Source organism: Labrenzia sp. 011 (genome assembly GCF_003075075.1).
GTDB lineage: Bacteria > Pseudomonadota > Alphaproteobacteria > Rhizobiales > Stappiaceae > Roseibium.
This window is the reverse complement of sequence record NZ_QCYM01000007.1, coordinates 1-198,400: the sequence shown is the minus strand read 5'-3', so window position 1 is coordinate 198,400 and position 198,400 is coordinate 1. Positions and strand designations below refer to the sequence as shown.

At 62.3% G+C, this 198,400-nt stretch carries 171 protein-coding genes, 1 tRNA gene, 1 pseudogene and 1 riboswitch; of the genes and pseudogenes, 109 read left to right on the top strand and 64 right to left on the bottom strand.

The genetic code is table 11. The features are described from left to right. The first annotated feature begins 581 nt into the window (after positions 1 to 581). From DCO57_RS10395 to DCO57_RS10385, 3 genes are all read left to right on the top strand, one after another. Positions 582 to 1,988 carry an ATP-binding protein gene (locus DCO57_RS10395; RefSeq protein ID WP_116698813.1) on the top strand — a complete coding sequence of 469 codons (1,407 nt, stop codon included), beginning with the start codon at positions 582 to 584 and terminating at the stop codon, positions 1,986 to 1,988. Between the two features lie 59 nt (positions 1,989 to 2,047). Then, positions 2,048 to 2,829, top strand: a protein-coding gene (locus DCO57_RS23785; protein WP_244287922.1) for an IS5 family transposase whose coding sequence is annotated in 2 segments (ribosomal slippage) — positions 2,048 to 2,384 and positions 2,384 to 2,829 — 783 coding nt in all. Because the reading frame shifts where the segments join, the coding sequence is not laid out codon by codon here. Beyond that, positions 2,807 to 3,295 (top strand): TOPRIM nucleotidyl transferase/hydrolase domain-containing protein, encoded by a 489-nt coding sequence (locus DCO57_RS10385; RefSeq protein WP_347876553.1) that lies wholly within the window; start codon positions 2,807 to 2,809, stop codon positions 3,293 to 3,295. Before DCO57_RS23785 ends, DCO57_RS10385 begins: the two co-directional genes overlap by 23 nt. A gap of 393 nt (positions 3,296 to 3,688) precedes the next feature. On the opposite strand, the gene DCO57_RS10380 is transcribed toward DCO57_RS10385, so the two are convergent. Further along, positions 3,689 to 4,708, bottom strand: a complete 1,020-nt coding sequence (locus tag DCO57_RS10380; protein ID WP_116698811.1) for a helix-turn-helix domain-containing protein — start codon at positions 4,706 to 4,708, stop codon at positions 3,689 to 3,691. Between the two features lie 132 nt (positions 4,709 to 4,840). Here DCO57_RS10380 and DCO57_RS10375 point away from each other — a divergent pair, with 132 nt between their 5' ends. Beyond that, entirely contained in the window at positions 4,841 to 5,923 is a 1,083-nt protein-coding gene (locus DCO57_RS10375) for a methyltransferase domain-containing protein (protein WP_116698810.1), read from the top strand. A gap of 175 nt (positions 5,924 to 6,098) precedes the next feature. Next, positions 6,099 to 7,358 carry an NAD(P)/FAD-dependent oxidoreductase gene (locus DCO57_RS10365; RefSeq protein ID WP_116698834.1) on the top strand — a complete coding sequence of 420 codons (1,260 nt, stop codon included), beginning with the start codon at positions 6,099 to 6,101 and terminating at the stop codon, positions 7,356 to 7,358. A gap of 101 nt (positions 7,359 to 7,459) precedes the next feature. Here the strand turns inward: DCO57_RS10365 and DCO57_RS10360 are convergent, their stop codons facing one another. From DCO57_RS10360 to tkt, 10 genes are all read right to left on the bottom strand, one after another. Beyond that, positions 7,460 to 8,266 (bottom strand): inositol monophosphatase family protein, encoded by an 807-nt coding sequence (locus tag DCO57_RS10360; RefSeq protein ID WP_116698809.1) that lies wholly within the window; start codon positions 8,264 to 8,266, stop codon positions 7,460 to 7,462. A gap of 119 nt (positions 8,267 to 8,385) precedes the next feature. Continuing rightward, a complete protein-coding gene (gene efp / locus DCO57_RS10355) occupies positions 8,386 to 8,949 on the bottom strand; it encodes an elongation factor P (RefSeq protein WP_116698808.1) in 564 nt (187 codons plus the stop codon). A 158-nt stretch (positions 8,950 to 9,107) separates the two neighbouring features. Beyond that, the gene (locus DCO57_RS10350) at positions 9,108 to 10,283 is read right to left on the bottom strand and encodes a tetratricopeptide repeat protein (protein WP_208977887.1); all 1,176 of its coding nucleotides are present in this window, start codon (positions 10,281 to 10,283) and stop codon (positions 9,108 to 9,110) included. A gap of 11 nt (positions 10,284 to 10,294) precedes the next feature. Beyond that, a complete protein-coding gene (locus DCO57_RS10345) occupies positions 10,295 to 10,945 on the bottom strand; it encodes a thiamine phosphate synthase (protein ID WP_116698807.1) in 651 nt (216 codons plus the stop codon). 219 nt (positions 10,946 to 11,164) lie between these two features. Next, positions 11,165 to 12,232: a class II fructose-bisphosphate aldolase gene (fba, locus tag DCO57_RS10340; protein WP_116698806.1), complete on the bottom strand. Its 1,068-nt coding sequence runs from the start codon at positions 12,230 to 12,232 to the stop codon at positions 11,165 to 11,167. Between the two features lie 311 nt (positions 12,233 to 12,543). Beyond that, entirely contained in the window at positions 12,544 to 13,743 is a 1,200-nt protein-coding gene (locus DCO57_RS10335; protein WP_116698805.1) for a phosphoglycerate kinase, read from the bottom strand. A gap of 8 nt (positions 13,744 to 13,751) precedes the next feature. After that, positions 13,752 to 14,375: a LysE family transporter gene (locus tag DCO57_RS10330; protein WP_116698804.1), complete on the bottom strand. Its 624-nt coding sequence runs from the start codon at positions 14,373 to 14,375 to the stop codon at positions 13,752 to 13,754. Between the two features lie 30 nt (positions 14,376 to 14,405). Continuing rightward, positions 14,406 to 14,579 carry a hypothetical protein gene (locus DCO57_RS23510; protein WP_165814709.1) on the bottom strand — a complete coding sequence of 58 codons (174 nt, stop codon included), beginning with the start codon at positions 14,577 to 14,579 and terminating at the stop codon, positions 14,406 to 14,408. 92 nt (positions 14,580 to 14,671) lie between these two features. After that, on the bottom strand, positions 14,672 to 15,682 hold the full coding sequence (gap, locus tag DCO57_RS10325; protein WP_116698803.1) for a type I glyceraldehyde-3-phosphate dehydrogenase: 1,011 nt from the start codon (positions 15,680 to 15,682) through the stop codon (positions 14,672 to 14,674). Between the two features lie 160 nt (positions 15,683 to 15,842). Next, complete coding sequence (gene tkt / locus DCO57_RS10320; RefSeq protein ID WP_116698802.1) at positions 15,843 to 17,831, bottom strand: transketolase; 1,989 nt, start codon at positions 17,829 to 17,831, stop codon at positions 15,843 to 15,845. A 469-nt stretch (positions 17,832 to 18,300) separates the two neighbouring features. Between tkt and DCO57_RS10315 the strand changes: the two genes are divergently transcribed. The 6 genes from DCO57_RS10315 (at position 18,301) to DCO57_RS10290 (ending at position 21,873) form a co-directional block, all read left to right on the top strand. Further along, a complete protein-coding gene (locus DCO57_RS10315; RefSeq protein WP_208977886.1) occupies positions 18,301 to 18,579 on the top strand; it encodes a DUF4164 domain-containing protein in 279 nt (92 codons plus the stop codon). Positions 18,580 to 18,585: 6 nt separating this feature from the next. Then, the gene (locus DCO57_RS10310) at positions 18,586 to 18,966 is read left to right on the top strand and encodes a cell division protein ZapA (protein ID WP_116698800.1); all 381 of its coding nucleotides are present in this window, start codon (positions 18,586 to 18,588) and stop codon (positions 18,964 to 18,966) included. A gap of 280 nt (positions 18,967 to 19,246) precedes the next feature. Next, the gene (locus DCO57_RS10305) at positions 19,247 to 19,825 is read left to right on the top strand and encodes a 5-formyltetrahydrofolate cyclo-ligase (RefSeq protein ID WP_116698799.1); all 579 of its coding nucleotides are present in this window, start codon (positions 19,247 to 19,249) and stop codon (positions 19,823 to 19,825) included. A 41-nt stretch (positions 19,826 to 19,866) separates the two neighbouring features. Beyond that, a complete protein-coding gene (locus DCO57_RS10300) occupies positions 19,867 to 20,697 on the top strand; it encodes a TIGR00282 family metallophosphoesterase (protein ID WP_116698798.1) in 831 nt (276 codons plus the stop codon). Positions 20,698 to 20,799: 102 nt separating this feature from the next. Then, positions 20,800 to 21,546: a YebC/PmpR family DNA-binding transcriptional regulator gene (locus DCO57_RS10295; RefSeq protein WP_116698797.1), complete on the top strand. Its 747-nt coding sequence runs from the start codon at positions 20,800 to 20,802 to the stop codon at positions 21,544 to 21,546. Positions 21,547 to 21,627: 81 nt separating this feature from the next. After that, a complete protein-coding gene (locus DCO57_RS10290; RefSeq protein ID WP_205756124.1) occupies positions 21,628 to 21,873 on the top strand; it encodes a hypothetical protein in 246 nt (81 codons plus the stop codon). On the opposite strand, the gene DCO57_RS10285 is transcribed toward DCO57_RS10290, so the two are convergent. Further along, the gene (locus DCO57_RS10285; RefSeq protein ID WP_116698796.1) at positions 21,862 to 22,623 is read right to left on the bottom strand and encodes a sulfite exporter TauE/SafE family protein; all 762 of its coding nucleotides are present in this window, start codon (positions 22,621 to 22,623) and stop codon (positions 21,862 to 21,864) included. The two genes, DCO57_RS10290 and DCO57_RS10285, sit on opposite strands and share 12 nt — an antisense overlap. 192 nt (positions 22,624 to 22,815) lie before the next feature. Between DCO57_RS10285 and ruvC the strand changes: the two genes are divergently transcribed. The 4 genes from ruvC to ruvB are packed head-to-tail and all read left to right on the top strand — an operon-like array spanning position 22,816 to position 25,217. After that, positions 22,816 to 23,331 (top strand): crossover junction endodeoxyribonuclease RuvC, encoded by a 516-nt coding sequence (gene ruvC, locus DCO57_RS10280; protein WP_116698795.1) that lies wholly within the window; start codon positions 22,816 to 22,818, stop codon positions 23,329 to 23,331. Beyond that, positions 23,328 to 23,945 (top strand): Holliday junction branch migration protein RuvA, encoded by a 618-nt coding sequence (gene ruvA / locus DCO57_RS10275; protein ID WP_116698794.1) that lies wholly within the window; start codon positions 23,328 to 23,330, stop codon positions 23,943 to 23,945. The genes ruvC and ruvA overlap by 4 nt, the downstream gene beginning before the upstream one ends. Then, a complete protein-coding gene (locus DCO57_RS10270) occupies positions 23,942 to 24,187 on the top strand; it encodes an endonuclease (protein WP_116698793.1) in 246 nt (81 codons plus the stop codon). Before ruvA ends, DCO57_RS10270 begins: the two co-directional genes overlap by 4 nt. Beyond that, positions 24,177 to 25,217: a Holliday junction branch migration DNA helicase RuvB gene (gene ruvB / locus DCO57_RS10265; RefSeq protein WP_116698792.1), complete on the top strand. Its 1,041-nt coding sequence runs from the start codon at positions 24,177 to 24,179 to the stop codon at positions 25,215 to 25,217. The genes DCO57_RS10270 and ruvB overlap by 11 nt, the downstream gene beginning before the upstream one ends. Before the next feature lie 200 nt (positions 25,218 to 25,417). Here ruvB and DCO57_RS10260 read toward each other — a convergent pair whose 3' ends face one another. Continuing rightward, positions 25,418 to 27,115, bottom strand: a complete 1,698-nt coding sequence (locus DCO57_RS10260) for a cache domain-containing protein (RefSeq protein ID WP_116698791.1) — start codon at positions 27,113 to 27,115, stop codon at positions 25,418 to 25,420. A 763-nt stretch (positions 27,116 to 27,878) separates the two neighbouring features. On the opposite strand from DCO57_RS10260, the gene DCO57_RS10250 reads away from it, so the two are divergent. The 14 genes from DCO57_RS10250 to serA all read left to right on the top strand — a co-directional run bounded on the left by DCO57_RS10250 (position 27,879) and on the right by serA (position 45,597). Next, on the top strand, positions 27,879 to 29,990 hold the full coding sequence (locus DCO57_RS10250; protein ID WP_208977885.1) for a methyl-accepting chemotaxis protein: 2,112 nt from the start codon (positions 27,879 to 27,881) through the stop codon (positions 29,988 to 29,990). A 159-nt stretch (positions 29,991 to 30,149) separates the two neighbouring features. Beyond that, complete coding sequence (ybgC, locus tag DCO57_RS10245; protein WP_116698788.1) at positions 30,150 to 30,617, top strand: tol-pal system-associated acyl-CoA thioesterase; 468 nt, start codon at positions 30,150 to 30,152, stop codon at positions 30,615 to 30,617. A 265-nt stretch (positions 30,618 to 30,882) separates the two neighbouring features. After that, a complete protein-coding gene (tolQ, locus tag DCO57_RS10240; RefSeq protein WP_116698787.1) occupies positions 30,883 to 31,590 on the top strand; it encodes a protein TolQ in 708 nt (235 codons plus the stop codon). A gap of 3 nt (positions 31,591 to 31,593) precedes the next feature. After that, positions 31,594 to 32,043 carry a protein TolR gene (gene tolR / locus DCO57_RS10235; RefSeq protein WP_116698786.1) on the top strand — a complete coding sequence of 150 codons (450 nt, stop codon included), beginning with the start codon at positions 31,594 to 31,596 and terminating at the stop codon, positions 32,041 to 32,043. A 6-nt stretch (positions 32,044 to 32,049) separates the two neighbouring features. Then, positions 32,050 to 33,006 carry an energy transducer TonB gene (locus DCO57_RS10230; protein ID WP_116698785.1) on the top strand — a complete coding sequence of 319 codons (957 nt, stop codon included), beginning with the start codon at positions 32,050 to 32,052 and terminating at the stop codon, positions 33,004 to 33,006. Between the two features lie 111 nt (positions 33,007 to 33,117). After that, complete coding sequence (tolB, locus tag DCO57_RS10225) at positions 33,118 to 34,401, top strand: Tol-Pal system beta propeller repeat protein TolB (RefSeq protein ID WP_244287923.1); 1,284 nt, start codon at positions 33,118 to 33,120, stop codon at positions 34,399 to 34,401. A 203-nt stretch (positions 34,402 to 34,604) separates the two neighbouring features. Further along, positions 34,605 to 35,090 carry a peptidoglycan-associated lipoprotein Pal gene (gene pal, locus DCO57_RS10220; RefSeq protein ID WP_116698784.1) on the top strand — a complete coding sequence of 162 codons (486 nt, stop codon included), beginning with the start codon at positions 34,605 to 34,607 and terminating at the stop codon, positions 35,088 to 35,090. A gap of 278 nt (positions 35,091 to 35,368) precedes the next feature. Beyond that, entirely contained in the window at positions 35,369 to 36,322 is a 954-nt protein-coding gene (ybgF, locus tag DCO57_RS10215; protein ID WP_116698783.1) for a tol-pal system protein YbgF, read from the top strand. Next, positions 36,306 to 37,682: a tRNA lysidine(34) synthetase TilS gene (gene tilS, locus DCO57_RS10210; protein WP_165814708.1), complete on the top strand. Its 1,377-nt coding sequence runs from the start codon at positions 36,306 to 36,308 to the stop codon at positions 37,680 to 37,682. The genes ybgF and tilS overlap by 17 nt, the downstream gene beginning before the upstream one ends. A gap of 168 nt (positions 37,683 to 37,850) precedes the next feature. Then, the gene (gene ftsH, locus DCO57_RS10205; protein ID WP_116698781.1) at positions 37,851 to 39,770 is read left to right on the top strand and encodes an ATP-dependent zinc metalloprotease FtsH; all 1,920 of its coding nucleotides are present in this window, start codon (positions 37,851 to 37,853) and stop codon (positions 39,768 to 39,770) included. 219 nt (positions 39,771 to 39,989) lie between these two features. Then, positions 39,990 to 41,336: a phosphoglucosamine mutase gene (gene glmM, locus DCO57_RS10200; RefSeq protein ID WP_116698780.1), complete on the top strand. Its 1,347-nt coding sequence runs from the start codon at positions 39,990 to 39,992 to the stop codon at positions 41,334 to 41,336. Between the two features lie 467 nt (positions 41,337 to 41,803). Further along, positions 41,804 to 42,601, top strand: a complete 798-nt coding sequence (locus DCO57_RS10195; RefSeq protein ID WP_165814707.1) for an outer membrane protein — start codon at positions 41,804 to 41,806, stop codon at positions 42,599 to 42,601. Positions 42,602 to 42,756: 155 nt separating this feature from the next. Further along, on the top strand, positions 42,757 to 43,935 hold the full coding sequence (locus tag DCO57_RS10190; protein WP_116698779.1) for a phosphoserine transaminase: 1,179 nt from the start codon (positions 42,757 to 42,759) through the stop codon (positions 43,933 to 43,935). 75 nt (positions 43,936 to 44,010) lie between these two features. Beyond that, positions 44,011 to 45,597, top strand: coding sequence for a phosphoglycerate dehydrogenase (gene serA, locus DCO57_RS10185; RefSeq protein WP_116698778.1), 1,587 nt, complete (start codon positions 44,011 to 44,013; stop codon positions 45,595 to 45,597). A gap of 114 nt (positions 45,598 to 45,711) precedes the next feature. Here the strand turns inward: serA and DCO57_RS10180 are convergent, their stop codons facing one another. Then, a complete protein-coding gene (locus DCO57_RS10180) occupies positions 45,712 to 46,602 on the bottom strand; it encodes a DMT family transporter (protein ID WP_116698777.1) in 891 nt (296 codons plus the stop codon). A 350-nt stretch (positions 46,603 to 46,952) separates the two neighbouring features. On the opposite strand from DCO57_RS10180, the gene DCO57_RS10175 reads away from it, so the two are divergent. From DCO57_RS10175 to DCO57_RS10160, 4 genes are all read left to right on the top strand, one after another. Continuing rightward, positions 46,953 to 48,245: an adenylosuccinate synthase gene (locus tag DCO57_RS10175; RefSeq protein WP_116698776.1), complete on the top strand. Its 1,293-nt coding sequence runs from the start codon at positions 46,953 to 46,955 to the stop codon at positions 48,243 to 48,245. 405 nt (positions 48,246 to 48,650) lie between these two features. Further along, entirely contained in the window at positions 48,651 to 50,363 is a 1,713-nt protein-coding gene (locus tag DCO57_RS10170) for a hypothetical protein (protein ID WP_116698775.1), read from the top strand. A gap of 77 nt (positions 50,364 to 50,440) precedes the next feature. Beyond that, positions 50,441 to 50,547, top strand: a riboswitch (TPP riboswitch). Between the two features lie 152 nt (positions 50,548 to 50,699). Continuing rightward, positions 50,700 to 51,455, top strand: coding sequence for an ABC transporter permease (locus DCO57_RS10165; RefSeq protein WP_116698774.1), 756 nt, complete (start codon positions 50,700 to 50,702; stop codon positions 51,453 to 51,455). 22 nt (positions 51,456 to 51,477) lie between these two features. Then, complete coding sequence (locus DCO57_RS10160; RefSeq protein WP_116698773.1) at positions 51,478 to 52,419, top strand: ABC transporter substrate-binding protein; 942 nt, start codon at positions 51,478 to 51,480, stop codon at positions 52,417 to 52,419. A 115-nt stretch (positions 52,420 to 52,534) separates the two neighbouring features. Here DCO57_RS10160 and rpoH read toward each other — a convergent pair whose 3' ends face one another. Further along, on the bottom strand, positions 52,535 to 53,419 hold the full coding sequence (rpoH, locus tag DCO57_RS10155) for an RNA polymerase sigma factor RpoH (RefSeq protein ID WP_116698772.1): 885 nt from the start codon (positions 53,417 to 53,419) through the stop codon (positions 52,535 to 52,537). Positions 53,420 to 53,593: 174 nt separating this feature from the next. Continuing rightward, on the bottom strand, positions 53,594 to 54,619 hold the full coding sequence (locus DCO57_RS10150) for an RluA family pseudouridine synthase (RefSeq protein WP_116698771.1): 1,026 nt from the start codon (positions 54,617 to 54,619) through the stop codon (positions 53,594 to 53,596). Here DCO57_RS10150 and DCO57_RS10145 point away from each other — a divergent pair. Beyond that, on the top strand, positions 54,618 to 54,974 hold the full coding sequence (locus DCO57_RS10145; RefSeq protein ID WP_116698770.1) for a hypothetical protein: 357 nt from the start codon (positions 54,618 to 54,620) through the stop codon (positions 54,972 to 54,974). The genes DCO57_RS10150 and DCO57_RS10145 overlap by 2 nt on opposite strands. A gap of 156 nt (positions 54,975 to 55,130) precedes the next feature. After that, positions 55,131 to 55,206: transfer RNA gene (locus tag DCO57_RS10140), tRNA-Glu, on the top strand. Between the two features lie 145 nt (positions 55,207 to 55,351). Here the strand turns inward: DCO57_RS10140 and DCO57_RS10135 are convergent. The 4 genes from DCO57_RS10135 to DCO57_RS10120 form a co-directional block, all read right to left on the bottom strand. After that, positions 55,352 to 56,110 (bottom strand): hypothetical protein, encoded by a 759-nt coding sequence (locus DCO57_RS10135; protein ID WP_133192652.1) that lies wholly within the window; start codon positions 56,108 to 56,110, stop codon positions 55,352 to 55,354. Further along, complete coding sequence (locus tag DCO57_RS10130; protein WP_116698768.1) at positions 56,107 to 56,892, bottom strand: DeoR/GlpR family DNA-binding transcription regulator; 786 nt, start codon at positions 56,890 to 56,892, stop codon at positions 56,107 to 56,109. The genes DCO57_RS10135 and DCO57_RS10130 overlap by 4 nt, the downstream gene beginning before the upstream one ends. A 94-nt stretch (positions 56,893 to 56,986) precedes the next feature. Then, entirely contained in the window at positions 56,987 to 58,336 is a 1,350-nt protein-coding gene (locus tag DCO57_RS10125) for a hypothetical protein (RefSeq protein WP_208977884.1), read from the bottom strand. Between the two features lie 160 nt (positions 58,337 to 58,496). Next, a complete protein-coding gene (locus tag DCO57_RS10120; RefSeq protein WP_116698766.1) occupies positions 58,497 to 59,102 on the bottom strand; it encodes a DUF1134 domain-containing protein in 606 nt (201 codons plus the stop codon). Between the two features lie 156 nt (positions 59,103 to 59,258). On the opposite strand from DCO57_RS10120, the gene DCO57_RS10115 reads away from it, so the two are divergent. From DCO57_RS10115 to DCO57_RS10080, 8 genes are all read left to right on the top strand, one after another. Then, positions 59,259 to 59,714 carry a YHS domain-containing (seleno)protein gene (locus DCO57_RS10115; RefSeq protein WP_116698765.1) on the top strand — a complete coding sequence of 152 codons (456 nt, stop codon included), beginning with the start codon at positions 59,259 to 59,261 and terminating at the stop codon, positions 59,712 to 59,714. Positions 59,715 to 59,906: 192 nt separating this feature from the next. Further along, a complete protein-coding gene (locus DCO57_RS10110; protein WP_116698764.1) occupies positions 59,907 to 60,551 on the top strand; it encodes a histidine phosphotransferase family protein in 645 nt (214 codons plus the stop codon). A 133-nt stretch (positions 60,552 to 60,684) separates the two neighbouring features. Then, on the top strand, positions 60,685 to 63,492 hold the full coding sequence (locus DCO57_RS10105) for a hybrid sensor histidine kinase/response regulator (RefSeq protein ID WP_116698763.1): 2,808 nt from the start codon (positions 60,685 to 60,687) through the stop codon (positions 63,490 to 63,492). After that, complete coding sequence (locus tag DCO57_RS10100) at positions 63,489 to 63,980, top strand: chemotaxis protein CheW (protein WP_116698762.1); 492 nt, start codon at positions 63,489 to 63,491, stop codon at positions 63,978 to 63,980. Before DCO57_RS10105 ends, DCO57_RS10100 begins: the two co-directional genes overlap by 4 nt. Positions 63,981 to 64,017: 37 nt before the next feature. After that, positions 64,018 to 64,383, top strand: a complete 366-nt coding sequence (locus DCO57_RS10095; RefSeq protein WP_116698761.1) for a response regulator — start codon at positions 64,018 to 64,020, stop codon at positions 64,381 to 64,383. 20 nt (positions 64,384 to 64,403) lie between these two features. After that, positions 64,404 to 65,621 (top strand): chemotaxis response regulator protein-glutamate methylesterase, encoded by a 1,218-nt coding sequence (locus tag DCO57_RS10090; RefSeq protein WP_116698760.1) that lies wholly within the window; start codon positions 64,404 to 64,406, stop codon positions 65,619 to 65,621. Beyond that, the gene (locus DCO57_RS10085; RefSeq protein WP_116698759.1) at positions 65,618 to 66,502 is read left to right on the top strand and encodes a protein-glutamate O-methyltransferase CheR; all 885 of its coding nucleotides are present in this window, start codon (positions 65,618 to 65,620) and stop codon (positions 66,500 to 66,502) included. The genes DCO57_RS10090 and DCO57_RS10085 overlap by 4 nt, the downstream gene beginning before the upstream one ends. A 289-nt stretch (positions 66,503 to 66,791) precedes the next feature. Next, positions 66,792 to 67,763, top strand: a complete 972-nt coding sequence (locus tag DCO57_RS10080; protein ID WP_116698758.1) for an MBL fold metallo-hydrolase — start codon at positions 66,792 to 66,794, stop codon at positions 67,761 to 67,763. A gap of 97 nt (positions 67,764 to 67,860) precedes the next feature. On the opposite strand, the gene ctrA is transcribed toward DCO57_RS10080, so the two are convergent. Next, positions 67,861 to 68,553 (bottom strand): cell cycle two-component system response regulator CtrA, encoded by a 693-nt coding sequence (gene ctrA, locus DCO57_RS10075; protein WP_068406317.1) that lies wholly within the window; start codon positions 68,551 to 68,553, stop codon positions 67,861 to 67,863. Positions 68,554 to 68,960: 407 nt separating this feature from the next. Here ctrA and fliI point away from each other — a divergent pair, with 407 nt between their 5' ends. From fliI to DCO57_RS10060, 3 genes are all read left to right on the top strand, one after another. Next, positions 68,961 to 70,253 (top strand): flagellar protein export ATPase FliI, encoded by a 1,293-nt coding sequence (fliI, locus tag DCO57_RS10070; protein ID WP_244287921.1) that lies wholly within the window; start codon positions 68,961 to 68,963, stop codon positions 70,251 to 70,253. 28 nt (positions 70,254 to 70,281) lie between these two features. Continuing rightward, positions 70,282 to 70,683 carry a flagellar export protein FliJ gene (gene fliJ / locus DCO57_RS10065; RefSeq protein WP_116698756.1) on the top strand — a complete coding sequence of 134 codons (402 nt, stop codon included), beginning with the start codon at positions 70,282 to 70,284 and terminating at the stop codon, positions 70,681 to 70,683. Positions 70,684 to 70,917: 234 nt separating this feature from the next. Next, positions 70,918 to 71,352, top strand: a complete 435-nt coding sequence (locus DCO57_RS10060) for a paraquat-inducible protein A (RefSeq protein WP_116698755.1) — start codon at positions 70,918 to 70,920, stop codon at positions 71,350 to 71,352. A 7-nt stretch (positions 71,353 to 71,359) separates the two neighbouring features. On the opposite strand, the gene DCO57_RS10055 is transcribed toward DCO57_RS10060, so the two are convergent. Together DCO57_RS10055 and DCO57_RS23270 are read right to left on the bottom strand one after the other, a co-directional pair. Continuing rightward, positions 71,360 to 72,472 carry a DUF2336 domain-containing protein gene (locus DCO57_RS10055; protein ID WP_116698754.1) on the bottom strand — a complete coding sequence of 371 codons (1,113 nt, stop codon included), beginning with the start codon at positions 72,470 to 72,472 and terminating at the stop codon, positions 71,360 to 71,362. Beyond that, the gene (locus DCO57_RS23270) at positions 72,454 to 72,645 is read right to left on the bottom strand and encodes a hypothetical protein (RefSeq protein ID WP_133192651.1); all 192 of its coding nucleotides are present in this window, start codon (positions 72,643 to 72,645) and stop codon (positions 72,454 to 72,456) included. Before DCO57_RS23270 ends, DCO57_RS10055 begins: the two co-directional genes overlap by 19 nt. A 254-nt stretch (positions 72,646 to 72,899) precedes the next feature. On the opposite strand from DCO57_RS23270, the gene DCO57_RS10050 reads away from it, so the two are divergent. The 12 genes from DCO57_RS10050 to DCO57_RS09995 all read left to right on the top strand — a co-directional run bounded on the left by DCO57_RS10050 (position 72,900) and on the right by DCO57_RS09995 (position 87,796). Then, the gene (locus DCO57_RS10050; RefSeq protein WP_116698753.1) at positions 72,900 to 75,215 is read left to right on the top strand and encodes a mechanosensitive ion channel domain-containing protein; all 2,316 of its coding nucleotides are present in this window, start codon (positions 72,900 to 72,902) and stop codon (positions 75,213 to 75,215) included. Positions 75,216 to 75,379: 164 nt separating this feature from the next. Next, entirely contained in the window at positions 75,380 to 76,900 is a 1,521-nt protein-coding gene (gene glpD, locus DCO57_RS10045) for a glycerol-3-phosphate dehydrogenase (protein WP_116698752.1), read from the top strand. 75 nt (positions 76,901 to 76,975) lie between these two features. Then, positions 76,976 to 78,469 carry a glycerol kinase GlpK gene (glpK, locus tag DCO57_RS10040; RefSeq protein WP_116698751.1) on the top strand — a complete coding sequence of 498 codons (1,494 nt, stop codon included), beginning with the start codon at positions 76,976 to 76,978 and terminating at the stop codon, positions 78,467 to 78,469. A 298-nt stretch (positions 78,470 to 78,767) separates the two neighbouring features. After that, entirely contained in the window at positions 78,768 to 80,372 is a 1,605-nt protein-coding gene (locus DCO57_RS10035) for an ABC transporter substrate-binding protein (RefSeq protein WP_116698750.1), read from the top strand. Between the two features lie 118 nt (positions 80,373 to 80,490). Beyond that, positions 80,491 to 81,498 (top strand): ABC transporter permease subunit, encoded by a 1,008-nt coding sequence (locus DCO57_RS10030; RefSeq protein ID WP_116698749.1) that lies wholly within the window; start codon positions 80,491 to 80,493, stop codon positions 81,496 to 81,498. Between the two features lie 18 nt (positions 81,499 to 81,516). Continuing rightward, entirely contained in the window at positions 81,517 to 82,446 is a 930-nt protein-coding gene (locus DCO57_RS10025; protein WP_116698748.1) for an ABC transporter permease subunit, read from the top strand. Between the two features lie 4 nt (positions 82,447 to 82,450). Continuing rightward, the gene (locus tag DCO57_RS10020) at positions 82,451 to 83,287 is read left to right on the top strand and encodes an ABC transporter ATP-binding protein (RefSeq protein WP_116698747.1); all 837 of its coding nucleotides are present in this window, start codon (positions 82,451 to 82,453) and stop codon (positions 83,285 to 83,287) included. A 2-nt stretch (positions 83,288 to 83,289) separates the two neighbouring features. Beyond that, positions 83,290 to 84,120: a dipeptide ABC transporter ATP-binding protein gene (locus DCO57_RS10015; protein ID WP_116698746.1), complete on the top strand. Its 831-nt coding sequence runs from the start codon at positions 83,290 to 83,292 to the stop codon at positions 84,118 to 84,120. A gap of 410 nt (positions 84,121 to 84,530) precedes the next feature. Then, positions 84,531 to 84,884, top strand: a complete 354-nt coding sequence (locus DCO57_RS10010; RefSeq protein ID WP_116698745.1) for a winged helix-turn-helix domain-containing protein — start codon at positions 84,531 to 84,533, stop codon at positions 84,882 to 84,884. A gap of 20 nt (positions 84,885 to 84,904) precedes the next feature. Further along, the gene (locus tag DCO57_RS10005) at positions 84,905 to 85,330 is read left to right on the top strand and encodes an arsenate reductase ArsC (RefSeq protein WP_116698830.1); all 426 of its coding nucleotides are present in this window, start codon (positions 84,905 to 84,907) and stop codon (positions 85,328 to 85,330) included. Beyond that, positions 85,327 to 86,376, top strand: a complete 1,050-nt coding sequence (gene arsB, locus DCO57_RS10000) for an ACR3 family arsenite efflux transporter (RefSeq protein ID WP_116698744.1) — start codon at positions 85,327 to 85,329, stop codon at positions 86,374 to 86,376. Before DCO57_RS10005 ends, arsB begins: the two co-directional genes overlap by 4 nt. 178 nt (positions 86,377 to 86,554) lie before the next feature. Further along, on the top strand, positions 86,555 to 87,796 hold the full coding sequence (locus DCO57_RS09995) for an FAD-dependent oxidoreductase (RefSeq protein ID WP_116698743.1): 1,242 nt from the start codon (positions 86,555 to 86,557) through the stop codon (positions 87,794 to 87,796). Between the two features lie 34 nt (positions 87,797 to 87,830). Here DCO57_RS09995 and DCO57_RS09990 read toward each other — a convergent pair whose 3' ends face one another. Then, positions 87,831 to 90,287 carry a Tex family protein gene (locus DCO57_RS09990; RefSeq protein ID WP_205756122.1) on the bottom strand — a complete coding sequence of 819 codons (2,457 nt, stop codon included), beginning with the start codon at positions 90,285 to 90,287 and terminating at the stop codon, positions 87,831 to 87,833. Between the two features lie 401 nt (positions 90,288 to 90,688). On the opposite strand from DCO57_RS09990, the gene DCO57_RS09985 reads away from it, so the two are divergent. Beyond that, a complete protein-coding gene (locus DCO57_RS09985) occupies positions 90,689 to 91,348 on the top strand; it encodes a TetR/AcrR family transcriptional regulator (protein WP_116698828.1) in 660 nt (219 codons plus the stop codon). 52 nt (positions 91,349 to 91,400) lie between these two features. On the opposite strand, the gene DCO57_RS09980 is transcribed toward DCO57_RS09985, so the two are convergent. Further along, the gene (locus tag DCO57_RS09980) at positions 91,401 to 92,522 is read right to left on the bottom strand and encodes an ATP-dependent RecD-like DNA helicase (protein WP_116698827.1); all 1,122 of its coding nucleotides are present in this window, start codon (positions 92,520 to 92,522) and stop codon (positions 91,401 to 91,403) included. 88 nt (positions 92,523 to 92,610) lie between these two features. After that, on the bottom strand, positions 92,611 to 93,933 hold the full coding sequence (locus tag DCO57_RS09975) for an FAD-dependent oxidoreductase (protein ID WP_116698742.1): 1,323 nt from the start codon (positions 93,931 to 93,933) through the stop codon (positions 92,611 to 92,613). 292 nt (positions 93,934 to 94,225) lie between these two features. Between DCO57_RS09975 and DCO57_RS09970 the strand changes: the two genes are divergently transcribed. Beyond that, entirely contained in the window at positions 94,226 to 95,158 is a 933-nt protein-coding gene (locus DCO57_RS09970; protein ID WP_116698741.1) for a fatty acid desaturase, read from the top strand. A 32-nt stretch (positions 95,159 to 95,190) separates the two neighbouring features. After that, positions 95,191 to 95,982 carry a PhnD/SsuA/transferrin family substrate-binding protein gene (locus DCO57_RS09965; RefSeq protein ID WP_116698740.1) on the top strand — a complete coding sequence of 264 codons (792 nt, stop codon included), beginning with the start codon at positions 95,191 to 95,193 and terminating at the stop codon, positions 95,980 to 95,982. 19 nt (positions 95,983 to 96,001) lie between these two features. Here DCO57_RS09965 and DCO57_RS24065 read toward each other — a convergent pair whose 3' ends face one another. Then, positions 96,002 to 96,136 carry a hypothetical protein gene (locus DCO57_RS24065; RefSeq protein WP_279629134.1) on the bottom strand — a complete coding sequence of 45 codons (135 nt, stop codon included), beginning with the start codon at positions 96,134 to 96,136 and terminating at the stop codon, positions 96,002 to 96,004. Positions 96,137 to 96,299: 163 nt separating this feature from the next. Here DCO57_RS24065 and DCO57_RS09960 point away from each other — a divergent pair, with 163 nt between their 5' ends. Together DCO57_RS09960 and DCO57_RS09955 are read left to right on the top strand one after the other, a co-directional pair. Further along, positions 96,300 to 97,202, top strand: coding sequence for a LysR substrate-binding domain-containing protein (locus tag DCO57_RS09960; RefSeq protein ID WP_116698739.1), 903 nt, complete (start codon positions 96,300 to 96,302; stop codon positions 97,200 to 97,202). Between the two features lie 150 nt (positions 97,203 to 97,352). Beyond that, positions 97,353 to 97,661 carry a hypothetical protein gene (locus tag DCO57_RS09955; protein ID WP_116698738.1) on the top strand — a complete coding sequence of 103 codons (309 nt, stop codon included), beginning with the start codon at positions 97,353 to 97,355 and terminating at the stop codon, positions 97,659 to 97,661. Between the two features lie 25 nt (positions 97,662 to 97,686). Here the strand turns inward: DCO57_RS09955 and DCO57_RS09950 are convergent, their stop codons facing one another. Both DCO57_RS09950 and DCO57_RS09945 read right to left on the bottom strand, forming a co-directional pair. Continuing rightward, a complete protein-coding gene (locus DCO57_RS09950; RefSeq protein WP_116698737.1) occupies positions 97,687 to 100,122 on the bottom strand; it encodes an FAD-dependent oxidoreductase in 2,436 nt (811 codons plus the stop codon). Between the two features lie 52 nt (positions 100,123 to 100,174). Further along, entirely contained in the window at positions 100,175 to 101,749 is a 1,575-nt protein-coding gene (locus tag DCO57_RS09945) for a trimethylamine methyltransferase family protein (RefSeq protein WP_116698826.1), read from the bottom strand. A 224-nt stretch (positions 101,750 to 101,973) separates the two neighbouring features. Here DCO57_RS09945 and DCO57_RS09940 point away from each other — a divergent pair, with 224 nt between their 5' ends. Further along, the gene (locus tag DCO57_RS09940) at positions 101,974 to 102,891 is read left to right on the top strand and encodes a phosphotransferase (protein WP_116698736.1); all 918 of its coding nucleotides are present in this window, start codon (positions 101,974 to 101,976) and stop codon (positions 102,889 to 102,891) included. A 53-nt stretch (positions 102,892 to 102,944) separates the two neighbouring features. Then, positions 102,945 to 104,030: an ABC transporter ATP-binding protein gene (locus tag DCO57_RS09935; RefSeq protein WP_116698735.1), complete on the top strand. Its 1,086-nt coding sequence runs from the start codon at positions 102,945 to 102,947 to the stop codon at positions 104,028 to 104,030. Positions 104,031 to 104,069: 39 nt separating this feature from the next. Here the strand turns inward: DCO57_RS09935 and DCO57_RS09930 are convergent, their stop codons facing one another. Both DCO57_RS09930 and DCO57_RS09925 read right to left on the bottom strand, forming a co-directional pair. Beyond that, positions 104,070 to 105,770 (bottom strand): iron ABC transporter permease, encoded by a 1,701-nt coding sequence (locus tag DCO57_RS09930; protein ID WP_116698734.1) that lies wholly within the window; start codon positions 105,768 to 105,770, stop codon positions 104,070 to 104,072. 97 nt (positions 105,771 to 105,867) lie between these two features. Next, positions 105,868 to 106,848, bottom strand: a complete 981-nt coding sequence (locus tag DCO57_RS09925) for an ABC transporter substrate-binding protein (protein WP_116698733.1) — start codon at positions 106,846 to 106,848, stop codon at positions 105,868 to 105,870. A gap of 288 nt (positions 106,849 to 107,136) precedes the next feature. Here DCO57_RS09925 and gndA point away from each other — a divergent pair, with 288 nt between their 5' ends. Then, positions 107,137 to 108,561, top strand: coding sequence for an NADP-dependent phosphogluconate dehydrogenase (gndA, locus tag DCO57_RS09920; RefSeq protein WP_116698732.1), 1,425 nt, complete (start codon positions 107,137 to 107,139; stop codon positions 108,559 to 108,561). A gap of 119 nt (positions 108,562 to 108,680) precedes the next feature. Here the strand turns inward: gndA and DCO57_RS09915 are convergent, their stop codons facing one another. From DCO57_RS09915 to DCO57_RS09905, 3 genes are all read right to left on the bottom strand, one after another. Further along, a complete protein-coding gene (locus DCO57_RS09915; RefSeq protein ID WP_116698731.1) occupies positions 108,681 to 109,499 on the bottom strand; it encodes a sugar phosphate isomerase/epimerase family protein in 819 nt (272 codons plus the stop codon). 87 nt (positions 109,500 to 109,586) lie between these two features. Then, positions 109,587 to 110,534: a glyoxylate/hydroxypyruvate reductase A gene (locus DCO57_RS09910; RefSeq protein WP_116698730.1), complete on the bottom strand. Its 948-nt coding sequence runs from the start codon at positions 110,532 to 110,534 to the stop codon at positions 109,587 to 109,589. Continuing rightward, entirely contained in the window at positions 110,531 to 110,944 is a 414-nt protein-coding gene (locus DCO57_RS09905; protein ID WP_116698729.1) for a VOC family protein, read from the bottom strand. Before DCO57_RS09905 ends, DCO57_RS09910 begins: the two co-directional genes overlap by 4 nt. 592 nt (positions 110,945 to 111,536) lie before the next feature. Here DCO57_RS09905 and DCO57_RS09900 point away from each other — a divergent pair. From DCO57_RS09900 to DCO57_RS09885, 4 genes are all read left to right on the top strand, one after another. After that, entirely contained in the window at positions 111,537 to 112,529 is a 993-nt protein-coding gene (locus DCO57_RS09900; RefSeq protein ID WP_116698728.1) for an ABC transporter substrate-binding protein, read from the top strand. A 79-nt stretch (positions 112,530 to 112,608) separates the two neighbouring features. Further along, positions 112,609 to 113,493, top strand: coding sequence for a proline/glycine betaine ABC transporter permease (locus tag DCO57_RS09895; protein ID WP_116698727.1), 885 nt, complete (start codon positions 112,609 to 112,611; stop codon positions 113,491 to 113,493). Then, a complete protein-coding gene (locus DCO57_RS09890; RefSeq protein ID WP_116698726.1) occupies positions 113,486 to 114,517 on the top strand; it encodes a glycine betaine/L-proline ABC transporter ATP-binding protein in 1,032 nt (343 codons plus the stop codon). The genes DCO57_RS09895 and DCO57_RS09890 overlap by 8 nt, the downstream gene beginning before the upstream one ends. A 524-nt stretch (positions 114,518 to 115,041) precedes the next feature. Continuing rightward, positions 115,042 to 115,713 (top strand): GntR family transcriptional regulator, encoded by a 672-nt coding sequence (locus DCO57_RS09885; RefSeq protein ID WP_165814706.1) that lies wholly within the window; start codon positions 115,042 to 115,044, stop codon positions 115,711 to 115,713. A 17-nt stretch (positions 115,714 to 115,730) separates the two neighbouring features. Here the strand turns inward: DCO57_RS09885 and DCO57_RS09880 are convergent, their stop codons facing one another. Next, positions 115,731 to 116,789 (bottom strand): substrate-binding domain-containing protein, encoded by a 1,059-nt coding sequence (locus tag DCO57_RS09880; protein WP_116698724.1) that lies wholly within the window; start codon positions 116,787 to 116,789, stop codon positions 115,731 to 115,733. Positions 116,790 to 117,040: 251 nt separating this feature from the next. Here DCO57_RS09880 and DCO57_RS09875 point away from each other — a divergent pair, with 251 nt between their 5' ends. The 11 genes from DCO57_RS09875 (at position 117,041) to DCO57_RS09825 (ending at position 131,401) form a co-directional block, all read left to right on the top strand. Then, on the top strand, positions 117,041 to 118,414 hold the full coding sequence (locus tag DCO57_RS09875) for an ABC transporter substrate-binding protein (RefSeq protein ID WP_116698723.1): 1,374 nt from the start codon (positions 117,041 to 117,043) through the stop codon (positions 118,412 to 118,414). 178 nt (positions 118,415 to 118,592) lie between these two features. Continuing rightward, the gene (locus DCO57_RS09870; protein ID WP_116698722.1) at positions 118,593 to 119,834 is read left to right on the top strand and encodes a sugar ABC transporter permease; all 1,242 of its coding nucleotides are present in this window, start codon (positions 118,593 to 118,595) and stop codon (positions 119,832 to 119,834) included. A 13-nt stretch (positions 119,835 to 119,847) separates the two neighbouring features. Continuing rightward, positions 119,848 to 120,996, top strand: coding sequence for a carbohydrate ABC transporter permease (locus DCO57_RS09865; RefSeq protein ID WP_116698721.1), 1,149 nt, complete (start codon positions 119,848 to 119,850; stop codon positions 120,994 to 120,996). A gap of 33 nt (positions 120,997 to 121,029) precedes the next feature. Next, on the top strand, positions 121,030 to 122,124 hold the full coding sequence (ugpC, locus tag DCO57_RS09860; protein ID WP_116698720.1) for a sn-glycerol-3-phosphate ABC transporter ATP-binding protein UgpC: 1,095 nt from the start codon (positions 121,030 to 121,032) through the stop codon (positions 122,122 to 122,124). 523 nt (positions 122,125 to 122,647) lie between these two features. Then, complete coding sequence (locus DCO57_RS09855) at positions 122,648 to 123,430, top strand: DeoR/GlpR family DNA-binding transcription regulator (RefSeq protein WP_116698825.1); 783 nt, start codon at positions 122,648 to 122,650, stop codon at positions 123,428 to 123,430. Then, positions 123,417 to 124,496: an ABC transporter ATP-binding protein gene (locus tag DCO57_RS09850; RefSeq protein ID WP_116698824.1), complete on the top strand. Its 1,080-nt coding sequence runs from the start codon at positions 123,417 to 123,419 to the stop codon at positions 124,494 to 124,496. The genes DCO57_RS09855 and DCO57_RS09850 overlap by 14 nt, the downstream gene beginning before the upstream one ends. Before the next feature lie 66 nt (positions 124,497 to 124,562). Further along, positions 124,563 to 125,846 carry an ABC transporter substrate-binding protein gene (locus tag DCO57_RS09845; RefSeq protein ID WP_116698719.1) on the top strand — a complete coding sequence of 428 codons (1,284 nt, stop codon included), beginning with the start codon at positions 124,563 to 124,565 and terminating at the stop codon, positions 125,844 to 125,846. A 122-nt stretch (positions 125,847 to 125,968) separates the two neighbouring features. After that, positions 125,969 to 126,856, top strand: a complete 888-nt coding sequence (locus DCO57_RS09840; RefSeq protein ID WP_116698823.1) for a sugar ABC transporter permease — start codon at positions 125,969 to 125,971, stop codon at positions 126,854 to 126,856. Next, positions 126,853 to 127,674, top strand: a complete 822-nt coding sequence (locus tag DCO57_RS09835) for a carbohydrate ABC transporter permease (protein WP_244287920.1) — start codon at positions 126,853 to 126,855, stop codon at positions 127,672 to 127,674. The genes DCO57_RS09840 and DCO57_RS09835 overlap by 4 nt, the downstream gene beginning before the upstream one ends. Before the next feature lie 173 nt (positions 127,675 to 127,847). Next, a complete protein-coding gene (locus tag DCO57_RS09830) occupies positions 127,848 to 128,756 on the top strand; it encodes a sugar kinase (RefSeq protein ID WP_116698718.1) in 909 nt (302 codons plus the stop codon). Between the two features lie 224 nt (positions 128,757 to 128,980). After that, positions 128,981 to 131,401, top strand: coding sequence for a methyl-accepting chemotaxis protein (locus DCO57_RS09825; RefSeq protein WP_208977881.1), 2,421 nt, complete (start codon positions 128,981 to 128,983; stop codon positions 131,399 to 131,401). 43 nt (positions 131,402 to 131,444) lie between these two features. Here the strand turns inward: DCO57_RS09825 and iolB are convergent, their stop codons facing one another. From iolB to DCO57_RS09785, 8 genes are all read right to left on the bottom strand, one after another. Further along, the gene (gene iolB / locus DCO57_RS09820; protein WP_116698716.1) at positions 131,445 to 132,266 is read right to left on the bottom strand and encodes a 5-deoxy-glucuronate isomerase; all 822 of its coding nucleotides are present in this window, start codon (positions 132,264 to 132,266) and stop codon (positions 131,445 to 131,447) included. Continuing rightward, entirely contained in the window at positions 132,263 to 133,159 is an 897-nt protein-coding gene (gene iolE, locus DCO57_RS09815; protein ID WP_116698715.1) for a myo-inosose-2 dehydratase, read from the bottom strand. Before iolE ends, iolB begins: the two co-directional genes overlap by 4 nt. Before the next feature lie 119 nt (positions 133,160 to 133,278). Beyond that, positions 133,279 to 135,120: a 3D-(3,5/4)-trihydroxycyclohexane-1,2-dione acylhydrolase (decyclizing) gene (gene iolD, locus DCO57_RS09810; RefSeq protein ID WP_116698714.1), complete on the bottom strand. Its 1,842-nt coding sequence runs from the start codon at positions 135,118 to 135,120 to the stop codon at positions 133,279 to 133,281. Next, complete coding sequence (iolC, locus tag DCO57_RS09805; protein ID WP_116698713.1) at positions 135,117 to 137,063, bottom strand: 5-dehydro-2-deoxygluconokinase; 1,947 nt, start codon at positions 137,061 to 137,063, stop codon at positions 135,117 to 135,119. Before iolC ends, iolD begins: the two co-directional genes overlap by 4 nt. Positions 137,064 to 137,093: 30 nt before the next feature. Further along, entirely contained in the window at positions 137,094 to 137,873 is a 780-nt protein-coding gene (locus tag DCO57_RS09800) for an ATP-binding cassette domain-containing protein (RefSeq protein ID WP_116698712.1), read from the bottom strand. 1 nt (position 137,874) lies between these two features. Beyond that, positions 137,875 to 139,002: an ABC transporter permease gene (locus DCO57_RS09795; protein ID WP_116698711.1), complete on the bottom strand. Its 1,128-nt coding sequence runs from the start codon at positions 139,000 to 139,002 to the stop codon at positions 137,875 to 137,877. A gap of 201 nt (positions 139,003 to 139,203) precedes the next feature. Next, entirely contained in the window at positions 139,204 to 140,145 is a 942-nt protein-coding gene (locus tag DCO57_RS09790; protein WP_116698710.1) for a sugar ABC transporter substrate-binding protein, read from the bottom strand. 141 nt (positions 140,146 to 140,286) lie between these two features. Beyond that, positions 140,287 to 141,141, bottom strand: a complete 855-nt coding sequence (locus DCO57_RS09785) for a MurR/RpiR family transcriptional regulator (protein WP_208977880.1) — start codon at positions 141,139 to 141,141, stop codon at positions 140,287 to 140,289. A gap of 118 nt (positions 141,142 to 141,259) precedes the next feature. Between DCO57_RS09785 and iolG the strand changes: the two genes are divergently transcribed. The 3 genes from iolG (at position 141,260) to DCO57_RS09770 (ending at position 144,276) form a co-directional block, all read left to right on the top strand. Further along, positions 141,260 to 142,258, top strand: a complete 999-nt coding sequence (gene iolG, locus DCO57_RS09780) for an inositol 2-dehydrogenase (protein WP_116698709.1) — start codon at positions 141,260 to 141,262, stop codon at positions 142,256 to 142,258. 100 nt (positions 142,259 to 142,358) lie between these two features. Next, positions 142,359 to 143,483 carry a Gfo/Idh/MocA family oxidoreductase gene (locus tag DCO57_RS09775; RefSeq protein WP_116698708.1) on the top strand — a complete coding sequence of 375 codons (1,125 nt, stop codon included), beginning with the start codon at positions 142,359 to 142,361 and terminating at the stop codon, positions 143,481 to 143,483. Positions 143,484 to 143,601: 118 nt separating this feature from the next. Then, entirely contained in the window at positions 143,602 to 144,276 is a 675-nt protein-coding gene (locus DCO57_RS09770) for a DsbA family oxidoreductase (protein WP_116698707.1), read from the top strand. Positions 144,277 to 144,297: 21 nt separating this feature from the next. Here the strand turns inward: DCO57_RS09770 and DCO57_RS09765 are convergent, their stop codons facing one another. The 9 genes from DCO57_RS09765 to DCO57_RS09725 all read right to left on the bottom strand — a co-directional run bounded on the left by DCO57_RS09765 (position 144,298) and on the right by DCO57_RS09725 (position 154,780). Further along, positions 144,298 to 146,199 (bottom strand): beta-galactosidase, encoded by a 1,902-nt coding sequence (locus DCO57_RS09765; RefSeq protein ID WP_116698706.1) that lies wholly within the window; start codon positions 146,197 to 146,199, stop codon positions 144,298 to 144,300. Positions 146,200 to 146,243: 44 nt separating this feature from the next. Next, positions 146,244 to 147,083: an SMP-30/gluconolactonase/LRE family protein gene (locus DCO57_RS09760; protein ID WP_116698705.1), complete on the bottom strand. Its 840-nt coding sequence runs from the start codon at positions 147,081 to 147,083 to the stop codon at positions 146,244 to 146,246. A gap of 4 nt (positions 147,084 to 147,087) precedes the next feature. Further along, the gene (locus tag DCO57_RS09755; RefSeq protein ID WP_116698704.1) at positions 147,088 to 147,702 is read right to left on the bottom strand and encodes a 2-dehydro-3-deoxy-6-phosphogalactonate aldolase; all 615 of its coding nucleotides are present in this window, start codon (positions 147,700 to 147,702) and stop codon (positions 147,088 to 147,090) included. Continuing rightward, positions 147,699 to 148,631 carry a 2-dehydro-3-deoxygalactonokinase gene (locus DCO57_RS09750; protein WP_116698703.1) on the bottom strand — a complete coding sequence of 311 codons (933 nt, stop codon included), beginning with the start codon at positions 148,629 to 148,631 and terminating at the stop codon, positions 147,699 to 147,701. Before DCO57_RS09750 ends, DCO57_RS09755 begins: the two co-directional genes overlap by 4 nt. Continuing rightward, on the bottom strand, positions 148,628 to 149,392 hold the full coding sequence (locus DCO57_RS09745; protein WP_116698702.1) for an SDR family oxidoreductase: 765 nt from the start codon (positions 149,390 to 149,392) through the stop codon (positions 148,628 to 148,630). The genes DCO57_RS09750 and DCO57_RS09745 overlap by 4 nt, the downstream gene beginning before the upstream one ends. 66 nt (positions 149,393 to 149,458) lie before the next feature. Beyond that, entirely contained in the window at positions 149,459 to 151,537 is a 2,079-nt protein-coding gene (locus tag DCO57_RS09740; protein WP_116698701.1) for an alpha-galactosidase, read from the bottom strand. A 54-nt stretch (positions 151,538 to 151,591) separates the two neighbouring features. Then, entirely contained in the window at positions 151,592 to 152,440 is an 849-nt protein-coding gene (locus DCO57_RS09735; RefSeq protein WP_116698700.1) for a carbohydrate ABC transporter permease, read from the bottom strand. Between the two features lies 1 nt (position 152,441). After that, entirely contained in the window at positions 152,442 to 153,359 is a 918-nt protein-coding gene (locus tag DCO57_RS09730) for a sugar ABC transporter permease (RefSeq protein ID WP_116698699.1), read from the bottom strand. Between the two features lie 161 nt (positions 153,360 to 153,520). Next, positions 153,521 to 154,780, bottom strand: coding sequence for an ABC transporter substrate-binding protein (locus tag DCO57_RS09725; protein ID WP_116698698.1), 1,260 nt, complete (start codon positions 154,778 to 154,780; stop codon positions 153,521 to 153,523). 118 nt (positions 154,781 to 154,898) lie between these two features. On the opposite strand from DCO57_RS09725, the gene DCO57_RS09720 reads away from it, so the two are divergent. The 8 genes from DCO57_RS09720 (at position 154,899) to DCO57_RS09685 (ending at position 164,211) form a co-directional block, all read left to right on the top strand. Beyond that, entirely contained in the window at positions 154,899 to 155,687 is a 789-nt protein-coding gene (locus DCO57_RS09720) for an IclR family transcriptional regulator (protein ID WP_208977879.1), read from the top strand. A gap of 25 nt (positions 155,688 to 155,712) precedes the next feature. Then, positions 155,713 to 156,774, top strand: a complete 1,062-nt coding sequence (gene ugpC / locus DCO57_RS09715) for a sn-glycerol-3-phosphate ABC transporter ATP-binding protein UgpC (protein WP_116698696.1) — start codon at positions 155,713 to 155,715, stop codon at positions 156,772 to 156,774. Between the two features lie 1,558 nt (positions 156,775 to 158,332). Beyond that, positions 158,333 to 159,529: a substrate-binding domain-containing protein gene (locus DCO57_RS09710; protein ID WP_116698695.1), complete on the top strand. Its 1,197-nt coding sequence runs from the start codon at positions 158,333 to 158,335 to the stop codon at positions 159,527 to 159,529. A 280-nt stretch (positions 159,530 to 159,809) separates the two neighbouring features. Next, the gene (locus tag DCO57_RS09705; RefSeq protein ID WP_116698694.1) at positions 159,810 to 160,601 is read left to right on the top strand and encodes an ABC transporter ATP-binding protein; all 792 of its coding nucleotides are present in this window, start codon (positions 159,810 to 159,812) and stop codon (positions 160,599 to 160,601) included. Beyond that, on the top strand, positions 160,601 to 161,326 hold the full coding sequence (locus DCO57_RS09700) for an ABC transporter ATP-binding protein (RefSeq protein ID WP_116698820.1): 726 nt from the start codon (positions 160,601 to 160,603) through the stop codon (positions 161,324 to 161,326). Before DCO57_RS09705 ends, DCO57_RS09700 begins: the two co-directional genes overlap by 1 nt. After that, entirely contained in the window at positions 161,323 to 162,351 is a 1,029-nt protein-coding gene (locus DCO57_RS09695; RefSeq protein WP_116698693.1) for a branched-chain amino acid ABC transporter permease, read from the top strand. Before DCO57_RS09700 ends, DCO57_RS09695 begins: the two co-directional genes overlap by 4 nt. 7 nt (positions 162,352 to 162,358) lie before the next feature. After that, the gene (locus DCO57_RS09690; RefSeq protein WP_116698692.1) at positions 162,359 to 163,420 is read left to right on the top strand and encodes a branched-chain amino acid ABC transporter permease; all 1,062 of its coding nucleotides are present in this window, start codon (positions 162,359 to 162,361) and stop codon (positions 163,418 to 163,420) included. After that, positions 163,417 to 164,211, top strand: coding sequence for an alpha/beta hydrolase (locus DCO57_RS09685; protein WP_208977878.1), 795 nt, complete (start codon positions 163,417 to 163,419; stop codon positions 164,209 to 164,211). The genes DCO57_RS09690 and DCO57_RS09685 overlap by 4 nt, the downstream gene beginning before the upstream one ends. Before the next feature lie 73 nt (positions 164,212 to 164,284). Here DCO57_RS09685 and DCO57_RS09680 read toward each other — a convergent pair whose 3' ends face one another. The 7 genes from DCO57_RS09680 to hemA all read right to left on the bottom strand — a co-directional run bounded on the left by DCO57_RS09680 (position 164,285) and on the right by hemA (position 169,981). Continuing rightward, positions 164,285 to 164,530 (bottom strand): hypothetical protein, encoded by a 246-nt coding sequence (locus DCO57_RS09680; protein WP_116698691.1) that lies wholly within the window; start codon positions 164,528 to 164,530, stop codon positions 164,285 to 164,287. After that, positions 164,527 to 165,288, bottom strand: a complete 762-nt coding sequence (locus DCO57_RS09675; RefSeq protein ID WP_116698690.1) for a hypothetical protein — start codon at positions 165,286 to 165,288, stop codon at positions 164,527 to 164,529. Before DCO57_RS09675 ends, DCO57_RS09680 begins: the two co-directional genes overlap by 4 nt. Continuing rightward, positions 165,285 to 166,352, bottom strand: a complete 1,068-nt coding sequence (locus DCO57_RS09670) for a Rieske 2Fe-2S domain-containing protein (protein WP_116698689.1) — start codon at positions 166,350 to 166,352, stop codon at positions 165,285 to 165,287. The genes DCO57_RS09675 and DCO57_RS09670 overlap by 4 nt, the downstream gene beginning before the upstream one ends. Further along, the gene (locus tag DCO57_RS23505) at positions 166,349 to 166,519 is read right to left on the bottom strand and encodes a hypothetical protein (RefSeq protein WP_165814704.1); all 171 of its coding nucleotides are present in this window, start codon (positions 166,517 to 166,519) and stop codon (positions 166,349 to 166,351) included. The genes DCO57_RS09670 and DCO57_RS23505 overlap by 4 nt, the downstream gene beginning before the upstream one ends. Further along, positions 166,516 to 166,755 carry a hypothetical protein gene (locus DCO57_RS09665; protein WP_244287919.1) on the bottom strand — a complete coding sequence of 80 codons (240 nt, stop codon included), beginning with the start codon at positions 166,753 to 166,755 and terminating at the stop codon, positions 166,516 to 166,518. Before DCO57_RS09665 ends, DCO57_RS23505 begins: the two co-directional genes overlap by 4 nt. Before the next feature lie 25 nt (positions 166,756 to 166,780). After that, positions 166,781 to 168,391, bottom strand: coding sequence for a glutamate synthase-related protein (locus DCO57_RS09660; protein WP_116698688.1), 1,611 nt, complete (start codon positions 168,389 to 168,391; stop codon positions 166,781 to 166,783). Positions 168,392 to 168,763: 372 nt separating this feature from the next. Next, positions 168,764 to 169,981, bottom strand: a complete 1,218-nt coding sequence (hemA, locus tag DCO57_RS09655; RefSeq protein ID WP_116698817.1) for a 5-aminolevulinate synthase — start codon at positions 169,979 to 169,981, stop codon at positions 168,764 to 168,766. Positions 169,982 to 170,337: 356 nt separating this feature from the next. On the opposite strand from hemA, the gene DCO57_RS09650 reads away from it, so the two are divergent. From DCO57_RS09650 to DCO57_RS09630, 5 genes are read left to right on the top strand one after another with little or no spacing between them, the layout of a single operon-like run. After that, entirely contained in the window at positions 170,338 to 170,964 is a 627-nt protein-coding gene (locus tag DCO57_RS09650) for a TetR/AcrR family transcriptional regulator (RefSeq protein ID WP_244287918.1), read from the top strand. Further along, positions 170,948 to 171,748, top strand: coding sequence for an enoyl-CoA hydratase/isomerase family protein (locus DCO57_RS09645; protein WP_208977877.1), 801 nt, complete (start codon positions 170,948 to 170,950; stop codon positions 171,746 to 171,748). Before DCO57_RS09650 ends, DCO57_RS09645 begins: the two co-directional genes overlap by 17 nt. A gap of 50 nt (positions 171,749 to 171,798) precedes the next feature. Further along, on the top strand, positions 171,799 to 173,340 hold the full coding sequence (locus DCO57_RS09640) for an AMP-binding protein (protein ID WP_116698686.1): 1,542 nt from the start codon (positions 171,799 to 171,801) through the stop codon (positions 173,338 to 173,340). Between the two features lie 3 nt (positions 173,341 to 173,343). Then, positions 173,344 to 173,733 (top strand): MaoC/PaaZ C-terminal domain-containing protein, encoded by a 390-nt coding sequence (locus DCO57_RS09635; protein WP_116698685.1) that lies wholly within the window; start codon positions 173,344 to 173,346, stop codon positions 173,731 to 173,733. Further along, a complete protein-coding gene (locus DCO57_RS09630; RefSeq protein ID WP_116698684.1) occupies positions 173,730 to 174,101 on the top strand; it encodes a phosphate acetyltransferase in 372 nt (123 codons plus the stop codon). Before DCO57_RS09635 ends, DCO57_RS09630 begins: the two co-directional genes overlap by 4 nt. An 81-nt stretch (positions 174,102 to 174,182) precedes the next feature. Here DCO57_RS09630 and DCO57_RS09625 read toward each other — a convergent pair whose 3' ends face one another. Continuing rightward, complete coding sequence (locus tag DCO57_RS09625) at positions 174,183 to 174,572, bottom strand: DUF427 domain-containing protein (protein WP_116698683.1); 390 nt, start codon at positions 174,570 to 174,572, stop codon at positions 174,183 to 174,185. A gap of 185 nt (positions 174,573 to 174,757) precedes the next feature. On the opposite strand from DCO57_RS09625, the gene DCO57_RS09620 reads away from it, so the two are divergent. From DCO57_RS09620 to DCO57_RS09575, 9 genes are all read left to right on the top strand, one after another. Next, on the top strand, positions 174,758 to 176,023 hold the full coding sequence (locus tag DCO57_RS09620) for a glycerate kinase (RefSeq protein ID WP_116698682.1): 1,266 nt from the start codon (positions 174,758 to 174,760) through the stop codon (positions 176,021 to 176,023). Between the two features lie 124 nt (positions 176,024 to 176,147). Continuing rightward, positions 176,148 to 177,329 (top strand): GAK system CofD-like protein, encoded by a 1,182-nt coding sequence (locus DCO57_RS09615; protein WP_116698815.1) that lies wholly within the window; start codon positions 176,148 to 176,150, stop codon positions 177,327 to 177,329. A gap of 362 nt (positions 177,330 to 177,691) precedes the next feature. Then, positions 177,692 to 178,798 carry a LacI family DNA-binding transcriptional regulator gene (locus DCO57_RS09610; protein WP_116698681.1) on the top strand — a complete coding sequence of 369 codons (1,107 nt, stop codon included), beginning with the start codon at positions 177,692 to 177,694 and terminating at the stop codon, positions 178,796 to 178,798. A 1-nt stretch (position 178,799) separates the two neighbouring features. After that, entirely contained in the window at positions 178,800 to 180,149 is a 1,350-nt protein-coding gene (locus tag DCO57_RS09605) for an extracellular solute-binding protein (protein ID WP_116698680.1), read from the top strand. A gap of 208 nt (positions 180,150 to 180,357) precedes the next feature. Beyond that, complete coding sequence (locus DCO57_RS09595) at positions 180,358 to 181,662, top strand: sugar ABC transporter permease (RefSeq protein ID WP_116698678.1); 1,305 nt, start codon at positions 180,358 to 180,360, stop codon at positions 181,660 to 181,662. Continuing rightward, a complete protein-coding gene (locus DCO57_RS09590; protein ID WP_116698677.1) occupies positions 181,659 to 182,891 on the top strand; it encodes a carbohydrate ABC transporter permease in 1,233 nt (410 codons plus the stop codon). The genes DCO57_RS09595 and DCO57_RS09590 overlap by 4 nt, the downstream gene beginning before the upstream one ends. A 35-nt stretch (positions 182,892 to 182,926) precedes the next feature. Further along, positions 182,927 to 184,216, top strand: coding sequence for a hypothetical protein (locus tag DCO57_RS09585; RefSeq protein ID WP_116698676.1), 1,290 nt, complete (start codon positions 182,927 to 182,929; stop codon positions 184,214 to 184,216). Between the two features lie 14 nt (positions 184,217 to 184,230). After that, on the top strand, positions 184,231 to 185,292 hold the full coding sequence (ugpC, locus tag DCO57_RS09580; RefSeq protein ID WP_116698675.1) for a sn-glycerol-3-phosphate ABC transporter ATP-binding protein UgpC: 1,062 nt from the start codon (positions 184,231 to 184,233) through the stop codon (positions 185,290 to 185,292). A gap of 749 nt (positions 185,293 to 186,041) precedes the next feature. Next, the gene (locus tag DCO57_RS09575; protein ID WP_165814703.1) at positions 186,042 to 187,823 is read left to right on the top strand and encodes a HAMP domain-containing methyl-accepting chemotaxis protein; all 1,782 of its coding nucleotides are present in this window, start codon (positions 186,042 to 186,044) and stop codon (positions 187,821 to 187,823) included. Between the two features lie 89 nt (positions 187,824 to 187,912). Here the strand turns inward: DCO57_RS09575 and DCO57_RS09570 are convergent, their stop codons facing one another. From DCO57_RS09570 to DCO57_RS09555, 4 genes are all read right to left on the bottom strand, one after another. Continuing rightward, a complete protein-coding gene (locus DCO57_RS09570) occupies positions 187,913 to 188,752 on the bottom strand; it encodes a peptidoglycan-binding domain-containing protein (protein WP_165814702.1) in 840 nt (279 codons plus the stop codon). 142 nt (positions 188,753 to 188,894) lie between these two features. Beyond that, on the bottom strand, positions 188,895 to 189,770 hold the full coding sequence (locus DCO57_RS09565; protein ID WP_116698672.1) for a transglutaminase family protein: 876 nt from the start codon (positions 189,768 to 189,770) through the stop codon (positions 188,895 to 188,897). Positions 189,771 to 189,800: 30 nt separating this feature from the next. After that, on the bottom strand, positions 189,801 to 192,206 hold the full coding sequence (locus DCO57_RS09560; protein ID WP_116698671.1) for a circularly permuted type 2 ATP-grasp protein: 2,406 nt from the start codon (positions 192,204 to 192,206) through the stop codon (positions 189,801 to 189,803). Positions 192,207 to 192,244: 38 nt separating this feature from the next. Beyond that, positions 192,245 to 195,577, bottom strand: coding sequence for a transglutaminase family protein (locus DCO57_RS09555; RefSeq protein ID WP_116698814.1), 3,333 nt, complete (start codon positions 195,575 to 195,577; stop codon positions 192,245 to 192,247). Positions 195,578 to 195,975: 398 nt separating this feature from the next. Between DCO57_RS09555 and DCO57_RS09550 the strand changes: the two genes are divergently transcribed. The 3 genes and pseudogenes from DCO57_RS09550 to DCO57_RS09540 all read left to right on the top strand — a co-directional run. Further along, positions 195,976 to 197,031 carry an ABC transporter substrate-binding protein gene (locus tag DCO57_RS09550; RefSeq protein WP_208977876.1) on the top strand — a complete coding sequence of 352 codons (1,056 nt, stop codon included), beginning with the start codon at positions 195,976 to 195,978 and terminating at the stop codon, positions 197,029 to 197,031. Between the two features lie 202 nt (positions 197,032 to 197,233). After that, positions 197,234 to 198,088 (top strand): tryptophan 2,3-dioxygenase, encoded by an 855-nt coding sequence (kynA, locus tag DCO57_RS09545; protein WP_116698669.1) that lies wholly within the window; start codon positions 197,234 to 197,236, stop codon positions 198,086 to 198,088. A 132-nt stretch (positions 198,089 to 198,220) separates the two neighbouring features. After that, positions 198,221 to 198,400: pseudogene (locus tag DCO57_RS09540) on the top strand (ABC transporter substrate-binding protein); the annotation flags it as partial.

Here is a 198,400-nt window from a genome sequence, read left to right as displayed (position 1 = left end):
TGCCTCTTTCCCCATAGACCCCCCGCCAAGGCCCCGCGGCTTCCTCCTTCCGAGGTTTGTCAACGCGGACCGATGCCTGCTCCGCGGCAACCGCCACACAGCGGCCCGCATCGAAAAACCTTCAGGGAGAGCCGTCGTTCGGCGCAAGCGCGAGATTTCTGCCTCTAACCTCGAAAGCGGACTTTAATCGTCCGATATGACCAAGATAGGCTGCCATCGTCAGGAAGGCGGGAAGCTGCCACAGGCTGCGTCTTGAGCGATGGTCCGGTGGAGCGCGAAGGAAGATGCCGCCGGCCGGGTTTTCCGTGCGACTGCGAGCGCCATCCTCAACAACTGTGGCTTTGATCTGGAGGTAATTGAGGCAGCGCTGCACGCACCAAGACCGGAATGCTATCCGCAGAACGTGCAACGTACTGGGATCAGCAGATCAAGCTGATGAAGGAGTGGGGTGACCTTGTGGATGGACTCCGGACTATGTGAGGTTGCTTATCACCAAAAAGCAAGCACCGCATGGAGCTTGCGGATAGCGAAAATCAACTTCAGGTGGTATGATATCAATATAACCTTTCAAGGGTATTGGTATGAAGATAAAATCTATTGAAATAAAAAATTTCAGGTCCATCAGAGATGAAACCATTGATTGCTTAGGGTTCAATACGTTCGTCGGGCCAAATGGTTCTGGGAAATCCACAGTCTTGAATGCGCTGAATGTGTTCTTTGGAGAAATCGCTTCCTTTTCCGAAGATGATTTTCATAACCGTGACACATCCAACCCGATCATCATCAAGCTTACGTTCAACGAACTGAGCGACGGGGCAGTTGAGGAGTTCAAGCACTACGTTCGAGCTGGGAAGCTTGTTGTTCAGGCAGAAATAACTGCTGACGGTGATGGCTCATTCAAGAAAGTTATCCGCGGTGAGCGCCTGATCTTTGAGCCTTTCCGTCCGTTTTTCGAGGGTAAAAACGCGTCGGAGCGAGGAGCAATTTTTCGGGGGTTGCGGGAAAAATTTTCTGAAATCGAAAACGCAACCAACGATGAGGGGCGCAAGGCGGCCATCGCGGCGTACGAGGAGGCTCTCCCGGAAGCTGATAAGGCTCTCACCAAGAGTGGTGCAGAATTCTTTGGCGTCAGCAAAGGTGCCCATAAATTCCAACGGCATCTTAACTGGGTCTATGTACCTGCAGTTAAAGATGCGATCAGCGAATCCGAAGAAGCTAAGTCATCGCACCTCGGGCGGTTAATCCAGCACACAATACGATCTGGAATGGACTACGAAAGTGAGCTGGCAAGGATCCGAGAGGAGGCACTGGAGGCATACGAGACTCTGCTAACCGGCCAGCGTACTCATCTCACAACTCTTCAAAAACGTCTCGCATCAAGGTTACAGGCTGCAGTCACCGCCGAGACCGACCTCACGCTCGATTGGAAAAAAGAAGACAAATCGGTTTCGGTGCAAGATCCGGTGGCCCAGGTGCTCTTGTCCGACCGTGGTTTCTCAGGTGAGGTAAACAAGTTCGGGCACGGTCTCCAGCGCTCGTTCCTGCTTGTAATCCTTCAAGAACTGATGGCCGTGGACAGCGATGTGAGCCCTACCCTGATCCTCGGGTGCGAAGAACCAGAACTGTATCAGCATCCACCGCAAGCAAAACATCTGGCGGCGGTGCTTATGGAGCTTTCTGGCGGTGACGCGCAGGTGTTTATCACCACGCATAGCCCTTATTTCATTGATGTCGACCACTATGAGGGCATCAAAATGTTCCGGAACATTTCTGGAGCGGCCTCGGTGTCGAAGTCCTCATTTTCAACAATTCTGACCGGCTACAATGGGGCATTCGAGCGCCCGCTGCGAGATGAGGATCAGGCACGAACCAAACTTGCGATACAGACGCAGCCGAAGTTCAATGAAGTCTTCTTCGCAGATAAAGTTGTTTTGATTGAAGGAATTTCTGACCAAGCCTGCTTCGAGACATTTCTTAGGTCATGTTGACAAAGTGGATTCACAAATCAGTTGATCCGTGATTCAAGACTGTCTTTTGGGAGGCAGCCTTGGCACGTGGCGATTTGACCGACGCGGAATGGGAATTGATCGAAGCATTGCTTCCGCCGGAGCGGGGCCGAAAGTCCCGTCCAGCTCAGGATAACCGCCGTTATCTGAATGGTATGCTGCATGTGCTGCGCGTTGGCTGCCCCTGGCGCGACATGCACGAGCGCTACGGGAAATGGAACTCGGTCTATGTGCGCTTTCGCCGGTGGGCAGAGCAAGGCGTCTGGGATGGTCTGCTGGAAACGCTGGTGGATCTCGGGCTCACCGATGACTGGCAACACATGATCGACAGCACCACAATCCGCGGTCACAGTCAGGCCGCCGGCGCAAAAGGGGGACTCATAAGGAGGCTTTTGGTCGATCACGCGGCGGCTTTACGACGAAAATCCACGCCCGAACGGACGGTCAAGGACGCCCTCTCGGCTTTGTCCTGACAGGCGGTGAAGCATCCGACTACAGCGCCGTTCCCGCCCTGTTGGATATGCCTTTCCGCAAGCCTCGGCTGTTCCTGGCTGACAAGGGATACGATGGTGATGCAGTGCGCCAAAGCCTGCTGCTGGCTGGCATCAGCCCTGTCATTCCCCCAAAGTCAAACCGCAAGGAACCGATACCTTGCGACTTCCGGGCCTACAAGGACAGGAACCGGATCGAGCGAATGTTCAACAAGGTCAAACAGTTCCGCAGGATCGCTACACGATACGACAAGACCAAGGCGTCCTTCGCCGCTTTCCTCAATCTCGCAGCCGCACGCATATGGCTACGTGACTTTGTCAACAGAACCTAGGCTCTCCGGGCGGAAAACAGAATTTCAAAAATCGGGCACATCTCTGGTCGTTTGCGAGGGAAAGAGCAGTCTAGCCTTGATGTTATTGATTGCGAAAGACTTTCAAATACCATGCCACGTTGTCTTCGATTGTGATGGAGGTAGCGACGAAAAGTACCATGCTGAACATATCCGAGATAATAACGCTATTTTTCAGTTGATGGGCAGAGCTTCTTTGGAAGGTTTTCCTGCTGCACATGTCAAAGAGGCAGACCTTACCGCTTGGGTCGATACCATTGAAGCGGTTTTGGAAGATGAGTTTGGCCTAGACAAACTGACGTTTCATCAGGCGGGTTCTGATGCGGTAGGCTATCTCAAGAACTCAAGAAAGAACCCTCTGTTCGTTGCTGCAGCGATGAAGGCGGCATGGGACGCTGGAAGAAGATTCTCTGTGGTCGACGACGTGGTGACCAATATCTTGAAGTAGTGGAGCTCTATAAGTGCTTGCTTTCGTCCGCAGCGAATGTCTCCTGCGACGGGTCGCATCGCAGCATCAATGTGCGATGGTGAATGACCGCTCTAGCCCGAAACCTATTACTGTCTTGATCCGTGTGAATGTCTGCTGTTCGGGAACATCTCATTTGCGGCAAATGGTCAATTCGGGGAGGCAATTCGGTCATTCGTTGAGAAACCGTCCTGTCAGGGCCCGTAGCCGAAGCGGGTGCAATAATTTCGTCCAGCCGGACCGGCAGCCTCTCGGAAGACAGCGACAACCACCGGCCCTCCGTCACCTATCCTTCTGGACGGGACCGCGGGTTTCCTCGGGGAGCTTTCGGTTCAATCGAGGGAGAGTCTCTGTGCAACACGGGTCGTGCCGTGTTCAGGATGTGACCGGAGCCAGTGCTTGCCACTTCTTCCGATAGGCGGATGCGGAGATCCCGACGCGCTTTCGGAAAGCGGACCGGAAACTCGAGGGCTCGGAATATCCGATCTCGGCGGAAATTTCCTCGATGGGCATCGCTGTCGTCTCGAGCAACTGCTTGGCTTCCTCGATACGCAAGGTCTGCACATAATCCGCCGGCGCCTGTCCGGTCGCCTTCCTGAAGCGGCGCAGAAAGCCGCGCTCGGTCATCTTGGCCAGATCCGCCATGGCTGCCACGGGTCGGGGTGTATGGTAGTTCTGCGCCGCCCAGACCTGCACCTCCGCAATCTGCTGATCGTCATGCTGCCGCCCCGAAGCCAGGGAGGCATAGGGCAGTTGGCCCTGGTGATGTGGATCGATCAGATAGACCTTGGCGATTCTGCGGGCCTCGTCCGTCCCGGCGAACCGCCCGATCAGATACAGCATGAGATCCGCCCAGGCAGAGGCGCCCCCCGCGGTGACGACCCGGTGACCTTCCCCCGCCGGGACGAGGATGCGTTCGCGGCACACCTTCACTTGAGGGAAATTTCGCCCAAGCATGTCCGCAAAGCCCCAATGGGTCGTTGCTTCCTTGCCGTCCAGCAGCCCCGCTGCCCCCAGAAGGACCGCGCCGGAGCAGACGGAGGTGACAATGACGCCGCGCGCATGGGCTTCGCTGAGCCAGTCGGCAATCGGGCGTAACTCCTCAGGGAGGCCGCCATTCGGGTCGAGGTGCAGCTCGGACACGATAACCAGATCGGGTTCCGGCGCTTCGGTCAGCATGCCGTCGGGCGTGATCTTCCGCCCGTTCACGTCCCAATAAAGCGCACCGTCGATGGTTCTGAGGCTGACCTGAAAAAGCGGCACTTGCGCCGGCAAGCCGTGCAGCATTTCCCAGTCACGGCCCACGGACGCCAGCACGTCGAGGATCGAGAACAGCACGGATGTTCCGGCAAGGCGTGATCCGATAACGATCGTATTGTAACTTTTTTTGTCCAAAAGGCGTCTTTCCAGGTCCGATTATCACCGGTTCGTTCTCTTTCTCTTCTAACGCGGTTTGCGGGACTGGTCCATCACCATGGCCAGGACAGCGGCGGATCGTGCCGCGCCTCCCCAACGCAGGAGCACCGGATGACCTACCAGAACCCAAACCATGCATTCGATGACGCGAAGGCCGAGGCCTTCGCGGAACGGTTTGTCGGAACCCTGAACGAAGCGGCACTTGCGGTCATGACCTCTCTGGGTCACCGCGCCGGACTCTTCGATGCGCTTGCGGCCAATCCCGGACACACGTCGCAGGGGCTTTCGGAGCGGGCCGATGTCAACGAGCGCTACCTGCGCGAATGGCTGGGCGTGATGGTGACGTCGGGCGTGGTCGATTACGATCCGCTGGCAGCCGGTTACACGTTGCCACCGGAGCACGCTGCCTTTCTGACCCGGAACGCCAGCCCGGACAACATGGCCGTCACGACCCAGTTCATCGGCATCGCGGCGTCCGTCGAAAACGCGCTGCTGGAGCGGTTCCGCAGTGGCGAGGGCCTTTGCTACCACCATTTTGACCGCTTCCATCAGGTGATGGCCGAAGACAGCGCACAGCTGGTCGTCGCGCATCTCGTGGACGCTATCCTGCCGGTGGTGCCGGGCCTGATCCAGCGCCTGGAGGAGGGCATCGACGTGGCCGATTTCGGCTGCGGAGGAGGCCTGGCGATGATGGCGCTGGCCAGGGCGTATCCGGACAGCCGCTTTCACGGGTTCGATCTTTGCGAAGACGCTTTTGCCGAGACGGCCGTCAAGGCCAGACGGGAAGGTCTGGAGAACCTGTACTTCGAGGCGCGTGACCTGTCCTGTGCGGATGAAGTTGGCAGGTTCGACCTGGTGACTGCCTTCGACGCTGTTCACGATCAGGCGGATCCCAGGGGATTCCTGCGTCTCATCCGGCAGTCACTGCGGTCGGGCGGCGTCTTCCTGATGCAGGATATCGGGGGCTCGCGGGACCTGGAAAAGAACATCGCAAATCCCTTCGCACCGCTCTTGTACACGATCTCGAGCATGCACTGCACACCGGTCTCCATCGGCCAGGGCGGTCCGGGGCTGGGGGCGATGTGGGGTGTGGAGACGGCTGAAGAGTTCCTTGCCGATGCCGGCTTTGCTTCGGTCAGGATGCACCGGCTGCCGCACGATCCCATCAATGCCTATTTCACCGCCCGGATCTGATCGGGCACCGGCAGGGACACATGACATGACGGTGAAATTCCCCTTCGCCGGACCTATGCAGACCTCTCGCGGCTCTCCGTCCATCTCCTGCGGGATCTGGGCATCGAGCAATATGCGCCGCCGCACGACCCTGCAATTCCTCACCACTGGCGATAATCCGCCAAAAGGATCGATCATGAAATCCCAACAACACGGCAGCACGCTGATCATCGGAGCAGGACTTTCGGGCCTTGCCGCGGCACGTACCCTGTCCGTTCGCGGCCTGCCGGTCACCGTTCTGGAAGCACACGAGCGGGTTGCCAAACCCTGGCGGGCGCGCCATCCGGCGCTTCGGCTCAATATACACCGCGCGTTCGCGGGACTTCCCGGCCAGGAGGCCCCCGGGACCGATGGGGTCTTTCTGAAGCGTGACACCGTCGTGGACCATCTTGAAGCCTATGCGGAGGGACTGGCCACGCCAATCCAATACAGCTGCAAAGTGACCGGGGTTTCCCGCACTCCAGGTGGCTGGCAAGTCTCCACCGGTGCCGGTGAGTATCAGGCCGACAACCTGGTCATCGCGACGGGCCGCGAAAGCATTCCGCACATTCCGGACTGGCCGGGGGGCGGCCGGTTTTCGGGCGAGTTGCTGCACACGGCGGATCTTGGCGACGTGTCCCGCTTCGACGGCAAGCGTGTTCTGGTCGTCGGGGCCGGCAACTCGGGAACGGATGCGCTCAACCATCTCGCGCGGCACAAACCGGCAGAAGTCATCGTGTCTGTCCGATACGGTCCTTCCGTCGTTCCGCAACGGGTTTTCGGCTTTCCGCTGCACCGGCTGGCGCGGGTCTTCGCCGCCCTTCCGACCTGGGTCCTTGACCCGGCCTTTCGGTTTACCGAGTGGCTGTTTCTTGGCAACCTTCGCCGGTACGGGCTGACCACCCATCCGGAGGGAGGGGGGACCCGGCTCTTGCGGGACGGGGTGACCTTCGCCATCGACGACGGCTTCGTCGCTGCCCTGAAGGCCGGACGTTTCCGGATCGTACCCGGTGTCAAACGCTTCGAGGGCGGAAACGTCGTCCTCGCGGACGGTTCCTCCTGTGCACCCGACGTGGTCATCGCGGCGACCGGCTATCGCACGGGGCTAGAGCCCCTTCTGGGGCATCTCGGTGTGCTTGACGCCAACGGGCGGCCGCACCACCCGATGGGTGAGCGGGACCCGGGAAATCCCGGACTCTGGTTCACCGGTTTCAAGCCGATCTTCACCGGATACTTCGATGCTGCCGGGGTCGCGGCCGAAAGGATCGCCGCCCGGATCGCTGCCGATACCGCCGCCCTCGAAACACCCGGGGCACACAAGGCGCGTGCGGTCAACGGGCGCTCCTTCCCGGCGGACGCACCCGTTTTGCGGCAGTCCGTCGGCGATGCCCCGGAGCGCGAGGGAACGGCGGGATAAGGCCGGCCGGGCCGCTGATGAAGCCGCGCGTGGTGTTGGATCTTGAAAAAAAAGCCGTGATGCCCCGGTCCGGCATGCGTGCCGGACCTTGGGGGCCTGCCTTACTCCTGTGCGGGAGCCTCGGCCTTTTTCAGCAGACGCAGCAGGTGCTTGTGGGCGTCTTCGTTGCCGACGATGACATCGCCGCTGTCCAGCATCTTGTTCTTGCCGTCGAAGTCGCTGACGAAACCACCGGCCTCGCGCACCAGGAGGATCCCGGCGGCGATGTCCCAGGAGTTCAGATTGCGCTCCCAGTAGCCGTCCAGGCGCCCGGAGGCGGTCCAGGCGAGGTCGAGGGCAGCGGCGCCCATGCGGCGGACGCCGGCGACTTCGGGCATGACGTAGCGCAGCTCGCGCAGGGAGCGGCCGTGATCGCCCATGCCGATGAAGGGCAGGCCGGTGCCGAAGACCATGTCGGGCAGGTCCCTGCGGGCGGCGACGCGAAGGCGGCGGTCGTTGAGGAAGGCGCCGCGGCCGCGTTCGGCGGTGTAAAGCTCGTCCATCACCGGATTGTAGACGACGGCGGCGACGATCTCGCCCGCCCGTTCCAGGGCGATGGAGATCGCGAAGACCGGAATGCCGTGCAGGAAGTTGGTCGTGCCGTCCAGAGGGTCGATGTGCCAGCGGTGCTGTCCGTCGGTGCCTTCGACCTCGCCGCTTTCCTCCATGACGAGACCGTAAGTCGGCCGGGCGCGCGTCAGTTCGCTGCGCATGATTTCCTCGGCACGGCGGTCGGCGGCCGAGACGAAATCGCCCGGTCCCTTGCGGGAGACCTGGAGGTTTTCAACTTCGCCGAAGTCGCGGACCAGGGAGCGGCCGGCCTTGAAGGCGGTTTGAACCATCACGTTGAGGAGAGCTGTGCGGGCCATGGAGTGTCACTTGCTGTTGGGTGTTGCCCGGGCGGATCCGGGCAGACCTGTTTGAATGCGTGTCTGCCTGCGGCCGGGGCGTGCCCCGCCGCGACATTGCGAAGACCTGTGCGGCGGGATCAGTCCGCGCGGCGGACGTATTCCAGAGAGCCGGTGTCCACGATGATCTTCTCGCCGGCGGTAATGAACGGCGGCACCATCACGCGCACGCCGTTTTCCATGAGCGCGGGCTTGTAGGAGGACGACTGGGTCTGTCCCTTGACGACGGCGTCGGCTTCCCGGATTTCCAGGGTCACGAACTGCGGCAGGGTGATGCCGATCGGGCGCTCTTCGTGCAGTTCCACGGTCACCATCATGCCGTCCTGGAGGAAGGCGGCACGGTCGCCGACGAATTCGCTCTGAAGTTCCAGCTGTTCGTAGGTCTCCGTGTCCATGAAGATCAGCATGTCTTCCTGGGTGTAGAGATACTGGAAGTCCTTCTGCTCGAGACGGACGCGCTCGACCTTGTCTTCGGAGCGGAAACGCTCGTTGAGCTTGCGCCCGTCGATCAGGTTCTTCATCTCGACCTGGGCAAAGGCACCGCCTTTTCCCGGCTTGACGTGCTGGACCTTGACGACGGCCCAAAGCGTTTCCTGATGCTGAAGCACGTTACCGGGCTTGATTTCGTTTCCGTTGATTTTCATGGAACGACCGACTTTTTGATTTGTATGGATCCGGAGCAGGCGACGGCAATCGTTGGCTGACGCGCTTGAATTTTGCTCGCGCCTGTCCACCACAAATGCGGGCAGGTTTCAAGGAAAAAAGGCGAATTCCGTTCCGAAAGCGGCGGCGGACCCAAAGTTTACGGCGATTCCCGTTCAGGATCCCGGGTGGGGGCCATCAGGGTTGCCGAATACTGTTCTGCCAGTTTGCGGGCCTCCGCCTTGGTCTCCTCGCCAAGGCTCTCGACGATCCGGTCCAGCGACTGGTCCGACACGCCGAGGGTCCGGGCAATCAGGTGCCAGCCGGCCGCCGCGGCGAAATCCTGCTCCCGGCCGCGGCCGTAGGCATAGACCCGCGCGAGCCGGTTCATGGCGACCGGATTGCCGGCGGTTGCGGCGCGTTCGAACCAGTCGGCCGCTTCCGCCTCGTCGGGGTCGACACCTTTCCCCTGGAACCGCAGGATACCGTAATAGACCTGTGCGGAGGTGTGGCCGCGTCTTGCCGCGCGGCCGAGCCAGAAGGCGCCCTGGCCCGGATCGTTCAGCCCGCTCTGGGCCTCCAGATAGGAAAGGCCGAGCGCATACTGGGCTTCGGGATCGTTGAGCTGGGCGGCTTGCTCCAGAAGTTCGCGCGACTTGTCCTCGTCGAACGGCCGGCCTTCACCTTCCTGGTAAAGCAGCGCCAGATTGTAGAGAGCGGAAGGGTTGCCGGCTTCGGCGGCCTGTTCGAAGTAATCGGCGGCCTTTTTCTTGTCGGTTTCCACGCCGGTGCCGAGCAGGTAGAGCTGGGCCAGCTGCATGGCAGAGCCGGCATCGCCCTGAGCCGCGGCCAGGGCATACCAGTCGGCGGCCTTGGCCTTGTCCTGCCGGATGCCAAGCCCGGCCTCATGCAGGACGCCGAGCAGTGCCTGGGCCGCCTTGTCGCCCTGTTCGGCAAGCGGTGTGGCCAGACCAAGCGCGGTGAGGAACCAGCCGCGCTGGAAGGCGGAATAGGCGGTCTCCGCGGTGGCGGTCTCATCGTCCTCCAGATGGGGAGGGCCGGCATCGACAATGCTCAGGAGCGTCTTGCCCGATGTGGTGACATCGACCAGCACGGGCTGCGGTTCCGCAGACGCGGCGGCCTCTTCCTCGGAGGTGGTGTCGCTCGGGGCACTGTCCTGTGCCTGTACGGGAAGCGGCACGGCGAGGAGAATGCCGCCGGCCAGGATGAGCGCGGCCCGGTTCAGGGCACCGGAGCGGGCCTTCCGGCGCGTCTGCCCGGCATGGTCTTCCCCGTCACCGGAAGGGGCTGGAAAGGTCTGCTCAAATCCGTGCAATGGCTGCCTCCTCACCCGTTCTGGCTGTCCTCGGGAAACGGATGGGCGTCCAGGATCCGGTTGGCTTGCGTGACGAGTGCCGCGATGTCGTCCTCCGATTGCCAGACGGCGTCCTTGAGGGCGACAAAATCGGCGCCCGTCGCGGCCACCTCTCCCAGGGTTTCAAGCGTGTTTCCGGCCAGCGCGACACAGGGCGTGGAGAAGAGCTCGGCCCACCAGGCGGCGCTGGACAGGGTCTTTGCATGGGCGGTTTCCTTCTCGGCGAGGTCGAGCTTGCCGAAAAAGATATAGTCAACGCCGGTTTCCGCCAATTCCATGGCTTCGTGCCGGAGCTTGGTGCCGCCGGTGCCGACGATCCGGTCGGGGTGAAAGCTTTCCACGGCGAGCTTGACGTCCTCCAGGGAGGCATCCACATGGACCCCGTCCGCACCGCTGCGGCCGGCGGCCTGGGTGTCGCGGTAGACGATCGCCGCCGCGCCACCCTGCTGGATGACCGGGACGAGAACCTCGGCCGCACCCTGGATTTCCTTGGTTCCGGCGCCGGGCATGTAGATCAGCACGCAGGCGATGTCGCCGCCGGCAAAAGCCTGTTCAAGCTTCGCGGCCAGAGCGTCGGTATCGAATTCCGGCGGTGTGATGAGAAAGAGGCGAGGGCGGTTCACTGCTGGCGGTCCTGGTCAATCCGGTTTCAAGGGCATTGTCGTGCTTCTTGTCCCTAAAGACGGCGAAAGAGGGACGCAAGGCCCCTCTTTCAGGAAAGTTGAACTATCTGCCTTCCCGGACCGGCCGAAAGACCGGCTCGGAGCCGGTCAAATGGTCCGGGCCGAATGCCCGTCCGGGAAACCGTCGGGAGGGGCGCCGGTCGAATCCGGTCCGCTCACCTAGCCGATCTTCGGATCCAGGCTGCCGTCCTGATAGCGCGCGGCCATGTCCGCAAGAGTGACGATCTTCTTGATCTTCGATGCCTGCCCCGCGGTGTTGAAGGCTTCCAGGCGCTCGACGCAGAGTTTCTGCATGGCATCGCGGGCGGGCTTCAGATATTTGCGCGGATCGAATTCGGCCGGGTTTTCACTGAGGATCCTGCGGATCTGGCCGGTCATGGCCATGCGGTTGTCCGTGTCGATATTGACCTTGCGCACGCCGTTCTTGATGCCGCGCTGGATTTCCTCGACCGGAACGCCCCATGTCTGCGGCATCTCTCCGCCATACCGGTTGATGATGTCCTGCAGGTCCTGGGGCACGGAGGAGGAGCCGTGCATCACCAGATGGGTGTCCGGCAGACGGCGGTGAATTTCCTCGATCACATGCATGGCAAGCACCTTGCCATCCGGCTTGCGGGTGAACTTGTAGGCGCCATGGCTGGTGCCCATGGCGATCGCCAGCGCATCCACCTTCGTTTCCTTCACGAATTTCACCGCCTCGTCGGGATCCGTCAGCAGCTGCTCCTGGCTGAGCTTGCCTTCCGCGCCGTGGCCGTCTTCCTTGTCGCCCATGCCGGTTTCAAGCGAGCCGAGCACGCCGAGTTCGCCCTCCACGGAGATGCCGCCGAGATGGGCCATGTCGGTGACGGTCTTGGTGACGCCGACGTTGTAGTCCCAGTCCGCCGGGGTCTTGCCGTCCGCCTCCAGGGAGCCGTCCATCATCACCGAGGTGAAACCGGCCTGAATGGCGGTCATGCAGGTCTGCGGTGCATTGCCGTGATCCAGATGCACGCAGACGGGGATATGCGGATAGATCTCGACGACCGCGTCCATCATGTGTTTCAGCATCACGTCATGGGCATAGGCACGGGCGCCGCGCGAGGCCTGGATGATGACTGGCGCATCGGTCTGGTCGGCCGCGGCCATGATCGCCAGAGCCTGTTCCATGTTGTTGATGTTGAATGCCGGAACCCCGTAATCGTGTTCAGCAGCGTGATCAAGAAGCTGACGAAGGGTAATACGTGCCATCAATAATCTCCCCAGGATCCGGTTCGCCGTGGTTATCATAAGGATAACGCAGTCGTGCGTCACCGGTGTTGCGGTGCGTCAATCATCGCTGGTTCTAACAAGATTTTCCGGCGTTGAAAGAGGGGATCAGGGGTTAAATCAATTAAAATACAAAGACATGTTCCGAAAACGGGCCGGTATATTTAATTCTGCTTGCGAATTAAATGGCGCCGAAAACGGCATATCCCGCGGAACGGTCCTGCGGACATTCCGCGCGGCAGGCGCTCGAGAGGGTATCCGGGGCGGTTCTGCCCGCCCGCCCCGGGCATGTTTCAGCTTTCCAGCGCGGTGACGCCGGGCAGCTCCTTGCCTTCCAGCCACTCCAGGAAAGCTCCGCCTGCGGTGGACACATAGGAGAAATCGCCGGCGGCTCCGGCGTGGTTCAATGCGGCCACGGTGTCGCCGCCGCCGGCAACGGAATTCAGCTTGCCGGCCCTGGTGTTCTGTGCCGCGTGCTGCGCCGCAGCGACCGTTGCCCGGTCGAAGGGCTCGATTTCGAAGGCGCCGAGGGGGCCGTTCCAGACCAGTGTTTTCGCCGCGTCGATCCTGCTTGCAATGGTTGCGATGGACTGTGCGCCCACATCCAGGATCATGGCGTCCGCCGGAATGGCATCGAGGGCGACGGTCTCATTGGCGGCGCCGGCCTTGAATTCGCGGGCAACCACGGCGTCGACCGGCAGGATGATTTCACATCCGGAAGCTTCGGCGGCCGTCATGATTTTCCGGGCCGTGTCGGCCAGGTCGTGCTCGCACAGCGACTTGCCGACGTCGATCCCCCTGGCGGCAAGGAAGGTATTCGCCATGCCGCCGCCGATCACCAGCATGTCGACCCGCGTGACGAGATTTTCCAGGAGATCGATTTTCGAGGAAACCTTCGCGCCGCCGACAACGGCAAGGACAGGGCGGACCGGGGCGCCGAGGGCGGAGCCGAGCGCTTCCAGTTCGGCCTGCATGGTGCGTCCGGCATAGGCGGGCAGAAGCTTCGCGATGCCTTCGGTGGAGCCGTGAGCCCGGTGGGCGGCGGAAAAGGCGTCGTTCACATAGATGTCGCCATTGGCGGCAAGCGCCCTGGCGAAGTCCGGATCGTTCTTTTCCTCGCCCTTGTGGAACCGGGTGTTTTCCAGCAGCAGGACATCGCCATCGGCCATGGCGGCGATGGCGTCGGCGGCCGGCTGGCCGATGCAGTCCTCGGCAAAGGCGACAGGCCTGCCGAGAAGCGCGGACACGCCCGGCGCGACCGGTGCAAGCGACATCTCCGCCACGCGTTCGCCCTTCGGTCGGCCGAAATGGGCGAGCAGGACGACCTTGGCCCCCTTGCCGGAGAGTTCACGGATGGTCGGCAGCACACGTTCGATGCGCGTTGCGTCGGTCACCTTTCCGCCGTCCATGGGAACGTTCAGGTCAACACGCAGCAGAACGCGTTTGCCGGCGATGTCGGTCAGGTCGTCGAGAGTTTTGAAAGCCATGGGAATACCTGTGGTCAGGAACGGGACGAGTTGGTTGTGACGGCAATGCCGATGCCGAACAGGGTCAGCAGGACACCGAAGGAGCGCTCAATCCGGACCTTGGCGCGCATGAACCGGAGCCGGACGGTGGGCAATGTGAAGAACAGGGTGACCAGCACGAACCAGAGGAACACTCCGCCGGCCATGATCGCGCCATAGCCGATCTGCGTCCAGAGCGGGGTGCCCGGAGCAGTGACCTGCAGAAAAACGCTCAGCGCGAAGAGGGTGGCCTTGGGGTTGGTCACATTGGTGAGGAAACCCCAGCGCAGCGCCTTGAGCGGCGCCATGCCGGCAAGCGCGCCGTCGGCGGGCATTTCGCTGGAGGCGCCCCGGTACATGGTCACGCCCAGAAAGATCAGATAGGCGGCGCCGATCAGTTTCAGTCCGTTGAACAGAAAGATCGACTGGGACACGACCAGGCCGATTCCGGCCAGGGCGTAGGTGACGTGAACACCGAGCGCCAGGGCAATGCCGAGCGCGGTCATGATGCCGGCGAGGCGCCCGCCGATCAGGGCGTTGCGCAGGACCACGGCAAAATCCGGTCCCGGCACGACCGCGGCGACGACAGTCAGGGAAATGACGGTGAGGAGTTCGAGCACGAAGTCTCCTATTTTCTGGAACCAGGCTGATCAGCGGTCCGGGGGCGTTTCGAGGTTCTTCATGATCTCGGCCCTGGTCTTGTCGACATCCGGTTGCCAATGGCGATGGCTCCGGTTCTTGCTGCGCTCGGTGTATCGATCAAGGAAATAAAAGCCGACGCCCAGCAGGACGACAAACCCGAATATCATGGCCAACGAAGTCATGCTTTGCTCCGGTCCGGTCGCAATGAAAGGGCGGATGCAGCTCTGCCGCAACCGCCCTTGAGGTCAACAGGGATGTTCGGTCATCCGACCCATCAGATCAGTTTCGCCAGGGCGACGGCCGTGTCGGCCATGCGGTTGGAGAAGCCCCATTCGTTGTCGTACCAGGACAGGATGCGCACGAAGGTGCCGTCCATGACCTTGGTCTGGTCGCAATGGAACACCGAAGAGTGGCTGTCATGGTTGAAGTCCATGGAGACCAGCTTGTCGTCCGTGTAGCCGAGAATGTTCTTCAGCTTGCCGTTGGCGGCGTCGCGGATGGCGGCGTTGATCTCGTCGACCGTGGTTTCGCGCTTGGCGATGAAGTTGAGGTCGACGACCGAGACGTTCGGCGTCGGAACGCGGATGGCGACGCCGTCCAGCTTGCCGTTGAGCTCCGGCAGCACCAGACCGACGGCCTTGGCGGCACCGGTGGAGGTCGGGATCATGGACATGGCTGCGGCGCGGGCGCGATACAGATCCTTGTGCATGGTGTCCAGGGTCGGCTGGTCACCGGTATAGGAGTGGATCGTCGTCATGAAGCCTTTTTCGATGCCGACGGTCTCATTGAGGACAAAGGCAACGGGTGCAAGGCAGTTGGTGGTGCAGGAGGCGTTGGAGACGACCAGGTCGTCAGCGGTCAGGGCATCGTGGTTGACGCCGTAGACGATGGTCTTGTCGGCTCCGGCTGCCGGAGCGGATACCAGAACGCGCTTGGCGCCGGCTTCCAGGTGCAGGGCCGCCTTTTCCTTCGCCGTGAAGATCCCGGTGCATTCCAGGGCGACATCGACGCCGAGTTCGCCCCAAGGCAGGTCCTTCGGGTCGCGGATCGCGGTCACCTTGATCGGCTTGCCGCCGTCAATGGCGATGGTGTCGCCATCCACGGCGACCGTGGCCGGGAAGCGGCCGTGAACGGAATCGTAGCGCAGCAGATGCGCATTGGTTTCGACCGGGCCGAGGTCGTTGATGGCAACGACTTCGATGTCGGTGCGGCCGGATTCGACGATGCCACGCAAAACATTCCGGCCAATGCGGCCAAAACCATTGATTGCTACCTTGGTAACCATATTCCACTCCCGCAATCTTCGGCGCTCGGTTCAAGCTCTCGCGCCAATTGGTAACGCACAGATTGTGGTCACAACAGACCGTGTGGCCACGACAATGAGCACGCCCGTGCTCCGGTTCCGGCAGCATAGGAGGAATGCCCGCTGCCGGTATTGATCCTGATTAAGAACCAAGTCTTTCTTTCGCCACGGCCACGACGGCTTCACTGGTGATGCCGAAATGCTCGTAGAGTTCCTTGTAGGGGCCGCTTGCCCCGAAACCCTTCATGCCGACAAAGGCACCGTCATTGCCGATGAAGCGGTCCCAGCCCATGCGGATGCCTGCCTCGATGGCGATCTTCACCGGGCTGGTGCCGATGATGTCGGCCTTGTAGGCGTCGGACTGGGCTTCGAACAGCTCGAAGGAGGGGACGGAAACAACCCGCACGGCAATGCCTGCCTTGCTCAGTTCCTGATGCGCGTCCACGGCAATCTCGACCTCGGAACCGGAGGCAAAGATCGTTACCGCGGCGTCGTCCTCGCAATCGATCAGCACATAGGCGCCCCTGGCGCAGAAATTGTCTTCCTCGAAGGTCTTGCGCAGGGAAGGCAGGTTCTGGCGGGTGAGGGCCAGGACCGAGGGGCCCTCGCTGTTTTCAAGCGCCAGCTGCCAGCACTCGAGGGTCTCGGTGATGTCTGCCGGACGGAAGAACGTGAGATTCGGGATCGCCCGCAAGGCGGCGAAATGTTCCACCGGCTGGTGGGTCGGACCGTCCTCGCCAAGGCCGATGGAATCATGGGTCATCACGTGAATGACGCGCTGTCCCATGAGGGCCGCGAGGCGGATCGACGGGCGGCAGTAGTCGGAGAAGATCAGGAAGCCGCCGGAATAGGGGATCAGCCCGCCGTGCAGCGCCATGCCGTTCATGGCCGCCGCCATGCCGTGCTCGCGGATGCCGTAATGGATGTAGCGGCCGGAGAAATCCGTCGGCGTGATCGGCTGGGTCTGCGGGGTCTTGGTGTTGTTGGACCCGGTCAGATCCGCGGACCCTCCGATGGTTTCCGGCACGACTTCGTTGATGACGGTCAGCACGGCTTCGGAAGCCTTGCGCGTCGCCATGGTCGGCTGGTCGTCGGCGAGCTTCTTCTTGTAGTCCATGATGGCCTTGGTGAAGCCGGAGGGCAGATCGCCCCGGTTGCGGCGTTCGAACTCGGCCCGGTTTTCCGCATCGGTTTCCGCGAAGCGCTTCTGCCAGTCCTTGTGCGCCTGGGCCGAACGCAGGCCGGCGATGCGCCAGGCATCCAGAATGTCGCTCGGAACCTCGAAGGGGGCATACGGCCAGTTGAGAGCCGCGCGGGTTCCCTCGATTTCCTCTGCGCCCAGGGGTGCGCCATGAACCTTGGCGGTGCCCGCCTTGGTCGGGGCGCCGAAGCCGATGGTGGTCTTGGCGGCGATCAGCGTCGGTCTGTCGCTGGCCTGGGCCTGGCGGATCACGGCGGCGATTGCCTCCGGATCATGGCCGTCGACGCTCAGCGTATTCCAGCCGGAAGCGGCGAAGCGCGCCTGCTGATCGGTGCTGTCGGTGATTTCCACCTTGCCGTCGATGGAGATGCCGTTGTCGTCCCAGAAGACGATGAGCTTGTTCAGTTTCAGATGGCCGGCGAGCGACAGGGCTTCCTGGCTGATGCCTTCCATGAGACAGCCGTCGCCGGCCAGCACATAGGTGTAGTGATCGACCAGCTCCGTGCCGAAGCGCTCGGCCTGAAGACGTTCGGCGATGGCCATGCCGACGGCGTTGCCGAGGCCCTGACCCAGCGGCCCGGTCGTCGTTTCGATTCCCGCGCCGTGTCCGTATTCGGGGTGGCCGGCGGTGCGTGCGCCGAGCTGACGGAAATTCTTCAGCTCCTCAAGGGAGAAGTCTTCGTAGCCCAGCAGATAGAGCAGGCTGTAGAGCAGCATGGAGCCGTGACCTGCGGACAGCACGAAGCGGTCGCGGTCGGCCCAGTTCGGGGCGGTTGGATCGAATTTCAAGAACTGGGTGAACAGAACCGTTGCAATGTCGGCGGCGCCCATGGGCAGTCCGGGGTGACCGGATTTGGCCTTTTCCACGGCATCGATGGCAAGAAAGCGGATCGCATTTGCCATGCGCTGGTGTTTATCAAGATCGGTCATTGTCTTCCCGTTGCTTGCTTTGGAGCCCCAGTTTCCAGAGCGGACCGCCAGGCTGGACGGAACCGTCCGCCGAGGCGCGAATGAGGTACGTTGCTCAGAATTCGACTTCCGTCAATTCCGATCAGGCGCCAGACAAATATCAGGAACCTGCGGCGAGTCAACAAAGCAGCTTTAAAGCCGCGTTCACCCTCAGGGGAAAGAAATTTCCCTTCCGGCGGGACATTGAGCTGAGGATTCTGCCGATGGTGGCATTGACTGAAAGAAGTTGCGGTGCCTAAGCTCGGCGCCCTGATAAAGATTTGCTTTTTCGCCGTCAAACCCGTGTCCGGGAGCCCGGAGGGGCAGGCTCGGAGCGGGGCAGTTGACCGGGTGAATGCGCCAGATCTCCAGTATGACGGTTTGGAAGGAACGGGTGCGGGCCGCCGCGGAAAATATTGGGACGACGTTATACATGCCGGAAATGGACAGCATGGAAAAGACCAGCCTCACCGATGCGGCAAAGCGCCTCGAAAAGGCCGTCAGCCATCTGGAATCGGCGGTTCAGCGGCGTATGGATGCGGACAGGTCCCTGAATGCCCTGCAGGACGATCTGCAGCGGCTGGGCGAGGACCGGTCGCAGCTTGCCGCCTCGCTGGATGATAGCGAAGCGCGGGCGTCCCGGCTGGAAGAGGCCAACAAGGATGTGTCCCGGCGGCTCGTTTCCGCCATGGAAACCATCCGCAGCGTGCTGGATGCGCATGGAGGTTAGGCACTGATGGCGCAGATCACCGTCACGATCAACGGCAAGTCCTTTCGCATGGCCTGTGATGACGGCGAGGAAGAGCGCCTGATGGGGCTTGCCAAACGGTTCGACGGATGGATTTCCGAATTGCGGGGCGCTTTCGGGGAAATCGGTGACCAGCGGCTCACGGTCATGGCCGGCATCATGGCGGCCGACCAGTTGTCGGAGCTGGAGAAAAAGGTCGCCGGACTGGAAGAGGACCTCAGCGAAGCCAGACGGCAGCAGGTGGATGCGCTGGACAACATGAGCCAGAACGAGCAGGAACTTTCCAGATCGATCAATACGGCCGCCGCTCGAATCGAGAGTCTTGCCGAAAGCCTGGCCAAGAGTCTGCGGCCGACCGACGCTTCCTGACGCCGCAGGGGCTTCGAAAATCCTTTTTTGATGAAATGCACGCCGCTCTGGTAATTGCCACGATGCGGGTCTATATGCGTTAGTTGCGGCTGGCCGATGCGTCAGGAAAAATATCCCCGGGGCCTTAAGCATTCCCTCGGGAGCTGTCCCTGCTTCGGGCCGTGGTCCATCGCATACGGCGCCCACCTACGTTGTAGGTTTCCCGGGATCGCACTTCCAACGGTCGGACGGCTGCACTTTCTGCCTTTCTCCCGGCAGAAGGGCCAAACAACGAGAGCCCATGAAGTTTCTGTCTCCGCTCGCCGCCGAAAAGGATCTGCTCCGCAAGGAGGCGCTGGCCCGCCGTGCGGCGCTGGGCGATATCGAGCGCATCGAGAAGAGCCTGTCTCTGGCCGATCATGCGGACGGGCTGCCGCTGCCGGAGGGCTCCGTGGTCGCGGGGTTCTGGCCCATTCGGGACGAAATCGATCCCAGACCCCTGATGGATGCCCTGCGCTGCAAGGGCCATCCGCTGTGCCTGCCGGTTGTCGCCGAACCCCATCTTGTTTTCAGAACGCTCGAGCGCGGTGCGGACCTTGTTGCTGCCGGTTTCGGCACGATGGGCCCCGGCCCCGAGGCGGCGGAGGTGTGTCCGCAGGTGCTGCTGATGCCGCTTGCCGGGTTCGACGCGGCCGGAAACCGGATCGGCTACGGCAAGGGGCACTACGATACGGCAATCGCGGCGCTGGAAAAGACGGGGCCTCTTTTGTGCATCGGCCTGGCCTTTGCCGTGCAGGAGGTTGACCGCGTGCCCGCGGAAGAGCATGACAAGCCGTTGAATGGTATTTTGACCGAACAGGGCTATCGTGCGTTCGGCTGAGCGGCCGGAAGGGCCGCGGCGGGTCGTTCTATGAGGATTTGATGCGTATTCTGTTTCTGGGCGATCTCGTCGGCCGTGTCGGCCGGACCGCCGTTATCGAAAAATTGCCTGATCTGGTGGAGACCAACCAGCTCGATTTCGTGATCGTCAACGGAGAGAACTCCGCCTCCGGCTTCGGCATTACCGAAGCCATCCTCCAGGATGTTCTGGATGCGGGGGCCGACGTAGTGACGACCGGCAACCACATCTGGGACCAGCGCGACACGCTGGTCTATATCGAACGGCAGGACAGGCTGCTGCGGCCGGCCAACTACCCGGCCGGCACACCGGGCCGGGGCGCGCATCTTTATACCGCCCGCAACGGAGCCCAGGTGATGGTCGCCAATGTCATGGGGCGGGTCTATATGGACGCTCTGGACGACCCGTTCGCCACCATCGACAAGGTGGTCGACAACTGTCCGCTCGGGCAGGTCGCCGACGCCATCATCATCGACATGCATGCGGAAGCAACCAGCGAAAAGCAGGCCATGGGGCATTTTCTCGATGGCCGGGTCAGTCTCGTCGTCGGCACCCATACCCATGTTCCCACTGCCGACCACCAGATCCTTGAAAACGGCACGGCCTATATGTCCGACGCGGGCATGTGCGGCGACTACGACAGCGTGCTGGGCATGGACAAGGAGGAGCCGGTCAACCGGTTCCAGCGCAAGATTCCGGGCTCCCGATTCACCCCGGCGTCCGGCATTGCGACCGTTTGCGGCGTGGCCGTGGAAACCGATGACCGGACCGGGCTGGCTCGGAGAGTTGCCCCCGTGCGGATCGGCGGACGTCTGGAGCCGGTGCTGCCGGACTTCTGGCCCTCGGGCGGCTGAAACGTGGCGGTCAGAATTCACCGATCTGGATTTTCTCCGTCAACTTGCCTATAAGCGGCGCAGTTTTTCATCGAAATCATCCGCAGAGAACCGGAAAGAGCCATGGCAGGCCATTCAAAATTCAAGAATATCATGCACCGCAAGGGACGCCAGGATGCGGCCCGGTCGAAGATGTTCTCCAAACTGTCCAAGGAAATCACCGTCGCCGCAAAGATGGGCGACCCGGACCCTGACGCCAATCCGCGCCTGCGCCTGGCCGTGCAGAACGCCAAGGCGCAGTCCATGCCCAAGGACAACATCCAGCGCGCGATCAACAAGTCGCAGACCGGGGACGCCGACAACTACGAGGAAATCCGCTACGAAGGCTACGGCCCGGCGGGGGTCGCCGTCGTCGTGGAAGCCCTGACCGACAACCGCAACCGGACCGCTTCCAACGTCCGCTCCTATTTCACCAAATGCGGTGGCTCCCTGGGGGAAACCGGTTCGGTGTCCTTCATGTTCGACCGGGTGGGTGAAATCGTCTACAAGCCGGACGTTGGCGAGGCCGATGCCGTGCTGGAAGCGGCGATCGAAGCCGGAGCGGAGGATGTTCAGTCCGATGAAGGCGGTCACACGATCTATGCCGCCTTCGAGGATCTCAACGATGTCGCCAAGGCACTTGAAGACGCGCTGGGCGAAGCCGATTCCACCAAGATCATCTGGAAACCGCAGAACCTGACGCCGGTCGACGCGGACAAGGCCCAGACCCTGATGAAACTCATCGACATGCTGGAAGACGACGACGACGTCCAGAACGTCTATTCGAATTTCGACGTCGACGAGGAAACCATGGCGGCGCTGGCCTCCTGACGGACCTTGAATTCATGTGAACTGGAAACCCCGGCCCGGCCGGGGTTTTTGTTTGACGTTTTGAACGGCTGAAGGACCGCCTTGCCGCGAAAAACCGGAGACGAAGCGGGCGAGCTGGCGCAGGCAGTGCTCTCCGTCACGAAAGCTCCGGGCAGCGAATACAAAGGTCATTCGCCTGGCGATGTGCGTGAGGAAGCCGTTGATGCGGCTATTGTGGCGCTGAGCATTCTGGCGCAGGCATCTTCAAGCCGCGAGGAATTCGACTCCGAACTTGAGCGACTCATGACCTTGAAATGCGCCAAATGGCAGGAGAAGCTAGCGGAATAGCGGGTCGAGCGCGGGCATGCTGGTGAGTGCCGCCAGTGCGATCAGCACATAGGCGAGCTTGCGGTAGAGGGCCGGATTTGCCTTGCTGAAGCCGTTCGAGCCGGCATAGATCGCCAGTGCATAGACAGGAATCGCCACGATCAGCAGGTGGAACACCTGCAAGGTGAAGAAGCCGTTCAGGATATAGGCGACGAAGGTTCCGACGCTGGCAAGGGCGAAGAAGACGATCAGGTTCGCCCGCACGATCGCCGGTTCCCTGGCACTGGAAAGCCAGAAGGCCACGACCGGCGGCCCGGACACCTGGGACACTCCGCCGAGAACGCCGGCCACCGTACCGACGCCGAGGGACACCGGCCAGGTGGCCCTGCCATGATAGCGCCATCCGGATATCAGCAGCATCAGCAGGCCGATGACGATGACAAAAATGGTCCAGCGCAGCATCAGGATATCGGAATTGGCCAGCAGCCAGGCGCCGAAATGCACGCTTATCACCGCGCCGGCCGCCGCCGGCAGGACGGTGCTCCAGTCGCACAGCCTGAGGGCGCGGATCACGAGCGGCAGGGCCACGACCCCGTCGATGAACAGGAACGCGGCGGCGGCGGTGGAGGGCATCATCACCGTGGTCGCCACCGGCATGAAGATCATGCCGGCGCCAAATCCGGCAAAGCCGCGCACGTAGCCGGCGATGAAAAGCACCGCGGCGAGGAACATCAGCAGGTTCAGGGAAAAGGAACTGAAAATGTCAAACATGGAAACTCACGGGAAACGCATCGGCGGAAAGGCAGGGCGGTAAACCGCCCGAAAATCCGGACGGGCCGGAGGGCCGAATTTGCCGTGATTGCGGCAAAAGATGCGGTTTCCGGTTCGAATTGGACAGGCATTGCGGTGGTAAGCTGCGCTTTGTCTGGCGTCAACGCAGAAGTTTTGTTACCGCTTTGTTCCATGACACACACGATTCGTTTGCTTGGCATCGACCCGGGGCTGCGGCGTACCGGCTGGGGCCTGATAGAAGCCTCCGGAAACCGGCTTTCCTTCATAGCCTCCGGCACGGTAACCTCGGACAACAAAAAGAGCCTGGCCGAACGCCTCGTGGAACTGCATGAGGGCCTCACGGATGTGGTGCGCCTGCATGAGCCGGCCGAGGCGGCAGTGGAGCTCACCTTCGTCAACAAGGATGCGGGGGCGACGCTGAAACTGGGCCAGGCGCGCGGCATCGCGCTGCTGGTGCCTTCGCTTGCGGGGCTTCCGGTTGCAGAATATGCGCCGAATCTCGTCAAGAAGACCGTGGTCGGGACCGGCCATGCGGAAAAGGGGCAGATCCGGGCCATGGTGAAAGTTCTGATGCCGCGGGCGACATTCAACTCCGACGATGCGGCCGATGCCCTGGCGATCGCAATCTGTCACGCGCAGCATCGGGCAAGCACGGCCGCACGCATGGCGGCGATGGGGGCGGCATGATCGGGAAACTCAAGGGAATCATCGACAGCTACGGCGAGGATCACGTCATCCTGGACGTGCACGGTGTCGGCTATCAGGTCCATTGCCCCTCGCGCATCCTGCAGGGGCTGCCGCGGGCGGGGGAGGCCGCGGTGCTGTTCATCGAAACGATCGTCCGCGAGGACATGATCCGGCTCTACGGATTTGCGGCCGAAGCAGAGCGGGAGTGGTTCCGGATGCTGATGACGGTTCAGGGCGTTGGCGCCAAGGTGGCGCTGGGTGTGCTGGGCATTCTGAAGGCGAGTGAGGTGGCCAATGCCATCGCGCTTGGCGACAAGGCGACGATTTCGCGGGCTCCGGGGGTCGGAAAACGGGTGGCCGAGCGCATCCTCGCGGAGCTGAAGGACAAGGCTCCGGGCCTTGCGAGTATCGATCAGGACACGATCTCCGTGTCGCAATCGGTTGCGGACAATGTCGCCGCGCGGCCGGTCGCCGAAGCGGTGTCGGCGCTGACGAACCTCGGATACGGCCAGCCGCAGGCAAGCGCGGCCGTTGCCAAGGCCATGCAGAGTGCCGGCGAGGACGTCACGACGGAAAAGCTGATCCGTCTGGGCCTGAAGGAGCTGGCAGGATGATGGTCGTCATCTATGCCGTCATCGCGGTGGTTTTCGTTGTTCTGGGCATCGGCGGGATCATGTATCTCGATCACCGTTTCTCGCTGGCGGTCGGAGACCGGTCCTTTGCCATGAACGGACGACGTATCGAGACGGACGATCCGTTCGTGCGCCGCCAGTTCAGGAAGTTTCATGCGATCAGGGTGGCCTATTGCGTGGCTCTCCTTGCGTTGCTGTTCACGGTCGTAAGCCATGTCGGATGATACGCGCATCGTGACCCCCGAGATCCGGGGCGACGAGATCGACGGCACCATGCGTCCGCAGGTACTGGACGATTTTGTCGGCCAGGCGCAGGCGCGGGCGAATCTGAAAATCTTCATCGGCGCCGCCAAGGCGCGCGGCGAAGCGCTCGATCACGTGCTGTTTGTCGGCCCGCCAGGGTTGGGCAAGACCACACTGGCGCAGATCATGGCGCGGGAGCTGGGCGTGAATTTCCGGGCGACGTCGGGGCCGGTGATCGCCAAGGCGGGCGATCTGGCGGCGCTGCTGACCAATCTGGAAGAGCGCGACGTTCTCTTCATCGACGAGATCCACCGGCTCAGTCCGGCCGTGGAGGAAGTGCTCTATCCGGCCATGGAGGACTATCAGCTCGATCTGATCATCGGGGAAGGGCCGGCGGCCCGTTCGGTGAAGATCGATCTGGCGAAGTTCACCCTCGTCGCGGCTACCACCCGGCTGGGCCTGCTGACGACACCGCTGCGGGACCGGTTCGGAATTCCGGTCCGGCTGCAGTTCTATACGATCGCGGAGCTGGAACATATCGTCAAGCGCGGGGCATCCATCCTCGGGCTGGGTATCGCCGAGGACGGTGCCCATGAAATCGCGAAACGCTCGCGCGGGACGCCGCGCATCGCCGGACGCCTGCTGCGGCGGGTCCGCGATTTCGCGATCGTCGCGGGGATCGAGCGGGTGGACCGGGCACTTGCCGACAAGGCATTGCTGCAGCTGGAGGTCGACAGTGCCGGGCTCGACAGTCTCGACCGGCGCTATCTCAGTCAGATCGCGGTCAATTTCGGTGGCGGCCCGGTCGGCATCGAGACCATTGCCGCCGCCCTGTCCGAGCCACGCGATGCCATCGAGGAAATCGTCGAGCCCTATCTGATCCAGAACGGCTTCCTGCAGCGGACACCGCGCGGCCGGATCCTGACGCCGATGGCGTTCGAGCACATGGGCCTTGCGGCTCCGTCCAGGGCGGATGCGCCGCAGATGGGGCTGTTTTCGGACCCGGAGTAGGACGATCTGCTGTCTGTTGAGGTCGTCGTAACGCGTGTACGGGCAGTCATCGGGCCGGCAACAGCCTGAAACTTCGTATCTTCCTCCAAGGAACCTGACCTTGCCGCGTGCCTGCGGGGACGGCCATCGGGGGGCTCGTCAAAAAAATGAGGCCGCCCGAGCGGACGGCCTCATTCGATCCCGTTTCTTCGCAAAGGCGGTCAGGCCGCCTCGTTCGCCGAGTTTTCCTTGATGCCATTCAGGAAGGTCCCGACGCTCGAGCGCAGCTCATGGGCTTCCTTGTCAAGGCTTTGGGCTGCCGAGTAGACCATGTCCGCCGCTTCGTTGGTAATGCCGGCGGCAGAAGAAACACCGCCGATGTTTTCGGTTACCTGTTGCGTCCCGGCAGCGGCCTGCTGGATGTTGGAGGCAATCTCGTTGGTGGCCATGCCCTGCTGCTCGACCGCGGCAGAGATGTTGCTCGTGATCTCGTTGATCTTGCTGATGGTGCTCGTAATGGTGCCGATGGCCTCGACCGCGTGACTGGTTTCACCCTGGATGCTGGAAATCTGCGAGGAAATTTCCTCGGTGGCCTTGGACGTCTGGGTCGCGAGTTCCTTCACTTCGGCGGCCACCACCGCGAAGCCCTTGCCCGCCTCTCCGGCACGGGCAGCCTCGATGGTCGCATTCAGTGCCAGCAGGTTGGTCTGCTCGGCAATGGCCTGGATGAGCGTGACGACTTCGCCGATCTTCGCGGCGGCTTCGGAAAGCCCCTGGATGCGTTCGTTCGTCGAAGATGCCTGATCCGCCGCCTGCGACGCGATCTCGCTGGAGGAGGATACCTGCCGGCTGATTTCGGCAACCGAAGTGGCAAGCTCTTCCGCTGCGGCGGCAACCGTTTCCGTGTTTGCAGACGCTGTGGCGGCTGCGGAAGCCACCGCCTCGCTCTGGTTCGTGGTCTGTTGGGCGCCCGAGTTCAGGTTCGTGGAGGCATGTTGCAGACTATCCACCGAACCGGAGATCGTGTTCAGAAGGCCGGTGATCTGGACGTCGAACTCCGAGGAAAGGGCCTGGATGTTGTGCGAGCGCTGCAAGTCCAGTTTCTGGCGTTCGTTCTGGCTGCGTTCGAGCTCGCGACGCGTGTTTTCGTTGGCAACGAAGGTTTCCATGGCTTCCGCCATTTCACCGATCTCGTCTCCGCGACGCATTCCCGTGATCTCGACGTTGGTGTCGCCGTCCGCCAGTACCTTCATGCTCCGGGTCAGACCCTTCAGCGGCCCGACGATGTTGCGGATGGCTGCGATGGCGATGATGGTCGCGATCAGGCCGCCGACGGCCAGAACACCGACCATCGTGCTGACCTTGGACCAGAAAGCGGCAGCCACATCGTCAACATAAACGCCGGTGGCGATCACCCAGCCCCAGGGTTCGAAGGCTTCCGACCAGGTGGACTTGGGGATCAGCGCGTCCTCACCCTTGCGGTTCCACATGTATGTCACGACGCCGCCGCCGTTGCGGGCAACGTCGATGATCTCGCGCATGTGATACTTGCCGGTCTTGTCCTGCGAATCCCAGGCGCTTGTTCCTTCGGTGGCCTTGTTGGCGCTGACGATGCGCGTTGCATCATAATCCTGAACGAAGGCGTAGTTGTTGCCGTCGAAATTGATCGCACGCACCACATTGCGCGCCCACTCCTGGGCTTCTTCCCTGCTCAGTTCCCCGGAAGTTTCCAGCTGATGGAAATACTTCAGGACCGAGTTGGTGATCTCGACGACCGTCTGGGTTTTTGCAGTGCGCTCTCCGTAAAGGATGGTCCGCAGCGACCAGAGATCATAGCTAATTATCGCAAGGGTAAATACTGCAAGGCTGATGACCGGTATCCATATCTTGAAGCCAATGCGAAATTTATCGAGGAGCATTTCTGAGATCCTATTCAAGATGACTTTCTTGTATAGTTGCTTGATTTTGTTAATATAGTTTGAATACCGAAAGGTTTGAGCATATTTGAACATCTGCTTTGTTTTTTCTGGTTCTCCGTTTGCGGAAAGTAACTCTTCGATGGAAGTTCTCGGATGACCTTGTCGTCTTTAGCTGAAGATTCGCTGCAGGTTTTCGGGTTTGATTAGGCGGGTGTGAGAGAAATTCCACCGATTGTTTTCGCAGGTGCACAATAACTTCAGTGCTTCGAGAACACGAGCCTCCACTACTCCACGATCAGTCATCCGCATTAGCGGTACTACTTACCCCGAAAAGTGTTGATTGTGACTCATCCGATCGCGAGCGCCGGCGTCCCGGCAGGGCGTGTCGAAGCTGCGTCGGGCAAGACGCGCAACGCAGGCCGATGGGCCTCTGGATGCGGCCGCGTGGGCCTGTTTCCGCGCGCCGGACGTCTTGGGTGCCGGGCGCCCAGGCCAGCTTCGCGCAGCACCTTGCCGGTCAGCAGAACAGGGTGGCATCGGAGGACACATGCTCAATGCTGTTCGGTATCGCCCAGGCAGGAGGTCATGTCAGCGCTTCGCAAGCGTCGGAAACCGACTACTCGACGTGGTTGGCCGGGCTGCACCCTGGAGGCAAAGGGGTATCTAAGCGGAAGCTAGTAATTTTTATCAGGTTCCAAGTCTCTATTAAGAATTTGTTTGTCAATACGCCCGTATCGTCCCGTTAACTATGTGGGGGAACTTCATGCGCAAGCGGCTTTCATCTAAACTGGCTCTCATGTTTCTCGCCGGTGCACTGGTCATGTGTGTGGCGATTGTTGCTGTAACGTCCATGGTTTCGCGCGATGTCGCCAACGGACAGGCTGATAACGGTCTGACAAGCGCGACCAGGGCGAAGCAGAAGGTTCTCGAACTGGCCCTGGATCAGGTGATCTACAGCGCCAAGTTCTTCGTCTCTCTGGAGGAGGCCAAGGACAGCCTCATGAAGGCGATGGTCGGCTGGAAAAATCTCAAGGAAGGGCAGACAGAGACCCTTCGCCGGATCTTCGTCACCGACAATCCTCATCCGCCGCACGAGCGTCATCTGCTCAGCGAGCCGGACGAAAAGAACTACTATGTGAACAATCACAAGGCCATTCATCCGATCTATCAGGATGTTGTCAGCCAGGGCCTGTTTTCCGATGCCGCGCTGGCGAATCCGGATGGCTTCATCACCTATACCTACGGCAAGGGCCCCGAGTTCGCCTTTCACGTGGACGCACCCGAGATCCGTGGCAATCCGGTCCAGACCGCTTTCGGGGCGCTTTTCGAAGCTGCGGCGAACGAGACGCTGGCCGCCGGGCAGATCTTCTCCTCCGGTTTTGTCACTGCCGAGGACGGAACGGTTTCCCTGGTGCTTGCGGCGCCCATCTTCTACCTGGACCGTTTTTTCGGCGCTCTCGCGTTTTCGACGGACATGCAGCGTCTGGCGACTCTCCTGAACGAGAAGACCGGGCTTGGCGAAAGCGAGCAGGTCCTGCTGGTCGACAGGACGGGTCATCTGGTTGAGCTCGATGTGGCCGGACGCGCAAGCGCGGTTCACTCGCTGGCCGACATCTCCGCAGGTGACCGGCTGATCCGGCTGGGTGGCGAGGATTTCCGTTTCGGCGAGGCAAGAAGCACATTTGAAAGCACACCCTATGGCGTGGTCGAAGCCGTTCGGCAGACCGAGCTGTCGGCTGCCGCGGACCGCATCACCTTCGGCGCGGTTCTTTCCGGGTTTCTCTGCCTCATTCCGATCGTCGGCGTGATCTGGTGGATCACAAGGCGCATGTTCGCCCCGATGGAGCGCCTGTCGGTTGCCGCGCGCAAGATCGCCGATGGTGATCTGGGCGTCACTGTCGAGGCGACGGAACGGTCTGACGAGATCGGCCGCATGGCCCGCTGCATCGAGGTGTTCAAGGAAAACTCCATCGAGCGGGAGCGTCTTGCGGAAGAGCGCAAGGTCGGCCATATCGCCCGTGAGAAGCGGGAAAAGACGATCGATTCCCTCATTGCCGCCTTCCGGGCGGAGTCTCAGGCGGTGCTCGAACTGGTGGAAACCAACATCGCCCGAGTCGAGGATGTCTCCTCCGCGCTCAGCCAGCGCTCCGCCTCGGCCACGGAACAGGGGCAGAGAGCCGTCACCACCTCGGAAAACGCGTCCTCCAACGTTCAGGCTGTCGCCTCCGCGACCGAGGAACTCAATGCGTCGATTGCGGAAATTTCCCGCCAGGTGGAGACGACTGCATCGATCGTCGCGCAGACGACAAGCGCGGCGCAAAGTTCCAACGCCAAGATTTCCGGCCTTGCCCAGGCCGCCAACAAGATCGGTGACGTCGTTTCGCTGATCTCCGAAATCGCGGAACAGACCAACCTTCTGGCGTTGAACGCCACAATCGAGGCTGCCCGGGCAGGCGATGCGGGCAAGGGCTTTGCGGTGGTTGCCTCGGAAGTGAAGTCCCTCGCCGGACAGACCGCGAAAGCGACGGAAGAGATTTCCGCACAGATCGCGGCCATTCAGGCGTCGACAAGCGAGGCGGTGGACGAGATCGCCCGTGTTTCGGGGTCGGTGGAGGAGGTGAACTCCTATACGGTGACAATTTCCGAAGCGGTGCAGCAGCAGGGGGCGGCGACGGGTGAGATTTCCCGAAATGTCGCCGAAGCGGCCGACGGCACGCGCAGCGTGGCGACCACGGTGGTGTCGCTGAACGAGGATGTTGCCGAAAACTCCGAGGCGGTCGGCGACATGCTGACGGCGACCCTCGAGATGAAGCAGCAGGCCGAACAGCTGCGGGCCTCCGTCGAGACATTCCTTGCAGAGGTTGCCGCCGCCTAGCCGATACGCTTTCATGGCGCAGGGGAAAGCCAAGGTGGAATCGCTGCGGGACACGGAACGTCCCGGCTGTCTTCATTCATGAGTTTACACCCTGGATCAAGGAAGGGTCTTCCGGTGGGCCGGGAGATCCTTTGAATCCGGGACGGAAAGGACGATACCGTGACGGACTGGCCGGATCTTGCCGGGCGCCTGGAAGAGGGCGGTCATGTGCTGCCCGTGCGTGTCTATTACGAAGACACGGATTTTACCGGGATTGTCTACCATGGCGCCTATGTGCGGTTCTTCGAGCGGGGGCGCACGGATTTCCTGCGCCGTGTCGGGATCCATCACACGGAGCTGGCCGAGGGAACCCATGGCGCAGCGCTTGCCTTCGCGGTGCGCTCCATGACACTGGAATTTCAGAAGCCCGCCCGTATCGACGACGTGCTTCTGGTGCGTACCCGGCTTTCCAGTCTCAAGGGGGCCCGGGTGAAGCTCGATCAGGTCATCCACCGGGGCGCGGACTTGCTGGTTTCGGCCACTGTCACCGTTGCGGTGATCACCGCGCAGGGGAGACCGACCCGATTGCCACCGGTTCTTGCGGAAAAACTTGCCGGGCACGCATCGGGCGAAACGTCTGTCGAATGAACACCTTGGGCAGGCCGCCGGTCCCGGGGCCGCGCCCTGACGCTAAAATGATCCAAAACAGATTCATGCGTTAATCTTGCGGTAACCTTAATTGATTCCTTTAGAGAGGGGCTTGCTTCGATTGGTTAAGTCCCAGTTTTGACAAAATCAAACGTCAGAGAGGCGGCAGATCACTAGGAGCCGGCCCGTTCTTCCGGTCCATTTCTGTAGCTGCCGGAGATTTGCATGCACAACCGCGTAATACGGCCAAGAGGTCATTGAGATAATGGAAACACTCGTCCAATCGACATTGACAGCTCCGGACAGCGGCATTTCGTTTTTCTCGCTGTTCTGGCAGGCGCATATCGTCGTCAAGATCGTTATGCTCGGCCTGCTTGGCGCTTCCGTGTGGTGCTGGGCCATCATCGTCGACAAGATCATGCTGATCGGCCGGACCCGGCGACAGATGAGTCGCTTCGAAACGGTTTTCTGGTCAGGCCAGTCGCTCGAAGAACTCTATGGAACGCTTCACAATCGCGTGAATCATTCCATGGCAGCGCTGTTCGTGGCCGCCATGCGGGAATGGAAGCGAAGCCATGAGGGCGCGCGTCCCGCCATCGCCAGCCTGCAGCAGCGGATCGACAGGGTGATGGATGTCACCATCCAGCGCGAAGCCGAACGGCTCGAAAGCCGGCTGCTCGTCCTGGCGACCGTCGGGGCCTCGGCGCCCTTCATCGGACTGTTCGGCACGGTCTGGGGCATCATGACCGCCTTTCAGGCGATTGCCGCCTCCGAAAGCACGAACCTTGCGGTCGTTGCACCCGGTATCGCCGAAGCCCTTTTCGCCACCGCTCTCGGCCTGCTTGCCGCTATCCCGGCGGTGATTGCCTACAACAAGATCGCTTCCGATGTCGGCAAGGCGGTTTCGCGCATGGAGGGGTTCGCCGACGAGTTTTCCGCGATCCTGTCCCGCCAGATCGACGAGAGGGGCTGACCCATGGCCATGCAGGTCAGTTCAGGTCAGTCGGGCGGACGGCGCGGACGGCGCCGCCGGCGCAATGCGCCGATGAGCGAGATCAACGTGACGCCCTTCGTGGACGTCATGCTCGTCCTGCTGATAATTTTCATGGTGGCGGCCCCGCTGCTGACCGTGGGCGTGCCGATCGATCTTCCCGAAACCAGCGCCAAGGCGCTTGAAGGGGACAAGGAGCCGATCACGATCTCGGTGAATTCGGCAGGAGAGATCTTCATTCAGGATACGCCGATCCCGCTGGACGAGGTGGTGCCGAAGCTCGAAGCCATCGCGGCCAACGGCTACGAGGAGCGTATCTACGTGCGCGGCGACCAGGATGCGGACTACGGCACGATGATGAAGCTTATGGGACGGATCAACGCAGCCGGGTTCAAACGCCTCGGTCTTGTCACTCTGGAAGAACGGGACTCGTAACGCGTCATGCGCGCAGGTCTCATCGCGTCTTTGGCCGGTCATGCGGCTATCCTTCTCTGGGGCATTGCTGCCTTTCCGGACGCGGACAGTTTTTCTGTGCCGCCGGTGGATTCCCTGCCGGTAGACCTGGTGCCGATCGAAGAGTTCACGCGGCTGCGGATCGGCGAGAAAACCGCAGAGATCCGTGAAGTCGCAGCGGTGAAGCCAAGCGAGACACCCGCGGAAAAGCCGCCCGAGCCGGCAGACAAGCCGGGGGAAAGCAACGTCCAGCAACCGACGCCGCCAACCCCCGCACCTGCGCCGACACCCGAGCCGACGCCTGCTCCCGAGCCTGAGCCCGAGCCGGTCGCGGAACCCGAACCGGCGCCTGCGCCCGTGCCGGAACCCGCACAGGCGGCCGAGCCGGTGCCCGCAGCCGAACCCGCACCGGAACCGGAGCCGCAGCAGGAAGCGGCGCCTGCGCCGCAGCCGATCGTGACCAGCGTCGCACCGCGGTCGAAACCGGCGCCACCCAGAAAAACGCCCGAGCCGCCGGACGAGAATTTCGACAGCACGCAGATCGCGGCCCTGCTGAACAAGGTCGAGCCGGCAAAACAGTCCGGGGCGTCGTCACAGCAGCCGGCCTCGCTCGGGTCCAACAAGGGCCAGCAGGACGTGCGCATGAGCCAGTCGGAGCTCGATGCGCTGCGGGGGCAGGTGGCGCAATGCTGGAACCCGCCGGTCGGAGCGGTGGGCGCGGAAGAACTCAAGGTCCGGGTCCGCTTCAACCTTTCCCGCAGCGGGGATGTGTCCGGCAGTCCGGAAGTGCTGAATTCGAATGGCAATCCGGCGTTCGGGGCCGCCGCGAGCAGCGCGGTGCGCGCGATCATGCGCTGCCAGCCATATTCCCTGCCGGTTGCGAAATATGACGCGTGGCAGGAAGTCATCATAAACTTTGACCCGAGAGAGATGCTTGGGGGATAGTCCGGCATGGCCGAACTGATTGTCGATAAGGGAGCTGTTGTGCTCATGCGTGGAATACTGAAAAAACTTTCTGTTCTCGCTGACCGGAAATCCATCGGACTTGCCGTCCTGATGGCCCTGGCAACCGTCTTCGCGCCTCCATCGGCATCGGCGCTCGTTGAAATCGACATTACCCAGGGGAATATCGAGCCGCTGCCGATTGCCCTGCCTTCGTTTTCGGCCGACGGCGGTGACAGCAAGTTGGCCGCCGACATGACATCGGTGATCGCGGCGGACCTGAAGCGCTCGGGCCTGTTCAATCCGCTGGACCCGGCCAGCTTCATCCAGAAGAACATGAGCGTGAATTCCACGCCGCGTTTCGGCGACTGGCGCCAGATCTCCGCGCAGGCGCTGGTCACCGGCACGGTCATCAAGCAGGCGGACGGCCGGTTGCGCGCCGAATTCCGCCTCTGGGACGTGTTCGCGCAGGAACAGATGCTCGGCCAGCAGTTCTACACGACGCCGGAAAACTGGCGGCGTCTGGCCCATATCATCTCTGATGCGATCTACGAGCGGGTGACCGGCGAGAAAGGGTATTTCGACACGCGTATCGTCTTTGTCGATGAAACCGGCCCCAAGGACAAGCGGATCAAGCGTCTGGCCATCATGGATCAGGACGGCGCCAATGTGCGCTATCTGACCCGGGGCGAGGACCTGGTGCTCACGCCGAGATTTTCGCCGACCAGCCAGGAAATCACCTACATGTCCTATGGCGGGTCGGATCCCAGCGTCTATCTGCTCAACATCGAGACCGGCCAGCGTGAAATCGTGGGCAATTTTCCCGGCATGACCTTCGCTCCCCGGTTTTCGCCGGACGGGCAAAGCGTCGTGATGAGCCTGCAGCAGGGCGGCAATGCCAATATCTTCAAGATGGACCTGCGCTCGCGCCAGACAACGCGGCTCACCAATTCGGCGGCCATCGACACGAGCCCGTCCTTCTCGCCCGACGGACAGCGGATCGTCTTCGAATCCGACCGGGGCGGCACCCAGCAGCTTTATGTCATGAATACGGGCGGCGGCGATGCGCAGCGCATTTCCTTCGGACCGGGGCGGTACTCCACGCCGGTCTGGTCGCCGCGGGGAGACCTGATCGCCTTCACCAAGCAGCATCAGGGACGGTTCATGATCGGCGTGATGCGCCCGGACGGCAAGGGCGAGCGCATCCTGACCGAGGGCTACCACAATGAGGGGCCGGCGTGGTCTCCCAACGGGCGGGTTCTGGTGTTCTTCCGCGATACGCCGGGCGCCAATGGCGGACCTCAGGTGTGGACGGTCGACCTGACCGGATACAACGAGCAGAGGCTGGAAACTCCCGCCTTCGCGTCGGATCCGTCCTGGTCGCCCCTGATCGACTGAAACACCGTGCGGCCCGCCCTCCGTGGCATCGCGACAGGCAGGCCGCACGGGAACTTCGATACAGTCTTGACAGACAGGCTGTGTTAGGAAGTTGTTAACCATGTTTGCAAAGACGGCTTTAACCAGGTTTGGCTAGAAAGCGTTTACCAAAGACCAACGATCCGTGCGGTCAGGTTGACGGGGCTGGGGATTAGGAGACAGGAATGTTCAAACGAGAAAACGCCGTTCAGGGCGGGCGATGGATTGCCATCTGTTTCGCGGTTCTGCTCGCAGCGGCATGTGCCCAGACGAAACCGGACGGGCTGGCGACCAATGTCAAGCCGGGCACCGGCCAGGACTTCGTGGTGAATGTCGGCGACCGGGTGTTCTTCGAGGAAGACCAGTCGGTGGTCAATGCACAGGCTCAGGCGACCCTTGCCAATCAGGCGAAGTGGCTGAACCGCTATTCCCAGTACACGATTACCGTGGAAGGCCATGCGGACGAGCGCGGCACGCGTCAGTACAACATCGCCCTCGGGGCACGGCGTGCCCAGGCCGCGCGGGACTATCTGGTCTCCCAGGGCGTGAATGCGTCGCGCATCAAGACGATTTCCTACGGCAAGGAACGTCCGGTGGCCGTGTGTAACGACAACAGCTGCTGGTCCCAGAACCGGCGTGCGGTGACGGTTCTCAACAACGCCACCAACTGACCGGGCCGCACCGCGGATCCGAATGGAAGGCCGGGCCTCGCGTCCGGCCTTTTTCGTGTCCGGCGGAGAGCCGTCGTGCAAATTCCGGCCGGTTTCTTCCGGAGCAAAGCGGTTATTGTCAAAATTTAGCCGAAGTCCGGGCGCTCAGTGCACTTGAGTACAGAGCCGGGCGTGATACATACCGGAGGGTATGGAACATCACGAATACGGATCTGCGCCGGTATTGGCATATATGTCCGGTCCGTTGATGCTCACAAAATCCCAGACCGGAGGAGCGAATGCGGAATTTTAGGGGACTGGCAGGTCTCGTCATGGCGCTGGTTTTCATCGCCGCTGCCACACCGTCCGAAGCGCAGCTTTTCGGACGCAAGAATGATGATTCATCGGTCCGGATCGGCCAGCTGGAAGAACGTATCCGGGTGCTGACCGGGCAGATCGAGCAATTGTCCTATCAGATGCGGGAACTGCAGGATCAGATGCGCCGCATGCAGGAGGACAACGAATACCGCTTCCAGCAGCTGGAAGGCGGCACGCCGGGCAAGCGGTCCGATGCCGGATCGGGAGGCGCCCAACCCGGCCTCTCGGAGACCGGGGAGCCGCAATCGGGGAGCCTGATCGCACCGGGGGGCGGTTTCGCCACCCTTCCGGCCACAGACGGGTCGGGCGACAGCGACTGGTCACAGTCCGGCGGTTATGAAGGTCCGACCGGCCTGCCGTCCGAAGGGCCGATCGATCTGTCCGCCCTGGCTCAGGGGCTGGAAAACCTGCCCGGCGCCGGGCAGGACAGCGCTCCCGACCCGGGCCTTGCCACGGACGACGACCAGATTGCCAGCGTCATCGGCAGCGGTGACGCGCGCTCCGATTACGACCAGGCCTATTCCCTTGCGGTCAATGGCGATTATGCCACGGCGGAGCAGGGCTTCCGCACCTTTCTGGAAAACTATCCGGACGATGCGCTGGCGGCCAATGCCCAGTACTGGCTGGGGGAAAGCCTGCTTGCACAGCAGAACTACCGCGAGGCCGCTGATGCCTTCCTGAAGACCTACACCGACCATCCCGGCAATGCGAAAAGCCCGGACAGTCTCCTGAAGCTCGGCGTTTCGCTGCGCGGTCTGGGCGAAGCCGACGCCGCCTGCGCGACCTTCTCCGAACTGCTCAACAAATATCCGAATGCCGCCCCCGCCGTTCTGACGCAGGCACGGGATGAGCGCCGCCGTGCAAAATGTTCCTGACGGACCGGTCGAGCACTCCACGCTCCCGGACGAAGACGTCGATTTTCTTTTCTGCAGACTGAAACCCTTTTCCAGGCTCGCGCTTGCCGTTTCGGGCGGAGCGGATTCCTCCAGTCTCCTTGTTCTTTTCAGCGAATGGATGAGACGCACCTCCTGGCAGGGGGAGGCGGAAGTCCTGTGCGTTGACCACGGCCTGCGCCCTGAAAGCGCCGGAGAAGCCGAATTCGTGGTCGCCCTGGCCGCCGATCACGGCCTGCCCGCGGCCATCCTGCGCTGGGAGGGTCAAAAACCGGCCAGCAACATGCAGGAGGAAGCGCGCCAGGCCCGATACCGGCTGATTGCCGGCCACATGAGACAGTCGGGGGCCCAGGCGCTGGTCCTGGCGCATCATCGCGACGATCAGGCCGAAACATTTCTGGACCGGCTGACCCGGGGCAGCGGACTGTCCGGACTGGGCGCCATGGCGTGCGACGAGCCGGACGGCCCGCAGGGCCTGCGCCTGTTGCGACCGCTTCTGAGCGTGCCGAAGGCCCGGCTCGAGGCGAGCCTGAGGGTACGCGGCGTGGCCTGGTGTTCCGATCCGTCCAATCTCGCCCCGAAATACAAGCGCAGCCGTCTGCGCCGGATCATGGCGCTGCTGGCGGAGGAGGGGCTCAGCGCCAGCCGGATTGCCGAGACGGCAGAGCACCTGCGGCGCGCGCGGGACGCTCTTGAGACGACGCTTGAGGCCCTGGTGGAGGCGCATGTCAGCGAACATCCGGCCGGGCCGCTGAAGATGAGCCGGGAAATCTATCGCAGCACCGCGAAGGATCTGCGCCTGCGCCTGCTGAGCCGCCTGGCCGCACGGGCGACGGGAAACCGTGTCCGGATCAGGTTCCGCAAGCTCGAAGCTCTGGATGCGGTGCTTGCCGGCGCCGATGACCGCAGGAGCTCCCTGGCCGGAGCGCTGTTCGATGCGAAGGGCGACATCCTCAGGATCTGGAAGGAAGCCGGGCGCGCACCGCCCGAGACGTGTGTGCTCACGGCTGTCCCGCAGATCTGGGATAGCCGCTATCGGATTTCCTCGCCTGCGGACACAGAATGCCCGGATTCTGCGGACAGTCTGTGTCTGGGGCCGCTGTGCCGCGCTCCGGTGCGGGCGCGGGACATTCACTGGCCGGCTGACTGGCCGAAAGAGGCTTTCGACTGTTCACCGGTCGTGTGGACGGCAGATGGAACGATTGTCGCGTCCTGCCTGCCCGCGGACCGGCCGATCGGCGATTGCAGTCCGGCAATGATGTTTACCATGGAAAGAATACCAGGGCGGGGCCTGCCGGAGGCCGGATATGTCAATGTTGGGAACCGGGATGAGGAAATCTAGAGTTTTCCTCAGGTTCAACATCTGTTAGAGGTCCGAACTTAACAAATTAGTCAGTGCATCTGCGCAACTATGGCGCACCGCCTTGGCAGCGGGCCTTGGGCGACCTATCTTCGCTTAAAGGAAAATAACCGCGTGAGTTACGTCGCGTCGGGCGGTTAAGGGAACAAAATGAACGCACATTTTCGCAATTTCGCCCTTTGGGTGATCATCGCCTTGCTGTTGATCGCACTGTTTCAGCTGTTTCAAAGTCCCGCTCAGCACGGCGCGACGAATGATATTGCTTATTCGGACTTCATGAAACAGGTCGATAATGGTGAAGTCAGATCCGTCACCATTCAGGAACAGAAAATCTCCGGCAGCTACAACAGCGGCGGCGCATTCCAGACCTATGCACCCGACGGGGCGCAATATGTCGATGAACTGCGCAACAAGGGTGTTCTGATCAATGCCCGTCCGCCGGCGGAAAGTTCTCCGCTGCTCGGAGCCCTGTTCTCCTGGTTGCCGATGCTGGTCATTCTGGGCATCTGGATCTTCGTGATGCGGCAGATGCAGGGGTCCGGCGGCAAGGCCATGGGGTTCGGCAAATCCAAGGCCAAGCTTCTGACCGAGGCGCATGGCCGGGTGACGTTCGAGGACGTGGCCGGCATTGATGAAGCCAAGGAAGACCTGCAGGAGATCGTCGAGTTCCTGCGCGATCCGCAGAAGTTCCAGCGTCTGGGCGGCCGCATTCCGCGCGGTGTGCTGCTGGTCGGCCCTCCGGGAACCGGTAAGACGCTGACGGCCCGTGCGGTCGCTGGCGAGGCCAATGTGCCGTTCTTCACCATCTCCGGTTCCGACTTCGTCGAAATGTTCGTCGGCGTGGGTGCGTCCCGTGTGCGCGACATGTTCGAACAGGCGAAGAAGAACTCGCCCTGCATCATCTTCATCGATGAAATCGACGCGGTCGGCCGTCATCGCGGCGCCGGTCTCGGCGGCGGCAATGACGAGCGCGAACAGACCTTGAACCAGCTGCTGGTCGAGATGGACGGTTTCGAGCCGAATGAAGGCGTCATCATCATCGCGGCGACCAACCGTCCCGACGTGCTGGATCCGGCACTCCTGCGTCCCGGCCGTTTCGACCGCCAGATCGTGGTGCCGAACCCGGATATAACGGGCCGCGAGAAGATCCTGAAAGTGCATATGCGCAAGGTACCGCTGGCGCCGGATGTGGATATCCGGACACTTGCACGCGGCACGCCGGGCTTTTCCGGTGCGGATCTGATGAACCTCGTCAACGAGGCCGCCCTGCTCGCCGCCCGCCGTTCCAAGCGGCTGGTGACCATGGCGGAGTTCGAGGATGCCAAGGACAAGGTGATGATGGGCGCGGAGCGCCGTACCTTGGTCATGACCGAGGAAGAAAAGAAGTTGACCGCCTATCACGAAGCAGGGCATGCCCTGGTGGCGCTGCATCAGGAAGCTTCCGATCCGATCCACAAGGCCACCATCATTCCGCGCGGACGTGCGCTGGGCATGGTCATGCGCCTGCCGGAAAAGGATCAGGTCTCCCTGACACGGGCGAAGTGCAAGGCCGATCTTGCCGTTGCCATGGGCGGCCGTGTGGCCGAGGAAATGATTTTCGGTTACGAGAAGGTCACGTCCGGAGCTTCCGGCGACATCCAGATGGCCACCAAGCTTGCCCGCGCCATGGCGACCCAGTTCGGCATGTCCGACAAGCTGGGGCCGCTGCTCTACGGCGAGAACCAGGAAGAGGTCTTCCTGGGCCATTCTGTCGCCAAGAACCAGCATGTCTCCGACGAGACCCAGAAGATCGTCGACGCGGAAATCAAGTCCTTCGTCAATCAGGGCTACGAGACCGCGAAGAAGATCCTGGGCGATTTCGAGGACCAGCTCCACACGATCGCCAAGGGCCTTCTGGAATACGAAACCCTGTCGGGAGACGAGATCAAGGGGCTTCTGAACGGCAAGCCGCCGATCCGGGATACGGATGACGACCAGCCTGTCGGCCGGTCCTCCGCAGTGCCGACCACAGGCGCCAAGCGGGGGGGCGACGAGCCCAGCGGCGGCATGGAGCCGCAGCCGCAGTCCTGATCAGCGTCAAGGCTCATCGGCCAAGATGTCAAATGCCCGGCGCGAGCCGGGCATTTTTCGTTGCGGCGGGCGCTGATCGTTTGTGAATGGTAACAATTGCTCACATATTTTGAAGCACAGATGGTTCGAACTGCGCTAAACAGGCGCACAACCAACCTGCTTTCGTGCGGATGCGCCTGAAAGCGGAGCGTTGAACCAAAGACAATTTTACGGACATGTTTGATGCGCAAGTTTTTCGGCACCGACGGTATTCGTGGTCAAGCCAATACATATCCCATGACGGCTGAAATGGCGCTCAAGGTCGGCATGGCGGCCGGTCTTGTGTTCAAGAACGGCGGTCATCGTCACCGGGTCGTCATCGGCAAGGATACGCGCCTGTCGGGATACATGATCGAAAACGCCCTTGTGGCCGGATTTACCTCCGTCGGCATCGACGTGTTTCTGCTCGGCCCCTTGCCGACGCCGGCGGTCGCCATGCTCACCCGCTCGCTCCGGACGGATCTGGGCGTGATGATTTCGGCGTCGCACAATCCTTTCCAGGACAATGGCATCAAGTTCTTCGGGCCTGACGGCTTCAAGCTCAGCGACCGGATCGAAAAGACCATCGAAAAGCTTGTCGAGACCGACCTGACTTCGCGGCTGCCCGGGGCAAGCGAGCTTGGCCGGGCAAAGCGGATCGACGGGGCGCAGCAGCGCTATATCGAGTTCGCAAAGCGGACTCTCCCGCGTGAAATGAGCCTCGAGGGCCTGCGCGTGGTCATCGATTGCGCAAATGGCGCGGCCTACAAGGTGGCCCCGGAAGCACTCTGGGAACTTGGCGCGGATGTGATTTCCATGGGCGTGTCCCCGGATGGCTTCAACATCAACAAGGAATGCGGCTCCACATCGACCGATGCGTTGTCCGCCAAGGTGCATGAAGTCAGGGCGGATATCGGTATCGCGCTCGACGGTGACGCGGACCGTGTCATCATCGTCGACGAGAACGGAAAGGTTGTCGATGGCGACCAGCTGATGGCGGTGGTGGCGCAGTCCTGGCAGGCAAGCAACCGCCTGGCGGGGGCGGGCATTGTCGCGACGGTCATGTCCAACCTCGGACTGGAACGTTACCTTGAAAGCCTCGGCCTCAGCCTCGCCCGCACCCGCGTGGGGGACCGCTATGTGGTCGAGCACATGCGCGCCAACGGGTTCAATGTGGGCGGAGAACAGTCGGGGCATATCGTTCTGTCCGATTTCGCCACAACCGGCGACGGTCTGATCGCCGCTCTGCAGGTGCTGGCCTGCGTGAAGGACCAGAACAGGCCGGTGTCGGAAGTCTGCCGCCGGTTCGAGCCGGTGCCGCAGATCCTGAAGAACGTGCGCTACAAGGGCGGTGAGCCGCTGGAAATGGATCAGGTCAAGTCGGCCATCCAGGATGGCGAGGCCCGGCTCGGAAAATCCGGCCGTCTGGTGATTCGTGCTTCCGGCACCGAGCCTCTGATCCGGGTGATGGCCGAAGGCGACGACGCGGATCTGGTCAGCCAGGTTGTTAACGATATCGCAGGCGTCGTGGCTTCCGCAGCAGCCTGACCGTCAGTCCTGAAGCCGAACTGCCCCGTTCGGGGCGGTTTCTGGTGGCCCGCAAGCCCGACTTCGCATCCCGGACCAGTGGGATGCCCGTCGAGCGCCGCTCCGGAATCCGGACCTGTTCCGCGCTGTATGCGCGCCTTGAATTGAATAGTTTCAATCGCTTGTTCGGGGGCGGGCTCGCTTGCCCTTGCCCCATATGCGCTGGGTTCCGGATCTGCACGCAGTGTTGATGCGCTTGTCCGGGATGACCTGGTTGAGGGGTGTGATCAATCAGAAACCAGCTTCTGTCCGGTGCGAGTTTTAATGTTTTGTAAATAAAACTGTCTGAATTAAGGTTGTGTTAAGGTAAAAAATCTCGATTAAAGAACAGGGTTAAGTGACCTTTAATGAATTCTCGTCAGTATGCCTTCAAGTTTGGTGTGTCCGGTATTGTTTGAGGCGGACGCTCACTGGAAGAGGACGAGGACATGGACAATTTTTTCAAGCGTTTGTCTTTGACCGGCTTTGCTGTAGCGCTTTCCACTGCAGGCTATGCTGCGGATTTGCCGGCACCGGTCATTGAGCACATTCCGGAAATTCCGGTAGCGGCCGGCGCTTTCTATCTGCGTGGCGATATCGGTTACAAGATCTATCAGGCACCGGATATCAAATACGGCACCCTCGACTTCTATGACGAGGAGATGGACGGCACGTTCATGATGGGGGCCGGTGTCGGTTACAAATTCAGCGACCATCTGCGTGCGGATCTGACGATCGACTACGAATTCCCGGCAGAAGCGAAAGCAAAAGCGGCTTGTGGGCTTTGTGGACGTGATTATTCAATCGAAAAGGCTGATATCGACGTCTGGACCTTCATGCTGAACGGTTATGTCGATATCGGGACCTGGAACAGGATCACTCCCTACGTCGGTGCTGGTATCGGTGCGTCCTATGTGACGACGAGCGATATCACCTATGATAACGGCGGCGGTGCAACCGGCACCTACGAGGGTGACAGCAAGTGGAACTTCGCCTGGGCGCTCATGGCAGGTGCTTCGTATGAAATCACGCCCAATCTGGCGCTGGACGGCGGGTATCGTTACCTGAACATCGGCGATGCCCAATCGAAAAAGTTCGCGGTTGGTGGCCAGAATACCAGGATCGAATACAAGGATCTGGCCGCGCATGAGTTCCGCCTCGGTGCGCGCTACACCTTCAATTCCATGAGGACCGCAACCGCTCCGGTCTATTACGAGCCGCAAGGGCCGATCACGAGCAACTTCTGATCCTCTTCCAAAACGTGTTTGCAAAGGCCGGTCACTGGACCGGCCTTTGCTGTTTTCGGGCCGATTTGATTTGACCGGCGTCCGGGTTCGTCCTATTCCCACAGGTGGGCCACCCCTCCCCAACGAGGGGCTACTATCTGTGAGGGTAGACGGATATGACAGATCTCACCGCAAAGCCGGACGTGCGTCCGGCCAATCCCAATTTTTCTTCAGGTCCCTGCGCCAAGCGTCCCGGATGGGCGCTTGAGAACCTCGGCGATGCGCCCCTGGGCCGGTCCCACAGGGCCAAGCCGGGCAAGGCGAAGCTCGCCGAAGCGATCGAGCTGACCCGCAAGGTGCTGCAGGTGCCGGAAGATTACCGGATCGGCATCGTTCCGGCCTCCGACACCGGCGCCGTCGAAATGGCGCTGTGGTCGCTGCTCGGTGCGCGTGGCGTCGACATGCTGGCCTGGGAGAGCTTCGGCGCCGGCTGGGTCACCGATGTGATCAAGCAGCTCAAGCTCGGCGATGCCCGTGTTCTGGAAGCCCCCTACGGTGAGCTGCCGGATCTTTCCAGCGTCGATTTTTCCAGGGATGTCGTCTTCACCTGGAACGGAACCACCTCCGGTGTCCGCGTTCCCGATGGTGACTGGATTCCTTCTGATCGCGAAGGCCTGACCATCTGCGATGCGACCTCCGCCGCCTTCGCGCAGGACCTTGCCTTCGACAAGCTCGATGTGGTGACCTTCTCCTGGCAGAAGGTTCTGGGCGGGGAAGCTGCCCATGGGGTCCTGATCCTGAGCCCGCGCGCGGTCGAACGGCTGGAAAGCTACAGCCCCGCCTGGCCGCTGCCGAAAATCTTCCGCCTGACCAAGGGCGGCAAGCTGATCGAGGGCATCTTCAAAGGTGAGACGATCAACACGCCGTCCATGCTCTGCGTCGAGGATTATCTCGACGCGCTGAAATGGGCGGACGGCCTCGGCGGACTCTCCGGGCTGTGTGCCCGGGCGGACGCCAATCTGAAGGTTTTGGCCGACTGGGTGGCAAAAACGGATTGGGTGGATTTTCTCGCCGTCGATCCGGCGACCCGGTCCAACACCTCCGTCTGCCTGAAGGTTACCGATCCTGGCGTCCAGGCGCTTGCCGCCGACGCGCAGGCAGCTTTCGCGAAGTCCATCGTCGCTGCGCTGGATGCGGAGGGCGTTGCCCATGACATCGGCGCCTATCGCGACGCTCCTTCGGGATTGCGCATCTGGGCCGGGGCGACCATCGAGGCCGCGGATCTGGAAGCCCTGACCCGGTGGCTCGACTGGGCCTTCCGGCAGGAAAAAACGAAACTGCCCCAGGCAGCCTGAGCATTTCCTCTCAATGACGACACCACCGGGCGGCCCGCCGCCCGGCTCGTTTCCTGATTCAAAGGAGATGCCCTCATGGCTCCCAGAGTATTGATCTCAGACAAATTGTCCCCGGCTGCGGTCCAGATTTTCAAGGATCGCGGCATCGAGGCGGATTTCCTGCCCGATGTTGGCAAGGACAAGGAAAAACTTCTGGAAATCATCGGCCAGTATGACGGTCTGGCCATCCGCTCCGCCACCAAGGTGACGGAAAAGATCATCGCCGCCGCCGACCGGCTCAAGGTCATCGGCCGTGCCGGCATCGGTGTCGATAATGTCGATATCCCGAAGGCGACCGCCCGCGGCATCATCGTGATGAACACGCCCTTCGGCAATGCCATCACCACGGCGGAACATGCGATTTCCATGATGATGTCCGTTGCCCGCCAGATCCCGGCGGCAGATGCCTCCACCCAGGCCGGCAAGTGGGAGAAGTCCCGTTTCATGGGCCGGGAGATCACCGGCAAGACGCTGGGGCTGATCGGCTGCGGAAACATCGGCTCTATCGTCGCGGAGCGGGCCATCGGCCTGAAGATGAAGGTCATTGCCTTCGATCCCTTCCTGACGCCTGAACGGGCGGTTGCACTCGGGGTCGAGAAGGTGGACCTCGACGACCTCCTCAGCCGGGCCGATGTCATCACCCTGCATACGCCGCTGACCGACAAGACCCGCAACATCATCAACGCGGAGGCGATCGCCAAGATGCGGACGGGCGCCTATCTGGTCAACTGCGCCCGCGGCGGTCTGGCCGACGAGGCGGCGGTCAGGGCCGCGCTTGACTCGGGCAAGCTGGGGGGCGCCGCCTTCGACGTGTTTGTCGACGAGCCGGCGAAGGACAACGTGCTCTTCGGTGCGCCGAACTTCGTTTCCACGCCGCATCTCGGGGCGTCGACCTCGGAGGCCCAGGAAAACGTGGCGCTGCAGGTCGCCGAGCAGATGTGCGATTATCTGGTCGACGGCGCGGTCCGCAACGCGCTCAACATGCCGTCGATATCGGCCGAGGAGGCGCCGAAACTGGCTCCTTTCGTCCGGCTTGCCGAGCAACTGGGGTCCTTCGCCGGGCAGCTGACCGAAACCGGAATCGAAGGCGTGAAGCTGGAATATGCCGGAGCGGTCGCGGAAATGAATGTCCAGGCGCTGACCGCGGCTGCGATCACCGGGCTGCTGACGCCGCTGCTGCAGACGGTCAACATGGTCTCCGCGCCGATCCTGGCAAGGGAGCGGGGCATCAAGGTGGAGGAAACTCGCCGCGAGAAGCAGGGAGCCTATGAGACCTACATCCGCCTCACGGTGTTTACCGAACGCCAGGAACGCTCCGTCGCGGGCACGGTCTTCGGCGACGGCAAGCCGAGGATCATCCAGGTGAAGGGCATCAACATGGAAGCCGAACTCGGCGACCACATGCTCTACATCACCAACGAGGACAAGCCCGGCTTCATCGGACATCTGGGCATGGAGCTCGGCTCCAGCGGCGTCAACATCGCCACCTTCAATCTCGGCCGGTCCGCACCGGGCGAGGATGCGATCTGTCTCGTCGAGGTGGATGTGCCGGTTCCGGCCGAGGTCATGGCCCGGCTGGAAGCCGTGTCCCACGTCAAGCAGGTGAAGTCGCTGACGTTCTGACAGGGCAAGACGCCCGGAGGCGGGTTTCGGGTATTTCCTTCGTAAGACCGCTCCGGCAATTGCCGAAAAGCCCCCGCGCAGACGACTGTTTCTGCGGGGGCTTTTCCGTCTGGCTCAGTCGCGCGCCCTGCGCCGCAGGATGCGGCCGTCCAGCACGACGAGTCCGACCAGCAGAACGGCAAAACCGGCGAGCTGAATTGTATCCAGCTCTTCTCCCAGAACCAGCCAGCCCAGGAGGAGCGCGCTTGCCGGGACGAGCAACGTGACGAGAGAGGCATTTGTCGCGCCTGCCTCGGCCAGGATCCGGAAATAGATCAGATAGGCGATGGCCGTTGCTATGAGGCCCAGGGCCGCGACGTTCATCCAGACCACCGGGCCGGCATCGGCCGGTGTCCAGCCGGCACTGGTGAGCATTGCCACGGGCAGCATGATCGCGCTGGAGCCGATAAGCTGCCCGGTGGCCGAAACCTGCGGCGGCAGGGATTTGAACCGCCGGGCAAAGGTTGCGGCGCAGGCATAGGAAAAAGCGGCGCCCAGGCAGCAGAGCTGCGCCCAGACCGGGTCCGTTGCGAGGCCGGAGAGACTGCCGGACAGCATGATCGCAACACCCGCGATGCCCAGCACCACGCCGGCAATGCGATGGGCCTGAAGTGTTTCCTGTTTGACCAGCACACTTGCCACGAGGACCGTGAAAACGGGGGTGGTGGCATTGAGGATCGACGCCAGACCCGCACCGATCACGGTCTGGCCGAGAAACAGGAGGGAGAAGGGGATGGCGTTGTTCAGCAACCCCATGACGAGGAAGGGCAGCGCCAGGCGGAGCTCCAGCCGGGCCAGAAGGCGCTGATGCCAAAGATAGAGAAGCAGTGCGGTGCAGGCGATGGACACCCGGAAGAAGACCAGCGCAAAGGGCGGGACTTCGGCAACGGCCACCTTGGCGAAGAGGAATGAGCCTCCCCAGAGGATACCGAGCACGCTCAGCAGAAGCCAGTTTCGCAATGTCATCAGTTGATCTCGATAGCCCGTGAATGAGCTCCCGGCCTATCACGCCGGCGCAGAGCGGCCCACCCGAAAAGCGAGCGGCCGTGGTTCGGCTTTGGCCGGCCCTTTCGCCCGAAAAGGGCAATCTTGCGCTGGTGCGGTGCGGTGCCTCAAAAAGGCCAAGGAGAGTGTTATGAATGCGGCCGGAAAAGATTTGGCCGCCGTGTCATAAATTCCGCTCCGAGACTCGCATGAGCCTGGAATCCTGTCTATAGTCCGCGCCGTTTGCCCCGGTCCGTTTGCCGGGGTTCATCGTGTTGGCACCCGGATTCTGATCCGGGGGCGGAAAGCTGCTTCAGGAGAGCAAAGATTAGATGGCGAATGTGGTTGTTGTCGGTTCGCAATGGGGTGACGAAGGCAAAGGCAAGATTGTCGACTGGCTGTCGGAGCAGGCCGATGTCATCGTGCGGTTCCAGGGCGGGCACAACGCCGGGCATACGCTGGTCATCGACGGAGTGAGCTACAAGCTTTCTCTTCTGCCGTCCGGTGTCGCGCGTGAGGGCAAGCTGTCCGTGATCGGTAATGGCGTCGTCCTCGACCCGCACGCCCTTGCGGAGGAAGTCCAGCGCCTCGGGCAGCAGGGTGTCGTCGTTACTCCCGAAAGCCTGCGCGTTGCCGAAAATGTCACGCTGATCCTGTCGCTGCATCGGGAGCTGGACGCCCTGCGCGAGAATTCCAACACCGGAACGCGGATCGGCACCACCAAGCGCGGGATCGGTCCGGCCTATGAAGACAAGGTCGGCCGCCGGGCCATCCGGCTGATGGACCTGAAGAACCTGACGACCCTGCCGGCGAAAATCGACCGTCTGCTGACCCACCACAATGCCTTGCGCCGCGGTCTCGGTCAGGACGAAATTTCCGCCCAGGCGATCTACGACGAACTTGCCAGTGTCGCCGACAAGGTTCTGCCCTACATGGACAAGGTCTGGTACCTGCTGGACGAGCAGCGCCGCCAGGGCAAGCGTATCCTGTTCGAAGGCGCGCAGGGCGCTCTGCTGGACATCGACCACGGTACCTATCCCTTCGTGACGTCCTCCAACACGGTCGCGGGACAGGCTGCCACCGGTTGCGGCCTCGGGCCGGGGGCGATCGGCTATGTGCTCGGCATCACCAAGGCCTATACGACGCGCGTCGGGGAAGGTCCGTTTCCGACCGAGCAGCAGAATGAAGTCGGCGAGTTCCTGGGAACCCGCGGTCATGAATTCGGCACGGTCACGGGCCGCCGCCGCCGCTGTGGCTGGTTCGATGCGGTTCTGGTGCGCCAGACCGTGAGCACCTCCGGTATCAGCGGCATCGCCCTGACCAAGCTGGACGTTCTCGACGGTCTGGATGAAATCAAGATCTGCATCGCCTATGAGCTGGATGGGGAACGGATCGACTACCTGCCGGCTTCGCAGGGAGCCCAGGAACGGGTGGTGCCGATCTATGAAAGCCTGCCGGGCTGGAAGGAATCGACCGAAGGGGCGCGGACATGGGCCGATCTGCCGGCGCAGGCGATCAAATATGTGCGTCACGTCGAGGAACTGATCGGTGCGCCGGTCGCGATCCTTTCGACCAGTCCGGAGCGGGATGACACAATTCTTGTGCAGAATCCCTTCCAGGATTGAGAACGCCTGCGATAATCGCCCATTATCAGGCGGGTGTGGGGGCGTCTTCTGTCCGGAAGGCCAGGGGATGCTCCAACACTCTGAATTCGATCCGTTTTCTGCTTTCATCAGGGGCGCTGGGAAAGCAGAATGGTCCGGAACGTTGCGAATCACGACGTTTCCACCAAGTCGTCTCACATGCGCGCGTGTGCGTTGAGACTGTAAACACATGACAGGAAGAAGGTGCTGTAGGGGTCGTATGCGGGCGAGAGATTGAAGAAATAGCATCGTTCTTCAAAAACTTGCTATAAGCCTGATAATGATCTGAAAATCGGTGACTCTGGGAATTCCGGGATTCGAAAATTCAGGGATCCGGAGATTCAGGCCCGCACATGAGATTCTGGCAGTTCGCCGGTAGGCAGGAAGATGGCTGATTACTATTCAATTCTGAAGAAAACGATCGCGTCTTTGCCGGAAAGCAACGGTGCTGCCCGCAGAAGCGTCTACAGCCGTGCGCGCACAGCCATCGTCAATCAGCTGAAAGCCTACGAACCGCCGCTTTCTCCTTCCGAAATCACGGCCGAACAGCTGCGCCTGGAAGAAGCGATCCGCAAGGTGGAGGCGGAAGCCGCCCGGGAAAGCCTGGGCCTTGGCCCCGCGGTGCCCAAGGCGGAACCGCCGGCATCACAGCCTGCATCCGCTGCGGTCACACCTCCCGTGCGACAGGAACCGGTGGTGACGGAGCCGGTCAGGGAAACCGCGCCGCCCGACCATGCGTCGGCCCCTTCGGCACCCGAAGCGACAATTCCTTCGCCGCTCAAGGATACTCTTTCGGAAGCGCAGTCACTGGGGACCGCCGCCAATCAGGCTGTCCAGAACGCAAAGGACGCGGTCGAGCCGGCAATGGAACCGGGCTCCGAGCATATGTCTGCCGAGCGCCGGGAACCGGCGTTTGACGACAGGCCGGCGCCTGATGACGGGCTTTTCGAATCCCATGCGGATGACGGCGGCGAACCGTTTACCTCCGACGATGCCGCCCCGGCACCAGACAAGCCGAAACGCGGCCGCGCCAGACGGGAACGGCCGAGCGCCTCGGATGCGTTGCGCAACGGTACGGGCAGCCGCACGATTCCCATCGCGATTGCCGGTGTCGTCCTGCTGCTCCTGGTGGCCGGAGGGTATTTTTTCCTCTCCTCCGACGAGAAGATGGCCGACAGCGGGGCGGAAACAGTTACCGAAACGGCGTCCGCGCCTGCGCCCGCCGAGGAAGAACAGGCCGCAGCTCCGGTGGAAACTCCGGACGAGGCCGAGACCGCCAAAAACACAGACCGGCTGCTGAACGACGGTGAAGCTGAAGTGGTCGCGCCGGATGCGCGAACTGTCACGACCACCACAATCACGCCGCAGGAAACGCCTGATTCCGACGTCGCCGCGACTCCGGAGACAGCTCCCGAAGCGCCGGCACCCGAAGCACCTTTGGATGCGATCGATACGCCGGCCATCGTCGGGGAACCGGCTGCGGTTCCGCAGGACAATCTGGCGGCGATCGCTCCGGAAGAGACAGCTCCTGCCGAGACCGTCGAAAGCGACGATCCCGGCGTTCAGCGGTCCATCCTCTACGAGGAAGGCGAGGAGACCGGTGGGGCCGGAACAGCGGCTCAGGGTGCGGTGGTCTGGAGCGTCGAGGAGGAAACCGATCTCGATGGCAAGGCCCAGTCGGTGCTCAGCGCGTCAGTGGAAATTCCCGAGCGGGACGTGAAGGTGGACATCCGGATCAAGCCGAATGACGACACCTCCCTTCCGGCAAGTCATCTTGTGGAAATCAAATATGAGTTCCCGGAGACTTTTGCCGCCGGGGACATCGTCAATGTGCCGGGTCTGGTGATGAAACCGACGGAAGAGGCGCGGGGCGACGCCCTGATCGGGGCTTCGGTGAAAGTGTCTCCGGGCTTCTTCTGGATCGCGCTGTCCAGCCTTCCGAACGAGCAGCAGCGCAATCTGGCCCTGCTGCGCGAGCGCGGCTGGATCGACATTCCGATGCTCTACGAAAACGGCAAGCGCGGTATCCTGACCCTTGAAAAGGGCGGCGCCGGCGACGAGGCGGTCGAAAAGGCCATTACGGCCTGGCAGGCCGGCTGATGAACCTGTTGCCCGTATAAACTGCAAAAGCTGATGTCTGGTGGCTTGCCTTTTTGAAACGAAGAAGGCATGTTCCGCCTTGGTCCGAGGGGTGCTCCGGTGACCGGAGCTGAGATGGTGTTGAGCCGAACCCTTAGAACCTGATCCGGGTCATGCCGGCGAAGGGACGGAATCCTTAGCCTCTCCCGGATCTCCAGTGTCATTTTCGGCGTGTCCGAAGACGGGAGATCCTATGCGTTACTGCCTGCCCTTGCGGCGGCTTCTGCGTCCGCAGAGTCCGTGCGCCGACTTGATCATGACAGTCCCGGCAAGACCGCGTTCGCGCGGAGGGGCGTCATGAGGGCGTTTCTTGCCGTTTTCCTGAAATTCGTCATCGGTATTGCCGTCACGTTCGGCATCTGGGCGCTGCTGGTTGCCCTTCTGAAGCCGCCGTCCTTCATGCTTCCGGGGCCTGTCGACGTTCTGCTGGCTTTTCCGAAACACGCCGGGTTCCTGCTGCATCATGCAGGCATCACGGCTTTCGAGACCGTGCTCGGCTTCGCGCTGGGGGTCACCTCCGGCGCCCTGCTGGCGATTTCCGTCTGGCTGTTTCCGCTGGCGGGCCGGGTGATCCTGCCGCCGGTCCTGGTCACCCAGGCCCTGCCGGTCTTCGCCATTGCCCCGGTGCTGGTGCTCTGGCTCGGCTTCGGCATGTCCTCCAAGATCGTCATGGCCATTCTGGTGATCTTCTTCACGGTCACCTCAACGGTGTACGACGGCCTCAAGCGGCTCGACACCGGACTTGTCGATCTTGCCCGGCTCTACAGGGTGCCCCGGCACCGCGAACTCTGGGTCTTCCGGATACCGGCGGCCCTGCCTGCCTTCGCGTCCGGTGTCCGGGTCGCGGCCGTATTCGCCCCCATGGGGGCGGTCATCGGTGAATGGGCGGGCGCAAAGGGCGGCCTGGCCTTCATCATGCTGCAGGCCAATGCGCGCGGAAACACGGACATGCTGTTCGCTGCCGTCATCCTGCTCGCGCTGATGGTGCTGGCCATGCGCTACGCCGTCGAACACCTCACCCGTATTCTCGTTCCCTGGCAGGTCGAAGACTGACCGCCGCACTCTGGAGGATTGAATGAAAAAAACGCTCCTTTCCCTGACCCTTGCCGCCGGTTTGCTTGCCGGCGCGCCGGCCCAGGCTGCCGAGAAACTGACCGTTCTTCTGGACTGGTTCACCAACCCGGATCATGCGCCGGTGATCACCGCGCAAACTCTGGGGTTTTTCGAGGCTGAAGGCCTGGACGTGGAGTTGATCGAGCCTGCGGATCCGGCCATGCCGCCGAAGCTGGTCGCGGCCGGGCAGGGGGATATCGCGGTCTCCTACCAGCCGACGCTGCATGCGCATATCGAGGAAGGCCTGCCGCTGGCCTGGATCGGGACTCTCGTCGAAACACCGCTGAACAGCCTGATCGTCCTGAAAGACGGGCCGATCAAGGAGCTGAAGGACCTGAAAGGCAAAACCATCGGCTTTTCCGTTTCCGGCTTCGAGGACGCGATGCTCGGGCAGATGCTGAAATCCGTCGGCATGACGATCGACGACGTCGAACTCATCAACGTGAATTTCAGCCTCTCTCCGGCGCTCATGTCCGGGCAGGTCGATGCGGTGATCGGCGGATACCGGAATTTCGAACTGACCCAGATCGACATCGAGGGCAAGGAAGGCAAGGCGTTCTTTCCGGAAGAAAACGGCGTACCGGCCTTCGACGAGCTGATCTATGTGGTCAACCGGGACAAGACGGACGATCCGCGCCTGGCGAAATTCCTGGCGGCGGTCGAGGCGGCGACCATCTATCTCACCAATCATCCCGAGGAAGCCTGGAACGCTTTCATCGAGGCCTATCCGCATCTCGATGACGAACTCAACAAGCGGGCATGGGCCGATACGCTGCCGCGCTTTGCCAAACGCCCGGCGGCGCTCGACGCGGGGCGGTATCAGCGGTTCGCGGAGTTCATGGCCGAAGCGGGGCTGATCAGCAAGGTGGTTCCGCTCGATACCTACGCGGTCGAGATCAGGTAGGTTCCCTTACCTTCCTCTTGCCCTTCGGGGCAGGCGCGTCGGGTGCGATGCATTGAATACGAAAACGCCGGGACGATTGCCCCGGCGTTTTCGACTATCCGTTGTCCGGCTGCGCTCAGGCGGCCGGTTGTTCCATGGACCGGGCGCTGTTGCGCACGGCCTTCTGCACCTTTTCGAAGGCGCGGACCTCGATCTGGCGGACGCGCTCGCGGCTGACGCCGAATTCGCCGGACAGATCCTCGAGCGTCATCGGGTCCTCCGACAGGCGGCGGGCCTCGAAGATGCGGCGCTCGCGGTCGTTCAGGACGTCCATGGCGTCGCTGAGCAGCTTGCGGCGCATGTCCAGTTCTTCCTGGTTCGCCAGCAGGGTTTCCTGACTGTCGCTCTCGTCGACAAGCCAGTCCTGCCATTCGCCGGCATCCGCTTCGGCGCGCACGGGCGCGTTGAGGCTGGCGTCGCCGCCCAAGCGGCGGTTCATGGAAATCACTTCGGCCTCGGAGACGCCGAGGCGGGTAGCGATTTCGGCCACCTGATCCGGTTTCAGATCCCCCTCATCCAGCGCCTGGATCTTGCCTTTCAGCCGGCGCAGATTGAAGAAGAGCCGTTTCTGGTTCGCGGTCGTCCCCATTTTGACGAGCGACCATGAGCGCAGGATATATTCCTGGATGGCGGCCTTGATCCACCACATGGCGTAGGTCGCCAGGCGGAACCCCTTGTCGGGTTCAAAGCGCTTCACCGCCTGCATCAGGCCGACATTGCCTTCGGAAACGACTTCGCCGATCGGCAGGCCGTAACCGCGGTAGCCCATGGCTATCTTGGCGACGAGACGCAGATGGGAATTGACGAGACGCTCGGCCGCTGCCGGATCTTCATGCTCCTTGTAACGCTTGGCGAGCATGTATTCTTCCTGCGGCTGCAGCATCGGGAACTTGCGGATCTCATCCAGATAACGGCTGAGACCACCTTCACCGGCGGTGAGCATCGGTACGTTCTGGGCCATGGCATGCACCCCCTTTCGTCATTTGCGCCCGTTTTTCCAGGCAGCTCCGCATATTTACGCAAGCAGGCCGTTTCAGGGAAAAGGTGGGCGCCGTTTCGTGTCCGTTTCGGCACACAGAGACTTTAATATAGGTTGGAATTTGCCGATTGCATGGCGATGCAGCGAAATCGCATGCTAAAATTTTCGCAATCCGGACAAAAGATTTGCGAAGTCTTGCGGGCAGGGGCTCTCGAAACGCAAAGTTTTGCCGTTGACCGGATGTTCGAAGGCCAGCAGCCCGGCATGCAGGGCCTGCCTGCGAAAGCCGTCGATAAGGCCCTTGAGAGGCTCTTCCAGACGGTTGGATTTCGTCTTGTATCCCGAGCCATAGTCGCCGTCGCCGATCAGCGGGTGGCCGATATGGGCCATGTGAACGCGGATCTGATGGGTGCGGCCGGTCTCCAGCCGGCATTCCATCAGCGAGGCGAGAGCGGGCTGGTCGGCACGGGCGAACCGTTCCCTGACCTGCCAATGGGTAATGGCGTTGCGGCCGCCTGTCTTCATGACGGCTATTTTCTGGCGGTTGGTGTGCGACCGGGCGAGATTGGCGTCGATCGTTCCCTTCAGGCCGGACGGGGCGCCCCAGACGAGGGCCGAATAGGCCCGTTCGAGCGGACCGCTGCGGCCATGGTCGGCGAACTGCGCGGCCAGCCCCTGATGGGCCTGGTCGCTCTTGGCGACGACCAGAAGGCCGGAAGTGTCCTTGTCGATCCGGTGGACGATGCCCGGGCGGCGGATGCCGCCGATGCCCGACAGGCTGTCGCCGCAATGATGGATCAGCGCATTGACCAGCGTGCCCGTCCAGTTGCCGGCACCCGGATGCACCACCAGCCCGGCGGGCTTGTCGATAACGATCAGATGGTCGTCCTCGTAGACCACCGAAATCGGTATGTCCTCGCCCGTGGGTTCGGGATCTTCCGGTTCCGGCAATTTTAGCGTAAGCGTATCGCCTTCATTGACCCGGTATTTCGGCTCAACTACTTTCGCGCCGCCGACGGTGACGTCCCCTGACTTGATCAGGGCCTGTATTCTGTTCCGGCTCAGGGCGTCCAGACTGGCCGCCAATACCGCATCCAGCCGCTTTCCGGCATCGGCTGCATCAACCGTTACGCTGAAATCCGTGTCCAGACCGGCCGGATCTTCATGGGAAATATCTGTCATGTCACAACCTGATTCTCGGGGCGAAGGGCCGGATGAGGCACCGCTCGATCCGGCCGCCCTACGTGTCCAGGCCAAGCTGAAGCGCCTGTTGCTCGGATCGTCCCTGGTGATGGTCGCCGGGTTTGTCGCTGTCTTTGCAGCAATTGTTTACAAGATCAACACTTATGAGGCCGATCCCTCCGAGACGGCCTTCGCCGCGACGCTTTCCGTCGGTCCGGAAGCGGATGTTCTCCAGGCCACGCTTTCGGAAGGCATGCTGCTTGTTTTGGTGCGCGAGGGGAGCGGGACTGCCCTGTTGCGCTTCGATCCCAAGAGCGGAAAACAGCTGGGCCGTACCGATTTCGTTGCCCGGTGAACACCTTTGAACAGGCTTGTGGCGGAAAAACGAAAAAAGAAGTTGCGTCCTCCGCTGCGCCGCCTTATACGCACGGCCTCAGCTTGAGGCATCAGCCTCGACAAAGTCCGGGCACCGCCTGCGGGTTCACCTGCAGACCGGAGACCCAAGTACCGCGCGCCCATCGTCTAGCGGTCTAGGACGCCGCCCTTTCACGGCGGAAACACGGGTTCGAGTCCCGTTGGGCGTACCAAACTGCCGTCTCGGACGCGAGAGCAGTGGTCCCGGCGACAGCCGCTCCGGATTTCACTCACGAAATGAATATTGGCCAACGGTGCCGGCGCGTGTCGCGCCCTGCAAGTGGGCTATGGCTCTGGCGTGGGGCGGATCATGTCTTCTCAGCGTCCGATGCTGCAGCACCCGTATGCCGGCGCACCCGTCGTATCCAGGCCGAGCAGCAGGGCTTCGTAATCATATGTCAGGTCTGACATTCCGTCGGAGCATGCTTCGGTGTACCGGACGACGACCGTCAGGGAATATGCGCCGTCAGCGCTGTCCAGATAGTGTGCCCAAAGATCTGCCCGTCCGATGCCGGGCGCAAGGCGCAGGTCGTCAAGTTTGATCGGGCTTGCCAGGTCGGGCGAAATGAACGTGCTGTCGTTTTCATCGATTGCGATGTTCCAGAACGGCTCGGTTCCTGAGCATTGCAACGTCTCGGGGCGCTCCAGGGACACACTGCTGGGGGTCAGGTAACGTGCGTTTACCCATCCCACGGTGCCGTTATACCTGATTTCACGCCAGTTCGTGTCGCCGATGTGCACCGAGATGCCGGTTACCATGACATCGGACGCGTCGTGCGGAATGGTTCCGACAATATCGGAGCTATCGACATCCAGTGTCTGATCGATGTCCGCCCGGATGTTCAGGACATCGTCCGCATTTACTCCTGACACGGAATGAGGTTGCGACCACGCGGGCACGGCGATCAGATTTGTCAGCAAGATGGCCGCCAGGGAGAGCTTTCGGAAACCTTTCCGCTGAAGAGATTTGCGGTATTGCCGATAACGTTCGAGGCACATGTCCTGACCTTCCGATCCTGTTTTCCCGAGCGGAGCAGCAGGGGGCTCGCAGTTTCCACGGCAGTTGTCGCTGATCATGCTCCGGCGGCGCCGGCGTCCTGCCTGCCGGTCTGGATCAGCTCCACTTCCGCCTCGGCGGCGATATGTTCAAAATCCGGATTGGGGCAGTAGTCGGTCACGAAAGTGTCGACCTGGGACAGATGCGCGACACGCACCGGGGCCGTGCGCTCGAACTTGGTGCTGTCGGCTGCCAGGATGACATGACGGGCATTGTCCATGATCGTCTTGGTGACCTTCACTTCGCGATAGTCATAGTCGAGCAGGGAGCCGTCCGGATCGATGGCCGATGCACCGATAACGGCAAAATCGACCTTGAACTGGCGCATGAAATCCACGGCGGCCTCGCCGACGATGCCGCCGTCGGAATGCCTGAGGACACCGCCGGCGATCACCACTTCTATCTGGGTGTAGCCGCGCATCAGGCTGGCGACGTTGATGTTGTTGGTGATGACCATGAGGCCGCGGTGTTGCAGCAGGGCCTGGGCGACCGCTTCCGTGGTGGTGCCTATGTTGATGAAGATGGACGCGTTGTCGGGAATGAGACTGGCGACACTCTCGCCGATGTCCGCCTTTTCCTTGCTGGAAATGATCCTGCGCGCCTCGTAGCCGACATTCTCGATGCCGGAGGACAGGAGCGCGCCGCCGTGTGTCCTGGCCAGCAGGCGCCGCTCGCACAGTTCGTTCAGGTCCTTGCGGATGGTCTGCGGACTGACGTCAAACCGCCTTGCCAGATCATCGACGCTGACCCGACCCATCTGCCGGGCCAGTTCCAGAATGGCGTTGTGACGTTCGATCAGCATCTATCGGGGATCCATCAGTCTGTCGTCGCGTCCGTGAGACACCGAGACGCGAAAGACGCGGGCCGCCGCGGATGTCCGCGTCCGGGAGTGCCGGTCAAGCCACGTCCTTCTTGTTCTGTTTCGAGGATTTCGTTTTCTCCTCCGGTCCCGATACCGGCATATTACTGCTCTGTACCGAGGTGTCTGGCGTCGCCGGTTCTGCCGTCGCCGGTTTTTCGGTGCTGCGCTGGGAAGCGACGATCCGGCTGACCAGTGCCTGTGCGGCCGAGGCAATCTCCGTGGATTTCGCGGCTGCGGCGCTGTCCGCAGCCGGATCGGCCGGGGACGGGCTGTCTGCCGCCTGCCTGCGGCCGTTGACCTGGGGCGTGGGACGTTGCCCGGTCTTCACGGCATCTTCTGTCCGGGGGGCTGTGGTCTTCCGGGAAGGGCCGCGTGTGGGCGGTGTGATCGCCGGCGCGGTTCCGGACGCTTCGGTTTCGGGGACGACCGTGACCTTCTGCGCGGCGGAAATTCTGGCGGCGAGTGCCCGGAAGTCCTTGCGCAATTCGACAAGGGCGGGTGCGGCAGCAAGATCCTTCTGAAGCTTCTGCATCTGTCCGGACATCCGTTCAAGGGCGCGTTCCCGGGCTTTCAGCTCAGCCTGCTGCCGCTGGTTCTCGCCGGTGATCTCCTCAATCCGTGCATTCAGCCGCTTCTGCTGCTCCGTCTCGCTGATGTTCGCGGACTCCAGCAGCAGCGACAGCCGGGTGACTTCGGCCTGAGCGGAAACATATTGGGATTCCGTGTCGATGAGCTGGGCTTCCAGATCTGCAAGACGGGATTTGGCGGTCTTGTCGCGCGAGGCTTCCAACTCACCGGCGACAGTGGGTTCGTATCTCGCCAGCTTGGCCTTCAAGGTGGCGACCTCGGCCTCCAGGCCGGTTATGGTGGCCAGGGCCATCGTGTCTGCCGCCGGCAGCCAGTCGGCGCCTTCTTCCCGGGGGGCGGGTTTCTCGTCCGGTTTCTCGACCCAGCTCGCCGCCAGGGCCTTTTCGGCATCGGACAGTTCGCTCTTGAGGGTCTTCACTTCTTCCGTGAGCAGATCGACGGCCTGCTGGTCGCCCTGCAGCGCGGAAATCTTCGTTTCAAGCTCGGCAATCCGGGAGGCATGGAGTTTCTTCAGCGTCTCGATTTCCGTCTTTACGCTGGATGCTTCTATCTGGAACTTCGCGGCTTTCGCTCTCTCTGCGTCAAGCTGGCGTTCGACACGGCGCAGCTCGACCGCGTGTCTTGCCCGTTCCTGGTCCTGAGCGGCCCGGACTTCCGCGTAGGACGAAGGGTTCACGGCGCGCAGGGCTTCTTCGGTCAGGCGGGCGGCCCGGCGATAAAAGGCAGGCAGGATCGCCAGGCCGATCAGACCGGCCGTGCAAAACCCGAGTGCCACATACATCGCTGCTTCGATCAAGTCAGGCTCCTGCTTGCGTTTCCCAACGCCACCTTTCCATCAATAGACGACACAAGGCCTGCCGCCAAGTATACTCAAATCAAAGTGTTAAACGCAGCGTGTACGAGCGGCGTGCAATCTTCTTTCCCGCCGATGGGGCGGCAGACGCGGGCCGATGGCCCTAGAACGGGTTCCATGTCGGCTTGTCGGTAAACTTCAGGTATCCCATGTTCACACCCAGCCGGGCACCGACACCGGCGCGCACCGGAACAAGGACCATCTCATTTCTCAGGAGCACCGTCATGCCGACGCCGCCGATCAGGTAGGCGGAGCCGTTGAGTCCGGCAAAGCGTGCAAAGATCGAATTCACGGAGGGCAGATTGTAGATGAGCATCATGACACGGTCGCCATCCGCGCCGAAATCCCAGCCGACGGAGGGGCCCTGCCAGAACACCTTGTGGGTGCCTGCGTTGCGGGTATAGAGATGACCTTCGCCGTAGCGTGCACCAGCGACAAAGGCGCCGGAGCCCTCCTCGCCGAGAATGTAGCCGTTCGGTTCGCCGTAACTCGAAAAGGCCTTCTCGACAACCGATGCCAGTCCTCCGGAGACGGAGCCGAAGAACTGGTGGCCGGTCTTCATGATCTCGTCTTCGCCGTAGGTCTGTCCGGGCGGAATCGGTTCGTTGCCGGATGTCTGCGCGGCGGCCGGATGGAAGGCGGTCTGGAAAACCAGGCACAGCAACAGCGCGGAAAACAGGGCGGCCGCTCGCAGGGATCTTTGCGCCATTCAATAAATCTCCTCGTCACAAACCCGGCCGCGCGCAAAATTGCCGTTCCGCGAAGCCGCAATGCTAAACTGACGTCACCTCATGCTGATTCGCATGTGTCCATATATCTTACATAAGCCGAATCGATGAAAAGCTGGCCTGAAAAAAAGACATGGATGTGTCTTTCCCTGGTATTGACACTTCATCTGTGCGTTTTTGCAGGTGAGAGTCTTGCCCGTCCCCAGGTTTTTGTCCCCGATACGATCAGCGGATATGCGATAGGCGGACATGACCCGGTGAGTTATTTCGTTGACGGGTATCCGCGCCCGGGAGAGCGCCGGTACGAATACAAATGGGGTGGCGCGGAATGGATCTTCGTCAACGAGGGGAATCTCGCCGCCTTCAAGCGTGATCCGGACGCCTATGCGCCGCTTTTCGCCGGATGCGGCGGCTACGCCTTGTCCGAAGGCTTCGCTGCAGCCGGAAATCCCTTCATCTATGCGGTGGTGGAGGGGAAGCTCGTGTTCTTCCATTCCGTCGTCAACCGGTTCCTGTTTCTCGTCAATGGCACGCAACTGATGAAAGCCGCGCAGGAAAACGCGGAAAAGGTCGGATGCGAGCCTGAGCGCTGACATTCTTTCCGGAAGGCCTGCTCCCCGCTGTCCGGCAAGGCGATCCGGGCGCCGGGTGTGAAACTTTCATCTGGAAGACGCCGCTGAGCTGCGTCCCGCGCCTTGGCACGGGCTCGCGGGATGTGTAACTCTTTCGCCAAATATCGCGAATCATGTCCTTGCCGGGATTTTCAAGAAGAGCCTCATACCGCCATGTCCGCACTTAAAGAGCTTTCCTCTCTGGACCTTGCCGCCCTGGTGGCGAGCCGCGTTTGTCACGACATCATCAGTCCCGTCGGGGCCATAACCAATGGTCTGGAGGTTCTCGACGAAGAGGGCTCCGAGGACATGCACGAGTTCGCTATGGACCTGATCCGCAAAAGTGCGCGTCAGGCTTCGGCGAAACTGCAGTTCGCACGGCTGGCTTTCGGTGCCGCCGGGTCCGCTGGTGCCGAAATCGATCTCGGTGACGCCCAGGTGGTCGCGACCGGTTTCATGGAGAACGAAAAGTCCAACCTGGAATGGCAGATCGCCCGGCATCTGATGCCGAAGAACTACGTGAAGCTGCTTCTCAACCTGATCCTGATCGCCAATCAGTGCGTCCCGCGTGGCGGGGAGATCAAGGTGACGATGGAAGGTGAGCCCAGCTCACCGTCGTTCACGCTGCATGCGAGCGGCCTCAATCCGCGGATACCGCTCGGAATGAAGGAAACGTTGAGCGGAGAAGAACCGGAAAGAGTGGACGCGCATTCCGTGCAGCCGATCTACACGTTGCTGCTTGCGCGGGAATCCGGGATGGTATTGACCATAGACAAGCAAGATGAATTGGTAAAAATCACAGCCTTTCCCAAAGAATAGCTACGCGACGTAAAACTTCCAGCCTGTTTCAGCGTATCTTAACTGTTTGGCCCCAATCTGCTCTCATGGACTTCTCGGTCCAGACATCCTTTTCAGGATGCGGAACCAGTAACAAGTCGGGTGAGAGCGGGCCATGGATGACCTCCTCAGGGAATTTATTACCGAGACCAACGAAAGTCTCGATGTTGTTGACGTCGAGCTCGTAAAGTTCGAGCAGGAACCGAACAACGCCACCATTCTGGACAATATTTTCCGTCTGGTGCACACGATCAAGGGCACTTGTGGTTTTCTGGGCCTTCCCCGGCTTGAAGGGATTGCGCACGCAGCTGAAACGCTCATGGGCAAATTCCGGGACGGGGCACCGGTCACGCAGGAAGCCGTGTCGCTCATTCTGATATCGATCGACCAGATCAAGGACATTCTCGGCGAGCTTGAAGCCGGTGAAGGCGACGAGCCTGAAGGCGACGACAGCGAACTGATCGGCAAGCTCGAGGCAATGTCTGCCAAGGCCGACGCGGCGATGGCCGGCGTGAAATCCGGTGAGGCGGAAGCCGATGCTCCGGAACCGGCCGACGCCGAAGCCTCCGGCGAGGCCGAGGACGCTGACCAGTCCCTGGAACGTCCCCTGCGTCCGGGTGAAGTCTCGCTCGACGAGCTGGAGCGGGCTTTCCGGGAAACGGAAATCGAGGTTGAGGTCGCGGAAGGGGATGCTCCCGAAGCGGCAGGAGTCTCCGACGAAGCTGAGGAGCCCGTACCGGCGGAAGAGCCGGTGGCAGCTCCGGCCGCTGCGGAAGTCAAGAGCGCGGCAAAGGCTCCGGAAGCCAAGAAGCCCGGCGAGAACTCCGAAAAGAAATCTTCCGGCGGCGGTGTGTCCAACAAGAGCATTCGTGTTGCGGTCGATACGCTCGAACACCTGATGACCATGGTGTCCGAACTGGTTCTTACCCGGAACCAGCTTCTGGAAATCGTGCGCCGTCACGAAGACAGTGAATTCAAGGTGCCGTTGCAGCGCCTTTCCAATGTGACTGCGGAACTGCAGGAAGGGGTCATGGCGACCCGGATGCAGCCGATCGGAAATGCATGGCAGAAACTGCCGCGTATCGTCCGTGACCTCAGCCAGGAACTGGAAAAGCCGATCGAACTTGAAATGATCGGTGCGGATACGGAACTGGATCGCCAGGTCCTTGAGATGATCAAGGATCCGCTGACCCATATGGTTCGCAACTCCGCCGATCATGGCCTGGAAGGTCCCGATGCGCGCCGTGCCGCAGGCAAGGCCGAAAAGGGAACGATCACCCTCGCCGCGTATCACGAAGGCGGCCATATCATCATCGAGGTCCGTGACGACGGTGCCGGTATCGATGTCGAGAAGGTGAAGTCGAAGGTTGTGGAACGTGGCCTGGCCACGGAAGCCGACGTCGAAAAGATGACGGACGCCCAGATCCACAAGTTCATCTTCGCGGCCGGTTTCTCGACCGCCTCGCAGGTGACCAGCGTGTCCGGCCGTGGTGTCGGCATGGATGTGGTGCGCAACAATATCGAACTGATCGGCGGTACGGTTGATCTTCGCTCGACGCCGGGCAAGGGTTCGAGTTTCATTATCAAGATCCCGCTGACGCTGGCCATCGTTTCGACCCTGATCGTCGAAGCCGGCGGCGACCGGTTCGCGATCCCCCAGCTTTCGGTGGTCGAACTGGTACGTGTGCAGACCAATTCGGAGCACAGGATCGAACGGATCAAGGACACTCCGGTCCTGCGTCTGCGCAACAAACTGCTGCCGCTGGTCCATCTTTCCCAGTTGCTCGGCATCTACGAAGGTGAGCACGAGGAAGAGGCAATCGACTCCGACAACGGCTTTATCGTTGTCATGCAGGTCGGCAGCCAGACCTTCGGTGTCGTTGTCGACGGTGTCTTCCATACGGAAGAAATCGTGGTCAAGCCGATGTCGACCATGCTGCGCAATCTTGGCATGTTCTCCGGAAACACCATCCTGGGGGACGGCTCGGTTATCATGATCATCGATCCGAACGGCATTGCCAGTGCCATGGCCAGCCATGCGTCCAGCTCGGTTGCCGAGAACGAGGAAGACGAGCAGGAAAGCCTGCAGAGCAAGGCCATTTCCGGCCAGAGCTCGATCTCGCTTCTGCTCTTCCGTGCAGGTGCTCCGGAACCGAAGGCGGTGCCGCTTTCGCTGGTCACCCGACTGGAGGAATTCGAGGTCTCGAAAATCGAACGGTCCAACGGTCGCGATCTCGTCCAGTACCGGGGCGCGCTCATGCCGCTCGTCTATATCAACGAAGGCGACCGTCACAAGACGGAAGGCACGCAGCCGATGCTCGTCTTCTCAGATGCGGGCCGCTCCATGGGTCTCGTCGTCGATGAAATCGTCGACATTGTCGATGACCGCATGAACATCGAAGTCGGTTCGGAACGCCCCGGCGTTCTCGGTTCGGCCATCGTCAAGGAACGGGCAACCGAAATCATCGATCTCGGCTTCTATCTGCCCCAGGCCTTCGAAGACTGGTTCATGCGCAAGGAAATGGACATCGCGTCCCTGACGAAGAAGGTTCTCTTCGTCGACGACTCGTCCTTCTTCCGGAACATGCTGACGCCGGTGCTGAAAGCTGCCGGTTACGATGTTACCACCTGCGTCGGTCCGCAGCAGGCCTTCGAGCTTCTGGAAAACGGCGACCAGTTCCATGCGATCGTCAGCGACATCGAGATGCCGGAGATCAACGGGTTCGAATTCTGCGAATCGCTGCGACGCGATCCGCGCTTCCGCAACATTCCGATCCTGGCCCTGTCATCCATGGTCACGCCTGCTTCGATCGAGCGTGGCCGCCAGGCAGGCTTCGATGACTATGTTGCGAAATTCGATCGCCCCGGCCTGATTGCCGCCCTGAAAGATGTCTTCTCCGGTGAAATGGGAGCTGCAGCATGAATGTGCTGGAACACAAACTCAACGCGGATCACAGCAGTGCAAATGATTTGATCCAGTATGTGACCGTCGTGATCGGAGGCCAGCTCTTCGGCCTTCCGATCTCCCAGGTCCATGATGTGTTCGTACCCGAGAGCGTGACCCGGGTGCCGATGTCCGCTCCGGAAGTCCAGGGTGTTCTCAATCTGCGGGGACGTATCGTCACCGCGATCAACATGCGGCGCCGTCTTCACCTGCCGCCGCTCGAAGAGGGTCAGATGATGGCCGTCGGCATCGAGTACAAGCAGGAAAGCTACGGTCTGGTCATCGATACCGTCGGCGAAGTTCTGACACTGGCCTCCTCTTCGGAAGAGCCCAATCCGTCGAACCTGGATCGCCGCTGGGCGGAAATCTCCGGCGGTGTGCACCGGCTGGACGGCAAACTGATGGTTATCCTGGATGTCGACCGGCTGCTCGGTTCCATGTTCACGGAACCGATGGTTGCGGCATAAGCAGGCCGGAAGTGGCCGTTGAGTGGAGTAACGCCTGATGAAACAGTGCCTTGTAGTGGATGACTCGAGCGTCATCCGAAAGGTCGCCCGTCGGATACTGGAAGACCTGCAATTCGAGATCACCGAAGCCGAAGACGGCCAGAAGGCGCTCGACGAATGCAGGAAGACCATGCCGGATGCGATCCTCCTGGACTGGAACATGCCGGTGATGGACGGTCTGGAGTTTCTGACCAGTCTCAGAGCCGAAGAAGGCGGGGAAAGTCCTATTGTTGTTTTCTGCACGACGGAAAACGACGTTGCGCACATCGCGCGAGCCATTCGGGCAGGGGCCAACGAATACATCATGAAGCCCTTCGACCGGGAAATTGTCGAAGCCAAGTTTCAGGAAGTTGGTCTTATCTAGTTTCCAGTTGGGCGGTCTTAATGGCATTTGCGCAAAGAAGTATTTCTGCGGGCGCCAGTCCCGGCAGCGATCCCATCAAGGTGATGGTTGTCGATGACGCGGTGGTGATTCGCGGCCTGCTGACCCGGTGGCTCGGGGAAGACAAGGGTCTGAAGGTCGTCGGTTCTCACCGAAACGGCAAACTTGCCGTGGAAGATATCGAAAAGAGCGACCCGGATGTTGTCGTTCTCGATATCGAGATGCCGGAAATGGACGGCATGACCGCGCTGCCTCTCATGCTGGCAAAAAAGCGGGACCTTGTCGTCATCATGGCGTCCACGCTGACCCGCCGGAATGCGGAAATCAGCCTGAAAGCCCTGTCTCTTGGCGCGTCCGACTACGTGCCCAAGCCGGAATCCACTTCCGAAGTGACAACTTCGATCGACTTTCGCCGGGAGCTGGTGGAGAAGGTCAAGGCGCTCGGGGCACGGGCCAGGCGGATGCGCGCTCCTGCACGGACCATGCGTGCGGAAACCAGCGCGGGCCGGGTGGCGCATCCGGCAACGCCGGCAACGGCACGTCCGACGACCGATACAAGGGCGAGCTTTCGCGGAGCTGCCGCGCAGGCCGCTCCGGCCAAGGCAGCGCTTCAGACACGTCCCTATTCCTCCGCCCGTCCGCGCATTCTGGCCATCGGCTCGTCAACCGGCGGACCCCAGGCCCTGCAGGAAGTGATGAAGGACGTGGGCACGGCAATGAATGAAGTGCCGGTCGTCATTACCCAGCACATGCCGCCAACCTTTACCGCCATCCTTGCGGAGCACATGGGCAAAGCGGCCCTGCGGCCGGCGAAGGAAGGCGTGAACGGCGAAGTTCTTCAGCCCGGTACCATCTATGTGGCGCCTGGCGGCAAACACATGAGCCTGGAAAAAGACGGCAGTGCCGTGAAGATCGTCCTGACGGACGGGCCGCCGGTGAATTTCTGCAAACCCGCCGTCGACCCGCTGTTTGACAGCGTTGCGAAGGTCTACGGATCCGCCTCCCTTGCCGTCATCCTGACGGGAATGGGACATGACGGCGCGGATGGTGTCAAATCCATCGCCGCGGGTGGGGGCAGCGTGATCACCCAGGACGAAGCGACCAGTGTCGTGTGGGGCATGCCTGGCGCAGCCGCACACACGGGAATGTGCAGCGACATACTTCCGTTGAAAGACATCGGACCGAAAATCGGACGCGTATTGAAGGGCAATACAAGATGACCCCCGGCGAGTTCGAGTTCCTCAAAAACTTTCTGAAGACCCGCTCAGGCCTGGTTCTGTCGAACGAGAAACAGTATCTGGTCGAAAGCCGGCTTCTGCCGATTGCGCGCAGTTCGAAGCTGGAGACGCTGAGCGCGGTTATCCAGACCCTGCAGCGCGGCGGCAACCGCGTGCTTGAAACGGATGTCATCGAGGCGATGACGACCAATGAGTCGTTCTTCTTCCGCGACAAGACGCCGTTCGACAATTTCCGGGACACAATGCTTCCCTCCCTGCTGAAAAGCCGGGCCGGATTCAAGCAAATCAAGATCTGGTGTGCTGCCGCCTCCACGGGGCAGGAGCCCTATTCCCTGGCAATCTGCCTCAAGGAAGACGCGGCCAAGATGCCCGGCTGGCGGACACGTATCCTGGGGACAGACCTGTCGCTGGAAGTTCTGGAGAAAGCGAAAGCCGGTCTCTACAGCCAGTTCGAGGTCCAGCGCGGTCTGCCGATCCAGATGCTGCTGAAATATTTCGAGCAGAAGGGCGACATGTGGCAGATCGGCTCCGGCATGCGCTCGATGATCGAGTGGAAAAAACTGAATCTGCTGGAAAACTTCACCCATCTGGGCGAGTTCGACATCATCTTCTGCCGCAATGTGCTGATCTATTTCGATCAGGCGACCAAGACGGAAATCCTGGCACGACTGGCGAAGTCGCTTCCGGACGACGGATATCTTGTGCTCGGGGCCGCTGAAACGGTCGTCGGCCTGACCGATGCGTTCAAGCCGGTTCCCGGCAAGCGCGGACTGTTCCAGAAGAAGCTGGCAGTCCCTGAGACAGCCGGTGCGGGGGCCGGAGCACGGCTTGCCGCCGGTGGTGTGGCCGGGCTGCGCCGATAGGGCCGGTGCCGAAGAGACATGTCAAAGGCGGCCTTCGGCCGCCTTTTTCGTTTCACGGGATCGTGATCCGGTCCCGGTTCGAGATGTCTTCTTCTAAGCAATTATATTCATTGATAAAATTTCTTCGGTGAATGCCGTCTGCCGCTTCCGCTGTCTTGGGGAGCGCAGAGCCACTTGCCAGCCCGGGCGAGCTTTCCATCTGTCTGCAGACAGGATTCAGCTCTCGGGAAGCGCGTGCTTTTCGAGGAAGGCTGTTTCAGGCATCCGCATCAGCAGGGAATGAGAGAACATGAGCGAGATAAAAGTCGAACTGACGCGCCGGGCGGCGTTGCTCGGAGCCGGAGGCGCGATCGCCGGAGCGGGGCTGGCGGCATCCATGCCGGTCCAGGCGGCGGCCACGAAGCAGGGACCGCTTGCGGCGCCGGTCGCGCGCTACCCGCTCGGCGGATTTGAGATCAACACCCTCCTCGATGGTGCGGTGACCCTTCAGGAACCGCAGAAGACCTTCGCAACGAATGTGGAGGCGGACACCTTCTCCGCCACGTCGGCGGAAAATTTCATTCCCGATGATTCGTTTCAGATCAGCTTCACACCGACGCTCATCAATACGGGCAGCGAGCTTGTCCTTTTCGATACCGGCAACGGCGAGGGGGCACGGCCCGGGCGCGGCAACATGCGCGCAGCGCTTGAAAATGCCGGCTACACGCCGGAGCAGGTGGACGTGGTGGTGCTGACGCATATGCATCCGGATCACATCGGAGGGCTCATGGAAGGCGGGGAGCCCGCTTTTGCAAATGCACGCTATGTGGCCGGCCAGACGGAATACGATTTCTGGGCGGCGATGGATGCGGAGGCCAACGGGGTCACCAAGCTGATGGCATCGCACGTCAAGCCGCTGGCCGAGAAGATGACCTTCCTCAACGACGGCGGAGCGGTCACGTCCGGAATAACGGCGATGTCCGCGCCGGGCCATACGCCCGGACACATGATCTACATGATCGAGAGTGACGGCAAACAGCTCGTCCTGGCGGCCGATACCGCAAATCACTTCGTTTGGTCTCTGGCCTATCCCGACTGGGAGGTCCGCTTCGACATGGACAAGGAAACCGCGGCAACCACGCGCCGGAAGGTGTTCGGCATGCTGGCCGGCGACAAGCTGCCCTTCGTCGGCTACCACATGCCGTTTCCGGCGGTCGGCTATGTGGCGCAGGAAGGGGACGGCTTCCGCTACGTGCCCGCGTCCTATCAGCTGAACCTCTGAGGCAGGCGCCGCTTCTGGCGGAACTGCCAGCATGAAGACAACAAAAAACCCCGGGAGAACCGGGGTTTTTCAAATCTTGCCGGATGCCATTTCAGGCTCAGGCGGCTGCTTCGACTTCCGGCTCACGCAGCACATAGCCACGTCCCCACACCGTTTCGATGTAGTTCTTGCCGGAGGTGGCCGCAGCCAGTTTCTTGCGCAGTTTGCAGATGAAGACGTCGATGATCTTCAATTCCGGCTCGTCCATGCCGCCGTAGAGATGATTAAGGAACATCTCCTTGGTCAGCGTGGTGCCCTTGCGCAGCGAAAGCAGCTCGAGCATCTGGTATTCCTTGCCGGTCAGATGAACACGTTGCCCGCCGACTTCGACGGTCTTGGTGTCCAGGTTGACCTTGAGGTCGCCGGTGATGATGACCGACTGTGCGTGGCCTTTCGAACGGCGGACGATTGCGTGAATACGCGCGACCAGTTCGTCCTTGTGGAACGGCTTGGTCATGTAATCGTCTGCGCCGAAGCCCAGCCCGCGAACCTTGTCCTCGATCCCGGCATTTCCGGACAGGATCAGGATAGGTGTCTTGACCTTCGAGACGCGGAGTGTCCGAAGAACCTCGTATCCGGACATGTCCGGGAGGTTCAAATCCAACATGATGATGTCATAATCGTACAGTTTGCCGAGGTCGATGCCTTCCTCGCCAAGATCTGTCGTGTAGACGTTGAAGTTCTCGGACTTCAGCATCAGTTCGATGCTCTGCGCTGTCGCGCTATCATCCTCAATCAACAGTACACGCATTGCCAATCCCCTTGTTCTGCCTTTTCTGGGCAAGTCGCAACGGCTCTGTCGGTGTGCGCTACGAAGGACTGCTTGTTAACCCCGACTCAAAGCTATCGGTTAATGGTTAACAAAATATGATTCGTAGCGGCAAGCGCCGAATGGAGTAATCTGTGAACAACAGTCAACTTGTTGAATCCCCAGAAAAAACACTGATTCACAAATCTTAATGTTGCACTTTAAGAAACGGATCCAACCGACCCCGTTCAGATTCCTTTCGACTTAACCGTTGTGACTTCGAAATGGCTCTCGCTTGTCAGCCTTCCAAAGGTTAAGATTAACCAGAGTCGTAAACGATCGGTTACCAAAACCGTTAACAGGGGAAGGAATCTTAATTGAAGGCGCTTTTTGCCGAGATTGATTCGCTTATGCCCACCGAAATTTACGGTCGGGTGACTGCTGTTAAGGGTCTTCTGGTGGAAATCGCCGGACCGATTCACGAAATGAGCGTCGGTTCGCGTCTTTTGATCGACAGCGGCGAGGACAATCCGAAAGTGCCGGCCGAAGTCGTCGGCTTCCGGGAAGGCCGGGCGCTTTGCATGCCGTTTTCCGGGCTCGAAGGCGTGCGGATGGGCTGCAAGGCGGTGATCAGTGCACGTGAAAGCGTCGTCCATCCCGGGAACGCCTGGCTGGGCCGGGTGGTTAACGCACTTGGTGAACCGATTGATGGTAAAGGACCTCTTTCAAATGGCGGAGTGCCTCGCAAATTGCGAAGTGCGCCGCCTCCGGCCTCCGAACGTAAACGGGTCGGGCCGCCGCTCGACCTCGGCGTGCGGGCGCTGAACAGCTTCGTTACCTGCTGTGAAGGCCAGCGCATGGGTATCTTCGCGGGGTCCGGCGTCGGCAAGTCGGTGCTGATGTCCATGCTGGCGCGCAACACGGACTGCGACGTCGCGGTGATCGGCCTGATCGGCGAGCGGGGCAGGGAAGTCCAGGAATTCATCGAGGACGATCTCGGCGAGGAAGGACTGGCGCGCTCCGTGGTGGTGGTCGCGACCTCCGACGAGAGCGTTCTCATGCGCCGTCAGGCGGCCTATGTAACCATGACGGTTGCCGAGCATTTCCGCGACGAGGGCCGCAATGTCCTGTGCATGATGGATTCGATCACCCGATTCGCCATGGCCCAGCGCGAGATCGGCCTGTCGGTCGGCGAACCACCGACCTCCAAGGGATACACGCCGACCGTTTTTACCGAGCTGCCGCGCCTGCTGGAGCGCGCCGGTCCCGGTGTCGAGGGAACCGGGACCATCACCGGTCTGTTCACGGTGCTTGTGGAGGGCGACAATCACAACGAACCGGTGGCCGATGCGGTTCGCGGAATTCTGGATGGCCATGTGGTGATGGAGCGGTCTATCGCGGAACGCGGACGCTATCCGGCGATCAATGTGCTGAAGTCGGTCTCCCGGACCATGCCGCGTTGCGTGCCGCCGAAGCAGCTTCCGGTTCTGCGCAAGGCCAAGCAGTTGCTGGCGACCTATACGGACATGGAGGAACTGATCCGTCTGGGAGCCTACCGCAAGGGATCTGATCCGATGGTCGATGAAGCCATTCACCGGTTCGAGCTGATTGATACTTTTCTCAATCAGGGAAAAGACGAGGCAACGAGTCTTTCTGAAGGATATGTGCAACTCGCCAACCTTTTGGAAATGACTCTGGACTAGACTGCCCTTGCAAGGGGAGTATTGAGTTATGAAGACCCGAGACAGTTTGATCCGCCTGAAGCGGTTCCAGGTTGATGAAAAGCGGCGGCAGCTTGCTCAGATCGAGAGCATGATTGCCGAGTTCAATCGCATGGCCGATGAACTTGACGAGCAGATTCGCTCCGAGCAGGAACGGGTCGGGATCACCGACGTCACGCATTTTGCCTATCCGACATTTGCCAAGGCCGCCGCGGACCGCCGCGACAACCTGCGCAATTCCGCGCACGAACTGGACGACCAGCTTCAACGTGCCCAGGATGAGCTGAGCGAAGCGATCGAAGAGCTGAAAAAGTTCGAGCAACTGGAAGAGCGCGACCAGCAGCGCGAGCGCACGGCCCAGGAACTTGCCGAGCAGGACCAGCTTGACGAAGTCGCCTCGCGACTCAGGTAGCGAATCCGGCCGTTTTCCTGTCCGGCTGTCTGGCATTCTTGACCTGACCGTTGATTGCAGCGGTCGGGTTTGTGCATTTTGACCGGGATGTTATAGGGTCGGTGCGGCCTCCGCGGCATGGGGGCATCTTTCGTCACATCGACCTGGTTGCAGGTTGCTCGATTTCAAAATGCCGGAGCATTCCGACTGTCGTTCATCCGGCGCGGGGTGTTCTGTCGAGGCACGGCACTCTTCATGCGGTTTTTTCTGGCTCTGCTTCTTCCGGTCTCGACCTTTTCCTTCGCTCTCGGTCTCACGCAACCGCTGATGCGCTTCGAAAGGCTGTATTTTCTCGAGGACCGGCCGTCCCTGATGGAGATGATCCTCAGCCTCTGGCAGGGAAACGAGACCGTGCTTGCCGCGATCGTCGCCCTGTTTTCCGTCGGATTTCCGGCGGCCAAGATCCTTCTCATTCATGTCGTCGTGCTGACCGGCGGCAAGAGCCGTTCGCTGGCGCTGCTGTCAATGGTCAGCAAGTGGTCGATGCTGGATGTGATGCTGGTGGCACTGGTCCTGTTTGCCGCGAAAACCAGCGGTCTGGCCGCAGCGGCAATCCTGCCGGGCCTGTGGTTCTACGCGGCCGCGACGCTGTCGACAGCCGTGGCGGCGAGCTTGTGTGCACGAAGCTGATGCCGGTCTATTCCGCCGCCTGGGGAGGCGATACCTGCTGGAGGGGCCTGGGCTTCCTGCCACGGTTCGCCTGAAAGTCGTTGCAGCGGGATTGCCGGACCTCGGCCAGTCCTTCAAGATGCCGTTTATAGGCGAGCGTCCATTCGGAGCCCTGGGCGGCGGGACGTTTCAGATGATCGCAGCGTGCCTTTGAAAACAGAGCGAAGGTTGCGGTTTCAAGTCCCGATTTCGCTGCTGTCTTGATGACCAGATCCTGCTTGTCGTCGTACACGGCATCCTTGAGCGCCTTGAGAGATGTTCTGCCGCGTGTGCCGAGCAATTCCACGGCATGGTCGAAGCGACCGTCCTGCAGGAGCAGGATCATCAGTTCATCGACAGTCATGTTCGCCCGTTCGGCTTCCTGCCAGAGCTGGGCCATGTCGGGGTTTGCCAGGGCAGGGCCGAATTGCCGGCGCAAGGCTTTCAGCCGGGCGATCTGATCGAGCTGTTCCTGGGTCAGGGATCCTTCGATGAGGCTGTGCAGCCGTTTCTTGCCCTCGTCACTCACGAGCGGCAGCAGGGCCCGGCAGGCGGCTGGAGACAGGTCGGAGCGCAGCGCCAGATCTTCCAGCAGCACAGGGTCTTCCTCCGCCTGTTTGACAAACAGGAGCATCGTCTCGCGTGAGAGCCGGATGTGCCGGTTGCCGGCCAGGAGCCGGTTGACCGTCCTGTCGTTCCTGGCGGCGAGTGCATCGGAAACATCGGTGGAAAGGTCTTCGCGGCGCGCTATGGCCTGCAGGTGGGGCTGGCTGAACCGCTGGGCGAAGTCGAGCAGGTCTTCCTGTGTCAGGACGGGGCAGTCGGCCAGCACGGGCATGGCAACGGTGATGTCGTCTTCGGCGATGCGGCAGGCGAGGTCGTGCGGAATGGTTGTCAGGGAGGCAAGCTTCAGCGCCAGGGCCGCCCGATCGGTCAGTGAGCCGGTGTCGTAGAGTTTCAAGATAACATCGGAAAAGAGCGCAAGTTCCTGTTCCGTCCGTTGATCAAGGTCGGCAACAACAAGTTCACTCACCTTCGCAAACAGGTGTTTGCGCGATTCCAATGTCCCGATCTGGGCAAGTTTTATAATTGAACTCGCCATTTTTCCTCCACAGCGAGATACATTGTAATTAATGTTGTTATTAATACGTTACCTAAATAGAATTCGGCAGAAATGTCAGCATTTTTCTGTGCTTGGCGATCATTTCTGTCAGTATTTCTGTATATTTCCGGGTTGTTTTGTGCTGAAAATGCAATTTTTTCGCGATCAGTCATGATGTGTCGAGAAACCTGTTGATTCCGGTCTCGTCAAAATCACTGTAAAAATACCGGTTCTTGACCCTGCGTGCCGCGACAGGCCGCGGGAAACCGTCTGCGGTTGACTGGGGCAGTACCTGACGTCGAGACAGTTTCAAGGCAGTTCATCCTCAATTTTGGGCGTGCAAGTCTTTCCTTCCCGGAGGGTTCCTCCTTATTGTCTGACCCGTGACGTGAGAACCTGCAACGCCCAGAAGCGGAATGAATTCGAAATGAGACTTTTACGCCGCAGCCTTGCCACCCTGATCGGGCTCGTATTTTTCAGTGTCGTGCCGGCCGTGGCGCAGAACGCCGATACCCAGAAAGACGGGACGGCGGATGTCGCTCAGGCGAGCGAGGCGCTGATCAATGTCCTGAATGACCCGGCCAGCCGGGCGGCGCTCATCGAGCTGCTCAAGAAGAGCTCCGGCGGCACGGAAGCGTCGGGAGACGCGGCCCTGTCCGTCCTGAGCGGCTCTGCGGCCACCGGTTCACCGGCGGCGCAAGCGGACGGGAGCCAGCCCCAGAGGCCCTCCGGCACTGCGAATTTCGCGCTCAAGGTGGGGGAATACACGCGCGCGCTCGTTGATGACGTCGGATTGGTTGTCGCTCAGTCCATGCGCTCCCTGACCGGTCTTGTGCGGATCGGACGCGGGGAAATACCTATCAAGTGGGATCAGGTGAGGTCGACTGCCCTCCAGGTCCTTGTCGTTCTGCTGGCGGCCTATGCCGGTCTTCTCCTGAGCAGGGCGGTCATGAAACGGATCTATCCGAGAATGTCTGTGCTCGCACGCAAGGGCAGCGGGCTGATGCGCAGTTTCATTCTTCTTCTGACGCTGGCTTTCGATACTGTCACCGTCGGGGTCGGCTGGGCTGTGGGCAATGCGGTCGCGCTTGCCGGCTATGGCGGTCTCCAGGCCGGTGTGACCCTTCAGGAGAGTCTGGCGCTGAACGCGTTTTTCATTGCCGAACTGGCGAATGTGGCTCTTCGGTTCATCTTTGTGCCTTCGCATCGGGAGCTGCGTCTTCTGCCGTTCACGGACACGGCATCCCGGTACTGGAGCCGCCATCTGCACATCTTCGTTTACTGGATCATCTACGGGATGTTTCTCGCAGTCCCGGTCGCCAATATCTCTGCCTCCTTCGTTCTCGGCAACGCGCTGCGATTCCTGTTCGTTTTCCTCGGAACCCTCTATCTCTTCGTGCTCGTCCACCGGAACCGGCGGATCGTGTGTCAGGGGGTGAGCGATTACGCGCAAACGCTGCACAGCACACTGGCCAGCCGTCTGCTGGCCGTCGGCGGCCGTGTCTGGCATCTGGCTGCCTACGGGTATCTGGCCGCGGTATTCATAATCTGGGTGACCCGCCCCTTCGATGCCACCTCTATCATCCTGCACGCCACCGGACTGTCCATCGTGGCGATTGCCGCCGGAATCCTTGTTTCGCTTGTTCTCACCAGCACCATCAAGGACGGCATTCAGCTTCCGGAAAGCGTGCGGACCAGTCTGCCGGCGCTCCAGAAGCGTCTGAATGCCTTTATTCCCAGAATCCTGAAGATCATCCGGCTGGCCGTGTTCCTGGTCACGTTCCTGGCGCTGCTGGACATCTGGGGCATCCTGAGTGTGCTCGACTGGGTCGCAAGCGAAACCGGGTTGCAGCTGCTGAGCGGTTACGGATCGGCGTTTCTTGTGGTGCTGGTGGGCTTCCTGATCTGGCTGGCAATCATGTCCTGGGTCGACCTGCGCCTGCAGGAACGTTCCGGTCATATCGTGACCGCACGGGAGAGAACCCTTTTCCAGCTGTTCCGGAATGCCACCACCGTCGTGGTCATCGTGATGGTGGCGCTGCTGGCCCTGTCCGAAATCGGCGTCAACATCGGTCCGCTGATTGCCGGTGCCGGCGTCGTCGGTCTGGCGATTTCCTTCGGTGCGCAGACGCTTGTGAAGGACATCATCACGGGAGCGTTCATTCAGATCGAGAACGCCATCAACGAGGGTGATGTCGTGACGGTCGCCGGCGTCACGGGGACGGTTGAGGGGATCACGGTCCGGTCTGTCCGCATCCGCGATCTCGACGGCACCACGCATATCATTCCGTTCTCCACCGTCGACATGGTTTCCAATTTCATGCGCGGTTTCTCCTATCATGTCGCCCTGATCGGCGTGTCCTACGACACGGATATCACCGCCGCCAAGGACGCGATGCAGGAGGCCTTCCGGCAGCTGAAGGCGACGGATTTCGGACCGATGATCTTCGATGATCTGGAGATGCACGGCGTCACGAATTTCGGGGCCAGTTCGATCGACATCCGCGCCCGGATCAAGACCGCCCCGGGAGACCAGTGGGCGGTTGGCCGGGCCTACAACGAATATGTCAAAAAGGTCTTCGACGAGCGCGGCATCGAGATTCCGTTCCCCCAAGTCACCTATCACGCCGCAACACCGCCCTTCGCGAGCGATGCCCGGAAAGAAGGAAAGCCGCAGCGGCCCCCCCTGACCGGACCGACCGACCTGCCGGAAGATGCGCCCGCCCAGGATGACGGCGGTTAACTGCCGGACATCCGACAGTGCAGTGCGAGAGATCCCGGCCGGTGCGCAACCGCGCCGGCCGGGGGATGCTGTGCGCGCAAAATGTTAATTGAATTTCGTGTTGTTTCGCTTTAGTTTCATTTCAAGTGAGATACGCTGAGAAGCGCGAGCCGGAGACGGAAATCATGACGGCTGACTACGACCTGTTGATCATTGGCGGAGGCATTAACGGAACCGGGATCGCCCGGGACGCGGTCGGCCGCGGCGCATCGGTGATGCTCGTTGAAATGGGGGATCTGGCCGGAGCGACCTCCTCGGCCTCAACGAAACTCATTCACGGCGGATTGCGGTATCTGGAGTATTACGAGTTCGGTCTTGTGCGCAAGGCGCTGAAGGAACGGGAAGTGCTATGGCGTGCGCTGCCGCATATTGCCCGGCCCCTGCGCTTCATCCTGCCGCATCACAAGGATCTGCGCCCGGCCTGGCTGCTGCGTCTCGGTCTGTTTCTCTACGATCATCTGGGCGGGCGCGAGCTGCTGCCGGCGACCAGAACGGTCCGTCTCGATACGGGAGTGTTCGCGCGCGGGCTCAAGCCGCTGTTCAAGAAAGGGTTCGAATATTCGGATTGCTGGGTCGACGATGCGCGTCTGGTGGTTCTGAACGCCCTTGATGCTGCCGATCGGGGCGCAAAGGTGCTCACCCGGACCCGATGCATCGCGGCGCGTCGGGAGGGGGAGCTCTGGAAAGTCGTCCTGAAGGATATTGCCTCGGGCGAGGAGACGACGGTCAGTGCGAAGGTGCTCGTCAATGCGGCCGGTCCATGGGTGGCAGACATGCTGCAGGGAATCGCCGGAACCCGAAGCCAGGCCAAGGTCCGTCTGGTCAAGGGTAGTCATATCATCGTGCCGAAGCGCTTCGACCATGACCGCTGTTTCATTTTCCAGAACGGCGACGGCCGGATTGTCTTCGCGATTCCCTACGAACAGGACTTCACGCTGATCGGCACGACCGATGTCGACTATCACGGGGACCTGGGGACGGTCCGCATATCCACCGAGGAAACCGACTATCTGTGCAAGGCCGCCAGCGAATATCTGGACACGCCCGTCACGCCGGAGGATGTGGTGCATTCCTATTCCGGGGTGCGGCCACTTTATGACGACGGGGCCAAGGACGCCAAGGCCGCGACCCGGGACTATGTGCTGGAGCTGGAAGGCGGGGAGGCGGAGCCTCCGGTGCTTTCGGTCTTCGGAGGGAAGATCACGACCTATCGCAAGCTCGCGGAAGAGGCTCTGGAAAAACTGGAGACCTATCTTCCCTTCAAGCGCGGGGTCTGGACGGCCTATGCACCCCTGCCGGGCGGCAATTTCAAGGTGGATGCATTTGACGCGGAAGTGGCGCGGCTCGAGAAGGACTTTCCTTTCCTGGATGTGGCCTTTGCCACCCGCCTGATCCGTCTTTACGGAACCGACGCAAGACTCTTCCTGGGGGAGGCAAACTCGCTGCAGGCGCTGGGCCGTCATTTCGGCTCCAATCTTTATGAAGCCGAGGTGACGTGGCTCATCGAGCGGGAGTGGGCGCGCAATGCCGACGACGTGTTGTGGCGGCGGACCAAGCTGGGTCTCGTTCTCGATGCTGAAGACGCAGGCGAGCTGGACAGCTTCATGTCTGACTATCTTGCGAAGCGGGCCGGCGCTGCGGCATAGTTTTACGAACATGCGCGGAGTGTCGGTCTGCCCGGCGGTTTCGCTCACACAAGCAACAACAACGGGAGGAGCGTCATGGCCGGATGTGTTTTGGCTATCGACCAGGGCACGACGTCAAGCCGTGCGATCGTCTTCGGCGAGGACTTCACCCCTGTCGGCGCGGGACAGCAGGAGTTTCCGCAGCATTTCCCCAGATCGGGCTGGGTGGAACATTCCCCCTCGGACATCTGGGACAGCACGCTGCGGGTTTGCCGCGAAGCGCTGAAAAAAGCACCGGACGAAGGCGCGGGTGTTGCCGCGATCGGGATCACCAACCAGCGCGAAACCACCCTCGTCTGGGACCGGTCGACCGGTGAGCCGGTGTATAACGCGATCGTCTGGCAGGACCGGCGCACGTCAGATGCCTGTGCCAGGCTGCGGCGCGAGGGGCTTGAGGACACATTCTCGGCCAGGACAGGGCTGCTGCTGGACCCCTATTTCTCCGGAACGAAAATCGCGTGGATTCTCGACAATGTCGAAGGCGTGCGGGACCGGGCCGAGCGGGGGGAGCTGGCCTTCGGGACAGTCGACACATGGCTGATCTGGCAGCTCACCGAAGGCAAGGTGCATGCAACGGATGCCACCAACGCTTCGCGGACGCTGATCTACAACATCCATGAAAACGCATGGGACGAGGAGTTGTGCCGGATCCTGAGGATCCCCCTGAGCCTGCTGCCGCAGGTAAAAGACAGCTCCGACGATTTCGGAACAAGCGCGCCGGACCTCTTCGGTCGGCCCCTGCCGATCCTGGGTGTGGCGGGCGACCAGCAGGCGGCGACGGTGGGGCAGGCCTGCTTCCGGCCGGGCATGGTGAAATCGACCTACGGGACCGGGTGTTTCGCCCTGATGAACACCGGGGAGACGCCTGTGCGGTCGAAAAACCGCATGCTGACGACGATTGCCTACCGTCTCGACGGCAGGACGACCTATGCCCTCGAAGGGTCGATCTTCATTGCCGGCGCCGCGGTTCAGTGGCTGCGGGATGGTCTCGGTCTCATCGAGGAGGCGGGACAGACGCAGGGGCTTGCGGAACAGGCCGATCCGAATCAGGAGGTCTATCTGGTTCCGGCCTTTGTCGGCCTGGGCGCGCCCTACTGGGATGCGGAGGCGAGAGGGGCCATGTTCGGTCTGACCCGCAACACGGGTCCCAGGGAGATTGCCCGCGCCGTCCTGCAGAGCGTCGGTTTCCAGACCTGCGACCTGGTGGATGCCATGCGGGCCGACTGGCCGGACGCGGAACGGCCGGTTCTGCGGGTCGATGGCGGCATGACCGCGTCCGACTGGACGATGCAGTTCCTGGCGGACATTCTGGGCGCTCCGGTCGACCGTCCCATCGTGGCGGAGACGACGGCGCTCGGGGCTGCCTGGCTGGCCGGGTCAAAAGCCGGCATCTGGCCGGGGGCCGATGCCTTTTCCGAAAAATGGAAGCTGGAAAGACGGTTCGAACCCGGCTTGTCGGACAGGGGCCGTACGCGTTTGCTGGCCGGCTGGAGCGATGCGGTAAACCGGACAAGATCAACGCCTGATTGAAAAATCCAAGGACTCTCCCGATTTTGAGAGTCCTTGCGTTCTCAATGGGTTGGGCGGACCCGAAAACAGTTTCTCATACGGTATCAGTTTCCAGTCTTTGACGGTGAACCTGTTAAAAATTTACGTCAGTATAACTTACCCAGCAAAAATATTTCAAAATAACCGGTAAATTAGAAATATGTTGGCAGTTGATTTTCGGCCAAAAAAACGCCTTAGTTTGCGCTGGCTTGGGCTTAACTCCATTGCACGATCTCAACGATGCAGGCCCCTGCTTCTTCATCAAGGGGAGAACAGTTTGATGAATTTTCAAAAAACCTTGAAGGCAACCCTTCTCGGCGCCAGCCTTGCGGTGATTGCCGCCACCGGCGCTTCGGCAAAAACCCTGGTTTATTGCTCGGAAGGTTCGCCGGAAGGCTTCGATGCCGCCCTTTACACGGCGGGAACCACATTCGACGCGTCCTCCAAACCGGTCTACAACCGGCTTGTGGAATTCAAGCGCGGCTCGACCGAAGTTCTGCCGGGACTGGCCGAGAGCTGGGAAGTGTCCGATGACGGTCTGGAATATACCTTCAACCTCCGCAAGGGCGTGAAATTCCACACCACGAGCTTCTTCACACCGACCCGCGACTTCAATGCCGATGACGTGCTCTTCTCCTTCGAGCGCCAGCTGAAGAAGGACAATCCGTGGCACGAATATACCCCGGGCGCGGCCTGGGAATATTTCAACGGCATGTCCATGCCGGACCTCATCAAGGAAATCGTGAAGGTTGACGATTACACGGTGAAGTTCGTGCTGAACCGTCCGGAAGCTCCGATGATCGCCAACCTGGCGATGGACTTCGCGTCGATCCTGTCGGCTGAATACGCCGCTCAGCTGGAGGCCGCCGGTACCAAGGACCAGCTCAATCAGGAGCCTGTCGGAACCGGTCCCTTCGCCTTCGTCGGTTACCAGAAAGATGCCGTGATCCGCTATGAAGCCTTCGCGGACTACTGGGGCGGCAAGCAGCCGATCGACAGCCTGGTCTTCGCCATCACGCCGGATGCGGCCGTTCGCCTGCAGAAGCTGAAAGCCGGCGAATGTCACGTGATGCCCTATCCGGCACCGGCCGATGTCGCCGATATCCGGGAAGACAGCAACCTGACCCTGATGGAGCAGGAAGGCCTGAACGTCGGTTATCTCGCCTACAACACCAAGGTCGCTCCCTTCGACAAGAAGGAAGTCCGCAAGGCGCTGAACCACGCGATCAACAAGCAGGCGATCCTCGACTCCGTCTTCCAGGGCTCCGGCCAGGCGGCGAAGAACCCGATCCCGCCGACCATGTGGTCCTATAACGATGCGGTCGAGGACGACGACTACAATCCGGATCTGGCGAAGGAAATGCTGGAAGCGGCCGGTGTGTCCGACCTGTCCATGAAGATCTGGGCCATGCCGGTTCAGCGTCCGTACAACCCGAATGCCCGCCGCATGGCGGAAGTCATTCAGGCTGACTTCGCGAAAATCGGCGTGAATGTCGAGATCGTTTCCTACGAATGGGGCGAGTATCTGTCCCGCTCGAAGGAGGTCGATCGTGACGGAGCAGTCCTGCTCGGCTGGACCGGTGACAACGGCGACCCGGACAACTTCCTGGCCGTTCTGCTCGGCTGCGACGGTGTCGGCGGTTCCAACCGTGCCCAGTGGTGCAACGACGAGTTCGAAGCCCTGATCCAGAAGGCGAAGACCGTCACCAGCAAGGCAGAGCGCACCAAGCTCTACGAGGAAGCACAGGTCGTCTTCAAGGAAGAGGCGCCGTGGGCGACCATCGCGCATTCCGTCGTCTTCATGCCGATGTCCTCCAAGGTCACCGGCTATGTCATGGACCCGCTTGGCGGCCATTGGTTTGACGGTGTGGACATTGCGGAGTAAGCCCGCCTGAAATCCGGGAGGCGCCGGCAGCGATGCCGGCGCCTTCAATCATTGTGACCGGCGGATACTCTCATGACACGTGACGGTTTCCGCTGGTTCTTCGTATCTGGAACCTGACATGCTTCGCTTTCTTCTGGGTCGACTCGGTCTGTTGATACCGACATTTTTCGGCGTCACCCTGGTCGCCTTCTCGTTCATCCGCCTTCTGCCGGGGGACCCGCTGGATCTTCTTGCCGGAGAACGCGGCATTTCCCCCGAGCGCAAGGCTCAATTGCTGGCGCAGATGGGTTTCGACAAGCCGCTCTGGCAGCAGTATATCGACTATGTGGTGGGCATTTTTCACGGCGATCTCGGCACCTCCTTCGCATCGAAAAAGCCGGTGCTCGACGAGTTCATGACACTGTTTCCGGCGACCGCCGAGCTGGCGTTGTGCGCCATCATCATCGCGGTCTGCCTTGGCATTCCCGCCGGTATCTTCGCTGCGGTCAAGCGCGGTTCGATCGCCGACCAGGCGGTCATGGGAACGGCACTTGTCGGATATTCCATGCCGATCTTCTGGTGGGGCCTGCTGCTGATCATCCTGTTTTCCGGCATCCTGCAGTGGACTCCGGTCTCCGGGCGGATCTCGCTGCTGTATTTCTTTCCGCAGCCGACAGGCTTCATGCTGATCGACAGTCTGCTGTCGGGGGAAAAGGGCGCCTTCGTGTCGGCGGTCCGGCATCTGATCCTGCCGTCCATCGTCCTGGCGACCATCCCGCTGGCGGTGATCGCCCGCCAGACCCGTTCCGCCATGCTCGAGGTCCTGGGCGAGGACTACGTCCGCACGGCGCGGGCCAAGGGCCTGCCGCCGCGCTCGGTGATCGGTCTTCATGCGCTGCGCAACGCCCTCATTCCCGTGATCACCACCATCGGTCTCCAGGTCGGAGTGCTGCTGGCCGGTGCGATTCTCACGGAAACGATCTTCTCCTGGCCGGGCATCGGCAAGTGGCTCGTCGACAGCATTGCCCGACGGGACTATTTCGTCGTTCAGGGCGGCCTGCTGATGATCGCCGCCATCATCATGCTGGTGAATCTGATCGTGGACGTGCTCTACGGCCTGATCAATCCGCGCATCCGCTACAACTGAGCCGAGGGTTTAAGAAAAATGACAAACACCTCCCCGGCCCCGAAGGCCGATACCTCCAGGCTGGAAGCGGAAAGCCGCAATGCCACCAAGGCGCAGCTTTACGAGTTCTGGTACTATTTCTCGCAAAACAAGGGCGCCGTTCTCGGCCTGACCGTTTTCCTGCTGCTGGTGCTCATGGCGGTGTTCGCCCCGCTCGTCGCCCCGCACGATCCGGACATCCAGTACCGGGACAGCTTCCTGGTGCCGCCGGTCTGGGAAGAGGGCGGCAAGGCCGCGTTTCTTCTGGGAACCGATGCGGTGGGACGCGATATCCTGTCGCGGCTGATCTTCGGCGCGCGGTTCTCCCTGTTCATCGGCGTCGTCGTCGTCAGCATCGCCCTGGTGGGCGGCATCGTACTCGGCCTCATCGCCGGTTACCTGCGCGGGGCGGTCGATACCTTCATCATGCGGATCATGGACATCATCCTGGCCTTTCCGTCGCTGCTGCTCGCCCTGGTGCTGGTGGCGATTCTCGGGCCGGGCCTGATCAACGCGATGATCGCGATTGCCCTGGTGCTGCAACCGCATTTCGTGCGGCTGACCCGTGCCGCCGTCATGGCGGAACGGTCGCGCGACTATGTGATTGCGGCCAAAGTGGCCGGTTCGGGGCATCTGCGGCTGATGTTCAAGACGATCCTGCCGAACTGCCTGGCACCGCTGATCGTTCAGGCGACCCTGGCGTTTTCCAATGCCATCCTGGATGCGGCCGCGCTCGGCTTCCTCGGCATGGGCGCGCAGCCGCCCACACCCGAATGGGGCACAATGCTGGCCGAGGCGCGGGAGTTCATCCTGCGCGCCTGGTGGGTCGTCACCTTCCCGGGTCTTGCCATCCTGATCACCGTGCTTGCCATCAATCTGGTCGGCGACGGATTGCGCGACGCGCTCGACCCGAAACTGAAGAGGAGCTAGACCGATGTCTCTTCTTGAAATCAGGAACCTGCGGGTCGAATTCGACACGGCAAAGGGGCCGTTCAGGGCGCTCGACGGCGTTGATTACACCGTGGACGCGGGAGAAGTGCTGGCCATCGTCGGAGAGTCCGGGTCCGGGAAGTCCGTCGCCATGCTGGCGACCATGGGCCTTCTGCCGGACACTGCGACGATCACGGCGGACAAGATGGATTTCGAGGGAATCGATCTCAGGACCCTGTCCACCAAGGCGCGGCGCAAGGTGATCGGCAAGGACATTTCGATGATCTTTCAGGAGCCCATCGCCAGCCTGAATCCCTGTTTCGCCGTCGGTTTTCAGCTGGGCGAAACCCTGAAGACCCATACCGGCCTGAGAGGCCGGCAGGTCAAGGACCGAGTCATCGAGCTGCTGACCTCGGTCGGCATTCCGGATCCGGAAGGGCGGATCAATGCCTTTCCGCACCAGATGTCCGGCGGGCAGTGCCAGCGCGTGATGATCGCCATGGCAATCGCATGCCAGCCGAAGCTGCTGATCGCGGACGAGCCGACGACGGCCCTGGACGTGACCATCCAGAAGCAGATCCTGGATCTGCTGGTGCAGCTGCAGCAGGACAGCGGCATGGGACTCATCATGATCACCCACGACATGGGCGTCGTCGCGGAGACCGCCGATCGCGTGATCGTGCAGTACAAGGGTCGCAAGATGGAGGAGGCAGATGTGCTCTCCCTCTTCGAGAGCCCGCAGAACCCCTACACGAAGGCCCTTCTGTCGGCGCTGCCGGAAAATGCGACCGGCGACCGTCTGCCGACGGTGAGCGATTTTGCCGAAGCAGGAGGCTTCTGAAGATGTCCGACGATAATATCCTCAAGGTCCGCGATCTCTACCGCACCTATGACATCAGCGGTGGGATGTTCCGGAAAGGGTCGACACTGACCGCCGTCAAGGGCGTCAGTTTCGATGTCAAACGCGGATCGACGCTCGCCGTCGTGGGCGAGAGCGGGTGTGGCAAGTCCACGCTGGCGCGCATGCTGACGATGATCGATGCGCAGAGTTCCGGCAGCATCGAGATCGACGGTCTGTCCATGGATATTGCCAGGACCGGCATTTCCAGGGAGATGCGCCAGAAAGTGCAGATTGTTTTCCAGAATCCCTACGGCTCGCTGAACCCGCGCCAGAAGATCGGGCATGTGCTGGAAGAGCCGCTGCTTCTGAACACGGATCTGCCGGCCGCCGAGCGCCGGGATCTTGCCTTGCAGATGCTGGAAAAGGTCGGTCTGCAGCCGGAGCATTACGGCCGCTATCCGCATATGTTCTCCGGTGGCCAGCGCCAGCGCGTCGCGATCGCCCGTGCCATCATGCTGCAGCCGAAACTGCTGGTTCTCGACGAGCCGGTCTCCGCCCTGGACCTGTCCGTCCAGGCGCAGATCCTCAATCTGCTCGCGGACCTGCAGGACGAGATGGGGCTGACCTATGTCTTCATCTCCCATGATATGTCCGTGGTGCGCTATCTCGCCGACAAGGTCATGGTGATGTATTTCGGCGAAGTGGTGGAATACGGCACGCGGGACGAAGTGTTCGACAATCCGCAGCACGACTACACCAAGACGCTGTTCGCGGCCACGCCGAAGGCGGATGTGGAAAGCATCCGCAAGCGCCTGGCCGCAAAGGCGGCTTGACGGGGCGTCCGGCTCGGTTTCGGTGAGCCGGATTGACGAGGAAGGGCGTGTTCTGCGCAGGTGATACCCCGGACGCCGCAAAGCGGAGATCCGGGGTCCACTCGCGGAGCCGCTTGCTGAAGCGGCTGTGTTTTCGGGAGGGCGCCCTCACGACTGCAGGCTGAATCGCGTTGCCACATGAGGGAGCGCCCACCGGCGACACCCAGCAGACGCTCTGCAAGCGAGTGAACCCCGGCTCTGCGCTGCGCTTGGCCGGGGAGTTGCGCGGGGGTGGCTGCGAGTGTGAGGCATGCTCTCGGCAGTGTCATGTTCGAATGTTGTGCGTGCTTGCAGGGCGTCTTTCTCGCGTCCGGGGAAGAAAGGGGCATCTGGAGCGTTGCATCTTTCATTATTTCGAGTATTCTCGAATTATGGAAAAAGAAAACGCTCTCAACGCATTGGCCGCCCTGGGCCAGGAAACGCGCCTCGACGTCTTTCGCCTTCTGGTGAAAGCGGGGAACGAAGGCATGACCGCCGGGGCCATTTCCGATGCGCTCGACGTTCGTCCCAATACCCTGTCGACGCATCTGGGGGCCCTGTCCCGTTGCGGTCTCGTGCAGGCCGAGCGGGACGGGCGCTCGATCTGTTACCGCGCGAACCTGAAGACCATGCGGGTTCTGGTGACCTACCTGCTGCAGGATTGCTGCGGCGGAAATCCGGAGCTTTGTGCGCCATTCCTCAATATGGCAAAAACGGCGCCCTGTGACGGTGCGAACGATTGCTGACATTCCGACAAGGCCAGCTTGTGAAAAAACGTCGTGTTCTGTTTGTCTGTACGGCGAACTCCGCCCGTTCCATCCTCGGGGAGGCGATCCTTCGTCAGGTTGGACAAGACCGCTTCGAGAGCTTCTCCGCCGGGTCGTCGCCAGGAGGGACGGTCAATCCGCATGCCCTTGACTGTCTGGAGCGCAAGGGGCTTCCCACCGAGGGGTTCCGGTCCAAGAGCTGGGACGAATTCTCGGGCCCGGCTGCACCCGAAATGGATCTTGTCATCACCGTTTGCGACAGCGCGGCCGGCGAAAGTTGCCCGGTCTGGCCCGGACACCCTGCGGTCCTTCACTGGAGCATTCCCGATCCGGCAAAAGCAACCGGAACGGAAAGCGAGATCAGGGCGGCCTTTGACGCCGCCTTCGACCTGCTGAAAACCCGAATAACGAAAGAGTTGTCATGAGCAAGGAAGCATCTTCACCCATGGGCCTGTTCGAGCGATATCTCTCGCTCTGGGTCGCCTTGTGCATTGCTGCCGGGGTCAGTCTCGGTGCTATTTTTCCGGGTCTCTTCGAGACGATCGCGGCGATCGAATACGCCAGCGTCAATCTCGTCGTGGCGTTGCTCATCTGGGTGATGATCTACCCGATGATGGTCAATGTGGATTTCGCGTCCCTGAAGGATGTGGGCAGGAAGCCGAAAGGCCTGTGTATCACCATCGTCGTCAACTGGCTGATCAAGCCCTTCACGATGGCGGCCCTGGGGATCCTGTTCTTCGAACATGTCTTTGCGGGGCTCGTCGATCCGCAGACCGCGAAGGAATATATCGCCGGCATGATCCTGCTGGGGGTGGCTCCCTGCACGGCCATGGTGTTCGTCTGGAGCCAGCTGGTGCGCGGCGACGCCAATTACACGCTGGTGCAGGTGTCTATCAACGACATCATCATGGTGTTCGCCTTCGCACCGATCGCGGCCCTGCTTCTGGGGGTGACCGATATAGTCGTTCCCTGGCAGACATTGCTTCTGTCCGTCGTCCTTTACGTCGTCATTCCGCTCATCGCGGGCTATTTCACGCGCAAGGCGCTGGACGGGACCGACAATGAGGAACGCATCGCCGAATTTACCGGGAAGGTGAAGCCGTTCTCGGTCATGGGGCTGCTGGCGACGGTGGTTCTGCTGTTCGGATTTCAGGCGCAGACCATTCTCGACAAGCCGATGGTCATCGTGCTGATCGCGGTGCCGCTGCTGATCCAGAGCTATGGAATCTTCTTCATCGCCTATGCCTGGGGGTATTTCTGGCGGGTGCCGTTCACTACGGCCGCCCCGGCGGCGCTCATCGGCACGTCCAATTTCTTCGAACTTGCTGTCGCGGTCGCCATCAGTCTGTTCGGCCTGAATTCCGGAGCCGCGCTGGCGACGGTGGTTGGCGTGCTGGTGGAGGTTCCCGTGATGCTGTCCCTGGTGGCCCTGGCCAACAGGACCCGGTCCTATTTCCCGGCGTCCGCATAGGGCTCATGCCCCTGATCTGTGGCCGGCGGCGGGGCGTTCACGCGCCGTCGGCCTTTTCCATTCGGGCAGCGGACTTGATATCTGGCGTGCCGGCTGACAGAACGGTTCCGGCCTCTTGAAAGCGGACGGCAGCCTGCCGCCGCGAAGGTTCAGGGAAACGGGGACGGGTCGGAGCAGCATGAGCAAGGGACGTGTGCATATCGCCGGGGCGGGTATCGTGGGTCTTTCCATTGCCGCCAATCTGGTACAGCGCGGCTATCAGGTCACGATTCTGGACCGGGAAGGGCCGGCGGCCGGTGCGAGCCAGGGAAATGCGTCCGCGATTGCCTGGACCGATGTGGCGCCGATGGCGTCGCCGGGTATCTGGAAACAGGCAATCAAATGGCTGGCAGATCCGCTCGGTCCCCTGACCGTGCGGCCGGCCTATGCGGTGCGGATCCTTCCGTGGATGCTGCGGTTTCTGGCCGCCTCCAATGCGAAAACGGTCGCCGCCGGCACCAGGGCCCTTGTCGATCTGAACGGGGCGGCGCTGCCCGCCTGGGAGCGGCTGTGGCGGGTGTCGGGAACCCACAACCAGGTGCGTCGGGACGGCTGTCTGGAACTTCTGGACACGCCTGCCTCGCTTCACAGCACCCGGAAATCCTGGGAGGAACAGCGGGCGCACGGCATCGCTGTCGAGGAGCTGGATGCCGGCGCGATCCGGGAGCTTGAACCGGATCTGTCAACGCGGGCGATCGGCGGTGCACTGGTGCCGGACTGGACTCAGGTCGACGATCCGAAGATCCTGTGCCTGTCGCTGGCCGACTGGCTGAAAGGCCAGGGTGTGGATTTCGCGGTCGGCGAGATCGGCAGTCTCGAGGCGAGTGGCGAAGGATGCACGCTCCACCTGAAATCGGGCGAGCGCATCGAGACGACCCGGTTTGTCGTCGCCTGCGGTGCCTGGTCGAAGCATCTGGCAGCCCAGCTTGGCGACCGGATCCCGCTCGATACGGAGCGCGGCTACAACATCACCATTCCCGAACCGGCCGTTTCCGTGAAGAGGTTCATCATGCTGCCGGGGCACGGCTTCGTGCTGTCGCCGCTGTCGACCGGGTTGCGGGTCGGGGGCGCGGTCGAATTCGGCGGTCTTCACCTGCCGGCGAACTGGAAGCGTGTCGATGCCATGGTTGCGAAGGCGCGGCTGTTTTATCCCGGGCTCAAAACGGAAGGCGGCACGCGCTGGATGGGGTTCCGCCCCTCGATTCCCGACAGCCTGCCGGTGATTTCACCGGCAAGCCGCCACAAGGGCATTTTCTATGCCTTCGGTCACGCGCATCATGGTCTGACCCAGGGGGCCATTACCGGTGAGATGATTGCCGACATGATCGAGGGCAAGGCGCCGGCGGTCGATCCGGCGCCCTTCGCAGCGGACAGATTCTAGGGATTCGGGAAGATGACGGGGGCTGACCCGTCGTCTACTTCTTTTTGTTCATGGCGGCTGCGAGAGCCGCCGCAAGGGCATTGTTGCCGCTGTCTCCGCCGCCGGAGGCCTTCGGTGCCCCGCCCTTTGCACCGTGCGGGCCATTGCCGCCGGGGCCTTTTCCGCCCGGACCGCCCCGGCTCTGACCACCGCGATTCTGGCCACCCCGATTCTGGTCCCGCCTATCCTCGCCGGCGCGCTCGCGCTGACCCTGATAGTCGGCCTGGGATTTCATGGTCATGGAAATGCGCTTGCGCGGCACGTCCACGTCCAGAATGGTCACGCTGACGATGTCGCCGGCCTTGACGATCTTGTGCGGGTCGTCGACGAAGCGGTCGGCGAGCTGAGAGACGTGGACCAGGCCGTCCTGGTGGACGCCGACATCGACGAAGGCACCGAAGTTGGTGACGTTGGTCACCGTGCCTTCCAGCTTCATGCCGGGCTTGAGATCGGAGATTTCCTCGACACCGTCCTGCAGTGCCGCGGTCCGGAATTCCGGGCGCGGGTCGCGGCCGGGTTTTTCCAGTTCGGCGAAAATGTCCTTCACCGTCGGCAAGCCGAATTTGTCATCGGTAAACTCGGCCGGATCGAGGCTGCTCAGGAGAGAGGCGTCGCCCATGATCTGGCGCACATCACGGCCGCAGGCCTTCACGATGCGCTTGGCCAGGGGATAGGCCTCGGGGTGAACGGACGACGCGTCGAGCGGCTCCTTGCCGTCGTTGATGCGCAGGAAGCCGGCGCAGAGTTCGAAGGCCTTGGCTCCGAGACGCGGCACCTTCTTGAGCTGTGCCCGGCTGTCGAAGCGGCCGATCTCCTCGCGGTGTTCGACGACCGCCCTGGCGAGGCTGTCCGACAGGCCGGAAATGCGCGACAGCAGGGCCGGGGAGGCAGTGTTCAGATCGACACCGACGGCGTTCACCGCATCTTCCACCACCGCATCGAGGGCGCGGGCAAGCCGGGTCTGGTTGACGTCGTGCTGATACTGGCCGACGCCGATGGATTTCGGCTCGATCTTGACCAGTTCGGCCAGCGGGTCCTGCAGGCGCCGGGCAATGGATGCCGCGCCGCGCAGGGAGACATCGACACCGGGCATTTCCATGGCTGCCAGCTCGGACGCGGAATAGACCGAGGCACCGGCCTCGTTGACGATCACCTTCACCGGCCGCTGCGCCGCCGGGATATCGGCAAGAACGTCGCCCGTCAGCTTGTCCGTCTCGCGGCTGGCGGTGCCGTTGCCGATGGCGATCAGGCCGACCTTGTGCTTGGCGATCAGGGCCAGCAGCGCGGCGCGGGCTCCGGCAACGTCGTTGCGGGGCTGGAAGGGATAGATCGTCGCCGTGTCAATCAGCTTGCCGGTTTCGTCCACGACGGCGACCTTCACGCCGGTGCGGATGCCCGGATCGAGGCCGAGTGTGGCCCTTGCGCCGGCAGGCGCGGCGAGCAGCAGGTCCTTGAGGTTCCTGGCGAAGACCTGGATGGCTTCCTCTTCGGCCTTGTCGCGCAGCACGCCCATCAGGTCGAGCTCCAGATGCAGGGCAAGTTTCACCTTCCAGGCGAAGCGGGCCACTTCCAGAAGCCATTTGTCCGCCGGGCGCCCCCGGTCGACTATGGCATAGGTGTCCGCGACCATCTTCACGGCCGGCGGGACGGGGGAGACGTCGTCGGCATCGACGGTCAGATCGACGGACAAAACTCCCTCGTTGCGTCCGCGGAACAGGGCCAGAGCCCGGTGGCTGGGGATCTTCGACCATTTTTCGGAGTAGTCGAAGTAGTCCGCGAATTTCGCGCCTTTTTCCGCCATGCCGTCGATGAGTTTCGCTTGGACGATACCGCGCTCCTCGACATGTCTGCGCAGGCGGCCGACCAGTTCGGCGTTTTCGGCGAAGCGCTCCATCAGGATCTGGCGGGCGCCGTCAAGCGCGGCCTTGGTGTCGGCAATGCCCTTGTCTTCGCCGACGAAGGCAGCTGCCTCGGTTTCCGGGGTTCTGCCGGGATCGGACAGCAGCAGGTCGGCCAGCGGTTCCAGCCCGGCCTCACGGGCGATCTGGGCCTTGGTTCGGCGCTTCTTCTTGAAGGGCAGATAGATGTCTTCAAGCCGCGACTTGGTTTCGGCCGCCCGGATGCCGGCGATCAGGTCATCGGTCAGCTTGCCCTGTTCCTCGATGGACTTGAGGATGGCGGTTCGGCGATCTTCCAGTTCGCGCAGGTAGATCAGCCGCTCCTCGAGCTTGCGCAACTGGGTGTCGTCCAGCCCGCCGGTCGCCTCTTTCCGGTAACGGGCGATGAAGGGGACTGTCGAGCCCTCGTCCAGAAGCTGGACTGCCGCATTGACCTGGCCGGCCTTGCAGCCGATCTCGTCGGCGATCAGATGCGCGATGCGCAGAGCGGTGTCATCGGCGGTCAGGGGCAGGGAACCGGACCGGGCCGGGGTGGAAACTGTAGCGCTGGCCATTGATGCGGTTACTTTCAGTGGAGACGGAACTGGGCGCAGAAGATAATCCGCCGGATGGGCGTGGAAAAGGGACGACGGGGTTCCGTCCACCGGCAATTGTCGTGTCCTTTTACGTGAGGCAGACGTAAAGGTGATATTCCATTTGCGCAGGAAAGGCGCAAATCTGTTTTTCAGCGATGACGGTTACAATCATTGCGCAATTTTTAGTTGTTTAATTTTCACTTCTTGAACGGTTGGCAACAAAAACCGGGGTTTCAGGCGAAAGATGTCGCATTTCCCTGGTGGTATTGTTGTGTTCTTCTGCGCAAACTGCAAAATCCGGTTTGAAGGCCGTGTTCAATCCGGAATTTGCCGCACCCTGCAGAAATGATGACACCGACTGTGAGAAGGAGGCTCGGCCGATGGCGCGAGGACGGCCGCGAAAAGTAAGCAAGAACGACGCCCTTTATGCGGTGATGCTCGCTTTCTGGCAAAAGGGATATAGCGGAACCTCCATGAACGATCTGGCGGAAGCCTCCGGCATGGCGAAACCCGGTCTCTATGCCGCCTTCGGCGACAAGGAAACTCTTTTCGAAAAAGCGTTGCTCCATTATTACGACACGTTCGGGAGGCCGGCTTTCGCGCGGCTTCAGGCGGCGAAGAAACACGTCCTGGAAGATCTTCGTGATCTTCTCGGGGCGGTTGCCGCGCTGACTTCTGACGGAACGAAGCCCACGGGATGTTTTCTTGTCAATGCGCTTGTCGACTGTACCTATGGTGCGCAGAGCCATGTCGACTTGGTAAACGGGCTGAAGGCCACCCGATTTGCCGCTATCCGGGAGCGTCTGCTCAAGGCCGTGGCGGTCGGCGAGATGCCGGCAGATACGGATGTGCCCCGTGTGGCGACATTCGTGGATGGCCAGTTTTCGGCCGTCGCCGTGCTTGGCCGAAGCGGAAGCTCGGAAGCGGAGCTGATGGACTTTGTAGATACGGGCCTGCGGGCTCTTCCGGTATGCGGCGGCCCCCCGATGTTCGGCGGCGAAGCCTCCCGTTTTCTGCACGGCGCGCAAAAGGTGCAGTGACGTTGCGCGCCAACGACCGTCAGGTCCGCGCCCGGTCCCTGTCGCGGGGCGTCTATCTTACGACCGTTATGCGTTCCGCAGCGCGGGTGACCGCCGTATAGAGCCAGCGGCTCTTGTGTTCCCGGAATGCCCAGCTTTCGTCAAACAGAACCACATCGTCCCATTGCGAGCCCTGCGCCTTGTGCACGGTCAGGGCGTAGCCGTAGTCGAATTCGTCGGCCTTGCGGCGGATGGCGTAGGGAATGGCTTCTGCGCCGTCCTCGAACATGGCCGGAAGCACTCTGACCTTGACGGTCGTCGTGGCGAGCTCGTCCTCGCTGACGACATCGAAGCGCAGGGTGTTGCCACGTGACTGGCGCAGCCGCTTGACCCTCCAGAGGCCGCCGTTCAGGAGCCCCTTGGTCTTGTCGTTGCGCAGGCAGACAAGCTTGTCGCCGACCGCCGGCATCGGTGTCTTGAAATCCTTCAGCTCGCGGATGCGGTTGTTGTAGAGCCGCCGGGTCTTGTTGGTCCCGACCAGAACCTGATCCGCGGCCAGGATCTGCTCCCTGTCGATATCGCGACGGTGGATCACCTGGCTTTCGCCGAAGGTGCCATAGTCCAGCTGGCCACCGTCGCGGATGGTCATGGACATGCGCACGATCGGGTTGTCCTGTGCCTGACGATGGACTTCCGTCAGCATCACGTCGGGTTCGGCCTCGGTGAAAAAGCCGCCGCCCTTTACCGGGGGAAGCTGTGCCGGGTCGCCCAGAACCAGAACCGGTGTTCCGAAGGACAGGAGATCCTTGCCGAGTTCCTCGTCCACCATGGAGCATTCGTCAATGACGATCAGGCTCGCGGTTGCCGCGGCGCTGTCCCGCTTGATCGCGAATTGCGGACCTGTGTCCTCCTCGTCGTCATCCGCCGCATCCTCTTCCTTGGCGGAGCGGGGACGATAGATCAGGGAGTGGATCGTGCCGGCGTCCGCGCAGCCCTTCTGGCGCAGCACATGGGCGGCCTTGCCGGTGAAGGCGCCGAAACAGACATCGCCGTCGATGCCTTCGGCCAGGTGGCGGGCGAGGGTGGTCTTGCCGGTGCCCGCATAGCCGAACAGTCGGAATACCTGCCGGTCGCCGCGCTGCAGCCAGGCGGCGGTCTCTTTCAGGGCTTCATCTTGTTGCGGAGACCAGGCCAAGGAACGCTCCTTAAGATTGCGGTCCCGGTTGCTTACCCTGATTTGCGTGGATCCGCCAAGAGCCAATCCGGTGTTTGCACCGCACCGGTCATCCCAGCACGGAAAAGGAGCTTTCCTTCGTCAGCTCCCGCTTTCGGGAGAATGTGGCGGTGTTCAGGGTATGGCCGACATGGTGGAGCGGGAAGCGGAAGGGGATGTCGTCGTGATCCTTGCCCGCTTCGCAATAGTCGATGAGCTCCGCCATCAGCCGTCCGGCGACCGGGGCGTTCTTGAACTGGTTGCCACTGGTGCCGATGGCCAGGTAATAGCCGCCGATGTCGCTACGGTCGTAAATCGGCAGCCAGTCGTCCGTGGCGTCGTAGAGATCGGCGATGCCGACCGGGTGCTGCGAGACACCGATGTCGGGCAGGCGCTGGGAGTAGCGGTAGGCGTAGGTCAGGGCGCGGTCTGTAAGGTCGCGGGAAAAGTCGTCAGGATCCTCCTCCAGAGGCGGGTCGCAGGGCGGATTCTCGCTGCCGAGCATGAGCTGGCCGCCGCCACCCGGCTTCAGATAGACGCCGATGTCATTGTCGGAGACGATCAGTCCCTCGCGGGAATATCCAAGCTGTTCCGGCGGTTTGATCTGCACCACTTCCTGGCGCAGCGGCCTGTGCCCGATCCGGATACCCGGGTCCCCCTCCAGCAGGGCGTTCACCTTGCCCGAGTGAGGCCCGGCGACATTGATGACGATGGGCGCGCGGATTTCGGTCCCGTCTGCGCAGACAATGCCGGTCACGCGGCCGTCCCTGACCGGTATCCTGACCACCCTGGTTTTGAAGCGGAATTGCGCGCCGTGGCGGGCGGCGGCATCCTTGAGATTGCGTGCCGCAATCTGCGGGTCATCGACATAGCCGCCCGCGGGGAAGAACACGCCGCCATGGATTTCGCCGCCGGTCGGGGCGCCGAAGTCGTCATGATCCATTTTCTTTGCCGGGGCGAAGCATTGCAGATTGTAGCCCGGCATGCGGGCGAGGATCTTGTCCGGAGACCAGTGCTCATAGGCGATGGAAAGGGCGTCGGCATGTTTCAGGACGCGTTCCAGATGGTTGTTCGCGGCCGTTTTCATCACCAGTGTGCCGGTTTCGACGAAGCGTGCCAGTCCGGTCGGCTCGCCGGCGCCGAGATAGGCCTGCCAGTTCTTCCAGTCGTGATACCCTTCCAGGGCCATGGCCGTGCCGTCGAGGGTGGAGTAGTAGGTCCGCACCACCGCCGCCGAGGAGGAGGTGGAGCCGTATCCCGCGGCCGGAAGGGTATCGACATTCAGGGTCCTGCGGCCCTTGCGCGCCAGGGCAAGGGCGATGGAGCAGCCGATGATGCCGGCGCCGATGATGATCGCGTCGTAGTGAACAGTCGGCGCATCCGGATTTGCCAAGGCGGTTCCCTTTCATGCTTGCCATGTCAGTCATGACCCAGAACAGGCGAGGCTTGCGGCCTTGTCCAGAGATATATGCGCCAAAGACTGTCCTGAAACAGCCAGCCAGTGATGCAAAAACTCAATTAAAGTTTGTTTTTATAACGAAGTATGATTTTTTTAAACATATAGAATATTATGCAAACAATTGCTGAATTTGTTCCCTTGTCTCCAATTGAACTCACCGTCGGGTCCGGACATAGTCGGGGCAGTTCCAGTTCGAGGACTGTTCACAAGCTATCTGGAGAGACATGTGCCAAGCGCAAAAGCCTGCGAATGGCCGACGCTGGCGTTGATTGCAGCCACGTCGGCAGCCTGGATGCTGCTGGTCGGATTTTACGACTACCCCGGACTCCCCGACGCGCTCGGCTGGGCGGTCTGCCCGCTGGCGGCGGTTCTGGTCACGTTGCAATCCTCCCTGCAGCATGAGGTTCTCCACGGACATCCGACCCGCAGCCCGGCCCTCAACGAGGCCCTGATCTATTGCCCTCTCGGGCTGTTCATTCCCTATCGCCGCTTCAAGTCGTTGCATCTGCGTCATCACAACAATGACCGGCTGACCGACCCTTACGACGATCCGGAAAGCTTTTATCTGGCCTGGCGCGACTGGCGAAAGCTTCCCCGAGGCATCCGTCTGGTTCTCACGATCAACAATACACTCCTGGGACGTCTGCTGATCGGTCCGGCCGTGTCGCTTGTCGGCTTTTACGGGTCCGAAATCCGCAAGCTGCTGGCCGGCGACAGGGCGGTCCTGCGGGCCTGGGCGCATCATCTTGCCGGACTGGTTCCGGTCGTACTGTTCGTGACGGTGATTGGCGGGATGCCGATCTGGCTCTATGCTGCTTGTATTGCCTATCCTGCGATGAGCCTGCTTATGCTGCGTACCTATGCCGAACACCGGGCCCATGAAAACGCCGAAGCGCGCTCCGTCGTGGTCGAGTTCTGTCCGGTCTTCTCGCTGCTGTTCCTGAACAACAACCTTCATGTCGTTCATCATGCCCATCCCAGGGCGCCATGGTACCGGCTGCCGGGGATCTACCGGGCGGCGCGGGACGAATGGCAACGGCGCAACGAAGGATATGTGTTCGCCAGCTATTTCGACCTGGCGCGGCGTTATCTGTTCAAGGTCAAGGAACCGGTTCCTCATCCGCTCCGGCGCAGGAATTCGGACGGGGCTGCTTCTTGACCGGTGGCGGGTATTTTCGCGTCCGGCTACCCATGTATGACTGGCCGGAAGTGCGGGATGCGACTGCCGATCTGGAATCCGCGCTGCAGGCGGCGCTTTCGGAAGCGCTTGCCCTGGAGCCCTCGCGTGTTCTCGACTGGCCGGAGCATCTGGACCTCGCCACGGCCTGGACACGGCCGGAGGTGCTTCTGGCGCAGACCTGCGGCTATCCGCTGACACATGCGCTGAGCGGCAGGGTCAGGCTGCTGGGGGCGCCGCATTATGCCGCGCCGGGCTGCGAGGGGCCATACTATTGCAGCCAGATCGTCGTCAGGCGTGACAGTCCGTTTGAGGCACTTGCGGATCTGCGCGGGGCACGGGCGGTTTTCAACGACGGGAACAGCCAGTCGGGCATGAATGCCCTGCGCCATTCGCTGGCACGGATCGCGGCGGGAAAACCGTTCTTCTCAAAGGTGTCGGTCAGCGGCGGGCACCTGGCGTCGCTGGCTGCCGTGGCCGGCGGGCAGGCCGATGTGGCCGCCATCGATGCGGTCTGCTGGGATCTGGCCTGCCGGTACAGACCGGAGCTTGCAGGCCTGTTGCGCCCGATCGCGCGGACGGCATCCGCTCCCGCCCTGCCGCTGATCGCGTCCCTGCGATTTTCCGACAGTCAGGCCAGTTTGATGGCCGCAACTGTCGCTGCGGTCTTCGCGGCGCCGGAGACACGAAAAAGCCGCGAACGCCTGGGCATTCGCGGCTTTACCATATTGTCCGTCGCGGATTATGCGCCTGTGCTCTCCATGGAACGGGACGCAGCGGGATCGGGGTATCCCGTCCTGGCCTAAGCTCCGCGAATCCAGCCTTTCAGCGGGTGTGATTCTGTTTCCGGGCGATTTCGCGCAGACGCAGAGCTTCGTCCATGCGAGCCAGATGAGCGGCACTGTTGCCGTGGACCAGACCCATGAGGTTGGTGCCGAGAGCTTGTGCAAGATAGGTCATGGCGTTTCCAATCCTGATTTTGTTCGTTGTGAAAGACAATCGGCCATTGCTTCGTTATTAGGCCGCTTGACTGCTATATGTGCATTTCTTGCGATTCAATCAAACGAATTGTATTCATGATGTCGTTCAAAAAAATTGATCTGAAAAAACGCAGGATCCGATCATGGAAAAACTTCCCGGTGCCGGCACGCCGCTCATCGATCTCGATCTGTACCGCACCTTTGTCGCGATCGCCGAAACGTTAAGTTTCACAAAGGCTTCGGAGCTTGTCGGGCGCACACCTTCCGCTGTGTCCATGCAGATCAAGAAGCTGGAGACGCTGCTGCAGGTCGCGGTCTTCGCAAGGGAAGGGCGCACGGTGCGTCTGACGCCGGAAGGCGAAGCCCTGCTTGGATATGCCCGTCGGATCCTGATGCTCAACGAGGAAGCGGTCGGATTGTTCGTGTCGCCCGAGGTCGAGGGGGAGGTCAGGTTCGGTGCGCCGTCCGATTTCGGGACCCGTTTTCTGCCCAATATCCTGTCGCGTTTCGCCCGTTCCCATCCGGGCGTCAATGTGGATGTGCATCTGGACGGCAGTCCGAAGCTGGACGAGAAGGTGAGGAAGGCCGAGCTGGACCTGGCCCTGTTTACCGTGCGACCGGGAACGGGTCTGGCGCGTGGCGGCGAGGTGGTCTTCAGGGAGCCGCTCGTGTGGGCCGGCCTGGAGGGGGGCATTGCCTATGAGCGCGATCCCGTGCCGCTGGCGGTCTCCACGCCCGGCTGTCCCTGGCGCCGGGCGGCGCGGGTGGCTCTGGACGATGCGCAAAAGCCCTACCGGATTTCCTACACCAGCTTTCACAGCGCGGGGCAGGAGGCCGCGCTGCTGGCTGATCTTGCCATCGCCCCCTTTCCGGCGAGTGTCGTCGCGCCGCCGTTGCAGGTGCTGGATTCCCGCCACGGGCTTCCTGAGATCGGCGACTATCACATCATCATGATCGAGCGTCCGAGCGCGGGCAAGGCGACCCATGCCTTTGCAAGGCACGTGGAGGAGAGCTTCCGCGAGCTGGGTCTCAGCCTTCCGGGCTGACCCGCGCGCGGCCCATGCGAAGGCTTCGGGTCCGGCTGCGATGTTTACCATGGGAGCTGTTTTGCGGGACAAGGCGGCGCAAGCACTGGCGCAAAAGTTAACAAGCGGTTACGATTCCTGGTAAACCAATCGTTAACAGCGAGACGCGTCATGAAACTGGTCTGCAAATCCCTTCTGGCCGCCGCCGGGCTCGGTCTTGTTCTCGGAGCGCCCGCGCAGGCCGAAAGCGGCACGATCCGCATCCTGCATGACGAGCCCTATGGTGCGGTGGTCACCAAGGAAGCCGGCGTGCTGGTCTTCCGCGCCCTGCCGCCGACCCGCAAGGTTGTCGTCAATCCGGACGGCAAGACGCCGCTGGAACTGAAGCAGACGGACGTGCGCGAGACCAATGTGGTGGTGATCGCCAATCAGGGCGACTATGTCCGGCATCTGGGCGCGAAGATCCTCCGGCTGAAATAACCGGGCCGGTGTTCGCCGGATGGGGTTACATGCGCATGCGTTCGGCCTTCGGGTCGAACAGCGGTTCGGTAATCAGCGTGGCTTTCCGGCGTTCACCGAGGATCTCGATTTCGAAGGCGCCGTCACCGGTCTCTTCTGCGAGTGCCGCCGGCACGTAGCCCTGCGCCAGGGACTTCTCCAGGGAGTGGGCATAGCCGCCCGAGGTGATCCAGCCGATCACCTTGCCCCGGTGCCAGACCGGTTCGTCGCCCATGACGTCGGCGTCCGCAGCATCGACGACGAAAGAGACGCGCCGGCGCTCAGGCCCTTCCTCGAATTCGGTCCGTGCCGCCTCAATGCCGATGAATGTCTCCTTCGACAGTTTCACGAAGCGGCCGAGGTCGGCCTCATATGGGCCGTAGATCGGCCGGAACTCGCGGAACCAGGTGCCGAAGTTCTTTTCCAGGCGCAGGGACAGGAGCGCGCGCATGCCGAAGTTGCGGATGTCGAATTCGGCGCCGGCCGCCATCAGCGCATCATAGACCTGGCGCTCGTATTCCGGGGTCATCCAGATCTCGTAGCCGAGATCGCCGGTGTAGCTGATGCGGTTGACCTTGCAGGGCGCGCTGGCGACGTCCATCTCGCGGAAGTCCATGAAGCGGAAGGCTTCGCCGGAGACGTCCTCACCGGTGACCTTCGCCAGGACCTTGCGGGCATTCGGGCCCGCGACGGACAGGCCGACCCAGCCGAGATTGAGAGCACGTATGGTCACCGAGCCATCCGTGGGCAAATGCATTTCGAACCAGCGCATGTGCGTAACCTCGGCCTGGGATGAGCCGAACATGTAGAATTTTTCCTCGCCGGCGCGGGCGATGGTGAAATCGCCGATGAGCTTGCCGCTGGTGTTCAGCATCGGCGTGAGGACGATGCGGCCCACCTTCGGCATGGTGTTGGTCATCAGTCTCGACAGGAAGCCTTCCGCGCCCGGGCCGGTGATCTCGTATTTGGCGAAGTTGGCGATCTCGGTGATGCCGACGCTTTCGCGTACGGCACGGCATTCCGCACCGATGGGGTCGAAGTCGTTGGAGCGGCGGAAGGACACGATGTCCTTCGGCTCGACGCCCTTCGGCGCAAACCAGAGCGGTGTTTCCAGTCCCCAGCTGTCGCCCATGACCGCGCCCTGGGCCAGCATGCGATCGTAAAGCGGCGTCGTCTGGTGTGGCCGTCCCGCGGGAAGTTCCTCGTTGGGGAAGCGGATGCGGAAACGGCGGCGGTAGTTTTCCTGCACCTTGGCGTTGGTATAGGACAGGGTTGCCCAGGAGCCGTAACGGGCGACATCCATGCCCCAGATGTCATAGCCCGGGTCGCCGTTGATCATCCAGTTGGCCAGCGTCAGGCCGACGCCCCCGCCCTGGCTGAAGCCGGCCATGACACCGCAGGCGACCCAGTAGTTGCGCAGGCCCCGGACCGGCCCGACCAGCGGATTGCCATCGGGAGCAAAGGTGAAGGGGCCGTTGATGATCTGCTTGATCCCGGCATTCTGCAGCGCCGGGAAATGCTCGAAGCCGACTTCCAGTTCCGGCGCGATGCGGTCGAGATCGGGCGGCAGCAGTTCGTGGCCGAAATCCCAGGGCGTCTCGCGCGGGCTCCAGGGGCGGCAGTTCTGCTCATAGGTGCCCAGAAGAATGCCCTTGCCTTCCTGGCGGGTGTAGATCTCGCCGCCGAAGTCGAGCACGCCGATCAGCTCCTTGCCGGTGGCGGCGTTGTGGGCGGCGACTTCCGGCATGTCGTCGGTCAGCAGATACATGTGCTCCATGGCCAGAACCGGCAGCTCGATGCCGACCATGCGCCCGCATTCGCGTGCCCACAGACCGCCGGCATTGACCACATGTTCGGCGCGGATGGTGCCCTTGTCGGTGATCACGTCCCAGGTGCCGTCTGGGGTCTGGACCAGCTCCTCGACCTTCGTATGCCGGTAGACGGTGGCGCCGTTGACGCGCGCCGCCCTGGCATAGGCATGGGTGGTGCCGGAGGGATCCAGGTGTCCCTCGACCGGATCCCAGAGGGCGCCGATGAAGTGTTTCTCGTCGAGAATCGGGAACATGGCCTTGGCTTCGGCGACGGAAATCAGCTCCAGATCCATGCCGAGATAGCGGCCCTTGGCCTGGGCGAGGCGCAGGAAGTCCATCCGCTCCGGCGTGTCGGCGAGCATGACGCCGCCTGTCAGATGCAGGCTGCAGGACTGGCCGGAGATTTCCTCAAGCTCCTTGTAGAGATCGACGGTATAGCTCTGCAGCTGCGCGACGTTCGGATCGCCGTTGAGGGTGTGAAAGCCGCCGGCCGCGTGCCAGGACGATCCGGAAGTCAGTTCGTCGCGCTCGACCAGGGTCACGTCCTTCCAGCCGAGCTTGGTGAGATGGTAGAGGACACTGCAGCCGACGACACCGCCACCAATGACAACGACCTGGGTGTGGGTTTTCATGAAGTTTGCTCCGGAAGGCTGGGAATTCGTTCGGTTGCAGATTTCAGGGCGGTCAGAAGTCGGTGGGGGCGCCGCCTTCCGCATTGCGTCTTTCGACAAAGGCGGTGATTTCATCGTCGATGGCCGGATCGAGCGGGGGCGCCTCATAGGCCTCAAGCGCTTTCTTGTAGAGCCTGTTGGCCTTGTCGAGGGCGGTCGGGCTGCCGGCCTCCACCCAGCTCTCATGGTTGCGCCAGTCCGAGACGATCGGCGCGTAGAAGGCGTCCTTGTAGCGGTCCTGGGTGTGCTGGGTGCCGAAGAAATGTCCGGCAGGGCCTACGTCCCGGATCGCATCGAGCGCCAGCGCCTCCTGCGAGACGTCCAGCGGCGTCATGTATTCGGCGAGCATCTGCAGCAGGTCGACATCGGTGATGAACTTCTCGAACCCGGCACTGAGACCGCCTTCCAGCCATCCGGCCGCATGCTTGATGATGTTGCCGCCGCCCGAAAGCGCGCCCCAATGGGACAGGGTGGTTTCCAGCGCCGCCTGACTGTCGACGGTATTGGCCGCGCAGACGCCGGAGGAGCGGTAGGGCAGATTGTAGCGCCGGGCGAGCTGGCCGCCGACGATGGCCGCCTTCATGTATTCCGGGGTGCCGAAAGCGGGCGCGCCGGACTTCATGTCCACATTGGAGGTAAAGCCGCCATAGACCACCGGCGCGCCGGGGCGGACGACCTGCGCGAAGGCGATGCCGGCGAGCGCTTCCGCGTTCTGCAGGGTCAGGGCACCGGCCACTGTCACCGGCGCCATGGCGCCTGCCAGGGTGAAGGGCGTGACGATGGAGACCTGCCCGGCCCGGGCCATCTCGATCAGGCCCTGCAGCATCGGCGTGTCGAGGCGCAGGGGAGAGGAGGTGTTGATCACCGTGGTGACACAGGGGGTGTCGATGAAGTCTTCCGGGGACAGGCCGTTGGCGATGCGGGCGATCTCCAGACCGTCCAGATTCCGCTCCCTTCCGAGGGAATAGATGTGAAACACCTTGTCGGTCATGCGGGCCAAGTCGGCAACGCAGTCCAGGTGACGGATGGAGGCGTGAAGGTCCACCGGCTCGACCGGGTAGCCCAGAACGCAGTGAATGATGTTGAAGAACTGGGCGAGTTTCAGGAAGTCGCGGAAATCCTGCTGATTGCCCGGACGGCGGCCCCTGTCGCGGTCGACCGCGTTGGGGGCGCTGGCAACGCTGGAAAAGGCGATGGCGTTTCCGCCGACATGAAGGTCATGGGTCCGGTTGCGGGCGCGGATGGTAAATTCGCCCGGGGCCTTTGCGATCAGTTCCGCCACCATGGCGCGGTCCATGCGCACCCGCTCTTCGCCGGGCCTCACGTCGGCACCGGCGGCCTTCAGCAGGGCCCTGGCCTCTTCGTGCAGGAAGTCGATGCCGATGTCCTCGAGCACCTGCATGGAGGCATCGTGGATGGCCTCGAGCTGGTCGGCGGAAACCGCCTCCAGCGGCGTGAACATGTTGCGGGGCTGCCGGAAGGGTTTCTGCGGGAAAAGCTCGGGCCCGGCGGTGCCGCCCCTGCGTCGCCGGCCGCGCCGGGCCGGTGCCGTATCGCTCATGGGAGCCGCGTCTGTCTCAGCCGTCATCTTGTCCGCCATGCTGGTTCGTGCCGCCTTGGGCCGTCATGCATGAATTTACCGGAGGTGGCGGATTTTCCGTGCAGTCCCAGAGCGACGGCCAGTGCTACGACTCCGACATTGCCGGGTTTCGGACAGCCCTCGGCCCCGGAGCGTGAAACTTTGGCTTGACGGCTTCGGCCCGATCGGAGCATCAGGGTTGAAAGGGATCTGCCGCGGGACGCGAGGTGTAAGTGAGCGAACGGCTTTCGGATACGGAATTGCTGGCCTTCCTGAAGCCCCGTCTGCCGGTGGCGGACTGGTCCGCCGCCTGCCTGCGCCCGCTGCCGGTCAACTACACCAGCCGCTTCTGGCGCCTGGATGCGCCGCAGCGGGTCTATGTGATCAAGGAATTCTTTCCCGGCAACGAGGACAATCCGCTCTATCCCACCCTGCCGCAGCAGGAGGCCGATGCGCTGAGCGTGCTCGCCCGGCATGCGCTGTCTCCGGAGCTGGAAACCTTCGTGACAAGCCCGGCCGGCACGCCGCTGCTGGTGTACGGCTACGATCCGGCGAAATCGGACGAGATCGATGTGGGCGAGGCCGCGGATCTGATCGGACGCTTCGCGGCCCTGAAGGAAACCATCGAGGGGCACCAGACGGTTCCTGCCGGCTTTCACGAGGTTCTGGCGCGCGGCGACGCCATGCTGGCGGCGATCCCTGACAGCCGCAAGGCGGCCAACCTCAAGCGGCTGCGGCCTGCCGATGCCCTGGTCGGGCGGCGGAGCGTCGAGCGTTCGCTGGTCCACCGCAGTTTCTGTCTGGGCACCATTCTGGCCACGGCAGGCGGCGCGCGGCTGATCGACTGGCAGTATGCCGGCCATGGGGATCCGGTGGAGGATATCGCCTGTTTCGTGTCGCCGGGTCTTGCCATGCTCTACGGCCTGCATCCGCTGGTCGCCCATGCGGAAGAGCTGTTCCTGAAACACTATCCGGACCAGGACACGGTCGGCCGGTTTCTGGAAGAGCGCAGTGCCTATCACTGGCGGCTGGCGGCCTATTGCCTGCTCCGGCACGAGACCCTGACGCATTCCAACGCCCCGGCGGCACGGGCCTACGGCCGGGCGCTGGAAGAAGAGGTCGATCTGCTGCTGCGCCTCAGGAACCGATAGGTCCGGGCGGGGCTGTGTAATCGTTCTGTCACATGAGAACGATACCGGGAAGCATGTCCATCCATCTCGCTTCCGTCACCCGATCCTTCGGCACCCACAAAGCCCTGAACAATGTCTCGCTCTCGATCGAGGACGGCATGTTTTTCGTGGTCGTGGGACCGTCGGGATGCGGCAAGTCTACGCTTCTGAGGGCCATCGCCGGCCTGGAGCCGATCGATCGCGGGGACATCACCCTTGACGGTCTGCCGGTTGCCGGTGACGGGCTGCATGTTCCGCCTGAGCAGCGGCAGGTCGGCGTCGTGTTCCAGTCCTATGCCCTGTGGCCGCATATGAATGTCGCCGCCAATGTCGCGTTCCCGCTGGAGACGGCGGGTGTGAAACGGTCCGCGGTTGCGGCAAGGGTCGCCGAATGTCTGGAGACCGTTGAACTGACGGAGTTTCGCCAGCGCAAGCCGGCGGAACTGTCCGGCGGCCAGCGCCAGCGTGTGGCCCTGGCCCGCTGTCTGGCGCAAGGGGCCGGGACCGTTCTGATGGACGAACCGCTGGCCAATCTCGATCCGCATCTTCGCAGCGCCATGGAGGAAGAGCTTGCCGCCTTCCACGCGGCGAGCGGCGCGACCACCCTGTTCATCACCCACGATCAGCGCGAGGCGATGGCACTTGCCGACAAGGTCGCGGTGATGTGGGACGGCAAGATCCTGCAGGTGGCCGATCCGGACACGCTCTACCGGCGGCCGATGTCACGGCGCGTGGCCAGCTTTATCGGCCGCAGCACCCTGGTGCCCGTGACGGTTCTGCGCGAAGAGGCCGGTGCGGCGGAAATCCGCCTTGGCGGCATTACGCTGGAGGTGGCCTGCCCGAGGGACACCACGCCCGGACCGGCAACGCTGCTGCTGCGGCCCGAACATCTTGTGCTGGCGACCGGTTCGCAGGGTTTTGCCGCCACGGTCCGCAAGACGATCTACCGGGGCGGATACTGGGATGTCCTTGTCACGCTCGAGGGCTTGCAGGAGCCCTTGCTGATGATCCTCAACCGCAGGGCGGCGCCGGGGGACACGCTGCGGCTGACGATCTTGCGCGGCTGGGTGCTGCCGGAGGAGTCTCGGGGCGGTTGTCAACCCGGTCCGCCCCTTCGCTGAGCCTCGTCCCGGACGACACCTGCAAGGCGGGATTGCGTCTCAGTCCTTCCACGGAATGGTTCCGGCGGGAACCTTTCCGGCCAGAGCGTTCATGCCCAGCATGATGACGATGGTGGCAAGGACAACGACGGTGGACATGGCTGCCGCCAGGGTGGTGTAGCCGCCGTCCTCGTAGTTGAAGATAGTTGTGCCGATGGTCTCGTTGCCCGTCGACCAGAGCAGGGCGGACACCGTGACCTCGTTGTAGGCGGTCAGGAAGACGAGAATGGCGCCGGATGCCGCCGAGGGCGCGGCGAGCGGCGCGAAGATCCGCCGCATGCGGCGGAAGAAACCGGCACCGGACACCCTGGCCGCATCTTCCAGGGAGGTATCCATCTGCAGGAAGGCGGCGGCGACCGGCTTGAGGCCGACGGCAAGAAACACCGAGACATAGGCAATCAGGATGATCCACAGCGTGCCGTAGATCGAGACACCGAAGAACGGCAGCGGCCGGATGAAGGCCAGAATGAAGGCAATCGACATGACGAGGCCCGGAACGGCAAAGGCGATCTCGGACTGGGTGAAGGCGACGCCCGCCCAGCGGCGGTGCCGCACATGCCGGTGCGCCAGAAAATAGCCGAGCAGCAGACTGGTCAGGGCGATGACCGCCGCAGCGACACCGGCAATGAAGGTGGAATTGGCAAAGGCGCGCAGGGTCACCGACTGCCGCCACAGGACCTCGGTGAAATTGTCCAGCGTCAGCGTTTCGGCCGAGAGCGGCAGGCCGTAGGTTCTCACCAGAGCGGTTGCCAGAAGGGAGGCGGCGGGCAGCAGGAGCACGGAGGCCACGAAGAGCCAGACGAGGGCTTCCACACAGGGCCTCCTGCGGCCGAGGGAAATGGCCAGCGGATCCTGGGGCAGGCCGATCAGGCCGGTGCGCATGCGCTGCTGCAGCAGGCTCTGGAGCACGATGGCCGCCAGCGCCACCAGGGCCAGAATGATGGAGATCACTGCAACATTGGGCAACACATCCGGTCCGAAGCTCGCCAGCCGCCGCCAGACCAGAACCGGCAGTGTGGTGTAGCGGGCGGGAATGCCGATGAGCGCATTGATGCCGAAATTTCCCAGGGCAGCGACGAAGGCAAGGGCAAAACCGGCCAGCAGGGAAGGGCCGAGCAGGGGAAGGGTGACGCGCCGGAGCAGGGTGAGGGCCGGTGCGCCGGAAGTTCGCGCCGCATCCGACAATTCGCGCGGAAACGATCTGAGCGCCGCCCGCACCAGGAGAAACACCAGCGGGGCGTGCTGCAGCGTGAGCAGAAGGACAAGGCCCGTGCGCGAATAGAGCGGATGGGTGGAGCCCAGCTCCGGGGCCAGTCCCAGCCAGCGCAGCACCGGACTGGCCGGACCGAGTGTCTGGATCCAGGCGATGGCCGTCACATGCGGCGGGATCATCATCGGCAACAGGATGAGGAATACCAGAACACCCTTGGCCCGGATGTCTGTCAGGCCGATCAGCAGAGCCAGAAAGGTTCCGAGCAGTGTCGCGGCAAACGCTGAGAGAAAGCTGCTTTCGATGGAATGCCAGAGCGCGCGCTGCACCGACCGGCTCTGAACGGCCTCAAGCAGTGGCCCGGCGTCGAGTCCGGCTGAGCTCGTCAGGCCGGTCTTGAACAGAAGAAGCAGGGGCAGGCCGCAGATGAGCGTGGCGCCAAGAACGAGGAGCAGCAGGGTTGATTTTTCGGAGAACGGCAAGGTTTGCACTGGGCTCGGCTGCTGCGCTTGTCCGGCATGACGGTCGGAGGGAGGGAAAGACAGCGCGGAATACCCGCGCTGTCCGATTTGACAGGCCTCGAGCGGATCAGCCGCCGAAGATTTCGGTAAATTTCATCTTGTTGGCCTGGTCCTTTTCCAGCGCCTCGGCCGGATCGAAAGCCATCAGCTTGATCTGGTCGCGGGCCGGGAAGCCTTCGGGAGCCTGAACGCCCGGGTGCGCGGGAAGATAGCCCTGGGAAGCGGCCAGCTTCTGACCGTCTTCGGAGATCAGGAAGTCGACGAAGGCCTTCGCCGCAGTGGTGTTCTGCGCGGTGGAGAGAATCGCCACCGGCTCGGTGACGGCGGAAACGCCTTCTTCGGGAAACACGAACTCGACCGGAGCGCCTTTCAGCTTTTCGCGGATCGGCAGGAAGTCAACGACGAAACCGTAGAGCTTCTCGCCGCCGGCAATCGCCTTGTAGGTGCCGCCGTTGCCGCCCTTGGGGTTGGCACCCTGATCGGCGAGACCTTCATAAAACGCCCAGCCGAGATCGGGGTTGGACGTCAAAGCCGTCATGTGAATGGTCGCCGCGCCGGAGGTCAGCGGCGAGGGCATGGCCAGCTTGTCCCTGGCGTCCGCCTTCAGCAGATCCTTGTAGGAAGTCGGCTTCATCGGGGCATTGGTGTTGTACATGATGCCGGTGGTGATCAGCTTGGTGGAGAAGTAGGTCTTGTCCGTGTCCATGATCGCCGGATCGTAGGCGGAGACATCGGCGCCCTCATGGGCCATCAGGCGGCCTTCCTTCTTCAGGCCCTCCATGGTCACCCTGTCGGCAATCAGCAGCACGTCTGGCTTCGGCGCACCGGCCTCGAATTCCGCGCGCAGTTTCGCCATGACCTTGGTGGTGCCGTCGCGGACCCAGTCGACCTCGACATCCGGATACAGGGCAGAGAAGGCGTCTACGGTCGCCTGGGCGTCGGCGTTCGGCTGGGAGGTGTAAAGGACGAGCTTGCCGGAAACATCCCCGGCGAAAGCGGATGTGGAAACGGCGGCCAGAAGGCCGGCTGCAACGAGAAGTCTTTTCATGTGACAGATCCTTTGCGCGGAACCGCTGGATGGATTGCGGATGGCCTCCCGCGTAGCAGGCTTGTGTGACAGATTTTTTTGATTGCCGGGCAAAAGGCGCGGATGGGCTGTTTTATCCGGGTTTCCGTTCCGGCCGCGATTTGAGGGGCGTTCGTCATTTCGGGAGCCGCCTCACGGCAAGGATTGCCGGATCGCCAGCGGTCGGCTATCACCGCCTCAACAGACACAGCAGCGGGATGACGCCTGACGCATTCCGCATCAGATCGATTTAAAGGAGAGGCCCAGTTCATGAGCTCACGGGGCGCTGTTGCGGAAATCGGCCTGATCGGCCTTGGGACCATGGGCGGCAATCTGGCGCTCAATATTGCCGAACACGGCTTTCAGATCGCGGTCTACAACCGGACCACGGAGAAAACCGGCCAGTTTGTCGAAAAGGCCGGTGATCTTGCCGAGAAGCTGGTGCCCACCGAGACGCTCGAGGACTTCGTCGCCGCGATCAAGCCGCCGCGGGCGGTGATCCTGATGGTGCCGGCCGGCGAGGCGGTCGATGCGCAGATCGAGGCCTTGCGTCCGCTGCTGGACAGCAGCGACCTGATCATCGACGCGGGCAACGCCAATTACCACGACACCAACCGCCGCGCTGCGGAAGCGGCGGAAAAGGGGCCGCGATTCATGGGAATCGGCGTTTCCGGCGGAGAAGAGGGCGCCCGTTTCGGCCCGTCCATCATGGGCGGTGGCGCGAAGGATGCCTGGGACCAGGTCGGTCATATTCTCGAGGCGATTTCCGCCAAACATGATGGCGAGCCCTGTGCGGCCTATCTCGGCGAAGCCGGGGCGGGGCATCTGGTCAAGACCGTCCACAACGGCATCGAATATGCGGACATGCAGATGATCGCCGAGGTCTATGGCGTCATGCGCGACGGTTTCGGCCTGTCGGCGGCGGAGACCGGCGATGTGTTCGAAAAATGGAACGGCGGCATCCTGCAGTCCTACCTGATCGAGATTTCGGGAAAGGTCGCAAAGACTGCGGATCCGGAAACCGGAAGGCTGATGCTGGACATCATTCTGGACAAGGCGGGCCAGAAGGGCACAGGCCGCTGGACGGCCATCGAGGCACTGATGCTGGGTATACCGGCCAGCGCCATCGAAGCGGCCGTGGCGGCCCGCAACATGTCGGCCCGTCTGGACGAGCGCAAGGCGGGCGAGGCCGAATTCGGCGCCGCACCGAGCGAGATGGACCGCGAGGCGGTGACCATCGAGGCCCTGGAAGCCGCGCTGGTCGCCGGCAAGATCATCTGCTACGCGCAGGGCTTCGGCCTGATCCTGGAAGCGGCCAGGCAGTATGGCTGGGCCATGCCGCTGCCGCAGATCGCCCGCATCTGGCGCAACGGCTGCATCATCCGCTCCGCCATGCTCAACGACATGTCGTCCGCTCTTGCCGACGATCCGGAGCGCAACCTGATGCTGGCGCCGTTCTTCTCGGAAAAGCTGAAGGAGACCGAGGCGAGCCTGCGGCAGGTGGTGGCCCAGGCTGCCCTGCACGGTCTGCCGGTTCCCGCGCTCTCCGCCGCGCTGTCCTATTTCGACATCATGCGCACGTCCCGCTCCACCGCCAACATGCTGCAGGGCCAGCGCGACTTCTTCGGTGCCCATGGTTTCGAACGCACCGACAGGGACGGCAGCGGCTACCACGGCCCCTGGGCGATGGGCTGACGTTCACGGGGCGCGTGCCTCCGGGGCATTGCGCACAAGTGAAGCGCAGCTGCGCATAGAACGATCGGGAACGACGGTGCGCTGGCCTGCGCCGACGGACAGGTGTTGCCGATCCGTCCCTACTGCGCCAGACCCAGCGCCGACATGTTGGCGATGGAGGCCGGGAGGCCGGAGTGGTCGCGGAGTTCGACGATCAGACGCGGGGTGCTGTCGAGCTTGCCGAGGGCATCGAAGACCGCGTGCCAGTTGATGGTACCTTCGCCGAGGGTCCAGTGGCGGTCAGCGTAGCCGTCGGCATCCTGCAGGTGGATATGGGCCAGATCGTTCCCGGCGGCCTTGACGTAATGGTCGACCGGCGGGGCGCCGGTGGTGCCGTGGGCATAATGGGCGTGGCCGGTGTCGATGGAGACCCTGACGGCTTCGGAGTTGAAGCTTTGTGCCAGCTGGACACGGGCATGGGGGTCCTTGTCCTCGATATTCTCGATGACCAGCTCGCAACCGATATCCTCGGCGCGCCTGACCGCATCCTTCATGGTCAGGTGACAGAGTTCGATCTTGTCCGCCCGGCCGTTTTCGTAATTGTCGAGATTGTTGTGGTCCCAGGTGGAATAGGGGCTGTGAACCACCATGTGGGTGCCGCCGAGGGCTTCGCAGACCTCGAGACCCTGCAGCAGACGCTTCCTGACGATCTCTCGGACATCGACGTCGCGCGAGTCGATGGTGAATCCCATGAACGGCCCGTGGATGCCGAGGCGACCCTCATGGCCGTCGAGCAGCTCTTTCGCCTTCTCGACCAGCGGGTTCCAGTCGCCGTTCAGCACTTCGGCCGGCCAGAAGTCCTGCAGCTCGAGGTCGCGCGGCCTGTCGAGCATGAGCTTGCGGCAGGTTTCCAGGGAGGTGAGGTTGAGCGCGGCGCCGAGGATGGGAAGATCGGACATGGGAACACCTGGTGTGAGGACATTTGAAGGTTGTCCGCCTGATACCCCGGCATCCTTGACACTATTGCGACGCGCCCGGCGAAATCCTCAGTAGCCCCGTTTCCTGTCGACGCTTGGCGGGATCTCTCCGGAGCTGAAGTAACGCGCGATATTGCCGGCGACGATTTTCGAGGCGGTGCTTCTGGTCGTCGGCGAGGAGACATGCGGAAGCACGGTGACTTTCTCGTGCTCCCAGAGCGGATCGGAGGCGGGCAGGGGCTCCTTTTCGAACACGTCGAGCACCGCATGTGCCAGCGGCCCGTGATCGAGGGCTTCGATCAGGGCCCGGGTGTCCAGGATCGGGCCGCGGGCGAAATTGATGAGGCAGGCGTCCTGCTTGCAGGCCTGTAGTTCCGCCGCACCGATCATCCCGCGGGTTTCGCCGGTCAGGGGCATCAGGAGGACGGTGATATCCGATTGGCTCAGGACCGTTTTCAGACCGTCCGGGCCATGCAAGCAGCGGATGCCGTCCAGGGCCTTTTCGCTGCGGCTCCAGCCAAGAACATTGAAGCCGTTGGCCCTGAGCCGCTGGGCCGAGGCGCTGCCGAGATTGCCGAGGCCGAGAATGCCGACCGTGCGTTCCGCCGCTGCCCGGTGGTCATGCTCGTGCCAGATCTTCCGGCGCTGCTGGGCCATGTAACGCGGCATGTCCCGATGGAGATACAGGGTCCAGGCGAGCACGGCCTCGGACATGGTCTCCGCCATTTTCGGGTCTGTGAGCCGCACGATCAGCGGGCCGTCTTCGGGCAGTTCCGCCGTCAGCCGCTCAACGCCCGCCCACAGGCTCTGGACCCAGGCCAGATTCGGGAGAGCGGCCACTTCCGCCGGATCGGGATTGGCGACAATGGCTACCGTCGCGGCGCGGCGCTGGTCGTCCGTCAGGTCGGCGAAGGGCCTGATCTCGGCAATCCCGGACAGGGCCTCGGGCAGGACCTTCTCCCAGGCCAGCCGGTCACCGGAGGTCGACTGGGAGACGAAGGGGACGAGCGGTTTCATGCAGCGAATACTCCAGCCTGGTCGGCAAAGCCCTTGATTTCGATCGGGTTGCCGGACGGGTCCTTGAAAAACATGGTGCTCTGCTCGCCGGGCTGGCCTTCAAAGCGGATGGTGGGGGCGATGATAAAGGCAAGTTTCGCCGCTGTCAGCCTGTCTGCCAGGGCCCGCCAGTCGGACATGGAAAGCACAGCGCCGAAATGCGGCATCGGCACCATGTGATCGCCGACCTTGCCGCTGTCCGTCGTTGCGAACGGCTTGCCGAGATGCAGTGACAGCTGGTGGCCGAAGAAGTTGAAATCGACCCAGGTGTCGGTGCTGCGTCCTTCCTGACAGCCGAGCAGGCCGCCGTAGAAGGCGCGGGCCTCGTTCAGATCGGTGACATGAAAGGCAAGATGAAAACAGGGCTGCATCGGGGTCTCCTTGAACTATATGCGATGTCTCATATCATGTCCCTGCCGGTTGAAAAGCTGTCCCCTTGAGCTCCGGTTCAATTCCCCTGTCAGACGGAGGCGGAGACCCTATTCCTTGCGCGCCGGGACAGCGCAGCGGGGTGTTTCATTCGGCTTTCGAGCAATTTCAAGAATCACTTTCGGAAAGAAAATTAGAAGATGTGGCGATTACAGGCACAAAAATGTCGTTTGCAGGCATGTGCGTGAAATTAGTCGTATGAATGGTATGAGAAGTGCGGCTATACTGTTGTGCTGAAGGCAACATAATGCAATTGTATTGGTCGTTAAGCCCCTGGCCGGATCGTAATACCCGATATGACCTTCCATCTGACTGGAACGGTCGAGGTCAGGGTGCCAGAGCAAGAACAGTGTATATGCGTCACATGAAGGCACTATTGAATAAAAATAATCTGATAGCCTTCTTGGTGATTGTGCGTTCTTCGCTCGTAATACCTTTTCTTTGGATATGCCGGAGGGGAAATGCTTTGAAAGAAGTGATTTTCCGCTGTGTCCAATTCAAAATCAAGCAAACAGACTACACAGGAGTACCCTCATGAAGAAGTTGTTAGTCTCGGTCGCCGCGACCGCTCTGATCGGTATGGCATCGTCCGCCATGGCTGAAGAGTGCGGCACGGTTACCGTTGCCGAAATGAACTGGGCATCGGCCGGCGCGATCGCGCAGATCGACAAGCTGATCCTGGAAAACGGCTATGGCTGCAAAGTGGAGCTGGTCACCGGCGATACCATGCCGACCTTCACCTCGATGAACGAAAAAGGTGAGCCGGACATGGCTCCGGAACTCTGGATCAACGCCGTGCGCGAGCCGCTTGATGCAGCGGTTGCCGAAGGCTCCCTGATCATCGGCGGCGAAGTCCTGAACGAAGGTGGCGTCGAAGGCTTCTGGGTTCCGACCTATCTTGCCGAAGAGCACGACATCTACACGGTCAAGGACGCGTTGGCCCATCCCGAGCTGTTCCCGGGTGCGGAAGACGACAGCAAGGGCGCTTTCTACAGCTGCCCGACCGGCTGGAACTGCCGCATCACCACCGGCAACCTGTTCCGCGCCTTCGGTTTCGACAAGGGCGGTTTTGAAATCGTCGATCCGGGCTCCGCAGCCGGCCTCGACGGCGCGCTTGCCCGTGCCAACGAGCGCAAGGAAGGCTGGCTCGGCTACTACTGGGCGCCGACCGCCATGCTCGGCAAATACGACATGACCCTGCTCGACTTCGAAACGCCGCACGACAAGGAAGAGTGGGACAGCTGCACCGTGGTCGAGGATTGCCCGGATCCGAAGCCGAATTCCTGGGTGAAATCCGAGGTCTATACCGTGGTGACCAAGGATTTCGCCGAAAAGGCAGGTCCGGCGATGGATTACGTCAAGGGGCGTACCTGGGACAACCGGACGGCCGGCAAGGTTCTTGCCTGGATGACGGACAACCAGGCGAGCAACGAAGACGGCGCGTATTTCTTCCTGGAAAACTTCCCGGATGTGTGGACCAAGTGGGTCAGCCCGGAAGTCGCCGAGAAGGTAAAAGCCTCCCTGTAAACAGGGCAGAACAGACCGGGGCCGCGCCTGAGGCGCGGCCCCACTCATTTGGGGCAATAATACCATCGGGACAAATAAGATGGACTGGATAGAATTTCCCTCGCTCAGCCGGGGCGACATGCTGACAATCAAGAAAACCATCGATGGATCGTTCAAGGAGTTCACCAGAGCCTACGGCGATCTGATCGACAAGTTCTTCGATCCCCTGCAGGACTTCCTGGTCTTGCTGGAACGGCTTCTGATCACCTCACCCTGGCCTGTCGTGCTGGCGTTCTTCGCGGCTGTCGTGTTTCTGATGAGCCGGAAGGTGAGCATCACCATCGGTACCGTCATTGCCCTTTCCCTGATCGGTGTTTTCGGGCTGTGGGAAGACACAATGCGCACCATCGCCATGGTCACCGTGTGTACCATGCTGGCGATCGTGCTCGGCATACCCATCGGCATTTTCATGGCGAGTTCCGACCGTGTGCAGCGGCTGGTCAATCCGATACTGGATCTGATGCAGACCATGCCCAGCTTCGTCTACCTGATTCCGGTCGTCATGATTTTCGGCATCGGCAAGGTGCCCGGCCTCATCGCCGTGGTGATCTACGCCATTCCGCCGATGATCCGCCTGACCAATCTCGGCATCCGCCTGGTGGACCAGGATGTTCTCGAAGCGGCCGACGCCTTCGGGTCTTCCGGTACCCAGAAGCTCATGAACGTTCAGCTGCCGCTCGCGCTTCCCACCATCATGGCCGGCATCAACCAGTGCATCATGATGTCACTGTCGATGGTCGTCGTCGCCTCCATGATCGGCGTGAAGGGGCTCGGACAGGAAGTCCTGAACGCAATCAACAATCAGTATCTGACCGCAGGGGTCCTCAGCGGCCTCGCCATCGTGTCCATTGCGATCATTTTCGACCGGGCCACCCAGGCCTATGGCAAGCGCCTTCAGAAGCATTCGGAGGTGGTCCATGGGTGAGGCAACAGGCATCGAGATCAAGAATCTCTACAAGATCTTCGGACCGAACGGCAAGGAGATGGTGCAGAAGGTCAAGGACGGTATGTCCAAGGCCGAGCTGAACGAGAAGTTCAACCATGTGCTCGGTCTGAACAACATCAACATCTCCATGCCGGGCGGCAAGATCCAGGTGGTGATGGGCTTGTCCGGATCGGGCAAGTCGACCCTGATCCGCCATATCAACCGCCTGATCGACCCGACCGACGGCGAGGTTCTCTACGGCAGCGATGACGTGTGCAAAATGTCGCAGAAGGAGCTGCGGGAATTCCGCCGGCACAAGACCGCGATGGTGTTCCAGAAGTTCGCGCTTCTGCCGCACCGCACCGTGCTCAAGAACACCGTCTACGGTCTGGAGATCCAGGGCGTGCCGATGAAGGAAGCGGAAAAGCGGGCCTCCCGCTGGATTGCCCGCGTCGGACTGGAAGGCTTCGAGGATCATTATCCGAACCAGCTTTCCGGCGGCATGCAGCAGCGTGTCGGACTTGCCCGGGCGCTGACCAACGATGCGGACATTCTTCTGATGGACGAAGCCTTCTCCGCACTCGATCCGCTGATCCGGATGGACATGCAGACGGTGCTTCTCGATCTCCAGGAGGAACTGCACAAGACGGTCGTGTTCATCACCCACGATCTGGATGAAGCCCTGAGGCTGGGTGACCGGATCGCCATTCTCAGGGATGGTGCGGTGATCCAGCAGGGGAGCGGTCAGGAAATCGTTCTCAGGCCGGCGGACAAATATATCGCCGACTTCGTCAAGGAAGTGAACCGTGGACGGGTGATCCTGGTCGATACCGTCATGGACACGACCAAAAGGGCGGAAAACGATCTGACGATCGAGAGCGGCATCATGCTGGAAGAAGCGGCAAAGACCTTTGCCGAAACCGGTCTGGGTGAAGCCAATGTCGTCAATCGGGACGGCCAGCCGATCGGCGTTCTGAATGTTCAGGACACGATCAGCGCCATGGTGACCCCGGCGACCCACTGAAACCTGACTTGAGAAACAGGAAGAGCCCCGGACATTGCGGGGCTCTTTTGCGTTGTGGAGGGCTGCATGCACCCAGGGGCGGCCCGGCGGAAACCGGGCATGGTCTGCCGGTGCGCACGGGCGGATGAGCATGGGCACCCAATGGCGTCGAAACCGGCCGCACCCGCGATCCTGCCGGTGATCTGCACCCCCGAATGGATCCGCTGGGCCGGTTCGGTTCGGGGGATACGGATTTTCATCAGGGTTCGGATCTGATTATCCAGTATTTTAATAGATATTTCTAACAGTGTCCTTTTGTCGGGATAAGGCCATATTCACATGCGATTCAAAGGAGAAGCGTTGCCTGGGGCTGCTGCGCGAAAGGTATGGTTACCGGAAGGTTCAGATCCTGAATAAAATTGGACGGATAAAATTATCGGGGCTGAATTGATTTGCTCTCAAGAAAGGGGCGGCCGGTCTGAGGTTTCAGGGCCGGACAGATGCAATCTGCTGTCACACATGTGAGGGGTCGGGTGCTTTCCGCAATGCCACCGAAAGTCAAATCCACGCGGGTCGACAAAGCCTATGAGCGTTTGAAGGCCGATATCCTGAACGGGAAGCTTCCGCCAGGCTTTCAGGCGCCGGAACCGGATATCGCGGGTCGGCTCGGCATGAGCCGGACGCCCGTGCGCGAGGCATTGATTCGCCTGGAGGCCGAAAGGCTGGTCGATCTCATTCCGCGGCGTGGCGCGAGAGTTCTCGCCATTTCGAAAAAGGACATCTGCGAGGTTTTCGAAATCCTGTCCGTTCTGGAGGGGCTTGCCGCCGCCTCTGCCGCGAAAGGGAAATGCTCCGACCTGATGCTGGACCGTATCGAAGAGGCGGTAACCTGTGCGGAAAATGCCCTGAACGCCGGCGACATGGATGCCTGGGCGGTGCTGGATGACCGCTTTCACCGGCTGATTGCCCAGGGCAGCGAAAATGCCCGGCTCGACGAAATGATTTCCGGTCTTCTCAATCAGGTCTTCCGAGGCACACTCGTTCTGGTCCGGATGAACAAGGGACCGGCTGCCGATCCAGGCGATCACCGGGCGCTGTATGAGGCGATCCGGGCCGAGGATCCGGAGAAGGCGTCGACTGTCGCCCGGGAACACCGGCTGGCCGGTCTTGCCAGGATGAAGCAGGTTCTGGAGGACTGCGGTCTGCCGCACGTCTAGGGTGGCTCTGGCCGGGTTCAGCTTGCGGCTTTGCCCGGTCCCGGCGAAGGCGCCGGACCCGTCGACTGGCCGATGATCAGTTCCGCGTCCATATGCAGGGACGAAGGTTTGGCGGTCGGATCCGCAATCATCGCAAGAAGCAGCTCCGCCGCCTTTTCGCCCGCATAGCGAACGGAGGACCGTGTGCAGGTGAATATCGGAACCTCGCCGCAATTGGGCAGGAAGGACAGCGCATCGTCGTGGGTGATGATGGAGACATCCTTGCCGACCTTCAGGCCGCATTGTCCGACCGCGCGGGCCACACCGATGGCTGAAATCATCGAGGACACCAGGAAGGCGGTCGGAGGATTGTCGCTCCCGAGCATCGCCATCGCGTTTTCACAGCCATAGGGTTCGGTCATGTCGGCTCTGCGCATGAGGGCAGGGTCGGGAGCCAGTCCGCGTGCGGCCAGCGCGTCCTCAAATCCCCTGCGCCGCCGGTGGGCGAAATCCATATGCTCAAGGCCGTTGAGAAGAGCGATGCGGGTGTGACCCAGATCCAGCAGCAGATTGGTTGCCCGTTCGAAGGCTCGCCGGTTCTTCATGTCGACCCAGGTGGTCTCGGCCTCGGCGCCCGGTATCCGGCCGTGTACGACGAAGGGCAGATTGAGTTCCCTGAGCAGGAGGTGCCGGCGCTCTTCATTGGCCGGGCTGTGAATGATGACGCCGTCGGCCTTCTTGCGCGAGGCGATCTGCCGGTAGGCGTCCTCCTCATGGGTGTCGTCGACGACCGTCAGGGTCATGTCGTACCCGTGCCTGGAATAGGTCTCGCCCGCCCCCGCGATGAACTCCAGGAAGATGGGATTCATCATTTCATGGATCGAGCGCGGTATGACATGGCCGATGGCCATGGACCGGCCGGTCGCAAGACGCCTGGCCTGGCTGTTCGGGGCGTATCCCAGCCTGTCGGCCATTTCGGCCACGCGGCGGCGTGTTTCGGCGCTGACTTCCGGATAGCCGTTCAAGGCCCGGCTGACCGTCGTTTGCGACAAATTCAGCCGTTGCGACAATTCCTTGAGGTTCACACCCTTGCTCATATATGCCCAAAACGCTTTGAAAGCGCTCCTCCCGAGAGGCTTCTATTGAAATGCAACACTAAATCGTCAGTTGTCTGCTTGACAAGGCCGAAGCGTGCCGACATGGTGTGAGCGAAATCCAAAGCGGTTTGGATGGCCGCTCCCGGGAGGAATGCCTGTCCTGACGATGCGTACGGGTATTGCTGCCGGGCGGTTGGGTGTGCCACTTTAAATTGAGTGTCCAGGGAAGAGGACAATCTGGGAGGATTGACATGAAAAGATATTTGATGGCCTGCACGGCAGGTGTGGCGCTGGGCGCGGCTTTGGGGATCAGCGCCGCCGCGGCAGCCGATCTCATGTATGCGCCCGGCGAGGATACGCGTTTCAACTGGGACAGCTACCAGGCCTTCGCCGAGTCCCATGATCTCGGCGGTGAGCAGGTCACCATCCTGGGTCCGTGGCTCGGGCCGGACCAGGAAGCTCTCGAGGCGGTTCTGGCCTATTTCGGCGAGGCGGCCAATGTGGATGTCCGCTATACCGGCTCCGACAGCATGGAGCAGCAGATCGTCGTCGACGCCGAGGCCGGCTCCGCTCCGAATGTGGCCGTCTTTCCGCAGCCGGGGCTGGCGGCCGATCTGGCCAGGCGCGGTTTCCTGACGCCGCTGGGCGCCGAAGCCGAAGCCTGGATGAAGGAAAACTACGCGGCCGGCCAGTCCTGGGTTGACCTTGGCAGCTACGAAGGCAAGGACGGCAGCAAGACCTTCTACGCATTCCCCTACAAGGCCGACGTGAAATCGCTGGTCTGGTACGTTCCGGAGAACTTCGAGGATGCGGGCTATGAGGTTCCTTCCACCATGGAAGAGCTGAAGGCCCTGACCGAACAGATCGTCGCGGATGGCGGCACGCCCTGGTGCATCGGACTGGGGTCCGGTGCCGCGACGGGCTGGCCGGCGACCGACTGGGTCGAGGACATGATGCTGCGCACGCAGCCGGCCGATGTCTATGACCAGTGGGTGACCAACGAACTGCCGTTCAATGATCCAAAGGTGGTCGCGGCCATCGATGAATTCGGCTGGTTCGCCCGCAATGACGATTTCGTCGCCGGCGGTGCCGGTGCGGTGGCCTCGACGGATTTCCGCGACAGTCCGAAAGGCATGTTCTCGTCTCCGCCGCAGTGCTACATGCACCGTCAGGCGTCCTTCATTCCGGCCTTCTTTCCGGAAGGAACGGAAATCGGGCTCGACGCCGACTTCTTCTACTTCCCCGCCTATGCGGAAAAGGATCTCGGCTCTCCGGTCCTGGGAGCGGGCACCCTGTTCGCCATCACCAAGGACAGCCCGGCCGCCCATGCCCTGATCGAGTTCCTTGAAACGCCGATTGCCCATGAACTGTGGATGTCCATGGAAGGCGGTGGTTTCCTGACACCGCTCAAGGGAGTGAACCAGGACGTCTATGTCTCGGAGACCCGCAAGGCTCTCGGCGATATTCTGCTGAATGCAACCACCTTCCGTTTCGACGGGTCCGACCTGATGCCCGGCGCCGTAGGGGCGGGATCCTTCTGGACCGGAATGGTCGACTATGTAGGCGGCAAGCCTGCCCAGGACGTGGCGGACAATATCCAGTCCTCCTGGGACGCCCTGAAATAGGGTCCGCGTCAAACGAAACGATCTGCCCGGAGTGCCCTGCGCTCCGGGCAGATCCCGCATCGCCGAGGGGTGCTTTCGACAAGGAGCCGGAAAGGCTCGCAGCACCGGCCAACCTTCGCCTTGCGGCCAGGTGACGAAGGCAGGCTGATCGCATCGGCAGACTCCCGGGGAGGAAACAATGAATCCGGCATTGCAAGGGCTGATCACCATCATCGTCGGTGTCGGCGGATGTATCGGTTATTTCTATCTGTCCAACCAGTTTCTGGACAAGGTCCTGTTTCCCGCACGCGGCAGGCATATCGGCCGGAACATCAACCGCGCCAACATGATCCGTCCCTGGCTGTTCCTCTTTCCGGCCATCTTCGCCCTGGGGCTCTATCTGGGCTATCCGGTCATCGAGACCCTGCGGCTTTCCCTGACCGACCGCAGTCTGGACGGGGCGTTTGTCGGCCTGGACAATTATGCCCAGATGGCGAGCGAGCCGAAGTTCTGGGAAGCCATGCGCAACAACATGCTCTGGCTCATCGTGGTGCCGGCGGTTGCCACCGCCTTCGGGCTGCTCGCGGCGCAGCTGACCGACCGCATCGCCTGGGGCAACGTTGCCAAGTCCTTCATCTTCATGCCCATGGCGATCTCCTTTGTCGGCGCGGCGGTGATCTTCAAGCTCATCTACGACACCCGCCCCGCCAATCAGGACCAGATCGGTGTGCTCAACGCCGTCTGGCTGATGTTCGAGGGTGGACCGGGGTCCTTTCTCTTTCTGCGCCTGTTGCCGGCTGCCATCGTGCTGTGCTTCGCGCTCCTCATGGCCTATGTCGTCTATCTGGCGCTCAAGCCGCTGATCCGCCGGGAAACCGGACAGGCCCGCGCTTCCTGGTGGGCCGTGCCGCTGCGCCTGACCGCCGGGCTTGTCGCTGTCTGGCTGATCTGGCTGTCCCTCGGGTCGGTCCATTCGGTCATGACAGCTGAATTCGCGTATGGCGCGCCGCAGACATGGCTGACCCTGCCGTTCTGGAACAGTTTATTCCTGATGGTGGTGCTGGTCTGGATCCAGACCGGCTTTGCCATGGTCATCCTGTCGGCGGCGCTGCGCGGCATTCCGGAGGAGACCATCGAGGCGGCTATTCTCGACGGGGCCAATCCGTTCCAGATCTTCTTCAAGATAAAGGTGCCGCAGATCATGGGAACGATCGTCGTCGTGTGGACCACCATCACGCTGGTCGTCCTGAAGGTCTTCGACATCGTCTTTGCCATGACCAACGGGCAATGGGAGACCCAGGTTCTGGCCAACTACATGTATGACAAGCTGTTCCGGGCGAACGACTGGGGCGTCGGCTCGGCCAGCGCCATCGTCATCATGGTACTCGTGCTGCCGATCCTTGTGTGGAACGTCTACAACGCACGCAAAGAGATGAACTGAGGGAGCCGGAGCCATGTCGTCAATCGCAGGGACCAAATCCGGTCTCACCTGGGCCGTGCAGATCTCCGTCGTGGCGCTTGTCGCGCTCTGGCTGTTTCCGACCGTCGGCCTGTTCGTGTCGTCCTTCCGCACGGCGGACCAGATTTCCTCCAGCGGCTGGTGGGCGTCGATGCTGCCGTCAGAGCGCAACGAGACCCTGCGCACCGCCAATCCGGATACACAGGTGCGGGAAGACGGGCTCTGGGTGATCCGCGGCAATCTTTTCGAGGCGGACCGGGAGGCGACGATCTCCACCTGGGGGACGTCCAGCCGCGATATCGCCGCCTACAAGCCGGGAGACACGGCCGACATGGGCGAGGACGGCCGTCTGACGGTTCAGGCCGATGGCGACTACCTGCTCGTCAACGAAACGGAATTTTCCGGCCGGCGCGGCGAGCGGGTTTTCGTGACCGCGACCTCCCCCCCTGAATTCACTCTCGACAATTACCGGGACATGCTGTTCGACCCGTCGAACCGGGAGGGCATGACCAGGGCCTTCTTCAACACGCTGACGGTGGTGATTCCGGCGACCATCATACCGATCGTCATTGCCGCCTTCGCGGCCTATGCGCTGGCCTGGATGCGGTTCCCCGGCCGGGCGCTGCTGATCGCGGCGGTCGTAGCGCTGCTGGTGGTGCCGCTCCAGCTTGCCCTGATCCCGCTGTTGAAGCTGCATCTGGCGGTGGGGATCGGCAAGGGCTATCTGGGCGTCTGGCTGGCGCATACGGGCTTCGGCCTGCCGCTGGCGATCTATCTGCTGCGCAACTACATGGTGGGCCTGCCGCGCGACATCATCGAGAACGCCAGGGTCGACGGGGCAACGGACTTCCAGATCTTCGTCAAGATCATCCTTCCGCTGTCCTTTCCCGCGCTTGCCTCCTTCGCGATCTTCCAGTTCCTGTGGACCTGGAACGATCTGCTTGTGGCGATGGTGTTCCTGATCGACGCCACCGGCGAGACGACCGTCATGACAAAACAGATCGTCGAACTGCTCGGCACCCGGGGCGGCAACTGGGAAATCCTTGCGACGGCCGCCTTTGTCTCGATCGCCGTTCCGCTGGCGGTGTTCTTCGCCCTGCAGCGCTATCTCGTCCGCGGCCTTCTTGCGGGATCGGTGAAATAAAATGAAAAACAACCAATTTGGGGAGCCGCCGGCATGTCCTCTCTGTCCTTGAAAGATGTCAGCAAGTCCTACGGAAGTGTTGAAGTCCTCAGGAACATCAATCTGGAGATCGACCAGGGCGAGCTGATCGTCTTCGTCGGACCGTCCGGCTGCGGCAAGTCCACGCTGCTGCGGATGATCGCGGGGCTGGAGACGATCACGGGCGGGACGCTGGAGATCGACACCGAGCGCATGAACGACGTGCCGCCGGCCCAGCGCGGCATCGCCATGGTCTTCCAGACCTATGCGCTTTATCCGCATATGACGGTGCGCGACAACATGGCCTTCGGCATGAAGATCGCCAGGAAATCGCGGGCGGAAATCGACGCGGCCATTGCCAACGCGGCGCGCATCCTGCAGCTCGAACCCTATCTGGACCGCCTGCCGAAAGCGTTGTCCGGCGGGCAGCGCCAGCGGGTGGCCATCGGCCGGGCCATCGTGCGCAATCCCAAGGTGTTCCTCTTCGACGAGCCGCTGTCCAACCTCGATGCGGCGCTGCGGGTGGCCACAAGGATCGAGATCGCGCAGCTCAAGGAAAGCATGCCGGAAAGCACCATGGTCTATGTGACCCACGACCAGGTGGAGGCGATGACCCTCGCCAGCCGCATCGTGGTGCTGCACGGCGGCAACATCGAGCAGGTCGGTGCACCGCTCGACCTTTATGAGCGTCCGGCGAACACCTTCGTGGCCCAGTTCATCGGTTCACCGGCAATGAACCTGCTGGAAGCGAAAGTCACGGCGACCGGCGAGACCACATCGGTGCAGATGGCTGACGGCGGCGGCCGGGCAAGCGTGCCGATCGCCTCCCGGAGCGAAGATGCCGGAAGCACGGTCCGGCTGGGCGTGCGGCCGGAAGACCTGACGATCACCGACAGCGACACGTTCCTCGTCTCCGCCGATGTGGATATCGTCGAGGCTCTGGGCGAGACCACAGTGCTCTATTTCATGTCAAAGAACGGTGAGGACGCTCTGATCGCCAAGCTGCCGGGCATCCACAAGATCGCCAAGGGAACCACGATCCGCCTGACCGCCGCCCCGGAAAAACTGCATCTCTTCGACGACAAGGGGACGTCGTTTCTCTACCGCTAGAGGGTGTCACCCCTGATTTCCTGTGAGACGGTGCGGTCATAGCTCCTCCCAGCGAGGGGAGGGGAAGAATGCCGCCCGGTAAGCCAATGGATCCCCGACCAAGTCGGGGATGACCGCCGGAAGGCGGGGCGTTGCTGTGCTTGCTTTGCGCAGCTCGATGGTCGTGTTCGCGATATCAATCCGGGCAGCTCGGGCGTTTTCCGGGAACGGCGCGAGCGCGTTCTGATCCAGACGACTTTCATCTCTTTGCGAATATCGGGCTCCAACGTACCGGCGCCAGCTGCAATCCGTTTGGGAGTGCCGGTTGCCGCGCTGCGGCCGATGCAGGCTGTGCCGCGGGGCGGTGCGTCCGTCCGGCGGAAATCGGCACTGTCACAGCATTTTCATATGAGCGTCGAATAAGGTTCATATGAAAATGATTTATCGGGGTTCGAAGCCGAGCACTTTCGAGTCCGCCGAAACTCTCGGGATGAGCCTGCCAACGGCACCGGCCGGGCAGGCTGAATGAAACAGGTTGGAAGATATGTTTGGGCAGATAGACATTTCGAAACGTCAGGCGGAAATCGCCGATCTGGTGCAGAAGGCCGGCTTTGCCTCGGTGGAGGATCTGGCCGACCGCTTTGACGTGACCACCCAGACGATCCGCCGCGATGTGAACGGCTTGTGCGAGCTGGGGATTCTGCGGCGGACACATGGGGGCGTGGAGCCGCCGGCGCCCGCAGCCAATATTCACTATTCCACCCGGCAGATCCTGAACCTTGCGGAAAAACAGCTGATCGCGGCGCTTGTGGCGCGCGAGGTCGAAAACGGCAGTTCGCTGGCCTTTTCCATCGGTACCACGCCGGAAATCGCGATGCAGGCCCTGACCGGTCACGAGAATCTGGCCATTTTCACCAACAACCTGAATGTTGCCTTCACCGCCTCCGCCAATCCGAGCTTCCAGGTGACCATCGCCGGCGGCCGCTTGCGGCACGGAGACCGGGACGTGCTGGGGTCGTCGGCGCAGGCCTTCTTTTCCAACTACAAGGTCGATATCGGCATTTTCGGCGTGGCCGGTGTCGATGAGGATGGAACGCTGCTGGACTTCCATGAGGATGAGGTGGCCGCGCGGCAGTCGATCCTCGCCAATTGCCGCAGGTCCTTCCTGGTGCTCGACCACAGCAAGTTCGGGCGCAACGCCCATGTCCGCGGTGGGCATCTGGGCGATGTGGACGCGGTTTTCACGGACCGGCCCGTGCCGCCGGCCATTCTTGCCAGCCTCACGGGCACAAAGACGGAGGTTCATGTCGCCGATGACGGGAACTGACCGTGACCTGCCGCCGCGCGCCGGCAAGCCGATCCGGCTGGAGAGTGTCACCCGAAGATGGGGTGAGACCACGGCCGTCGACGGGCTCTCGATTCATATCCCCGAAGGCTCCTTCACGGCGCTGCTCGGACCGTCCGGTTGCGGCAAGTCGACAACCCTGCGGATGATCGCCGGGCTGGAGACGGTGAGTGAGGGACGGGTGCTTGTCGGCGGAGAGGACGTGACGGGCCGGCCCTCCTCCAAGCGGGACCTGTCCATGGTCTTCCAGTCCTATGCGCTTTTCCCGCATCTGAGTGTCGCCGAAAACATCGTCTTCGGGCTGAAGGTGCGCCGGGTCGGCCGGGCCGACCGGGAGGCGCGGCTTGCCAGGGTGGCGGATCTCCTGGGGCTTTCACCGCTTCTGGACCGCAAGCCGGGGCAGCTTTCCGGTGGTCAGCAGCAGCGTGTCGCTCTGGGCCGGGCCATTATCGGAGAAAAGCCCATCTGCCTGATGGATGAACCGCTTTCAAATCTCGACGCCAAGCTGCGTCACGAGATGCGGGTGGAAATCCGTGCCCTGCAGAAGCAGCTGGGATTCACGATGGTCTATGTGACCCACGACCAGGTGGAAGCCATCACGATGGCCGACCAGGTTGTTCTGCTGAACGCAGGCCGGCTGGAGCAGGCAGCGCCCCCGCGTGCGCTTTACGAAAAACCGGCGAGCCCTTTCGCTGCCCGGTTCGTCGGCACGCCGCCGATGAACCTGTTCCCGGCAAGCGCCTTCGGCAGGCTGGCCGGCGCCCCGGCGCACCAGCTCGGTATCCGTCCGGAAGCCATGCACCTTGAAAAGGGCGGTCCGCTGACCGCGTCGGTGTGGGCCCTTGAATATCTGGGCGCCGATATCCTGGCCGATTGCGTGGCCGGCGAAACGGTCTTCCAGGTGAGGCTGCCGACGACAGGGGCCGTGGTGCCGGGCCAGTCCATCGATCTCGGTTTCGAGAACGGTGCCCTGCATGTCTTCGACGGGCAAACCGGCAGACGCAGGGACGATCTCGTTTCGGAATTCGGAGCGCAATTGCGTTCCTGACAAGCTGCGTGCGACCGCGCAGACAGCCGCAGTGTTGCGGATGCTCAAACCTTGGGAACTAAACCGATGTTGAAGTCCTTCTTCCTGAAAGCCGTTGCCGCAACGGCGCTTTCCTTCAGCACCTGGGCCTCCGCTCAGGCTGTCGACCTGCAATTCTATTTTCCTGTCGCCGTCGGCGGCAAGGCCGCCGACACCATTCAGGGTCTGACCGACGAATATGTCGCCAAGAACCCGGATGTGACCATCGACGCCGTCTATGCCGGCTCCTATCAGGACACGGTCGCCAAGGCGATCACCGCATCGCGCGGCGGCAACCCGCCGCAGCTGTCCGTGATCCTGGCCGTCGACATGTTCACCCTGATCGACGAAGACCTGATCATTCCCTTCGACGACTACCTGAGCACCGATGAAGACAGGAAATGGGTGGACGGCTTCTACCCGGCCTTCATGGAAAACAGCCAGACCGGCGGCAAGACCTACGGCATTCCCTTCCAGCGCTCCACGCCGGTTCTCTACTGGAACAAGGAAGCCTTCAAGGCGGCCGGTCTGGATCCGGAAGTCGCCCCGGCTACCTGGGACGAGATGGTCGAATTCGGCAAGAAGCTGACCATGAAGGATGCTTCCGGAAACGTGACCCAGTGGGGCGTGCGCATTCCCTCTTCGGGCTTCCCCTACTGGCTGTTCCAGGGACTTGCCATCGAAAACGGCGCGATCCTGGCGAATGCGGAAGGCAACAAGACCAATTTCGACGATCCGAAAGTCGTCGAGGCACTGGACTATATGGTCGACCTGAGCACCGAATACGAAATCATGGCGCCGGGCATCATCGAGTGGGGCGCGACCCCGAAGGCTTTCTTCGAAGGCCAGACGGCAATGATGTGGACCACGACCGGCAACCTGACCAACGTGCGTGAAAACGCGCCCTTCGAGTTCGGCGTCGCCATGCTTCCGGAAAAGGTCCAGCGCGGCGCTCCGACAGGCGGCGGCAACTTCTATCTGTTCAAGGGGGCTTCCGACGAGCAGGCCAAGGCTGCCGTGAAATTCGTTCAGTGGATCACCGCACCGGAGCAGTCCGCGAAATGGACCATCGCCACCGGTTACGTCGCTCCGCGCCCGGAAACCTGGGAAACGGACACGATGAAGGCCTATGCCGCCGACTTCCCGCAGGCCCTGGTTGCCCGTGACCAGCTGGAATTCGCCAAGGCGGAACTGTCCACCTATCAGAACCAGCGCATCACCGGCATCTTCAACGATGCGCTTGACGCGGCGATCACCGGCAAGAAGGACGCCGCGACGGCTCTGAAAGAGGCGCAGGCCAAGGCGGACGAGATCCTGGCCGAATACCGCTGACATCGCGGAAGGGCGGTGTGCCGGAGGCAGCTCCGGTGCATCGCCCCTCCTTTCGTTTTCAGGGATTGTCCGGGCGGTTCCCGGGCGACATCGACATCTTCAGGACGACGGATATTTCTGTAATGCGGGGCTCGAAATTCAGGCGCGAATGGATCACAGGCTGGCTGCTGCTGCTGCCGGCGCTGGTGTTCCTGTTTGCCTTCACGCATATCCCGGCGGTCACGACGATCCTGAACAGCTTCTTTTCCACACCGCGCGGCCGCCGCCCGGCGAAATTCGTCGGCCTGGACAACTACGAGCAGATGATCGGCGATCCGGTGTTCTGGAAGGTGCTGTGGAACAATCTCTGGTTTGCCCTGGGGACCATTCCGGTTTCGGTCGCGCTGGCGATCGTCATGGCGCTGTGGGTGAACGAAAAACTGGCCGGGCGGAGTTTCGTGCGCATGGCCTATTTCACGCCGACGGTCCTGCCCCTGATCGCCGTGGCGAATATCTGGCTGTTCTTCTATACGCCGGGTTTCGGTCTGTTCGACCAGATCACCGGCTTCCTGTTGGGCTGGCCGGCCACCAACTACCTCGGCAATCCGGACAGCGCGCTCAACGCCATCATAGTCGTCACGGTCTGGAAGGAAGCCGGTTTCTTCATGATCTTCTACCTGGCGGCGCTGCAGTCGATCCCCGTCACCCTGAAGGAGGCGGCGCAGATCGAGGGGGCCGGGCGCTGGACGGTTTTCCGCCGGATCACATTTCCGCTGCTGATGCCCACGACGCTGTTCGTATGCGTCAACGCGGTGATCAATTCCTTTCGCCTTGTCGACCACATCTTCATCCTGACGGACGGCGGCCCCGACAATGCCTCGGCGCTGCTGCTCTTCTATATCTATGAAGTGGCTTTCCGGTTCTGGGAAACCGCCTATGGCGCGACACTCACCGTGGCGCTGCTGGTTCTCCTGTCCCTGCTGGCGCTCGGTCAGTTCTTCTTCTTCGACCGCAAGGTGCACTACCGATGAGGGCCCCGGCCATGACCTTCGACCGGCTGCTGAATGCGCTCGCCGCCTGGATTCTGGCGCTTGTCTGGGTGCTGCCGCTGGCCTATGCGGTGTGGACCGCCTTTCATCCGGCCGCCTATGAAGCCCGGTTCGAGCTGTTCGCGCCGCTGACGCTGGAAAATTTCGTCAAGGCCTGGGACGCGGCGCCCTTTGCCCGCTACTTTCTGAACACGTTCATCCTGGTGACCATGGTGCTGGCCGGTCAGTTTTTCCTGTGCACCCTGGCGGCCTTCTCCTTTGCCCGTTTCGATTTCCCTGGCCGCAACATCCTGTTTGCGCTGGTCCTGCTGCAACTGCTGGTGATGCCGGACATCCTGATGGTGGAGAACTACCAGACCATGCGTCTTCTCGACCTGGTAGACAGCATTCCGGCCATCGCGCTGCCCTATGTCGCCTCCGGTTTCGGGATCTTCCTGCTTCGCCAGACATTCATGACCGTTCCGAAGGAACTGGACGAGGCGGCCCGCATCGAAGGCGCGTCCTTCCTGACGATCCTGTGGAAGGTCTATATCCCGCTCGCGAAGCCCACCTATCTGGCCTACGGCCTCGTTTCTGTCAGCCATCACTGGAACAATTTCCTGTGGCCGCTGATTGTCACGAATTCCGTCGAAACCCGCCCGGTCACCGTGGGTCTGAGCGTGTTTTCGGCTGTCGACAGCGGGGTCGAATGGTCGGTCATCAACGCGGCAACCCTGATGACGTCGGGGCCGTTGCTGCTGGCCTTCCTTCTGTTCCAGCGCCAGTTCGTACAGAGCTTCATGCGCGCCGGCATCAAGTGATTTCCACTGCATTCTGACGGTTCCGGGCGGGTCAAACCGCTTTGGTTTCCCTGTTCGCCATTCTGGTACTAGGCCTTTGACGGCGTCCTATGTTAATGGATTTAAATCACGCTTTTCTGCGGATTGTCCGCCTTAAGTTTTTCCGGTTTCGCGCGCGTCGAAGGAGTGCACCCTTGTCAAAAACGTTCCTGGCCATCGGGGAGTGTATGGTCGAAATGGCGCCGAACGGCAGCGGGTCCTATGTCATGGGCTTTGCCGGGGATACCCTGAACACGGCGTGGTACACACGCAAGTATCTGGGCGACGACTGGAACGTCGGCTATTACACGGCGGTGGGCAGCGACGAGGTTTCGAGCCGGATGCTCGACTTCATTCAAGGGTCCGGCATCGACGTCAGCGCCATCCGCAGGCTGGAGGACCGCACGATCGGTCTCTATCTGATCCAGCTGACGGAAGGGGAGCGCAGCTTTGCCTACTGGCGCTCCCAGTCAGCGGCCCGCTGCCTGGCCTCGGACCGCAGTGCCCTGGATGCTTCGCTCCAGCAGGCCGGACTGATCTATTTCAGCGGGATTACCCTGGCGATCCTTCCGGCGCGGGACCGCACCACGTTCCTGCAGGCTCTGCGGACGGCGCGGACGGCAGGTGCGCAAGTCGCATTCGACCCCAATCTCAGACCCGGTCTCTGGGAAGACGCGGACACGATGCGGACCAGCGTTACCGAAGCGGCCGGTGTCTGCGATTTCGTGATGCCCTCCTTCGAGGACGAACTGACCCATTTCGGGGATGCCGATCCCAACACCAGCGCCGAGCGCTACCTTGCCGCGGGGGCCGGCATGGTTGTCGTCAAGAACGGGCCGGAAGACGTGATCTGTGCCCGGACCGGCGATTTGCGTGCCTTTCAGCCCAAGTCGGTGGCCAATATCGTGGACACGACGGCCGCCGGAGACAGTTTCAATGCCGCATTCCTGGCGGAATATCTCAGCTCGGAAAACGTGGAAGCCGCGGTTGCCGCAGGAGCCGGGCTGGCGGGCAAGGTGATCCAGCACCGCGGTGCGCTGGTGGAATGTCTTCAGCCGGCATGAGCCCTGGATATCCCGAATGTGATGAGTCGATAGGTACTCGATCAGGCGTATTGTAATAGTTGTCCATAAAAATCTGGAGTTGTAGGCCAAAGCTTAGGTATATTTCAGTAAGTATTTGATCTGTATGGCAAATTAATTTTTTGTTCTTGTCTGTCTTCTAGTTTTTCACGAAATCGGTGCTTGCCACCCTCATGACGTGAAAGATGGTACGGATGGTTTCAAGGATGCGTTTGTCAAAAAAAATCCCCGCCCTCGTGATTGGCGCTGCTGCAGTCGTCGGCGTGGGAATTGGTGTCTCCAGCTACATGACGACCGTGTCCGGCGTCGAGCAACTTACCCGGGACCGGCTGAAAACGGCCGCCACGACGAGTGTCGCGGAGACGCTTTACTATCTCAACACGATCGAAGGTGAACTGGTCCTGACGGCGGAAAGCCCCGGTACCGTCACAGCGGTTCAGGAGTTCTCGGCGGCCTGGAAAGCCATGGAAGCTTCCGGCGGCAATCCGGAAACCGTACTTCAGGCCGCCTATATCACCGACAACCAGCATCCGACCGGCGACAAACACCTGCTTGATCGCGGGGACAGCGGATCGGCATATGACGATGTTCATGCCAGTTTCCATCCCTGGTTCCGGAAGCTGCAGCAGGACAGGGGCTATTATGACGTCTTCCTGTTCGATGCGGAGGGCAATCTCGTCTATTCGGTGTTCAAGGAATCCGACTACGCCACGAATTTCAATACGGGCGGCGGCAAATGGGCCGGCACGGATCTCGGAGAAGTCTATCGCAAGGCGATGGCGATCACCTCCCATGATGAGGTGGCGTTCGAGGATTTCGCCCCCTACGGCCCGAGCGCCGATGCCCCGGCAAGTTTCGTCGCCCACCCGATACGCATGGGCGACACGACCTTTGGCGTGTTGGCGTTCCAGATGCCAGTCGACGTGATCAACGAATTGATGCGCCATGTGCGGGGTCTTGGTGAAACCGGTGAACTGGCGCTGATCGGTGAAGATCGTCTGATGCGGAACAATTCCGGAAAGACTGCGGGTCAGTCCGATATTCTGCTAACGAAACTCACCAGTCCGGTAATCGACAAGGCCTTCGCAGAGGGGATGGCGTTCGGATACGGCACCTTGAACGGGGACGAAAAGCTGGATATCGAAGCGGCAAAGTTCGACTATCACGGCAAGACATTCGCGGTCGTCGCCTCGCAATCCTATGCGGAGGCTTTTACCTCGGTTGTCGATATCAGAAACCGCATGCTGATCACCGGTCTTGCGCTGCTTGCCGTTGCGGCCCTGGCCGGAGTGTTCGCGGCAAGGACGATGACGGTTCCGATCAACAGGGTCGTCGACGCCATGAAACGCCTTGCCCAGGGTGACACGAAAGTGGACATCGACGGCGGTCAGCGGCGCGATGAAATCGGCGAAATGTTCCAGGCGGTGTCCGTCTTCAAGGACAATGCCATTCAGCGCAAGCAACTGGAGAACACCGCCCAGCTGGAGCGGGACAGGGAACGCCAGCGCCAGGGTGTGATGGTCAATCTGATCGCCGATTTCAAAATGACGATGACCGACCGGCTGTCGACGGTCTCCGACCAGATGTCCCTCATGCGCCGGGCCGCATCCACGCTGGAAGAAATCGCGGGCAACGCAAGTTCCGAGTCGGATCAGGCCAACAGGGCGTCCAACAGTGCTTCCGAAAACGTGTCGGCCGTCGCGGCCGCCACAGAGGAAATGACCGCAACGGTCCAGGAAATCGCCAATCAGACGGAAGCGACCGCACGGATCGTTCAGGAAACCGTGGACGCCGCGGAGGGGACCAATCGGGACGTGAAGACGCTGTCGGACTCGGCCGAACATATCGGCAGTGTCGTCAATCTGATCCGGGATATCGCCGCACAGACCAATCTGCTGGCCCTGAATGCCACCATCGAGGCGGCACGTGCGGGCGAGGCGGGCCGGGGCTTTGCGGTCGTGGCATCCGAGGTGAAGCAGCTTGCCGAGCAGACGTCGAAAGCGACCGACGAAATCTCCGATCGCATCGGAGGCATTCAAACCTCGGTGAAGGATGCCGCCGGTTCGATCGAGCATATCGCGCACAAGGTTTCGGAAATCAGGGATCTGACAAGTTCCGTTGCCGGTGCGATCGAGGAACAGCGTTCCGCCAACGAGGAGATTGCCCGCTCGGCCAAATCGGCGAGCGACAGCACGGGCAATGCGGCCGGGAGCATGTCCGTGGTTTCCAACGCGGTCCAGCAGACGTCGGAAGAGGCGGGCTCGGTGAACAGTGCGTCGGACCTGGTTTCCTCCGCCAGCTCGAGCCTGGCCGAGGAGGTGGAAAAGTTCCTGGAGGGCGTCACCAGCGACGTGCAGGACAGGCGCCGGTCACAGCGCAACGTCATCTCCGAGGCCATCGTCGTTACACGGGCGGACGGCCGCGAGGAGAAGGCCCGGCTTGTGGATGTCAGCGTGACGGGCGCGCAGATCCAGAACCTGTCCGGGGTGAGCGTCGGTGAACCGCTTACGCTCCGGCTCGGCGATGGAACGCAGCTTTCCGGCACGGTCGCGCGTCAGACAGAAAACGGTTGCGGTCTCGAGTTCAGCGAAAGCCTGGCCGAAGGCCATCTCCTGATCGCTGCCTGACCCGACAGAAAGCAAACCAGGGGCGCCGTTGGCGCCCCTCGTCCTATTCGGCGTCGCGCCGGGCGATCCAGTCGTGATCCGGATGATTCCGGAAACGCCATTTGCGTATCGGTCCCGCCATGACGTTGAGATAGTAGAGCTCGTAGCCGTGCGGCGCGCCGCAGGGATGGTGTCCCCTGGGTACCAGGACAACGTCGCCATCGGATACGGTCATGGTCTCGTCCAGTGCCCCGTCCTCGGTGAAGACCCGCTGGAACGCGAACCCCTGTTTCGGGTTCAGGCGGTGGTAATAGGTCTCCTCCAGATAGGTCATTTCCGGGAAGTTGTCCTCGTCGTGCCGGTGCGGCGGATAGGAAGACCAGTTGCCTGGCGGGGTGAAGACCTCGGTGACCAGAAGACTGTCGGCGACGTCGCTTTCTTCCATGGCGATGGGATGGATATACCGGGTGTTCGCACCCTTGCCGCGCACCACTTCGTCGATCCCCGTGATGACGCAGGCCTTGTGGCCGCTCTTGCCCGGTGCGGTGCACACAGCCAGCACGCAGTCCGTCGCCGCCGTGGCGGACCATGAGGTGCCGTCGGGAAGATAGACGCAATGGGGTTTCTTGCGCTCGAAGACGCTCATGCGCTCGCCAAGCAGGCCGAAGTCCTCTCCGGCCCCGGAAATTTCCGCCTTGCCCTCGACCAGCACCAGGATGACTTCCCTGTCGCCGGTTTCCTCGGCCGCCGTTTCTCCCGCCTTCAGATGATAGAGGCCGAACCCGACATAACCCCAGTCCGGTGATTTGGGGCCCTTCGCATTGTCGACGGTGATGTCATGGACCTTGCCGGTCGTTCCGGCCGGTTTGCGGAGCAGATCGCTCATGTCAGTGTCACCTTTCCTGCAATCTCTTTCAGCGTTTTCAGTCCCAGGCTCTGGTATTGAAACGGGTTGCGGACATCCGGGTCCTGCTCCGCTTCGATGACGATCCAGCCCTGATAGCCCGTGTCCTTCAGGATCCGGAGCAGCGGTGAGAAATCAACCCCGCCCTCCTCGTCGCCCGGCACGGTGAAGACGCCCGCCCGCACGCCATCCATGAAGGACCGTCTGTTGTCGCGGATATCCTTCATGACGGCGGGACGCACGTTCTTGGCGTGGAAGTGGCGGACGCGGTCGGCATATTTCTCGAGAACCGGCGCCGGATCCCGGCCATTGCCGCCGAAATAGCAGTGGCCGGCATCGAAGAGCAGTCTGGTCGCCGGTCCCGTCGCCGCCATGAAGGCATCTATTTCCTCGGGCGTTTCCACCACGGTACCCATGTGGTGGTGGTAGACAAGGTCGATGCCCTGACCGGCGCAGAAGGCCGCGAGCTCCTCGACCTTCGCGCCGAAGGCCTTCATCTCGTCGGCGCCGAGCACGGGGCTCGTGTTGATGTCGACCTGCGAGCCCTGAATGGTGTTGGAGGTCTCGCAGACGATGCACACCTTGCAGCCGTTGTGCTTCAGCTTGTCGAGATGCGGCTGGATCGCGCGCTTTTCGTCCTCGACGGACTGTGCGAGCAAGTTGAGCGAATACCAGCCGGAGATGAATTTCAGGCCATGACCGCCCAGGAGCTGCTTCAGCTCCTCGGGATCATTCGGCCAGCGGTGGCCGTTCTCGATGCCGTCGAAGCCGATCTGCGAAGCTTCCTCCAGGATCTGTTCCGTGGGGATATGCGCACCGAGGGTCTGGTCGTCATCATTGGCCCAGGCGATCGGGTTGGTGCCGTAAAGGATCATTGCGGTGTCCAGTCAGGTTTTGAACGAACGTTGAAATCAGCTGTCCCGGCCGTCCTGCTCCAGAACAGTGCGGCCGGGAGAGAGAACCCGTGTCCGGAAGGCGCCGGCGGGCGCCTTCCTCAATCGGCGGCGCGCTGATGTCTGCGGGCTGCCTCATAGTCCTTCCGGGCCCGCTCGACCTCGGCGCGTTCGGAGACTTCCGGGACGGCGACATCCCACCAGGCCCCGCCGCCGCCTTCGCCGGGGCCGTGCATCGGGTCGGTGTCGATGAGGATGACCGTGGGCACGGGCCTTTCGCGGGCTGCCAGTATCTGCGCTTCCAGATCGGCGATATCCCGTGCCTTGACCGCATGGGCTCCCATGGACGCGGCATGGGCGACAAAGTCGATCTCCGGCTGGGCTTCGACATTGCAGTCGGCGTAGAGATTGTTGAAGCGTGCACCGCCGGTGCCCATCTGCAGCCGGTTGATGCAGCCGTAGCCGCGGTTGTCGGTCAGGACCACGGTGAACGGCACCCGCCGCATGACCGCAGTGGCCAGTTCGGAATTGGCCATCATGTAGGAGCCGTCGCCGACGAAGCAGACCACATCGCGCTCCGGGCAGGCCAGTTTGACGCCCATGGCTCCGGCAATTTCATATCCCATGCAGGAGTAGCCGTATTCCATGTGGTAGCCGCCCCGGGGCGCCTGCCACAGAAGTTTGAGGGCGCCCGGCATCGTGCCTGCGGCACACATGGCGACGGTCTTGTCGGTCGCAGTGCGCTGGACTGCGCCGATGACCTCGGCATCCAGGGGCAGATAGTCCTCGTGAACATCTGTGCGGGCGCTGCAATGGGCGTCGACCCTCGCCAGCCAGTCGAGACGGGCCTGCGGATCGAAGGCCTCCGCCTTGTGGTCACCGAGGGCCGCGGAGAGTTTCTGCAGCGACGCTTTTGCATCGCCGGCGACGCCGACGGCCCCATGTTTCAGGGCGTCATGGCCCTGCACGTTGATGGAGACCAGCTTGCGGCCCGGGTTCTTGAAGAGCGCCCAGGACCCGGTCGTGAAGTCCTGGAAGCGGGTACCGACACCGATGACCAGATCGGCGCTTTCGGCCAGGTTGTTTGCGCATTCCGCGCCATCGACACCCGCGGCACCGAAATTCATCGGATGGGACTGGGCCAGCGCCGACTTTCCGGCCTGGGTTTCTATGACCGGAATGCCGTGCCGGGTGGCGAAACCGGCGAGTGTCTCTTCCGCCTGTGAATAGATCACACCGCCGCCGCAGACGATCACCGGGGTCTTCGCGGCCCGGAGCAGATCGGCAACCTCGGCGATGTCGCGGCTGTCCGGTTCGGGGCGGCGGATCCGCCAGACGTTCGGCTCGAAGAAGCTTTCGGGATAGTCAAAGGCCTCGGTCTGGGTGTCCTGACAGAATGCCAGGGTCACCGGCCCGCAGTTCGCCGGGTCGGTCATCACCCGGAAGGCGCGGGGCAGGGCGGTCAACAGGTGTTCCGGGCGGCTGATCCGGTCGAAATAGCGCGAGACCGGACGGAAACAGTCGTTGGCGGACACGGTGCCGTCCTCGAAATCCTCGACTTGCTGAAGCACGGGGTCGGGCGCGCGGTTGGCGAAGACATCGCCGGGAATGAGCAGCACCGGCAGACGGTTCACATGGGCAAGGGCGGCGGCCGTGACCATGTTGGTGGCGCCCGGTCCGATGGAGGAGGTGACCGCCATGGCGCGGGTGCGTTTCTTCGCCTTGGCATAGGCGATTGCCGTATGGGCCATGGTCTGTTCGTTCTGACCGCGCCAGGTGGGCAATGCATTGCCGGCCTGTTCCAGGGCCTCGCCCAGGCCGGCGACGTTGCCGTGGCCGAAAATCGCCCAGACGCCATCGATGAAACGGTCTCCGTCTTCCGTCATCTGCGCTGCCAGATAACGGACCATGGCCTGGGAGGCAGTGAGGCGGATCGTGCTCATTCCTGGTTTCCTTGGGCTGAATTGGATCGGGCCCGGGTGCGGGCATCGTCCCAGATGCGGCACAGGCGTTCGAAACGGTGGGTCATGTCGGCGACGGCGTCCTCATTGGAGATGCGTCCGGCCAGCCAGTTGCGGGCGGCCTCGGCAAAGATGGTGCGGCCGACGGCAAAGCCCTTGACCAGACTGAACTGGGCGGCCTGCGCGAAACTCGCCGTCAATTGTTCCTCGGGCGCATCCAGGCCGAGCACCACGATGCCACGGGTATGGGGATCGTTCGAGGTGATGGCTTCGCAGGCCTTCGCCCAGGCCGTCCGTGAGGTCAGGGGCTCCAGCTTCCACCAGTCGGGGAAGATGCCGATCTGATAGATGCGGCGGATGATCTGCGCCGTGGTGTCGTCGTCGACCGGCCCGACCTTGGAGGGGATGACCTCCAGCAGCATTTCCAGCCGGTTGCGGCGGCAGGCGGCGAACAGGCGCTTGAGGACGTCCTCCTGCTGCGCCTTCATCGTGTCGGTGTCATCGGGATGGTAGAAGCACAGCACCTTGACGACATGCTCCGTAGGCCATTCGGCCAGGCCGCCGAAATCCGGTCCGATTTCCGGTTCCAGGGTCAGCGGCCGGGAGGTCGGCCACTCCACCGGATGCCCGATCCAGAGACCGGTTCCGGCGGCCTGATACAGGGCCTCGCGACCGAGGCGGCTGTCACACAATATGCCGTAGCCCGTCCGGCCGTCCGAAACCTTCAGGGCTGCGTCGAGACACAGGCTCTTGAAGGCGGCGATCCGCTCGTGGGACGCACCGGTCTCGTCGGCCATCTGCTCGAGTTGTACGCGGTGATCGAATGCGAAGACGCGCATGGTGGACCTGTCGCCGCCGTGGGTCCGGTGGCGGTTGCTGGACCAGTGGATCTGCTCCAGTTCCGGGTCCTTGCGCAACGCCCTGTTGCGCACGCCGCGCTCCAGAAAGAACTGCAGTTCCTCCCAGCTCGGATAGGCGGGAGTGCAGCCGTGACGGGAGACGGCGAATGCGCCGCAGGCATTGGCGTAGGTCAGGCTGGTCACCCAGTCCTCGCCGGTGATCCAGCCTTTCAGCAGGCCGGACATGAAGCCGTCGCCGGCACCGAGCACGTTGAAAACCTCGATCGGGAAACCGGGTCCGGAAATTCCGTCATCCAGGCTTTCCGGAATGTCGCTGGAAAACGCCGACGCGCCCATGGGACCGCGTTTGCACACCAGTGTCGCGCCGGAGACCTTGCGGACGTTTTTCAGGGCCTGGACCGTGTCGGTGGTGCCGCCGGCAATATGGAATTCCTCTTCCGTGCCGACGATGAGGTCGAACAGATGCAGGGTGGCCTGCAGCTTGGCGGTGACCTTTTCGGACGCGATGAAGCGGCTTTCGCCGTCCCCATGTCCGGCCAGGCCCCAAAGGTTGGGCCGGTAGTCGATGTCGAGGGCGGTTCTTGCGCCGCTTTCACGGGCAAGATTGAGCGCCTTGAGGACGGCGGCCTCGGTTCGCGGATGGCTCAGATGGGTGCCGGTCGCGACAACGGCTTTCGCCGAGGCGATGAAGGCCGGATCGATATCGTCCTCGCACAGGGCCATGTCGGCGCAGTTCTCGCGGTAGAAGATCAGCGGGAACTGCTCCTGGTCGCGGATGCCGAGCAGGACGAGGGCCGTCAGGCGCTCCCGGTCGGTGACGACGCCGGTTGTGTCGACGCCGTGCCGTTCCAGCTCCTCGCGGATGAAGCGCCCCATATGCTCATCGCCGACACGGGTGATCAGGCCGGACTTCAGGCCGAGCCGCGCCGTGCCGGTCGCCATGTTGGTGGGAGAGCCGCCGACATACTTGTTGAAGGACGCCATGTCCTCCAGCCTGCCGCCGACCTGGGCCCCGTAGAGATCGACCGACGAGCGGCCGATGGTGATCACATCGAGTTTCTTCACATGCACATTCCGTCAATTGAACGGTTCAGGTCAGACCGTTCCGCCCAGGGAGCCTTCGAGCTGGGCGAGATCCTGGCCGCCGGCCATCAGGTCCTGCAATTCCTCGGCCTTGATGTCGCCCCGCTTCGCCGTGCCAAGGGTCTTGCCGCGGTTCAGCACCGTGAACCGGTCGCCGACAGCCATGGCATGACGCACATTGTGGGTGATGAAGACAACACCGATCCCGTTCTTGCGGACCTTGTCGATGGTGGCCAGCACGTTCGATGTCTGGCGGACACCGAGCGCGGAGGTGGGCTCGTCGAGGATCAGCACCTTGGCGCCGAAGAAGACCGCGCGGGAGATGGCCACCGTCTGACGTTCGCCGCCCGACAGGGTGCCGACGGCCTGGTCGGGCGAGCGCAGACGGATACCCATCTTGGCCATTTCGGTCAAGGTAACTTCATTGGCCTTTGCAAAGTCGAAGAACTTGAACGGACCGACGCGCTTTTGCGGTTCGCGACCCATCCAGAAATTCCGGGTCACCGACATGAGGGGGATCATGGCGAGGTCCTGATAGACGGTTGCGATCCCGGCCTGCATGGCATCGCGGGGACTGTCGAAATCGACTTCCCGACCCTCGACAAGTATCTTGCCCCTGGTCGGCTTGTGGACGCCGGACATGGTCTTGATAAAGGTGGACTTGCCCGCGCCGTTGTCGCCCAGAAGGCAATGGCATTCACCGGCATTGACGGAGACGGAAACCCCGTTGAGGGCGATGACCGGGCCGAAATGCTTCTCGATGTCGACGAGTTCGATCAATGGAGCGGACATGTCAGCGTTCCCCCGTGATCATGCGGCGAATGAAGGTGTTGAGGATCACGGCGAGCAGCAGGATCACGCCGAGGAAGACCCTGAAGAGTGAACTTTCGACACCGGCGAAGAACAGGCCCTGCTGGACCACGCCGAAGATCAGCGCGCCCAGGGCCGCGCCGACCACCGAGCCGTAGCCGCCCGTGAGCAGCGCGCCGCCGATCACCACGGAAATGATGGCTTCGAATTCCTTCAGAAGACCGCGGTCGGCGGCGGCAGACCCGAACTCCATCACCTGGCAGGTGGCGAAGATCGTGGCGCAGAAGGCGGAGAACATGAACATCAGGATCTTGACCCTGTTCACCGGGACGCCGACATAGCGCGCAGCCTGGGCATCGCCGCCGGATGCGAAAATCCAGTTGCCGAACCGGGTGCGGGTCAAAAGAAAATGGCCGAAGACGATCAGCGCAAGTGCCCAGACCATCAGCATCGGGATGCCTTCGACGACCGGTTGCCCGGCCCGGGGGCCTGCAACGAACTTGCCGACCACACCCATGTCCGCAAGCCAGACGAACAGGCCGGAGAAAACCTTGCCGCCGAACAGCCAGGCGATCGGGTCGCCCTCTGCGGCCTCGCGCACCCCGCCGATGATGGTCTTGCGGGTCGTGGTAATGGAAATGAAGATCGTCAGGCCGCGCAGAATGTACAGGGATGCAAGCGTGACGATGAAGGACGGAAGGCCGGTCCTGATCACCAGATAGCCGTTCAGCGCGCCGATCGTGAGCGTCAGGGCGAAGGCTGTCAGGATGGAAAACCAGGCGGGCAGGCCCCAGTGCACGGTCAGCAGGGCGATGATGATGCCGGAGAATCCGATCATCGAGCCGACGGACAGGTCGAATTCACCTGCGATCATCAGAAGGCATGCGCCGACGGCGATGATGGCGAACTGGGCCGACACCGTGCCCCAGTTGATGATGCCTTCGGGAGCGAACATGCCGCTGTCGCCGGCAATGGCGATGAAGAATACAAAGACGAGAATCGCGCCGCAGATTGCACCGAGCTCGGGACGTATCAGTGCCTTGCGAAAGGCGGACATCTCCCGGATGCGTTCGTCCTGTTCTGGCGTGGCTGCGGTTTGTGTCTCCGCCATGAGGGTCCTCCTGCGTGCCGGAACAGCCGGCCGTCTCCTTAGCGAAATGTGTCGGGCCGCAGCCTGTTCCGCTTCCATGCGGTCCGGCCGCACAACCTTGTTCCGTAGAGTGTTTTTCAGAAAGCGGTGGCAGCGGACCGCGACCCGTACTGGCCGTCGACCGGCCCGGATCAAGCTGTTCCGGGCCGGCTGCAGGACCGGCTAGCGATATTCACCGGCGTATTTTTCCACCAGGGCGATGTTGTTCTTGGTAACGAACCCCGGGCCGGAATTGATGGAATTGCCCGGAACGACGCCATAGCGCGCCAGGTTGGTCAGAATCACCACCGGCAGGTAACCCTGAAGATAAGGCTGCTGGTCGATGGCAAAGGCGATCACGCCGGACTTGATGCCTTCGGCGATTTCACCGGACAGGTCGAAGGTGCCGAAATGGATGGTTCCGGACTTGCCCGACTCTTCCAGGGCAGCGAGGGTCGGATGGGCGGAGGTCGGCCCGAGGGTCAGGATGCCGTTGGTATCCGGATTGGTCTGCAGATAGGCCATGACCTTTGACTTGATTTCCGCCGGATCCTGGCCGCTGTCGATCATCCGGCCGTCAAGCTCGAGACCGAGTGCGTCGGCGTAGCCCTGGCACCGTTCAACGGAGGCCGGGTTGGTGATGTAGTGGTTGACACACAGGAAGTCCGTCACGCCGGCTGCCTTGGCTTTTTCGCCGGCACCCTTGCCCGCGTCGTATTCCGGCTGGCCGACATGCATCAGCGCTCCGAGCTGCTTTGACTGCTCCTCGGTGCCGGAATTGATCGTGATCACCGGGATGCCCTTGGCGACCGCATTTGAGAGGGGGCCGGACAGAACGTCGAAATCGGCGATGGTGGCGATGATGCCGTCCGGATTGGATGCCGAGGCCTGCTCGATGATGCGGGCCATGTCGGCCAGGTCACCTGTCGGCGGATTGCGGTATTCCACTTCCACGTCCATCTGCTCACCGGCGACGGCAATCGCGTTCTTGATGGTGTTCCACCAGCTGTCGCTGTCCGGAGCGTGGCTCACCAGAACGAAGCGCTCGCCCTCGGCCGAGGCCGGAGCAGACAGGCCGGTGAAGGCAACGGCTGCGGCGGCCATCGCGATAAGTGTCTTCTTCATGCGTTCCTCCCAGAACAGGTTCCGCAGGCCAATTTCTCCCGCCCGCGTTTTTCAGAAGTCTGTGGTGGTCACGAGTGCTCGCAACCACTTTGGAATTTAAATTCCATTTTTCTATTTGTGCAACAGATTTTTTCCAAAAAATCAAATCCTGTTGCGCTGGGCCCCCACCGAAACGGCTAGGGCAATGGCCAGCGAAAGGCTTGCGGACAGTGCACGGAAGGCACCCACGTCGAGTTCCGAGACCAGGAGCTGGATGGTCTTGAGGCGGGCGAGCGGGTTTGTCACCACGTCCGTGATGACCACGATTTCCGCACCGACAGCACGGGCCCTGGCGGTCATCTCGAGGGTCAGCTCCGTATAGGGGGCGAATGTAACGGCGATGACCGCATCCTTCGGACGGATCAGGTGTTCCATGTTGATATTGGCGATGCCGGAATGAAGAACGGCTGGAACGTCCATTTTTTCAAAGGCATAGGCCAGGTAGGATGTCACCGGGAAAGCGCGGCGGAAGCCGATCATGTGAATGGTTTCGGCTCGGGCGAGCACATCGACCGCCTGTTGCAGGGCATGCGGGTCGACCGTGGTCATGAGGTTTTCCAGCGACGCCCGGCCGACCTCCACGAATTCGGCCAGGAGGGCGGAAGGAGATTCGGTGCCGTGTTCGCGGAGTTTGGCCAGCCGTGTGGCGTAGTCCGGCCATTTCTGCGAATAGTCGGAGCGAAAGAGCTTCTGCATTTGCGAAAACCCGGAGAAGCCCATCTCCTGGCAAAAACGCATGACTGCCGAGGGCTGGACCTCGGCGCTTTCGGCGAGTTCCGCAACGGTGGATACGGCCACCCGGTCGGGATTGGCCGCGATGAATTCCGCGAATTGTTTCAGTCGCTTGGGAAGCCTGTCCGCCGTGTCTCCGAGATGCCTGAAAAACGAGTCGATGGTCTCGTGAGTGGTGCCGTCAAGGGGTGGGGCAGGGGACGTGCCCGGCTTTGCATCGTTCATTGTCTTCTTCATTTCCAGCTTGACACATTCCGTTTAAGATGATTTTGGAATTTTTATTCTAAAATGGCAAGCGGCTGTCGCAGTCTGCTCAGCGCCGTGCCACTCCGGAGGAAAAGTCATGACGGTAAAAGTTGCGCTGCTGGGCGCCGGACGCATCGGCAAGGTGCATGCCAGGGCGGTTTCCGCCGCGGAGGGAGCGACGCTCGTCGCGGTTGCGGATGCTTTCCCGGAAGCCGCCGAAACCCTCGCTGCGAGCTATGGGGCCAGCGTCCGGACGATCGATGAAATCGCCGCATCCGGGGATGTCGACGCGGTGGTGATCTGCACCCCGACAACGACACATGCGGATCTGATCGAGCAGTTCGCCCGCGCGGGCAAGGCGGTGTTCTGCGAAAAGCCCATCGACCTGTCGCTGGACCGGGTGAAGTCCTGCCTCAAGACGGTCGAGGAACTCGGCGCAACGCTGATGATCGGCTTCAACCGGCGGTTCGACCCGCATTTCAGGGCGGTGCGCGAAGCGATCGACACGGGCCGGATCGGCGATGTGGAGATGGTGCAGATCACCTCCCGCGATCCGGGCGCGCCGCCGACGTCCTACATCGAGACCTCCGGCGGCATTTTCAGGGACATGACCATCCACGATTTCGACATGGCGCGGTTCCTGCTCGGTGAAGAGGTGACGACCGTCTATGCCACCGGTTCGGTCCTGATAGACCCGGAAATCGGCGCGCTGGGCGATTATGACAGCGCCATGGTCGTGATGACCACGGCCTCCGGCAAGCAGTGCTCCATTTCCAACTCGCGCCGCGCCACCTACGGCTATGACCAGCGTATCGAGGTGCACGGTTCCAGGGGCGCTGTAGCTGCCGAAAACATTCGGCCGGTGTCGATCGAGCTGGCCACGCAGGACGGCTATACCCGTCCCCCGCTGCATGATTTCTTCATGACCCGCTACACGGAAGCCTATGCGGCGGAAATTGCCGGTTTTGTCGAAGCCGTCGGCAGCGGCAAGACGCCCTCTCCGAGCGGCGACGACGGTCTGAAGGCGCTGGCGCTGGCGGAGGCTGCGCTGAAGTCGGTGGCCGAGCGGCGCGCCGTCGGCATGGACGAGATCTGAGCAACCGGATCCATCCGGCCCGGTCCCGTGGACGGGCGGCATGCTGTCGTCACGGATGGGACCGGACATGAGGAAACAGATCGACGGGAGGATCGGCAGAATGAAAAGTCTCGGCATCGGATTGATCGGCACGGGCTTCATGGGCAAGTGTCATGCGCTGGCCTATGGGTCGGTGAAGGCCGTCTTCGGCGACGTCCCGCAAACACGGCTGGAGGTGCTGTGTGACGTGCCTGCGGAAAAGGCGGCCGGTCTTGCCGATCAGTTCGGCTTTGCCCGGGCCACCGACGACTGGCGCGATCTGGTCGCCGATCCGAAGGTCGACATCGTCTGCATCACCACGCCGAACAAGGTGCACCGGGAGATGGCCATGGCCGCGCTTCAGGCCGGCAAGCATGTGCATCTTGAAAAGCCCATGGCGCTGACACTGGACGATGCCCGGGCCATGCAGGCCCTTGCTGCCAGGAGTGGCCTGAAAACCATCGTCGGCTACAACTATCTGCACAATCCGGCGATCTCCCATGCCCGCAAGCTGATCGCCGAGGGGGCCATCGGTCGCATCGTGCATTTCCGGGGCATGGTGGACGAGGACTACCAGGCCGATCCGTCGCTTGCCTGGACCTGGCGGGCGACGAAAGCCGGTGCCGGGCTCGGCACGCTCGGGGATCTCGGCTGTCATCTCGTCTCCCTGGCGGCCGGACTGGTCGGGCCGATCGAAAGCCTGATCGCCGAAACCCGGACCGTTCATGCCACTCGCCCGGTGGAGGCTGGCTCGGACGAACACCGTCCGGTCGAGAACGAGGATATCGCGTCGGCGCTGCTGACCTTCGAAAACGGGGTGCACGGGGTCATTTCCACCTCGCGCAGCGCCTGGGGCCGTAAGAGCTATATCGCTTTCGAGGTGCACGGCACGGAAGGCATGATCACCTTCGACCAGGAGCGGATGAACGAATTGCGGCTCTACCAGAACCGCGGACCGGTGGCCGAGCAGGGGTTCAAGACCCTGCTCACGGGGCCGGACCATCCACCATACGGACAGTTCGTGCCCGCGGCGGGGCATCAGCTGGGGTTCAACGATCTGAAGGTGATCGAGGTGCATGAGTTCCTGCGGGCGATTCAGGAAGACCGTCCGGCTGTGCCGTCGTTCTCCGACGCGCTGCATTTCGAAGCGGTCATTCACGCCATCGCCGAGGCCGGTGCGGAGCAGAAAAGGGTTTCCCTGAAATAATCGCCACCTTTCCGCGCCGTGGATTGTCCCCTATATGAGCCTGACAGACAGGCGAGAGCAGGCCGGCCCGCAGCGTGGTTCCAGCCCGCACGCCAGGGCCAGCGGGAAGGAACATTCCATGACGACAGGCGCGGAGACGGCCGACCTTGAGGACATGCTGCAGATCGACATCGTCTCCGATGTGGTCTGTCCCTGGTGCTTCGTCGGTTTCAGGCAACTGGAACAGGCGATCGCGGACACGGGCGTGTCGGCGGCGATCAAGTGGCATCCGTTCGAACTCAATCCGGACATGCCGGCGGAGGGCGAAAACCTGCGCGCGCATATCATGCGCAAATACGGGTCGACCGCCGAGCAGTCCCAGGAGGCACGGGAGCGGCTGACCGCGCTGGGCGCCGGGCTCGGGATCGATTTCAGGTTCACGGACGAGATGCGCATGGTGAACACGTCCAAAGCGCATCAACTGCTTCACTGGGCCGGACCGGAAGGCAAGGAACACCCGCTGAAGATGGCGCTGTTCGAAGCCTATTTCACCGACGGCAAGGACGTGAGCGACACGCAGACCCTGGCGGATATCGCGCAAGCCACCGGTCTCGATCGGGACGAGGCGGTGCGGGTTCTGGAGGACGGCCGCTTCGCCGACCAGGTCCGCGACGAGGAAGGCTTCTGGACCCGGAACGGCATCCAGGGGGTCCCGGCCGTAGTCTTCGACCGACGGCACCTGATCACGGGCGCGCAGGGCGCGGAGAACTACGCCTCCATCATCAGGCAGCTCATGGCCAACGACGCGGAGTGAAGACGCACTCCAGCCCTGTTCTCAGAGCTTCTGGAAAAGCACCCCGGCCGCCTCGATCCGGCCGGCGGGCGTGTCTGCCGGTTCTGCACCGTAATTGGTCCAGATCCTGACCCCGTCCGTGTCCCGGCAGCGCACGCCGCCTTCCAGGTCCATGGTCTCGATGCCGGTCTGCCGGCAAAGATCCGAGTAGAGCCGCTTCAGGGCGACCTCGTCGCACCATCCGCCCACATAGGTCAGATGACCGGAGCGCATGACAGCGGGCTGGCCGTCTTCCAGGTCGAAGACACGCTCGGCGGCGCCTTCCAGTTCTTCGCGGTAGCCGGTGAAACAGCCGCCGCCCTTCAGCGGCATCGGCATGTCGGGACGTACCGTTTCGACGCGTGCGACGGTCACGTCCAGTCCCGGCATGTCCGGGGGAAGTGGCACGGGGATCACCATGTCGGCGTTGCGGGCTGCCGTCCGCGGTCCCAGAACCACTTTCGCATCCGTTTCCGCCAGAGCCTTCTTCAGATCCTGGGGCATGTAGATCAGCCCGGGCGCGGCGACGATCCGGTAGCCGGAGAAGTCGCGCGTCTCGCCGCGCAGGATGTCGACGGACAGGCCAAGCTTGCGCAGGGCCCTGAAGGTGTCGAAGACCAGCTGGAAATAGCTGAGGCCCGCGCCATGCGGCTGGATGGCCCAGGCGAAGTCGGCGTCATAGTCGAAGAGCAGCGCCACTGGGGCGCGGGGGGCCGAGACATCCGGCGCTTGCATCAGTTCGTCGGCGACCTGGCGGGCTTCCAGCAGGGCCGGGGCGTCGGCATTGTCCGGACGCAGCATCCCGGCATGCATCTGTTCCTGGGCAAAGGGGGCCTGCCGCCAGCGGAAGTAGCAGACCGCCTCGGCGCCATGGGCATAGGCCTCCCAGGCCCACAGCCGCATCATACCCGGCAGCGGCGCGGGGTTGTGCGGAGCCCAGTTCACCGGACCGGGCTGCTGTTCCATGACCCACCAGCGCCCCTTGCCGACAGCCCGGTAAAGATCGTGATGGAAGGCCTGGAAGTCCGGGTCGCCCTGGCGGGCGAAGGCGCGCTGATGGGCGGCTCCGGCACCGACGCGGTCTTCCAGGAAGCCGAGCGGGTAGCTGTCCCAGGTGGCGATCTCCAGATCGTCACCGACCTTGAAATGGTCGAAGTCGGTGATCCGGCCCATGTAGTTGTGGCTGATCGGTGCGTCGGAGAAGGCGCGGATGATCTCCACCTGCCGCCGGTTGAAACTGACCACCTGGTCGGAGGAAAAGCGCCGAAAGGCCAGCGTGTGCGACGGGTTGGGTTCCGTCACGGTGAGATTGGGCAGGCCGATCTCGTCGAAAGAGGCATATTCCATCGACCAGAAGACGTTGCCCCAGGCCCGGTTCAGCGCCTCGATGCTGCCGTAACGGGCAGCGAGCCAGAGACGAAAGGCCTTGAGGGCAGCCTGGGAATAGGAAATCACGGTGTCGTGGCAGCCGTATTCGTTGTCGGTCTGCCAGGCGGCGACATGGGGGTTCTTGCCGTAGCGCTCGGCGAGCAGCCGGACGATGCGGTCGCTTTCCCGCCGGAAACCCTCATGGGAAAAACAGTAGTGGCGCCGGGAACCGAAACCGCGCGGTCTGCCTTCGGCATCCACGGCGAACATGTCCGGATGCTTTTCAGCGACCCATCTGGGCGGCGTGGCCGTCGGCGTGCCAAGCACCACCTTCAGTCCGGCCTGCCCCAGAACTTCGATGGCCCGGTCGAGCCAGTCGAACATCAGGCTGCCGGGGGCCGGTTCGAGGCGCGACCACGCGAACTCGCCGATGCGCACCCAGGTGAGGCCGGTCTCCACCATGCGGCGGGCGTCGGCCTCCCACATTTCTTCCGGCCAATGTTCAGGATAATAACACGTGCCCAGAGTACGTTTCATTTGGTCACCTTGGTCGGCCCGCGGTCATGTCAACGCGGGAAGCACTAGAGAATTACGCGGGGTTCCGCCTGGCCGCGAATGCCGGTCGGGCTGGACCAGGTCTTGCCGTCAGGTTCTCCGGACAGGTCGAGCGCCGCAGAGGTCACGAACAGCGTCTGCATGTCCGGACCGCCGAAGGCCGGGCAGGTGGTCTGGCTGGCTGGAAGGCAGACTTCCCCGGCAAAACCGCCGTCCGGCGCATAACGGGCGACGCGGCCCGCGCTCCATTGGGCATTCCACATGAATCCCTGGCTGTCGACAACCGCGCCGTCGGGAAAAAGGCCTTCTTCGGAGAAATCCCTGAACAGCGCCGGTGTGCCCGCTGGCCAACCATCCTCGTCCAGGGCGATCTGCTGCAGCAACTGCCTGTGCGTATCGGCAAAATAGGCGGTCCGGCCGTCGGGGGAGAAGCAGATGGCGTTGGTGATGGTAATGTCGCCGAACAGCTTGCGCAGTTCGCCCTTGTAATAGCGGTAGATCGATCCGGCACCCGGCTCGGCGTTGAAGCCCATTGTGCCGATCCAGAATCCGCCCTGCGGGTCGGCGCGGCCGTCGTTGGACCGGGTCACCGGATTGTCGGCTTCCAGATCGGTGAGCTTGCGCGAGGCGGTCGTTTCCAGGTCGAACAGGAACAGCATGCTGGCGCTGGCGATGAGCAGCTCCGTTTTGCTGACCCAGCCGGCGGCGGAGACATACTCGTCGAACTGCCAGGATTTCGGCGTGCCGTTCTCATTGCTCATCAGCCGCTTGTTGAGAATGTCGAACCAGAAAAGCTGTCCACGTTCCGGGTGCCAGAGCGGGCCTTCGCCGAGTTCGCATCGGCGGTCATCGAAAACATCGATCATGGGGTCACTCACAGGTTGATACCGCCGCGTCATAGGCGGCAACGATGTTTTTCGCGCGCTCGCGAATGTCGGCGACGGTGAAGCCGGGCTTGAAGAGGGCGGTGCCGATGCCGAAACCGGTTACGCCCGCCTTGATCCAGCTGCCGAAATTGTCCGGACCCGCACCGCCGACCGCATAGGTCGCGGTTCCTTTCGGAAGGACCGCAAGCATGGCCTTCAGACCGTCCGGACCGATGAGCGAGGCCGGGAAAAACTTCAGGCCGTCCGCTCCGCTGCGCAGGGCGGTGAAGCACTCGCTCGGCGTCATGACACCGGGAAAGGAGGCCATGCCTTCCGACTTGGTCGCGGCGATTACCTCCGGATTGCAGTCCGGCGAAACGACCAGCGTTCCCCCGGCGGTCTTGACGTCGCGGACCTGCCCGGGCGCCAGCACTGTGCCCGCGCCGATCTCCGCGCGGCCGGAAAACGTGCGGGCCATGGCGGCGATGCTTTTCAGCGGGTCCGGAGAGTTGAGCGGGACTTCTATCCGGGTGATGCCGGCTTCGATCAGGCATTCGGTGACGGGCAGGGCTTCGTCCGGGGTCAGTCCCCGCAAGATCGCAATGAGATGGCGGCTCATGAGGATACCTTTGCATAGGAAGAATGGGCGAGGGTGAGGCCCTGAAGGGTGATCGTGTCCGCATCCAGCAGTCTGGCGCTGTGACCGAGGCTTTCCAGGGCGCTCCGGTAGGTTCGTGCCAGACCGTCGCTGCCGAGGATCGCCACGGGAAGGCTTGCGATGTCCTTGCGTGCGGCGGCCAGTTCGGCGCCGATGAGCAGGCCGGACAGACGCCCGCGGGCCTGCTCGGGACCGAGGCCGGCGATCAGGCCGGCGGCCCGGATGCCGAAGAGGTCCGCTGCGAACCGCACCGGTTCGTCCGCCATGTCCCGGACGGCCTGCGAGAAGGCGTCGGGATCCATTTCCTTTTGCGAGACACCGTGGCGCAGGACCGACTGGCCGGACAGCAGGGCAAAAAGCTCGCCGGTCATGAAGGTCCTGAAGGCGGTTATGCGCCCCCCGTCCAGGAAGACCCATTTGGTGTGGGTTCCCGGAAGGCAGAGCAGGCCGTTGAACCCGGGTTCGGCGGCAAGAAACCCTGCAATCTGGGTCTCTTCTCCGCGCATGACGTCGGCAGGCTGGAGCTGTTTGATGCCTGGCAGGATATGCACGTCGAGCCGGGAGTCCCGGGTGGTGACGGCTGTGGCGTCACCGATGGTGGGCGGATGGCAGGGGGTTGTCAGATACGGGGCTTCGGCCCAGCCCTGACGGGAGCCGGCCATGCCGCACACGATGACGGGAGTCCTGCGGCCTTCGCTCAGGAGGTCGGCGGTCAGCTCCAGAAGGGCGGGTTCGAATTCCCCTGGAGCGAGCTTGCCCATGCCCTTTTCCGAGCTGCGGTGGGCGATAGTCTCTCCGGATTTGCCGAGTGCCCAGATGCGCAGGTTGGTTGTTCCCCAGTCCGCCGCGATCCAGTCTGCCGCAGGGGGCGCGTGTTCCTGGCGTGTCATCCGGTCACCACGACGCCGCCGTCGACCACAAGGGCCTGGCCGGTCATCGCCTTGCTGGCGTCGGAGGCCAGGAACAGCACCGGGTCGACCATGTCTTCGGGCGCGAGCTCCACCTTGAGGCACTGACGGTCGATATGGGCGGCCAGCGCTTCCGGCGTCACCCAGAGATCCTTCTGTTTCTGTGTCAGCACCCAGCCGGGGGCGATGGCGTTGACGCGGATGTTGTCGGGGCCGAATTCCCGCGCCAGGCTCCGGGTCATGCCGTTGATGCCGGAATTGGCGGTCGTGTAGGGCGCGTAACCGGCCGCGCCCATCATGTAGGAAATGGAGGAAAAATTGACGATCGCACCGCCGCCGGCCGCACGCATTCCGGCGATCACCTGCTGGCAGGCGAAGAAATAGGACTTCAGATTGATGGCCTGGGACCAGTCCCAGAAGGCCTCGTCGACTTCCTCGGTCTTCTTGCGCTGGTCGTTGGCGGCGTTGTTGACCAGCACGGAAATGGGACCGTGGGCTTCGGCGGCTTCGCTCATGGCGGCTTTCAGCCGGGCAATGTCGGTGATGTCGCAGGGCAGATAGAGGGGACGCTGCCCGTGCTTTTCCTGCATTTCGTCACAAAAGGCGGCCGCATCCGACCGCTGGACGAAGGCGACCCTGGCCCCCTGTGCCAGAAATCCGTCGGTCAGTGCCGCTCCGATGCCGGATCCTCCGCCGGTGATGAAAACCGATGCATTCTTGAGATCCGGGAAGTTGGCGTGCATTTCAGTTTCCTTCATTCGTTCGTGCGGGCGGTCAGGACCGAAAGGGAGGTGGCGGCCTGCGACGGCTCACAGCCGCCGGCCTTCCAGCACCCATATGGTCTGGGGGAACCGCCAGGGTAGATTGAGACCCCGGGACATCAGATAACGTCCGCTGACGTCAAGGTCCCTGTCCTTCAGGAGCGGAGCGCCGCGGGACAGGCGGGAGACATCGCCCCGGTTGGTCAGGGTTATCCGGTACGTGGCCTCCGGGTCCAGTCCGGTGAGCCGGAGCGGCTGCGGCAGGATCTGGTCGCTGGTGCGGATCTGCGCGGCGAAGACCGCGAAGCGGCCACCGTCCTGCGAGAGCTGCTGTTCGGCGATCACGGCCGGGTCGGCACTGTCCAGGCGCAGGATGTCCGCCCGCATCATCCAGTCGCGGTTGGCTTTCCACCAGACGGTGACCTGACGCAACGTGTCCGCCTCAGCCGGGGTCAGTTCGCGCGGATCCATTTCGAAGCCCATGTGCCGCTGGGCGGCCGTCCAGGCGCGGATGCCGATGTCGAGGATCCGGCCGGACGTGTGGCATTGGCGCGGTCCCACATGGGATCCGGTGACGGACGCGGGCAGAAACAGCGCTGCGTCATGCTGGATCCGCTGGCGCTCCAGCGCGTCGTTGCTGTCGGAGAGCCATACCCGCTGGGTGCGCTCCAGGATGCCGAAATCGATGCGCCCGCCACCGGACGAACAGCTTTCGATCTCGACATCGGGAAAGGCTTCCCGCAGGCGGTCCAGCAGCGCGTAAACGCCTTCGGTCTGGTCGCTGTCGACGACAGGCAGCACCCTGTTGTGGTCCCACTTGATGTAGCCGACGTCATTGTTGGCAAGGACGTTGGCGATGTGGTCGTAGAGATAGTTGCGGACGTCGTCCCGTGACATGTCGAGCACAAGCTGCTGGCGGCCGCGGGTCTGGTCCGCCGGGCCAAGCACCCAGTCGGGATGGGCCCGGTGAAGGTCGCTGTCCTCGTTGATCATCTCCGGCTCGAACCATATGCCGAATTCGAGGCCGAGCGCCCTGACATGCTCGATCAACGGGGTCAGGCCATCGGGGTACTTGCGGCGGTCGATGACCCAGTCGCCGAGCGACGAGGTGTCGTCGTCGCGCCGGCCGAACCAGCCGTCGTCCAGAACGAAGCGCTCCGCCCCCAGGTCCGCCGCCCGGGTGGCGATGGACTTCAGGTCGTCGAGCCTGTGATCGAAATAGACCGCTTCCCAGCAATTGTAGTGCACCGGGCGCGGGGAGCGGGCGCCCTTGACGAGATGGTCGCGCACGTGACGCTGGAAGAGAACCGCCGCTCCGTTGAGGCCGGCGGGGGAATAGGTGGCATAGAGCGGGGCGGTGCGGAAGCTGTGCCCCGGCGCCATAGCGGCGGAGGCATGACCGAACTGGATCTGCCGCCGGCCGTCGGCGAGCTCCTCGGCGACCATCCTGTGTCCGCCGGACCAGCCGTAGTGGAAGGCATAGGCTTCGCCGCAGGTGTTGCCGGTCTCGGCGCCGCAGACGATGAGACCGGGGAAATGGGCGTGGTCCGTGCGGCCGGTGCGGTTGTCGCGCAGGCGGGCGCCGGGTGCGAAGGGCAGGCGGCGGGTCAGGAACTCGGCGCACCAGCGGCCGGAAAACTCGATCATCTCGCCCAGGTGCGCCGGGGCGGGCAGGACCGGCGCGGCCAGCCAGTCCACCTGGATTTCGTCCGCACTGTCGAGGCGCGTCTGCAGCTTCAGCAGCGAGCTATCCGGTGTCAGGGTCAGTTCGAACCCCAGGCGCAGACCGAGGCTGCTGTCGGTGAAGACGAGCGTGAGACCGTGTTCAGAGGCGGTCTCGCTCTCGAAGCGGAAGGACGGGGCAAGAGGCCGTCCGGATGCATCGCGCGCGGTCAGGCCGGTCTGGCCGGGAAAGGTCAGGGACGCTTCGGGGTTGAGGCTGACGGGGGCGTTCGCGTCGATCATGCCGCCGGTGACGTCCGTGACCGAGGCCGCCGCGAGCGTGTTCAGATCCTCGCTGTCCGGCAGCGACGGCCCCCAGTAGACGACTTCCGGCAGGCGGTCCGCAAAACTTGCCAGAACCAGGCTCTGGCGGGCGTCGCCCAGATGCCAGGTCCTAGCCCGCATTTCCCGCACTCCCTGTATCCGGCGATTTGTCCCGGCGAAATGAATGCATGCACATCACTTGACGGCTCCGAGGGTCAGGCCGGCGATGAAGTGGCGCTGCATCAGGAAGAACATGGCGACCGGCGGCAGGGCGGCGACGATGGAACCGGCGCTCATCAGGTGATAGGCGGCGCGGTACTGGGCGTTGAAGGAGGTGATGCCCGCTGTCACCGGCTGGCTTTCGACCCCCTGTGTCAGCACCACGGCCCAGAAATAGTCGTTCCAGATGAAGGTGAATATCAGCACGGACAGCGCGGCGATGGCCGGTTTCATCAGGGGCAGGACCACATACCAGAAGATCCGCCATTCGGCGATGCCTTCCACCCGGGCGGCCTCGATCAGCTCGAAGGGCAGGGCGCGGATGAAGTTGCGCATGAAGAGCGTGCAGAAGCCGGTCTGGAAGGCGACGTGGAACAGGACCAGGCCGGTGATGGTGTTGTAGAGGCCCATCTGCAGGGTGAGGTCGCGCACGGGCACCATCAGGATCTGGAACGGCACGAAGTTGCCGGCCACGAACATGAAGAAGATCCAGATGTTGGCCTTGAACTTGTAGACGCCGAGGGCGAAGCCGGTCATGCAGGACAGGGTCACCGCGCCGATCACCGTGGGGATGGTGATCTTGAAGGAGTTCAGTAGATACTGCGGCATGTCCGATCCGGTGAACACCAGGGCGTAGTTGGTGAAGCCCTCGAAGGATGACGGCCAGCCCCAGTAGTTGGCATTGGCGAAATCGGAATCCGGCTTGACGGAGAAGATCGCCACGGCGATCAGCGGCAGGAGCCAGAGGATCAGCGCCAGCGGCAGCAGGGTCTGATAGCTGATCTGCCAGGCGCGCGAGGTGCGTTCAATCGGTGTGGGAAACATCTCAGCGCGCCTTTTCTTCCTTGTACATCGACCACAGGAAGTAGGCGATGAAAGCCAGCATGATGAGGAACAGCACCACGGCGATCGCCGCGCCGTAGCCCATGCGGAAGCCGTATTCGGACAGGGCCACCTCGAACATGTAGAAGCTGAGCACCCGGCTGGCGCCGAAGGGTCCGCCGTTGGTCATGACGGAGATCAGGTCGAAGGAACGCAGCGCGCCGATGATGGTGACCACGAAGGCGATGAAGGTGGCGGGACGCAGCTGCGGCACGATGATGTACCAGAGCATGCGCCAGCCCTTGGCGCCGTCGAGGCGTCCGGCTTCGATCTGCTCCGGATCGACCGCATTGAGGCCGGTGAGATAGAGGATCATGCAATAGGCGGTTTGCGGCCACAGGCCGGCGACGATGATGCCGACGGTGACCCAGTTCTCGTCGCCGAGCACATTGACCGGCGGCAGGCCGACGGCGCCCAGCAGCACGTTGAGTATGCCGAAGGTGGGATCGTAGAACCAGGTGAACACGAGGCCGACGACGACCTGGGAAATCACGAAGGGGAAGAAGAACAGCGACTTGTAGAGCCGGATGCCGGTCACGGTCTGGTTCAGGAACAGGGCGATGAAAAGACCTGCCGGAATGGCGGCCAGATAGAGAAGCAGCCAGATGACGTTGTTCTTCAGCGACGTGTAGAACGCGTCGTCCCAATAGAGCTCTTCGTAGTTGTAGAGACCGACAAATTCCGCCTTGCCCAGTCCGTCCCATTCATAAAGCGACAGGTTGAAGGACTGGAAGATCGGAAAGATCACGTAGAACAGGAAAAACAGGATTCCGGGTGCCAGGAACAGCCACGGAGTGAGCCGTTGCTGGTTCTGGTGCCACCAGGAGGTCTGCCGTGAGGCGGCTGCGGAGGCTTGGGCCATGCTGGGACTCTTCGTGAGGGGCCGACGGAGGCTTGGGATGTGAACTCACGAATGAAGACGAAATGCCTTGAGGCGACCTGGTCTTCATTCATGAGTTCGCGCCCTGGAACAGCGGGACAGGGTGCCGTGGCACCCTGTCCGGTTCCGGGTCGGTCGGACCCTTATTTGTAGATGCGCTCGCGGGCACGGTCGAGACGGGTCAGGATCTTGTCCAGGTTGTCCGGCTTGACCATGAATTCCTGCAGGCCTTCCATGGCGACCTTGGCCATTTCGGCCGGAGCGTCGCGGTCGAAGAACTGGGCAACGCCGCCCGGGGCGTTCGTCGACAGCATCTCGAAGCCCTCGATCAGGAACTTGTCGTCATCCACCGACGACTTGGCATTCACCGGCAGCTGGCCGAGGTGCTTGCCGTCGTTGATCTGCGTCTGGACGTCCGGGGAGACCACGAATTTCAGGAATTCGCGGGCCGCTTCCTTGTTCTGGGCGTTTGAGGGGATATGGAAGGTATCCGTCGGAGCGTCTTCCGCCTTTTCGACACCCGGCGTGATTTCCACGAACTGGTAGAAATCGATCTGGTCGTCGGTCAGACCGGCGTCACGCAGCGGCGCGACGGCGAAGTTGCCCATCAGGTAGGCGGCGGCATCGCCCTTGACCATGAACGGCAGGGCTTCCTGCCAGCTGTAGGTCTGGTGATTGTCGATGAAGGCGCCCATGTCGATGAGCTCGCGCCAGTTGGCGAAAGTCTTGCGGACTTCGTCGGACTGCCAGGAGGCCTTGCCGGTCAGCAGGTCCATGTGGAAGTCGAAGCCGTTGGTGCGCATGTTCAGATAGTCGAACCAGCCGCCGGCGGTCCAAAGGAACTTGGTGCCGATGGTGTAGCACTTCTTGCCCGCATCGAGGATCTTCTGGCAGTTGGCCTTTTCCTCTTCCCAGGTCGCCGGTTCGCTCAGGCCCAGCTCGTCGAAGATGTCCTTCCGATAGTAGACGCCCCACTGGTAGTAGGTATAGGGCACGCCCCACTGCTTGCCGTCGATGGTCAGCGCGCCCTTGGTCGAGGCCAGGTTCTCGGCGATTTCCGGGTCCGCCCACAGGTCGGACACGTCCTCGAAGAGGCCCGCTTCCACATAGGGACGCATGCGGTTGGCCGCGTACCAGTTGGCCACATCCGGAGCATTGGCGGTCAGGAAGTTGCGGATCTGGGTCTTGTAGGCCTCCCGGTCGATCACCGTCGTCTCGATGGTCAGGTCCGGGTTCTTTTCGCCGAACTGGGCAATCATTTCTTCCATGGTCGCACGCGGCGCCGGATTCGAGGTGTCCAGGAAGATTTTCAGATTGCCCGTCAGGCCATCGGCGGAGGCTCCGCCAAGTGTCGCCGCCAGAATTGCCATAGCGGCAGCGGACGTCTTCAGTATGGAACGCATGGTGTCCTCCCTATAGGTTCCATTATTTGAAACTTGGTTTTGTATATTGATACTTTGCTGCGGGCGGGTTAGGTTGTCAACAGGTTCGGCGCAAAGAAACGGACCGATGGAGGAATTCGTGAACAAGCAGGCAAGCCCGGGAAGTGGAGACGGAACGGTCGGCAAGGCGCTCGATGTGCTGGACACGGTCGCGTCCCTGGGCCGTCCCGTGCGGTTTTCCGAGCTGCTGGCCGACAGCCGTCATCCCAAGGCAACGCTGTACAGGCTGCTCCAGACCCTGGTGAGCCAGGGCATGCTGGCCTATGACGACCGGCACCAGACCTATACGCTCGGTATCCGTCTGGTGCGGCTGGCCCATGCGGCCTGGCGGCAAAGCTCCATCGCGCCGATTGCCCGCCCCTACCTGAACGCCCTGGCCGAACAGGCCGGCGAGACCGTTCATCTGGCGCAGCTGGACAGCGGGCAGGTCCTCTATGTGGACAAGCGCAATGCGGCCAGTCCCATCGACATGTTCTCGCAGGCCGGCAAGGTCGGCCCCGCCTATTGCACCGGTGTCGGCAAGGCCCTGATGGCCTTCATCGATCCGGCGGAGCTGGATCATGTCATCCGCAAGCAGTCCTTCTACCGCTACACGCCCGCGACGCTGACCAACGAGGCGGACCTGCGGGCGGAGCTGGCGGAGATCCGGCAGGCGGGTGTCGCCTTCGACCGGGAGGAGCACGAGCCCGGCATCATCTGCATCGCCGCGCCCATCCTGCTGGCCGGCGGCCGGCCCGCCGGTGCGCTGTCGATCACAACCACCACACGGCGGAATGGTCTGGAGGAGCTGACGGCAATGCGCCCGGCGCTTCTGGAGGCCGCCGCCAGCATCGCGAAGGCTGTCGAAGACTGGCAGTTCCCCGCCTGACCACTTTCCAGGGAGTTCCACATTCATGTCCGGTGTCACACTGAACAAGGCCGTCAAGAAATATGGTGAGATGCAGGTCATCCACGGCGTCGACCTGCAGATCGACGACGGGGAATTCTGCGTCTTCGTGGGACCGTCAGGCTGCGGCAAGTCCACCCTGTTGCGGATGATTGCCGGCCTTGAGGAAACGACTTCGGGACAGATCGGCATCGGCGGCCGCGACGTGACGAAGATGGATCCGGCCGAACGCGGCGTGGCCATGGTGTTCCAGACCTACGCACTTTACCCGCACATGAGCGTGGAAGAGAACATGGGTTTCGGCCTGAAGATGACCGGTCATCCCAAGGCGGAAATCGCCGCCAAGGTGGCCGAGGCCAGCCGCATCCTGCAGCTCGACCCATATCTGAAGCGCAAGCCAAAGGCGCTCTCCGGCGGCCAGCGTCAGCGCGTGGCCATCGGCCGGGCCATCGTGCGCGGCCCGGAAGTGTTCCTCTTCGACGAACCGCTGTCCAATCTGGACGCGGAACTGCGCGTCGACATGCGCGTGGAGATCGCCCGCCTGCACAAGGACATCGGCGCGACGATGATCTATGTCACTCACGACCAGGTGGAGGCGATGACCCTGGCGGACAAGATCGTCGTGCTGCGCGGCGGCAAAATCGAGCAGGTCGGCTCGCCGATGCAGCTCTATTCCGATCCGGACAACCGCTTCGTCGCCGGTTTCATCGGTTCGCCGGCCATGAATTTCGTCGAGGGCATCGCGGAAGATGGCGCAGTGACCATCGCCGCCTTCGGCGGTGTCAAGGTCCCGGTCTCCGTCGCCCTGCCGGCAAGGGGCCAAAAGGTCCTCGTGGGCCTGCGTCCCCAGCACCTGCAGATCACCCCATCCCCGGACGGCGCCCGCGTCGACCTGTGCGAACAGCTCGGCGGAGTGGCCTATTCCTATCTCGTCTGCCCGACCGGCGAGCGGGTGATCGTCGAGACCAAGGGGGAGGAGGCACCGGTGTCCGAGGGGACGGTTGCGGTGAGTTTCGATCCGGCGGCGGCGTTGTTCTTTGATGCGGAGACGGAGGCGCGGTTGCGGTAGAGGGGGAATTGATGTTCCCGGCTTGAGGGGCAATTCCAATTCACCCTTACCTCCGTTTCACGTGCGCTGGAGGTACCCCCGAGGCGGTCATCCCCGGCTCGACCGGGGATCCATACCGCCTTTCTTCCTGCCCTTGAGCTGAATGAGGCGCCGCCGTTTCGGCAATGCCGTGCCTTTTGCGGAGCTCTCTGGAAACGATTGGATCCCCGGTCGCGCTGCGCTTGCCGGGGATGACCGCCGGGGGGATGCGGTCGGAGTTCAGAGGTTTACCGTGTCGTGCTACGAGGCGGCGGGGAGGGTGGTGCTGTCTGTACTGTGCTCGTCCGGAACGTTGCCTTGGCCTAAGCGCGAAAATCCACCCACACAGCGCCGTCCTGGCCTCGAGCCGAGACGGCGTTGCGGGCGGTGGTATGGGATACGGAGGTGCCACTCCCGAGGCGGTCATCCCCGGCTTGACCGGGGATCCATACCGCCTTTCTTCCTGCCCTTGAGCTGAATGAGGCGCCGCCGTTTCGGCAATGTTGTGCCTCTTGCGGATCTCTCTGGAAACGATTGGATCCCCGGTCGCGCTGCGCTTGCCGGGGATGACCGCCGGGGGGATGCGGTCGGAGTTCAGAGGTTCTCCGTGTCGTGCTACGAGGCGGCGGGGAGGGTGGTGCTGTCTGTACTGTGCTCGTCCGGAACGTTGCCCTGGCCTAAGCGCGAAAATCCGCCCACACAGTGCCGTGCCGGCCTTGTGGGCGGGGAGGGCGGTGCTGTAGAGGCGGCGGGCGGTGGAATGGGTGCAAAGGTGCCCCTCCCGAGGCGGTCATCCCCGGCTCGACCGGGGATCCATACTGCCTCGCCTCCTGCTCTTGAGCTGAATGAAGCGCTGCCGTTTCGGCAATGCCGTGCCTTTTGCGGAGCTCTCTGGAAACGATTGGATCCCCGGTCGCGCTGCGCTTGCCGGTGATGACCGTCGGGGGAATGTGGCCGGAGTTCAGGGGGGTGCCGTGTCGTGCTACGAGGCGGTGGGGAGGGCGGTGCCGTAGAGGCCGCGGGCGGTGGTCTGGGGTGCGGAGGTGCCGCTCCCGAGACGGTCATCCCCGGCTCGACCGGGGATCCATTCCACCTTTCTTCCTGCTCTTGAGCTGAATGAGGCGCGGCTGTTTCGGCAATGTTGTGCCTCTTGCGGATCTCTCTGGAAATGATTGGATCCCCGGTCGCGCTGCGCTTGCCGGGGATGACCGCCGGGGGAATGTGGGCTGAGCCGGGACGGCGCTGCGGGTGCTGGAGGGGACGGTCTTGCGGGGAGGGGATCTGCCTTCGGGGAGGCTTAGGGGAGGCGTTGGCGGGAGCGGCGCCGATAGAAGAGGCCGGGACTCCGAGGGGCGGCGGCTTCCGAAACGCCCCGTGCCGCGCGAAAGGCCGGAATGTTGGTGTTGCATTCCGTCTTGACATGAATACTGATTCAGGTTTCATATATGACTTGGCGCCGGATACGGTGCCGGCCCTATGCAGGCTGTGGGAGTGGCTTCATACTGGGTGCCGGGTCTTGTGCCCATCGGGAGGAAAATTCATGATGAAATGCGTTACACGCCGTGCCGTGCCGTTGATGGTCGTCGCCGGGATTGTCGCCTCGGGCGCTGCCGGTGCCCTGGCCGAGGATATAAAAATCGCCCATGTCTACGGCCAGACCGGCGCGCTGGAGGCTTATGCCAAGCAGTCGCATACGGGGCTGATGATGGGGCTGGAATATGCCACCGATGGCACGATGGAAGTGGACGGCCGCAAGATCGTGGTCATCGAGAAGGACACGCAGCTGAAGCCGGATATCGGCAAGGCGGTGCTGGCCGAAGCCTATGGCGACGATGAAGTGGATATCGCTGTCGGGCCGGTGTCTTCCGGCGTGGCGCTGGCCATGCTGCCGGTGGCCGAGGAATACGAGAAGCTGCTGATCGTCGAGCCGGCGGTGGCGGATTCGATCACCGGCGAGAACTGGAACCGCTACGTTTTCCGGACGTCGCGCAATTCCTCCCAGGACGCCATTTCCAATGCGGTGGCGCTCGGGCAGGAAGGGGTTTCCATCGCCACCCTGGCGCAGGACTATGCCTTCGGCCGCGACGGGGTTGCCGCCTTCAGGGAAGCGCTTGAGGGCACCGGCGCCAAGCTGGTGTTCGAGGAATATGCGCCGACGGACACCAAGGACTTCACCGCCAATGCGCAGCGTATCTTCGATGCCCTGAAGGACGCGCCGGGCCGCAAGTTCCTGTTCGTGATCTGGGCCGGCGGTGGCAATCCGATCAGCAAGATCAAGGCCATGGAACCGGAACGCTTCGGTGTGGAGATCGCCACCGGCGGCAACATCCTGGCCGCCATGAAGGCCTACAAGGATCTGCCCGGCATGGAGGGGGCGACCTATTACTATTACGAGATCCCGAAGAACCCGGTGAATGACTGGCTGGTGTCCGAGCACCTGAAGCGGTTCGACACGCCGCCGGATTTCTTCACCGCCGGCGGCATGGCCGCGGGCATGGCCATCGTGGAAGCCATCCGCAAGGCCGGTTCGACGGATACGGAAGAGCTGATCGCAGCGATGGAGGGCATGGAATTCGACAGCCCGAAGGGCAAGATGGTATTCCGCGCCGAGGACCATCAGGCGCTGCAATCCATGTATCACTTCAAGATCCGCGTCGATCCGGATGTGGAATGGGGCATTCCGGAACTGGTGCGCGAACTGACGATCGAGGACATGGATATTCCGGTCCGCAACTAGGGGGGCGTCGGGTGCGGCTTTTGCTGCCTTCGCCGATGTGCCAGTCCACTCTGCCTGCCCTCTGGACATGAGTGGGCACGTGCCGGAAGCCTGGTGGACCGGATCCCCGCTCTTCGGCGGGGATGACAACCTGGAGGACCGGAGGCTGTTTCTCCGAAACAGGCCCCTTCGCGCCGCGCAACATTCGTTCGCCGCGCCTTCCGCTTGATCGTCCGTCCGGCCGGTGTTGAAATCGGCCGGATGCCGCCCTTTCGTCCATCTCGAACCTGGAAAGCCTGTCGTGGCCAAGGAACATCCCATTCTGGAAACCAGAGACCTGACCATCCGCTTCGGCGGGCATGTGGCGGTCGACGGTGTGTCCGCGTCTTTCGAGCGGGGCAGCCTGACGGCCATCGTCGGGCCGAACGGCGCGGGGAAGACGACCTATTTCAACCTGATTTCCGGTCAGCTGAGCGCCACCTCCGGGGCGGTGCTGCTGAATGGCGAGGCGATCACGCGGCTGTCCGTGCCCGAACGCACGGACAGGGGCATCGGCCGGGCCTTCCAGCTCACCAACCTGTTTCCCACATTGAGCGTGCGCGAGAACGTGCGCCTCGTGGCCCAGGCGAAAGCGCGCAAGGGGTTCGATCTGTTTTCCGTCGCCGAAAGCCATGTGGAACTGCTGGAGCGGGCCGATCACGTGCTGGCGGAAGTGCGGCTGATCGACAAGGCGGAGCAGACCGTGGCCGCGCTGCCCCACGGTGACCAGCGCAAGCTGGAAGTGGCCCTGCTGATCGCGCTCGGCTCGCAGGTGCTGATGTTCGACGAGCCGACGGCGGGCATGAGCGTCGACGAGGTGCCGGTCATTCTCGATCTGATCCGCAAGCTGAAGAGCGACATGGACCGCACGATCCTGCTGGTCGAGCACAAGATGGACGTGATCCGCTCGCTGGCGGACCGGATCATCGTGCTGCACAACGGCGCTCTGGTCGCCGACGGCGCGCCGGCGGAAGTGATCGCGCTGCCCGTCGTGCAGGAAGCCTATCTCGGCAAGACGCCGGACGCATCCGCGAATTCGGGGGAGGCGGCATGATGGCGGAGCCTCTTCTTTCCCTCGCCGGTGTCCACACCCACATCGGGCCCTACCACATCCTGCAGGGGGTCGATCTGACCGTGCCCGAAGGCGGTGTGACCGTGCTCCTGGGGCGCAACGGCGCCGGCAAGACCACCACCTTGCGCACCATCATGGGGCTCTGGACCGCCAGCCAGGGAGATATCCGCTTCGACGATCGCCTCATCACGCGGCTTGCCACCCCGGAGATCTCCCGGCGCGGCATTGCCCTGGTGCCGGAAGACATGGGCATCTTCACGGATCTGACCGTGGCGGAAAACATGATCCTGGCGGCGGCCTCCGGACCGATGGACGCCAGGCGTCTTGCCTGGATCAAGGAACTGTTCCCGCCCATCGGCACCTTCTGGAATTCCTCCGCCGGAACGCTTTCGGGCGGACAGAAGCAGATGCTGTCGGTGGCCCGGGCGATCATCGAACCGCGCCGGCTGATCCTGATCGACGAACCGACCAAGGGTCTGGCCCCGGCAATCATCAAGGCGATGACCGACGCCCTGCGCGAGCTGAAGGAAACCGACACCACCATCCTGCTGGTGGAACAGAATTTCGCCATGGCGTCCGGCATCGGCGACACGGTCGCCGTGATGGACGACGGGCGCATCATCCATTCGGGCTCCATGAAGGAGCTGGCCGGAGACGCCGCCCTGCAGGAAAAACTGATGGGGCTGAGCCTGGAGGCGCATCAATGAGCAACGCGGCCATCAAACCCCGCATCGAGAAGATTCCCGCGGGTGAGCGGATCGTTCAAAAGCTGCCGGTCCTGCTGGTGCCCGCGCTGGCTCTGGCCGGGCTGATTGCCATCGGCAATCCGTCAAGCTGGCTGACCCTGACGGTCGCGGGCCTGGCCATGGGCATGATGATCTTCATCATGGCTTCCGGCCTGACGGTGGTCTTCGGCCTGATGGATGTCATCAATTTCGGTCATGGCGCCTTTGTGGCCGTGGGCGCCTTCGTCGGCTTCACGGTGCTGGCCTGGCTGGCGGGCTGGACCGCCTCGCCGAGCGTGATGCTGAACCTTGCCGCCGTGCTGATGGCGATCCTGGCGGCCATGGTCGTCACCGGCCTTCTGGGCTACGCCTTCGAGCGGGTGATCGTCATGCCGGTCTATGGTGATCATCTCAAGCAGATCCTGGTGACCATGGGCGGGCTGATCGTTGCCCAGCAGATGATCCATGTGGTCTGGGGGCCGGACGAGCTGCATATCTCGCGGCCCGAGGCCCTGCAGGGGGCCTTCGTGATCGGCGAGGCGGCGATCGAGAAATACCGGCTGGTGGCGGTGGGGATCGGGCTTGCGCTGTTCCTGGCCATGCGCCACGTCCTGAAGAACACCAAGGTGGGCCTTCTGGTGCGGGCCGGCGTGGAAAACGGCGAGATGGTCGAGGCGCTGGGCTATCGCATCCGCCGCCTGTTCCTGATCGTGTTCATGACCGGTTCGGCGCTTGCCGGTCTCGGCGGCGTCATGTGGGGGCTCTATCAGGAGACGATCACCGCGCATATGGGCTCGGAGATCATGGTGCTGGTGTTCATCGTGGTGATCATCGGCGGGCTCGGTTCGGTCGAAGGCTGTTTCATCGGCGCGATGCTGGTCGGGCTGCTGGCCAATTACACCGCGTTCCTGGCGCCCAAGGTGGCGCTGGTCTCCACCATTGCGCTGATGGTGGCGATCCTGATGTGGCGGCCGCAGGGGCTCTATCCGGTGGTGAAGGCGAAGTGAGGGACCCATGCTGACCAGGCTTCTTTCCGGCGACACGCCGCGCAGCGGGCTCCTGACCGTGCTGCTGCTGATCGTGCTCGTCTCGCTGGCCTTCGCGCCCTTCCTGTTTCCGGGCACAAGGTCGCTGGAGACCGCTGCCCGGATCTGCATCTTCATTGTGCTGGTGGCCAGCTACGATCTGCTGCTCGGCTATGCGGGCATCGTCTCCTTCGCCCATACGATGTTCTTCGGCATCGGCGCCTATGGCACCGCCCTGGCCCTGTCCGCGACGGGACCGTCCTATGGATCGCTGATCTGGGGAACTGTGGCGGGCGCCGTTGCGGCTGCGGTCTTCGCACTGGCCATCGGCCTGTTCTCGCTGCGGGTCAAGGCGATCTTCTTTGCCATGGTGACGCTGGCCGTGGCGAGCGCCTTCGCGGTGCTGGTGTCGCAGATGTCCTGGCTGACCGGCGGGGAAGACGGGCTCAACTATCGCATTCCGCGCGCGCTGACACCCGCCTTCAAGCTGTTCGACGAGAAGATCCTCGGTGTGCGCATCAACGGCAAGCTGCTGGCCTATTACCTGGTGTTCTTCGTCTCCGTAATCCTGTTCCTGGCGATGCTGCGGATCGTCAATTCGCCCTTCGGACGCACGCTGAAGGCGGTGCGCGACAATGCCTTCCGGGCGGAAGCCATCGGCTACCGGGTGGTTTGGTACCGCACCACCGCCACCGTGCTGTCCGCCGTGATGGCGGCCCTGGCCGGGTCGCTGCTGGCCATCTGGCTGCGCTATACCGGTCCGGCGACGACCCTGTCGATGGAGATCATGATCGACATTCTGCTGATGGTCGTGATAGGGGGAATGGGCACGCTCTACGGGGCGGTTCTGGGGGCAACCCTGTTCATTCTGGCGCAGACCTATCTTCAGACGCTGATGGGCGTGGCGGCGGACGCGACCAGCGCGGTTCCGCTGTTTTCGACGCTTGTCGCGCCGGAACGCTGGCTGCTCTGGCTGGGTGTCTTGTTCATCCTGTCGGTTTATTTCTTTCCTTCCGGCATCGTCGGACGACTTCGGGCGGGACGTGTGTGAGCGATCAAGGACTTCATATCCGCGACGAGGGAACGGGACGGCCCCTGGTGATGGCCCACGGCTGGGCCTGTCCCGGTGATTTCTTTCACGGGCAGATCGAGGCGCTCAGGTCCGTTGCACGCTGCATCGTTCCGGATCTTCCGGGCCATGGCAAGACCGCCGGCCGGCTTCCCCTGACAATCGATGCCGCCGCCGATGCGATCCAGACATATCTGCTCGAAAAGGATCTGAAGGACGTTGTCCTGTGCGGATGGTCCATGGGCGCGCTGGTGGTCTATTCCCTGCTTGAACGATATGGCGCGGAACGGATCTCGAGTGTTGTCGCGATCGACATGTCCCCGAAAGCGGTGAATGACGCGGACTGGCCGCACGGGTCGCAGAACGGCCTGACCGCCGAGGTCAATGCGCTGGTCCTGGAGAACATGGTTGCCCATTGGGCCGCATTTCCCGAACAGGTTGCCCGGCAGATGTTCGCGACGGACCGTCCGGTGGATCCGGAACTGCTGGCCTTCGCGCAGGCGCAAATCGCTGCAGGCGATCCCGTCCTGCTCAAGGCGATGTGGGCATCACTCACGGACCAGGACTTTCGCGCCTTCCTGCAGGCCTTTCCCCGGCCGTTGCATCTGGTCGTGGGGCGCCACAGCCATCTTTACGGCCCGGGCATGGCCCGCTGGCACGAAGAGACGGTCCCGGACCTCCATCTGCATGAATTCGCGAATTCCGGCCATTCTCCGCATGTGGAGGAGCCGGAACGGTTCAACCGTCTGCTGACCGACCTGCTCAAGGCTTGAGCGGACCATCGCGCGGTCGAACGGCCCTCATACCAAACGCGATCAAATGGGTTCCCGTCAACTGCGGTAGGTATCAGTCCTTTCCGCCAAACCTCGACTTCACGTATCCGATGACCCGGTCGAGGATCGACAGCACGACAAACACGGCCATGAGACCGATGAAGAACCGCATGTCGGTGAGCAGCGAGCCGGGGGCGAGAGTCCGCGCGCCGATATTGGAATAGGTCCACACGCCCCAGGCGAGCGCCGCGAAGGCAACTGTCAGCACCAGCGAAACCACGAGGGTCCGCCATGCGCGCTGGATCGTGGGCTTGCTCATTTCAGAACCCTTGCAGTTGTCAGATCAGCCCTGAAGACCATCAGGTCATCCAGCTGCTCGATCTCGCCTTCAACCTCGATATAGAGCGCCAGCAGCGGATCGATCTCGTCGCCGAGAAGATTGCCCTCACGGTCCGCCATCAGGAAGAAGCTGCGTCCTTCGATGGGGCCGGAGGAGACGAAGACGGGCGGGGTGCCGCCAGTGAGACACAGATCCGCGCAGGCCTTGTGGGCAAGGCCCCGGCCCGGGCGCATGGCACCGGCATAGCACTTGCCGTCGCAGATCTCGCCGGTCAGTTTCCAGCGGCCGAGAGGCACCGGCGCCGACGGCGTGAAGCCGGCATCTTGCTCGTCGGACATGGTCACCTTGCCGACCTGGATCATGGTAAGGTCGCCGCGACTGATCGGCACGCCGCGCAGGCTGACGGTCTTCTGCCTGTTGGTTTCGGCGGCGTCGAAGACACCGCGTTTGCCCTGACCGGCGAGCATGTAGGTGCGGGCAGGGGTGTCGCCATCGGCAGGCACCCGGAAGACCGGATAGGGCCGCAGTTCCAGGACGCCGGCCTGCTCGAACCGGTTGCCCCACTGAAAGCCGCCGTTGCCCGGATCGTTCTGCGTCGAGGAGAGCGCAAGGGCCGCGATTCCCAGGCCGGCGATGAAACAGAGCGCGAAGACGGTGAGGAAAACCACGAGCGGTTTCGGCACCGCATTGAGATAGCCCACGTAAAAGGGGGCCTGCGTGCGCTGTTTCCAGGTCATGCCGCACCTCCGATCTCGACGGGATCTACATGGGTTCCGGGGGGCAGGGCATCGGGATCGAGCAGGACGGTCGCGCCGGCCAGTTTCAGCCGGTAGGTGGAGACCTTCTCGGTGAAGGGTGCCGGAGCGCGGCCGTCGGCGAGATTGTACTGGTATCCGTGCCAGGGGCAGGTGATGCAGCCCCACAGGACCTTGCCCTCACCGAGCGGGCCGTTCTGATGGGCGCAGACATTGGTGATGGCGGAAAGCTTGCCGTCGTACTTGAAGATCGCCACCCGTTCGCCGCCGTCGAGTGTCACGACCCTGGCGCAGTCGTCGTCGATGTCGCCGACCTCGCAGGCAACAACCCAGCCGGTTTCTTCCGGTGAGTTCCGGGCGGTTTCCTCGCCGCGGTCCCGCCCGGCTTCCATGCGTCCGGCGGCAAGGTGCAGGCCGCAGACCAGAATGACGCCCGCCGCGACGAGGGTGGTGAGGACCGGGTCTCCCGGTCCCTGCAGGGCCCCGAGGGCGACATGCAGCACCACGAGGACATAGGCCGCATAGATGGTCATATGCAGCGCCTTCCAGAGCGGCGCGCCCAGAAAGCTCAGCCAGAAATCATGGCTGGTTGCGGCCAGCACGAAGAGGATGAGCAGGGCGGCGATGCCCAGGGCCTCGAACGGAAATCCGAGCAGCTGGGTATATCCGGTGTTGGAGGCCAGCAGGGCGACATATTTGTCCGTGGGCGAAAAGCTGAAATACCAGCCGAGCACGTAGTTGGCGTGGACGGCGGCGATGCCGGCGGTCATGACCCCGAAGTGGCGCCGGTTGTAAAGCAGCGGCAGAAAGCGCCGGTCGAGACGAGCCAGCGGCCCTATGCACAGGATCACGGTCAGCATCAGGAAGGCGCAGCTGCCGAAGGCGCGCATTCTCAGGATCGCGCCGTCGATCGGCCTGGTGACATCCTCGAACATCGGGCCGACACGGATGAAGACATAGAGGTAGAGAGCCACGGCGATCAGCAGTGCGGCGTCATAGAGGATCTTGTTCCGGTTCCACAGGACCGGGGTGTACTGGACGCTCATTGCGCGGCCTCCTCGCCGGAGCCTTCTGCAGGGGCTTCGATCAGGACGGCGGGCCGGTCGGCCGGCGGTGTCTGGCGCAGGGCGAGAATGGCGAAGAAGGCAAGCGGCAGGACAATGCCGAGGACGGTCCAGATGCGGGCGTGGGCGGTGCGGTGGGCGCGCTTCATCGGCTGTCCTCCGCCGGATCCGCAGGTCCGCGTCTTTCAAGCGCATACCAGCGACAGAGCACCAGAGGCCAGATCAGGCAGATGCCGGGGATCAGCAACGGCCGGAAGGCATGGGAGCCGCGCGCCGAAGGTTCCACCCGGTCGATGCCGATGACCAGAAACAGGGCAGCGACAATGCCGCCGGCGATCAGATAGTAGCGGCCGATCTCGATCAGCAAGGCGGCGGTCTGCATCATGGCGTCTCCTGACGCGCGCGTTTGCTCATGTCACGCCACCATAAGCGACACCGGAGAGATCCGCCATTTCCCGTTTCCAGGTGGTCAGATCCTCCGGGCGGAACCGGTTGAGGTGATCATGGCCGCAGGCGCGGGCCATCACCTGCATCAGCTCCACGGATGCCTCGAAGAAATTGGTGAGCTGGCGGGCGGATTTCTCGACCTGCAGCCGGTTCACCAGATGGGGTTTTTGGGTGGCGATGCCGACCGGGCAGTTGTTGGTGTGGCAGGCGCGCATGGCGATGCAGCCGATGGCCTGCATGGCCGAATTGGACAGGGCGACCGCATCGGCCCCGAGCGCCAGTGCCTTGACGAAATCGGCCGGCTTGCGCAGGCCGCCGGTGATGATCAGGGTCACATCGGCGCGCCCGAGCCTGTCCAGATGGCGCCGGGCGCGGGCGAGCGCCGGGATGGTGGGCACGGAAATGTTGTCGCGGAAGATGACCGGCGCGGCGCCTGTACCGCCGCCGCGGCCGTCCAGGATGATGTAGTCGACGCCGATCTCCAGCGCCGCGTCGATATCCTTTTCGATATGCTGGGCGGAGAGCTTGTAGCCGATCGGGATGCCGCCCGTGCGGCCGCGCACTTCGTCGGCGAAGTCCCTGATCTGGGCGAGATCCGTCCAGTCGGGAAAGCGCGGCGGCGAGATCGCGTCCTCGCCTTCCTTCAGTCCGCGGACTTCGGCGATCTTGCCCTTCACCTTGGCGCCGGGCAGATGGCCGCCGGTGCCTGTCTTGGCTCCCTGGCCGCCCTTGAAGTGGAAGGCCTGAACCCTTGAGAGCTTGTCCCAGCCAAAGCCGAAGCGGGCCGAGGCGAGTTCGTAGAAATAACGGGAGTTGGCTTCCTGCTCTTCCGGCAGCATGCCGCCTTCGCCCGAGCAGATCCCCGTTCCGGCGAGCTCCGCACCGCGTGCCAGGGCAATCTTGGCTTGCTCGGACAGGGCGCCGAAACTCATGTCGGAGACCAGCAGCGGGATATCGAGCCGCAGCGGTTTTTGCGCATTCGGACCGATAACGACGTCGGTGCCGACCGGGTCGTCATCCAGCAGAGGGAAGCGCTGGAGCTGGGCGGTCAGGATCTGGATGTCGTCCCAGTCGGGTAATTGCGCGCGCGGCACGCCCATGGCATCGACATTGCCATGGTGGCCGGTCCGGGACAGGCCGTCGCGGGCATATTGCCGGATCAGGCCGTTATAGGGCTCTTCCTCGGTCCCGTGGCCGGTGTCGGCATAAAGGCCGAGATACTGCTCGCGGTCGAAGGGCTGCGGGTTGTCCAGGGCCCAGGCGGTGATTTCGTCTTCGTCCACGAGGATGTCGCCATCCTCGATCCAGCTGCTGAATTTCGGCAGGGCTTCGGAATTGTTGTATTCGGACACGCCGCTGTCGAGCCGGTAGTCCCAGTAGTGCACGCCGCAAATCAGGTTGTGGCCATCCACGTAGCCGTCGGACATCAGCGCTCCGCGATGCAGGCAGCGGCCGTAGAAGACGGCGACATCCCCGTCGAAGCGCACGACGACCAGATCCACATCCGCCACAAGCGCATAGCGCGGATCGCGGTCCGGCAAATCGCTCAGCTTCGCAACAACCTGCTTTTTCATGTCTTCCCCCGGCTACCGGCGCTTCCGCCCTGGCTGAATGATTGGCTCACGACCGGTGCGCCAAAACGCGGCAGCACGGCGTCGGTTCAGGCCGTGACCGCTCTCCCGTTCCCCTGGTCTGAAACAAGACACGGTCAGTTCCGGAAGTGTCGTTCAGGCCCGTGATATCATCAGGACAGATCTGCGACGCCAGTTCAAATCATAAACAGATGACGGTGGCGTGTGGCAGTTGTGAGTTTCCGCAAGGTAATTTTGGGCATCGGTCGGGCGTGCAGCGAATATCCGTCGGGCCGACGGACATTTGATCGGTCAAACAGCAAAAACCCGCCCTCGGAAGAGCGGGTTTTTCAGAAGAATTCCGTTCGGAAGTGTTTATGCCACGGCCCGGGCGAGGGCGCATTGCGACCACAGGTCGTTGATCGCCTCGGCGAGGTGTTCGATATCCTCGGCCGTGTGCAGGGGCGTCGGCGTGAAGCGCAGACGCTCGGTGCCGACCGGGACGGTCGGGTAATTGATCGGCTGCACGTAGATGCCGTAGGTGTCCAGAAGGATGTCGGAAATCCATTTGCACTTCTTGGCATCGCCGACCATCACCGGAACGATGTGGCTGGGGTTTTCCATGTGCGGAATGCCGCGCTTGTCGAGGGCGGCGCGTACCTGGGCGACCCGGTCCTTGTGCGCCTTGCGCTCGAAGGGGCTGTCCTTCAGGTGGCGGATGGAGGCGGCGGCGCCGGCGGCCAGAGCCGGCGGCAGGGCCGTGGTGAAGATGAAGCCGGAGGCGAAGGAGCGGACGAAGTCGATAACGGTTCTGGAGGCGGTGATATAACCGCCCATCACGCCGAACGCCTTGCCGAGCGTGCCTTCGATCACGGTCAGCCGGTCCATCAGGCCTTCGCGCTCGGCGACGCCGCCACCGCGCGGGCCGTACATGCCGACCGCATGGACTTCGTCGAGATAGGTCATGGCGCCGAATCGGTCGGCCACGTCGCAGATATCGCTGATCGGTCCGACATCGCCATCCATGGAATAGACGCTTTCGAAGGCCACCAGCTTCGGGGCGTCCGGGTCGTCCGCAGCCATCAGGCGTTCCAGGTCGGCTACGTCATTGTGCTTGAAAACACGTTTTTCGCAGCGGGCATGACGGATGCCCTCGATCATCGAGGCGTGGTTGAGGGCATCGGAATAGACGATCATGCCCGGTACCTGGGAAGCCAGGGTGCCGAGGGCGGCCCAGTTGGACACATAGCCGGAGGTGAAGATCAGGGCCGCTTCCTTGGCATGAAGGTCGGCCAGTTCCTGCTCCAGGAGCACGTGATAGTGGTTCGTGCCGGAGATATTGCGCGTTCCGCCCGCGCCCGCACCGCATTTGGCGATGACGTCCTGCATGGCCTCGACAACTTTCGGGTTCTGACCCATGCCGAGATAGTCATTGGAACACCAGACCGTCACGTCCTGGACGGAGCCGTCTTCCCGATAGCGTATGGCGCGCGGAAATTCTCCGGACTTGCGTTCCAGATCAGCGAATACCCTGTAATTGCCATTGTCATGCAGTTTACTCAGGCGCTCTTCCAGATACGCATTCACGTCCATGCTACCGGTCTCCTTGTCGCCGCGCATCCTGGCGCAGCGCCTCTCTTCTGCCGCGTCGTGTCCCCGCGGCCTCTCCGCTGCCTATTATCCGGGCACCCGTCCCAGCATAGCAGCCAATTTATAGTTATTCAAAACTGCATTATCAGACCTGCGTCGTTGATCAAGGTCAATTGGCGCGGGTGCGTCCAAACGCCATAGTTTTATTTCGGCCCCGGATTGCCCGGTTTGCACCCGGAAGGGGCCTGAAAAAAGCCGCCAGGATTCGATAAACGGGACGCTTCACGAGAAGTTTCTTGCTTTCAATCGGTAAACATGAATACTGATTCATGTTTCATGGGAATTGGGAGGATCCGGACGTGGCGAAATCGCCCGGACAGGCAAAGGCGCCGCAAAAGGCGCCCGGCAACCAGCCGAAGACGGCGCGCGGGGAAGCAACGCGGAAGGCGATTCTGTCCGCCGCTGAGCGGGTTATCGGCGCCAGAGGCTACAACGACGCGTCCATCGGACAGATTACCAGCGAAGCGGGTGTCGCCCAAGGCACGTTCTATATTTATTTCGCCACCAAGGAGCAGGTCTTCTCGGAGCTGGTTCTGGAAATGGGCCGTCTCGTCCGCCACACGATCGCGGAGGCCACGCAGGGCATTTTCGACCGGCTCGATGCCGAGAAGGCGGGTCTGACGGCCTTTCTGGAATTCGTCCGTGCGCATCCAGATCTCTACCGGATCGTTCAGGAGGCGCTGTTCGTCGATCCACAGGCCTACCGGGAATATTATCTGACTTTTGCGGACGGCTATCGCGCCGGTCTTGTCGCAGCGGAAGAGGCGGGCCAGATTTCCGCGGGGGACGCGGAAACCCGCGCCTGGGCCCTTATGGGAATCGGACGGTCCCTGGGCGAGCAGCTTGTCGTCTTCGAGGCTGACAAGCCGATACCGGAGATTGTCGCAAGCGCCCACGACCTGATCGCAAATGGACTCAAACCATGAGGCCGGGGCGGTGAGTTTCGTCGAAAGAGACATCCGGGACGGGGCGGTATGGCTGTGGCTGAACCGGCCGCAACGCCACAATGCCCTCATTCCCGAACTTGTGTCCGATCTGCGGTCCGCCGTGGCCCGGGCGGCAGCGCTGGATCCGCTGGCGCTTGTCCTGGGCGCCAGGGGGCGCAGCTTCTCGACAGGCGGCGATGTGGGCGGTTTCCTGGAACACGCCGCTTCCCTCGCGGACCTGACCGCCTATTCGGAACGGCTCGTGGGCGGACTGCATGAGGCCATTCTGGATCTGCTTGCCTTTCCCGCTCCGGTCCTGGCGGCGATCAACGGCCCGGTGACGGGTGGATCAACCGGCCTGATGCTGGCCGCCGATCTTGTGGCGATGGCGGAAGATGCCTTTGTGCAGCCCTACTATTCCGAGGTCGGCTTCGGTCCGGACGGTGGCTGGACCGCGCTTCTGCCCGACCGGATCGGCACCGCCAAGGCGCTTCAGATCCAGTACCGCAACGAGCGGATCGGCGCGGCCGAGGCCCTCGCTCTCGGGCTGGCCACCAGCATCTGCCCCTCGGCGGACCTTGAGACCCGGATCGGGGAATGGACGGCGGATCTTGCAAGAGGCTTTGCCCAGACACACAGGGCGACGAGGGAAAAGATCTGGGACGACCAGAGGCGCGCAGTGGTGAGGAGCCGTCTCGATCAGGAAATGACCCGGTTTCTGGAGCTCGTTACCCGGCCGGAAACGCTTGAAGGCATGAGGAGATTCAAAAAGGAGCGTGCCTGACGCGAGCCGGGCAGAGTGAGAGAAGAACTTTAAAGTGCCTGGGAGGACACATGGAGTTTTTGACGGATATGGCCGCAAAGCGGGCGGAACTGACGCCGGATGCGGTTGCTTTTACAGACCACGATACCGGCCGCAGCTTCACGTTCGGCGAGGTCAACAGCCGCGCCAGCCGGCTGGGCAATGTGCTTCTGGAACGTGGCCTTGCAGAGGGTGATCGCGTCGCGGTCCTTTGTCTCAACCATCCGGATTTCTTCGTTCTCCTGTTCGCGGCGCAGAAGACCGGACTTCTGCCGGTGCCGCTCAACTGGCGCCAGCCGGTGGCGGAGCTGAAGCCGGTTCTCGAGGCTTCGGGAGCAAGGCTGATTTTTCACGATGGCGCCTTCGCGGAGAAAGCGGCGGAACTGGCGGAGGAAACCGGAGCCGGACTGATGGCGCTGGGAGCAATGGGGGCGTCCGGCAGCGCGCTGGACGAGATCCTGCAGGCGGCCAGCCCGGCGGCCATCGCCGCCGGCAGGATCAAGGCGTCTGCGCCCTGGTATCTGATGCTCACATCCGGCACCACCGGTCTTCCCAAGGCCGTTATCCAGACCGCCGGCATGGCCTATGCCAACATGATCAACTATTCCCAGGCGGCAGGGCTGACGGCAGGGGACAGAAGCGTCAACTTCCTGCCGCTGTTCCATACGGCGGGGATCAACCTGCCGACGCTGCCGGTCTTTCTGAACGGCGGATCGTCGACCATCCTGCGCAAGTTCGATGCCGATGTGGTGCTGGACCTGATCGATGCGGGCGAGGTGACGAGCTTCTTCGGGGTTCCGGCCATCTACCAGGCACTGGCGCTTTCCGACCGGATCGACAGGACCGATTTTTCAAGCGTCCGCTATCTGGGATGCGGCGGTGCACCGGTTCCCGGGCATCTTCTGACCGATTTCCAGAAACGCGGTGTCACCATCTGCAACGGCATGGGCATGACCGAAACGGGGCCGACCGTGTTCCTGATGGACAAGCCCCATGCGGGCGCGAAAATCGGCTCGGTGGGAAAACCGCAGATTCTCACCGAGGTCCGGCTGGCGGACGCGGAGGGTGGCGTTGTGGTCGGTCCGGGAGAAGGGGAAGTCCAGTTCCGCGGCCCGAACATCACTCCCGGCTATATGGACAATCCGCAGGCAACGGCCGAGGCCTTCACCGTGGACGGCTGGCTGAAGTCGGGCGATGTGGGGCGACGGGACGAGGACGGCTACTATTACATCGTCGACCGGCTCAAGGACATGTATATTTCCGGCGGCGAGAACGTCTATCCCGCCGAGGTGGAAAAGGTTCTGGTCAGCCATCCGGCGATCCTCGAAGCGGTGGTCGTCGGGGTGCCGGACAATACATGGGGCGAGACCGGCGCGGCCTTCCTGATCCTCCGGCCCGGCGAAAACCTCCATACGGACGACCTGCCCGGCTGGTGCCGGAGCCGCATCGCGCCGTACAAGATTCCGAAGAGTTTTTCCGTCGTCGACGATCTGCCCCGCACGGCGGCAGGCAAGGTGCGGAAGAACCTACTCAAGGACATGACCTGCGCAGACAAGACACCGGAGGACGCCTGAACGATGACAACCGCCGACGAAGCGCAGGGGACGCACTCGTTCACCTGGATTCCCCGGCAGGCCGATTTCGATGCCTTTGCCGACCTGTCGGGCGATGACAACCCGATCCATGTGGATCCGGCATTTTCGGCACGCACGCGCTTCGGGCGCACGGTTTCGCACGGCATGCTGCTCTATACGCGGGTCTTCGCCCGGCTACAGGCGCTTTATCCCGGGCGCGCGCACAGGGTGCAGACCCTGATGTTTCCGAACCCGGCCTATGCGGACGAGGAACTGACGATTTCGTTTTCGGAAAATCCGCAACAGCCGGATCGCATCCTCATCGAGGTGGCGCGCAGCGCGGACGGAGCGGTGACGCTTTCGGGAACCTGCGACCTGGGAGAACGCCGATGATGCTGGAACTCCGCCAGAGAGAGGAACTGACCCGGACCTACAGCGATCAGGACATGCGCGATTTTGCCCGGCTGGCGGGAGATGACGCTGAAGTGCCCCGGTCGGTTCCCGGTCCGCTGATCGGCGGGCTGTTTTCCTATCTGCTCGGGGTGAAGCTGCCCGGGCGCGGGACCAATTATCTCAAGCAGAGCCTGGAGTTCCTGGCCGAAGCGCCTGTTGGAGTGGCCCTGACCGCGTCGGTTACCGTCACGCGTCTGCGGCCCGAGAAGCATCTCGTCGATCTGGAGACCGTGTGCGAAGCGGCGGACGGGACACGGATCTGTCAGGGGCGGGCACTGGTCTATGTGGAGGATGTCGGCAAGGGATAGCCGGGCGTTGTCACGCATGGCCATCATGCGGAGGGCTGGGTTTGCGGCAAGGCTCCGCATCCCGAGGGGGGAGGCGGAGCGCTATTCGCCTTCGACGACGCGCACCTTTGCCGGCCAGAACGCATAGTGACCGGCAAGCCGGCCGGCCATGGCGATCGGAGTTCCGTAGACCCAGCCGATTTCCTCTCCGTCGAGGGACACGTAACTGGCGTCGCCCTTGATCGGGCAATGGGTGGATTTGTCCACTTTTCCGAAATCGGCGGCGAGATCGGCTTCCGGCACATAGACCACCGGATCGTAGACCGATCTGCCGATCTCCATCACACGGACTGCCGCCGTGCTGTCCGCCAGCAGCGTCTCGCCCGCATAAATGCGCATGCGGCGCGGAATGTCCCTGATCACCATGAGATGGGCGGGATTGGCCGGGTTTCGAATGGCGTTTTCCAGGGCCGGACCTGTTTCGGCTGTCATCGGGCGCTCCTTGTATTCCAGTCAGAAAGTGATGTGTCCGGGCCGAAATGGCAAAAGCAAAGTTCTGACATTGCCGTGAAATGCCGTTTTGGACGGTTTCGGCGGACAAGGGGGTGGCAGTGCCCTGAAAATTCTGCTGAAACTGCGTTCCAGAGCAATGATGCGGATTTATGAGGCGGTTCCCCATGGGCGATGCGGTTGACGATTTTTTGCGGCGGCTGTTCCTGCGGGCTGTCGACGTGGCAGATCCGATGAAGAGCCTGGCCGCCCATCTGCCGGAAAAGCCGGCCGGGCGCGTTGTGGTGATCGGTGCCGGCAAGGCATCGGCCCGCATGGCGGAAGCGGTCGAAGCGTCCTGGGGACCTTGCGAAGGCCTCGTGATCACGCGCTACGGCTATGGGCGCCCGTGCGAGGGGATCGAGATCGTCGAGGCGGCACACCCCATTCCGGACGAGATCGGCCTTTCCGCCACGGAGCGGATGCTGGATCTGCTTGAAGGGCTCGGGGAAGACGATTTCGTGCTGGCGCTGATTTCCGGGGGCGCCTCGGCACTCCTGACAGCCCCGGCGGGCACGATCACGCTGAAGGAAAAGCAGGAGGTCAACCAGAAGCTTCTGGTTTCGGGTGCGCCCATCGGCCAGATGAATGTGGTGCGCAAGCATTTGAGCCGGGTCAAGGGCGGGCAGCTTGCCGCCGCGGCCTATCCGGCGAAAATGCTGGCCCTGCTCATGTCGGATGTTCCGGGCGACAACCCGGCGGAAATCGGTTCGGGACCGACGGTGGGCGATGCCAGTACCGCGGATGATGCGAAAGCCATTCTGGAGCAGTGGAAGATCGAAGTGCCTGAGTCCGTCAGGCAGGTGCTTGCCGGCCGCAGCGGCGTTCTGGCACCCGGAGACGAGCGGCTCGGACGGGTCTCCAACAGGATTTTCGCGGCGCCCTCCCAATCGCTGGAAGCGGCGAAGCAACTGGCGGAGGAGGAGGGCTGCGATGTGGAGGTTCTCGGCGATGCGCTCGAAGGGGAGGCGCAGGAGGTTTCCCGGGAGCACGCGGAACTGGCCCTGCGGCGTCAGCGGGAGCGTGGGGACGCGGGCCGCCCGCTCGTTCTTCTGTCCGGGGGCGAGTTGACCGTGACCCGGCGCGGCGACGGCATCGGCGGACCGAATGCGGAATATGCGCTGGCGCTGGCTCTGGCGCTTCAGGGGGCTGCCGGCATTCATGCGATCGCCTGCGATACGGATGGTGTCGATGGAGCGGCGGAGGTGGCCGGAGCCACGATCGGACCGGAGACGCTTGAAAAGGCGCTGGCCGCAGGACTGCTGGCGGAAAAGGCGCTGGCCAACAATGATGCGCACAGCTTTTTCGAGGTGCTTGGCGATCAGGTTGTCACGGGACCGACCCTCACCAATGTGAATGATTTTCGGGCCATCCGAATTGACCGGGGGCGCTGATCCTTGGGCCATGGGCTTTCCCACAAAGCCAACCGCAAGCTGAATGGCCTGCCAGGGTGGCGCAGGGCAGGGGGCCGGAAACGGATTTGCGCCGGTGCGGTTGCGCCGGAAACAGGAGCTGGACGTGTCTGAAGTCACCATCACGCGTGCCGTGCGTCTGCCTGATCCCTTCAGGATCGAGCGGTTTCTCTCCAATCCGAAACTGGGGCCACGGCTGCTGTTCTTCAGCGGCGGATCGGCACTCAACGGTGTGTCGCAGGCGCTGAAGCGCTACACGCACAATTCCATTCACCTGGTCACCCCCTTCGACAGCGGCGGCAGCTCGCAGGGGTTGCGGATCGCCTTCGACATGCCTGCGATCGGCGATCTCAGAAGCCGGTTGATGGCGCTGGCGGACGAAACGGTTCTCGGTCATCCGGACGTCTTCCGCCTGTTCACGCACCGCTTTGCCAAATCCGCGCGGCAGGTCGATCTCGGCGCGCAGCTCGATGCGATGATCGCCGGATCCCATCCCCTGGTGGAGGCGATCGAGTTGCCGATGCGTACGCTGATCCAGAACCAGCTCGGCACCTTCCGGGCGGCGCGTCCGGACACCTTCGACCTGCGCGGGGCAAGCATCGGCAATCTGATCCTTGCCGGCGGCTATCTCAATCAGAACCAGCAGCTCGAACCGATCATCTTCCTGGTGTCGAAACTGGTCGGCGTTCAGGGGATCGTGCGGGCGGTGACCGACGACAATCTGCACCTGGGGGCGGAACTGGCCAATGGCGAGACGGTCATCGGCCAGCATCTGCTGACGGCCAAGGAACACCCGCCGCTGGTTTCGCCGATCAGGGAGTTCTTCCTGAACCGCGGCTTGGGCGTTCCCGAGCGGGCTACGGCAGTCTTTCCGCAACGCAATCACACCCTGATGCAGTCGGCGGACCTGATCTGCTATGCGCCGGGGAGTTTCTATACAAGCCTGATTGCCAATCTGCTTCCGGCCGGCGTCGGCCGGTCGATTGCCGCACGCACCGTGCCGAAGGTCTATGTGCCGAGCCTGGGCCGCGACCCGGAGACAGGCAGCATGAGCCTGCCGGACAAGGTGCATACCCTGCTGACCTATCTGCACAGGGACACCGGAGCCGATCGTCCGGTCAGCCGGTTGCTCAATCTGGTGATCGTGGATTCAAGCGTGCCGGATGACGAGACCGCGGAAATCCGTGCGCGCGGGATCGGCGTCGTGAAACTGGATCTCGTCAGCAAAAGCTCGGCGCCCTACTACGACCCCGTGCCGCTCTGCGAGGCGCTGGTCTCGCTGACCTGACGGTTCGCCAGGCAGTTCCGCGCCTCTGCTTCGGGAGCTGCGATACAGGCGCATTGAGGATCAGCGGGAAACGTGCGCCCGGTCATCTGTAATCCTCGGGCCGGGAAACCCGATCTCGTGTGGCGCGATCATCGGTCTTTCCGGTCCTCTGATTTGCCGTCACCGAAACCTGCCATGCAAAAGTTTTGTTGTGAAGACAGTGCCTTGCCGCTCTGCGGCATAAGTTTCCTGTTTTTACAAAACCGATTTTGTTGACTTGCAAAATCGGTTTTGTAAGTCTTTTTCATACAAATAAGCAGATCCGGGCCGAGCTTCGGGACTTGCGAAAAAGTTTGAGGGCCGGTGTGCCCTTGGGAGGATGAATGCAGCGGATACCCGGTTCCGTCACGATCGACGATGTGGCCCGCCATGTCGGTGTTGCCAAGGGCACCGTTTCGCGCGTTCTCAACAATTATACGGATATTTCTGCCGAGACCCGCCAGCGCATTCTCAAGGCAGTGAAGGAACTGGGCTATCAGCCGTCGGCAACCGCCCGCAACCTGAAGCGCGGCCGGCAGGACACGCTCGGCATCGTGATCCCGGTTGGACACGGCAGCGGAGCGGACCCGTTCCTGTCGGAGTTCATCGACGGCATCGCCCGGGCCCTGGACGAACTGGGCCTCGATCTGCTGGTGACCACGGCCCACTCGCGTGATCACATGATCGAAACCCTGCACCGTCTGGTCGCCCGGCGGAAGGTGGACGGCTTCATCATCACCCGTACCGAGGTCAACGATCCGCGCATCGCTTATCTGAGCGAGAAGAATTTTCCCTTCGTGGCCCATGGCCGCACCGGCGATCCATCCGGTTATGCCTGGTTCGATATCGACAATGAAGCGACCTTTGCCGACGGCGTGCGCCATCTTTACAGCCTGGGACACGAACGCATCGGCTTCATCGGCGGGTCGCTGGAGCTGAACTTCGCCCTGCAGCGCCTTCACGGCTACCGGCAGGGATTGGAGGCGCTGGGCGTGCCGCATGATCCTGACCTGGAAAGCCTTCAGGACGTGAGCGAAAAAGGCGGGTTCGCAGGCGCTGCCGCGCTGCTGTCCGGGGATGCACCACCGACCGCCCTGTTGTGCGTCACCGATGCCCTGGCCATTGGTGCCGTGCAGTTCTGCCGCAAGTACGGCCTGAAGGTGGGATCGGACGTGACGGTCATCGGCTATGACGGCCTGCCGGTCGGGGAGTATCTCGATCCGCCGCTGACGACCTTTTCCCAGAGCGCGCAGGAGGCGGGCGGGCGGGTCGCCCGCAAGCTGATCGAGGTTCTGGACGGCAGGGATCCGAAGAGTTTGCAGGCGCTTGCAAAAGCGGTCCTGATCCGGCGCGCTTCCGACGGCGCGCCGTCCATGACACCGGAGAAGTTGTCGAAGCTGCTCCGGGACCGGCTGGACGACCAGCCACATACCGGCATCAAGGGAGAATAGGATGATTGGGAGGACGACATTCCTCGCCACGACCATTGCAGGCGCGCTTGCGTTTGGTCTGAGCGTGGCTCACGCGGACACATTGCGGTTCTGGACGACGGAAGAGCAGCCGGAGCGTCTGGCCAAGCAGGAAGAACTGGCCGCCGCCTTCAAGGAAAAGACGGGCATCGAGGTCAGTGTCATTCCGGTGAGCGAATCCGATCTGGGAACGCGGGCGACCGCGGCCTTTGCCGCCGGCGACCTGCCGGATGTGGTCTATCACACCCTTCAATATGCGTTGCCGTGGGCGGAAGCCGGCATTCTGGATACGGAAGCGGCCACGGAGGTTTTCGAAAACCTCGGCGCCGATACCTTCGCATCGGGCGCTGCCGCCATGGCGGCCCTGGACGGCGGGGTTGCCTCCGTGCCGGTCGACGGCTGGACGCAGATGGTGATCTACCGCAAGGACCTCTTCGAGGAAAACGGTCTTGCGGCACCGGACAGCTACGAGAACATTCTGGCTGCCGTCGAAAAGCTGCACAATCCGCCGGAAATGTTCGGCTTCGTCGCCGCGACCAAGGTGGACGAGAACTTCATGAGCCAGGTGCTTGAGCACGTTCTTCTGGCGAACGGGGTGAGTCCGGTCGATGAAAACGGCTTCAAGCCGCTGGACGAGAAAAAGACCATCGAGGCGCTGGAATTCTACAAGGCCATCGCCGAGGCCTCGCCTCCGGGAGACCTGTTCTGGAAGCAGTCCCGCGAGCTCTATTTCGCCGGCAAGGCGGCGATGATCATCTGGTCGCCGTTCATTCTGGACGAGCTGGCCGGACTGCGCGACAGCGCCCCGCCGACCATCACCGACGATCCCACCTCGGCCGAACTGGCCTCCAGGACCGGCGTGGTGACCACGCTGAAAGGGCCGTCCAATCCGGATGGCGCGGCCTGGGCGGACATCCGCTATTTCGGCATCACCAATGATGCGGACACGGAATCGGCCATGCAGTTCGTCGAGTTCTCCATGGATGAAGGCTATCTGTCGACCCTGTCGATCGCTCCGGAGGGCAAGTTCCCGGTCCGTCGCGGCAACAAGGACAGCGCCACCGCGTTCATTGATGGCTGGGCCGAGCTGCCGGTTGGTGTCGACCGCAAGGCGTCTCTGACGGATCTCTACGATCCGGACACGATCAAGACCATCGTCTCCGGCCTTGATACCGCCAGCCGCTGGGGCGTCAAGGAAGGACAGCTGTCACTTGCCTCCAAGATGATCAACAGCCAGGTGATCAACCGTCTGGTGCGCGAATACATCGACGGTGAGCGCGATGCTCAGGCGACCGTGACGAAGCTGAACGAGGAGCTGGCGAAGATCCAGTAGGGAATTTCCCTTTCGCAAAGCGTGGCCGGGTCCCGGGTGAAGGATCCGCCGAGTCCACTTTTCCTCCCGAGAGTGGACCGGGCATTCCGGACAAACGGAGAATGCCCGGTCCATCCCCGGCCAGCCTGCCTCAGACGCAGGCGGACGGGACAGACTTCGCCCGCACCGGCCCCATCGGCGGCGAAGGAATGAAAGCAGAGCCAGACCAATGAGCGCAGAAAGCAGACAGCCTGTTTCCGAAGGACCGCCGAAAGGCATCGGACCGATGCAGCGCCGCGAGATGTGGCTGGCCTATCTGATGCTGGCGCCGACCTTCATCATCATCCTGCTGATCGTCGCCGGTCCCCTGCTGGCCAATTTCTGGATCAGCGTGAAACCGGTCCAGCTGGGCGACCTGCGCCCCCCCGCGGTCCTTGTCAACGAGCGGCTGCGCGGCAGCCCGGAAGCGGCCGGCGACAGCGCGACGCTGGAATACCGGCTGCGCAATTCCTCCCGGGACGAGGAGATCCGCGACGTTGTCCTTAAGGACGAGGTCCCGGCCGGGTTTACCGTCACCGGTCTGCCCGAAGTCTGTGAACTGAGCGGCAGCATGCTGTCGTGCACGATCGGCACCGTGGAACCGGGCTGGCGGGACAGGCTTCGACTGGAAGGAACCGTCTCCGAGGCGTTTCTGGCCGCCAGCCGCCCTGAGAGGGCGAGCACGCCGGAGGTCTCCGGCGAGGCGAACAACGTGCTCACCAATTTCGAATTCACCCTGGAGAACTTCTCGCGGATCTTCAACGCGGACGAGTTCTGGTCGGTCCTGCGGGTGACCTTCTACTACACGATCTTCGGCACGGGCGGGGCTCTTGTCCTCGGCCTGTTCGCGGCCCAGCTGCTGCATACCTCGTTTCCCGGCCGGGGCTTCCTGCGCGGGCTCTTCCTGTTTCCCTATGTATCGCCGGTGATCGCCGTCGCCTTTACCTGGGTGGTGCTGTTCGATCCGTTCTCAGGGACGCTGAACGCGCTGCTGACCAAGATGGGGGTCGTCTCCGACCCGATCAATTTCTTCGGTCAGCGGGCGATCGAATTTTCCCTCTTCGGGATACCACTGGAGTTTCCTCTGGCGCTGACCACGGTGATCGCCTTCGAGGCCTGGCGGTATTTCCCCCTGTCCTTCCTGTTCATCCTGGCGCGCATGCAGTCGATCAACACCGACATGTATGAGGCCGCCGAGATGGACGGGGCGACGCCCATGCAGCAGTTCTGGTATCTGTCCCTGCCGCAGCTCATGGGCATTCTGTCGGTTCTGTTCCTGCTGCGGTTCATCTGGACCTTCAACAAGTTCGACGACATCTTTCTGCTGACGGGCGGCAACGCGGGCACGCGGACGCTCACGGTGGATGTCTACGAACAGGGCTTTGCCCTGTCCAATCTCGGTGCCGGTGCCGCGGTCGCGGTGGTGGTCTTCGTGGTGCTGGTCACCTTCGCCACCCTGTTCATCCGCTTCTCGCCGAAGGAGGAAGGGCTATGAGACCCGCCAGCATCCTTTTGACAGCCGTCACCGGCCTTTTGTGGGGCGTGACCGCCATGGTCGTCATCGGTGTCACGCTGACGCTGATCACCGGCGAGGTGGCCCTGCCGCAGGCGACGGCGGCCGGTCTTGCCGGACTGCTCGGTGCGCTGGTGTTCGTCTGGCGGCGCCCGGCGGCGGGCGCGGGCGGCGCGCCTGCCTGGAGCTATTGCGCGGTCGTGGTGTTTCTGGTCCTGATGCTGGCGAGCTTCGCCGCGCCCTTCAGCCTGCCGCTCTCGGCCGCGCCGGTCTGGCAGGGCCTGGCGCTGATCGTCTTCATCGCCGGTGTGACGGCGGCCATCCGGCTGTGCCTGAGCGATGCCCGTTTCGACGCGATGAGCCGCTACGAGCGGGAGGTGATCTACATCCGTATCGCCAGGGGCATCGGGTTTGTCGTCTTTACCATCATCGTGGCGCTGCCCTTCTACGTGATGGTGATGACATCGCTGAAGAGCCAGCAAGCGCTTCTGGCCAATCCGCTCGATCTGTCCATCGATGTCTCGCAAGGCCTGAGCGGCCTGGTGCGCTCCTATGTGGAGCTGTTCACCCAGTTCAATTTCGGCCGCTACCTGATGGTGTCCGCCTTCGTGTCCGTGGCAACGGTCGTTCTGACGCTGCTGCTGTCCGTTCCCGGCGCCTATGCGGTCTCGCGATTGAGATTCCCCGGCCAGGCTCTTCTGGCCCGCTCCGTGCTGCTGATCTACATGGTTCCGGCGATTGTCCTGGTGATCCCGCTCTATGCCGTCTTTTCGCAGATGGGCCTGCGCAACACGCTCACCGGCCTGCTGATCGTCTATCCGGCGACGACCATTCCCGTCGCGCTCTACATGCTGCAGGGCTATTTCCGCGGACTGCCGGCGGAACTGGAGGAGGCGGGCCTGATGGACGGGCTCAGCCGCATCGGCGTGATCCTGAAGATCACGCTGCCCCTGTCCCTGCCGGCACTTGCCTCGGTGTCTCTCTACGTCTTCATGATCGCATGGAACGAATTCCTGTTCGCCTTCATGTTCCTGGACAATCCGGACATCTTCACCCTGTCGCGCGGCGTCGTGTCCCTCAATTCCTCCGAGGTGCCCCGTCAGCACCTGATGGCCGGCGCGGTGATCGCCACCGTGCCCGTCCTCTTCATCTTTCTTTGGTTCGAACGCTTCCTTGTCCAGGGCCTCACGGCCGGCAGTGTCAAGGGATAACAGGAGGGCTCGAAAGAAGCCCCAGGGAGTTGCCTGTGCCTAATCCGGCTTTAGACGAAAAAGCGAAATCCATCCTGATCGAGAACGACCAGGGCGGCTATACGATCCCGACGAAGGGGCTTTACCCATACCAGTGGAACTGGGACTCGGTGTTCGTCGCCCTCGGCTTCGCCACTTTCGACCGGGACCGCGCCTGGCGTGAAATCGAGATGCTGTTCCAGGGCCAGTGGCGCGACGGCATGGTGCCGCATATCCTGTTCCGCAAGGACGATCCGAGTTACTTCCCGGGACCGGGCGTGTGGGGAACGGATGGCGGGCCGATCCCGAGTTCCGGCCATTCCCAGCCGCCGGTCGCCGCCTCGGTGGTTCTCGATCTGGTTAAGGGCGACCGCAGCGGACGGGGTCTTGAACGCGCGGCGGCGCTTCTGCCCAAGCTGATGGCCTGGCACCGCTGGTTCCTGAACTACCGCGACCCGGAGGGCCGGGGAGTGATTGCGGTCATTCATCCCTGGGAGTCGGGCCGGGACAATCTGCCTGACTGGGACGATGCGCTTCGCGCGGTCGAGGTCAAGGACATCGCGCCCTATGAACGCAAGGACACCTCCCACGTCGATCCGGCGATGCGGCCGCACAAGGAGGATTACGACCGCTATCTGAGCATCGTGGCCGCTTGCCGCAAGGTCGGCTGGGATCCGGCAAAGGTGGCCGAGACCTGTCCGTTCTTCGTCGCCGATCCGGGTGTGACCTTCATCTTCCTGCGCGCCAACCGCGATCTTCTCGCCCTTGCAGAGCTGCTGGGGAAAGGCGCGGAAGCGGATGAGATCCGGGGATGGATCGAACGGATGGAGCGTGGGGCGAAGGCGCTCTGGAACCCGGACGTCAAGGCGCATGTCGCGCTGGATCTGCGGTCGGGAAAACAGACCGACGGCATCTCCTGCGCCTCCTTCCTTGCGCCTTATGCCGGTTTGAGGGACGCGGACACGATGGAGGCCCTGCGGGCCCATTTCGACCGGATCGCGTCGAAGGTCCGTTACATGATGCCGTCCTACGATCCCGACCACGCCTGCTACGAGCCGCTGCGCTACTGGCGCGGGCCGGTGTGGGCGATGATCAACTACATGATCGCCAGGGGATTTGACGAGGCGGGAGACCCGATCAGGGCGGCGCGGCTGCGAGACGACACCGCGGCGCTGATCGAGACCAGCGGTTTCGCCGAATATTTCAGCCCGGAGACGGGTGTGGGGGCCGGTGGCGGGACGTTTTCCTGGACGGCGGCCATCTGGCTCACCTGGGCATCGCCCTCACTCGCGGAACAGGCAGCCTGAAAGGGGAGAAGATCATGGGCGCGATCCAGCTCAACAAGGTCGAAAAATGGTTCGGCACGCTTCAGGTGATCAAGGGGATCGACCTGGAAGTCCGGGATGGCGAATTCGTCATCTTCGTCGGCCCGTCCGGCTGCGGAAAGTCGACCCTGCTTCGCCTGATTTCGGGTCTTGAGGAAACCAGCCGGGGAACGATCGAGATCGACGGCAAGGATGTAACCGCCCTGCCGCCGTCCGGACGCGGGCTTTCCATGGTCTTCCAGTCCTATGCGCTCTATCCGCACATGTCGGTGCGCGAGAATGTCGGCTTCGGCCTGAAAACGGCCGGGGTTCCGAAGGACGAGATCGCCCGGAAGGTGAATGCAGCCGCAGATGTCCTGAAACTCGACGACTATCTGGACCGGCGTCCAAAGGCGCTTTCCGGCGGACAACGCCAGCGGGTTGCCATCGGGCGGGCCATCGTGCGTGAGCCGGGGGCGTTTCTGTTTGACGAACCGCTGTCGAACCTGGATGCGGCGCTGCGCGTAGAGATGCGCCTGGAGATCGCACGCCTGCACAAGAGCCTCGGGACGACCATGATCTATGTGACCCATGATCAGGTGGAGGCCATGACGCTGGCCGACAAGATCGTGGTGCTGCAGGCCGGCCGGATCGAACAGGCCGGTTCGCCGCGCGAGTTGTACGAGCGTCCCGACAATCTGTTCGTGGCCCAGTTCATCGGTTCGCCGAAGATGAACGTTCTGCCCTGCTCCGTCGAAGGGGACCGGTTCTCGCTGCAGGGGCACGGTGGCGGTCGGTATCCGCATGCACACGCGCCGCAAAAGCCCGTCAGGCTGGGTGTGCGTCCGGAACACATCCTCGTCACCGGACCCGACGAGGGGCATCATTGTACCGGTACCGTCGAGGTTACCGAGTATCTCGGCTCAGATACGTTTCTCTATGTGGCTCTGGACGGTCTGGAAACGGTTCTGGTGCGCATCAGCGGCAGCGAAACCGTGGAAGAGGGGGCCCGTATCGGTCTCAAGTTCGACGAAGCCCGCATGCATTTCTTCGATGCAGACGACAAGGCGATCCGCTAAGGCATCTCCGATCCTGTTGACCCATTTGATGGCTTGAAACGGCTCACTTGGCCGGAAGGATGCCGCGTTCTCGCGAGCGCGGTATCCTGCCGTGGCTCGGTGCCGGTCAACCCGTCTTCTGTCTATCGCAAGACAGGGGATCGGAGCCTGCTGCCAAAAGGGGGCCGCGCGACGTGTTTTGCGTGTGAGGAAGGGAGTGTGCTGCAAGGTTTCTCCCGCGGAGCGATGTATAGATTTTCGTCCGGATTGGCCGGATAAATTGTTTTTCCGGAATTTTTGCGATGAATTTCCTGATTATTTTTGTGTGTAAAATATATCATTGTTTTCCGTTCTTTAAATTCATGTGATTACTTATTGTCATTTATGCGTAAGTGGTTGGCCTTAAAGCGCCTGTCAATTCTCGAAAAACAAAAACAATTTTTAATGATATCGCGAAAAAACGGCTATTTCTCTGAGGTTTTTCCCTTATCTGGGGTTGTGTTTTGAGCTTCCTGATTGCAATTTGCACCCCTTAGTTTCATCCCTTTGAATAAATCGCTTTTCTCTCTTAATACTTGCATTGGATTTTAATCTTACATTTACGCCGGAAGATGTCTTCTTGGCGTTGAGGAGCGCCGGTGAGATCAACAGGATCCCGTCCGGCCACAATCGTAGAGGTTACGCTGCTACTGCACGCCCAAGTCTGCCAAATCGTTGGTGCCGGGTTGCGGCCTTTGGAGAATGCATTGTTGGGAGAAATGATGATGCACATGACGGAGCAAAACGAAGGCCGCAGCCAGGGGCGTACCCAGCGGTCAAGGAGTATTGGCGCCAAGATCATGGTTGTCGTGGCAACCTGTCTGGCCGGTCTGGTGATGGTCGCCGGGATCGGCCTGTGGCAGTTGAACAGGATTGGCGTCCTGATCGACGACGTGGCCAACAAGGATATTCCCCTGACCACCGCGGTCAGCCAGATCACGATCCACCAGCTCGAACAATCGATCAATCTCGAGCGGGGCTTGCGGGCCGGCGTGATGATGGACGGACATGACGACGCGCGCGGCGTGTTCTCCGAGGCGCGTGACATCTTCACGAAATATGCCAAGAAGGTCGAGCAGGAAATCGTCGATGCCCGTGACCTTGCCGGAGAAGCCGCCGAAACGGCCCATTCGGCGGGAATGGAAGCGGAATTCCGGAAGGTCCACGATCTGTTCGAGGTGATCGCCGCCGAGCACAAGAGCTATGACGATCATGCCCTGGAGGCGTTCGGCCTGATCGAGGCCGGCCAGGTGGACGAAGCCCTGGCGATGCAGGGCGGTATCAAGGCGGAAGAAGAAAAGCTCAACCATGAACTCGAAGTCCTGGTGCACGAGCTGGAAGCTTTCACGCTCGAGGCTGCCCGGACGGCGCTGCAGGCCGAACAGTTCGCCCTGTGGAGCATACTGGTGATCTCCGCGACAATCTTCGTGGCTTCCCTGGCATTCGCTGCCATTCTCATCCGCAAGGCCATTACCCGGCCGCTGAGCGAAGTGGTGACGGGCATCAATGCCCTGACGTCCGGCGATTACACCACCGAGGTGAAGGTTCATGCCCGGGACGAGATCGGTGCTGTCGCAGAAGCCTATCAGACCTTCCGCGACACCATGGTGCGGGCCAGGCAGCTTGAAGAAGAGCAGCGGGAGAAACGCGATGCCGAGGAAGCACGCCAGCGCACCATGGCAGAGGCATCCCGCCAGTTCGTGACCAATATCGGCGCGATCGTGGAGACGGTCTCCTCTGCCTCGACCGAGCTGCAGGCGACCGCGCAATCCATGTCCAGTATTGCGGAGGAAACCAGCAGCCAGGCGACCTCCGTGGCCGCGGCAACGGAAGAAGCCACCACCAACGTCGCGACGGTCTCGTCGGCAACCGAGGAACTCTCCAGTTCGATCGGGGAGATCAATTCAAGGGTTTCGCAGGCCTCGACCATCTCCCAGCAGGCGGTCGAAGAGGTCGCCCGGACGGAAGGACAGATGGACCAGCTGGCACAGACCGCCGAAAAGATCGGCGATGTCATATCCATGATCTCCGACATTGCCGAGCAGACGAACCTTCTTGCCCTGAACGCCACGATCGAATCCGCTCGGGCCGGGGAAGCGGGCAAGGGCTTCGCGGTGGTTGCGAGCGAGGTCAAGGCACTGGCCAGCGAAACCGGGAAAGCAACCGACAATATCTCCAACCTGATCAAGGAGATCCAGGAACAGACCAGCACGTCGGTCGCCTCGATCGGGGAAATCGGCGGCATCATCGCCCGGATCAACGAGACTTCCGTCGACATTGCCACGGCGATGGACCAGCAGGATGCCGCGACCAGGGAGATCGCCCAGAATGTCACCGAAGCGGCGAGAGGGACCCAGGCCGTCTCGGAGAATATCGTCAGTGTCACCGAGGCGTCACAGGAAACCGGTGCCGCGGCAAGCCAGGTGACCATGGCGGCCGGAGAGCTGTCCGGTCAGGCCTCGAAACTGAAGGTCGAGGTCGACAGCTTCATCGCCAAGCTTCAGGCCGCATAACGGCGCGGCGTTCCCGCCCGGTCCCGTGCTCCAGAAGTTGCTCGGAACCGGCGGCGGTCCGCTGCCCTGCGGGGTAAGCGGTCCGCATGTCAGGAGCCTGTCCCGCTGCCGGTGGATCGTGATGTCACGGTTCCGGGTGGCGGGACAGCTGCATTCAGGTCCTCGTTTTCCGGTGGCGGCGACATCTGATCGGGGGTGTCCATCGTGTCGTTCGGACGACTTTCCTCCTGCTCCATGATGCCGGTCATGCTGCTGGACATGGCGACGGCCACCCGGTCCATGAACACGGCGTGTTTCGGGTTCCAGAAAAGCGAGAAGCCCCGGCTGTCCCGAGGTGACTTCATGACCCTCAGATAAAAGTCGCGCCCGTCCTGCCGTCCGGACACGATGAAATGGTCATTGCGGAAGCTGCTGTGTTCGACGACGCGGCCCTCCCGGGGTCGGGTCAACCGGCGATAGAGCGCCCGGTAACCGGTCTCCTGCCGGGGGACGCGCCAGGTTTCCAGCTCGATACTGCGGTCATGGGCCAGCCAGTGGCGCCCGCGTCCGGACGGCGTGGCCGGCTCGAACAGCTTGACCGGAACGCCGAGGGTCAGTCCGCTTGCGGTCTCGTCCATGGTCTCGAAGCCCACGCGCCGGACAAGATCAAGCCCGTCGCGCTGCAGGACCAGCATCTGCCGGGGATCCAGAATGCCGTCCGGAACATACTCGCGGTGTTTCTGAAAGGCTGTCAGCCCCTTGTAGGTGAGGCGACCGAAGGCGCCGTCGACCGGTCCGTCATAGTCGCCGGTGAAGACCAGCAGAAACTGGGTGCGGATGCGCTGCTCGTAGGCCATGCCGTGAAACCAGCTCTTTGAGTCGTTGTAGTCGGCCAGGCTTGTACCGGTCGATACAAGCAGGACAAGGACTGCCATGAGAACCGCACGCATCATCTGCTCCCGCACCCGAAGTTGCGGACCACAGTTTAACAAATGAGCGCGGTTGGAAACAACTTCCGGCAGACGATCGGGGGATATCCCGCAATGAGGAACGGGCCGCCCGGCCGGTCGCACGGGCGCCGCGCACGCAGGCTCAGCGGGGAACGACATCCACCTTGTGGTCGGTCTTCTGACCACCGGCGGTGCGCAGCACACCCTTGACGGGGGCGGCGTCGCCATAGTCGCGGCCCCTGGCAACGACGATGTGGTCCTGTCCGACGCGGACCGCATTCGTCGGATCGTATTCGATCCAGCCGATCTCGATCCCGCACCACGCGCGCACCCAGGCATGCATGGCGTCGGCGCCTTCCAGCCGGGGCCGGCCTTCAGGCGGGGTCGTTCTGAGGAAGCCGCTGACGTAACCTGCCGGTATGCCGATGCTCCGGAGGCAGGCGATCATGATGTGGGAGAAATCCTGGCACACGCCGTGGCGGCGTTCGAAGGCTTCAAGGGCGGGCGTGTCCACGGTGGTCGCCTCCGCGTCGAAACGCATGTCCTGGTGGAGGGCTTTGCCGATCGTCTCGACAGCGGAGACGGCACTCGTGTCCGCGGTGACATGTTCCCGCCCGTACACGGCGAATGCCGGATCGAGGGGCAGGCGGGGCGAGGCGGCAAGGAAATGAACCGGTTCCTCCGGCCTGAGCGAACGGATGCCGGCAAGTTCCCTTGCTAGGGACTTCAGCGACGGGGAAATGTCGAAGGCCTCGGGAGTGGCGGTCCGCTCCACCCGGGCGGTCAGTTTGAAGCACAGCTCGCTGTGGGATTTCCTGTAGGCGATATCGGTCACGGCGTTGCCGAAGAAATCCTTGCGCTCCTGCCGCTCCGACGGTTCCGGCAGGAGAGAAATCCGTCCGGCCAGCAGGCTCTGCTCCTGCGGGATCGTTGCCGGCATCAGGCGCAGGGCGTGGCGTCCCGAATTGGCCGGACTTGCGTAGTCATGGGTGATTTCAAGCGTTATGTCGTAGAGCAAGGCTGCCTCACACCGCGTGCTCGCGGATCGTTAGCGGATATAGGCATCGGTCAGTTCGACGGAAAGACCGGCGATCTGGTCGCGCAGCTCCGCCAGCATGTCCGGGGTCAGGGTGTCCGGGGTCGCGATCGCCAGACTGGTGTGAATCTGCAGGATCGACCGGGCGAGGTTCGACAGGTGACCAGATTCGGTTGCTCCCGGCAGAAGGGCGATGTGGTCCTTCATTTCCGTCAACTGGTAAAGGACCGCGCGCGGGTTCTTCGTATCCATCGCGAGCAGGTCGAGAACCGTTGCCTGACTGACGGAAACCGCGTAGCGGCGGCGCATGGACATGGCGCTGTCGCCGACTTCCAGCAGAAGTTCCAGCGCCCCTTCCGGTGCCTCGGGGCTGGTGAAGACGGACAGGAGGTCCGCCATGCCGTGGGCCCGTTCCAGTGCCCGGCCGAGGCTCAGGAAGCGCCAGCCGATGAAACGGTACATGTTTTCGTGCACCAGCCCGGAAAAGCCGGTGATCTTGCGCAGCAGCAGCCCCATGGCACGCGGCACGTCGCCGTTGTGGCGCTGTGTCAGCCGTGCGCTGTTGGCAGCCTGGGCAAGATCGTTCAGGGCGAGCCAGCCGTCGACGGAAAACCGGTCGCGCACCTTGCTGGCGCTGGTGACCGCCGATTGCAGTATGTCGCAGAGGCTCTCGGGGACCGGCGCGTCCGGGGCAACCCCGATCTCTTCCAGATATGCCGCCGTCATGGTGACCAGGGGCGCCTCCGGGTCGGCGGTTTCCTGAAGGCGGGCATGATAGGCGCGCAGCAGGCGGACCGCGCCTTCCGCGCGTTCCACATAGCGTCCGAGCCAGAAGAGGTTGTCGGCGGCGCGGGCGGGCAGGGTGCCGGCCTGGGATTTGAAATAGGGCAGCTCGTTCTGGTGCAGAAGCGAGTCCCGGGGCGGTTTGCGGTCGCCGACGATCCACACATCCGCCGTGGAGCCGCCCTCCTGCATGGCGAGGGCGCTGGCATCTTCCGTCCGGCCGATGCGGGCGAAGCCTCCGGCCATGACCTCCCAGCCGTTTTCCGTGCGGGCGAGGAAAACGCGCAGGCTCATCGGCCGCGGCACGAGCCCGCCATCGTGATAGGCCGGCGTTGTCGACAGGGTGACCGCTTCCTGGCCGACAAGATCACTCGCCTTGCTGTCGATCCAGGTTTCGAGAATGCCCTTGTGGAACCGTTCGAAGTCACGGCCGATGAAATCCGTCTGCGCCGAGGAGAAAGGCAGCGACGTGGAAAGCGCCGGACTGAACATCATCCTTTCCGCATGCTTTTTGACATAGTCCCGCGGGGTGGGGTCGCCGCACCACCATGTGGCGACATTCGGCAACCTGAGCGGCTCTCCCAGAAGCCGCTTGCTGATGCGCGGAAGAAAGGCGAGCAGGGCGCGGGTTTCCAGAATGCCGCTCCCCAGCGCGTTGACCATGGTGACGGAGCCTTCGCGTACGGCCTGAACCAGGCCGGGGGTGCCGATACGGGAAGATTCCTCCAGTTCCAGCGGATCGGCCCAGGCGGCGTCGAGGCGGCGCCACAGCACGCTGACCGGTTTCAGACCGGCGACGGTGCGCACCATCAGTTGCCCGTTCTCCACCGTCAGGTCCTCGCCTTCCAGAAGCATGAAGCCGAGGTAGCGGGCGATATAGGCATGTTCGAAATAGGTGTCGTTCATCGGACCGGGTGTCAGAATGGAAACCCGGCTGTCCGTTTCGCCGCGCAGTTCGACAAGATGGTCGCGAAAGCGGCGGAAGAAACCGGCGAGCCGATGAACATTCGCCCTTGCGAAATATTCGTTGAAGACGCGGCCGGTGGCGACCCTGTTTTCCAGAGCGAAGCCCGCGCCCGAAGGCGCCTGCGCCCGGTCCGACAGGACCCACCAGGTGCCGTCCGGACCACGTCCGATCTCGAAGGCGAGAAAATGCAGGAAGTGACCCGACTTGGGCGTGACGCCGACCAGGGGGCGCTGCCATTCCGGACTTCTGGCGATCAGGCTTGCCGGCAGGTAACCGTCGCGTACCAGATCGTTGGGGCCGTAAAGGTCGGCGACCAGCTGTTCCAATAGTCCGGCGCGCTGGACGAGGCCGTCGGTAATGGCCTGCCAGTCGTCCTCGCTGATGATCACCGGTATGTGGCTGAGCGGCCATTCGCGCTCGTGGGTTCCGTCCTGGCCATAGTGGCGGAAATAGACCCCGGCGTCGTTGAGATACTGGTTGCCGCGCGCGAATCGTTCGCCGATCTCTTCCGGTGTCTGGGTGGACAGGTGATCGATAAAGGGGCGCCATACCGGTCGTACCCGGCCGGCGGGATCCAGGAGCTCGTCCGAAACACCGGGATAGGGGCGGTAGGATTTCAGCAATCCCCGCCCGGGATCACCCGATATAACGGTTTCGTCCAAACTCATGCATCACGTCCCCTCGAAGGCTGCCGCCTGTGCGACCGTCAGACATTGTGCGGTCGGCGCAGGTCCAAGGTCAACGGAAACTCCGGATGGGGGTGTTCCACCTCCGGCACATAGAGACCGGGCGTGTGGCCGTGCGGTTCGAACCGCGCCAGCCGCCGCGCCTCGGCCTCGTTGCCGTTGACCGGAAATGTCTCGTAGCTGCGACCGCCCGGGTGGGCGACATGATACACGCAGCCGCCAAGGGCCCGTCCGCTCCAGCGGTCGAAGATATCGAAGGTCAGCGGTGCGTCAACCGGGTGAACCGGATGCAGTGCCATGGACGGTTGCCAGGCCTTGTAGCGGACACCGGCGACCGAGACGCCGTTCGTTTCGGTTTTCCGCAGCGGCATCATGCGCCTGTTGCAGGTCACGGTGTAGCGTTCCGGGTCACTGGTGGTGAGCTTGACCTGAAGGCGTTCGGTGGAACTGTCGGTATAGCGCACCGTCCCGCCGATCGCGCCTGTCTCTCCCAGGACGTGCCAGGGTTCCAGCGCCTGCCGCAGCTCCAGATGGACACCTTCCACCTCGATTTCCCCGCAGAAGGGGAAGCGGAACTCCGCCTGGGCTTCGAACCAGTCCGGACGCATGGCAAAGCCGTGATGGTCCAGATCGCGCAGGACGTCCTGGAAATCGGTCCACACGTAATGCGGCAGCATGAAACGGTCGTGGAGGGCCGTGCCCCAGCGCGTCAGGTTGCCGGTCAACGGGTGTTGCCACAGCCGGGCGATCAGGGCGCGCATGAGCAGTTGCTGGGCAAGGCTCATGCGCGGGTCGGGCGGCATTTCGAAGCCGCGGAACTCGACAAGGCCGAGGCGGCCGGTCGGGCCATCCGGCGAATAGAGCTTGTCGATGCAGATTTCCGCCCGGTGGGTGTTGCCGGTGACATCGACCAGGAGATTGCGCAGCAGTCGGTCGACCAGCCAGGGGAAAGGCGTCGGCCCCTCGTCCGGGCGCTTGATCTGCGAGAGGGCGACTTCCAGCTCGTACAGTCCGTCATGCCGCGCTTCGTCGACGCGTGGAGCCTGGGACGTTGGGCCGATGAAGAGGCCGGAGAACAGATAGGACAGGCTCGGATGCCGCTGCCAGTGCAGGACAAGACTGCGCAGCAGATCCGGACGGCGCAGGAACGGGCTGTCGAGCGGCGTGGCGCCGCCGACCACGACGTGATTGCCGCCGCCGGTCCCGGTGTGCTTGCCGTCGATCATGAACTTGTCGGCACCCAGACGGGTGTTGCGGGCCTCCTCGTAGACGCCTTCGGTAATGGCCACGCAATCCTTCCAGCTCGCGGCCGGATGGATGTTGACTTCGATCACGCCTGGATCCGGAGCGACCCGGATGACGTTCATGCGCGGATCGGGCGGAGGCGGATAGCCCTCGATATGCACCGGAATGCCGAGATCGGCAGCGGCGGTTTCCGCAGCCGAGATCAGTTCAAGATAGTCCTCGATCGCCTCCACCGGCGGCATGAAGACGCAAAGCCGTCCGTCGCGCGGTTCCACGGACAGGGCGGTCCGCACGACGGCCTTGCCGATTTCGCTATCCGGCAGCTCCTGTTCCTGTCTTTCCTGCTGGGGACCCGCGGCAGTGAAATGTGCAATGTCCTGCGCACGTTCGGGACGCGGTCCCACCGGGAACTCCGGCAGGGGCTCCCTGGGAACGGTCGGGTCGGCAATATTCGTGTAGGGATATTGCGCGGGCGGCACATGCGGCAGCGATTCCAGCGGGATGCGGTATCCGACGGGACTGTCTCCGGGGACCAGAAACAGGGCATCGCGGCGCAGCTTCCAGTCTTCCGACCGCCATTTGTGCCCGGAGGCCCTGGCCTGCCAGCGCTGGATGGGCAGGACATGGCCCGAAGGGGAGGTCAGCCCGCGGTCAAAGACCCGCGCGATCCGGTGACGTGCCTCGGCATCCTCGAGTTCGGAATTGTCCGGGGTGACGTTCTCCGGCAGGCCGGCTTCCTTCACCAGCCAGACGGCGGGATCCTCGTAGGCCGGAACCACATAGTGGGGATCGATGTCGAGCCGTCTGGCAATCTGCCGCAGCAGGGCGTCCGACTTTTCCGCATCCGCGCCGGTGTCACTGCCTTCCTCGGCGATCAGCTCCGGGTCGTTCCAGATGGGCTTGTCGTCACGCCGCCAGTAAAGGGAGAACGTCCAGCGGGGAAGGGTTTCTCCCGGATACCACTTGCCCTGTCCGTAATGAAGAAACCCGCCGGGCGCGAAACGCTTGCGCAGGCGGCGGATGAGAATGTCCGCCTTCTCGCGCTTGGTCGGGCCGACGGCCTCCGTGTTCCATTCGTCTGCCTCGAAATCGTCGATGGACACGAAGGTCGGCTCGCCGCCCATGGTCAGGCGGACGTCTTCCTGGTTCAGGACCCGGTCGACGTCCTCGCCGAGCCGGTTCAGCGCGGTCCAGGCTTCGTCGGAAAAGGGTTTGGTGATCCGCGGATGCTCGGCCACACGGTTGATCCGCATGTCGAATGAGAAATCGACTTCCGCGTGACTTGCCAGCCCGACGATCGGCGCGGCATTCGTGTAATGCGGTGTCGCCGCCAGCGGAATATGGCTTTCGCCGGTGAGCAGGCCGGAGGTCGGGTCCAGCCCGATCCAGCCCGCACCGGGGAGATAGACTTCCGCCCATGCGTGCAGGTCGGTGAAGTCGTGATCGGTGCCCGAGGGGCCGTCCAGAGCTTCCAGATCCGGCTTCAGCTGGATGAGGTAGCCGGAGACGAACCGGGCGGCAAAGCCCAGATGACGCAGGGCCTGTACCAGCAGCCAGCTTGAATCGCGGCACGAGCCGGTGCCTCTTTCGAAGGTCTCCTCGGGCGTCTGCACACCCGCTTCCATCCGGATGACATAGCCGACCGCGTTGGACACTTTCGCGTTCAAGGCCACGATGAAATCGATCGTCCGCAGCCGGTCGCGCGGGACGGTGTCCAGAAAGGCGGCCAGATGTGGTCCGGCCGGGTCGGCGCGCCGGTAGATCTGCAGATCGTCCCGCAGTTCCTCCGGGTATTCGAACGGCCAGTCCTCGGCGCTCTCCTCGACGAAGAAGTCGAAGGGATTGTAGACGGTCATGTCCGCGACCAGATCCACTTCGATCTTGAATTCGCGCACGGGTTCGGGAAAGACGAATCTGGCCAGCCAGTTGCCGTAGGGGTCCTGCTGATGATTGACGAAATGGCCCTGCGGCGAGACTTTCAGCGAATGGGACAGAACCCGGGTGCGGCTGTGGGGAGCGGGACGAAGGCGGATGATCTGAGGACTCAGGGTCACCGGCCGGTCGTACCGGTAATGGGTCAGATGATAAATGCTTGCGCGAATGGACATGAAATGACCCTGTGAGGCGTTGGAACTCAATCCACAGGTTTTCACATAATACTGCTGCGCACCATGTCTTTCTGCCCGCCGCGGAAAGTGCGGGGCCGGTCATTGCCGGGCAACAGTCCTCAACCCGTCCGGATCCTGATATTATTGTCAATGGGCTGCACTTGGCGGTTGCGTGCACGCATGGCCGGTCATTTTAAACACTGGCTGAGGTGTTCGAAAGCCATTATATCTGCCGTCCGGGTGTTCAGGTGCCTGCCGTGATTGCGCTATATTCATATTGCGGTGCGGGCATTTTCGTGCCGCGGACGGGACAGCTGATCGGGCTGGGAAGCGGTTCCGTGAAAAACGTGTTACAAAGGACTGCAATGGTCTTCCGGCTGCTTTGGATCTGGTGTTTCGTGACGTTTGCCAACGTCGCGCATGCTGCCGACTTTCGTGTCACATTTCTCAATCCCGGCGGCGAGACCGGCTTCTGGGGCGACGTTTCCAGGACCATGGCCGCCGCTGCCGCCGATCTGGATGTGGATCTTGAAATCCTGCATGCCGAACGGCAGCCCTATATCATGGAGGCCTTGCTCAGGAAGCGCCTGGATGATGGCGATCTCCCGGACTATTTCGTCCTGGTGAACGAAAGCCAGTCGGCCGGCCGGCTGCTGCAGCTCATGGACGGCATGCCAAGCAAGGTCTTCTTCCTGCTGAACAAGCTGACCCCGCAGCAGAAAGCCAATCTCGAAGAGCACAATATCGACCTGGGCAACATCGTGGGGTCCATCAGTCCGGACAATGAAACCGCCGGATACGAGATGGCCCAATCCCTCATCGATGCGGCGCGCATGGTCCGGCAGGATGGCGGCCCGCTCAACCTGCTGGCTCTTACGGGCGACGTCAGCACGCCTGCCGGAGTTCAGCGGGAAATGGGCATGCTACGCGCGGTCGCCGACAATGATGATGTAAAGCTTCTGCACGCAATTCCGGCTGACTGGAACGAGACGGTCGCCTATCGGCGCGCCAGCGAGGTGTTTGCGCGCATGCCGGTGGATATGGTGTGGGCGGCGAATGACGACATTGCCTTCGGTGCCCGCAAAGCTGCTCTCGAAGCCGGTCTGACTCCTGGGAAAGACATTTTCTTCGCCGGGCTCAACTGGTCCGAGCGCGGCATGGAAGCGGTGCATGAAGGAGAAATGACCATGACCCACGGCGGGCATTTCTTCGCCGGCGCATGGTCCATGGTCATGCTGCACGATCATTTCTTCAGGGATTTCGAGGGGGATGTCTTTGTCGATGTCCTGTTCAAGATGTCGCCGGTCACGCAGCAGAACGTCGATCTCTATCTGTCGGCTCTCGGTGACGGCAACTGGGACAAGATCGATTTCAGTCTGTTCAGCAAGACCATAAACAACCGCAGCCATTACGATTTTTCCGCCGCAGCCATCCTCGATGCCGCGCGGAACTGACACATAGCCTATTCGGCCGCCTGTCGTTTCCACCCCCTGTTCAATTCCGGCTTCGCGGCGCTATAGATGGCTGCATGATGGTACGGGGAACGGTGCCCGGGTGACCGGGCGCCGTCCCCGCAGCCCGGTTTCGATCCGTCTTCCCGTTTTCCCATGGCCGGAGATGGAGGCGGGGCGATCGGGAGCCGGTCAGGAGAGGCAGATGACAGACAGCAGTGAACCGGGTGGCGCCTATGATCCGGCCACGGAAGGCGCCGAAACCGCATTTTCCGACAAGATGTCCTATGGGGACTATCTGGGCCTTTCCCGGATCCTGTCGGCGCAATCGCCACTGTCCGATGCTCCCGACGAACTTCTCTTCATCATCCAGCACCAGACATCCGAACTCTGGATGAAGCTGATGCTGCATGAATTGCACGGCGCGCGGCGGGCGATCGGCGCGGACCGGTTGCCGGAAGCCATGAAGCTGCTGGCCCGGGTCGGTCGTATCATGGAACAGCTCAACTCGGCCTGGGACGTGCTGCGCACCATGACACCCAGTGACTATACCCGGTTCCGCGATGCCCTGGGTGTATCCTCCGGGTTCCAGTCGCTGCAGTATCGCCTGATCGAATTCGCGCTCGGCAATCGCAACAGGGCAATGATCAAGCCGCATGAACATGACGCGGAAGGCGTCGCGCTTCTGAGGGACGAACTCGAGCAGCCGAGCCTTTACCAGGTCGTGCTTTCCTTTGCGCGCAGAAGCGGGTTCGAGATCGACCGGGCGTTCACCGAAACACCGGCCGGGGAACCGCATCGGGAGGTTCCCCAGATCATGGCGTTGTGGCGGCGCGTCTACGAGGACCCGTCCGCCCATTGGGGGCTTTACGAAGTCGGTGAGAAGCTGGTGGATCTGGAGGACTATTTTCGCCGCTGGCGTTTCAATCACGTGACCACGGTCGAACGGGTCATCGGTTTCAAACGGGGAACCGGGGGGACGGGAGGCGTGTCCTACCTGAAGCGCATGCTGGAGGTCGAACTGTTCCCGGAGCTGTGGCACGTCAGGACCGAGCTGTGACGGAACCGCGCCGATAAACCGATAGCTTTCAAGCAATTGCCGGTTTTCTATTGTCAAAAGTCCCGATAGAGTGCCCCGACAAGAGCCGCGTGAGACGGTTTCGCAATGCATTGAGAACGAGGGGAACTTCACATGTTGAAGAAATTTGCAGCAAGTGTGGGCCTGTTGGCCCTACTGACCGGTCAGGCCCAGGCGGACCCGGTGAAGGTCGGGATGATCACGACGCTTTCGGGCGGTGGCGCGGGTCTGGGGATCGACGTGCGGGACGGTTTCCTGCTTGCGGTCAAGCAGTCCGGCAATACGGACATCGAG

Coding starts and splice junctions, on each gene's coding strand:
- DCO57_RS09665 (WP_244287919.1), bottom strand. CDS start 166,755: ATGATGCAGACCGCCGCCTTGCTGATCGAGATCGGCCGCTACTATCTG.
- DCO57_RS10305 (WP_116698799.1), top strand. CDS start 19,247: ATGAAGTTTCTGTCTCCGCTCGCCGCCGAAAAGGATCTGCTCCGCAAG.
- DCO57_RS10170 (WP_116698775.1), top strand. CDS start 48,651: ATGGCTGATTACTATTCAATTCTGAAGAAAACGATCGCGTCTTTGCCG.
- DCO57_RS10105 (WP_116698763.1), top strand. CDS start 60,685: ATGGATGACCTCCTCAGGGAATTTATTACCGAGACCAACGAAAGTCTC.
- ftsH (WP_116698781.1), top strand. CDS start 37,851: ATGAACGCACATTTTCGCAATTTCGCCCTTTGGGTGATCATCGCCTTG.
- DCO57_RS09845 (WP_116698719.1), top strand. CDS start 124,563: ATGTTGAAGTCCTTCTTCCTGAAAGCCGTTGCCGCAACGGCGCTTTCC.
- DCO57_RS09630 (WP_116698684.1), top strand. CDS start 173,730: ATGATGCTGGAACTCCGCCAGAGAGAGGAACTGACCCGGACCTACAGC.
- DCO57_RS09935 (WP_116698735.1), top strand. CDS start 102,945: ATGTCCATCCATCTCGCTTCCGTCACCCGATCCTTCGGCACCCACAAA.
- DCO57_RS10080 (WP_116698758.1), top strand. CDS start 66,792: ATGAGCGAGATAAAAGTCGAACTGACGCGCCGGGCGGCGTTGCTCGGA.
- DCO57_RS10160 (WP_116698773.1), top strand. CDS start 51,478: ATGAAAAAAACGCTCCTTTCCCTGACCCTTGCCGCCGGTTTGCTTGCC.
- ugpC (WP_116698696.1), top strand. CDS start 155,713: ATGTCCGGTGTCACACTGAACAAGGCCGTCAAGAAATATGGTGAGATG.
- DCO57_RS09570 (WP_165814702.1), bottom strand. CDS start 188,752: ATGCGTGCGGTTCTCATGGCAGTCCTTGTCCTGCTTGTATCGACCGGT.
- DCO57_RS10315 (WP_208977886.1), top strand. CDS start 18,301: ATGGAAAAGACCAGCCTCACCGATGCGGCAAAGCGCCTCGAAAAGGCC.
- DCO57_RS10035 (WP_116698750.1), top strand. CDS start 78,768: ATGAATTTTCAAAAAACCTTGAAGGCAACCCTTCTCGGCGCCAGCCTT.
- fliJ (WP_116698756.1), top strand. CDS start 70,282: ATGAAGACCCGAGACAGTTTGATCCGCCTGAAGCGGTTCCAGGTTGAT.
- DCO57_RS10375 (WP_116698810.1), top strand. CDS start 4,841: ATGACCTACCAGAACCCAAACCATGCATTCGATGACGCGAAGGCCGAG.
- DCO57_RS09865 (WP_116698721.1), top strand. CDS start 119,848: ATGTCGTCAATCGCAGGGACCAAATCCGGTCTCACCTGGGCCGTGCAG.
- DCO57_RS10365 (WP_116698834.1), top strand. CDS start 6,099: ATGAAATCCCAACAACACGGCAGCACGCTGATCATCGGAGCAGGACTT.
- DCO57_RS09675 (WP_116698690.1), bottom strand. CDS start 165,288: ATGACCTGGAAACAGCGCACGCAGGCCCCCTTTTACGTGGGCTATCTC.
- DCO57_RS09850 (WP_116698824.1), top strand. CDS start 123,417: ATGACGGGAACTGACCGTGACCTGCCGCCGCGCGCCGGCAAGCCGATC.
- pal (WP_116698784.1), top strand. CDS start 34,605: ATGTTCAAACGAGAAAACGCCGTTCAGGGCGGGCGATGGATTGCCATC.
- tolQ (WP_116698787.1), top strand. CDS start 30,883: ATGGAAACACTCGTCCAATCGACATTGACAGCTCCGGACAGCGGCATT.
- DCO57_RS10050 (WP_116698753.1), top strand. CDS start 72,900: ATGAGACTTTTACGCCGCAGCCTTGCCACCCTGATCGGGCTCGTATTT.
- ruvB (WP_116698792.1), top strand. CDS start 24,177: ATGTCGGATGATACGCGCATCGTGACCCCCGAGATCCGGGGCGACGAG.
- DCO57_RS09590 (WP_116698677.1), top strand. CDS start 181,659: ATGAGACCCGCCAGCATCCTTTTGACAGCCGTCACCGGCCTTTTGTGG.
- DCO57_RS10085 (WP_116698759.1), top strand. CDS start 65,618: ATGACCCCCGGCGAGTTCGAGTTCCTCAAAAACTTTCTGAAGACCCGC.
- DCO57_RS09560 (WP_116698671.1), bottom strand. CDS start 192,206: ATGAGTTTGGACGAAACCGTTATATCGGGTGATCCCGGGCGGGGATTG.
- DCO57_RS09640 (WP_116698686.1), top strand. CDS start 171,799: ATGGAGTTTTTGACGGATATGGCCGCAAAGCGGGCGGAACTGACGCCG.
- DCO57_RS09825 (WP_208977881.1), top strand. CDS start 128,981: ATGCGTTTGTCAAAAAAAATCCCCGCCCTCGTGATTGGCGCTGCTGCA.
- DCO57_RS10055 (WP_116698754.1), bottom strand. CDS start 72,472: ATGGCGAGTTCAATTATAAAACTTGCCCAGATCGGGACATTGGAATCG.
- ctrA (WP_068406317.1), bottom strand. CDS start 68,553: ATGCGTGTACTGTTGATTGAGGATGATAGCGCGACAGCGCAGAGCATC.
- DCO57_RS09710 (WP_116698695.1), top strand. CDS start 158,333: ATGATGAAATGCGTTACACGCCGTGCCGTGCCGTTGATGGTCGTCGCC.
- DCO57_RS09835 (WP_244287920.1), top strand. CDS start 126,853: ATGAGGGCCCCGGCCATGACCTTCGACCGGCTGCTGAATGCGCTCGCC.
- DCO57_RS10285 (WP_116698796.1), bottom strand. CDS start 22,623: ATGTTTGACATTTTCAGTTCCTTTTCCCTGAACCTGCTGATGTTCCTC.
- DCO57_RS09555 (WP_116698814.1), bottom strand. CDS start 195,577: ATGTCCATTCGCGCAAGCATTTATCATCTGACCCATTACCGGTACGAC.
- DCO57_RS09775 (WP_116698708.1), top strand. CDS start 142,359: ATGAAAAGTCTCGGCATCGGATTGATCGGCACGGGCTTCATGGGCAAG.
- DCO57_RS09910 (WP_116698730.1), bottom strand. CDS start 110,534: ATGAAACCGCTCGTCCCCTTCGTCTCCCAGTCGACCTCCGGTGACCGG.
- DCO57_RS09700 (WP_116698820.1), top strand. CDS start 160,601: ATGGCGGAGCCTCTTCTTTCCCTCGCCGGTGTCCACACCCACATCGGG.
- DCO57_RS10020 (WP_116698747.1), top strand. CDS start 82,451: ATGTCTCTTCTTGAAATCAGGAACCTGCGGGTCGAATTCGACACGGCA.
- glpD (WP_116698752.1), top strand. CDS start 75,380: ATGACGGCTGACTACGACCTGTTGATCATTGGCGGAGGCATTAACGGA.
- ybgF (WP_116698783.1), top strand. CDS start 35,369: ATGCGGAATTTTAGGGGACTGGCAGGTCTCGTCATGGCGCTGGTTTTC.
- DCO57_RS10095 (WP_116698761.1), top strand. CDS start 64,018: ATGAAACAGTGCCTTGTAGTGGATGACTCGAGCGTCATCCGAAAGGTC.
- DCO57_RS23505 (WP_165814704.1), bottom strand. CDS start 166,519: ATGAAGCGCGCCCACCGCACCGCCCACGCCCGCATCTGGACCGTCCTC.
- DCO57_RS23270 (WP_133192651.1), bottom strand. CDS start 72,645: ATGACTGATCGCGAAAAAATTGCATTTTCAGCACAAAACAACCCGGAA.
- fliI (WP_244287921.1), top strand. CDS start 68,961: ATGCCCACCGAAATTTACGGTCGGGTGACTGCTGTTAAGGGTCTTCTG.
- DCO57_RS09620 (WP_116698682.1), top strand. CDS start 174,758: ATGGGCGATGCGGTTGACGATTTTTTGCGGCGGCTGTTCCTGCGGGCT.
- DCO57_RS10360 (WP_116698809.1), bottom strand. CDS start 8,266: ATGGCCCGCACAGCTCTCCTCAACGTGATGGTTCAAACCGCCTTCAAG.
- DCO57_RS09625 (WP_116698683.1), bottom strand. CDS start 174,572: ATGACAGCCGAAACAGGTCCGGCCCTGGAAAACGCCATTCGAAACCCG.
- serA (WP_116698778.1), top strand. CDS start 44,011: ATGGCTCCCAGAGTATTGATCTCAGACAAATTGTCCCCGGCTGCGGTC.
- DCO57_RS10030 (WP_116698749.1), top strand. CDS start 80,491: ATGCTTCGCTTTCTTCTGGGTCGACTCGGTCTGTTGATACCGACATTT.
- DCO57_RS24065 (WP_279629134.1), bottom strand. CDS start 96,136: ATGACCTATCTTGCACAAGCTCTCGGCACCAACCTCATGGGTCTGGTC.
- DCO57_RS09635 (WP_116698685.1), top strand. CDS start 173,344: ATGACAACCGCCGACGAAGCGCAGGGGACGCACTCGTTCACCTGGATT.
- DCO57_RS09965 (WP_116698740.1), top strand. CDS start 95,191: ATGTATGACTGGCCGGAAGTGCGGGATGCGACTGCCGATCTGGAATCC.
- DCO57_RS09800 (WP_116698712.1), bottom strand. CDS start 137,873: ATGTCCGCTCCATTGATCGAACTCGTCGACATCGAGAAGCATTTCGGC.
- arsB (WP_116698744.1), top strand. CDS start 85,327: ATGAGCAAGGAAGCATCTTCACCCATGGGCCTGTTCGAGCGATATCTC.
- DCO57_RS09755 (WP_116698704.1), bottom strand. CDS start 147,702: ATGAGCCGCCATCTCATTGCGATCTTGCGGGGACTGACCCCGGACGAA.
- fba (WP_116698806.1), bottom strand. CDS start 12,232: ATGGCACGTATTACCCTTCGTCAGCTTCTTGATCACGCTGCTGAACAC.
- DCO57_RS09605 (WP_116698680.1), top strand. CDS start 178,800: ATGATTGGGAGGACGACATTCCTCGCCACGACCATTGCAGGCGCGCTT.
- DCO57_RS10025 (WP_116698748.1), top strand. CDS start 81,517: ATGACAAACACCTCCCCGGCCCCGAAGGCCGATACCTCCAGGCTGGAA.
- gap (WP_116698803.1), bottom strand. CDS start 15,682: ATGGTTACCAAGGTAGCAATCAATGGTTTTGGCCGCATTGGCCGGAAT.
- DCO57_RS09790 (WP_116698710.1), bottom strand. CDS start 140,145: ATGAAGAAGACACTTATCGCGATGGCCGCCGCAGCCGTTGCCTTCACC.
- DCO57_RS10250 (WP_208977885.1), top strand. CDS start 27,879: ATGCGCAAGCGGCTTTCATCTAAACTGGCTCTCATGTTTCTCGCCGGT.
- DCO57_RS09610 (WP_116698681.1), top strand. CDS start 177,692: ATGCAGCGGATACCCGGTTCCGTCACGATCGACGATGTGGCCCGCCAT.
- DCO57_RS10260 (WP_116698791.1), bottom strand. CDS start 27,115: ATGCTCCTCGATAAATTTCGCATTGGCTTCAAGATATGGATACCGGTC.
- DCO57_RS09795 (WP_116698711.1), bottom strand. CDS start 139,002: ATGGCGGAGACACAAACCGCAGCCACGCCAGAACAGGACGAACGCATC.
- DCO57_RS10270 (WP_116698793.1), top strand. CDS start 23,942: ATGATGGTCGTCATCTATGCCGTCATCGCGGTGGTTTTCGTTGTTCTG.
- tkt (WP_116698802.1), bottom strand. CDS start 17,831: ATGACCGATCTTGATAAACACCAGCGCATGGCAAATGCGATCCGCTTT.
- DCO57_RS09880 (WP_116698724.1), bottom strand. CDS start 116,789: ATGAGCAAGGGTGTGAACCTCAAGGAATTGTCGCAACGGCTGAATTTG.
- DCO57_RS10295 (WP_116698797.1), top strand. CDS start 20,800: ATGGCAGGCCATTCAAAATTCAAGAATATCATGCACCGCAAGGGACGC.
- DCO57_RS09645 (WP_208977877.1), top strand. CDS start 170,948: ATGGACTCAAACCATGAGGCCGGGGCGGTGAGTTTCGTCGAAAGAGAC.
- DCO57_RS09695 (WP_116698693.1), top strand. CDS start 161,323: ATGAGCAACGCGGCCATCAAACCCCGCATCGAGAAGATTCCCGCGGGT.
- DCO57_RS09730 (WP_116698699.1), bottom strand. CDS start 153,359: ATGGCCCAAGCCTCCGCAGCCGCCTCACGGCAGACCTCCTGGTGGCAC.
- DCO57_RS10310 (WP_116698800.1), top strand. CDS start 18,586: ATGGCGCAGATCACCGTCACGATCAACGGCAAGTCCTTTCGCATGGCC.
- ruvA (WP_116698794.1), top strand. CDS start 23,328: ATGATCGGGAAACTCAAGGGAATCATCGACAGCTACGGCGAGGATCAC.
- DCO57_RS09735 (WP_116698700.1), bottom strand. CDS start 152,440: ATGTTTCCCACACCGATTGAACGCACCTCGCGCGCCTGGCAGATCAGC.
- DCO57_RS09785 (WP_208977880.1), bottom strand. CDS start 141,141: ATGAACGATGCAAAGCCGGGCACGTCCCCTGCCCCACCCCTTGACGGC.
- DCO57_RS09995 (WP_116698743.1), top strand. CDS start 86,555: ATGAGCAAGGGACGTGTGCATATCGCCGGGGCGGGTATCGTGGGTCTT.
- DCO57_RS10165 (WP_116698774.1), top strand. CDS start 50,700: ATGAGGGCGTTTCTTGCCGTTTTCCTGAAATTCGTCATCGGTATTGCC.
- DCO57_RS10135 (WP_133192652.1), bottom strand. CDS start 56,110: ATGATCAGCGACAACTGCCGTGGAAACTGCGAGCCCCCTGCTGCTCCG.
- DCO57_RS09745 (WP_116698702.1), bottom strand. CDS start 149,392: ATGCACGCCAACTTCCCGGATCTCAAGAATGCATCGGTTTTCATCACC.
- DCO57_RS10180 (WP_116698777.1), bottom strand. CDS start 46,602: ATGACATTGCGAAACTGGCTTCTGCTGAGCGTGCTCGGTATCCTCTGG.
- DCO57_RS09670 (WP_116698689.1), bottom strand. CDS start 166,352: ATGAGCGTCCAGTACACCCCGGTCCTGTGGAACCGGAACAAGATCCTC.
- DCO57_RS09575 (WP_165814703.1), top strand. CDS start 186,042: ATGACGGAGCAAAACGAAGGCCGCAGCCAGGGGCGTACCCAGCGGTCA.
- tolR (WP_116698786.1), top strand. CDS start 31,594: ATGGCCATGCAGGTCAGTTCAGGTCAGTCGGGCGGACGGCGCGGACGG.
- DCO57_RS10115 (WP_116698765.1), top strand. CDS start 59,259: ATGTGTCTTTCCCTGGTATTGACACTTCATCTGTGCGTTTTTGCAGGT.
- DCO57_RS09595 (WP_116698678.1), top strand. CDS start 180,358: ATGAGCGCAGAAAGCAGACAGCCTGTTTCCGAAGGACCGCCGAAAGGC.
- iolE (WP_116698715.1), bottom strand. CDS start 133,159: ATGATCCTTTACGGCACCAACCCGATCGCCTGGGCCAATGATGACGAC.
- DCO57_RS09960 (WP_116698739.1), top strand. CDS start 96,300: ATGGAAAAACTTCCCGGTGCCGGCACGCCGCTCATCGATCTCGATCTG.
- DCO57_RS09990 (WP_205756122.1), bottom strand. CDS start 90,287: ATGGCCAGCGCTACAGTTTCCACCCCGGCCCGGTCCGGTTCCCTGCCC.
- ugpC (WP_116698720.1), top strand. CDS start 121,030: ATGTCCTCTCTGTCCTTGAAAGATGTCAGCAAGTCCTACGGAAGTGTT.
- iolD (WP_116698714.1), bottom strand. CDS start 135,120: ATGAGCACGATCCGCCTCACTGCCTCCCAGGCCATGGTCCGTTATCTG.
- DCO57_RS10090 (WP_116698760.1), top strand. CDS start 64,404: ATGGCATTTGCGCAAAGAAGTATTTCTGCGGGCGCCAGTCCCGGCAGC.
- DCO57_RS09870 (WP_116698722.1), top strand. CDS start 118,593: ATGAATCCGGCATTGCAAGGGCTGATCACCATCATCGTCGGTGTCGGC.
- DCO57_RS23510 (WP_165814709.1), bottom strand. CDS start 14,579: ATGACTTCGTTGGCCATGATATTCGGGTTTGTCGTCCTGCTGGGCGTC.
- DCO57_RS09950 (WP_116698737.1), bottom strand. CDS start 100,122: ATGAAAACCCACACCCAGGTCGTTGTCATTGGTGGCGGTGTCGTCGGC.
- DCO57_RS09725 (WP_116698698.1), bottom strand. CDS start 154,780: ATGCGTTCCATACTGAAGACGTCCGCTGCCGCTATGGCAATTCTGGCG.
- DCO57_RS09985 (WP_116698828.1), top strand. CDS start 90,689: ATGGCGCGAGGACGGCCGCGAAAAGTAAGCAAGAACGACGCCCTTTAT.
- DCO57_RS09915 (WP_116698731.1), bottom strand. CDS start 109,499: ATGTCCGATCTTCCCATCCTCGGCGCCGCGCTCAACCTCACCTCCCTG.
- DCO57_RS09895 (WP_116698727.1), top strand. CDS start 112,609: ATGGACTGGATAGAATTTCCCTCGCTCAGCCGGGGCGACATGCTGACA.
- tolB (WP_244287923.1), top strand. CDS start 33,118: ATGGCCCTGGCAACCGTCTTCGCGCCTCCATCGGCATCGGCGCTCGTT.
- efp (WP_116698808.1), bottom strand. CDS start 8,949: ATGAAAATCAACGGAAACGAAATCAAGCCCGGTAACGTGCTTCAGCAT.
- iolB (WP_116698716.1), bottom strand. CDS start 132,266: ATGAGCGATCTGCTCCGCAAACCGGCCGGAACGACCGGCAAGGTCCAT.
- DCO57_RS09905 (WP_116698729.1), bottom strand. CDS start 110,944: ATGCAGCCCTGTTTTCATCTTGCCTTTCATGTCACCGATCTGAACGAG.
- DCO57_RS09760 (WP_116698705.1), bottom strand. CDS start 147,083: ATGATCGATGTTTTCGATGACCGCCGATGCGAACTCGGCGAAGGCCCG.
- rpoH (WP_116698772.1), bottom strand. CDS start 53,419: ATGGCCCAGAACGTACCGATGCTCACCGCCGGTGAAGGTGGTCTCAGC.
- DCO57_RS10110 (WP_116698764.1), top strand. CDS start 59,907: ATGTCCGCACTTAAAGAGCTTTCCTCTCTGGACCTTGCCGCCCTGGTG.
- DCO57_RS09945 (WP_116698826.1), bottom strand. CDS start 101,749: ATGACGGCTGAGACAGACGCGGCTCCCATGAGCGATACGGCACCGGCC.
- DCO57_RS09765 (WP_116698706.1), bottom strand. CDS start 146,199: ATGAAACGTACTCTGGGCACGTGTTATTATCCTGAACATTGGCCGGAA.
- DCO57_RS10015 (WP_116698746.1), top strand. CDS start 83,290: ATGTCCGACGATAATATCCTCAAGGTCCGCGATCTCTACCGCACCTAT.
- kynA (WP_116698669.1), top strand. CDS start 197,234: ATGACAGACAGCAGTGAACCGGGTGGCGCCTATGATCCGGCCACGGAA.
- DCO57_RS10195 (WP_165814707.1), top strand. CDS start 41,804: ATGGACAATTTTTTCAAGCGTTTGTCTTTGACCGGCTTTGCTGTAGCG.
- DCO57_RS09875 (WP_116698723.1), top strand. CDS start 117,041: ATGAAAAGATATTTGATGGCCTGCACGGCAGGTGTGGCGCTGGGCGCG.
- ugpC (WP_116698675.1), top strand. CDS start 184,231: ATGGGCGCGATCCAGCTCAACAAGGTCGAAAAATGGTTCGGCACGCTT.
- DCO57_RS09750 (WP_116698703.1), bottom strand. CDS start 148,631: ATGACACGCCAGGAACACGCGCCCCCTGCGGCAGACTGGATCGCGGCG.
- glpK (WP_116698751.1), top strand. CDS start 76,976: ATGGCCGGATGTGTTTTGGCTATCGACCAGGGCACGACGTCAAGCCGT.
- DCO57_RS10150 (WP_116698771.1), bottom strand. CDS start 54,619: ATGACAGATATTTCCCATGAAGATCCGGCCGGTCTGGACACGGATTTC.
- DCO57_RS09690 (WP_116698692.1), top strand. CDS start 162,359: ATGCTGACCAGGCTTCTTTCCGGCGACACGCCGCGCAGCGGGCTCCTG.
- hemA (WP_116698817.1), bottom strand. CDS start 169,981: ATGGACGTGAATGCGTATCTGGAAGAGCGCCTGAGTAAACTGCATGAC.
- DCO57_RS10300 (WP_116698798.1), top strand. CDS start 19,867: ATGCGTATTCTGTTTCTGGGCGATCTCGTCGGCCGTGTCGGCCGGACC.
- DCO57_RS10060 (WP_116698755.1), top strand. CDS start 70,918: ATGCGGTTTTTTCTGGCTCTGCTTCTTCCGGTCTCGACCTTTTCCTTC.
- DCO57_RS09770 (WP_116698707.1), top strand. CDS start 143,602: ATGACGACAGGCGCGGAGACGGCCGACCTTGAGGACATGCTGCAGATC.
- DCO57_RS09925 (WP_116698733.1), bottom strand. CDS start 106,848: ATGAAAAGACTTCTCGTTGCAGCCGGCCTTCTGGCCGCCGTTTCCACA.
- DCO57_RS10395 (WP_116698813.1), top strand. CDS start 582: ATGAAGATAAAATCTATTGAAATAAAAAATTTCAGGTCCATCAGAGAT.
- DCO57_RS09840 (WP_116698823.1), top strand. CDS start 125,969: ATGCGGGGCTCGAAATTCAGGCGCGAATGGATCACAGGCTGGCTGCTG.
- DCO57_RS09660 (WP_116698688.1), bottom strand. CDS start 168,391: ATGAAAAAGCAGGTTGTTGCGAAGCTGAGCGATTTGCCGGACCGCGAT.
- DCO57_RS09885 (WP_165814706.1), top strand. CDS start 115,042: ATGCCACCGAAAGTCAAATCCACGCGGGTCGACAAAGCCTATGAGCGT.
- DCO57_RS10010 (WP_116698745.1), top strand. CDS start 84,531: ATGGAAAAAGAAAACGCTCTCAACGCATTGGCCGCCCTGGGCCAGGAA.
- DCO57_RS09900 (WP_116698728.1), top strand. CDS start 111,537: ATGAAGAAGTTGTTAGTCTCGGTCGCCGCGACCGCTCTGATCGGTATG.
- DCO57_RS10120 (WP_116698766.1), bottom strand. CDS start 59,102: ATGGCGCAAAGATCCCTGCGAGCGGCCGCCCTGTTTTCCGCGCTGTTG.
- DCO57_RS10230 (WP_116698785.1), top strand. CDS start 32,050: ATGCGCGCAGGTCTCATCGCGTCTTTGGCCGGTCATGCGGCTATCCTT.
- DCO57_RS10190 (WP_116698779.1), top strand. CDS start 42,757: ATGACAGATCTCACCGCAAAGCCGGACGTGCGTCCGGCCAATCCCAAT.
- DCO57_RS09740 (WP_116698701.1), bottom strand. CDS start 151,537: ATGCGGGCTAGGACCTGGCATCTGGGCGACGCCCGCCAGAGCCTGGTT.
- iolG (WP_116698709.1), top strand. CDS start 141,260: ATGACGGTAAAAGTTGCGCTGCTGGGCGCCGGACGCATCGGCAAGGTG.
- ruvC (WP_116698795.1), top strand. CDS start 22,816: ATGACACACACGATTCGTTTGCTTGGCATCGACCCGGGGCTGCGGCGT.
- DCO57_RS10175 (WP_116698776.1), top strand. CDS start 46,953: ATGGCGAATGTGGTTGTTGTCGGTTCGCAATGGGGTGACGAAGGCAAA.
- DCO57_RS09955 (WP_116698738.1), top strand. CDS start 97,353: ATGAAACTGGTCTGCAAATCCCTTCTGGCCGCCGCCGGGCTCGGTCTT.
- DCO57_RS09680 (WP_116698691.1), bottom strand. CDS start 164,530: ATGAGCAAGCCCACGATCCAGCGCGCATGGCGGACCCTCGTGGTTTCG.
- DCO57_RS09890 (WP_116698726.1), top strand. CDS start 113,486: ATGGGTGAGGCAACAGGCATCGAGATCAAGAATCTCTACAAGATCTTC.
- DCO57_RS10145 (WP_116698770.1), top strand. CDS start 54,618: ATGTCACAACCTGATTCTCGGGGCGAAGGGCCGGATGAGGCACCGCTC.
- DCO57_RS09855 (WP_116698825.1), top strand. CDS start 122,648: ATGTTTGGGCAGATAGACATTTCGAAACGTCAGGCGGAAATCGCCGAT.
- DCO57_RS10100 (WP_116698762.1), top strand. CDS start 63,489: ATGAATGTGCTGGAACACAAACTCAACGCGGATCACAGCAGTGCAAAT.
- gndA (WP_116698732.1), top strand. CDS start 107,137: ATGAGCTCACGGGGCGCTGTTGCGGAAATCGGCCTGATCGGCCTTGGG.
- DCO57_RS10130 (WP_116698768.1), bottom strand. CDS start 56,892: ATGCTGATCGAACGTCACAACGCCATTCTGGAACTGGCCCGGCAGATG.